Source organism: Roseibium alexandrii DFL-11, assembly GCF_000158095.2.
In the GTDB taxonomy this organism is placed as follows: domain Bacteria; phylum Pseudomonadota; class Alphaproteobacteria; order Rhizobiales; family Stappiaceae; genus Roseibium; species Roseibium alexandrii.
This window is the reverse complement of sequence record NZ_CM011002.1, coordinates 3,032,868-3,263,553: the sequence shown is the minus strand read 5'-3', so window position 1 is coordinate 3,263,553 and position 230,686 is coordinate 3,032,868. Positions and strand designations below refer to the sequence as shown.

Here is a 230,686-nt window from a genome sequence, read left to right as displayed (position 1 = left end):
CAAAGACACCCTCTCGGTCGGAGGTGCGATCTATTGCGGCGTGGAAGATGTGCAGGCTTTGAACGCTGCCCTTTCCACCCTGATGTCTGATGCCGAGGCCCGGCAACGTCTTGCCGACGCGGCCTGGAATGCCGCTCAATCCCTGCCACGCTGGGAGGACGCTGTTAAAGTCTTTGAGACAGTCATGGAAAAGGTGGCGCAGTGAGCGGATTTTCAGCAACTTGGTTGGCCTTGCGCGAACCTCTGGACCTTGCGGCCCGGAACAGTGATGTCGAAGCTGCGTTTTTTGGGGCCTTGCCGGCTGAGACCGTGAAGGTCTTGGACCTTGCTAGCGGTGCAGGCTCGACCGTTGCTGCTCTGGCAGGTACAAAACCGGACATTCATTGGATCTTGTCCGACTACGATGCCGACCTTCTTTCGTTGGCGGCCAGCCGTGACTACGCGACTAAACCTGCATCGCTTCAAACTCAAGAAATCGATCTTGCGGCAAACCTCAAGGAGCTTCCGTTTCATGAGGTCGATGCGATTACGACATCAGCGTTCCTTGATCTGGTCTCGCAAGAATTCCTGATGCAACTTGTCGAAGCAATCGTCTCGTCCGGAAAACCGTTTTTGGCCAGCCTGACTTATGATGGCCGGACGGGATTTGCACCCGCTGAACCACTCGATCAGGATCTCTGTGATGCGATGAACCGCGACCAGCAGACCGACAAGGGCTTTGGTCCGGCGCTGGGGCCCAAGGCAGCCGAACAGGCAATTGCGCTCTTTAGGGCCAAGGGATACAGGGTTGTCAGCGGTAAGTCTGATTGGATCATTGGCCCGCAGCATGAGGATTTTCTGGCGGAATTCCTGCCCGGCTGGGTTGGCGCTGGCGTCAAACAGGGCGTTGAGAAGTCCAAAGCCGACCGTTGGCTGCAAACCCGCCGCTCGCAGATCTCGGATGGCGCGTTCACCATGACAGTCGGCCATCTGGATTTTGTCGCGCTGCCTGCTTGAGGCCGTCTCGCAAACCTAGTTTGAAGCTGCGCCGCAGATCGCGCGGGACCCATCTGACGCTGTCATAAACCGCTCTAGGACCGTCATCTGCAGAGTGTCGATACTGTCCTGTGGCTGGAGGGACAAGGCGTAGTCCCCCCACCAATCGCCGGCGGCCCAGGCTGTCCAACCGATCCAGACGTCACTCTGGTCATTGATGTAAGCCGCCACTTGCGCAAGGCCGTCGAGGCAATCGTGCGACGCAGTTCCGCCAAACTCGCCAAGATGGGCCTGATATCCGTACTGCCGCATCCATTTTGTGACGGCTTCAAGAGCTTTCAGGGCATCACCGGTTCGCGGACAGGTGGCGTTCCGGCCAGAAAAATCCGCGTCGAGGTACTGGTGAATGTCAAAGGCGAAGTTGTTGGCCGGATCCGCGATCCCCTTGAAAATCTCAGCGTTCGATCCGCCGGGCTGGTCGTCGAACCAGTGAGATGCCCCGGTCCAAATAGTGCCGGGAACAAGAACGAGGTTGTCTGCACCAACGCCCCGAATCGCAAGGATTGCGGCCTGGGCGGCCTTGAACCACGTGGTGGCCGTGACACCTTCTGGCTCATTCATCAGAAGATAGAGGACACGCGGGTCACCGGAAAACTCCGAGCCAAGTTTGCGCCAGAAGTCTGCGAAGGCCTCCACCGTCACGGACCCTTGACCAATTTTCACATCGCGGTATTCGGCAAAATTGTGCGGATCCAGAATGATGGTCAGATCGTGCTGTTTCGCTTTGGCCACCGTCTGCTTGAGGCGGGCAAGCTCGGCCGGATCCAGTGCCGAATGCAGCTTCGACTGGAGACGTTCCCAGCGGAACGGAAGGCGGATTGTGGTCATTTGCCTGGAGGCGGCCCATGTCAGCGTTGCATCTGAAGGATAGATGTAGCTTTCCCCATAGGGCCCTTCATAGCCGCCGAACTCGGCGCCCGCGATATTGACGCCGCGCAGGCAAGTCCGTTCCTGAGCGCCTGTAACCGCAAAAGTGCTGATCAATATCAAGAACGAGAGCGCAGCATTCGCCGCGATGGCACTCAGCGCTTTCATCAAACATCTGCTGATCATGCTGCGGATCGTCGTGATGTTGTATCAGGGCATCGAAATACAACTAAAGCGCGATTATGGGGGCAACTGCAAGAAAAACCTGTCATTCCAAGCTCGCTGGTTCACTTGGGAACCTCGGCAGCGGAATCACGTATTCATTAACCTGTCGGTCCAGTCGAGCACGCCATTGACCGTAGCTGCAGTATCCGTTGACGGCAGTTCAGGCCGGTCCACCATGATAACTGGAAGCTGCATCTGCCGCGCGGCTTCGACTTTTGCATAGGCCCGCGTTCCGCCGCTGTTCTTGGTCACGACGTGGGTGATGCCTTTTTCCTTGAACAACTCGACTTCTTCTTCAGCCGATTGAGGGGGACGAGTGAGCACGAGCGACCAATGATCTGGCAACGGAACGGGAGGCGGTTCGATCATCCGCGCGGTTCCGATGATATCGCCGCGCCGGTAAAACGTGGCGATTTCCTTGCGTCCGACAGCCAGAAAGGCGTGGGCCCCTTCGGGAATTGCATCGGCGGCGTCACCCATGGAGGCAACCGGATGCCAAAGATCATTCGGTGCCTGCTGCCAAGCCGGTCGCTCGAGCCGGAGGATAGCAGTGTTCTCGCGCTCCGTTGCATGGAAGGCATTCCAGCTCATTTGGGCTGCGAACGGATGTGTTGCATCGATGATGAGCGAAACCTTTTCGGTTTGAAGGTGTTGGCAAAGCCCCTCGATGCCGCCAAACCCGCCAATGCGTGTCGGAACGCCAAGATCGGGCAGGTCTTTCACGGTGCCCGCGAAAGACGCTGTCAGGCGAACACTAGAAAACTTTTCCTCGAGTTTTTTTGCAAGCACGCGCGCCTCAAAGGTTCCGGCCAGCAGCAGAATATGCGGTTGATCAGTCGTCAAATCCGCACTCCCCAATGATGTTGCCCTGACGGTCCACGATGAGGACTTCCAAGTCGATAGGCGCATCGCGCAGAACTGTCCGAACCGCTGTCTTTGCGCGCATTGCAAGGGGGGCGCTCAGATTGATACCCTCTGCCGCTGCCATATCAAGAACTTCCTTGGCTGTGTTTGATGTTACAGCGCGGTCGATGAGGCCGGCCGGTGCTCCGGTTTCGGCAAGCAGGTCCTTGAGGAACTCAAAACTGACCGAGCTCCGGGCTGAGTGGAGGTCAAGTGCGCCTTGTGCAAGCTTAGTGAACTTGGCAAAGCCTCCAGCCATAGTAATCTTTGGGACCGGATGGCTGCGCAGGTATTTCAGCAACCCTCCGGCAAAATCCCCCATGTCGAGGTAGGCGCTGTCGTCAAGGTCATGACGGGATTGCACGGCCTTTTCTGACATGGCGCCCGTTGCGCCCACGACATGCTCTAGCCCGGTTGCACGCGCTACATCGATCCCGCGATGGATGGAAGCGATCCAGGCAGCACAGGAAAACGGGCGCACGATCCCGGTGGTTCCAAGAACCGACAACCCGCCAACGATGCCAAGGCGCGGGTTCATCGTTTTCAAAGCCAATTCCTCGCCGCCTGCTATCGAGATCTCAATTTCCACATCCCCTGTGCCGCCGTGGAGGTGGGTCACTTCCCCGATCGCTGATTGCAACATCTGGCGGGGCACAGGATTGATTGCAGGTTCGCCAGGCGGGATCGGTAAGCCGGGCCGGGTAACGGTGCCAACTCCGGCCCCGGCCTTGAACTGGACTCCGCTCCCCTCCGGCAAAAGCCTGACAGTTGAAGTGATTTCGGCGCCATGGGTCACATCCGGATCATCGCCCGCATCTTTCGTAATCGTGGCTGAGCTGCATCCGTCAGCCAATGCGTGACGCGTCAGAACGAAGTCTGTCGTTCGACCTTGCGGCAGGGTTATCTCGACTGGATCCGGAAACGTGCCCGTGAGCAAAGCATGGTAGGCAGCCTTCGCCGCCGCCGTGGCACATGCCCCCGTCGTCCAGCCACGCCGCAATTCTTTGCCGTCAGGTCTGACCATAAGATGTCTATAACCGAGTTTTTCAAAAATGCGCAGATCCGGATATGAAATGTCGCATTCGGAGAGCTTTATACCGGCGAAGGACTTGGCGCCTTTCTATCCCCGCTGTAAACAAGATTCATGCAGTCTGAACAACACATGACATTGCCTGCGCAGTCCCTGCCGGAATTCGAAGCCGGATGGGTCTGGCTGGCCGGAGCGGGGCCCGGGGATCCAGGCCTTTTGACGCTGCACGCCGTCAATGGATTGCGGCAGGCGGATGTGGTTGTTTACGACGCACTTGTGGATCAGAGCATTCTCAGCTGGGCAAGACCCGGAGCTGTGCTCGATTATGCCGGTAAACGCGGAGGCAAGCCGAGCCCGAAACAGCGGGACATCACCCTGAAGCTCATTGACTATGCGCGTGCGGGAAAGCGTGTCTTGCGGCTTAAAGGCGGCGATCCTTTTGTGTTTGGGCGGGGCGGCGAAGAAGCGCTTGGCCTGGTCGAAGCCGGGGTTCATTTTCGGATTATACCGGGCATTACTGCCGGGATTGGCGGGCTGGCCTACGCGGGTATCCCTGCGACCCACCGGGACTGCAATCAGGCTGTGACGTTTCTTACTGGACATGATCAGACCGGGCTGACGCCGGATGCGATCAACTGGGAGGGTATCGCTCAAGGGTCTCCAGTCATCGTGATGTACATGGCAATGAAGCATCTTGAGACGATCGCCGGCAAACTGATTGCCGGTGGACGCTCTGTGGATGAGCCTGTGGGCATCGTGTGCAACGGGTCTTTAGCCGGACAAGAAGTCTTGGAGACAACGCTCGGAAAGTGCGCAGAAGAAGCAAAGCAGGCTGGTCTCAGCCCACCGGCCATTGTCTGTGTCGGTGAAGTTGTCCGTTTGCGCGCCGGACTCGACTGGTTGGGCGCCATGTCTGGGAAGGTTCTGACACACGATCCACTCGGGCTGCGCGAGGCTACCCGACAGGCCGATGCAGGTTAATTCAGACGGACCAAAGGGACTTTTGATCGCAGCGCCATCCTCCGGCGCTGGAAAGACGACCGTCACGCTGGCCTTGCTACGGGCCTTCAAGAACGCGGGTCTCTCTGTTGTTTCGGCAAAGTCCGGACCCGATTACATCGATCCGAAGTTCCATGAAGCTGCAAGTGGCACACCCTGTATCAACCTTGATGCCTGGGCAATGGACGGAGGAACTTTACGAACGCTGGCCGGTTCCCACGCTGCTGGACACGATCTTCTGATCGCCGAAGGAGCTATGGGCCTGTTCGACGGTGCTGCAAACGGGAGAGGGTCTGCCGCAGATCTGGCAAGGTCTCTCCAGCTTCCTGTAATCCTTGTGGTCGATTGTGCGAAACAGGCGCAGTCGGTGGCCGCTCTCGTCAGTGGCTTCAAACACTTCCGGTCCGATGTGCAGGTGACCGGTGTCATTCTTAATCGCGTCGGCAGTGCGCGGCATGAAGTAATGCTGCGCGCAGCCTTGACCAGCCTTGAGATTGATGTCCTTGGCGCCATCCCGCGCAAGGACGACTTGATCCTTCCGGAGCGCCATCTCGGCCTCGTCCAGGCGCATGAGCATCCCGATCTGGATGTATTTTTGGACGCAGCGGCGCGCATCTGTGAAGACCATCTGGATTTCGCCGCCGTAAAGACCTTGGCGCATAAAATTGCAACGCCTGCGGCTGAAGCTCGCAATCTGCCATTGCCATTTGGGCAAAGGATTGCGGTCGCAAATGATGTTGCCTTTGCCTTTTCCTATGTGCATCTGCTGGAATACTGGCGGCGCATGGGGGCTGAGATTTCGTTTTTCTCGCCGCTTGCCAACGAAGCGCCGGACTCTGATGCCGATGCAATCTATCTGCCGGGCGGATATCCCGAACTCCATGCCGGCAAACTCACAGAGGCGCAGACGTTCCTTTCCGGGGTACAAGCAGTAGCTGAAAACGGTGCGCTGATCTATGGCGAATGCGGCGGCTACATGATCCTCGGTGACGGGCTGGTTGACGCTGATGGTTGCCGGCACAAGATGCTTGGGCTCTTGCCGCTGGAAACATCGTTCCAAACCCGCAAACGGCATCTCGGCTATCGGAAGGTCACCTCAAAAACCGGTGCGCCATGGCCAGGGGAGCTCGCGGCTCACGAGTTTCATTATGCCAGTGTTGTGAGTGAGGGCGCCGTCGACCGGCTATTTTCGGCAAGTGATACTTCCGGGAACGGCTTGCCCGATATGGGCTTGCGTGTCGAAAACGTTATGGGGTCGTTTGCCCATGTAATTTCACGTTATCAGGCGGCTTCCAGCACGCAGAGCTGACAGAAAACGTCTTCCTTTGTGTGATACGGGCTGAGTTGGATCCCGACAATCCGCACCACGCCATCAGTCTCCAGCTGCTCGATTTTTGAGACAAAACCCTCCGCATCCCATGTGGTGTCCCGCACCGTAAAGACGATTGGAGCGCCGGGCTTGGCAATCCTGATTAGTGCATCGAGACCGTCTGGTCCGACATGACCGCTTGTAAAGACGCCCGCGCTGACAATGCCATCATAACTGTCATCGTCGATCTCATGCATCGGGCCGCACATGTCGGCTTCATTCAGTTTCCGATAAGCGCCGCTTTTTCGCGATGCAGCCAGCATTTCCGGTGTGAGATCTATCCCGTCGATGGTCAGCTCGTAATCCAGCTTTAGAAGCTCCAGTCCAACGAGTCCGGTGCCGCAACCTGCATCCAGTACCAATTTCCCGTCACCGAGGTGCCGGATCAAAGCCTCGGCAGCGACTTGCGGAGCGACATACCCGATCGCAAGCAGGAGATCCGTGTTGTAGGTCTGCACCCAGTTGGCATAGAACTCCCGGATCGCAAGAGGATCGCCGTTCAGCGACAGCGCATGTTCCAAAAGCGGATTTCGTTCAGCCACGCGGCGTCTCCCGTCAGATGTTCTTCAAGAAACCTACGGGATCAGTGAGGTGAAAGGCAATTGGCGACGCGCTCAGCCTTTGGCCTTTTTCTTCGGTCTCAGGACATGCACGTGATCTGCATCATAAAGCGCGCTGTCTCTGAAATCCTGACCGGGCTTCAAGGCGTGACCAACGAAGATCAACGCTGTGCGCGTAATCTTTGCCGCCCGAACCTTTTCCGCAATGGTTGACAATGTTCCGTGGATGAAAGCCTCATCCGGCCATCCGACACGATAGGCAATGATTACAGGGCAATCTGCACCGTAATGTGGCGCAAGTTGCCGCTCAACTTCGCGCAGGTTCCGGATGGACAGGTGGATTGCAAGCGTTGCACCGCTTTTTCCAAGCGTGTCGAGATCCTCGTTGTTTGGCATTGCCGAGGATTTCATGGCCGTCCGGGTCACAATTACGGTTTGCGCGACTTCGGGTATGGTTAGTTCAGTTTTCAGTGCAGCGGCGGCCGCAGCAAAAGCCGGAACACCTGGGGTCACATCATAGTCGATCCCGAGCGCTTCCAGGCGGCGCATCTGTTCGGCTGTCGCACCATAGATCGATGGATCGCCGGAGTGGACACGGGCCACATCCTGGCCATTCTCATGGGCGGTCTGGATTTCAGCAATAATCTCGTCGAGGGTCATAGGCGCCGTGTCGATCACCCGCGCGCCTTCCGGCGCTGCAGCGACAATCTGCTCCGGCACCAGCGAGCCTGCGTAGAGACAAACGGCGCAGTTCTGAATGAGCCTCAAGCCACGAACGGTGATGAGATCCGGATCGCCGGGACCCGCGCCAATGAAGTGAACGGTCATGCGGTTTCTTCCGTTTTTTGGTCTTTCGGGGCGTCGATACGTTTTGCGTAGCCGCGCGGCGTATAGACGAACTTCCTGCCGTCTCCCCGTTTGACTGCCTTCGAATTGGACGACCCGACCATGACTGTCGTCAGCATGTCGACATCATCCACCTCAAGTTCGGCCAGTGTCAGCACGCGCGAGGTTTCTTCCGGACGGCCCAGATTTACACCGAGCACAACCGGCGTTTCCGGCGGCCTATGTTTCAGCAGGATGTCCTTGGCAGCGGCCAGCTGTGTCCGACGCCGCTTTGACACCGGATTGTAGAAAGCAATCACAAAATCCCCTTCAGCCGCAGCGTTGAGACGTTTTTCGATCGCTTCCCATGGGGTCAGCAGATCGGACAGTGAGATCGCACAGAAGTCATGGCCGAGGGGCGCGCCGATCTGTGCTGAACACGCCTGAAGGGCGGAGATGCCGGGTGCGTTGGTGATGCTGACTCGTTTAGCGGCATCGGACACGCCGCCGTTGTCTGCGTCGCGATCCAGAAGTTCGTAAACAAGGGCTCCCATCGCGTAGATACCGGCATCGCCAGACGAAATCAGCGCTACGTTCTTGCCTTTGCCTGCCTCTTCGAGCGCAAACCGCACGCGGTCTTCTTCTGCACCCAGAGGGAAATTGTGGTGGGTCTTGCCCGTGATGTGAGAGGCGACGATTTCCAGGTAAAGCGAGTACCCAACGACATCGCTTGCTGCGGCAAGAAGGCGGGTTGCCTGCGGCGTGCGCCAGTCGTCCTTCCCCGGGCCAATGCCGATCACCGACAAGTGGCCCCGGCCACGGCCAACTGTCATTCCGTCAAGCGGTTCCAGCGCACGAGTGATGGCGCATGTGGCGTTTGCGGTCTTTTGTTTCTCGACCACCAATCGGCCTTCGCGGCCAACGGCCGCAAGTGCTGCGCCTTCGGCCACACCATGGCAGCGCACTTCAGAGTAGACCACTTCCGACGGGTTCTTGAGGCGCGGCTTTTCAAGCTCCAGCGTTTCCGCCGGGAAGAGACGTAAGGGGGCATCCAAATGGGCGGCCAACGCATTCATGGCAGCCTCATCGGCTTTCAAGTCGATAGTTGCGACACAGGCGACAGCGCCCCTTGCAACGCCCTTAACCGCAAGATGTGTGTCGACCAAATCGATCAGTTCTTGCGGATCGCAGCCGCGGGCACAGCCGACGCCAACTACATACCGCTGCGGATGATAGACAAGCCGTGTCGGTGTCCCGTCGACAGGTTCATCGGTTGCCAAAAGCGTCAGTTCGGCATCCTCGGCAATGGTCAGCTTGTCCCGCTTCAACCAGTCTGCGGAGCCCAATACCTGAACCGGCGCGCCGGACAGGAGTTCGGCCATGACCGGTTTGGCGTCTGCCGGATTTGCGAGTTTCCAGCCCTTGGGCGGTGCATCCAGTGCAATACCAAGGGCGGTGTCACCTGCAGTGGTAATAGCCGCATGACCGCCAAGGGCTTTTGCGAGAAGGCGCGCCAATTCGTTGGCTCCGCGATGACCGCCGAGTAGCGGGACGATGCTGGAGCCATCTTCAGACACGGCCACGACGGGCGGCTCGGTCCGCTTGTCCGACAGGATCGGAGCCAGCGCCCGGATCAGAATACCGCTGGCGCAAAAGCCGATGATCGGATGCCCGGCCTTGAACAGCATCTGAATGTGTTCAATCGTCTCGTTGAACTGCGTGTCGGCGGTCGGCACACGGCCGGCAAGGCCATGGATTCGAGCCGTCGAAAACCGCTTGGCGATGTCTTCGGCGGTGTCGAGGCCAGCCTGGTTCAGGACGAGAAGGATGGGGGAAGCGTCCACGCTTCGTCTCCCTTATAGATAAGGATCATGGAAAAATACGGGGCTTTGTCCGTATCAAGATCTTGAAGCCGGTAGACCTTCTGTTCCGGCAGGCTTGCGCGTTCAACGTACCCGGCGCGGTCGAGAAGGTTCATGTCGTCAAGAAGTGCTTTCAACCGCGGTAGATGACGGCCAACCTTCATGATGGCAACGGCCTGGGCTTCTTCGATCTTGGCGCGGATATCAACATCAGGCAGCGGGCCAGGAATGACAGTCAGAACGTCGTTGCGGGATGTCAGTGGCCGCATCAGCTGCGCTGCGCAAGCGGTCAAGGAAGTCACGCCCGGCACAACTTCACACGGGAAACGTCCGGATAGGCGGTCGAACAGATACATGAAGGACCCGAAGAAAAATGGATCGCCTTCACACAGCACGACCACATTTTCACCGGTTTCCAGAACCTTTGTGATTTCTTCAGCGGCCTTGTCGTAGATTTCCTGGGCGGGAAAGCGGTCGACACGCATTGGCACAACAATCGGGATCTCCCGGGCGTGTTGTGGGATCGTGTCAGCTGCGATCGACCGCGCAAAACTCTCGCCGGTATCGGGCGCTGGATAGGCTATCACCTTGGCCGATGAGATCAGCCGATGCGCTTTCAGGGTCATCAGTTCCGGGTCACCCGGTCCAAGACCAATTCCATAGAGCGTACCGCTCATGACTTCACAAAACTCCACTGGGTGACCGGCATTGCCGGCCTCCATCCGGTAAGTCCACCGACAGCGCTGGCCCGTTGAACGGACAACCGCTTCAAATCGCCGCCATGTTGCTGATAGGCATCAAGGAGAACCGCTTCGCTTTCAAGCGTGACAGCGTTTGCGACCAGGCTTCCCCCAGATTTCAATGCCGACAGGCAGGTTTCTAACACGCCGTTCGCAGTCAGGCCGCCGCCGATAAAGATCGCATCTGGCTCAGGTAGGTCGTGCAATCCGTCCGGCGCGGTCGTATCAATCAGGTCAAGGTGCGGAACGCCAAGGGAACTTGCATTTTCCGCTGCCATCAGTCGCCGTTCTTTATGAGGCTCCAGGCCAATTGCTTTCGTACGATCTGCAGCGCGCAGCCACTCGATCGCCACTGACCCGCACCCGGAGCCAATATCCCACAACAGCGCGCCGGGATAGGGCTTAAGTGCCGCGAGGGTCACCGCGCGCACTTCCTGTTTGGTCATCTTGCCATCGTGACGGAAGGCCTCATCTGGAAGGCCTGGAACACGTGAGTTAACGGCGGAGCCGGGGGACGCAACAGCCTCGATACCAAGAGTGTGAAAATCCGCGACGTCTTTTGACCATTCCTTGGCGATGCCCGAAACAATCCGCTCTTTTTCACCTCCAAGATGCTCAAGGACGGTCATGCGGCTCGCGCCATAGCCTTCGTCTTGCAGAAGCTTGGCAACGTCGCGCGGCGCATGGCCATTGCTTGTGAGCGCGAGCAGCCGGGCGCCCGGATAAAGATGACAGCGCAGCCGGTCAACCGGCCTTCCGTGCACCGAAAGGCATTCGCACTCCTGAACCGCCCAGCCGAGCCGTGCTGCAGCCAGCTGGAACGCGGAAGATGCCGGGAACACAGACATTTCACTGGATGGGAAATACCGCGCGAGGCTGGAGCCAATTCCGTACCACTGCGGATCACCAGTTGCGAGCACGGCGACAGAGCGGCCTTTCAGAGCAGCCAAGTCCTCGAAAACCTTGGAAAAGGGGGAGGGCCACAGGCGCTTTTCGCCGGATAATCCCGGAACCAGATCAAAGTGGCGGGCACTGCCATAGACGATTTCCGACCCGGTCAGCGCAGTTTGCGCGGCGGCCGAAAAGGAACCGTCTTCGCCCAATCCGACCAGGGTCAACCAAGGAGAGTTCATGTGTCCCCCAGTTTGTAGGGCCGAATAGCGACTCTGGTGGTCAAGTGTGCTGGTTTTCCGTTATCTGACACAACCGGCTGTCGTTTGCCACGGGACTTGTTCGGTTTGGTAGAAGAACCATCTCCGGACGGGGCTTGACCGCCTGGCTGGGATAGAAATCCGCGGGAACGCAAGGATTTGGGTTTGCTGACGGATTTCATTGCGGGCTTACGATCATCGGCCGTCATATCAACCCTCTTCCGGCAAACCGGCGGCAAGGGCATTTACGGCAGCGGCTGCCATGGCCGATCCACCCCGGCGGCCCTTCACGGCAAGATAGGGAACGCTATAAGGGTTGGCTGCCAGCGCGTCCTTGGATTCCGCCGCACCGACAAAACCCACCGGGAATCCAAGTATGACTGCTGGCTTCGGCCCGCCGGCAGCGATCACCTCAAGAACATGAAACAGCGCGGTCGGGGCATTGCCAATAGCGACAATTGCCCCGTCCAGCCGATCGCGCCAAAGCTCGACAGCAGCGGCTGACCGGGTTGTTTTGAGCTCAGATGCAAGGCCGTGGACCGAGGGGTCATTCAATGTGCAGATGACTTCGGAGCCTTCCGGGAGCCGATTCTTGATAATGCCATGCGCAACCATCTCCACATCGCAAAACACCGGAGCTCCTTTTGCGAAAGCTGATTGCGCCGCTTCCAGAACGTCATCCGACCACGTCAGATCTTGTGGTAGATCGGTCATGCCGCAGGAATGGATCAACCGGACAGCCGTTGGATGCAAGGCATCTGGGATATGTGAAAGGTCTGCTTCCCGCCGCACGATAGAAAAGGATTGGCGGTAGATTGCCGCCGGGTCCGTCTCATATGCGTATTGCGGCGTGTCATTGGCTGGCAAAAGCGTCACTCAGGTGTCCGTGGTAAAAGGTTGCGCGGCAAGTGAAATGCTAAGACCGGATGCCGCTGAAATAGCAATCTGCATAGGGATAATCTGCGATTATGGCGTCGGATTTTCCGCAGTTTCACCGGGCTCAGCATCTGCTTCGTCGCTGTCGGCTGCACTGTCCTTGTCTTTCCGGCTTGCCCAAGCAACGACACCAGCAATGAGAGCTGCACCTGCAAGCGCTGCGGCGCCAGCCCAATGGGCATGCCCGGCAAGTTCGCCCAAGTGGCCCGCGTGCGCAAATGCGGCAGAAGGTGCAGAAAATGGGAGCACGGCAGACAGGATAATCCTGAGGGTCATGGTCTCTTCCAATCATAGTGCCGTTTAGGCAGACATTATGCAGCCGGCGGATAAGGAAGAAAGAAAGGCACACGGCCCCGGCTGCAACTTCTACTGCTTGCGGAGCGATATACCTTCAACAGCTCCGGCATTGGCCCCCGATATGGGTCAGCCGCATCCAGAATCTCTCTCAGTCCCTAAATGGACGCCGTCAGATCGGCGCACAGTACGGGACGGTCTTGTGGGGATCAAGCATCAAAACGACACGATATTGACGGGCGCCGCCATACCTTCCTAGTGAGGTGACTGAGTCCGACAAGCGGTTGCGTCAAACAGCCAATTTACATCGCCCGTTAAAGGCGGTAGGGGTTTTTACGTAGCCTGTGGAGGGGCTCAGGCCGGCGCCTCGCCGGCGCTTCCAGCGCTGTGATGCGTTTGGAAACGGCGGGTGGCTCTTCGGGTCATCCGCCACTCCTGAACTTCCTGGACTTTCTGTTACCTGCGGCGGGCAATGAGCAAGGTAATGTCGTCAAACACGGTCGCCGATCCGATATGCGATCTTAGGTCGGCAATCATCGCCTCCAGCATCCGCGCAGCGTCCTTGCGGCCGTGTACCTTGGTGCTCGCGATCAAACGATCCAGGCCATACATTTCGCCCTTGGAGTTTTCCGCCTCCGTAACGCCGTCCGTGTAAAGGACAACCGTGTCTCCGCTCTCAAAGGGCATGGGCAGTGGGCGGACAAATTCCGAGATGTTGTCTTCCAATCCGACCGGAAATCCAAGGTCGAGCGTGTCGACTGTTTCCACAGCACCTGAGCGCCGCAGCAAAATCAACTCTTCATGCTGGCCGGTCAGGGTCAGTTTGTCGTGCTCTATATCTACAAAACACAAGGTCAGGTGCTTGTCGGTTTTCGTGCGTTTGATGTTGCGGCAGATCGCATTGTTGAGGGCAACAAGAAACTGTTTGGGGTCGCTCGGACCTTGTTCTTGAAGGGCGACGGCAACGGATTGCACCATCAGCATGAGGACGCCGCTCTCAAGGCCATGGCCGGTGACATCGCCGATTCCGATTTTGACGCGGTCCCCAAGTTGCAAGACGTCATAGTAGTCTCCGCCGACTTCATCGGCAGGTTCCATGAAGGCGGCGACTTCCAGCTGATCAATCTCACCCAATTCGTTCTGGGTCGGCAGGACCATCATCTGGATCTGCCGCGCAACTTCAATTTCAGCTCCAAGGCGGACATTTTCCGACGCCAGCTGTTTGTTCAGGTGGCTGATTTCCGAGTTCGCCGCTTCCAGGTCGCCGTTCATCTTGTGAAAGCGATACGCCTGACGCCATTGCAAACCGGCAAAAGCAATTCCGAAGGCACCAGCGCCCGCGAAATAGGTCAGCAGGTATTTAAAGGACCAAAGATTTTCCGCGATAGGCTGGTCGATCGTAATCGCCTGAATTCCGCGGATGTCGCCAACCACCCAGTCCGTTTTTGGGCTCTCTGGATGAGTGTTGTGGCACGCGACACACGAAGCTCCCATATAAACTGGCGAAGCGATTTGAACTTGGCGGTCGAACATGGATCCCGTAAAGCCGATCTCCAGGTCTTTGGGATCCCGGGTCTCCCGGAAGTCAGCCAAGGCCTTTTGCTCAAAAGCGGTGAGTTCATAGGGCTCACGTTCTGTGAACGGCAGATCTGAGACGAACCGGTATTCCAACGTACCTTGATCGCCGATGACGTCCCCGAGCTCAATTGACAGCGTTGCCGGAATGGGAATTCCGCCATCCCGTTCGTGGTATTCGTGCGTTGGTTGAATGTCACCACTTGCGCTTTGCACGCGTCCTACGACATTGCGGGCGTAGTACGTCCGGATCTCGGTGATTGCCTTGTCGAGATCAATGGCTTGAGAACGGAGGGACTGGTCGGAAATCGTGCGCAGGTCCATCCAGACAGCGACCGGCAGCAACGCGAGCGCCAGTAGGACCACGACAGCGAAGATAAGCGGGCGATCCATGAATTTGAGCCAGAAGCGATCTAGTGTTTTCAAACCGTTGTGGGGTTGCATTCTGCGTTTACCGCTTTCTGAGGTACCATTGGGAGTAGGCTGCTGCGTAAGTGTCCGCGATGGAAAATGAATATAGGGGCACCCTGGTAAATTCTAAATGACCGCCGTAAAATCCGCGGGTCGCGGGACGCATCTGGGTCGGCATAGAGACGCACGGTGTTCTTACCTATTTTGTACGGTCACTTGTTTTCTCAATCCTGAAATGTCAACAAGAACTGTAACAACCTCGATCAAACGGGTGCCGTATCATGCAAGACCATCTCGTGTTCACAGTCATTGCCGAAGACCGTTCTGGGCTTGTCGAGAAGATCGCTGACGTCATCGCAGGCGCAGGAGGGAATTGGATCGAGAGTTCCATGGCCCGACTTGGTGGCGAGTTTGCCGGCATCGTGCGCATCTCTGTTCCTGCCGAAAACGCCAGCCAGTTGACTGCGGCGCTGGAGGCACTTGGAACAGACGGGATCGATATCACGCTGCGGTCCGGCCATGGTAGCGACAATGAAGCACCTGGTGCGTCCGCCCATCTGGATCTGGTATCGCAGGATCACCCGGGAATATTGCGCGACATCACCCACATTCTGAGCGAGCACAAGGTCAGCATTGAGCACCTGGAAACGTCTGTTGAAGCGGGATCGATGCAGGGCGGTCTCCTGTTCAAGGCCTCTGCGGATTTGAGGCTCCCAACCGGACTGACACCTGCTCAACTGAGCGACGCGCTGCAAGCAACCGCGGCGGATCTGATGGCCGACATCAGCCTTGCCGAGTAAGGCGCCAGGCTGGCTGTTCCGGCACATCTGTTTTTTAGATTTGTCTTTGCTCGGGATCTACCTTAAGCACTCAGCCGTTCTGAAGTGAGGGGCATCAGGATCTTGGGCGAACTCCGGCAAAACATCCGGAAATTGAACGCAGCAGTCATTGTACTGCTGCTGCCGTTCCTGCTGTCTGCCCTTTTGCCGCAAGGCTTCATGCCAACGCTGCAAAAGGATCAGGGCTTTACGGTCGTCCTGTGTACACCGGACGGCATGAGAACCATCACCCTAGATGCCGACGGTAAAGAACTGCCGTCTGGACCGATGGGTGATGATGAAGGCAAAGCATCAAACCACTGTGTATTTTCCGGTGTTGGAGCGGTGGTCGTGCCGGTCTTGGCATCGGACAGCGCCTTACCGGTCTTCGCTTCGCTGGCAATTCCGTTCTTTGCCGAAGCGCCACGGACAAGCTCGCTGAACCGCAGCCAGAACGGGGCACGCGCTCCGCCTCTTGGGATCTGATCTTCCCGAAATCCATTTTGAAATTGATATGAACCGGACCGCCTCCAACTGTCTTTGAGTGGTGGGGCATCCGGTATGGAGATCCCATGAGTGATATCTCACATAACGTTCGAAGTGCATCCGCACCGAACGCGTTCTATCGCGCTGCCTGGCGTTGGCACTTTTATGCCGGATTGTTTGTCGTGCCCTTCCTTATGGTCCTCGCGGTCACAGGCATGATGATGATGTACATCGGTTACATTGATGGCCGTGACGGCGAAAAAATTACTGTGTCTGTCCCTCAAGATGGTCAGCCGCTGAGTGTGTCCGAACAAGCGAGCCAAGCCCTGAAGCAACATCCAAACGGGGTTGTTGTGGAGTGGCTCAAAGGGCGGACTGAAAACAACGTTTCAGTTTTTCGCCTCAAAGCCGACGGTGTTCAGTCGATGGTCGCTGTCGATCCTTACACTGGAGACGTGGTTGAGAGCTGGGACCGGCGCAAGGGTTGGTACGACTTTGCTGACGGCATCCACAGTGATCTCCTGCTTGGAACACCGGGCGACCGCCTTCTGGAGATTGCAGCCGGTTTGTCGATCGTGTTGGTGGTTACGGGTCTTTACCTTTGGTGGCCGCGTGACCGGTCCTTTGTACAGTCCGTCGTTCCAAACTTGACAGCCAGGGGACGAGACTTCTGGAAGGGGCTTCATTCCAGTATCGGGATCTATGTTTCTGTCATTCTGCTGGCGTTCTTGATCACCGGCATGGCCTGGACCGGTATTTGGGGAAGCAAGATCGTTCAGGCTTGGAACACCTTCCCTGCGGAAAAATGGAACAATGTTCCCTTGTCCGACAGCACACACGCTGCAATGAACCACGGTCCGGTTGGTGAAGTCCCCTGGACTCTGGAGCAGACACCTATGCCGGCTTCCGGCTCAGGATCCGGGGTTTCTGGAACGCGAGAGGGCGCGCCTGTGACGATCGACAGCATCGCGGATTTGGCAGCAGCAATCGGCTTTAATGCCCGATATCGTATTTCCTATCCCCAAGGAGACACGGGTGTGTGGACCATCAATCAGGACACAATGAGTTCTGATGCTGAAGATCCCTTCTCAGATCGCACTGTCCACATTGATCAGTATACCGGCAAGATTCTGGCGTCTGTTGGGTTTGCCGACTATTCGCTTGCCGCAAAAGCCATGGCTGTTGGCATACCCCTGCATATGGGATTGGTGGGGCTTTGGAACCTGGTGCTCAACACACTCGCGTGCCTGTCAGTGATCTTCCTGTGTGTGAGTGGTGTTGTCATGTGGTGGATGCGCCGCCCGAAAGGTGCAGCACTCCGGATCATTGCGCCGAAGACACCGGAGAACATGCCGCATTGGCGTGGTGCGATGATCTTGATGTTGTTCCTCTCGCTGGCGTTTCCGCTTGCCGGCGTGACCCTTTTGACGGTGCTGGCGCTGGATTATGTGCTGGTCAAACGCATACCGGTTCTCAGAAAGGCCTTTGGCTAACTGATGGACCGGGCTTTCTCATGAGAGCCCGGTCTGTCCCGATCCGAACGTTTTATGCCGCCACCGACCAATCTGCCGCGTCCTGGCGGGCGCCAATAAGAGCAAGCCCGTTGGCCACCGAAGTGAGTTCGTTGCCGCCTGAAATTCGCTCGGCACCAAAACGGTCTGCGAACATCTTCCGTACCGCGGGCACGAATGAAGTGCCACCGGTCATAAACACCCGGTCGATGTCGTCTTCACTCAACTTGGCGCGTTCCAGCGCGCTGTCGAGCGCGCGATTCATCTTCAAGAGATCGGGAGCGATCCAGCTCTCAAAGTCCTTCCGAGCAACGCTTGCTTTGAAGTCAGGGCCGAGCGGTTTGAAAATGAGTTCAGCCTCTTCGTTCGCCGAGAGAATCGCCTTTGTCTCTGAAACTGATTTGTAGAGCGGATAGCCCTGATCTTCTTCGACGAGCTCTATGAACAACTCGATCTGATCTGGGTCTAGGCACCAGCGGAGCAGCTTTTTCATCTCCTTGAAATCATCGGATGTCTTGAAGATGGATAGCATGTGCCAGCGGGCAAAATTTGAGAAAAGGTTGGGCGGGATATCTAGTGTCTTGCCCATGCTTTTGTATTGAGACCCTTTGCCAAGCTTCGGCAGAACGACGTTATCAATGATCCGGTAGTCAAAGGTGTCTCCGGCTATGCCAATGCCGCCGCGCCCCAACGGGTGCGCGTGCATATGACCAGCTGAGGTCTCAAACCGCATGAGCGAATAGTCCGTGGTGCCACCGCCAAGGTCAGCCACAAGAATAGTCGTATCCTGCTTGAGGGACTGGGCGTAGGAAAACGCGGCGCCAACAGGCTCCATGACAAATAGGATGTCGTCGTAGCCGAGTTTACTGAAGGCTGAGCGATACCGCTTCATCGCGAGCTGTTCATTCGGATTGTGACCGGCAAACTCTACGGGCCGGCCCACCACCAATCGGGTTTGAGACGGATTGATCTGCGGATGGGCGCGCTCAAAGGCAGCCGTCAAAAATGTCGCCATCAAGTTCTCAAAATCAAACGGAACGCCAAAAATGCCCGTTCCTTTAAAGGCCGCGCTGGCCGCAAAGGTTTTCAGGGACTGAATGAAACGGACATCACCGAAGCTTTCGAGGAACTGACGGATTGCCCATGGGCCGACTTCAGGATGAGGAGCCTTTGCGGCCCCTTTGTCGAGAAAGCTGAGGACCGATGGCAATGAGGTTACTTCCTCCCGGTCGCCAAGAAATGTGACCGCTTCTGCACTACCGGACATGGAAGCTGTCATCGCCACGGTGTTCGATGTGCCGAAATCAAGACCAATGGTGTGCATGAAAACGGTGTCCTTCTGAAACGCATATAAAAGACCGATCGCGATAATTACGAGCAGTTGCGCAGTCTTCGTGTCAGTAATGTGGGCCGTGCGGAGTACGCTTGTTTGGTGCGAAAGGCAAGCGGGGCGTTAACACCTCAAGTGATCGGCTCGCAGTGACAGCCGTCTGGCGCGTCCTTGGCGATCCACCTTAATGGCTTCCAATGCGAGAGGAACTTCAAAGCAAAATTGCTGCGTTAAACGGATGAATTATTTCGAAAATTCGAAATTAAGTGCATTTTGAGATCAAAACCGTAAGAAGAAAACTCCCGAAAATTTATGGTTAATGGCTCAAAAGATAGTTGTTGTTGAGGCGCGTTTACGAAGTTGTTCAAAATACATCGCATTAATTTAAATATTTAGCCACTTAAGGTCTTGTTAAGGTTATAAAAGCCCTAACCGCATAGGGACGATGCGGCTCTCATTGGGACTAAGCGAAACCTGGCAGGGGGTAATCGTGTCGAATAACAAAGGAAAAAAATGTCTATCGCGTTCAACGAAGAGTATTACCTTGCGAACAATCCGGATGTAGCTGCTGCAATTGATGCGGGCCTGTTCCAGTCCGCAGTAGAACACTTCAATCTGTTCGGTTGGTCAGAAGGGCGTGACCCAAACGAGAATTTCGATACATCGTTCTACCTGTCAGAGAATCCTGATGTTGCAGCCGCCGGTGTTAATCCGCTGGACCACTTTTGGGTTTACGGCGCGGCTGAGGGACGGATCCCGAACCAAACAATTGATACGCTGTTGGGCCAACCGGACATTGGTGGTGGCGACGATGCTTTCGATTCTGCGACGTATCTCGCCGCCAATCCGGACGTCCAGGCTGCTGTTGAGGCCGGATCGTTCACGGCCTATCAGCATTGGGTCCTTTATGGGCAATTCGAGAACCGGGACGGGGCGCAGGCCCTAAGCGGGACAGATCTGTCGTCCGTAGTACTGGATACGCCTTTGGGCAGCGATGGCGATCCCGACGATGGCGATACTGGTGGCAGTACTGGCGGTGGCGGAGCCGGCGGTGGCGGCAGCAGCACGACCGGCAATACGATCATTCTCGAAGCCGGAGCATCTGAAGTGTTGGTCGGCGGCGTGCCGGTGAATGCAACAAACTCCGCAACGGATTTGAACGACACGATTTACAGCACATTCGACAACGCGGATCTGAGTGTTATCGATGCTGGAGATGGTGAGGATACGCTAATCATTACCGGCTTCAACACCTTCATAATCGACGATGTCCGGACGGACGACGCAACTGACGTGTCCGACCAACTTGATATGAGCCTGACCTCCGTTGAAAATATTATTTTTGAGGATGTGATTGGTGAGGTCGACATCGAAGATAAGCACAACGGTGAAAACATAGAAGTTCAGGGAGAATCCGGTGCTCTGGAAGCTCTTACGAAAGCCGATGGCCAGACTTTGGTTGTCGAGAATACAAGTGGAAGCTTTTATTCCGAGATTTTTCTGTCAGACCATTCCAACCTGTCCGTGACGCTTGGGGCAAGTGATGATTTCATCAACGACCTCCAGACCGGGGATGCCTACGTTGATGCTGGTGGCGGAGACGACTTGATTGTCGTGAGTGCCGAAGCTGCGGAAACTGCCACGATAATCGGCGGTGACGGCAGCGAGGACGCGTTGGTCATTGACGCGGACATCACTGCGGACACGCACTATGTCTTCACCGATGCAAGCGGAATTGAATACCTGGACATTTACGAAGACGATTCGCACACAACGTCGGTTGATCTTTTTGATGGCATAAGGTTTCTCGGCGTGTTTGAGGGAAGTGGGCCCCAAGACAGTTGGGTTTACGGTGCCGCGGACCAATGGAACAATATCTTTGAAACCAATTTCGAGGACACAGGCGCGGCGAAAACCCTTGTGCTAACGTCAGAAGGGGACATCGACCTTTCAAGGTACGATGTTGATCTCTCCGGTTTGGGCTTTGGAGGCGCAGGAGGGGTGTTGTTGTCCTCCGGGAACGACTCGCTGACCCTAGGCGCGGAGAACGCCTATTATGTCGCCGACGATGGCGGCTTGATCGACGGCGGCAATGGTACAGACACACTGATAATGGCGGATGAGCTTGAAGATCCATTCGATCTGGATGCCGTCCGAAACTTTGAAACTATTCAATTGGCGGGTAGTGATCAGGGACTGATCATTTCCGACAATACCACTGCATCTGGCGCAACAACGGTGTTTGATGCTTCTGGTCTAACCGGTGGATTGTTCTTCTGCGGGTGCGATGAGCTTGACGGAACTCTTGAAGTGCTTGGCTCGAACTTCGGAGACTTCATCATCCTCGGTGCCGGCGCGGATACCGCCACGCTGGGCAGCGGTGACGATGTGGTGCAGATTGTCGAAGTCGAAAACGGCACGCTTGTCTTCGGAGCTGACACGATCAACGGGTTCACGGTTGGAGTTGATCCGAGCTCCGGCGATGCGATCTCTTTCTCTAGAGACGATGTGGACTTTGATGATACGACAGAACTCACCTTCTCGAGCATTCATGGTGATGGGGCCAACACCGACATATCGGCATTGATCGATCGGGGCTCCGTGTCCGTGCTTAATGTCGCTGAGAATGCCATCATCGACAATGCCGCAGAGCATCATATCATCAACTTCACAGAGACCAGTGCGACAAGCTTCGCGGACGCAATCGGTGCCGGCACTGTCGATGTCAATGATGGTGGAGCCTTGGCCGCTGACACCGCATTTCTTGTCACGTACTTCGATTCGGATGCTGGTGCCGCGATTATCGGGTATGTCGACAATCTGGGTTCCAACAACCTCCTGGATGACGATGACACTGTCCACACGATTGCAAGTGTCGGTATGACGGCAGCAGATTATGCCAACTTCGCAACGAACTCGTTGATGTTCGACTAAGCGGAAAATCGTTGCCCGTCGGGTTCCAATAACCTGGCGGGCAAATTTTATTGGGAAGTTTTGAACGAAGCCTGGCCGCCAGATCCATCTCCAGATGGATCAAAAGCTACACCAAGCGCCACTACATGAGAAAATTAGCGGCGTTTTTGAAGCAGTATATTGAAATAAAATGGCGGACAGAGAGTCCGCCAAAAAATCGTTGAAATTATTGTAAAATATTGTGAAATTGACGAATGTCGAAATAAAACCATCTTCACACCCATCAATAATTGCTTTCTTAAGATATGATACGTTTCTTTGCGATGGAGGCAGCGGGATGGTTCAAAACACCTTCAAATCCTGCCTTAAACTACAGCACTCTTGTTCAGCTCATCAATCATCTCGATCAACCTGTCAGCTCGTTTTATATCGAAGACCTGCTCTGGGCCGCTCGGAGCGACGTCGGTGAACGGGCTCTCGTAGAGCAGGCTTGGATCCATCATTCCCTTGTCGGTTAAGTGCGCGATGATCATGTCGATGAACTCTATCTGTTCCGCTGTTGTACTGGCATCGCTAACAAATTCGCTAAAGGCGTCAACGACCGCTGCACGCTCAAGACCTACCAGAGCTCGAATGAACCGTCCTAGCCCCGCGCTCAAGTCCGCGGCTTTCTCAACCTGCTCAGTATTACCTACACCGGCGGTGATTAGCATGTCTTCAAGTTGATCGAGGTCTTTGGCGGTCAGCGGCTTGCCTCGACGGAGTTTCTGAAGCGTGAGATGATCTTCGTGCTCCAGCAGGAAATGCCGGGCCTTTTTCTTGAACTTTACGAAATCGACTTCGCCGACCTGCGGCAGGTCAACGCCGATCGCTGTACCAAGGTCGTCCTCGAAATTGGTGTAGACGATTGCCTTGCGCTTCTTGTCTATGTGCTGAACCAGATCGCGCAGGCGTAGACGCACGAGTTCCAGGAGGGGGACGGTTATCCCTTCCCACCAATGATCAGTCTGGATGTCTTGTATTAAAGGACTTTGCGCAGCGATGGCGGGAATGGCGGTCTGCTCTTCTAGGGCTGCAGCGATTTCCAAAAGCTGTTGTTTCAACCGGTCGAAAGACTTGTTCGCTTTCAGTAGGGCCAGTTCCAGCGAGAACATCAGCAGGTCGAAACGCTTGGCTTCCTCATTGTCGGAGTTGATTTCGCTCGGCAGCATTGCAACCTCATTCAGAAGCTCGTCACGCTTGTCATCGCTCAAGGTCTTCCAAGCGTCGCGCTGCTGGTATTTCTCAACGGACCGGCGTTTGGGGCGGACAATGAAATTGTCAAGATTCATGCCTGCAACATAATCGATGAGATAGTTGAGTGCTTCGTCGCGGACCGTCGTTTCATCGAGCTGCACCCTATGGTCTAGGTCTCCCGGTCCCAAGTATCCTTCGCCCTCTTCTGCCATGCCGTCATAGATTTCAGCGGACTGTTGCTCGTCTAGGGCCCGGACCAGATCGAACCGTGCTGCAAATAGCCGTTCACTAAGAGACTTGGTATTGAGGCCATCCGACACCTTCGGGTTCTGACTGAAGAATTCAAGGTTTTGGCAGAAGTCGAAAACGTAAAAACAATCCTTGTCCACGTCGGGGCCGAACAAGTCAGGACACAGCCGGGTGCCACGGCCAAGGATCTGCCAGAATTTTGTCTTCGAGCGGATCAACTTAAAAAGCACAAGATTGACCACTTCCGGCACGTCTATGCCTGTATCGAGCATGTCGACCGAGATCGCAATATGCGGATCCTTGTCCTTGATCGAGAAGTCATCGATCAGGCTTTGGGCATAGGTCGTCTTGAAGGTGATGATACGGGCGAAGTGCCCGGCTAGACGCGGATAGTTCGTGTTGAACCGTTCTTCGATGAACTCGGCATGCTTCTGGTTCTTGGCGAAGATAATGGTCTTGCCGAGCCTGTCGCCGCCCGAGACCTTGAGGCCGTGCGTCATGACATGGGCGAGCACCTTGTCCACGGTGTCTGTGTTGAACAGCCACTTGTTGACGGCTTCTGCGTTCACGCTGTCGGGGACCTCGTCCTCGTCCCATTCCAGCATATCCCACTCTTCTTTTTCCGCGTCGCTAAGGTCATCATATTTGATGCCTTCGCGTTGGAATTTGAGCGGGACCGAGATCGCCTCAGGTGGCACGAGGTAGCTATCCTCTACCGCCTGGTCGAGAGGATAAGCATCGGTTGGAACGCCATCCTCGAGATCAAATAGGCCGTAGGTGTTGCGATCAATTTCGTCCTTTGGAGTAGCGGTGAGGCCGACCAGCAGGTTGTCAAAATAATCGAAAATGGCACCATAGCGTTGGTACACGGACCTGTGCGCCTCGTCGATGACGATAAGGTCGAAGTGGCCGGGGCCAAACATGCGGCCTTCTTCGCGCTTTTGGTCGATCAATCCCATCATGGTCGGATAGGTGGACACATAGACGCGTGCCTGCGCCGACTTATCGGTTACCAGATTAACCGGTGCCGCGTCCGGCAGGTGATGCTTGAAAGCAGCCACAGCCTGATTGACCAGCGCGACACGGTCGGCGAGGAATAGAATACGCTTGGCCCAGTTGCAGCGCATTAGGAGGTCCGCCAACGCAATCACGGTGCGTGTCTTGCCGGAGCCCGTCGCCATGACCAGTAGCGCCTTACGCTGGTGGTCCTTTTCGAAGCTCTTGGCAATACTCGCGATGGCACGCGTCTGATAGTATCGGCCGGCAATTTCCTTGTTTACCGGTTCGCCTATCAACGGCTTACGGCTCGTGCGACGCTGGATTGCGAGCTGCAGCTCGTCCTTCTTCAAAAAGCCCTGAACAGCACGTGGAGGATACATCTGGTCATCCCAGATCCAGTGATCGTAACCGTTGCTGTAAAAGATTATTGGCCGTTGACCAAATTTTGCTTCCAGACAGTCGGCATAGAGTTTCGCCTGTTGCTGCCCGACGCGTGGGTCGCGTTTGGTGCGCTTTGCCTCGACCAACCCGAGCGGTTTGCCATCATCACCCCACAGTACGTAGTCGACGTAGCCGATGCCCTTATTGTTCGGCATGCCTACAACCTCATACTCAAGGTCATCGACACCATCCAGAGCCCAGCCGGCTTCCTTTAGCAGGACATCGATGAAATAGTCGCGCGTCTCTGCTTCGGAATAGTCATGTGTATCAGGCCGTTGTTCGTTCTGTTTACGTGCCTCTGCGATCTCAGCACGCATCGCTTTTAATTGATCGTCAAGCTTTGTCTTGTCCCGCAGCAATTGGGCGAGATTCTCGTCGCGCTCTTCCATCTCCTTTTGCATCTGCTGCAAACGGGTAAAGGCTTTTTTGACGATATCATCCTTGCGTGAAAGATGCGCCGGATTGAATGCCAAACCGTCAGCCGGCGGCGACTTACGGGCGTAGGTTCGCGCCAACCAGAAACAGACATGAAAGAGGTCGGTGACGGCCTGCAAGGCGTCACGCTGCGGTGTGTCTCGCGCTTCGTGAACTGCGCGATTGCCGATCTTTATGATCAGCCTAGCCTTCGAGATGATCGCATCACCCGCCGCGCGTTTAAACGTTGGTTCATGCACTAGAGCGGAGAGATTGTCCTGGTAGGGAAAGTTCAGGGATGCATCATGTTTGAAAATCCATTTGACTGCGATTTCCAGTGTTCTTCGAGCATAAAAAGCGCTGGCACGTGGATCGCCATTGACCAACGTCTCCGCCCGCTGCGCAGATGCCTGAACGTCGGGAAACTCAGCCGTAAGGAAGGAAAAGTTGGACATCAGCCGTCACCACCGTTGCCGAGTTGTTGCTCGAGTGACTGCCGGACCAGCCCCAGGGTGTAGGGAATCTCATCAAGTGCGCTGATCTTGACTTCTACCTCTCCATTCCCCCATCGCCCTATCTGGGAGGTGTCTTTGCAGATACCGCGCGGATCGTTGATGTCGGTGAACTTCATATTGAGGGACAGCCGCAAAGCTTTTGCTTGCGGAACCACATCGACAAAGTTGGTCTCTGCCTTGTATGCCACGTAGAGCTTCAAGAATTCCTCGCTCACACAAGGGTCCAAGGCCAGAACGTCCTTGCGAAATGCTTCAAAAAGTTCCCGTACAAGGCCACTGTTCAAATAGGGGTGATCAGCAATGGAGTAGCTGGCGCTCGCTTCCTTTGGCGCCCGGTAGATGCTGAGAATGTCTTCAGCGAGGCTAGGGCCGGGCCACACCCCTGGCGCTTTAGCCGCAAGTTTCTGTGCGCGGGAACGAATTGCTTCCTCATTCCATTGCTCAACAGTGCCCAAACCGTCATTCAACCTAACTGGACTGTTCTTGAAACCACCTACCATGTCGCGTTTATCAACAAACGGAAGATCACTGTATTCGGAGTTGTAACCCGTAAGTGTAAGGTTGCCGAGCGTGTGCAGATATTCTTGATGGATGCGCTGCCAATCGTCGCCGAGTGCCGTCTTCCATTCGATCCGCATGTCTTCATTTTGAGGCATGATGTGTTCTATGGTGTATTCGTCAACCGGGACCCGTTCCTTACGACCATGATTTTCGAACCGGCGCAGCCAATAACTGCGGCTTCTAAAATTGTAGAGATCACGTTTTTGAAGTTCGCGTTGGAACTCGCCATCACCGGGAAAACGGCGGTAAGAGGGCAATAGCAGGAAGTGCGCCTTGATGCTTTCCAGGTAGCGATCCTTCTTCAATGACTTTGTGAAAGTTGCGAAGGTCTTGTTGAGTGAATTTGTCGGGATCATGCAGATCGCGCGGCGGAACACATAGGCTTCGACCAGCCGGATCGCTTCCAGAAAATCTGCTTTTGGGAGTTGTTTGGTGGCATAGTCGGCGTAAAGCTCAAGCAGGAACGGATAGGCGACGTCCACTTTCAGTTCGCGCAAATCATGGAACGCGAAGTTTAGATCTGCATCAGGTTCCGCACCCAGCGCCATCGCACAGTAATAGCCTGCGAAAGCCCGTAATTCGCTTACTAGGGTTTCTACGGCGGCAGTTGATGCGGCCGCTTCGACCTTGGACAGATTTTGTTCAGATATCTCCGGATTGTCTTCCCGTGCTTTCTTTTCCGCTGTTTCTGAGGCTGCGTTCAAAAAGGCGCGTGCGTACCATTTGAATGAATCGTAAACTTCACTCAGCCTTGGGATTTCGCCCGTTTTGACCGTCAGATAGTGCCTCATGAACGCGTCGAACCGCGCACTGTATCCGTCTTGGCCGAAGGCCCTTTCCATTGGACGCCAATAATTCTTGTAGAGCCGGGATTGTAGGTTTGTTTGCAGGCCCATCAGAACAAAATTGCGAATCAGGTCGGCTTGGCTGAGTTCCTTACCAGTAGAATTCATGCTTTCAAAAATAAGCTGCGGATTGTCCTGCCCGCGATTGAGGGAAATATCGACGATGAATAATCGATCCAATCCTCGGCACAGGGCCTCGAGTTTGGTGAGCTTGCCAATTTGTGATTGAAAGAACTTGAATCCCTCATTGATCCGCAAGGATGGATTTTCCGGCAATGGATCCCTGGCCACGATGGCCTTCAATGTTTCCCGGTCTGTCTCCGAAAGCAGCAGTTGGAAGCGGCGCTCATCATCCTCATCCGGGTCAATCAAGTAGCGGTTCCGAACTTTGCGGGCCGAAAACCCCTCGGACAACTCAACAGTCTCACCCTTCTGCTTTTCGAGCGCTTCAGCCAGTGCAGCCAGAAGCAGAGTGACCGTTGTTAAGCGCTGCTGACCGTCGATGACCAGATAAGGAGAGCGGTCGGAATTGGTGGAATCTCTTTGATCAATACCAACGACGGAACCGATGAAATGGATCGAGTGCCCGTCCTCGCGCCCGGCGCGTAAAATGTCGTCCCAAAGCTGCCGACATTCCTTCTCTGTCCAGGAGTAGGTGCGTTGATAAATCGGGATAACGAACTGCGGCGAGTTATTGAGGAACGAAAGAAGTCCGGATTCCGTGGCTTTCATAAGGCGCTCATAAAATTCGACAATATGAAGTCACGTTAGTCAGTCTAGGTGTGTTTCGTCCAGTGCTCTCGTCTGCGTTGCGTATGATTTTTCAAATCATTTTCAGCTTCGGAAATTTTTCGGCAAAGGCGGTCCGGATCGGGTGCCAGTCTTCGTCGGAGATGGTGGGCTTCCACTTCACCTCGTTCATGACCACATAGTTGGCGGCACTAAGGTCGTCCGCGAGACGCTTCTCCATGGCGCCGACGATATCGCGGATCGGCAGATGCTGTTTCATCAAAGTCGCGCGGATTTCCTTGTCGTCGTGATTATAGTCAGCCGGCTTCTCGACTTCAGCGTAGATCGGACCATGCGCGACCATATCGAACTCAACGCAATCTTCCGGCGCGATGCCGTGCTCAGTCAGATGCTTTCGCAATGCGTTCGTGTTCTTGGCACTGCCGAGATGCTGGCCCATTCGGATGTAGACGGGTGAGGCATGTGGACTGGAATTGTCCCCGGTGCGGCCAACATAAAGCAGCTCGCGCCCATCCGGCACAATGATCCGCCAGACATAAAGCCAAAAACCACGACGCAACATCGGACCCGGGAGCGTCAGTGTGTAGGTTCCAACTGTCATGGCATTTTCTTTCAAATCAACACTGTCGATGGATCCCAATTTGAAGAGTTTGGGTTCACCCCGTATAGCACCGATCAGGCTCCAGCTCGGCAATCACGTATGGCGTGAAAGCCGCAAGCATCAAAGAGATGCTGACAAAGTCCTTCATGTCCAAAGGCCGCAGAGCCGCTCTACGCCGGCCGCCGTGTCGAAGCCCAGGATAGTTTGAACCAAACCCATAGAGCTTCTTGCCGACTTCCTTGATTGTTGCATGGGGCCAGTCGAGTTGATCGCACATTGCTCCCAATGTCTCCGCTTCAACGCCCGGATATGTTGCCCCGATTGCCTCGAGCAAGTTGTACTGCTTCTGCAGGCACGTCTTCATGCGTGCCGGCGTCCGCGCAATCTTCAAATCGGCAAATGCGTCGTCAAATTCGGCCAATAGCTCGTTGATATGATCATCACCAGCAGTGAGCCGTTTGACCTCCGCCAGCATCTTTACGAATACTCCCGCGATTGTCGGATTGAGCGAAAATTCGTCCCGGAGTTCGTATCGCAAGCTGAACTTTGACAGGAAGTCCAAGACCAATTCTCGAAATTTCGCTTTAAGCTCCGCTTCTTCGTCGAACGTTTCTAGCGTTCCATACGCTTTTTCCAGAAATGCAACAGCATCCTCCTCTGTTGTCACCGAAGTCAGAGCATTCTTGAAGTAGGCTTGTGTGTCGTCACCAGATAGGGCGTTTTCTCGTGACATTCGGCGCTGATCAAACTCCGCATGGGATTGATGGTAGGCATCGCGAATTCGAAGATATTCGGGGTCTATCAGCTCGCCGTTTTCGTTGAAAGCTGCTGCAGGCGGAGCTGCAGGCACTTCGGGCTCGATTGGTGCTGGAACAAGCTGCCGTATCAACTCGATATAGAGGTCCTTCGGTGCGTTGCGTGCCTTTTTTAATTTGGACCAGATCTCGACCCAAGTTTGCGGCCAAACATGTAAGAGCTCCCCGTTCATCAGAGTTCTCCTGAAAAGGCGCGGTGTTGGAGAGACGAAAATAGAGAGTTCGTCAAATCTTCACAGGTTAACAGCTTGTCCAGTTTTGTTTTTACTGCCTGAGCTTGGTCGGCGAATTCTTGTTGCAATTTCTTTGGAGGAAGCAGAAATGGTAAATTTGACAATTGCGTCTTGTTGATGGACGCAATCCCGGTGGTTTGCTTTGCCGACTTCAGAAAATAGCGTTTTCCGTAATCGCTGCCGATCAACCACATCGCGTAGAGTGGGTGAACGTTGTTTGAAGTCAGTCGAACACGGAAAATGTGGTTTTGGTGAATTGCTTCATGCAACTCGCCTCTCCAAAGACTGCCTCTGCCGAGTTTATCGGGATCGCCACCTTCAGTCAGCAGCAAGTCGTCAACCTGAAGCCGATATCGCCCAATCTCAGCTTCGGTGGCTTCGATAGTCTTCACAATATCAAGCTTAAGCGTCTTATCTTGAACATTCGCAACAGCGAGGTACGGCACGGTTCTTGTGGGTTCACCTCGTAACTTCCGTCCCTTGGTAATACCGGACGCGATGTCGGCAATATCCGAGAGTGAATTGTTTTGGGGCCATCCCTTCGGATTGCTGACCGGATCCCCGAACATCTCCAGAAAGATCGACTGGGTGAGACTGTCGAGCAGGGCGATGGCTTGTTTGCGCTTTTGCCGCAAGCTGTCTGCCTTGTCCAGGATCGCCGAGATCCGTCGCTGCTCGTCGAGCGGCGGGAGGGGGATCGATGAGGCTTTAACGATCTTGTCGCTAACTGCGGGATAGCTGGCACCAGTCGACTTCCCCACCATGTCTTTCACGAACAAAGATGAGCGGACCCAGTGGTAGAGGTATCGTCCTGATAACCTCCCCTCGCGTGGACGAAGCACGCAAAACCCTGTTGAGGCAGTGCATCCGTCGAATTGTGGTGGCACATGAGCTACGCCATTCAAATTTGGTCGAACGGTTGAAACAAGAACATCGCCTGCCTGGACGATCTGGCGAGCACGGCTAGGTGCTTCCGAAGTAGGCATAACGTTCGCGCCGACAATCGACTTTTCGTCCTGGCTGACGGAGCTCAGATCGATATACTGAAATGAGGCAATGTTTGATTTTGCGGGCGACCATGTGGTTATTCGCTCGACATAGTCACCGATGGGCTCGCGGCAAAGGCTCACAGCATCGCCTCCAGTTCATCAAGGCCGGCGGTAATCTCGGCTTCCAGTAACTTCAGCTCGGCGATGATCTCCTGCGGAGGGCGGTGATCGACCGTCTCATGCACCACTTCCTTGTAGCGGTTGATGGACAGATCGTAGCCGGCCGCCGCGATATCGGCCTTGGGCACACAGAAGCTCTGCTGGGTGCGCGCACGTTTCAGCTCTGCGCCATCTTTCTCCCACCAGCGGGCCAGCAGGTCCGGCAGGTTGTTTTTGGTGTGCTCCTCCGCGCTCAGTGCGACCTCGGGTACGGGACCAAGCTTTTCCGCATCCAGCAAAAACTGGCGTTTGTCGTCGAGGCTGAGCCCGTCTGCCTGAACATCATAGAACCAGACGTGATGCGTACCGCCGGAATTGGTCTTGGTGAACAGCACGATTGCCGTCGAAACACCGGCATAAGGTTTGAAGACGCCCGAGGGCAGCTTGATGATGCCGTCCAGCTTGTGATCCTCAACTAGCATGCGCCGCAACTCCTTGTGCGCCTTGGAGGAGCCGAAGAGCACGCCGTCGGGCACGATCACCGCCGCGCGGCCACCGGGCTTCAGCAGCTTCAAAAACAGCGCCATGAACAGAAGTTCGGTTTTCTTCGTCTTGACGATCTTCAAAAGATCCTTGGCCGTCGTCTCATAGTCGAGCGATCCGGCGAAAGGCGGGTTGGCGAGGATCAGCGAATAGGCATCGGTGTCGCCGGCGTGATCTTCTGCGAGGGAGTCCTTGTAACGGATGTCGCCGCCCTCGATGCCGTGGAGCTGCATGTTCATCGAGCCAATGCGCAGCATGGTGGCGTCAAAGTCGTAGCCGTGGAACATGCCCTCATGGAAGTGCTTGCGCAGGTCCTCATCGCGGAAGAGTTCTGGGTTTTTCTCGCGCAGGTACTCTCCAGCGGCAACCAGAAAGCCTGCGGTGCCGGCGGCCGGGTCGCAGATCGTATCCTTCGGTGTTGGCCTGGTCAGTTCCACCATCAACTGGATGATGTGGCGCGGCGTACGGAACTGGCCGTTCTGTCCGGCCGAGGCGATTTTCGCCAGCATGTATTCATAGAGGTCGCCCTTTGTGTCGCGGTCCTCCATTGGGATCTCGCTCAAAAGATCGACGACTTTCGCCAAGAGAGCCGGTGTCGGGATCGTGAAACGCGCGCCTTTCATGTGCTCGGCATGGGCGGTGTCGTTGCCTGCGAGTTCGCGCAGGAATGGGAAGACGTGCTCGGAAACGATCTCGAACATTTCCGCAGGGGCCTTGTCCTTGAAGCGAGACCATCTGAGATCAGAATAAGGGCGGTCGCGCGGATCGTTTCCGTCTGGAAAAATCACCCTTTCGACAGGCTTGTCAAAGCGGGTCGCCTTGCGCTCCTCCAGCGTTTGAATGTCGTCCAGGCCGCGCATGAACAAGAGGTATGTAATCTGTTCGATCACCTCGAGCGGATTAGCGATCCCACCCGCCCAAAATGCATTCCAAACACTGTCAATCTTGCTACGCAGCTCACCGGTAATCACGGTCGTATCCCTTGAATCAAATTTCCCGATTGCAATCTAGGAGGGTGGAGTCTTTGAGTGAAGACTTTTTTAGAAAGTCAGCCGTTCTTTTTGGTCGGCGAACATAAGAAAGAACTGTAGTCCGGAGTGGGAAAAAAATTTTAAGAAAAAGCGGGATGCTTCATTTCCTAATTTATGGGTGTGATTTCCTGTTGCGATACCCAAAAGGTATGAATTTCAATCTGTTAAGATCTTCAAACAGGAATCGGAAACGGCAAATTAATTTTCCAAAAAACATTCAAATGATACGCTGCAACCGCCCCGCAGGGGGTGGGGTCCAGAAAGAACCTATGGTGGGGGGCATGATTTTCCCATCTGTCCTGACCCCGTCTATATTCTCAACGAACTCTGTATCTGTAGAAGTATAACTTCTCTTTGTCTGTTGGTGAGGGTTGCTTGCAGGGGTATAGAGCGACGAAAGCCCGGAAGAGAGCTTTCGTCTCCATACCCTTGAACGATCTTGTCCGTCGGAGCCGGGCCGCCGTTAGGGTTCTCGCGATCTCAAGACCAGTGCCGCAAGATTGCTCCCTACTAATTCGCTGGGATCTGGTAATCCCGCGGCCGCACCCTTCGGAGCTTTCGAGCCAGGGTTGCTAGTTTGCGGCGCCCCACAGTATAGCGAAACGTGCCAAAGCACGCCGGGAACGCTGCCGTCATGAAACCGACCATTCCCTAGGTTTGACAGCCGCCCCATGTACGGGCCAGCAGTTCTGTTTATCGAATTGAAATTGGGTGGATCGAATTGGCCTGCTATGTCGTCGCCCTAGAGGCTTCCCATTGTTCGATGTCCGATAGTTTCCATCGTGAGCAGCCTGGGGTTAGCTTCACGCAGCGCGGGAAAGACAGATTTTCGCGGTGCCAACGCCAAACAGTTGGACGGGCGATACCCCAACGAACAGCAAGATCCTGGTCGGAAAGATATGTGATGTTCATGTTCCACATTCCTTGTTTCGAATGCGGACAAAATGTGGATATGGGAGCGCCATGTCCGCCCCAGAAACTTCACTTATCTATTTTTTTGCCGGCAGGATGCGGTTCCAGAATGCGCCGGAATTGACAGATACGGCGCCTTTCATTCCAAAATTTGAATAAACTTCAATGACTTCACAGGCAAATTCGACCATCGGACTCGTTCGTTCAGATGTCCCCGCCTTGTGCGGTGGTTGAACGGCTATTTCTCCGCTTAAGCATTCCCAAAGCTCAATTGCTGCCCGGACTGCGTCGTCCCGATGTGGGGCAGAAGGACGACCACCTTTGCGAGACAATTCCAATGCTTTTGTGAGCACAGTTTGCATCCGCTCCCAAAGATCGTTGGATTGTTTGTTGACCGGCCCGATAGCGAGTTGAGTCGTCTCACCCAGCGTCCAGCCGGTGATATCAAGCGCCTCCTCTGCATCGGCCTCAACTACCTGTACTGGTAAAGTCGTTTCTCGGACGGCTTCTTGCCACAGTTGAATGTTGCCAGTTTCAATTGCCTTCAGCTTTTTGCGGATGACGGATGAGGGACTTTGCTTCTCTGTGTATGAATTGGAAGGGCCAGCGTCCGAATCTTTTTGCAGAGCTTGCCAAACTGCACAATGTGAGCATTCGTACGTGACGCTGTCGTCATAGGAAATAACCATATCGACGGCTGTCATTCCATGACGACATTCCGTTTCATAGGTGATTTCTGGAAAGTGTTTTTTGACAACTGTCCAAACCCTCTTCGCTTGTGGCGGAGGGCGCTCTGGGTTCACATCCCAGCCTTCTTCGAAGAATTTTTCAGCGGGATCATAGTCAAGATCTTGAAAAGGATCCCAATCGTTCATCCGCGCATCTCCCAATGAACGATATTTGACGCAGTTGCTCCGCGCAGAAATTCTGCCCAAGCCGACATCATGCCCCGTCGACGTTCAATCAGGTCAGAGCGTCGATATGCACGTTCCACTTCGCTGCCGACACTGTGAGAAAGTGCAATTTCTGCCATATCTCGCGCAAAACCGGACTCCGCAGCCCAATCTCTAAACGTTGACCTCAGTCCATGCGGAACAGCCGGATGTCCATTTCTTGGATCTCGCCAGCCTGGTCTGCCGTTGTCTAATTCTACGCTGTGCATGCGCCGCATCACCGCAGAAAGGGCCATATCTGAAAGAGGGCCTCCCCGCGGAGCCGGAAAAATGAAAGGTGAATCTTCGCGTTTTGGCAGTGCGTCCAAGAGTGCCAGTGCGGTCGCTGATAGGGGAACCCGATGATCTTTGCCCACCTTCATCCGCTCACCGGGAATTACCCACGTTTTCTGTTTGTGATCGATCTCGGACCAAGTCGCTTTTCTGACTTCACCCGACCTCGACGCGCACAAGGCCAGAAATTCCAGAGCGCGCGCTGCTGTTCCGTCGCGTAGGCGTAGGCCCTCAAACCAGCTGTCGGCTTCAACGAGTGCGATTGCCGGCCAATTGCCAGATTTGGCGATTTTGCTTGGCGAGGGCAGGAGCTCCTTTAGGTTTCCTGCCCATCGGGCCGGATTTTCTCCCGTCCGATGTCCGCTCACAGTTGACCAGGAAAGCACCGCCTCAATGCGCCCACGCAACCGGGACGCAGTTTCGGTCTTATCGGTCCAAATAGGTTGAAGTACAAGGAGTATGTCTTGTGTTGTAATATTGTCGACAAGCATCTTCCCAAGGTGCGGTAGGGCATATGTTTGAAGCGTGCTGGCCCACTGCTCTTTATGCTTTTCGTTGCGAAGTTCCGCCGACTTAACAGATAAGTAGCGATCAACGGCATCGGAAAAGCTCAAACCACGCATTTGCGAGGCGACCAATTGAGACTGCAGAGATTTTCGATGCTCAATCGGATCAACACCTTGTCGAATGAGTTCCTTGGTTTCTCTCGCTCTTTCACGGGCTTGGGCAAGTGAAACATCAGGATACCCACCTAGGCCGATGTCACGCCTTTTGTATCCGACCGTGGTCCGCAAAATCCATGTCTTGCCGCCGCTTGAAAGAAGTTGAATAGCTAGACCGGAAACGCCACCGACAAAATGCAGCTCATTTCCGCCTCTGCCAGAATTTTTAAGGCGCTTGACTTCCAGCGGAGTTAGCTCTCGAGCTGCCTTTGGCATGTCGCACCCTTTATTACACCCATCAATAATATTGGCATTGGGAGTGACAAGATGCAACAGCATGCAACGCGAACCAGCAGGAAGCCTAGCGGTTCAGCGAAATTTGTTTCAAGCTGTTTCGGGCAAATACAGAGTAATGGCGGACAGAGAGGGATTCGAACCCTCGATACGGTTGCCCGTATACACGCGTTCCAGGCGTGCGCCTTCAGCCACTCGGCCACCTGTCCGTTGCAAGCAGTGTCCCGCTTGAGTGGGCGCAATATACTGATGCGGCGGATGAAGGCAAGCACCTGATGAAGTTTTTTTTATCCAATTGGTCGGAGCTTAGGGATAGCTGATTTGAACACAGTGAAATGTTTGAATTTATACCGAAAAATGCGGGTTCGATTATCCGGTTTTTGGAGCGATAAAGTCGAAAGTTTTCGCAGGAAGTAGGCGCTTCACCTATGTGAATTGGTTTTTGCAACCGAACTGTTTTGATCTAAGGAATTTCGGTGTCCCGATAATTCCGGTCACTTCGCCTTTAGGGACACGTCGGCTCGAGCGGAAAACACAAAAGTGTTAGCTGACAATACTTGATCAAGAAATTAACGATAATATCTCAAGTCTACCCGGGAAGGTCCGGGCTCCTCAATCGTAAAAACCAAAATTATTATTCAGAAGTTGGGGTGGGGCTGTTGAAGTAGAGACATGACGGTACGGCAATGATAAGTATTTTGAAGTTTTTATTACGGGTGTTGGGTTTCGGGTTGCTTGCAATTGCGATTGTTGTTGGCATTGCGGACGCAAGCCGTTCGATCGCAGAATCGCAAATCATGTTCAAGCCGCTCGGGCAGCTTTGGTTCGAAATGTCACCGGAAACGCTAAATCTGTCTCAAGCTGTGATTCAGAGGTATGTCCATCCAATTGTTTGGGATCCGATGCTTCAAACAGTCTTGACGTGGCCGGCATGGGCCGTCTTTGCGGGTGTCGGGGTGCTGTTCTTGCTCATGGGCGCCCGTCGGCAAAAACGCCGTTTTCGGTATGCTTGAAACTTCAAGACGTGTGAGCTTCGACAAGCATTAGGCTCTGCCCGTAGACAAGCTGCAAAATAGATCCACATAATCGGTCAACCGGTATTCATTTGCGCCGGATCGCAGGTGCATACTCCTGTTGTCAAAAACCTGGAGCGTGATCATGTCTTTCATGACTATGTTGAGCAAAAAGTTCTCACTTCCGACCTCTGCAGAGGCACTTCCAGGCCGCGCGGAAGCCATCGCGCCGGGAGAGGCGCATTTCGTGAATGGAAATTCGATGATGGGTCCGTATCCGGAAGGGTTGGAAACTGTTCTTTTCGGGATGGGCTGCTTCTGGGGCGCTGAACGCCTGTTTTGGACGTTGCCCGGTGTTCACGTGACAGCCGTCGGCTATGCAGGCGGGGTCACACCCAACCCAACCTATCATGAAACCTGCACCGGCCGGACAGGCCACACGGAGGCTGTACTGGTCGTTTATGATCCCGCTCAGGTCAGCCTTGGAGATCTGTTGAAGGTCTTCTGGGAAAATCACGACCCGACACAAGGCATGAGGCAGGGAAATGATACCGGCACCCAGTACCGCTCGGCGATTTACGTGCCGACAGACGCGGCGTTGAGTGAAGCCAATGCATCCATGGCAGCGTATCAGCAAGCGCTGCATGAGAGCGGGATCAAGAACGCGATCACGACTGAAACTAAAAAACTCGACGAGTTTTACTTCGCCGAAGACTACCATCAGCAATATCTTGCGAAAAATCCGGGCGGATATTGCGGGATCGGTGGAACCGGCGTTGCGTGTCCGACCGGCCTCTCGCCCGCAAAATAGGGCTGGTTCCGGACGGACCACAGTCCGAATTCAGTATCCCGTGATTTCCAGACGGCCTGATGAATTTGTCAGGCCGCCGTCAATTGTTACAAGGCGCTTGGAAGCGGTGAAAATCCGACGTTTGTGCCCAGACAAAAAGTTCCAAAATTTCAGGTTTTATTAAATTGCCGCAAGGATAATTACACCAAGTCGTAGTGTTGATTTGGCGAAAAGTTGAGCAATTCCACAAAGCGCTTTGTGGCCCTTTACTTCCTGGGAAGCTGTTTGATCGTGCTGCTCGGGACATTGGTGCCATCAGGAAATGGTCCAGTCGTCGTGTTTGCGAAACCATGGGGGGCGTCCGCCCTTGAGGTTGTCGCGAAAGCGGACGGTCGGATCATGGCCGCGCCAACTGCAACCTGGTTCGCTTTGAGCCAAAGCGCAGACAGTGATTTTGTTCAGCGCCTTTATCAGTCGGGGGCCGGATTTGTTGCGTCCTCTGCCGTTGCCTATGCCTGTGCACGAATAACTGGCACACCCATGGAGACCCAGTAATGAATAACATGGTATCGGCCGTATCTGGCCTGGATGTCTTGCGGGAAAAGTTCTCCCGGATCGTGATTTTTTTCACATGGTTTAACGTCTTTATGGTCATCGGAACGGCATGGGTCGTGGGGAATGTCTCTTTCGTGACCATGTGCGGCGGTGCGCTTCTGCTAGGCGTTGCAGCAACAGCTACCTGGGTCAAGTTTGGTATCGGCGTGGAAACGCGATTGGCAACCGCCATGTCGCTCGCTGGATTGGCGGCCCTGTTCGTTGCAGCACTTCACACACCGAATGTCGAAGCCTCCTACCAACTTGATGGGCACATGTACTTCTTTGCCGTTCTTGCGGTGTTGACGGGTTGGGTCGACTGGCGCGCTCTTGTAGCATACGCGGGCGTAGTTGCCGTGCATCACCTGGGTTTGAACTTTGCAATGCCTTGGGCGGTGTTTCCGGCGGGGGCTGACTTCGGCCGGGTTGTCTTCCATGCCATCATCGTTGTTGCCGAGGTGGCGGCGCTCTGGTGGATTACCAACTTCATCGCAAAAGCATTCGCAGCATCAGATGAAGCACGCGAGGAAGCCGAGGCCGCGCAGGCTGAAACCCAGTCGCTGCAAACGCAGGACGAGGAACGCGCCGAAATTGAGCGCGCCAAGCAGGTTGCAATTACGGAACGTATCGGGCAGTTCCAGTCGGAGATTGCTACAAAGCTGAACGGGGTAACTGCGAAAGTCGAAGAGATGCGGGGCTCAGCTCAGGAGCTCGGCCAAATTGCCGAAGACACGACGGTTCGCGCCACTTCTGTTTCTGATGCCTCCGAGACGGCTTCGTCCAATGTTCAGACGGTTGCCTCAGCTGCTGAAGAGCTGAGCAGTTCGATCAGTGAGATTTCGCGTCAGGTTGAACAGACGACCGGCATCGTGATGAAGGCGACAGAAAACGCACAGACCAGCAACCAGAAAGTTGCTGGGCTTGCGGAAGCTGCGAACCGGATTGGCGAGGTTGTGACCCTAATTCAGGCGATCGCCGAGCAAACAAACTTGCTGGCGCTCAATGCCACGATCGAGGCCGCACGTGCCGGCGAAGCGGGCAAAGGCTTTGCTGTTGTTGCGGCTGAAGTCAAAGAACTGGCAACTCAGACGTCCAAAGCAACGGAAGAAATTGGCGCTCAGATTTCTGCCATCCAGGAGGAAACCAAAGGTGCCGTTGAGTCCATTGGGGCGATCGCGTCCACCATGGATGAGGTCAACAGCTACACGGCGGCCATCGCAGCCGCGGTTGAGCAGCAAGGCGGTGCCACACAGGAGATCTCGCGCAATGTTGCGGAAGCTGCTGACGGCACCGGCCGGGTGGCGACCAACATTGGCGATGTTCGGGAATCGGCAGAACGTACGGGCGCCTCGGCGCGCTTGATGGTCGATGCAACCCAGATGCTCAACGAAGAAGCTGATGACGTGAAGCGGGCGATTGATACCTTCTTGAAGGACGTTGCCGCGGCTTAAACCGCATTGGACTGTTTTGGTCTGACTGCAGCGGCTCATGTTCAGTTGCGTGTGAAACAATCAGATGGCCGGCAAAGAGTTTTGCCGGCCATTTTCGTATTTCCGGGACGAAAGACTTGACCACATGACGCATGAGTGCAATCTGCCGCCTCTTACGGACCGTTGGCCCTCGCTCAGTTCGGTCTAATTGACGGAATAAGCCACCCTCTCGAACCTCGGCGGCAACGGATGTCATCGCGCACCATGAAAACCGGATCAGTTTTGCTGCTCGACGTTTTGAAGCGCCGGACGGCGACCTTGTTCGAAACGCCGGTCGACGTGGTGACATGTTCGCGCTTGGAAGAGGTTGACGGTTGCTTAAGGCAGCTGGAGCGCGCGCAACAGGACGGATACCATTGCGCCGGTTATCTGGCGTATGAACTTGGTTATGCATTTGAGGAAAAACTCAAAACGCGCTTTGAAGAAACCGGCGAACCGCTCCTTTGGTTCGGTCTGTATGAAGAGCGCCAGGACCTCACTCTCGATGAGGCATTTGCAGTCCTGAACGCGGACACCGCAGACGCTCCAAGAAACGTTAGCAAGCCATCTTTTGATATGGCGATAGCAGACTATGAAAATGTGTTTTCTCAGGTCCAGGATCACCTTTCAAAAGGGGATATCTATCAGGTCAATCTGACACTCCGGGCGAGGTTTGGTCATCAAGGTGCGCCGGAGCTTTTGTTCCAGGATCTTCTGAAGCGTCAGCCGGTGGAGTTTGCAGCTTTTATGAAGCTGGAAGACCGGACGGCATTGTCATTGTCACCGGAGCTTTTCTTGGAGCGCACCGGAACGACGCTACGGACACGGCCCATGAAAGGCACAGAGCCGCGTGGCAGGTTCGCATCCGAAGACGCTCGCATTGCACGGGACCTTGCCCAGGATCCCAAGCAGCGATCAGAGAACATCATGATTGTCGATCTGATGCGCAACGATCTGTCCAGGATCGCAGAAACAGGGACAGTCCAAGTCACCAAGCTTTGCGACGTCGAACGGTACCAGAGTGTCCAGCAGATGACGTCGACAATTGAAGCGCAAGTTCCAGCAACGACCGGATTTGCCGATATCATCCGGCATTTGTTTCCGTGTGGCTCGATCACGGGCGCGCCAAAACTGAGCGCAATGCAGATCGCTCACAACCTCGAAACAGCACCACGTGGGGTTTATACCGGCTCGATCGGATTTCTCACACCAACCGGAGATTTCTGCCTGAACGTGGCAATTCGGACGTTGGTATTACGGCAGGATGGCACGGGAGAAATTGGGACGGGATCCGGCGTTGTGTTCGATTCCAAGGCACGTCCCGAATACGACGAATGCGCATTGAAATTGAAATTCATGACGGAAGATCTGCCGGAGTTCGATCTCATCGAGACCATGGCGTATGATCCAGATGTTGGGTACCTGCTGCTTGAGCGTCATATGCAGCGGCTGCAAAAGTCCGCAGAATACTTCGGGTTTCAGTTTGACCTCCAGACAGTTCTGGATCGCCTGGAGACCGCCGGCGAAATCTATCGCGGCCCGCAGCGTGTCCGGCTGTTGTTGAGCCGTTCAGGCGACATTTCCGTCTCGGCAACCGAGTTGCCGCCGGCAGACCGCGGATCTGTCTTTAATCTGATGCTCGCAACAGAAACCACACGGTCGAGTGACCGGTTCCTCTATCACAAAACGACCAACCGATCCTTCTACGACGAGACCCGCATCCGGTATCAAGCCGAAACAGGGTGCCAGGAAGTTATTTTCTTGAATGAGAGCGGATATCTCACGGAAGGGTCCTATACAACACTGTTCCTAAAAATCGACGGCAAGCTGCTGACACCGGCGCTGGAACACGGCGTATTACCGGGAACGTTTCGTGAGGGGTTGCTGGAGGCCGGCTATGCGGTTGAGGCTGATCTGACGCCGGAAGATTTGGAAAGAGCCGAGGCGGTGTTTGTCGGAAACTCTGTCCGCGGTTTGGTCAGAGCCCGCATGATTGCGGCCGAGAAAGTCGAACCGTCATCGCCGGTACTTGAGGGCATTCCGTTGCGAGAGACGCGGCGCTTGGGATAATTCTGCTGTTAGCCTGATGCTGCTGATACATCCCATGGGATAACGTCAAGCTCAGGCCATAGCGCCTTCATTCGTGCAGCCTTCTCCGCGTAGGTTTCCTGATTGGGCTGTCTGTAGTTTGGGACCAGCCGCATCGCGAAAATGTTTGCAAGTCCAAATGGCGCGTGAATGCAAATCTGATCGTCCTTACCGAGTTGCGCAGCAACGGCATGGGTACGCGCGGCGTAAGTCGTCAGCGAATCCATCGCACAGTCAAGCGGCCTGTAGGGTCTTCCGAATCTCTGTTCATACCAGAGATGGACACGGGCCTGATTGCGTACTTCCACGAGCTCTCCAAGGTCCGGAAGTGCGGACTGCACCTGCTGGATCACCGCATCTTCGCCTTCGTAAGTAAGGTCGCGTCCATCGAAATAGATGACGTCGTAGTCCTTTATCCCGTGATCTAAAGGCCGGTCTGTGATGACGTTCCAGATGGTCTGGTAAATGCCGCCCGATACAAGCCAGCCGTCGCGGATCTGGAGGTCCTTGATGCATTGGAGAATATCCATAACGCGCGGTATTTCCTGAAGAATATTGGTCAACGCTTGGACGCGTTCGAGCTCCGGTGTCTTAGCAATATCCGCAAGAAGAGAGAAGTCTTTGGTGCGCGTGATGGAGGTGAGCATGGAACGTCCTAACCCAAGAAAGGCATCAACCCATAGGCGATTCTCGCCCGCCTGTCTTCACGCAGGCTTGTGTGCGCCAGCTACCAAACATGCTTTCACTCAGTGGCAGAACGGTTAAAATTGACGCAGTGTTTCAACTTGATCTGATTGGCCACGGCGCCATTGTTGTTTCATCTTGATTTTGAGGAGGCGCCCATGGCACGGCAATTCAGAAGTACATCTAAGCGGTTTTGGTCCCGGGCCGTTCCCGCGGTTACAGCGTTGGTCGCAACAGCAATCCTGACCCTTCCGGCAGATGCACAGAGCCGGCGCGCAAATTCCACATCATTGACTTGCGCGCAAGCGCAGTCCTTGATTGCTCAGCGCGGCGCGGTCCTGATGAATACCGGTCCGAATACATTCGACCGTTACGTCAATGATCGTGGATCTTGTCAGGTCAACGAGTATGCGAAAACCGACTTCATTCCCACAAAGGACAAGAAGAAGTGCTCGGTGAAACGTTGCGAAAGCATTACACCGTTTTCAGTCCCGTAAGACCGGAGCCAAACGATTTGCGCTGCCGCTCAAACAAACGCGCGGCAGCGCTTCTTTTCCTTAGCCGCGAAGTGTGCCGCCGGTCGCTTTCTCGACATTGGCGATCACCTTTTTGGAAACCGCATCGATTTCTTCATCCGTCAGCGTCTTTTTGCGCGGCTGAAGAACCACATCGATCGCAACCGACTTTTGACCTTCTGGAACACCGGTTCCCTCGTAGATATCGAAGAGTGAAATGTCTTCGATAAGGCTCTTGTCAGCCCCGCGGGCAGCCTTGAGGATCTTGTCGGCGGTGACAGCGCTATCGACGAGGAACGCAAAATCGCGGCGAACCGGCATCAGATCAGACGCATTCAGGGATCCCTTTGAGCGGCCTGCCTTGGCTTTTGGCTGCGGCAAAGCATCAAGATGGATTTCGAACGCGACAAGCGGACCCTCAATGTCCATCTTCTGCAGAATTCGCGGATGGACTTCCCCAAATACGGCAAGCGTGTTTTTCGGACCAAGCTTCAAACACCCGGAACGGCCCGGGTGAAACGTATCCGGTGCATCGGTGAATACCTGGAGCTTGTCGACCGGAGCACCAATGGCAGCCAGCGCTGCTTCCGCATCGGCCTTGGCATCAAAGACATCGACAGCGTCTGAAGTGCCGAACCAATGCCGCCCGCTTCCGGACAATTTTGCTGTTCCGCGGCGCACGCCAGCAGCCACGATCTTTTGTCCCTCTGGGGTATCTGACTCGAAGACCTGGCCGATTTCGAAAAGGGCCACATCACCATAGCCACGATCGGCATTGCGCTGCGCTGCCATGAAAAGACCAGGCAGCAGGCTTGGACGCATGTCCGACATCTCCGGTGAGATCGGATTGGCCAAAGCGAGCGTTTCGTTGCCACCGCCGAAAAGAACAGCATGCTCCTTCGGAATGAAGGACCATGTGACGGATTCGTTGAACCCGCGTGCGGCCAGCGCACGGCGTGTCTTGTTGCGGCGGATCTGGCCCGGTGTGAGCACGGTTTTAGCGACTGTGCCCAAGCGTGGCAGAGGTGTTGACGGAACCCGATCCAATCCAACGATCCGCGTGACTTCCTCAACCAGATCAGCCTTGCCTTCAATATCCGGGCGCCAGCTGGGTGCGGCCACTTTAACAGTGTCTCCGGACCCGGAAATCCAGAAACCGAGGGCCTTCAGAGTCACATTTGCCTCAGCCGGTGCGAGGTCGATGCCCGACAGCCGTTTGATCTCGGAATACGGGAAGTCGATGATGTTGGTGCTGTCCGGGATGTCACCAGTCCGAATGGTTTCAGATGGCTCACCTCCGCACAGGTCCAGCACCAAGCGGGTTGCATATTCGAGGCCTGGCATCATGTAGTCCGGATCCACACCGCGCTCAAAGCGGTAGCGTGCGTCGGTGTTGACGCCCAATTTCCGGCCGGTGGCCGCGATGCCGTCTTCGTCCCAAAGTGCCGATTCTATCAGAACGTTGGCCGTATCCTCTGTACAGCCGGAAGGCTCGCCGCCCAGGATGCCTCCAAGGCTCTCCACGCCATTGTCATCCGCGATCACGCAAACTGTGCCGTCGACGTCATAGGATTTTGCATTGAGGCCGTCGATCTTCTCGCCAGCCTGACCTCGGCGCACAACCAGGTTGCCGTGCACCTTATCCGCATCGAAAACGTGAAGCGGGCGGCCCTGATCGAAGGTGATGTAGTTGGTGATGTCGACCAGGATGTTGATTGGACGCAAGCCGATCGCTGTCAACCGATCCTGAAGCCATTGCGGTGACGGGCCGTTCTTGACGCCTTTGACCATCCGCAGGCCGAAAGCCTTGCACATCGGCTTGGTGTCGCCGAAGTCGAACTTAACATCGACCGGGCAGGGGTAAGCGCCGCGGATCTGCTCGTGAGACCGTTCCTTCAGCTTACCGAGTCCAGCGGCCGCGAGATCACGGGCAATTCCGTAAACGCCGGTACAATCCGGACGGTTCGGAGTCAGGCCGATCTCGATCACAGGTTCGTCCAGTCCTGCCCATTCGGCATAGTTCACACCAACCGGGGCATCGTCCGGCAGATCGATGATGCCGTCATGCTCGTCGGACAACTCCAACTCGCGCTCCGAGCACATCATGCCGAAGCTTTCCACATCGCGGATCTTGCCGACAGACAGCGTTACATCCAGGCCGGGCACGTAGTCGCCAGGTTTTCCGAGGACACCAACAAGGCCCGCACGCGCGTTCGGGGCGCCACAAACAACCTGAACCGGCTCGCCGTCACCGGTATCTACCTTCAATACGCGCAGACGGTCTGCGTTCGGATGTTGTTCAGCTTCCAGGACTTTCGCGATCTTGAAAGGCTTGAGGCGGTCGGCACGGTTCGTAACCTCTTCCACCTCAAGGCCGATCATGTTCAAGCGGTCCAAGATGTCCTCAAGGCTGGCATCCGTGTCCAGATAGTCCTTGAGCCAGGACAGAGTGAATTTCATAACAAGTCTCTTTATCAATCATGCGGCGAGGGCCGCGAATTTCGTTCAAGAAGCGATTACTGGTTGAATCGGTCCACTTCGGGAATGACCGTTGCTTCGCCGTAATTCTCCGCAAACCGGCGCCCGATTGCGGACAAGTCGCGGGTCCAGTCGGTCACCATTGCCGGTGTGATTTGCTGACCCGTTGCAATCGATTGGGCAGCTTCCGTTTCGATCCGGTCGCGCAAGATGCCAAGCTCGACTTGCGCAGCATATTCAGCCCGGTATTTACCGAGCCAGCCCATTGCAACGATGATCACCATCACTAGCAAAGCCGCCGTGCTTGTCAGGCTTGCCCACTTTGCTGTGCCGCCAATACGGCGCTCACTTGCGATCAGCACGATCGAGGCGATCGTCAGGAACGCCACAATATAAATCGCCTGCAGAAAGCTCTCGTACTTGTCGGCAGAACTGGTCTCGTGAGAGGCCCGCAGACGTGTGATCCGGTCTCTGAGGTAAAGCAGTGCATCGGCCTCGGTCCCGAGCTTGTCGCGAAAATAGGTGTCACAGAAACGAAGTCGGCCACGTTCTTCGATCTTCTCGGCACAGGCCTCCAGGAACGAAGTGGGTGCAGCAACGCGCGCGTCACGATCAGACGTTTGGCTTGCTGTTTGTGCGGCCGCCGGCAGAAGGCTTGCGACAATCAAAACAGTTGCGACACAAAGACGGGTCAGGACTGACATGAAGAATGCCCCTTTAAAGATCCCAAGTTAGCTGGACAGCCCGCCGAACAGGGTCGGCAAGTCGAGCGGCCGGAAACCATAGTGCTGGATCCAGCGGACATCTGCATCAAAGAACGCGCGCAGATCGGGCATACCATATTTAAGCATGGCGATACGGTCGATGCCCATGCCCCAGGCGAAACCCTGGTAGACATCCGGATCCAGTCCGCAGTTGCGGATCACGTTCGGATGCACCATTCCGCAGCCGAGAATTTCCAGCCAATCATCGCCCTGACCGATTTTGACTTCGCCGCCGGACCTGTCGCACTGAATGTCGATCTCCATGGAAGGCTCGGTGAACGGGAAGAAACTCGGGCGCAGACGCATCTTGATATCGTCGACTTCGAAGAACGCCTTGCAGAACTCTTCCAGGATCCACTTCAGGTGACCAAGGTGGCTTTCCTTGTCGATCACGAGGCCTTCGACCTGGTGGAACATCGGCGTATGGGTCTGGTCGCTGTCGCAGCGGTAGGTCCGGCCGGGAATGATCACACGGATCGGCGGTTCCTCGGTACGCATGGTGCGAATCTGAACAGGCGACGTGTGGGTTCTCAAAAGCAGGCGCTCACCGTCTTCCTTTTCATTGAAGAAGAAGGTGTCGTGCATTTCCCGGGCAGGGTGGCCTTCCGGAAAATTGAGCGCCGTGAAGTTGAGTTCATCCGTCTCAATGTCCGGACCTTCCGCAATCGAAAAGCCCATATCGGCGAAAATTGCGGTCAGTTCGTCGATGACCTGGCTGACCGGGTGAATGCGTCCGGTGTCGGTCGGGGACGGCCGCATCGGCAACGTGACATCGACTGTCTCGCTCGCCAGCCGGGCTTCTAGCGCGGCTTCCGCGAGAACGTCTTTGCGGGCCGAGACGGCATCAGTGATTTTCGCCTTGAGGCCATTCAGCGCCGGGCCCATCACCTGGCGTTCTTCCGGCGTCATCTTTCCAAGCGTCTTCATTTGCTCGGAGATGCTGCCCTTCTTGCCAAGCGCAGCGACCCGCACTTCTTCCAAGGCGGATTCGGAACCGGCTTTTTCAATGGCTGCGAGGAGTTCGGATTCAAGAGTATCGAGATTGGACATGCGTGCTCAGGTCGGTTCGCGCGCGGTGCGCGGTGTCTTCGAAACAGAAAGTTGGGGTCTTTTAGCGAATAATGGCGCACAATGCCACGGCTTCGAACGCTTTATTGCGAGAGCCCCAAGGATGATGTTCGCGCTGGAGAAATCTGGCGCGTCAGCGCATAAATCGCCCGCAAGCAGGGCCCTGGCACTCGGCAAACCGCCGCGTCCCCGAGGCGTCGGCAACGGAAGCGCATAAATGGCAAGCAGCCGCGTCGGTGTGGGCCAGATAATTCATTCGGCAAGCATAAGCGGATGCTTGATCAAAACAAGAAGAAACGTATGCGGGGGATCAGTCTGGGCCCTGGCGTTGCGCCGGGGCCACATCGCTTCCCTTGGGACGGCCGATTGATCGCTGTAATTCGCTCGTGAGCCATGAACCGAATGCATCCTTTGCTCGTGTCCGCGGCACATTCTTGCCGCTGATCAGCCAATATCCGAGACCTGTGGCTGGCCGTTCAGGAAACGGCGCGATCACCTGCCCGGAATTGACGGCGTAAACGGCTAGTGTTTCCCAGGCAAGAAAAACTCCTTGGCCCGCGATTGCAGCGTCCATGCATAAAGAGCCGTCGGAAAAACTCGGACCGTCCTGAAGTATGCTTTCATCAAGGTCAAAGAGGTCCAGCCAAGTCTTCCAGGTAAACATCTGGCCAGGGTCGCGAATGATGGGCAGCTTGCTAATGTCTTCAGGGCGCTTGATCTGTTCCGCCAGTGCCGGGCTACAGACTGGGAAGACCCTCTGATTGAGTAGCTTTTCTGCATTCACGTCCGGATAGGGGCCGTGGCCCACGCGGATACAAAGGTCGACATCGCTTGTGTTCGGGTCCGCCAGATCGACGGTTGCCTCCACCCGCACCCGAATGCCCGGGTGCAATTTGTTGAAATGTTTCAGGTGCCAGACAAGCCACTTACCCGCAAATACCGGTGCGACGGAAATCGTCAATGCATCCTCGCGGCCACGCTGTGTGATGGCAACGGCCGTTGAGAAGGAAGAGATTCCGGACGTCAGATGGGGCTGCATTGCCTGTAGGTGCGGGGTCGGGACAAGCAGTCTGTTTTTCCGCTCGAACAGCTGAACGCCAAGCTGGGCTTCTGTTTTCTGGATCTGCTGGCTGACCGCCCCGACCGTAACGCCGAGCATGTCTGCTGCTGCTTTCACTGAGCCCAGGCGCCCCACGGCTTCCACGGCGCGTAGGCCGGACAAATGCACTTGATTGAGTGTTTTCATATTAGAAAAACTAAACTGAAAATCAGAATAAGTCGATTTTTATATGGAAAATATGCGCCTATATATAGTCATGCTAAATTCAAGAATTAACGAATTTGGCCATGAGAAAAACAACAAGAAGGAAAATAAAGATCATGTTGAATTTGTTCAAACGCCGTCATTTGACTGCTCAATCTGGAAACAGCTTTGACCGCCGCGACCCGCTGGCGCACCCGGCAATCCAGCGCATGAGCCCGCGTGAACTGGCAGATTTGCCGTTCAACCGGCGCTAAGCCAACCGGCCGGTTTTCGAACCGGCCTCTAGACTTCTGATCGGCCATGGCCGGTCGGTTTAATCACTGGAATAGAAAACGGCGCCTGGGTGAAAACCCGGCGCCGTTTCTGTGTGTTGTCTTTTACAGGCAAGCGGTACAGAAACTACTCACTCATCCATCTTGAGGGCTTGAATAAAGGCCTCTTGCGGAATTTCCACCTTGCCGAACTGGCGCATCTTCTTCTTGCCCGCCTTCTGCTTTTCCAGAAGCTTCCGCTTACGGGTGGCATCGCCGCCGTAACACTTCGCGGTCACATCCTTTCGCAGTGCAGACAGGGTTTCACGGGCAATCACCTTGCCCCCGATCGCAGCCTGGATCGGGATCTTGAACATATGCCGCGGGATTAGCTCTTTCAGCTTTTCCACCATCGCCCGGCCACGTCGCTCCGCCTGAGACCGATGCACCAGGACTGACAATGCGTCGACCGGTTCGTCATTGACGAGGATCGACATCTTGACGAGGTCTCCAGCCCGATAGTCGGAGATCTGGTAGTCGAAGGATGCGTAGCCCTTGGAAATCGACTTCAGCCGGTCGTAAAAGTCGAAAACAACTTCGTTGAGCGGCAGATCGTAAGCAACCAGCGCGCGGCTGCCGACATAAGATAGATCCACCTGGATGCCGCGCCGCTCCTGGCACAGTTTCAAAATGCCGCCGAGATAGTCGTCCGGCGTCATGATGGAGGCGCGGATCCATGGCTCGCGGATTTCAGAGATCTTCACCACTTCCGGCATGTCGGCCGGGTTATGCAGATCAATGTCGGTACCGTCGGTCATGGTCATTTGGTAGACCACCGATGGCGCTGTCGCGATCAGATCGAGATTGAATTCACGGGACAAGCGTTCCTGAATGATTTCCAGGTGCAGCAGCCCCAGGAAGCCACACCGGAAGCCGAAGCCGAGTGCCGCCGATGTTTCCATTTCAAAAGAGAAGCTGGCGTCGTTGAGACGAAGCTTGCCCATGGCAGCCCGCAGATCTTCAAAGTCGTTGGCATCAACAGGGAAGAGACCGCAGAAGACCACAGGCTGAGCCGGTTTGAAGCCGGGGAGCGCCTCGGTGCAAGGTTTTTTCTCAAGGGTGATGGTGTCGCCGACGCGTGTGTCGGCCACTTCCTTGATGGACCCGGTAATAACACCGATCTCGCCGGCCTTAAGCTCGTCGACCTGCAAAAATTTCGGTGTCATGACGCCGACCCGGTCCACGTCATAGGCAGCGCCGGTGCCCATCATCTTGATCTTCTGGCCCTTTTTGAGAGAACCATTGATGACCCTAACGAGAACCATAACGCCGAGATAGGTGTCATACCAGCTGTCGACCAGCATGGCCTTCAGCGTGTCGTCCGGATCGCCTTCCGGCGCAGGAAGTTTTGCAACGATGGCTTCCAGAACCGTGTCAACACCAAGACCCGTTTTTGCCGAGATCATGCAGGCTTCAGAGGCATCGATGCCGATGACATCTTCAATCTGTTCCTGGATCCGTTCTGGTTCGGCCGCAGGCAGGTCAACCTTGTTCAGGACAGGAACGATTTCATGGTCGTTTTCGATTGCCTGATACACGTTTGCAAGGGTTTGCGCTTCCACGCCCTGGGACGCATCGACCACCAGAAGCGAGCCCTCGCACGCTGCAAGTGACCGCGAAACCTCATACGCAAAGTCGACGTGGCCCGGAGTGTCAATCAGGTTCAGAATATACTGCTGACCGTCCTTGGCATTGTAGATCAAGCGCACGGTCTGTGCCTTGATCGTGATGCCCCGCTCGCGCTCGATGTCCATGGAATCGAGGAGCTGTTCGGTCATTTCCCGATCGGTCACAGTGCCTGTCATCTGGATCAGCCGGTCAGCAAGCGTCGATTTGCCGTGATCGATGTGGGCAACGATTGAGAAATTGCGGATGTTGGAAAGCGTCTTCGTCGTCATGGCGCCCATTTACCACCGCAATCCCGTTTCTACCAGAGGATTGCGGCGCGTTGCTGCGGAAAAGCGAAGGAATAATTGTGCTGGGTTCTGTTTTCAGGCTCAGCACTTCATTCAAGGTGCGCGTATTGGCCGCGGATGCCTGACATTATTGCGTAATTTCCGCTCGACCAGTACGATCAACAACGAAACATGTGGCCGTCGGTATTCTGCCGTGCGCCTTTACAAAAAGATGATCGTTTTATGCCACTCAGAGATGCCGAGCCGGGCGATATACCGGCGATTCTTGCGCTTTATAATCAGGCCGTCCGGGAAACAACAGCGGCTTGGACGTCACAAGAAGAAACGCTGGATGAACGCATCACCTGGTTCGAAACGCGTCAGAACGCAGGCTGGCCGGTCATCGTCGCGACCAGCCCGGAAGACAAACTGATTGGCTTTGCCAGCTATGGAGCGTTTCGCCCGCGGGAAGGCTATCGCAAGACCCTCGAACACACAGTCTATGTTGATCCAGATTTCCAAGGGCAGGGGATCGGGGCAAAGCTTTTGCAACAGCTCATCGATAAAGCGCAGGCGCAAGAGGTGCATGTGCTTGTCGGGGTGGTCGATGGAGACAACACCGCATCAATTGCTCTTCACAAAAAGCTTGGATTTGAAATCGCCGGCAGGTTACCGGAGGCTGGAACAAAGTTCGGCCGCTGGCTGGATCTGGTTTTCTTGACGAAAATCGTCACGCCCGGTTTGGACAGTCCGGACGTTTGAAGGGGAGCATTCTGCCCCTATCAGTTCGCAGTCAGAACACTTTGACAGGCCGTTGGTAACGCTGCCAAGGCCATCGGTCGTTTCTTAACGATTTTCGGTTTTTCACCGGCTTTGGGCGGGTTCTTTGGAACCCAAGGCTCATCGGAGAGCCAGTAGGTCAGGTGTTCACCGCAGCCATCGCCCGGCGGCGGCGGGTTTTGGTTTTTGCAGCCGCCGCTTCCAGACGGGCAGGAGAGCCGCACATGGAAGTGGTAGTGATGTCCCCACCATGGGCGCACCTTGCGAAGCCAGGCCCGGTTGCGGCTGGTTTCAAACTCGCATAGTGCCTTTTTGATGGTCGGGTTCACGAAGATCCGGGCAACCCGTTTGTCTGATGCTGCGCGCCGGATCAGCCGTGCATGTATATCGGTCCATTTCTTCGGATCGACTCTGCGGTCCGCGCCTTTCACATCAAGCCGGCCTTTCAGCATGGAGATCGCAGAAATCTGTTCCCGCTCTTCGGGCGTCAGCCGGCGCTGCGGCATTTCGGTCAACCAGATGTCGGCATCCAGGCCAATCTGGTGGCTGGCATGTCCTGACACCATGGGCCCGCCGCGCGGCTGTGCAAGGTCACCCACGAGAAGTCCGTTCCAGCCAAGGCCCGGTGCGTCCTTGGCAAGATCTTTGAGAAAATCGATTAACTCCGGATGGCCCCAGTTGCGGTTGCGTGACAGACGCATTGCTTGCCAAGTCGGTCCATCGGTTGGCAGCATGGACCCGCCGGCAAGACATCCCTTTGCATAGGAGCCAATGGCGCGGGCTTTCAAAGGGGCAGGACCGTCCACATAGCCAAAATAGTCCTTGGCGGGCTGACTGCCACGCAACACGAGCTTAGGCTTGGACGGTTGATACCCCTCCGGTACGGCCCGCTTTTCAGCCGGAATTGGAATTCCGGCCACCTTCTGGACCGCGGAAGCCGTTGTTGGATTGACCGTGCCGGGTTTTGCAGATGGAACGGGTTCTGCCGCAACACCTGTCAAAGGCAACAACGGGAGTGCGCCAAAGGCAAAGACGATTGCCTTAAGCGTGGTTTTTTTCCGGCTTGCGAAGTTGCGATGTGTCACGGCGGACCTCATGCTCTGTGGCCGAAACCAAGTGCACAAAGATGCTGGCTCCTGAGGTTTCGGGCGCCCTTTTATGCAGCATGCCCCAAAACGGCATCGCTGGCATCTTTTTCCCGCGTTTCCGCGTGATCCTTCAACAGATCTGCAAGGTTATCCAGAAGCACCGTATTGTCGCGGATCATGCGATCGGCAGCACCGTTCAAGGTCAAAATATTGCCTGGGCGTGCGTTGTCGAAGTCTTCAGCGCTCGCCTCTAGCTCCCCTTCGATCCTATGATAGGTGACATTGGGCAGCTCATTGAACAAGTGGGTCGCCTGATAGGATGCCGTCTGGGTTTGGCCATCTGAGAAGATCGAAAGGATTGGCACACCCTTGGACGGCTGCATCCAACCAAGGGCTCCCCAACCAACGGCCTCCTGATAGGAGAAGTTTCGTTCTTGAGCACGTCCCGTCCCGAGCGAAATGATGACCAACTCTTCGGTATCCCAACCAAGTTTGCGCGCTTCCAGATAGGCCGCAATGGTCGGATCGTTCATGAAGACGCCACCGTCCACCATGGGTTCTTCGCGCTTGCGGGTCAGGTTTTCGATTTTTGCCGGTTCGAAATAGGAGGGGGCTGCGGTTGTTGCCCGCACAGCCTGCCAGAAATAATAATCGTCAGGCCGGCTGCCGTTTTGCTCCAGCCCATTGGTCATGAACACGGCCTTGCGCTGCTCAATGTCATAGGCGGTGAGCACCAGCTTGCACAGGCCGCTTGCCATGGACGTCCATCCGAATTGCTCCTTCAGGATCTTTTCTAGAGGACGGGCATCATAGGTTTCATCGAAAAGACCAAGCGGATTGGTGAATGCACGGGCAAGGCGCGCGCTTAGCGAGTATGAAAAAACCTCGCGGGCATCGCGCTCATAAAATGTCCGAAGTTCGGAGATCGTTGCCGCGGCTTCTCCCTTGTTGCCGCCAGGCCTTGGGGCGGAAAGTCCGGCTGCAATCAAACCGCCGGTCGAGGTGCCGGCCATGAGATCGAAGAGCTCGTGCATCGGCTGCGTAACGCCACGGTGCACGAGGCGGCTCTCCAGAGACTCCAGAATGCGCAACGGGATCAGACCCCGGACACCACCACCATCAATGGAGAGTATGAAGCGCTTTTTCTGGGTCATGAAAAATCCCCTTGTTCAATTGATGGGTTTCCAGTCGACTTGCCGTAACGTCGCCTGAATGCCTTGTTTTACCAAAACCAATTATTTGACGGGAATTGCGTCACAGCAATGGCAGTTGGTGAGATTCAGCCGCAGAATGCCAACATAACTTGAATTTGGTAAATCTTGTCGCGGTATGTGGCGCTTTTCTAGGCGATAGAAGAAGGCCTGTTTGCACTCAGCCTTTGTCCAGCCTGAGATTTCAGAGTAGGATCGCGACGATTTTCATACCAAACAGGACATTCCATGAATATCGATCTGCTTCGACGTCTTTGTGAAACACCAGGTGTGCCGGGTCATGAGCATCGGGTTCGGGATTTGATCAAATCCGAAATCGAAGGGCTCTTCGATGAGGTGACAACGGACCCCATGGGCTCGCTGCTTTGCCGCCGGAATTCTCGCAAGAAGCCGAAGAAAGGGGACCCGAAGAAGGTCATGCTGCTGTGTCACATGGACGAGATCGGTTTTTTGGTTTCGCACGTGACCGACAAGGGCTTTGTGCATGTTCAGCCGGTCGGTGGCTTTGACGCGCGCAACCTGTTCTCCCGCCGCGTGCTCGTCTCGACGGACGATGGCGACTACAAGGGCGTCATGAACCCCGGCGGAAAGCCAATCCACATTTCTTCTCCCGAGGAACGCAAGAAGGTGCCCGAGCCCAAGGACTTTGTCGTGGACCTGGGTCTTAGAGACAGCACCAAGGATCTCATCAAGGTCGGTGATATGGTCACCATGGATGAGCCTTTGATCGAAATCGGCGAAAAGGTCGTGTCAAAGGCGCTGGACAACCGGATTGCCTGCTGGCTGGGGATCGAGGCCATCAAGGCGCTGGGCAAATCCAAGCACGAATGTGAAATCCATGTCGCCTTCACCTGCCAGGAAGAGGTCGGTCTGCGGGGTGCACGCACCGCGTCCTTCGCAATCAAACCGGACATCGGACTGGGCATCGACGTTACACTGGCCTGCGATACGCCGGGAGTTCCGGAACAGGATCGCACCACGGTGCAGGGCGAAGGGTTCGGCCTTCATGTCAAGGACTCCAGCTTCATTGCCGATCGTGATCTGGTGAAGGAGATTGAAGCGCTGGCTCAGAAGGAAGAGATTTCGTATCAGCGCACAATGCTTGCAGCAGGTGGTCAGGACGGTGCGGCTGCTCAGCAGGCGGCGGCTGGTGCGAAAGCTGTCGGGATCGTGGTCGGCACCCGCTACATCCACACGGTCACCGAGATGATCCATAAGTCAGACCTTCAGGCAGCCCTCGACATTCTTGCCGCGTATCTGAAAAAAGCTTGATGATGTGTCTGCTCAGGGCGCGTTCAGTGCCCTGGGCTTTTTTTGCTCGGTGTTTTGTATCAAGCGGTCAGGCCAGCCAGATTGGAAACCTGTGACCCCGTACCAGCGTAGAGCTCGCTGACTGCAGCGCTTTGGTAGCTGAAGGATCCGTTGTCAAATTCGCCTTCAATGGTGGAAGCGTTTGCAGAGCGCACCGAGAGCCCGGTCTCGGAATTGAAGGACACCCGTTCGAACGAGACGAACTGCGCAGAAAGGGTTTCCCCGTCGATCTCGGCTTCAATCGTTGTTGTCGAGATTGTCGCGCTTTCATAGGCGACGGAAGCACTGGAGACACTGCCATCTTCGCCGAGTGCCGATTTCAACTGACCAGCCGTTTTCTGATAATCCTCGACGGTCGCCAGAGCGCCTTCTTTCTCGTCATCGTCGCCCTCTTTGCCGTCTTCAACGGCTTCACGAAGGGCTGCAATCACCACGGCGTCTTCTTCTGCCTTTTGCGAGGCAGCCTCCAATAGGCTGACGGCCGTGTCCTTGGGCGGTTGTCCTGGCTTTCCGTCTTCAGTCTCCGGCTTTGCAGACGGGTTTCCGGAGCCTTGAAACGACGCGGACAACAGGCTGGTGCTTTGTGTTGTGGTTTCAATCGAAATTTGCATGACGCGCTCCGAAAAATCCCCATTTAACAAGGAGACACTTCACTGGGAGACTGGATCAAAACCGTTAAGAAGCCATTAACCAATTGCCGGGGATCATTTGACGGCTAGAGGAATGCCTTTTCAAGAAACTGGCGCCCCAAAATGAGCCCGCGCTCGTCAATGCCATGTCCCAAATCATCCAGGCAATGCGCTTCTACGGTTACACCAGCCTGCATTAGCGCAGTTCGCGCGGCCTCCAGATGGTAGGCAGGAACGACGTCATCATCAGCACCATGCACAATCAAGGTTGTAGGAGGTGCTGGGAGGATCGGGAGCGCTGCAATTCCGGGCAAAAGACCTGAAAAGGCCACAAGGCAGGCGGGCGGCGTTTTCCGGCGCAGACCCGTTTGAAACGTCATCATGGCCCCCTGACTGAACCCAACCAATGCAAGAGCCGCATCGTTGAGACCCAGGGAGATCAGTTCGGCATCTAGAAACCGGTCGAGCACCGGTTGGGCTGCCTGGGCACCGATTTCGTACTCCCGCGGTGTCCGCTCCTCCAGGGCAAACCACTGCCGCCCTCCAAAGGCTTCAAATGGCAAGGGTTCAGGAGCATTGGGCGCAACGAAAGCTGCGTTGGGAAGAGCCTCTTGCCAGGCCCTGCCGAGATCAATGAGGTCCGTGCCGTCGGCGCCATAGCCATGGAGGATGACGACCAGTTGTTCTGTAGCGCCTCCGGAGAGCGGTGCAAGACGAGGCCCGTCAAGAGACGGGTTGAACGCAGAAGAGGTCATTCTTTCACCGGCGTTTGCGAAGGGGCCGTTTGCGTGTTTGCTAAGGCGATCCGTTGATTTTTGAGGAACGGGAGTGCGATTAAGCCAGATAATGAGATCAGCACTGCGGCAATCACAAACGGGATGCCTGGGAAGTAAAGGTCTGTCCCGTCCCTCGTAAAAAAGGAAAAGCTCTGGGTCATGACAAATGGGCTGATGATCATGGCAAGCCCAGCTGCACTCGCGATCAGACCCTGCAGTTCGCCTTGCGCGTTGTCGGGAACGCGGTTGGACATCAAGCCGGTAAAGGCAGGTGTCGCAAGCGCGCCGGTGACAGCAAATCCAATAAACGCATAAGCGACCCAGCCGCTTTCAGCGACGGAGAGAGCAACAAACGCAACCAGGTTGCAGGTGAGGCCAATCATGAGAATGGCGCCGGTCCCGATCCGGCGGTCCAAAACGCGGATAAGATACCCTTGCACGAATGCATAACCGAACCCGACCACGGCAAGGGACAAGCCGATATCGGCTGGGGTCCAGGCAAAGACTTCTGCAGTGAAATAGCTCCAGACAGCTGGATAAACGTAGTGGGCAATGTCAAACAGAAGAAGCGCCAATAGGAGCACACGCACCTCCTTGTTGGAAGAAATGTGTTTTAAGGCGCCGAATGGATTGGCGCGCTTCCAGTTGAAGGCCCGCTGGTTTTCCGGTTTCAGTGTTTCTGGCAGCACAAAATAGCCAAAAAGGAAGTTGACGAAGGATAATGTAGCACCGGCGTAGAACGGGGCTCGGGATCCATACTCCCCAAGCAGTCCTCCAATGACCGGTCCCAGCACGAAGCCGACGCCAAAGGCCGCACCAAGAAGGCCGAAATTCTTCGCCCGGTCTTCCTTCTCCGAGATATCTGCAATGTAAGCCGCTCCCGCAGAGTAGGTGGCACCGGCAATCCCGGAGATCATTCGGGCAATGAACAGCACCGCAAGGTTCCAGGACAGAGCAATCAGGAGGTAATCTGCCGCCACGGTCAGCGTCGAAATAAGTAAAACGGGCCGGCGTCCGAACCTGTCTGACAGACTGCCAAGCGTTGGACCGAACAAAAACTGCATCAAGGCAAATACGACACTCAGCCATCCGCCCCAAAGCGCAGCTTCACCGACAGGCAGGCTGGTGAGTTCGGTCAATAAGCTCGGCATCACCGGCATCATGAGACCGATGCCCATCGCATTGATGGTCAAGGTAATGAAGATGAAGATAAGCGCGTTGGATCGCTTCGGGCGGCCGGGCAAAGAATTGTTCCTTCAATACAACTTGAAGGAAACGCGCAAAACCAGTTTCAGGCAAGAGTGTTTCTGGGGATTGGCCAACAAAAAAGGGCGGTGAAACCGCCCTTCCATACCGCAAGTGCCGATTGGCCTTACAGGACTTTGAGGTCTTCGGCGACCATCTGGCCACGGCGCCACTCAAGATCGAATGCCACGAGTTGGCCTTCCTTCAGCGAGTCGATGCCGGACCGGCGCAAAGCCGTGATGTCAACGAGGATGTCGTCCCCGTCTTCGGGTTCGATGGTGCCGACACCGCGGCCCTTATCAAACCATTTTACGTTTCCATGTAGCATGGAGTCTTCTTTCCAATTTCTTGCATCAAAGCATCAGCGCGCTTGTCTAGCGCAGCATTTCAAAGCTTTGATGACAGTTCTTTATTGTAATACTAAAATACAAGTCTGCAGCGGGAAGCTTGTCTGGCGCTTGTTCCAATTAGGAAGAAAATACAAGCGGCACAAAACCAAAAACTACAGCCGGTCTGAGCAGTCTTCGTATGAACTCAGACCACTTAGACTGACTTGATATGGTTGCTCAATCGTTAAATACAAGATTGGGCGGTTGAACTTAGAGTTCTGCGTTGATGACGTAGTTGAGGATTTTAACGATCTGGTCCGGGGTTTCCGCGACAGCAAGAGCTGCAGCATCAACTTCCTTCAGTGGATGGGTCAAGGACGGATCGTGAAGTATGATCAATGACTTACCAAGGGCTGAAGCGTAGCCGGCATCGAAGGCAGCATTCCATTGCTTGTACTTGTCGCCGAACCGGACAACGACGATATCGGCCTTTTCGATCAGTGTCCGGGTGCGGATGGCATTCACCTTAGCGCCTTTGTGATCGTACCAGAACTTTTTGTCTTCGCTGCCGAGAATCGCTGCGCCGCAATCGTCGCTGGCCTCGTGGTTGGTGACCGGTGCAGAAAAACTGACCGGCAATCCGGCGGCCTCTGTTGCGCTAACGATCTGTTCGCGCCAGTCGGTGTGAATCTCACCGGAGAGATAAACGCGCCATTCACTCATGTTCTTGCCTTTCTGGGTCGAGGGATGCGGGCAGTGTGCCGCATCCGTTGGCCAGAAACTGGAAAACCGGTTAGCAGGTGTCAACCGTAGTTCTGGACAAGAGTGTTTAAGGCAATCCGATAATCAGGATAGCGGAAGGTATAGCCGAGTTCGTCTTTGACGCGTTGGTTCGAAACCCGTTTGTTCTCACCATAAAATGACCGGGCCATTGGTGTGAGGTCCGCTGTTTCGAAGGCAACTTCCGGCGGTGGTGTCACACCCAGCAGTTCAGCAGCGTATGTCACGACATCCTGTGGCGGTGCAGGCTGGTCATCGGTGACATTGAAAACGCGTGTCTTTGGCGACTGCATGGCGATGGAAACGGCACCCGCAATGTCCGCGACATGGATCCGGTTGAACACCTGACCGGGCTTGATCAAGCGCCGGGCGCGACCTTTTTTGAAGTTCTCGAACGTGTTGCGGCCTGGCCCGTAAATTCCGGAGAGCCTAAAAATCTGAACAGGCACCGAGGTCCGCTCTGCGAAAGAAAGCCAGGCCTCTTCAGCGGCGACGCGTTGGACTGAGCGTTTGGAGACCGGTTTGCAAGCGGTGGTTTCATCCACCCAAGCCCCGTCGTGGTTTCCATAAACGCCGACAGTCGACAGGTAGCCGACCCATTTCGGAGAGGCTGCGGCAATATCCGCGCCGTGTCGGTTGAGAACTGGGTCGCCGGCCTCATTCGGGGCAATGGACACAAGCACGTGGGTTGCGGTTGAAAGCGCGTCCGCAATCCCGTCGCCAGCAGTTTCGCCATCGAAGATAAACGGCTCAATACCGTTTTCGCGGAGGACGCCGGCCTTTTCCGCAGACCGTGTCGTACCGCCGATCCAATCAAAGCGATCCCGCACTTCTTCGATAATCGCTTTTGAAGAATACCCGACACCAAAAACAAACAGGCGCATCACGACAGCTCCAAATGATTGCGGCGGATTTCATAAAGCGAGATGCCGGTGGCAACAGCAAGGTTCAGACTGTCGGCTTCCCCAACCTGTGGGATCCGGATCAAGGTTCGGCAGGCCGCGGCCGTGTCGTCCTCCAGTCCCTTTTGCTCGTTCCCCATGACGAGCAGGGCCGGTTGTTTGTAGTCCGGTGTGCGGTAGTCGACCGACCCTTTTAGATGGGTGGCGGCAACGGTTCCCGGCCAGTCTTTTGCAAGAGCCTTGAACTCCTCTTTGGTCATCTTTGCAAGTGGCACATGAAACAGCGATCCCATAGTGGCGCGAACGGCTTCCACGGCAAATGGATCCGTACAATCGCCAACCAGCATCACGCCACTGCCGCCGACTGCATCCACGGTCCGGATGATTGTTCCGAGATTTCCAGGGTCCCTTACCCGATCGAGCGCGACCCAGACGGTGGTTCCTTGCGGATCAATGTCCCGGGCGCTGAGGATGTTTTGCTCATAAACACCCACAACCATCTGAGGATTGTCTTTGCGGGTCATGGCGCTCATGACTGCGGTCGAGACTTCAAGTATCAGAGCGCCGCGTGCCTTGGCCGTCGCCGCAGCTTTTTGGGCAGCCGGGTTGTCGCGCGCTTCTGGGCCCAGGGCTAGATAGCGGACGCCCCAGCCGGCCGACAGGGCGTCTGTTGCCAGCTTCAGTCCTTCGGCAACGAACAATCCCGATTGGGTGCGGAGTTTGCGCTGGGCTACAAGCCCTTTGATTTCCTTGACGATTGGATTGGAGTGGCTCGTGATCTGTTTGACCGCGCCGATTTTTTGAAGTTTGCCGGTCTGCGGCATGCGGGAGCTCCAAGGGCTCTTCTTGAGCCAGCTGAATTCTAATGACAGTTTGGATTGGCTTAGTCCTCGCGACCGACCGGGTCAAGAAGCGACCTACGGCACCGGTGGAAGCAGCCGTTCTGTTGCGATCAGAATAGAGTCTTCAATGTCGACTGGAAACTCCGTCACATCCAGTTTGCCGTCGATGGCCAGGAACGATAGCCCGTGGACTTGTGTCCATAAAGGGAAGGATGTGCGGAGCACCGTCTCGTTGATGTCCGGCTCGCCCAGATAGTCTGCGACCTCTCGGAGCAGGACACTGTAGGATCCGCGGCCAATCTGCTTAAGCTCATCAATTCGATCATGATGAGACATCGTGCTGAACATGAGCCGGAACGTGTGTGGCTCGCGTCTTGCGAACGCAACATAGGCGCGCCCCATCGCGGCAATCGACTGGACAGTGCCGCGCGCCTGCTTGGATGCCCGGGCTTCCATGTCGATTCCAAGGCGATTAAGGCCGTCTTTTGCGATCTCGCTTAAAAGATCCTGCTTGGAAGAAAAATGCCGGTAGGGTGCGGCCGTGCTCACACCGGCAAGACGGCAGGCATCCGACATGGAAAACCCATCCGGCCCATGTTCTTCAATAAGTTGGCGCGCTGCGGCGATCAATTCACCGCGCAAATCACCATGGTGATAGCCCGCTTTTTTGTGAATTTCTGTTTTGGCCATGTAAGGCGTTTCCGAATATTTTCTTGTTGTGTCTCTTGCCGAAGTTAATTCCGCTAACATATGTTAACAACGGTAACATAGTTAGTGCTGCTTACATTGGGAAGGCAATAGTCCCCAAAATCGGACCGGCAGCCAGCGGACAAGGTGAGAATGTGCCATGCCGAAGGATCATCAGACCCCTGCGCCAAATACGACAGGCAGCAATAGCAGGCTCCGGCGTTTTGGCAGAATGGCGCTGAGTACGGCGACCTTCTCGATCAACGTTGGCCTTGCCGCGGTTGCGGTGATGATCGGTGTCACCACCATCCAGATGCGTGCAGAAGAAAAGCCATCCGTGGATCCCTCTCCGTTGGCCGTTGTGGACGTGTTCACGCCGGATTGGGAGACCGGCTATGACGTTGAGCGCAGTTTTGTTGGCAGGCTTGAACCTGCACGCAGCACAGACCTTGCTTTCGAGCTCTCTGGAACTGTTCGAGAGGTTCGGGTTGACGAGGGTGACCTTGTCGAGGAAGGCGCCGTCATTGCGGTACTCGACACACGGTCAATTGAGGCAGACCGCAGGCGGCAAGTCGCCAATCGTCAAGCTGCTGAAAGTGACCGGGAGCTGGCCATGCTGACGTTGAACCGCCGTCAGCTGCTGAAGGACAATGGTCACGTCAGCGCACAGGTGCTCGACGAAGCCCGCCTGACCCTCAGCCGTTTGGACGCCACGATCGCGCAGATCGATGCTGCGATCGAGAACATCGACATAAATCTTGATAAGGCTGTTTTGAAAGCGCCGTTTTCGGGCCGGGTTGGAGAGCGCCTTTTGGATGACGGTGCAACGGCGTCTCCGGCAACGCCCGTTCTGCGGTTGCTGGAGAGTTCACGGCCTACGGTCCGGATCGGTTTGTCGCCGGAAGTGGTGGACCGGCTGGATAAATCACAAACCCATGACATTCAGATCTCTGCCCGGACGTTCAAAGCCAGCTTAGCATCGCTTCGGCCAGACCTTCAGACCCGGACCCGGACGATCGAAGCCTTGTTTATACTCGATACACCGGAGGCAACTCCCGCTTTCGGACGGTTGGCGGAACTGTCCGTTTTTGAGCGTGTGGAGACGGAAGGCGCCTGGATCCCGGTTTCCGCATTGAAAGAAGGTCCGCGCGGTCTCTGGACTGTTCTTACAGTTGCCAAGGACGTGGATCAGGCCGCGCCCGGCCAGGCATACGTTGTCGTGCGGGAAGCGGTGGAAGTCCTGCATGCGGAAGAGGGGCGGGCGTTTGTGCGCGGGACCTTAACGCCAGACAGCCGGATTGTTCGGGATGGCGTTCACCGGGTTGTCGTTGGCCAAGCTGTAGATCTTGCAAAGGCGGGAGGCTGAGGCATGGAAACCCTGTTCTTTCGCCAACCCCGTTTGGTGGTCCTGACGCTTCTTGTGATCTTGGCCGCCGGGGCAACGGCTCTGATCGGTATTGGACGGCAGGAAGACCCGACGATCACCAATCTTTTTGCAACGGTCACAACTGTTTATCCCGGTGCGGATCCGGGCCGTGTCGAGGCCTTGGTCACGGAAAAGATCGAGGAAGCGCTCCGTGAAGTCGAAGAGATTGATGTCATTGAATCGACGTCCGCCTCGTCCATTTCGATCATCCAGATAGAGCTGCTCGACACGTTGACCGAAGACGTCATTGAGCAGGCATGGTCGGAAATCCGGGACAAGATCAGCGATGCGACACGCGAATTTCCGCAAGGCGTTCTGGAGCCGGAATTCAGTACTGACGGCGCGGGCGCTTTCGCATCGATCAGCGCACTTGTTCCGGAGCATGATGCGGTCTCTCAAGCGGTTATGCTTCGCTATGCCGAGGTTTTGTCTGATACACTCAGGAATGTACCCGGCACAAAGTCCGTCGAGATTTTCGGAGAGCTGGAAGAAGAGATTCTGGTTCGCATAGATCCGGCAACCCTCATTTCCTTATCTCTGACGGTGGATCAGGTCGCCTCCGCCATAAAAAACGCGGATGCCAAGGTCCGTGCAGGCCGCCTGCGCAGTCCGGACCGCGAATTCCTCATAGAGGTATCTGGAGAAATTGCCGCGCTTGACCGGATCCGCGCCATCCCCGTGACAACTGCAAGCAATGGTCTGGTGACCCGCGTTGGCGATGTTGCCACCGTTACGAAGGGCATCCGCCAACCTGCTGAAGAGCTGGCCTTTTCAGAGGGACGTCCGGCAATACTCGTTGCTGCGAAGATTGCAGATGGCCTTCAGGTGGACACCTGGATGACCCGTGTTCGTGACCGGATTGCTGCCTTTGAAACGGATATGCCGCATTCAATCGAGCATCAACTCGTGTTCGATCAAAGCCGCTACACGATCGACCGTCTGACAGATGTTGGCGCCAACATAGCCATCGGCATGGCCCTGGTGATTGGTGTGCTGCTTGTCACAATGGGGCTGCGGTCGGCAGTGATCGTTGCAATGGTGCTGCCGGTGGTCACTCTGGCGTCCTTTGCAACGATGAGCATGATCGGTCTGCCGCTCCACCAGATGTCGCTGACCGGACTGATCGTGGCTCTCGGCCTGCTCGTGGATGCCGGTATCGTCATGACTGATGAAATCGGTCAGGCCCTGGCGCGCGGAGAAGAACGGCGTGAGGCTGTCCGCAAGGCCGTCCGCCGCCTGTTTGCACCTCTACTGGCATCGACCGCCACCACGGCCTTGTCTTTCCTGCCCATGGTTCTGTTGCCGGGACCGGCTGGAGACTTCGTTGGCGCGATCGCAATCGCCGTGATCATCATGCTTGTCTGGTCGTTCCTCGTCGCTGTGACTTTAACGGCGGCAATCGCCGGCTGGCTGCTTCCCGAAACGAATTTAGAGACCAAACGCCGCTCTTTCCAACCGGGTAAGCTGGTCTCCGTGCCCTTCAGGTTCTCGCTGCAGCTCGCCATGAGAAACCCGGCAAGTTCGGTTGCCTTTGCACTGGTCTTGCCCGTGATCGGTTTCATGAGCATGCCGACCCTGACCGCGCAGTTTTTCCCGGGCGTGGACCGGGATCAGTTCCACATTGAAGTGGAACTCTCTGACGGCACTGCGATTGCCGAAACATCCGAGGTGGTTCGTGCAATGGAGGGGTTCCTGTCCGATCAGGAGGGCATCGAAAAAGTAGTTTGGGTTGCGGGCAAGAGCGCTCCGGCCTTCTACTACAACATCGTCGGCAACCAGGATCGCGCTCCGGCTTTCGCTCAGGCACTCGTCACCACCAGTTCACCGGATATGACAGCAGATCTGGTGCCACGGCTGCAAGGGGAACTGACCGCCCGGTATCCGAATGCGCGTATTCTTGTGCGGGATCTCGTTCAGGGGCCGCCGGTGGATGCGCCTGTCGAGTTGCGCCTGGTCGGCCCGTCCTTGGACGTCTTGCGCGAACGCGGGGATGCTTTGCGCCAACTCGCATCGGGGATCGAGGAAGTGACCGTTGTGCGGACAACGTTAGAGAGTGGTGCACCGCAACTAAGATTTGCTGTCGATGAGGACAAGGCGCGGCTTGTCGGGCTGAGCCTGGCGGATGTTGCCCGTCAACTCGAGGCAACCCTGGAAGGGGCTGTTGGTGGCAGTCTGATTGAAGGCACTGAAGAGCTGCCGGTGCGCGTACGGATCGGCGATGCGGCCCGCAGCGACCTGTCTGATATTGCGAGCCTGCCTTTGCTGCCCGCAATCGGAGCCGCCGGAACAAGTGGCTATGAGGGGGTGCCTCTGTCTGCGATCACGGACATTCGTTTGGAGCCTTCGGAGGGTGAAATCAATCGCCGGAATGGAGAACGCACCAACACGGTTCAGGCATTCGTGCAATATGGTGTATTGCCGGAAGAAGCCCTGAAGAAGCTCCAGAACGAGATGGACCTTGCCGGCTTTGCAATGCCGGACGGCTACCGTATCGAAACGGGCGGCGACTCCGATGCACGCTCCGACACGTTGAACAATCTGATCGGTTCGCTTGGATTGATCGTGCCATTGTCGATTGCCGCAATCGTGTTGACCTTCAACTCGTTCCGATTGTCCGCTGTCACGCTGGTCGTGTCGGGGCTGTCGGCGGGTCTCAGCATTCTGGCGTTGGCGATCTTCCAGTACCCGTTCGGTATCAACGCCATTATCGGCGTGATCGGCTCGATCGGCGTGTCCATCAACGCAGCCATCATCATCCTGACCGGTCTTCAGCAAAACAGCCGGGCTGTCGATGGTGATAGGGAGGCGATGGCCGACGTGGTGATGGGGTCGGGCCGGCACATCATCTCCACAACGCTTACGACCTTCGGAGGGTTTTTACCGTTGATTCTGGCCGGAGGCGGGTTCTGGCCACCGTTCGCCATGTCGATCGCCGGCGGCGTGTTGCTGTCGACCGTGATCTCGTTCTACTTCGCACCGCCCATGTTCGCATTGATCTATGCGCGGCGGAGAAAGGTGGAAGCCGAGGAGACACCAAATCAGGATGACGACACGGATTGGTCTAATGACAATCGCCCCATAGCACTCGCAGCTGAGTAGGCGTTAGCGGCTGCTCCAACGGGAAAAGAGAGATGTCGAAAGGGCACGCGAGCCGTCTTCTTCCCGGATGACCAGCTCACCGGATTCCAGCCGTCCGCCTTGTTTGGACAAGGTTTCGGCCATCAGCTCATGGATCGAGACAAAGCTGGAGCGGATCGCATAAGCGGTCAGGATCATAAAGAGGGCGTCTTTTGACAGCAGCAGCTGCAAGTCTTTCAGCATGCCGGGCAAGCTGGTGTAGATGTCCCAAACCTCGCCTTTTGGGCCGCGCCCATACTTTGGCGGGTCCAGAATAATGCCGTCATAGGTGTTGCCGCGGCGAACTTCGCGGGCCACAAACTTGGACGCATCTTCACAGATCCATCGGATCGGGAGATCTTCCAGTCCAGAAAGAGTCTGGTTTTCGCGAGCATAGCCGATGGCCTTCTTGGAGGCATCGACATGGGTGACCTGTGCGCCTTCGGTCGCTGGTAGGAGTGATGCCATTCCGGTATAGCCGAAGAGATTGAGGATCTTCAGCGGCTTCTCGGAGTTTTTCTTCCTCTCGGCCCGGATCCTGGAGTTGACCCAATCCCAATGCGCGGCCTGTTCCGGAAAGACGCCAACGTGGCGGAAAGACATGAATCGGCCATTGTAGGTGACCGGTCCGTAGGTCATTGGCCAGGTTTCCGAGACGTTGCCGGAGTACTTCCAGCGGCCGGGTCCTTCTTCATCCGTATCGCCTGAGAAAACCGCATTGGCGCGGTCCCACACAGTGTTCTTCAGGCGGCGGCTGCCCATGGCCTGGGGTTCCGGCCTAACGATCGTATAGCGGCCGTATCGTTCCAGTTTCTGACCCTCGCCCATGTCCAGAAGGCGGTAGTCCTTCCAGCCCGGGGTTTCCAGGATCAAGGGCCATGCCTGCACGGGCGGCTGCCCGGGTTTTGCAAATTCTGGCGCGTCGGTTTTTTCCGCCACGGTGGTCTCTCTCGTCAGTCACGAAGGGGTTGGACCACGCCTTAGAGCTATGCTGCTTCGAGGTCAACGTTGAGGCAGGGCCAGACAAAGAAAAAGGCGGGGTGACCAGCACACCCGCCTTTTTTATCTTTAAGTATTTGCTGATCAGGCAGCAGCCACTTCCGAGAGGAAGGTCTCCACTTCTGACTTCAGCTGGTCGGTCTTTTCGTTCAGCTCGCCAGAGGCTGCCAGAACCATGTCGGCTGAAGAGGACGTCTGATCAACTGCCTGCGACAGCTGTGTCATGGACGAGGAAACGGCGCCGGTCGCCTCGGCAGCACGCTGAACATTCTGCGAGATTTCCGCAGTTGCCGCACCTTGCTGCTCGACAGCGGAGGCAATGGCAGTTGTGTAGCTGTTGACCTCTGTCATCGTTTCGGCGATCTCACCGATCGCGACAACAGAGTCTTTGGTGGCCGTCTGGATCGCGGTGATCTGGGAGCCGATCTCTTCGGTCGCCTTGGACGTTTGCGTTGCCAGTTCTTTCACTTCCGCAGCAACAACCGCAAAACCCTTCCCTGCTTCACCGGCCCGCGCTGCCTCGATCGTTGCGTTCAGGGCAAGCAGGTTGGTTTGTTCGGCAATGGCCTGGATGAGCGTGACCACTTCACCAATTTTTGTCGCCGCTTCTGCCAAGCCTTCGACCTTTTGGTTGGTGATGCGGGTGCCGGTCGTGGCACGTTCAACGATATCGGTTGTCTGGGAGACCTGACGAGAGATCTCGCCGATGGACGCCGCAAGCTCTTCTGCCGCGCTGGCGACAGTTTGGACGTTGTTGGTTGTTTCGTTGGACGACGACTGTGTTTCGCTCGCATGCCCAGCACTGTCGCGCGCAATGTCCGTCAAGGCGCGAGCGGTTGAATCAAGGCTGTCGGCGGTGGATTCCACAGAGCCAATTGCCTCTTCGGCCGTTGCACGGAAGCCTTGGATCAGGTTGTCGATCCGTAGTTGACGTTCCTGGCGGGCCGACTCTTCCTGTGCATTGCGTTCCTGAAGGTTCGCACGTTCGATGGCGTTATCGCGGAAGACCTGAACCGTGCGGCTCATATCGCCGATTTCATCGCCTCGGTCGATGCCTGGGATTGCGATTTCATTGTCGCCGCCAGCCAGGCTGTTCATCACATCCGTGATTGTTTTGATCGGCCGGGTAATGGCAAGGTTCAATACGATTGCCAAACCAACTCCGCCCAGAATAGAGAGCAGTACCGTTAATGCGATTTGCAGCTCGGCAGCTGTTGCAGCAGCGCCAGCAGCCTCTGATTGAGCTTGAGAAATCCCGGAAATCTCGGCGTTGACTTGTTTGGTCAGCGTATCAAGCTGTGCCCGCTTTTCCTGCAGGTCTTGCTTGGTGGAAAGCATGTCCTGAAAGGCGCGATCAAAACTTGCTATAGAGATCGCGATGCTGTTGATGGCGTCGGCGGTGCTGGGAAGAACATCAGCGTAGCCGACGAGTTTTTCCTCCAGTTTGACCAGGTCAGCGATCTCTGTTTGCACACCTGCCGGATCGCTGATGCCGAAGTTACCGAACAGGGCGAGTGTCTCCGCCTCAGCGCGTAGCGCGTGCTCGCCAAGAGCTGTCGCCTCTACCAAGACTGTTTTAATGCTGCCAAGCCGCGTATTGGCGGTGAGAACAGTTGCCTTTGATTTGCTAACAGCAGAAATCGCCTGCTCACGAATTTGGTAAGCGAGCTCGGTAATGGCGTCGAGGCCCGTACCAACGGCGGTTCTGGCTTCATAGGCTTCGGCAAACCCGAGATCTTCACTTAACCGAGCGAGCGCTTTGTCGAGCTTGTTTGCCTGTCCGGCCAATTTGCTCACAGTCTTGCGCTCGATGCCCTCGATTTGCCGATACCGCATCTCACGCGTTCGGTCGACGATCTCCGTTGAGATCTTCAGACTTTCTTCCAGAGCCTCGCCGTCCAGAGACCCGTTGCTTTTCAGGTAGGCGAACTGGATCTTGGAAACATCGTCCTGCAGATCAAACACGCCGCGCAGCATGAGGTTGGCGTCCTCTAGTGTCCCGTTGGCTGAGAAGACGTCCGCGCTGACTTTCTTTTCTTCTGAAAGAACCTCTTCGGCAATGGAAGCTGCCAGGTTCTCCAGCTCTAGAGCGCTGGCCTTTAAGGACGCCAAGCGATCTGATTGTTGCTGCGTTTGATCCACCACCTGTTCGAAGGTTGTGCCGAACTCATCCACGGCAGAGATCGCTGTGCCCACTTGAGACGCTGCGGTTGGATCTCCGGCAACATCGCTAGCGAGAGACTGAAGCGAGGCATTGAGGCCAGCGATCTCCTGTCGAGTTGCTTCGGCGAGTTCAGGCGTTGGCGCGTTCAAATAGTTCTCGCGCACCAAAGAGGTGTTTTGAACTTGTCGCCCAACATTGGCTGATTGATCAGCCACTTCAAATCTTGCAGACAGCGAGGATATCGCAAAATATCCAACACCGCCAACGATCGCGGTCAACAGCAAAATCGCTGCAAAACCGCCGCTGACTTTGAAGCCAAACTTCAGATCAACCAACCACTTCAAGGCACGTTTCATCGAATCCCCGCACTTCCGGAAAATTGATATCATTTCCTCGAACATCAGGGAGAGCGATGAAGATAAGGTAAAAATGCATAAAACTACCAAGTTGAATTATATAATTAAACGCGATGACACTAATAGTTTTACGTAAGAAGAATAACCAACTTCTGTTTCAACGTTGAGATTAAGTCTTATTAAACATGTTGACCGCCGTTGATGTGGATTTCTGACCCTGTCACATAGGACGATGTTTCGCTGCACAAATAGTAAATTGTCTCGGCCACCTCGTTTGGTTGGCCCAGACGGCGAAGAGGGATATCTTCAATCATGTCCTCTGTGCCCGGAGACAGGATGGATGTATCAATCTCGCCGGGCGCGATCGCATTTACCCGAACGCCATGCGGTCCGAAATCGGCAGCCATTTCGCGGGTAAGGGACGCGAGAGCAGCCTTTGATGTGGCGTAGGCGGTCCCTGCAAATGGGTGCACCCGGCCACCAGCAATTGAAGTGACGTTCACCACCGAGCCAGTGGCCGCTTTGAGTTCGCTGAACAAGCCTCTTGCCAGCAGAATGGGCCCAAAGAAATTTACCTGAAAGACATTCCGCCATTCATGCATCGGAGTGTTCAGCGAATTGAGCCGTTCCCCGCCGTTTCCTTTCGGACTGATCCCCGCATTGTTCACCAGAGCATGGAGCCGGGATCCGTTGGGCTCAAGCCTCTTCCGGATTTCCTGAATCGCAAATCCCATGTTTTCCGGATCTGAGAGGTCAACCTGGATATGATCTTCCGGTCCCATCGGCCAGGGACACTTGTCGGAAAAGGCTTGGCGGGAACACGTTATGACACGCCAGTTTTCCGCGGAGAATTTTTTGACTGTCGCGTGTCCGATGCCACGGCTGGCTCCGGTGAGAACCAGTGTCCGCCGTTCGTCAATCGGTTTGCCATTGCTCATTTTCTGATCCGCCAAGTGCTAAGCATGCTCTAAAAAGTTGACTTTTATAGTACGGTTTCTGTATTCCGCTGCCATCTGTAAAACACTATATGCGATGAAGACCTCGTAACGGCTAGACCCCAGTATGCTCATTTGCTCCTGTAATGTATTATCAGACAAGCAATTACGCGAAGCTGCGGCAGAGATGCGTGACGATCCGAATGGCAAAATCCCAACGCCTGGGTCTGTCTTCCGCCATTTGGGGTGCCGGCCGCGTTGCGGTGGATGTTTTCCAAGTGTCATTGACATTATTCACGAAAACACACCAGAGAATGAGAAACTAAAATAGCGGCGGGCGTCTTCCGGGCGCAAAGCCGAGAACCGTTGAGCTTTAAGAGGGACTGATGAAGGGCGACGCGCGGGTCATTGACTACTTGAACAAGGCTCTCCGGCATGAGTTGACAGCGGTCAACCAATACTGGCTACATGGCCGTTTGCTTGCGGATTGGGGTTTCGGAAAACTCGCTGCCAAAGAATTGGAAGAGGCGGAAGAGGAACGTCAGCACGCACAGGGTCTGATGGACCGGATCTTGTTCCTGGAAGGGTTCCCGAACCTGCAAACGCTCGACCCTTTGCGTATCGGTCAATCCGTGAAAGAATGCCTGGAAGGCGATTTGGCAGCTGAGTACGCGGCCCGTTCCCTCTACCACGAAGCGCGTGAAGTTTGCCGTGAGCAGGGTGACTATGTCTCGATGAAATTGTTCGAGACGCTGCTTTCTGATGAAGAAAGCCACATTGATTTTCTTGAAACCCAATTGGCTCTGATCGAGCGCATCGGGATCGACAATTATTCACTGTTGCAAGCTCAGTCTGCGGATACGGCAGAGTAGCTGCGGCACAGAATTATTGCGGTTCAGTCGCCGGGGTTTCCAACCTGTGGACTGGACCGCCTGCCACTTCAGCATCCTCCAGATCGTGCGTGACCAGAAGAACGGGCAGGGCGCGTTCCGTGGCGATCGAGAACACTTTTTGCCGGACGTCAGCGCGTCTCGACTGATCGAGGCTGGAGAACGGTTCGTCGAGCAAAAGGGCTTTGGGTCTGGCCATAAGAGTTCGCATCAAGGCCACTCTCGTTTGCTGCCCACCTGAGAGCTTGGCCGGATCCTTGGAGCCAAACCCTTCAAGGTTTACCGCCCCAAGGGCTTCCTCTGCCAGCTGTTGCCGTACTGTCCGGCTTTTAATCTCGGAAGGAATTGCAAACATGAGATTTTGCGCGACAGACATGTGAGGGAAGAGAAGCGGCGATTGAAACATCAAGCCGATATGGCGCTCCTGCGCAGGAACGGCGGTCACGTCGGTACCGTCCAGGATGACACGGCCTGTGGCTTTGAAATCGGGCTTTAAAAAACCGGCAATGAAGTCAAGAAGGCTTGATTTCCCGCTGCCGCTTTCCCCCATCACGGTGAGTACCGTCCCAGGTTTAATCGTTGTGTCAAGCTCCAGAAGGGTGCGGCCATCCAGCTGGATAGACACATTCTCCAGGATGAGCCCCTTCTGGTTTTGGAGAGTGCGGGCGTTCATTGACTTAAGCATCCAGGCGTAAAGCGGTTCTGTTTTTAAATAGAACAGCTGGAATCGCGGCGGCAACGGCGAAGCCGGCAAACGGGATAAGCAATTGCAGCAAGGCGTAGACGGCTGTGATTTGCCTGTTTCCGCCACTTGCGAGCGCAACGCTCTCTGTTGTCACGGTGACGACCCGGCCAGCCCCGATCATCAGCGTGGGGAGGTATTGCCCGACTGACACGGCAAGGGCAACTGCCAACGTCACGAGGACCGGGCGTGTCAGCATCGGCAGTTGGACCCTGAAAAAGATCCTGGCTCTGCTGGCGCCCATGGACGCTGCGACGCGGGCATAACGAGGGTCCTGCCGCTGCCACGGGTCGCTGAGCGCAAGAAAGGCATAGGGCAAGACGAAAACCAGATGTGCCAGAAGCACAGCTGTCAAACTTCCATCCAGACCAATCATCAAAAACAACATCTTGAGGCCGAACAGGAACGCAATTTGTGGGAGAAGGAGTGGCACAAAGATGAGCGTCCTCAGTCGATGATCTACTGGCTCCGCAGCGTTTGTTTTTGTTTCCAGAAGCCAAAGCGTCAACGAGGTGCTGATGAGCGCCGCCAGTACACCAAGCAAGATCGTCGTGCCGAGGATCTGAGGTGTTTGCATCAAGGCCATTGAAAACGCCGATACGGACCAATTCTGTGGCAACGGGGCCGAATACCACCAGGACTTAGCAAAACTCCAGATCATCAGGACAAGCAGTGACAGGCACATGGCTGACACAATGAAAACCATTGTACCGAGCGCTGCCATCCTGCCTGCACCATCTGACTTTATACGGTGTCCAAGTGCGAAACGGGTGGAGCTCAGCTTGGTGACACTGGCTTCGAACAACAAATAAACAAGAATTGCTCCGGCGCTAATTCCAAGCTGAAGCAATGCACCGGCTGATGCGGCAAGGCGCAGGCTGAGATCCGGATCATTCATCCAAACCACCAGCCGCGCAGCCAAGGGCGCAGGTGTTGTGGGCCCCAATATCACCGCGACATCCACCACGGAAGTTGAGTAAGCGATCACAGCCAGCATCGGTAGACGGATGAGCGGATAGATCTGGGGCAGAATGACCTTGAAAAAGCCTGACATCCGACCGTAACCGAGACTGGTTGCAACTTTGGTGTAGGACTTGATCTCCGGCCGGTTCAAAGCGGCCAGTGTCATCAAAAACAGAAAAGGAACCTCTTTTGCGACGAGACCCAGGGTCATGGCAATTCCATAGGGGTCGTTGACCAGCAACAAATCCGGCGGACGCTCCCACCCAGTTGCCCATGGCGACAAAAGCCGGGCGAGGAAACCGGACGGGGCGATCAAAAAGGCGAGACCGATTGCGGCGGCGGCGTGAGGTACTGACAAAAGCGGCGACAGAAAACGGCTCACGCGTTGAAAGGTGTGGGTGCCGCTCCAGGCGGCTGCAAAACAAAGAACGATTGCGAGCGAAACCAGCGACGCGAAAAGGCCGGTCCAAAAACTCAGCGCCGTTGAATGTAGCAGCCCCGGCATTGAAAGAAGCTGTGCGAAGGGGGCAAATGTAAGCGTGCGCGCGCCCAGAACAGGGAGATAGCCGAAAGCCGGTAAAACGGTTCCGGCAAGACCCGCAAGAACCGGCCCCGCCAAAAGGAACACAATGATCAGCGACGGCAGTTTCGAACCTGGCCGGAATTTGGCCAAGGGTTTATTCGCCCCCTGCGCCGTAGCGTGTCGCCCACGTCTGTTCCAGGGCAGTAACCCAGCTTGGATGTGGTTCGGGAAGAGCTGGACCGAGTTTTTCCGGCGTCAGGGTCGCAGGTCCAAGGTCTTGGGTATCGAACAGCGCTTTTTCATTGGCTGGAAGGTCAGCCACGTTCAGTACTGTTGGGTCGCCCCAAATCTTCGGGTCCTGTTTGCGCATCTGGGCCATTGGCGACAGCAAATGGTTCGCGAAAACCTGTGCACCTTCCTGGGCCGAACTGTTAAACGGAATGGCGACAAAATGCGTGTTTCCGACCGTGCCGTCATCAAAAACGAATGTTCGTACAGTTGGTGGCAGTTCGCCGTTCACGATCGCGCCGGACGCATCACCCGGATTGAACGAAAAGGCAATGTCCATTTCACTATCCGCAAGGAGCTGACGCATATGGGCTGCATTCTTTGGAAACGCTTGTCCCTGACGCCAGAGATGCGGATGTAGCTCATCCAGGAAATTGAACAATGGCGCCGTCTGTGCCTCGAATTGGTCCGGATCGACCGGAGCAGACAGCACGCTTGTATCTGCGATGGTGTTGAGGAGTGCTTGCTTCAGGAAGGTCGTTCCGTAAAAATTCGGCGGTTGCGGGTACGAGAAACGGCCCGGATTGGACTTCGCATAGGCGAGCAGCGCGTCGAGAGACGCCGGAGGTGTATCGAGCCGTGCGGTGTCAAACATGAAGACCAGCTTTGCCATGCCCCACGGACTTTCCTGGCCATCGGTTGGAACGGTAAAGTCGACCAAGACCGTCGGTTTGTTTTCCGTGTCGACATACGTCCAGTTCGGCAGGCTTTGTGCCCAACCGGGCTCTGCGAGTAACTCATTTGTCTTCATGGCGGCAAAGTTTTCGCCGTTGATCCAGACGAGGTCGACGCCGCCACCGCTGGTCTTGCCGACCGACTTCTCTGCGAGCACCTGGGAGACGACACTGGCAGTGTCGCTAACCTTCACATGAACAACCCGGACGCCATAGAGGTTTTCGACTTCCCGTGCGGCCCACTGGATGTAAGCGTTGATCCGCGGCTCGCCGCCCCATGCATGGAAATAAACCGTCTGTCCCTTGGCTTCGTCCAGAACGTCTTGCCAGTCGCTGTCTTGTGCCGACACCGGCTGTAACGTGAAAAGACCGGAGATGATCGCGGCAGCAGCAGCGGTAAGCAGACGTTTCATTTCAATCCTCATGGCGCGGGAGTGTCCTCACTCGCTTAAGGCAACGGACACGGTCAAGACAAGGCTTTGTGATCAGCCTAGGCGTCAGGACTGGGGTTCAGACCGGCAGGATATGCGTGTCCTTTATTTCTTCCATGACCGCATAAGTATGCGTTTCCCGGACGCCGGGAAGGGCCAGCACCACATCCGACAGGAACGCCCGGTAGGCTTCCATATCCTTGACGCGGCTTTTCATCAGATAATCATATCCCCCAGCAACCATATGGCATTCCAGAATATCGGGTGATCGTTCGACGGCCCGTTTGAAAGCATCAAAGATCTCCGGAGAGGTGCGTTCCAGCCGGATCTCGACAAAAACCAATAGCCCCCGGTCCACCTTCTTCGGGTCCAGGCTTGCCGAAAAATGTTCGATGTATCTTTCCCGTGTCAGGCGTTTGACGCGCTCTGCGGTTGCTGTCGGAGAAAGCCGGACTTTTTCCGAAAGGTCAGTGTTGGTGATCCGGCCGTCTTCCTGAAGTACCTTAAGGATCCGCCGGTCCGTTGCATCAAGCATGTGAAATTGGTCCAAATATGGCATTTTTGAAATTATATACTTCGTATTTTGGATAGAAAATAGAGAAAAACACAGTCAATTGAAGGTTATTATAGTCGAATGTATCGTTTGGCCCTGTCAGGGCCGCTTTGGGAGGTGCCAATGTCCACAACCGCTGCCGTTTTGCCGGGCGTTAATGAAAAAGATCTGCAACCGTTTCGCGCCGATTATGCGCCGAGCGACAAGCCGCTTGTGGAAGCGCTTTTGAAAGAAGCGGCGGGAGACCCGGTCGTTGAAAAGCTGATTGACCAGAGGGCCCGCGGATACATCGATGACATGCGGTCGGTTCAGGTTGGTCTCGGCGGTGTCGAAGACTTCATGCGGGAGTTTGGGCTTACCACCCGCGAGGGTCTTGCCATGATGGTGTTGGCCGAAGCCTTGCTTCGGGTTCCTGATGCTGAAACGGCAGACAAGCTGATCGAGGACAAGCTGGCTGCGGCCAAGTTTGAAGATCCGAGCGGCCCGAAATCCGACACTTGGCTCGTCTCAGCGTCATCCTGGGCGCTGGGCGTCACCTCCCGTCTTTTGCATCCAGGGGACACGCCGCAAAATATTCTGTCCAGCCTGGTCAAACGCATGGGCATGCCGACGGTTCGGCTCGCCACCCGCAAAGCCATGCAGCTTCTCGGACATCAGTTCGTTCTGGGGGAAACCATCTCCAAAGCACTAGAGCGGGCGAAGACGCAGGAAGCCAAGGGGTACCGATACTCTTATGACATGCTGGGAGAAGGGGCCCGGACCGAAAAGGATGCTGAGCGCTATTTCCAATCCTATGCCGCTGCGATCGAAGCGATCGGCAAATCCGCTGGCGACAAAAAGCTTCCCGATCGGCCCGGTATTTCGGTGAAGCTCTCCGCTCTTCATCCGCGGTATGAGGCCATCAAAGGCGCACGCGTTCAGGACGAACTGCTGCCACGCCTCAAAAAGCTTGTACAGATGGCGCGTGAGCGGGATCTGAATTTCACTGTCGACGCCGAGGAAGCGGACCGGCTGGAAATCTCCCTGGATGTCATCGCCGCACTTTTGTCCGATCCAGTGACAGAAGGTTGGGACGGCTTTGGCCTTGCCGTTCAGGCCTATCAAAAACGAGCTGTCCACGTGATCGACTGGCTGGTGGACGCAGCGCGAAAAACCGATCGCAAGTTGATGGTGCGTCTTGTAAAAGGCGCTTACTGGGATACCGAAATCAAACACGCCCAGGAGAACGGCGCGGACGGCTATCCGGTCTTCACCCGGAAGGCTGCAACGGACCTGTCCTATCTGTGTTGCGCCAAGCGGATGCTGGCTGCACGCGATGTGCTATATCCGCAATTTGCGACCCATAACGCGCTGACAGTCGCGCAGATCGTGGAATTGGCCGGCGGAAATGCGGAAGGCTACGAGTTCCAGCGCCTCCATGGCATGGGCGAGAGCCTGTTCAAATCCGTCTGCGAGCGGGATGGGTTCCCGACCCGGATTTATGCTCCGGTCGGTGGGCACAAGGATCTGCTGGCCTATTTGGTACGCCGTCTCTTGGAAAACGGCGCCAACTCGTCCTTTGTGACGATTGTCGGCGATACTTCCATCCCCGTCGAAGCCATGCTGGAGCGGCCAAGCGAAATTCTCGACGGTGGCCACCACGCTGCCAACCGTTCCATTCCAATGCCGGATGATCTGTATGGGGCTAGCCGGAAAAACTCGGATGGCGTCGAGTTCGGCTGGGCGGAAGAGCGCAACATTCTTGTTCGCGGAATGGCAAAGACCACAGCTCCGTTCACAGTTGCGACGCCGCTTGGCAAAGGGCTTCCTGCGAAAGGCGAACCGAACCCTATCTTTTCTCCAATGGACGGGACAACCAAGGCGGGGACAGTTTCATTTGCCGACAAGGCAACTGCAGAAAAATCAATGGATGTTGCTCAGGCCGGGTTTGAGCGCTGGTCACGCCGCCCCGTGGAAGAGCGCGCTGAAATCCTTGCAAAGGTCGGGGATCTTCTGGAGGAAAACCGCGACCGGCTGATGACCATCCTGTCCATTGAGGCTGGCAAATGTTTGCCGGACGGGATTGCGGAGATCAGAGAGGCTGTCGATTTTTGCCGCTACTATGCGCAGGAAGCACGTACCCAGTTTGGCGATGGCCGCTTGATGCCGGGGCCGACCGGCGAAGAAAACCGGTACCGTCATCGTGGCCGGGGCGTGTTCGTTTGCATCTCGCCCTGGAATTTCCCGCTGGCGATTTTCCTTGGTCAGATCAGCGCAGCCCTGCTTGCCGGAAATGCGGTCGTCGCAAAGCCTGCGGAACAAACGCCACTCATCGCATTTGAGACCGCAAAACTGCTTTATGAAGCAGGGGTGCCGGAAGATGTGTTCCTGCTCTTGCCTGGTGATGGCGAGGTTGGAGCTGCCTTGACCGCGCACCCGAAGGTCGCCGGTGTTGCCTTCACCGGTTCAACGGAAACCGCTTGGGCGATCAACCGGACACTTGCCATGAAACGCGGTCCAATCGTGCCGCTCATTGCAGAGACCGGCGGTATCAATGCAATGCTGGTGGATGCAACAGCCCTGCCGGAACAGGTGTGCGACGACGTCATGATGTCCGCCTTCCGGTCCGCCGGTCAGCGCTGCTCCGCTCTGCGCCTGCTCTATGTTCAAGAAGATGTGGCGGATACCCTGTTGGCCATGCTGGAAGGTGCCGCGAAGGAACTGGAACTTGGCGACCCCCGTCTTCCATCAACAGACATTGGCCCGGTGATTGACGATGAAGCCCAGGCCAACATTCAAGCGCATATCGACGAGATGCAGGAAAGCCAGACGCTGCGCTTTGCCGGGAAAATGCCGGTGGGACACTTTTCCAACGGTTCCTGGATCGCACCGCACATCATCGAACTGAACAAGGCAGAAGCGCTCACCCGCGAGGTCTTTGGCCCCGTTCTTCACGTTGTCCGGTACAAGGCCAAAGACATAGACAAAGTGCTCGATCAGATCGCAGCCACGGGCTATGGCTTGACGCTCGGTGTTCACAGCCGGATTGACGCGACGGTGAAGAAAGTGGTCGACCGCCTATCAGTCGGCAATGTCTACGTCAACCGGAACACAATCGGCGCCGTTGTGGGAACTCAGCCGTTTGGTGGCTCCGGATTGTCCGGGACCGGCCCGAAAGCTGGCGGGCCGGCTTATCTGACCCGCTTTGCTCTGGAGCAGGTGGTTTCGATCAACACGGCAGCCGCTGGAGGCAACGCAAGTCTGGTTGCCGCGTCAGACGATTAACTCAACTTATGAGACTGGGGAGAATTGACGAAACAATTGCCCCAGTCTCCATCACTTTCGCCGAAGGGGATATAACCGCGCGCCTTTAAAAACTCAGGCAGGTCCGTGTCCGATTGCGCTTCGGTAAGGGCGGTTTCAAAACCTTTGCATTCGAGGGCTGTCAAGTTATCGTCCTCCGCCAGAATTCGCCCCGAAGAGACAGCGTCCCGAGCGAGAGGCATAAGCTCCGAGAATCCGAGATCGGCGATCGCTATCAACCAGCCGCTCCAGATCGGATCGTCCGGTGAGGGGGCATCTTCCGACTTGAGAAAGCCGCGAAGACTGCGCTCTGCGGAGACGGCATTGACCTGCCCTTTGAGAGCTTCGTAGGTCCATGCCCTCAAAAATGCATCCCGTATCATGAAATCTAGCGTGTTGGTCTGAAAGCCTTCCCAGAGGTCGGTCGCCTTTCCATTGCCAAGGCGCATCAGGACGCGGGGAAAGGTCTCGCCCAGTCCAACTTCTCCAAGAAGGTCCGCGAGTAGCAGAGGCTGCTGGGTCGCAAGTCTATAAACGCCGTCAAATGTGTTTGGTGTTTGAAGGACGGCGAGGAGGTGAAGACCAAGGTAAAAAGACAGCTGCTCCAATGCGTCCAATTCCGTGCCGTTTGCGGCCTTACCAAGGATTGGCAGAAAGATAGCAGCTGAGCGATCCGGGTTTTTCAGACAGTACGCGAGCATATCGGCCGGATAGTTTTCCGGATCCGCAAGGTTTTCCAAGATGTCACGACGATCGAGCATAAAACCTCCGGCGAAACTCTATCACAGGTAGAATGTGAATTTCAGCTTCCCTTTGGTTTCACCCGCCGTGTGGCTTCAGCTGAAGTTGGATCATCTGGCCACGGGTGTTTGGGATACCGACCTTTCATGTCGGCTTTAACGTCGGACCAGGAACCCGCCCAAAAGCCTGGCAGATCCTTGGTGATCTGAATTGGGCGCTGCGCTGGAGAAAGTAGCTCTAGAAGCAGCGGCAAACGCCCGTTGCAGACAGCCGGGTGTTCACTGAGGCCGAACAGCTCCTGCACACGGATCGACATAGTCGGCCCTGCGGCCGCGCCATAATCGATCGGTACCCGGCTTCCAGTCGGGGCCGTAAAATGGGACGGTGCGATCGCTTCAAGTTTCTCTGTCGCATCGTAAGGGAGTTTGGCGGCGAGCGCGGTCCCGAGCACGGCAGCATCGATTGCTGCCAAGCTGGTCAGGCCAGCGAGAAACGGCGCAAGCCAGTCCTCGAGGCTTTCACTAAGCGCAGGGTTTGAGAGGTCCGGGAGATCGTTCGCACCATTGTCCCGCGCATAGGCGAGACGCTTGCGCAGACGGTCCTGATCCTTGCTCCAGGGGAGGCGGGAAATCCCGCGCCGCCGGACCTCTGACACAAGGGCCTTCTCGATAGCTGCTGGATCGGGTGAGGTTATGTTTCTCGATTGCAACTCCACGGCCTTGTACCGCAAGACGCGCCGTGCCTTCAGGGCACCATCTTTGGTCAGTTGCACCTCATCGTCTTCAATGACGTCGTTGTAAAACAAATCCTCGATCTCATCGCGGCTGATGGGCGCGCAAAGCTGGATCCTGCCACTGGCCGCTTTGCCTTGAATATCCGCCACAGTCAGGAATGGTTCTGATGCCAAGCCATGCTCTGCGGGCAATTCGGCACCGCGGCCATTGGCGAGACGAAAACGCCCCGTTGCGCCCCGTGCCTGGGCGACGCGATCTGGATAGGCGAGGGCGAGCAGCATGCCGCCGCTTTCGATATCGATCTCCGAGCCATTGCCGCCGGCAAGTTTCAGCCACCGTACTGCAAGGGCTTTACCGTCCTTCGCGCGCTGGCTTTTGTCGTACTTAAAAGTTCGCAAGCGCGCGCGCAGATCGGGATCGCGTCCTCCGAGCCCTGGTTCTGAAAGCAACAGGGCGATGAGCGCGGCCGTGTAGCCCAGGTTCCTGGCCACACCCGCCATCACCATGTGGGCGAGCCTTGGATGCAAGGGAAGCCTTGCGAGGCACTTTCCCTCTGCAGTCAGTCGACCGGAATTGTCGAGCGCATCAAGGTCCGCTAATAGCGTGACCGCTTCGTTCCAGGCAGCTGTTGGTGGTGGATCTGGAAACGTCAGAGATGCCGGATCTGACGTGCCCCAGGCTGCAAGATCCAGCGCGAGGCCGGTGAGATCGGCTTCTAGAATTTCCGGTGTCTCAGCTGTGGGCAGCGAGACAGTCTGTGCTTCGTCCCAAAGCCGGTAACACACTCCTGGCTCTGTTCGCCCGGCACGCCCCCGTCTTTGGTCAGCAGAGGCTCTCGAAACCCGCACTGTCTCCAGACGTGTGAGGCCCGTTTGCGGCTCATATTTGGGAACGCGCGCGAGGCCGCTGTCGATGACGACACGGACCCCCTCAATTGTAAGGGAAGTCTGGGCAATGGCGCTGGCGAGCACGATCTTGCGATTTCCATCGGTGGCTGGCCGGATGGCCGCGTCCTGCGCCTTGCTGTCCAGGCCGCCATAAAGCGGGGCGATCTGGCAGTTTGGAGCAACCTTTCCGGCAAGCAGATCCGCCGTCCGTTTGATTTCTCCCTGACCGGGCAAGAAAACGAGAACAGAACCGCTTTCCTCGCGGATTGCCTGTTGAACAGCCCTTGCGATCTGTTGTTCGATCCGCTCGTTTTGGGCACGGCCAAGGTAACGCGTTTCAACTGGAAAACTGCGGCCTTTGCTTTCGATCACAGGAGCGTTGCCGAGTAACCGGGCGATGCAGGATGCATCAATCGTCGCAGACATCGGGACGAGCCGAAGATCATCCCTCAAGGCACCTTGCACGTCCAAGCATAAGGCGAGGCCCAAATCCCCATCGAGCGATCGCTCGTGGAATTCATCAAAGAGAATCGCGGCAACACCGCTTAATCCCGGATCATCGAGAACCATGCGGGTGAACACACCTTCGGTGACCACCTCGATCCGTGTTTGAGCACTCACCTTGGTTTCCATGCGCACGCGGTAACCGACGGTTTCGCCGGGACGTTCGCCAAGTTCACTTGCCATGCGCCGGGCGGCAGCACGAGCTGCAAGGCGTCGCGGTTCCAGGACCAGGATCTTGCCGTTTCCCCGCCAAGACGCATTCAGAAGCGCGAGCGGCACACGTGTCGTTTTGCCAGCACCAGGCTCTGCAACAAGAACGGCGTTGGTCTTTGTCTCAAGCGCTGAGAGCAGTTCCGGAAGAACCCCGTCAATAGGTAAGGACGTTTTGAATTCAGGTGTTTTCGCCACGGACAATCAGGGCCTCACGCCGGGATTGTTGCCGGATTGAGCATCCATTCGCGCCCGCGCCGATCGACCGCAAACTGTTCGGGTTGCCGGGCGTAGGCCGCCAAACCTTCCAGCGCAGGGTCCGAATGACGCACAATGAAGGTCGGGATCTTGTGCATCAGCTGCTCGTGTGGCGCTTTTGCTTCAAACGCTGCGCGGAAGTTTCCGTCCGTCAGGAACTGCGGGATGCGCGGCGTGATGCCGCCGGTTAGATACACACCGCCGCGGGCGAGGGTCGTCAGTGCAAAGTCCCCGGCAACACGGCCAAGAGCCCTTGCAAAAACCTGCAGCGTTTTCAGAGCGACGGGGTCATTCTCTTCTGCTGCCTTCGTTATCATTGCGGGCGTTGTAAAGTCCCGAGTCATATCCATCCAGGTGGAAACGGCTCTGGCGAGGCGCGGAAGCCCTGTGCCACTCAAAACCTCTTCTGCCCCGATTCGGCCATTGCGCTTGATTATGAAAGGCCAAATTTCAAAGTCTTCGGGAGTTACGGGACCCAGTTCCACATGCCCGCCTTCTCCGGGAACCGGTACCCAGGTGTCGGCCGCATAGATCATCGATGCCGCGCCAAGGCCAGTGCCGGGCCCAAGGACAAATTTTGTCGCGTTTGGCCGGGCCTCACCCTTACCAACCTGTTCAATATCCGCACCTTGATATCCTGGTAAGGCAAGGGCTTGCGCTTCGAAGTCGTTGAGGACAATGACCCGGTCAACGCCGAGGTCCGAGATCATCCTGAGCGGTTCGATCACCCAAGCTGCATTTGTCAGAGGTATCGTGTCGCCGGTCACCGGGCCGGCCACTGCAATGATGGCAGTCCGCGGATTTTCCGAAGTGCTTGGCAGCACGGTTTGCCGAATGGCTGAGGAAATGTCCGCATGATCTGCGGTTGCCGTCTTGCCGCACATCCGGGTAGGTGCCGTTTCATTCTCGACCATTGCGAAACGCGCATTCGTGCCGCCGATGTCGGCAACAAGGACCGGATAGGAAAAGGGGTCTTGGGATTGGAACGTCATTGGGCAGCCGCGCCCACTTCCGGTGTGTTGGACGTTGTCGTCAATCCTGTCAGGCGGGAAGAACGAAGTAGAATTCCGGCCGTTGAAGGGTTCAACGCCATTGGCATGTCATACGCAACAGCAAGCCGCATCAAAGCTTTTACATCGACATCGTGGGGCATCGGGGACAGTGGATCGACAAAGAAAATCAAGCCATGGAGGCGGCCCTCGGCAATCATCGCGCCAATTTGCTGATCGCCGCCCAACGGGCCGCTTTTAAATCGATTGATATTCAGGCTGGGGCAAGCCTCTTGTATGCGGCCGCCTGTCGTGCCAGTCGCGACAAGATCGAATGATGTCAGTTTCTCTTCATGCCGCTCGGCAAACTCGACCATGGCGTCTTTTTTGGCATCGTGGGCCACCAGGGCAAGGGTTGGTTTGGCGGGCATGAGAAGCGTCCTTTGAGAACGGATTGGAAGTTGTTTTTGTGTTTAGCGCCAAAGGCAGCCATGCGCAAAGAAAGATCGGATCTTGCTGAGACAGTTTCGCACAACCAGACCGGAAAGCTGCTGAAACCGGAACACAAAAAAACGCACCTGCCGGAGCCGGTGCGCCAAAAACACTCGATGGAGACGTGGCTTGATCAGTCGAACAAATTACAACGCACCGGTTCACGTGCGGAGACTGTGTGGAAGTAGTTGTCCGGTTCTGGCATCGAAATGCCGGCAATCTCCATGACGAGTTTCATGCGGATTGCATCCGCAAAGCCTTCTTTCGATCGTACAGGGATTGCAAACGAACCCGGGCCACCGATCACGCAGTCTTCGTAATAATGGTCGAGGTTCAGCATCGCCTGCCAGGTGTTTTTGTTTGATTTCATCATCAGTGGAAGGCCGTTGATGGTCACACCGGAGTTCACCATGCGGTCACGCATGGCTGTAACCGAGCCGCCCTGGTTGTTTGGACCATCGCCCGAAATGTCGATGACCTGCCGCAAGCCCGTGTACTTGTTGCTCTGAACCATCCAGACCGATTTCTCCAGCGCGGAGGAAATCGATGTTCGTTGCACCTGCCGCAACGGGGCTTCAGAAACCTTGGAAGCGAAATGCGCCGCTGAAGCCGCATCTTGGACAACTGTCCAGTCGGCGACGACGAAGTGTTCGTCAACACCACCCCATTCCATGTACGTGATTGCGATCTTGCCAATCGGACCGACTTGGATCGCATCCAGAAACTCTTGAGATGTCAGAGCGGAAATATATCCAGCGCGCTGGATCTCCTGCTCCTCAGTGTCCATGGATTGGGAAATGTCGACAGCGAGCACCAGTTCAACGTCTACTTCGTTGGCGGGATCATAGCTGTATTGCGCTGATACAAGTGGCGACCTCAAAAAGTCGCGTGCTTGAGTTTGCGTGGAAAATACGGTTGCCACGCAGAGGAAGAGAAGTAACTTAAACGCTTTCAGTGCACAGTTCTGTGTTGAGTCGAGACGCATTGGTTTCTCCATCTTTCGGTCGTCTGACCAGGTCGCCACGTCTCCCCTTTTTGTTATTTTGTTGTGTAAATTCTTATCTTTTCGTTTCTCGCGAATCCTACTTAGGTTCTTTGACTCATTTGTTCGCTGCTCGTGAATTACTGAGCAAACCGTGTGCCAACTGTACTAGATTTATGATTAACCGGCAAAATCAAATGCGCACAGAGTGCATTTATTCCACAGATGGGAAATAAGTGCCGGTTTGCCCGGCAAAAATTGCCACTTGCTCTGAAGATGCGAAAATGATGCGGCATTATTTGCCGGTCGCGTCACCGCTGGAAAAACGTCACTTTGATCAAAAATGCGGCAGTTTGCTGCATTTTTGTGACGCTTTTTTATTGACGCAAAGCTTATGAGGCGACATGATCTGCAGAAATTCTCACTATGTGAAGAATTTTTCAAATGCCTGTCACGGAGACCAAAAAGGGTCGCTGCAGTGGCGGGTGTGGCTGGTTCGAGAGAGCCTTAGGTCAAACGTGTTTGAGATATAACTCTTGGGAGCGGGTTTCTCGATGGTGGTACGCGGCGACGATTTGACATCTCACATGGCCATCCGGGCTGCGTGGCTGTCGTTTGTCGGCGGCCGGACGCAAGGCGAGATCGCGGCTCAGCTTGGTGTCTCACCCGCTAAAGTCCATCGCCTGATCGCTCACGCGCAAAAGGCCGGGCATGTAAAGTTCCAGATCGACGGCAGGCCAATGGAATGCCTGCAGCTGGAGCGGGAGCTGACTTCTCATTTCGGCCTGTCCAATTGCATCATTGCCCCGGATGTCGGCAGCGGCGATGAAGATGCAGCCTTGCGGGCGGTGGCTGTTTCCGCCGCGCAGTTTTTATCGGGTCTTCTTGGTGGTGCTGGTGTGAAGCGGTTGGGCGTTGGCATGGGACGCACATTGACGGCATCAGTCGAGGCCTTGCCGAAGATCCAGCGCAGCGATCTTGAGATCATGTCGATCTGCGGATCCTTGACGCGCACATTGGCTGCCAACCCTTACGACATCGTCCAGAAGATGCAGGAGCGCACTGGTGGCGTCGGATACTATCTGCCGGTGCCGTACTTTGCCGAAAATCAGGACGAAAAGTCCATGTTTTTAACCCAGCGCAGCGTTCAGGATCTGATGAGCCGCGCGCGCCAGTCTGATGCCTTCCTGATTGGATTGGGTTCGGTTGAAAATGAAGGGCACCTCGTGCAGCGCGGAATGATCTCCAAGCAGGAACAGGAAAATCTGATGTCCGGCGGCGCCGTTTGTGATTTGATGGGGCGCTTCTTGACGATTGACGGAGAACTGGCTCCCGACCCACTCGGAGATTGTGCGGTCGGTCTTCATTTTGATGAAGTGCGCGGGAGCCGTGTGATTGCGCTGGTAGGCGGTGAAAGCAAGGTGGATGCAACACTTGCTGCATTGCGTACCGGTGTCATTACCGATCTGGTTGCGGATGAGAGCCTTGCAAAAGCTCTCAGCGCCCGGGTCGGGTTACAGTTGGCACAGTCTGCATAAAGCGGCTGGGTCTCTCGAGGGGAAATGGGCCGGCCTAAGGCAGGCCCCCGCATGTCGGAGGACATATACGTGAAGAAAATTCTGACCATCAGCACCGCTTTGGCGGGTCTGGCGTTTTCGGTGGCCGGTGCAATGGCCGCCGACATCAAACCGGCTGTGCTATACGATCTGGGCGGCCGTTTTGACAAGTCTTTCAACGAGGCAGCTTACACCGGGGCTGAGCAGTTCAAAGCCGATTACGGCACCGAGTACCGCGACTTCGAAATCCAGAACGACAGTCAGCGTGAGCAGGCTCTGCGGAACTTCGCGAAACGCGGCATGAACCCCATCGTTGCAATCGGTTTCTCTCAGGCCAACGCGGTTGAGAAAGTTGCACAGGAATTCCCGGACACCCAGTTTGCGATCGTCGACATGGTCGTTGATCTTCCGAACGTTCGTTCCATCCTGTTCAAGGAACACGAAGGTTCCTACATCGTCGGCATGCTCGCAGCGATGGCGTCTGAAACCGACAAGGTCGGCTTCGTTGGCGGCATGGACATTCCGCTGATCCGCAAATTCGCTTGCGGCTACAAGCAGGGCGTCATGGCGACAGCACCTGACGCTGAAGTCTTTGAAAACATGACCGGCACGACAGGTGCCGCGTGGAACGACCCGGTCAAGGGCGGTGAACTGGCGAAGTCTCAATTCGACAGCGGTGCTGACGTTGTCTACCACGCAGCAGGCGCCACCGGTATTGGTGTTCTTCAAGCTGCTGCAGATGCTGGTAAGCTCGGTATTGGTGTGGACAGCAACCAGAACGGTCTGCACCCGGGTTCTGTTTTGACCTCCATGCTGAAGCGCGTTGACATCGCCGTTTACCAGGCATTTGAAGACGCTGCCAACGATTCATGGTCCTCCGGCTTTGAGGTTCTTGGCCTCAAAGAAGGTGGCGTTGACTGGTCGCTGGACGACAATAACGCCGAGCTCGTCAACGATGAGATGAAGGCTGCCGTCGAAGAGGCATCCAACAAAATCATCTCCGGTGAAATTGTTGTTCACGACTATATGTCTGATCAGAACTGCCCGGTCTGATCTGATGTGTCTTTGCATCCCGCGCGGTTCTGCGTGCGGGATGCGTTTCTTTTGGGGTTTCCCGGTTCGCGGTCTAGCGGGGATCTGATGGTCCGTTTTCGTACAGGAATAATGTCTGTCGTTTTAGGCAGCTTGGCAGCCTTTGCTGTGCAAGCAGAACCGGCGATTGTTTATTCGGTCGGCGGCAAATTTGATGGCTCGTTCAACGAGAGCGCTTTTGACGGCGTGAAACGGTTCACGGATGAAACCGGTCAGGCCGTGCGGGAATTTGAACTGGAACGAGATGCGCAGAGCCTTCAAGCGCTGCGGAACTTTGCCAGCCGTGGCAGTGAGCCGATTGTTGCAATCGGGTTTAACCAGGCAAATGCGCTGGGCCAGGTGGCTTCTGAGTTTCCGGAAGAAGATTTTGCCATCGTTGATATGGTGGTCGAGCAGCCGAATGTCCGATCCTACGTCTTCAAGGAACATGAAGGCGCCTACATCGGTGGCTTGCTGGCCGCCATGGCCTCAAAAACCGGGACGATCGGATTTGTCGGCGGCATGGACATTCCGATCATTCAGCGTTTCCTGTGCGGCTATAAGCAAGGTGCACTGTCGGCAAACCAGCAAACCAAGGTACTGTCGAATATGACCGGTGACACTCCGGCTGCGTTTGCCGATCCGGTGCGCGGTGCAGAACTGGCGCGCGGCCAGATCAATCGCGGCGCGGATGTGGTTATCCAGGCAGCTGGAGGGACCGGGATTGGGGTCCTGCAGGCTGCAGCAGATGCAGGAGTCCTCGGTCTTGGAACGGACAGCAATCAGAATGGCCTGCATCCGGGCAAGGTTCTAACTTCCATTCGCAAGCGCGTGGACAATGCGGTTTACGACAGTTTTACATCCGCAGTGAGTGGATCCTTCGCGCCAGGCGTCCAGGTTTTGGGCCTGAAGGAAGGCGGAATGGACTGGGTGTTGGATGAAAACAATCACGCCCTGATTTCAGAAGACATGAAAGCTGCTGCAGATGCAGCGGTCGACGCAATCTCGAAAGGTGAGATTGTGGTCCATGATGTGGTGGCGGATGGGCCGTGCCCTTTTTGAAGGCCTGCCTGAACGCTGAACAGGACACAGCAAGAATGACAAAAAGCAATCGTCACGCCTGGGGGATGGCATGAGCGACACACCTGCAATTGAGCTGCGCAAAATCAACAAAAGCTTTGGGGCGGTCCATGCCAACAAGGACATTGACCTTGTTGTAAAGAAGGGGTCAATCCACGGCATTATCGGTGAGAATGGCGCGGGCAAATCGACCTTGATGTCGATCCTTTACGGCTTTTATCAAGCCGACACCGGGGACATCCTGGTCAACGGTAACAAGGTCACGATCACGGATTCAAAGGCTGCGATCGGGATGGGAATCGGGATGGTTCACCAGCACTTCATGTTGGTCGACAATTTCACCGTTCTGGAAAATGTCGTTCTTGGCGCCGAAGACAGTGCGCTTCTGGCCGGCGGCCTTAACCGTGCCCGATCCGAACTGCATCGCCTGGAAACTGAATATGAGCTCCGGGTTGATCCGGAAGCAATCACCGGTGAGCTGCCGGTCGGACTTCAGCAGCGTGTCGAAATTCTGAAAGCTCTCTATCGCAGCGCCGAAGTCCTGATCCTGGATGAACCGACCGGCGTTTTGACACCTGCCGAGGCGGATCACCTTTTCAAAATCCTTGAAGTTCTTAAGAACGAAGGCAAAACCATCCTGCTGATCACGCACAAACTGCGTGAGATCATGGCCGCGACCGACATGGTGTCGGTTATGCGCCGCGGAGAGATGGTGGCAACCCGCGAAACCAAGAACACCTCAATGGAGGAACTGGCCGAGCTGATGGTTGGGCGCAGCGTGTTGTTGCGGGTCGACAAGAAACCAGCCGAGCCCAAAGCGCCCGTTCTCGAGGTGGAAAACCTCACGGTTACAGACAGCCGCGGCGTCGAAGTAGTGAAGGATGTTTCTTTCAAGGTTCATGAAGGCGAAATCGTCGGCATCGCGGGCGTGTCCGGCAATGGCCAGTCGGAACTTCTCGAAACTCTTTCCGGCATCCGCCGGGCCACCCGGGGCACCTTGAAAATCAACGGAGAGACGATTGATCTGGCCACCCGGGCACCGGACGCCGCCGATATGCGCGCAAAGAGCATGGGGCATGTTCCGGAAGACCGGCACCGTATGGGGCTGATCAACAGTTTCGCCGAGTATGAGAATTCCATTCTCGGCTATCACCGTGACCCAGCTTATTCAAAAGGTCTTTTGCTGAACTTGCCGGCGATCAAGAAAAACGCGGTCGATGAAATCGAGAAATACGATATCCGGCCGCCCAATCCGATGCTCAAGACCGCGAACTTCTCAGGTGGCAACCAGCAGAAGGTTGTGCTGGCTCGGGAAATCGAACGAGACCCGAACATCCTGTTGGTTGGTCAGCCGACCCGCGGTGTGGATATCGGCGCAATCGAATTCATTCACAAGCGACTCATTGAACTGCGTGATGCGGGAAAAGGCATCCTTTTGGTTTCCGTGGAACTCGATGAAATCCGCGGCCTTTCCGACAGGGTGCTTGTGATGTTCGACGGCAAGGTCGTGGGCGAACGTGGCGCGGATGCCGAGGAAAGTGATCTTGGCTTGCTGATGGCCGGGATTGAGGACAATAAGATCGCCGTTGAAGGAGACGTCCAATGAGTGGCGGCCAGCTACCCCGGTGGGTCGATTACGGCCTGATCCCGTTTCTGAATCTCGCAGCCGCGTTTCTGGTATCCGGACTTGTGGTGATCCTGATCGGTGAAAACCCGATCGATGCCGTAAAAGTGCTGCTCTGGGGCTCTCTCGGTTACACGGAAGGCTTCGGATACACACTCTTTTATGCGACAAACTTTATCTTCACCGGGCTCGCGGTGGCGGTCGCGTTTCACGCAGGCCTCTTCAACATTGGCGGTGAAGGGCAGGCGTACCTGGGCGGTCTTGGAGTTGCCATCGCGTGTCTGGCTCTGGACCACTATGTGCCATGGTATGTGACATTGCCGTTCGCCATCATCGGATCCGCGTTGATGGGCGCGGCATGGGCCTTCATCCCGGCTTGGCTTCAAGCAACGCGTGGCAGCCACGTGGTTATCACCACCATCATGTTCAACTTCATTGCTGCGTCCCTGATGGTCTATCTGCTCAACGGCTTTCTGAAAAAGCCGGGCTCCATGCAGAACGAAACCCGGACCTTTGAAGATGGCGGCCGCCTGCCGTTCCTGAACGATATATTCCCGTCTTTCGGGTTCGGTTTTGCGCCGGTAAATTTGGCGCTGTTTGTTGCTTTGGCAGCCTGTGTGCTGGTCTGGCTGTTAATTTGGCGGACCAAGCTCGGGTTTGAAATCCGATCCTTCGGCGCCAACGCCTCAGCTGCAGTCTATGCGGGTATTTCACCGGTCCGTATTACAGTGGTGACCATGCTGATCTCTGGCGGCCTTGCTGGCATGATGGCGATCAACGAGATCATGGGCTCACAGCATCGCCTGTTGATCGATTTCGTGACCGGTTACGGCTTTGTTGGGATCGCGGTTGCGCTTATGGGCCGGGCTCATCCGGTCGGGATTCTGCTGGCGTCAATCCTGTTCGGGATGCTGTACCAGGGTGGTGCGGAGCTCTCTTTTGAGATGCCCAACATTACCCGAGACATGATCATTGTCATTCAAGGTCTGGTGATCCTGTTTGCCGGCGCGCTGGAGCACATGTTCCGTCCAGCAATTACCCGGATCTTTATGCCCTCCCGGGCCCAAACGGCGCAGGAGGCTTGATCATGTTTGAAACGTTGATCCTGACACTTGATTCCACGGTCCGCCTGTCAACGCCGCTGCTGCTTGCCTGCCTGGCAGGGCTTTATTCCGAACGTTCGGGGATCGTCGACATTGGCCTCGAAGGCAAGATGCTTGGCGCTGCCTTTGGAGCTGGTGCGGTCGCCTATATTACTGGCAACGCCTGGATTGGGCTCATGGCGGGCATCGCCGTATCGATTGGCCTGGCGCTCATCCACGGATTTGCTTCCATCACCAACCGCGGCAACCAGATTGTCTCCGGCGTAGCCATCAACTTCCTGGCGGCCGGTTTGACGGCCCTGCTCGGACAAACCTGGTTCAGTCAGGGGGGACGGACCCCGTCGCTTCAAGGGGATGGCCGATTCCGCAACATCGTCTTGCCGGGCGCTGAACAGGTTCGTGATGTGCCGATCATTGGTCCAATTTATGCGGAGCTTTTGTCCGGCCATAACATTCTGGTCTATGCCGCCTTTGTTGCCGTGCCGATCACCTGGTGGGTGCTGTTCCGCACGCGCTTTGGCTTGCGTTTGCGCGCGGTGGGTGAAAACCCGGCCGCCGTGGACACGGCTGGTATTTCGGTAACCTGGCTTCGCTACCGGGCCGTGATTGCATGCGGTATTCTCTGCGGGCTCGCGGGCAGCTATCTGTCGATCGCTCAGTCTGCCGGTTTCATCAAGGACATGACCGCCGGTAAGGGCTTTATTGCACTTGCAGCGCTGATCTTCGCCAAGTGGCGGCCTGCGAGCGCAATGTTTGCTTGCCTGCTCTTTGGGTTCCTCGATGCAACGGCGATCCGCATGCAAGGACAGGAGGTCCCGGGCATTGGCGAGATCCCGGTCCAGTTCTTCCAGGCGCTTCCATACATCCTGACGGTCATCCTGCTTGCTGGCTTCATCGGGAAAGCGATCCCGCCGAAAGCTGCTGGTATTCCGTATCTGAAGGAGCGGTCATGAGCGATCTGGACAAGCTGTTCGAGGCAGCCAAAGCTGTGCGCGAAAAGGCGTACGCCCCTTACTCCAACTTCTTGGTTGGGGCAGCATTCCGCACTCCGGATGGGGCGATTTTCACCGGCTGCAATGTAGAGAATGCATCCTATCCTGTTAGCGTTTGCGCAGAAGGCGGAGCAGCCAGTGCTATGATTGCAGCTGGTTACCGGGAAATCGAAGAAGCGGTCGTGATTGGCGATGCGGCCCTGTGCACGCCGTGCGGCATGTGCCGTCAGCGGTTTGCGGAGTTCGGAACTGAAAATCTTGTGGTCCATGTTGCGGACCTCGACGGCATCCGCCGCAGCTTCACACTTGATGAATTGCTGCCGGCAGCATTTGAACTAGAAGACAAGAAGGACTGATCCACCATGAGTGGTTATGGCCGTGAGTGCGCGGATATTGTGCGCGCCGCCCGCGAGGGCTCCTATAAAATTGGCATGATCCTGGGGTCTGGGCTCGGAACCCTGGCGGAAGAGGTCGAGGATGCGGTCCGCATTCCTTATGCTCATCTGACCGAGTTTCCGGTGTCCACAGTAACATCGCATTCCAGCGAGCTGGTTGCCGGCACACTTGCCGGTGTTCCTGTAGTCATCCTGTCTGGCCGCGCGCACTATTATGAAGGCGGCGATCCGACGGTCATGCGGACGCCGGTTGAAACCTTGAAGGAGCTCGGCTGCGAAATCCTTCTTGCGACCAATGCGGCCGGGTCCTTGCGCGAAGAAGTCGCTCCCGGAAGTCCGATGGTCATTTCGGATCATATCAATTGGTCTGGCAAAAACCCGCTGATCGGCGAAGAGGATGAGAAGCGATTCCTCGACATGAGCGCGGCCTATGATCAGGACCTTCGTGAGGCAATGAAGAAAGTTGCCGAGGAAACCGGCGACCCTGTCGCGGAAGGCGTCTACATGTGGTTCTCCGGCCCGTCATTTGAGACACCTGCCGAAATCCGCATGGCTAAAATGCTGGGCGGAGATGCGGTCGGCATGTCGACCGTCCCGGAAGTTATTATGGCCCGGTTCCTAGGCATGCGCGTCGCAGCGATGTCCATCATCACCAACTATGGTGCTGGCATGCAAACCCATGCCTTGTCGCACGACGAAACCAAGTCCGTCGCGCTTACAGGCATGGAACGGATGAAGCAGCTCGTCCGTGCATTTGTAAAAGAGGTCGGCCAATGACCGATATGATTGAAACCGCCAAACGGGCCCTTGGCCTTGTGGATTTGACCAACCTGAATGACGATTGCACGGCTGAAGATATTACGGCTTTGACAAATCGCACGGTAACCCCGTATGGCGCCGTTGCTGCCGTATGCGTGTGGCCCCGTTTCGTAGCGCAGGCTGTCAAGGAACTCGCCGGAACTGGGGTCAAGGTTGCGACAGTCGTTAACTTCCCGGCTGGCGGTGAAGACACGCAAGCTGTGGTAGCTGAAACTCGCCAGGCGATTGCCGATGGTGCGGATGAGATTGATCTTGTCATGCCTTACCGGACGTTTGTCGAGGGCCGTAAAGGGTTCGCCGAAGAGCAGATCATTCAGGTCAAGGCCGCGATCCCAGAACCTGCCATCTTGAAGGTGATTCTCGAGACAGGCGAGATCAAGGATCCGCTCCTGATCCATGCCGCGTCCAATGTTGCGATCGCAGCTGGCGCGGACTTCATCAAGACCTCCACGGGCAAGGTTGCGGTCAACGCAACACTGGAAGCAGCTGAGATCATGCTGACGGCCATCGAGGAAGCGCGGCGGGACAACGCTGAGCGTGTCATCGGCTTTAAACCCGCCGGCGGGATCAAAACCGCATCGGATGCGGCTGCCTACCTCGCGCTTGCAGACAAGATCATGGGACACAACTGGGTGTCCGCCTCAACCTTCCGTTTTGGCGCGAGCGGGTTGCTCGACGCTCTTACGGCAACGATAGAAGGCCAAGAAGCCGCAGTAGGTGAAGGATACTAAGATGCTGCCACAAGAGCTCATCCGGAAAAAACGGGACGGCGGTTCGCTGTCCTCTGAAGAGATAGCGTTCTTCGTAAAGGGCCTGGCCGACGGTTCTGTCACCGAAGGTCAAGTTTCCGCCCTTGCCATGGCGGTCTTTTTCAAGGGACTCACCATTGATGAGCGTGTCGCTCTGACGCTCGCCATGCGTGACAGCGGCGATGTTCTGGACTGGTCCGACATTGAAGCTCCGGTTCTTGATAAACACTCCACCGGCGGTGTGGGGGACAACGTTTCGCTGATGCTGGCTCCGGCACTTGCGGCTTGCGGTGCAGCTGTCCCTATGATCTCCGGCCGTGGTCTTGGACATACCGGCGGCACACTCGACAAGTTCGACAGCATTCCGGGTTACAAGACACAGCCGGACAATCCACTTTTCAAGAAGGTCGTGAAGGAAGTCGGCTGTGCCGTGATCGGTCAGACTGGCAATCTTGCTCCGGCCGACAAGCGCTTTTATGGCATCCGGGATGTGACCGCGACGGTTGAGAGCATTGACCTGATCACCGCGTCCATTTTGTCCAAGAAACTGGCAGCGGGTCTTCAAGGGCTTGTGCTCGATGTGAAGTGGGGCAGCGGCGCGTTCATGGCAACGCTTGAAGAAGCGCGCGCACTTGCCGAGAGCCTTGTCTTGGTCGCCAACGGCGCAGGCCTCAAAACAACCGCTCTGCTCACCGACATGAATGAGCCCTTGGCGTCTGCCGCGGGCAATGCGATCGAGATGCAGAACGCTGTCGATTTCCTGAAAGGGACGGCCATCGACAACCGGCTTTGGGACGTCACTGTTGCGCAAGGCGGTGAACTGCTTGCAAGCGGTGGCCTCGCGCCTGATGCCGAGGCTGGATGTGATATGATGCGGACAGCTTTTGAGAGTGGCAAGGCCGCAGAAAAGTTCGCCGAAATGGTGAGCGCGCTTGGTGGGCCTGCCGACTTCATGGAGAAGCCGGAACTCTATCTTGCAAAAGCCAATTTCGAGGCACCGGTCTACCCGTTTGAGGACGGCGTCGTTACGGAAATCGACGCGCGCGGTGTCGGGGTTGCCGTTGTCGCACTTGGTGGCGGACGTAAAGCTGCTGCTGACGTGATCGACCCATCTGTCGGTTTCACAAGCCTTGCAGGTGTGGGCAATTCGGTTGACGCGGACAGCCCGCTTGCAATCGTGCATGCCCGCAATGAAGAAGAAGCAGAAGCAGCTGCGATCGCATTGCGCGCAGCCTACACCGTCGGTTCAGCAAAGGACGTCATGGATCGTCCGAGTGTTGTAGAGCGCATCGCGCCGTAACCGCGGCCGGGCCGGGAGCAAAACCCGGCTCGTTCCGGCAGAACCTGCCGGCAACAATAATGAGGAGATACTCATGCCCCGTGCGATCTTGTGCGTACTGGACAGTTTCGGGATTGGCGGCGCGGCGGACGCGGACGCCTTTGGCGATGTGGGGTCGGATACCCTTGGCCACATTGCGCAGCATTGCGCGGCGGGAAAGGGCGACAAGGACGGCCTTCGCTCTGGTCCGTTGTCGGTCCCGAATATGGACCGCCTCGGGCTTGGTGCGGCCGGCCGTCTGTCCACCGGTGAAGACGTCCCCGGTTTGACCTATTCTGGTGAGCCGGAAGGACTTTGGGGTTATGCGGCCGAAGTCTCGAACGGCAAGGATACCCCGTCCGGGCACTGGGAAATCGCGGGCGTACCAGTCCGGTTCGACTGGGGCTATTTCCCGGAAACGATCCCGACATTTCCGAAGGAGCTGATTTCCAAGATCAGCGAAAAAGCCGGATTGAATGGCATCCTGGGCGACAAACATGCGTCCGGGACCGAGATCATCGCAGAACTCGGGGAGGAGCATGTCAAGACCGGGAAGCCGATCTTCTACACTTCCGCTGACTCGGTCATTCAGATCGCCACTCACGAAGAGCATTTCGGCCTGGAGAAACTCTATGACCTTTGCAAAATCACGCGCGAATTTGCGGATCCGTATAACATCGGCCGCGTGATTGCGCGTCCTTTTCTCGGCGACAGCGCTGATACGTTTGAGCGCACGGCCAACCGCCGCGATTATTCCGTTTTGCCACCTGAGCCAACATTGCTTGATCGGCTGACTGTTGACGGCCGGACTGTTTATGGCATTGGAAAAATCTCCGACATCTTTGCGCATCAGGGAGTCGCTAAGGTCCTGAAGGGCGCTGGCAATGATCAGCTTTTTGACAAGACCCTTGAAGCCATGGATCTGGCGCAAGATGGCGACATGATCTTCGCCAACTTCATCGACTTCGATTCCCTTTATGGGCATCGCCGCGATGTTCCGGGGTATGCAGCGGCATTGGAGCACTTTGACGGACGTCTTCCGGACATGATTGCCAAAATGCGGGAGGGTGACCTCCTAATCCTGACGGCTGATCACGGATGCGACCCGACCTGGCGCGGGACGGATCATACCCGTGAACATGTTCCTGTGATCGCCACGGGACCGGGCATTGCGGGCAAGGGTATTGGCAGGCGCAAGACCTACGCCGATATTGGGGAGAGCGTTGCGGATCATCTTGGGATCGACCAAGGCCCGCATGGAACCAGTTTCCTGTAAAAGAAGGACAGCGGACGAAAGTGGCTCCAAAAGGTAAGGACGAGACCCTCGCGGTCCCAAAGGTCGAACTTCACTGCCACATTGAAGGGGCCGCTCCTCCACGTCTCGTCCGTCAGCTCGCTGATCAGCATGGCGTCGATGTCTCAGAGGTGATTGACGGCAAGGGACAGTATGTCTGGTGCGATTTCACCTCGTTCCTAAAAGCCTATGATACCGCCAGTTCCGTCTTCAAGACACCGGCTGACTACGCGCTTCTTGCCGAGACATATTTCCGGATGCTTGCAGCGGAAGGTGCGATTTACGGCGAGATTTTCATTTCGCCCGACCACGCACAGGCCGCCGGTCTTTCCTACCGGTCCTATGTGGAGGGCCTTGCGGCCGGGATCGAACGGGCAAAAATCGATACGGCCATAGACGGCCGGATGATTGCAATCGGTGTACGGCATTTCGGCACAGCCTCCGTCGAACGCGTCGTCAAGGAAGTGATTGGCAATCCGCATCCCCTGGTCACCGGATTTGGCTTGGCAGGGGATGAACGCTCTGGACATCCGGCAAACTTTGCCAAGGCGTTCCGCATGGCAGCCGATGCCGGGTTGGGTACAACAGCCCATGCCGGGGAATTTGGCGGGCCGGAAAGCATCACCGCAGCCCTGGAGTTCTTGCGGGTCAAGCGTCTTGGGCATGGCGTGCGGGCCATTGAAGATCGGGATCTTGTGAAACGGCTTGCCGATGAAGACATTGTCTTGGAAGTGTGTCCGGGGTCGAACATCGCGCTCGGCGTTTATTCCGTCTTACGCTTCCACCCGGTGAACATGCTTCGGAAAGAAGGCGTCAAGGTCACTCTGAATTCGGATGACCCGCCCTTTTTTGGCACAACACTCGGCAAAGAGTATGCGTCTGTCACGGAGACATTCGGCTGGACAAGAGACGATCAAATGGAGATCAGCCGGACGGCCATCATGGCCGCGTTTTGTGACGACAGTACCCGCAACCGGTTGCTGACCCGTCTCGACAGCGCAAAGATTGGCAGTTAGCGACCATGACCACCAAAGCCCAAAACGACAGCGGCCTGTTGGAAACCTTCAAGGCCGAACGCGTTCGCTCAGTCGCGAACACCCTTCTGGATCGTGCACTTGCTGATCATCTGGACCATGTGACCGTTGACATCAGCAAACTGGATCAGGCCTTGATTGAGGTTCTTGAAACTGCCAAGCAGGCCTATCCTGATTTCCAGATCCCGCCCTACGGAGTCTGGCGGTTGTTTGAAGCAGGGGGCGTTGATCGGTGGAGCGCGCTTGCGTCGGCGCGAAATTTTCAGTCGGCGGATGAGCTTCTTGCAGCGGCATCGGACCTGGCAATTCTCGCGGCTTATATGGATGTGAAAACACCTCAGGGCTGGTCATACGAAGACACGATGGCCGGAACTGTTGCAACCGGTCGGGAAGCCACGGCTTTGGCGGTCATCAACATGTTCGCCGCAGGCTCGTTTTCCTCCGATCCTGTCGATCCGTTCCGGGTTGATGCAGACGCGATGATCCGTCTTGAAATCGAAGAACTGGCCACCGGACTTCAGATCAGTGCCGAGCAGGAGGAAGAGTTTTTAAAACACCTGCAGCGCCAACTAAAGCGGTTTGGCGAAGCCCTTGCCTTGCGGCCCGATCTTTTCGGCGAAGGTCAATCCACGCGTCCTGGAAATCTCGTTGTAAAGGTTGGCAGCGAAGGATGGGGTTCGGTCGATGCCACGGTTCTGCTCGACCGTTTGCTCCAAAGCCTTGCGCCGCTTTGGGAGGGTGGTGCCGCCGAGCGGGACGTGGCGTTTGGAGACAGTTTTGCCCATTCTGTGAAGGCTAATTCCGCAAATCAGGAGATTGTGCCCTTTCATCTAATTGCCCAGAGAATGGTCTATTCCCTTGTTGAGCCGCTGGCCTGGGCCGGATACGAGGTGGATGAGCTTGATACGCTGACAGGACCCAGCGATGCAGAGCACGCCGGTTTGTTCGTGAACACCGGTGTGCTCGGTTTTAAATCCGAAACTGGCGACTTGTCTGATGATCAGGCCTTGGACCGCCACACGGAAGTGCGCGCTGTCACGATTGCATTGACGGATAGACTTGCGGCCATGCTGCGAAAGGAACTGGATGTTGAGCAAGAGCAATTGCCGTTGTCCTGCATCCTGGAAGGGGGAACCAGCCGGGCTGGAGCCGCGATAGTCTCCGAAAACCAGGACTTGCGGGAAAAACTGGAAAAAATCATGAACCCGGGCTCTATTTTTTGGTTGCCGTTCGGGGCATAGGTCCACAACATCAAACAAACGGAAGACCGCCCGCTATCGGATGCGGCCCACACAAAGAGAGGCAGATATGTCCGGAGCAAATGTCATCAGCCATCCGCTGGTCCAGCACAAACTCACCATCATGCGTGACAAGGGAACGTCAACTCAGGGGTTCCGGCGTCTCCTGCGCGAGATTTCGACGCTGCTGTGTTACGAAGTGACCCGCGATTTGCCGCTTGTTCGCCAGACCATCGAAACGCCGCTTGCCGAGATGCAGGCACCGTCACTGGCGGGCAAGAAGCTTGTATTTGCATCCGTCCTGCGCGCCGGTAATGGTCTATTGGAAGGAATGCTTGATCTCGTGCCGTCTGCACGCGTCGCCCACGTGGGCCTGTACCGTGATCCGGAAACCCTTGAGCCGGTTGAATACTATTTCAAGGCTCCGGAAGATCTGAACGAACGTCTCGTGATTGTTGTCGACCCAATGCTGGCGACCGGTAACTCGGCCATTGCAGCAGTTGATAAACTGAAAGAACGCGGCGCAAACAATATCCGGTTCCTGTGCCTGCTGGCATCTCCTGAAGGTGTGGCGAAATTTAACGAGAAACAGCCGGACGTTCCAATCTACACGGCTTCCATTGATGAGAAGCTCAACGAAAAGGGCTACATCGTGCCAGGTCTTGGAGACGCTGGTGACCGGATGTACGGCACCAAATAACTCCCAAGATCTTTTGCCTTTTAACGCGGTGCTAAGGGCGCCGCGTTTTTCTTTTGCGTCAGCCGAATTGGACGGATGTTCGGTTGTCTAAACTGAACCTAGAACGCTTTACGGTGCGATAAGGTTGTTGTGATAGCGCTAGGCCTCCGGCAAACGAGGCGGCCCATGTATCGTTTTCTCATCGTCCTGGTTTTGTGCGCAGCACTTGCACCTATCGTCCCCTTATGGGTTGAACATCAAAACAACCAGACAAGTGAGACTGCAGCTGCAACTTCTAATGCCTCGTCAGAGACCGGTGAACGCCGGCATCGGATATCGGCAAACCGAAGCGGGCAGTTTGTAGCCGACGTTCATCTGAACGGTCACATGCACGAAATGCTGGTTGATACGGGCGCATCCGCGACGGTTCTGCCGGTTTCAGTCGCGCGGATTGTCGGTATTTTCCCGGCAAACGACGATTTCAAACTTCGGGTCAGTACCGCCAACGGAACCACTTATGGCGCTCGCGCTGTGATAGACCGGCTGCAGATCGGCCGGATCAACCTGAGAAACATTGAGGCATTGGTGTTGCAAGACAGCAGTCTGTCGATCCCGTTGCTAGGTATGACGGCCCTCAACAAGCTGGACCGGTTTGACATTTCGAACGGCACCCTAGTACTGATCCAGTAGATTTGTCTTTGCTGTCACAATGGCCTCCTATACACCAATTAGATGCCAAAGCTTTTAGAGGACTGCATGTTTCCGAAGCCAAGACCTGCCCTTACACCGAACACCTATGAATATGAAACGCTACCGCTGGTGAAGCCAACCGGCTTCCGCGAATACGATGCGCGTTGGTTATTCGAAAAAGAAATCAACCTGATGGGAATGCAGGCGCTCGGTATGGGTATCGGCACGCTCATTCATGAGCGCGGCGTGCGCCCCGATATCGTCGTTGGGCATGATTTCCGCGGCTACTCCGCATCGATCAAGATGGCGGTGGTCAACGGACTTCTGGCAGCGGGTGTAAACGTTCACGACATCGGCCTGGCTTTGTCGCCAATGGCTTATTTCGCGCAGTTTGCACTCGATGTCCCGGCCGTTGCGATGATCACGGCGTCCCACAACGACAATGGCTGGACCGGCGTGAAAATGGGCATCGACCGCCCACTCACTTTCGGTCCGGACGAGATGGGCCGGCTTAAGGAAATCGTTTTGGACGCGGCCTTTGATTTGAAAGGTGGCGGAAGCTACAAGTTTGTCGACGGCTTTGCAGATGTCTACTTCAAGGAGCTGACCGACCGCGCAAAACTGAAAAAACCGATCAAGGTGGTCGCAGCTTGCGGCAATGGGACAGCGGGTGCCTTTGCGCCAAAAATCCTGGAAGCACTTGGCGCGGAAGTTATTCCGCTTGATGCCGAACTTGACCACACGTTTCCGCGTTACAACCCAAACCCGGAAGACATGAAGATGCTTCATGCTCTGCGGGACAAGGTTCTGGAAGTTGGCGCGGATGTCGGTCTCGGGTTTGACGGAGACGGAGACCGTTGCGGCGTTGTCGACAATGAAGGCGAAGAGATTTTCGCCGACAAGGTCGGTGTTATGCTAGCCCGCGATATCTCGGCATTGCATCCAAACAGCCAGTTCGTTGTCGACGTAAAGTCGACCGGTCTGTTCAACACAGATCCAGTGCTTCAGGCCAACGGCGCCAAGACCGACTATTTCAAGACCGGTCACTCTTACATCAAGCGCCGGGTTACCGAGCTCGATGCAATCGTCGGTTTTGAGAAGTCCGGACACTATTTCTTCAACAAGCCGATCGGCCGCGGTTATGATGATGGCCTGGTGTCCGCAATCGCCATTCTCGACATGCTCGACCGCAACCCGGACAAGTCCATGGCAGATCTGCGGAGGGATTTGCCCAAGACCTGGGGCTCGCCGACCATGTCGCCGAAATGTGCTGACGAAGTGAAATACGATGTCGTTGACCGGGTTGTTGCCCGGTTTAAGGAGATGCATGGCGCTGGCGAGAAAATTGCCGGGCAGTCCATTACAGATCTGATCACCGTCAACGGTATCCGCGTTGTCAGCGAAGACGGCACCTGGGGCCTCGTGCGGGCCTCTTCGAACAAGCCGGAGCTTGTCGTCGTGGTCGAAAGTCCGGCTTCGGAAGTGCGGCTTCATGAAATGTTCAAGGCTGTTGATGCGGTTCTGCGGGAAAATCCCGAAGTTGGCGAATACAATCAGACGCTCTAAAGTCTTGACTTGGCTTGAGAAAGGCGGCGAAATCCTCGCCGCCTTTTTTGTTTTTCTCCAGGAGTTTTCTTAATGATACAGGAATTCGGTGTTCTTCCGGATGGTAAATCCGTTGAGGAGATCACCTTGAAGAAGGGCGATCTTGAGGCCTCCGTACTGACCTTCGGCGCTATCATCCGGGACTTGAAATTTGCCGGTCAGTCAGTCGTCTTGGGCTTTGACAATTTACAGGACTATCTGGATCACTCTCCGTATTTCGGCGCAATCGTCGGCCGGTGTGCGAACCGGATCGCAAATGGCAAGATTGCGATCGACGGGCGTGCGTATCATTTGGATCAGAATGACAACGGCCATCACCTCCATGGAGGCTCTAAAGGGTTCTCGCAGCGAAACTGGCAAATTGAACAAAGCGACAAAGCGAGCGTATTGCTCAAGCTCGTGTCAGAGGACGAGGATATGGGTTATCCGGGACGCGTTGAGGCGCTGGTCCGGTACACCCTGACAGGCTCGGGTGCGTTGCGGGTGAAGTTGTCGGCAACTACCGACCAGACCACTCCGGTCAACTTGTCGCAACACAGTTATTTCAATCTCGACGGCAGCAATACAATTCTGGATCACCAGCTCGAAATCGCGGCGGAAACCTACGTCCCCGTTGAGGATCATCTGATCCCAACCGGGCAGATCCGTAGCGTTGCCTGGACACCTTATGATTTTCAGGATGGCCGGCGGCTGCGCCGAAAATCGGGAGAAGAGGCGGTGATCTATGACCACAACTTCTGCCTATCAGATGCGCCGAGAGATACCGTTGAGTTTGCCGCAGCACTGGAAGACAAGAGCGGTGACCGGCGGATGGAAGTTTGGACGACCGAACCAGGGCTGCAGCTCTACGACGGCGGAAAGATCGATGTGCCTGTGCCTGGGCTTGCCGGAAAAAACTACGGTGCTCACGCAGGCTTGTGCCTGGAAGCACAACGTTGGCCAGATAGCGTCAATCAGAAGACGTTCACGGATGTGTTGCTGAGGCCGCATGCGAGCTATAACCAGGTAACGGAATTCCGTTTCTCTTAAGATCGTTTAGAGTATTCTTCGACAAAGTGATTTCACCGGGACGGGGGCCAAATTGTGAAGACGGTTTTTTCAGCGACCCAGCTAGCCCACGCACCGGCACAGGAGATTTCAGACGGTAAGCTCCAGCCTGCTGTCGAAATTCCGAGCAGGGCGGAAATCGTCTTGGCGACGGTGAAAGACCGCAAGGTCGGTGACGTCATCCCTCCATTGGAGTTTCCGATCCGGCCGCTTCACCGGGTGCACTCTGAGGAATATGTATCCTTCCTTGAGAGGTTCTGGCCGCTATGGACAGCCAGTGGCCGCGATGCGGAAGCCTTTCCCTTCGTCTGGCCAATCAGAAGTCTTCGGCAGGACACAAAGGTCGAACACGTCGACGGGCTGCTGGGGCGCTATTCCATGGATGCCGGCACGCCGCTTGGTGAGCATACCTACAGGGCCGCACGCGCCTCAGCGGATACTGCGTTGACAGCTGCCAAACTCGTGCTCGACGGTGAAAAGTCAGTTTTTGCACTTTGCCGCCCCCCGGGACACCACGCCGGGCACGATTTTTTCGGCGGGTATTGTTTCTTCAACAATGCCGCGGTCGCTGCGCAATACCTTCGGGATTACGGGCTCCACCGCGTCGCAATTCTGGATGTCGACTATCACCACGGAAACGGTACACAAGCCCTGTTTTATGATCGGCCAGACGTCCTATTCCTGTCTCTTCACGCTGATCCGAAGGACGAATATCCTTATTTTCTGGGCTATGCGGACGAAACCGGTGAGCATGCCGGAACCGGATTTACCCGCAACTGGCCATTGCCCCTTGGAACAGACTGGGCGGCATATTCGCCGGCTCTCGACGAGGCGTGCCGCTGGCTTCTCGTTTACAAGCCGGAGGCGATGATTGTTTCTCTCGGATTGGATTGCTTCGAGCGGGACCCTATCTCCGGGTTCAAGTTCAAATCCGAAGATTTTGTGAGGTTGGGGCAACGGCTTGCGCGCGTTGGCGTGCCGACAATCTTCATCCTGGAAGGCGGCTACGCCGTCGATGCGCTTGGGACCAACTGCGTGAATGTTCTTGAGGGGTTTTCCGGTTAGCCGTGCTGCTCGGGTTCACCGCATGATCAAGTTGAGCGCAGCCAATTCCCGCTCCAACCCCGCAGCGTTTTTGAAATGATGCGCAGTCATTCCCAATTGTCGTGCGGTTTCCACGTTCGCAAGCGAGTCATCAATAAAAAGACAGTGTTCGGGGGCGAGATCATTGCGATCGATCAGAATCTGGTAGATCCGCACATCCGGCTTAAGCATGCGCTCTTCCGCTGAGACAACGATGTCCAGAAAGCTGGTTTTCAGGAATGGAAACCGGACTTGCGCTTCAACGAATTTCTCCGAAGAGAAGTTTGTGATCGCATAAAGTGGTGTTTTGTTCGCTTTGAGTTCAGTGAGAAGGGCCTCTGCTCCCGAGATCGGGCCGGGAACCATTTCATGCCAACGGTCTGAGTAGGCCCGTATCAACGCCGTCTTGTCAGGAAACTCCCTTGATAAAACCTCTACGGCTTCCGTCCAGGTTCGCCCAAGGTCTTGTTGAACATTCCAGTCAGGAGTGCAGACTGTCGTCAGAAACTCATGCCGTTCGTCATCGTTTGGTATAAGTTTGCGATAGAGATTTTCCGGATTCCATTCGATCAGGACATTTCCTATATCGAAGACGACGTTGGTAATCGTGCTGGCCATGAGAACCTTTTAGGCAAATGATTGGTCTAAGAACTGTCCTGCAGTTTCTTCGGACAGCATTAGGGTAGATATGTGACGGACATAAAAAGGTTTTTTTTGTTTGTCGGGTTGTGCTTGGTGCTTGTGCTGCCAACGTCGGCTGCTGCGAATTCGGATCTCCCGGATCGTGTCCGGTTGGGCGTCGTGGTAGCGACAGAACAAACAGCACGGGAGCGCATTGAGCCCTTTCGCAGGGCACTCGAAGAGATCACCGATTTACCTGTCGACCTGTTCTTGATGCCGACAATGGCCGATGGTATCGAGGCTCTTGCAGCTGGGCGAATTGACTATATTCGTCTCTCACCCTCCGGGTATGCCGCTTCTTTTGAGCTTTGCAAATGTGTAGAGCCATTAGCGACCGCTGGCCCGGATGATTTCCCGGCGCGTTTTTACGCCATCATGATTGCCAAGCGGGATAGTGAAACGGTTACGCTGGAAAACCTGAAGGATATGCGGCTCGGTGTGGGTGCCAAACATGCGGTCACAGGATACCGGGTGCCGTTGGTCAACCTGGCGGCAGACGGCATAAACGCCCGGGAGTATTTCCAGACGCTTGTTGAAGTCCGGGACCCGGTCGAAGGCATTCGGGCGATGTTGGATGGCCGTGTTCACGCCACGCTTGGATGGTCCTCACTGGCCGGGGAAGCCAAGAACGGCTTCACTGCCGGTACGCTTAACGAATATTATGTTTCGGGCGGCAGCCAGTTTGAAGACTTGGACATCGTGTGGCGGTCGGCCCCCATTCCCTATTCGGCGCATACTGTCCGCACCGATTTGCCTGATGTCCTGAAACGGGCAATCAGAGCAGGGCTCATGGATTTGCGGCGGGAAGATCCCGCAGCCTATCTCGCAATCGAACCGGATCTCCCGGGCGGCTTTGAGCCCGTTGTTCATTCCGATTATCGGCCGGTACTACGCACCTTCGAGAAGCCTTATGCGAAGGTCATCCAGACAGACGCCAATTGATGTCAATGGTCGTCTGTCATGCAGATGTCTGTAGGATGCTGACCCGAATCGGCCCTGATGACTAAAGAGGCTGTGGTGCGATCAGGCCGGAAATTGGTGTGAGGCGAGTAGCGCTTCCGTGTGCCGACGGATCATTTCTTCCTCGTTCGTTGGAACAACCAGCACAGCGACTTGGGAACACTGTGTGGAAATGGTTCCGTCGCCGGCGTTGTTCAGGGCAGGATCGATTTGAATGCCGAGCCACTCTTGATCTGCGCATACGCGATCACGAATGAGGGCAGAGTTTTCGCCAATGCCGCCGGTAAAGACAAGTGTGTCGACACCGCTCAGAACAGCTGCCATCGCACCGAGTTCACGGCGAACCCGGAAGACATAATACTCTATGGCTTCTGCAGCTCTGGGGTCGTCACTCTGACTGAGTGTGCGCATGTCCTGGCTTAAGCCAGACAGCCCCTTCAAACCGGACTTCTTGTAAAGAAGATCAGAAATCTCGTCTGCGCTCATGCCCTTAGTTGTCATGAGGTAAAGAATGGCACCCGGGTCGAGCTGGCCGCATCTGGTACCCATCGGCAAACCGTCCAGCGCGGTGAACCCCATGGTCGATCCAATACTCTGGCCGGCCCGGATGGCGCACATGGATGCACCGTTGCCGAGGTGTGCGACAATGACTTTTCCCTCGTAGGCATCTGGGGTGTGCTTTTTCAGGTGTTCGCAGATGTATTCGTAAGACAGCCCATGGAAACCGTACCGTCGAACGCCTTCGTCATAGAAGGAGCGGGGAAGGGCGAAGGTGTCGTTGACCCAAGGATGTTTCCGATGAAATGCCGTATCGAAACAGGCTACCTGCTCAGCCCCCGGAAAGGCTGCCCGGGCTGCTTCGATGCCAGCAAGATTGTGCGGTTGGTGAAGTGGCGCGAGAGGTTCCAACACCCTCAACTCTTGCATGACAGCACCTGTTATATGAACCGGAAGATCGTGTTTGGTGCCGCCGTGGACCACACGATGTCCGACGGCCGCAACAGATCGCCCTCCGAGCTCTTCATTTAAGATCGGAAGCAGAGCCCCCAGGGCCGCTCCGTGAGAGTTGCCGTCAGTGCTGTCCAAGGCCCGGTCAATCTTGCGCCCGGAAAGCAGGGCCTCGAGGTTTAGGTGTGGTTTCGCACCAAGCCCTGAAATCTGTCCGGTGACCTGTTCTGCCGGGCCGTCATAGAGTGAGAACTTGATCGAGGATGAACCAGAATTCAGAACCAGAATGACCGGTGCCATGATTAGTCTTCCTCCCGGTCAAAGATACCGGCCGGTGCAGAATTTTCTTTCCAATGGGTGAATAGAAGCGCCAGCGCACAAGAGGCCAAACGGGCGCGCCCATCGTCAGCCCGGCTGGTCAACATGACCGGCACTTTGGCGCCGATTACCAATCCAGCTGCTTCTGCATGGGCGATAAATGTCAGTTCCTTGGCGAGCATGTTACCGGATTCAAGATTTGGAACAATCAGCACCTCTGCATGGCCAGCCACAAGCGACGTGATCCCTTTGGTCCGGGCAGCCTGAACGTCGATGGCATTGTCCATGGCAAGAGGCCCATCAACGATGCCACCCTTGATTTGGCCCCGTTCCGCCATTTTCGACAACACTGCCGCATCGAGACTTGACGGAATAGCCGGATTGACCGTCTCAATGGCAGAGAGAATGCCGACACGTGGGGACTGAAGTCCAAGTGAGAGTGCGGCATCAATGGCGTTTTGCGTGATGTCGACTTTGGTGTTCAGGTCCGGTGAGATGTTGATGGCCGCATCTGAAATCAGAACCGGTGTTTTGCGCCCTGGAATGTCCATGACAAAGACGTGGCTAATCCGGCGTTTTGTTCGAAGGCCGCCATCTTTCTTCACCACGTGATGGAGAAGATGATCGGTGTGAAGATGCCCCTTCATGATGGCTTTGACCCGGCTTTCGTGGACCATCTGCACGGCTCGTCCAGCAGCTTCTGACTCGTCTTCTATGTCGATGAATTCGTATCCGTCCAGGGTTTCGTTCAACTCCTCCGCGGCCTTTATGACCCGATCCTTGGCGCCGATCAGGATTGGCTCAATCAGCCCCTCCCGGGCCGCCATAAGAGCGCCTTCAAGGGAATTTGGATCATCCGGGGCAACCACGGCGGTTGGCAAGGCGGGAAGGGTTTTTGCCAGCTCGATCATCCGGTTGAAATGCCGGTGCCGCTGAATAAGCAGTGCAGGGATATCGCTGGAATCAAACTCGATCGTTTCCGTTGGCGCGATGACCTCAGCTTCCCCCTCAACAAGGCTTTGACCGGTCTCATTCAAGACAGCCATGTCGAAAATGATGATGTTGTTCGGCCTTTTTTCCGTGACTGTCACGCGGACCGTCAGTTTGTCGCCGACGGCTGCGCGGCCCAAGAATCGAAAGGACTGTGCTTTGTACATGGTGCCGGGTCCGGGGAGGATGTTTCCAAGCACTGCTGACGCAAGGCCACCGATCCACATGGCCGGAGCGAAAGGCTTGTCGATGTGTCCGTCGCCTGTCCAATCTGTGTCAGGCAAGTGGATCGGGTTGCGATTTCCGGACGCGTGGGCGAACACCAGAAGATCATTGGAGGAGCATTCACGGACAATTTCCGCTGTGTCTCCGACCTTGATTTGATCGTAGGTTTTGTTCGTCGCCATCGGCTGGGTTTCTCCTGCTCATCAGACTGCTGCGCCGCAGCAATTAGCAGGACCCTACCAGCGCTTTACAACGTTATAAATACGGCAAATCCACAATTCGAAACATGATTTCGCTTCAACAGTCAGTGCACTGGATCGTGCCAACAAGCCTTGGCCGAAGGTAATATGTGTCACTCAGCGTGATGACAGAATCTCGGGAGTAATACTGCGTGAATATCCCTGCTAAGGGAGGCGTGTACCCAAGTGTCACTGCGCCGACTACAATTGAAGTGTTGGGAGAGACAAGTGTGGCGGGAAGTGTGATGGGAGGTTCGTCGCCTGCAGACCAATCACTTGCCGGCCCGCCAACACCAGCTTTCCTTTGATAGCTCCAATCCACTTCGGGGACGCCATTTGCCTGAAAGGTGACACCTGCGATGACAAAGGTAAGATCGTCAGAAGGATATGGCTTGAGAATCGTCTCGCCGAGCTGCAAATAGGCGTTAAGTTCGCTTCTAGTGACAGTCTGAGCCTGAGCCACCAAATCAGTTACGGCATTTGCCATCCGGCTAACTTTACGATCCACATTCAGCGCGTCAGTAAGTTCCACCATCCCGATCATCAAAACCAGCATGAATGGGAGGATCATTGCAAACTCGATTCCCGCAACGCCTTGCTCGTTCCGTCGAAATAGCCTGACGGGCCTCTCGATGTACCTGATCAAACAGGCGCGGAGATAAGGGCGCTTATGACCATGGTTCATTTCGGAAAACCATAGTTGACGACAAGTGGCGCTCGTTGCCGTGATCTAGTGCCGAAAGGTTTAGAAATGACGTGAACATTGGCCACTTATAGATAACATTCACAGCAACAATCTCGCTTTTTTGAGACTGCGTATAAGCGTTGTCATCCTTCAAGTTGCCATCCTCATCATAAAGCGAATCAATAGAATTTACGTTCACAAAATCATTTGCAACGCTCACGTTGACGCGGATGCGTTCTGCGTTGCAAAGAAACGTTGGCAAGGATGCACAGACTTGATCCCTGAAGTTCGCAGTTGAGAAATTGGCTTGGGATGCTTGGCCGGTTCGGATCATACGCGAGGCCTCAATCACAGCATTGTCCACCATACGATTGACAATAAATGCCAGTCCAAGCTCCAGTATGGCAAACACAACCGTGAAGAACGGCAAAGCAACCAACGCGAACTCAATTGCCGTCGCGCCCTCTTTGTTCCGCGCAAGCTTGCGTGCACAGGAACGTAGTGCAAGGCGGCGAAGGCCTTTGATATTGCGGTTATGGCTCCCGTTCAGCATCAACGATTACTCTTCAGCCTCACCTGTTGCCAGCGGCTTGCTCTGCCAGTTCGTTTCTGGAGGTAGCCTGAGTAGCTGTGTTCTGGAATGTTTCTTCCGCATCGCCCAAACGCAGAGTTGGTTCGCAGATTGGGCTGCAAGAAAATGTCGCTCGCGCGGAGTTTCTATACACCGAGACTACACCCTGCTCGGATGCTCGCACCTGAATGACCTCGTCGACAATTGGTTTATTGTCTTGATCCAATATGACAAGATTGGTTGTCCCATAACTCTTACCAGTGATAACTACGGTATTCTGATCGACCATTGCGACATCGGCAATGAATGGGTTGCCGACAATGACCGCGGCAGCTCCATCTTCGACCTGAAATATTTTAGCTCGGTCTACAGTCACCAATACTGGTTCCCCATCCGCCATTGCTGTGTTGGCAATAGCACCCGTTAGCAACACTAAAATAAGCCGGATCAGTTGAATTCGCATCTCACTTATCCCTACACGCGCCAAGATCACAGCATATTATCGAGATTATCGTGAATGTTCTGCTAACAGACCTGCGAAAGAAATATGAAAAATACCGTTCTCAGGACGTTAAATCTTGGTTTATTTAGTTTCTGGCTATTCACCTTGAAGGGGAATCAACGTGTTTGATACAAAGAAATTTTTCTAATCGCGACAGCGATTTAGCGATTTTATCTACTAGCATCTGGCAGCAACAAGGCGAGTCTTTCCGAACGATAGGCTTCGGATGAAATCATACATTTATAATTAACTATAGGTACTTTTGGCGGCTATTTTTCAAGTTGTCGCTGCAAATTTAACTGATTGGAAATTTCTCTGACCTAGGGTCGCTTTACACCGAGCGGGCGTTATGAAGATCTGCCGGATTGAAGCTGTCAATAAAGTGGTACTTGGAGCAGAGAAATGAAGACTCTTTTTTCACGGTTCGCAAAAGACGAATCTGGCGCAACTGCAATTGAATACGGCCTCATCGCGGGACTGCTTTCGGTCGCAATCATTGGTATTTTGGTCACCATGGGCGATAGTCTTACCAGCATCTTCAGCCAGATTGATTCGGCTTTGAAAACTGGCTCAGGCTAATCGGTTTGCAGGAGTTCTGGTAAACGGGCGGTTTTCCGCCCGTTTTGGTTTCTGGCTAATAAGCGAACTACAGGGTCCTGTTTCGGCATCACGTCAGATCCGGTGAATAAGAAATGATTGAAGCGGTAGTTCTCGTTCTTTTTCCCATGCTGGTAGCCTTCGCTGGCGCATCCGATCTTTTAACCATGAAAATCGGAAACCGGGTCTCAATCCTGTTAATCATTGGTTTCATCGTTTTGGCTGCGGTCAATGGCATGCCCGTTAATGATTGGGGTATGCATGGCCTTGGATTGGTCGTTGTTTTCCTACCATGTTTCGCTTTTTTTGCTGCCGGCTGGATGGGCGGTGGCGACGTTAAGCTCATTAGCTCGGTTGGTTTGTGGTTTGGTTTCGGACCAATTCTCATTGATTTTTTGTTTTTGGTCGCTTTGCTTGGTTGTGTCCTCACACTCTCACTTGTTGTAATCCGAAGTTCCCTGGTGGTTTTGCCTGCCCCCCTCAGAGGACAAGAGTGGGCACTTCGATTGCATGATGCAAAAAGCGGTATCCCTTATGGAATCGCAATTTCTGCTGCTGCACTTATTGTTTATCCAAGGTCTGACTGGTTCTCGATGATTACCGGATGAGCGATCGGTAAGTCGGTGCGGTGCCACAATAGACAACAAACGTTTCCCTAATCTATCGCGCTGTTTCGCCGAGTTAGTTCGCATTTTTCAAAAATATAGTATCTGTTAAGTAACCTTAACGCTTGTTAACCAAAAATATCTACATCCAGTTAACCATGTTTTGACCAATTGCGATCAACCTGACTGTAGCGGCGCAACAGCGCCTTCGGAAGCTTGGTGGTTGGTCATGAAATTCGCACGTATATTGGTCTTGGCTATTGCGGTGGCTGCCGGAGTATTGGCGTTCCGTATGGTGATGATGTCCGGTGGGTCTTCAGATCAAGCGTCAAATGCCCCCGTTCCTCTAGAACAAGCAAAAGGCCAGGTTCTAACCGCGGCGACCGACATTTTGCTTGGTGCCAAGCTTACTGCAGAAGACATGGTTTGGACGGATTGGCCTGAAGAAGCAGTGCCGATCGGTGCGGTGACAAAACAAGTCAACCCGTCTGCCAGTGAAGAACTGATGGGCCAAATTGCTAAAACTCCGATTTTCAAAGGCGAACCGATCCGGCCTGAGCGGCTTATCAACACGGACAAGGGCTTCATGTCGGCCATTCTGCCCAAGGGCAAGCGGGCGATTGCAGTCTCAGTTGAGGCGGAAACGACTGCCGGCGGTTTCATTTTGCCCGGTGACAAGGTTGACGTGATTCTGACGCGCCGGACCGATGACACGGCTATCAGCGAAACAATTCTGGAAAACATTCGTGTGCTCGCGATCGACACCACAACGGCAGGCGAACAGGATCAGAAAAACCTGTCACCTCAACGAACTGCCACGTTGGAACTGACACTAGGCCAATCAGAAGTCGTCGCTCAGTCACAACAAGTCGGAGCGATTGCGCTTGCGCTGCGAAGCGCTCAGGACTCGGCTGATGATGCTGAGCCAACGGAAACCCGGCGTGGCGTCAATCTCGTTAAATACGGCATTACCAGCCAGGCAGGCGTGAAATGAAAAAGCACACTGAACATAACGGCCATGTCGACAGAAAAAGCATACGCCGGTCCGGTTTGAGGTTCTGCGCCTTTGCTGCAGTGATGGGTCTTGTATCTTTTATGGCACCGGCCTCGTGGTCTCAGGAAGCCTTTCCGAGCCAGATCCATGTCGCCGCTGGTGAAAGGGCGACTGATCGGATCTTGAATGTCGGCATTGGGCGCTCTGTTGTCATCAACCTGGCTGAGGATGCTGCAGACGTTCTGGTTTCAAATCCGCAAATCGCCGATGCGGTCTTGAGGACACCACGCCGGATCTTTGTTTTGGGCAACACGGCCGGCCAGGCCCGTCTTGTGCTGTTTGGCCGGAGTGGGCGTGAGCTGGCAAGTTTTGATATTCGCGTCGAGAAAGACACTTCAGATATCACGCGTATAATTCGACGGTTGATCCCTGGAACAAGCGTTCAGGCTGAATCTATCAATGGAAAAGTTGTCCTAAGCGGGACAGCAAAAAGTACTTTGGAGGCGCAGCAGGCCGCTGATATTGCAGCAAAATTCCAAGGCGATGAGACTGGATCCGCCATTGTGAATTTGATTGCGGTCTCTGGTTCGGACCAGGTCCATTTGAAAGTGACTGTTGCGGAAGTTGAGCGGTCGATCATCAAACAGCTGGGCGTGAGTTTCCAGGCGAACCTCGGTGCTGGCAACTTCTTCCCTTTCGGAAGCAATTTCCCTAACTTCAACGTGAACCCGTCGATCGTCAATCAAGCAACTGGCGGTGTGACATTTTCAAGTGGCACATCCTCGTTGACCGCCCAAGTGGAAGCTTTGCAACGCGACGGTGTGATCCGTACACTGGCAGAACCGACGCTAACGGCAACTTCCGGCGAAAATGCTAGTTTTCTTGCGGGTGGCGAATTTCCCATTCCGATCGCTCAGGAAGACAACCAAATATCGGTGGAATTTAAGAAGTTCGGTGTCGGCCTCGATTTTACACCAATTGTGCTGACGGGTGGCCGGATAAGCCTGCGTGTCAAAACCGAGGTGAGCGAACTTTCAAATGAAGGCGCGGTGTCTGCTGGCGGAATCACGATTTCCGCACTTAAAGTCCGTAGAGCAGAATCGACAATGGAACTTCCGTCTGGCGGGACTCTGGTTATGGCGGGGCTGCTAGAGGAATCCTATCAGCAAGCTGTTGAAGGTGTGCCGGGACTGATGCAAATCCCGGTTCTGGGGGCGTTGTTCAAAAGCCGGGATTTCCTCAAACAGCAAACAGAACTTGCCGTCTTTGTAACACCTTACGTTGTTAAGCCGGTGGCAGCACAAAAGATGGTGCGGCCCGACAAAAACCTGTTCGCCCCATCGGATGCCGAGGCAATTTTCCTAAACCGGCTAAACAAGATCTTTAATCCGGCAGGTGAACAGGCCCAAGGCACCTATCACGGCCAAGTTGGTTTCATCTACAAATGAGGACGGTCGGATGAATATGGCACACGATACCCGAGTCAAACTGACTGTCTCAAAAGGCATGTTCGTATTGGCCGCACTGATGCTGTCTGGTTGCCAGACAGAGCCAAAATCGAATGCAGAGTTGCTTGCGACCCATGATTATCGGTACCAGCATCCGATCGTCGTCTCCGAAGCACCGGAAACCCTTGACCTGCCGGTTGGCAAGAACACAAGAAACCTACGGAGCCCGGTAACAGATACCATCACGTCTTTCGCGATGGATTCGCGTCGGCACGGGAGTGGTAATGTGGAAATCCTTGTGCCGACCGGGGCTGCAAATGAGAGTGCAGTTCATGCGGTTGTCCACGATATCCGAGGAGCATTGAGCCGAGGCGGTGTCAACGGGAAGCACGTAACAACGCGGACTTACCGCTCCACTGACTCGTCTGCCGATGCACCAATCCGTCTCTCATATGCGCGCATGAAGGCGACGACCGGAGAGTGCGGAGCCTGGCCGAAAAACATCGGCGGTGGTATCGGCGAAAACACAAACTACTACAACTTCGGCTGTGCCACTCAGTCAAACTTGGCGGCAATCGTCGAGAATCCGTCAGACCTTATCACTCCACGTGCAATGACGCCGTCGGACCAAAACCGTCGGGCGGTAGTGATCGAGAAGTACAGATTGGGCGAAACAACTGCCAGCAGCTTCAATGAAGGCGTTGGCGCGGAAGTCTCGGAGTAACAGGAAGATGACGACGGGTTCTGAGGCTACGCGGATGTCTGGAGACGCGGGAACGTATTTGGATCACGAGAAGCAAGGATACGCTGCTTCTGCTGATGCCACAGATATTGCTATGATTCCGCGGATAACCATCCATGCTTTCTGCCTTGAAGATCGCACGATGCATGTAGTCGAGGCTGCGACAGAAGACAGGCGGATGCTAAAAGCGCATATGAAGGCAGAAATGGGGGGGATACCAGCTGCCATTGATATGTTCGAAAAAGCCCCCACGCCTAATTTGATTGTCGTTGAAACGTCTGGCGCTCGGGAGGATCTGCTCCAGAGTCTTGATCAGCTTGCCGAGTACTGCGACGCTGGAACAAAAGTCATTGTGATTGGGGACGTGAATGACGTCACCCTCTACCGGGACCTCATCTCTCGTGGTGTGAGCGAATACCTGATTACGCCAGTATCCATTTTTCAGCTTATTGGTTCCATTAGCAATCTTTATAACGACCCGGAAGCAGAGCCTTTGGGGAGAACGGTTGCATTCTACGGTGTAAAGGGTGGCTGTGGTTCCTCGACTATCGCTCACAATGGCGCTTGGTGTCTGGCAAGGAAGTTCGATAGTGAAGTCGTGATTGCCGACTTGGATCTGCCATTCGGGACGGCCGGCCTTGATTACAATCAAGACCCATTGCAAGGGGTCTTTGAAGCGATCTCTGCGCCTGAGAGGCTGGATGAAACCTATCTGGACCGGATACTATCCAAATGTAGTGATCATTTGAGCCTGCTCGCAGCGCCCGCAACGCTGGAGCGGACATATGATCACAGCGAGAAAACGTTTGAGCTTCTCATAGACACAATGCGACTGGGAACACCACACGTTGTTCTTGATGTGCCGCATGCTTGGAATTCGTGGATCAGAAACACGCTGCTGAATGCGGACGAAATCGTGCTGGTGGCCGAACCGGATCTTGCAAATCTTCGGAATGCGAAGAACGCGGTCGATCTACTCAAACAGATACGGCCGAACGACAAACTGCCGCATTTGGTCATGAACAAGGTGAACGTCCCAAAGCGGCCGGAAATCAAGCCGGACGAATTTGCAAACGCCTTGGGTCTTAGTGTGGATGCAGCTATCCCCTTCGATCCGCATTTGTTTGGCACTTCTGCGAACAACGGCCAGATGATTGGAGAACTCGATAGCAAGCATGCGATTGCGGGAATGTTCCAGGATTTGGCACAAACAATTTCAGGAAAAGCACAACCCGCTAAGACGTCGAAGTCGCCTTTGGGCGGATTGATTTCCAAACTAAAACGAAGAGCAGGCTAAAGGCCAAGGCAACGGAGCGGCAGGTTCACTATGTTTGGTAGACGTGGCAGTTCATCTTCTGGAGCGCCCGAAATTCGGCCCGGAAACGTGCCGGAAATGCCGGAGGCTCCGGCCACGGCACCGGCTGCGCCAATGCCAGAAGCGCCCGTAAAGCAAGCTCCGGCTCCTTCTCCAGCTCCACGCGCGCCTGCTACCCCAACCGTTGCCGTCAGCGTACCAGCGGAGCCCGCTGCGGCATCGCCGAGCAGAAAAAAGACGGGTGAATACTACGAGACGAAAGCGCAAATTTTCAACGCGCTTGTTGAAGCAATCGACCTGTCTCAGCTCGCGCGGCTGGATGCAGAAGATGCTCGGGACGAAATCCGGGATGTTGTGAATGACATTATTGCGTTGAAAAACGTTGTAATGTCGATTTCCGAGCAGGAAGACTTGCTTGAAGACATCTGTAACGATGTTCTTGGGTATGGTCCGCTGGAGCCTTTGTTGGCACGCGACGACATTGCCGACATAATGGTCAACGGGGCGCACACGGTTTACATCGAAACCCAGGGCAAGGTTGAGCCGACCAGCATCGCATTTCGCGACAACGCGCAGCTCATGAACATTTGCCAACGGATCGTGAGCCAGGTGGGCAGGCGTGTAGATGATGCCAGTCCAATCTGTGATGCGCGCCTTCCCGATGGATCCCGCGTAAACGTAATCGCACCCCCACTATCTCTTGATGGTCCTGCACTTACAATTCGTAAGTTCAAACGCGACAAGCTGACGCTTGATCAACTGGTGAAGTTCAATTCAATTACGCCAGAAGGGGCCACAATACTGCAGGTTATCGGCCGCTCTCGGTGTAACGTACTGATCTCCGGAGGTACGGGGTCTGGTAAGACCACGCTCTTGAACTGTTTGACGGCTTACATCGAGAACACGGAACGCATTATTACCTGCGAAGACTCCGCTGAGCTTCAACTGCAGCAGCCGCATGTTGTGCGCCTCGAAACCAGACCTCCCAACCTTGAGGGGGAGGGTGAAATCACGATGCGTGACCTTGTCAAAAACTGCCTGCGTATGCGGCCGGAGCGTATCATCGTGGGCGAGGTCCGTGGACCCGAAGCGTTCGATCTTTTGCAGGCAATGAACACGGGCCACGACGGTTCAATGGGCACGTTGCACGCCAACTCTCCTCGCGAAGCCTTGTCTCGTCTGGAATCCATGATCACCATGGGGGGCTTTTCCTTACCCTCTCGAACCTTGCGGGAAATGATCGTTGCGTCAATCGATGTGGTCGTTCAGGCCGCACGCCTAAGGGACGGCTCCCGCCGCATCACGCATGTGACAGAAGTGATGGGGATGGAAGGGGACATCATTACCACCCAGGACATCTTTCTTTACGACATTGTTGGAGAAGACCCGAACGGGATGATCATCGGGCGGCATCGGTCAACCGGTATCGGGCGTCCCAAGTTTTGGGATCGAGCACGTTATTTCGGAGAAGAATCCCGCTTGGCAGAAGCGCTTGATGCGTCGGAAATGCCCGAGTACATCGCGGAATAGGAAGAAAAATGCCTGTGTTCGAGCAATTCATGACACCTGCCATCACTGGGGCTGCTGTAGCGATCCTGGTCATGTTCAGCGTCGGTGGCATCATCTATGGGCTATTTCTTCCCTCGTTGTCTGGAACTAAAAAGCGCGACGCTCGGATGAGTGCTGTCTCGGCACGGCCTCAGTCGGAGACACAGCGCAAAACCATGCGGGATACCAATCGCAGAAAAAAATCGATCCAAGATCAGCTGAAGGATTTCGAGGAGCGCCAGAAAGCCAAACACGAAAAACAGAAAAACGTTCCTCTCAAAGTAAAGATAGAGCAGGCCGGTTTGGAATGGGAGATGCGGCATCTCGTTCTTTTCAGCGTTGTGAGTGCAATTCTTTTTTTCGTAATTTCTTTGATTGCGAGTGGCAACTTGTTGATTGCAGCCGCTTTTACATTTGTAGGTGGCATCGGATTTCCGCGTTGGTACATCGGGAACAAACGTAAACGCCGTTTCAATGCCTTTCTTAACGAATTGCCCAACGGTATCGACATCATTGTTCGTGGTGTCAAAGCCGGGCTGCCTTTGAGTGATTGCGTCAAGGTTGTCGCGAGAGAAGCGCGTGAACCCGTCGCGACTGAGTTTCGAAAGGTGACAGAAACTCAAGTTATGGGCGTTTCGCTCGCCGAAGCTCTATCGAAAATGCCTGATCGTGTTCCGTTACCGGAGACAAATTTTCTAGCGATTGTTGTGAGCATCCAACAAAAAGCGGGTGGTGGTCTGGCCGAAGCCTTGGGAAATCTTTCAAGGGTATTGCGTCAGCGGAAGGCAATGAAGGCCAAGATCAAAGCATTGAGCTCAGAGGCAAAGTCCTCTGCGGCGATTATTGGGGCCCTTCCTTTCGTTGTGGGAGGAATTCTCTTTTTCATCGCGCCAGATTACATGATGATCCTTTTCACAGCGACAACAGGCAAGATTATTGTTGCCGGCTGTCTATTCTGGATGTTCTGCGGAATAATGGTCATGCGGTCTATGATCAATTTTGACTTCTAACGGTGGCAAGACATGGACCTTGAAACGATCGCATCGGCACAATTTCTTGCAGCGTTTTTGGCGATGATTGCCGTGACAGGAACTATTTTCTCCCTTGTCATGCCGTTATTGTCGCGAGACACGTTAAAGTCGCGCATGAAAAACGTCGCGCTGGAGCGTGATAAGCTCCGCGCAAAAGAACGGGCTCGGTTGCAAACCTCCCAGGGGGATGCACGAATGTCATTGAGGAACCAACCGAAGGCGAAGATGAAGAACTTCGTCGATCGTTTAAACCTCAAAGAAATGCTGGCGGATGACAGTACGCAAGATCGGTTGCGCATGGCCGGGTATCGCGGTAGCGCTCCGATTTATTATTTTCTGACAGCGCGGATTGCGATTCCTGGCGGATTGTTTGTTTTTGCTTTGGCGTATGCGTTTCTTCTGGCGCCGAACACAATTCCTGCATTTTCGAAAGTCCTGTTTTGTATTGTATTCTCCGGATTAGGAGCTTTTTTTCCGAACATATACTTGAAGAACCAAATTGATAAACGGAAGCTCGGCATCCAGCGTGCATGGCCAGATGCGCTTGATTTGATGCTAATTTGCGTGGAATCCGGCATGTCTATTGAGGCTGCTTTTCAGAAAGTTGCCGAGGAAATCGGCGCGCAGTCCGTTGAGTTGGCAGAGGAACTGTCTCTCACCACAGCTGAGTTATCGTATTTGAGTGAACGCCGCATGGCTTATGAGAATTTGGCCAAACGCACCGGAGTAGATGGCGTAAAGAACGTTATGATGGCACTCATCCAGGCGGAACGGTATGGTACTCCTGTGGGGACTGCTATCCGCAACATGGCCGATGACACGCGCGCAGAACGGATGCAGTTTGCCGAGCAAAAAGCAGCGTCGCTTCCGCCAAAGCTGACGGTTCCGATGATTATGTTCTTTCTGCCGGTTCTCTTCTTCGTGATTCTAACGCCGGCAGTCATTCAGGCGATGGGCGCATTCTAGTATGACGTGCTGGTTGCATGAATTCTTGCAACTGAAGACGCTTTGGCAATTTGAAGTGGGGTCGTGCAACGCACAGAATTGAGTGCCGAAACTTGCAAAAGTTACTTTTAACTCAGAAATTTAAGTTACGGCTGCGCACTAATTTGGCTGGATAAAGCAAAGTCTGGCCCACGTTCGGCAAACTAAGGCAGCTGTCAAGAATACTGCGTTCGAATGAAGCGCTTCTTCCGCTCTAGCCCTGACGCTGCTGCATCATAGATCTGAGATAGGCGATGTTGGCTTCCGCCTGGCGAGGGTCCAATTCTGCCCGCGCCACCTGAATGGCCTCATCATATTTGCCCTGGATACCGAGGACAAGCGCCAGGTTTTGACGGACACGGCTGTCTGCGCCGGGAAGAGTTGCCGCACGGCGCAAGGTGTATTCGGCATCGGGAAGTTCATTCGACAACAAATAAGACAGGCCGAGATTATTCAGGAGGCTAGGATCGTCCGGTGCAATCTGCAATGCTTGCTTGTAAATGCTTCGGGCTTTCTTGTGCTCGCCCATCTGATCGTAGATCGCAGCTTTTGCGGACATCAACTTCCAGTCCGGGGTATCGGGACGTTGTGCGCCTTTCAGAACATTCATCGCCTCATCGAAGCGACCGTTCATTGCAAGCACTTTACCATAGGCCGAGGCGATTTCCCGGTCCTTTGGATGTGCGATGACGCCACCACGCAGCACAGCCATGGCTTGCGGTGTCTGACCATTGCGGCTCAGCGCATCCGAATACCCGAGAATGGCCATCCGGTTGGTCCGATCCCTTTCATAGGCGCTGCCCCATTTCGAAACGGCGGCCCGCGCTTGGGCCGAGCCCGGGTTGGAGTAATGCGATCCGGATGCCGGGGAATGGGTTCCCGTATTGGATTTGTTCGATGCACAGCCTGTGACCAGAACAAGAGCCGTCATGGCCATGAGCGTCTTTGTCAGGCCGGAGCGCTTGGTTGCCGAGTGTGTCGAGGGCGCTTGCATTGTCAAAATCCTAGCTGTCCGCAGCATGTAAGTCCTCTACAGCAATAGATAATTAACCCTAATGGATGGTTAAACTCAGCTGCAGAATGCGAAACAGCGTTTTTGCTCATCGCGCTTGCTTCTGAATTTCTCGCAGACTACGTCTTGAAGCACTTGCCCAGTCATTGAATGGAGAGCCCTCGTGCGTGAAACGCTGATCCGTCAAAGTGATGCCCAATCTTCAGTGCCGATTGTCGCGGTTGACGCGGAAAGTCTGGAAACAGTGCTCACCGGCTTGGGAGAAACCGCGAAAGTCTGGTGCCGAGCCAATGGTTATTCAGCCAAACCTTCTTCCTTCCAGCTTGTGCCGGGCTTGAGCGGAGACCTCCAAGCGGTTCTGTTCGGCGTCGATAGCGGAGGAGACGCTGATCCGTTCAGTCTTGGAAGTTTGGCAAATGCGCTTCCAAGCGGGGATTACCATCTGGCAGATGGATTTTCAGGTACAGCGGAGGCGTCACTAGCGTTTGCGCTCTCGAGCTACAAATTCGACCGGTACAGCTCGTCTTCAAACCAGAAGGCTGTCCGGCTTTGTGTTCCGTCAGATGTGGACCTCGGTAGGCTTTCTGCCATTCTCGATGGGGTTCAGCTGGCCAGAGATCTGATCAACACTCCGGCCAATGACTTGGGGCCTGAGGAATTGGCAAATGCTGTTGAGACCTTGTTTATGGAAAATGGCGGCTGTGGCCAGATCACTGTCGGGGACGGCCTTCTAAAGCAAGGTTTTCCGATGGTACATGCCGTTGGCCGTGCAAGTTCTAGAGCACCCCGCATCGCGGATTACTCATGGGGCGCCGAAGACGCTCCGAAGGTCACGCTGGTGGGCAAGGGTGTGATCTTCGACACCGGCGGCTTAAACTTGAAGCCGGGCAACTCCATGGCGCTCATGAAAAAGGATATGGGCGGAGCGGCAAATGTTCTCGGGCTGGCCTCCATGATCATGGCCGCCAAGCTGCCTGTTCGGTTGCGGGTCATTGTGCCGTGCGTTGAAAACGCGGTTTCAGGCAATGCCTTCCGGCCGGGAGATGTCTTGAACAGCCGCAAAGGGCTGACAGTTGAAATTGGAAACACGGATGCGGAAGGTCGCCTGATTCTGGCCGATGCATTGGCATTGGCCGATGAAGAAAGCCCGGAAGTCCTGATCGACATGGCAACGCTGACCGGTGCTGCTCGGGTTGCTCTGGGGCCGGATCTGCCGCCGTTCTACACCAACGACGAAGCCTTGGCTGACGATATCTCCGTCATGTCAGAAGCGGCCACGGACCCCTTGTGGCGACTGCCACTCTGGAAGCCATACATGAAATACCTCGACAGCAAAGTGGCCGACATCAATCACATCAACACATCCGGTACCGGTTATGCCGGTTCCATAACTGCCGCTTTGTTCCTCTCCCGGTTTGTCGAGAAAGCGGAAAGCTGGGTACATTTCGATATCTTCGGCTGGACGCCTGCCGAAAAGCCGGGAAAGCCAATGGGCGGAGAAGCGCAGGGAATCCGGGCCTTGTTTGACCTGCTCAGCGAGCGCTACACCAAAACAAAATAACGGAACCGAAACGTATTTGTGCTTGAATGGCCCTCGGTAGGAATTGGAAACGGGTCTTCGATGGGCATCGAAATACGCGGCGCACAGGCGTTGCGGCTCATGCATGAGGTCAATTTGGCGTTGGTCCGCGGCAGCGATCAGGATCTGTCCGCGCGGCAATTGACGATTCTTTTGACGGTTTACCTCGAGCCGCCGCCCCACACCGTGCGCGGTTTGGCTGCAAAACTAAACGTCACCAAACCGGCCATCACGCGGGCTCTCGACACTCTCGGATCCATGCGGTTGCTGTCTCGAAAAAGGGATGAGGCCGACAAACGCAATGTGATCATCACACGTACGGTTGAAGGTGCGCTCTATTTAGAGCAGCTTGGTGACCTCGTTGTCGAAAAGGCCGCTGAGCTTCCTCGATAAATGCCTCACTCGTTTATGTCTCTCAAGCTAAGACAGATTGCCTTTCATGCAGACCAACTTCGATCGACGGCGTCACCCGGTGCGTATGGATCTCGCAGCCAAATCGTATGAAGGGCAGGTAGCCGCAGACCGGTTTGTAGAGGGTGAGAAGTACCGGGTGAGCGCTGACCGTTTGGAGTTTAGGCCGCAGCCTCGGCAAGACATTTCAATTGATACGGAAGGTTTGTTCGGCGAGAAAATCACCGTTTACGAACAAACCCCTGAGGGCTGGGCTTGGGGCCAGTTGGAAACCGATGGCTACGTGGGCTGGTTTTCCTCTGACGCCATTCAGAAGGCCGAAAAACCAACGCATCGCGTTACTGCGTTGAGGACGTTTCTGTATCCAGCCCCTGAGCTCAAGATGCCGCCGCTTAGCCTGCTTTCGATCGGGTCTTTGGTGAGTGTTGCTGGCGAAGCAGAAACGCGAGGCTTGCAATACGCTGTCTTGGCAGATGGCTCTGCTATTGTCGCAAAACACCTGGTTCCCTTGGGCCACACGGATGCCGATTGGGTTGCAAGTGCTGAAGCACTCCTTGGAACGCCTTATTTGTGGGGGGGACGCTCCAGTTTGGGGTTGGATTGTTCTGCGCTCGTTCAACTGGCAGCCCAGACAGGAGGTATACTTCTGCCTCGGGACAGTGACATGCAGGAAGCGGAAGCCGGGACTGAAATACCTTTCGATAACGTGTCGTCGCTTATTCGTGGCGATCTCCTGTTTTGGAAAGGGCACGTTGGGATCATCACTGCTCCAAACCAGCTGCTTCATGCCAACGGCCACACGATGACCGTGGCTTATGAAGAGCTCGACAAAGCCGTTGCCAGAATAGCGGCGACCGAATGGGGCGCGATCACGAAAGCGCGCCGCCTCGGCTGAGACAGACACGACAGGCTCGCTGCAAAGACCGGGCGGCCCTAGCGGTCGGGAGCCATGGCCAGTTGAGGCGCGTCATCGCCTTGTGGGTCAGCGCCCGAAGAGGCCTCGCCAAGCTCCAGGTCCTCGATCTTGCGGCTGCGTTTTCCGATCTTTTCGGACGAGATCAAGATCTGGTCGATGTCCTTGTTGGCCTGGGCAAAGTGAGACTGCAGCTTGCCGACACGGTCGTTGAGGCGGCCGACATCTGCAATCAAGTGGCCAACTTCGGCTTGAATGAGATGAGCCTGTTCGCGCATTTTCGCATCGCGCAACACGGAATGGATCACTTGGATCGACAGCATCAAAAGCGACGGCGATACGATTACCACGCGGGCGCGGTGTGATTTCTGGATCAAGTCTTCAAACCGCTCATTAAGCTCTGCGAAGATGCTTTCGGATGGCACAAAGAGGAACGCAGTGTCCTGGGTCTCTCCTGGGAGCAGGTATTTTTCGCTGATGTCTTGTATATGCTTTGTGAAGTCTCGCCTGAACTGTGCTTGCGCATACTTGAGCTGTTCGTCCGTTTCGGCATTCCGAATGAGATTAAACGCCTCTAGCGGGAACTTAGCGTCGATGGCGAGCGGAGGCGCTCCGTTTGGCATGTGAATGAGACAATCAGGTCGACTGTTGTTGGAGAGCGTGGATTGAAAAGAGTAACCGCTCGGCGCCAGTTGATCCTGGATGATCGCTTCCATGCGTCCTTGTCCGAATGCCCCTCGCGTCTGCTTGTTTGAAAGGATCGCTTGAAGCTGCCCGACCTGTCCTGAAAGGTCCGTGATGGTCGCCTGCGCCCGGTCGATCACCGCAAGCCGCTCATGCAGATGCCGCAGTCCGTCCTGGGTGCGCTTGCTCGTATCTGCCATGGAAAGTCCGAGCTTGTGCCCCATGCCGTCAAGGCGCTCATTGACGGCGCGCATCATGTCCGACTGACGAGAGCCGAAGACCTCGGCCATGGTCTGCATCCGGCCGGTCATTTCACCTTGAGACTTCAGCAATTGGGAGAGGTGGCTTTCCAGTTCGTGAATGCGCTCCGTTGCGGCTGTATCGGCTTCCGCCCGCAGACGGATCTCCCGCATGGTTTTCATGATCAGCCAGACAATCAGGGCAAGCAGAAACAGTCCGCCTCCAACGGCCGTTTCCAAAACCGTGATCGGTCGTCCGCTCAATTCGAAAAGGATCTCGTTCATGAAACAAACATAGAACGATTCGGAGCAAAGAACATCCGGCAAGAGGGCGGGAAAGGGGGAACTGGCTGGCACACTTGGCGGAATTACGCGTTGACCGGGATGCCGCGATTTCCTATGTCAGGCGCATGACAAAACGCCCGATTATCACCATTCCAGACCCGGTTCTCCGCGAAGTGTGTGCGCCAATTGAAAAGGTCGACGCTGAAACCATCGCCCTCGCCGATGATATGCTGGAAACCATGTATGACGCCCCCGGTATTGGCCTTGCTGCCAGCCAGGTCGGCATCTTGAAACGTATCTTCGTTCTTGATGTTGCCAAGGAGGATGCACCCAAGGAACCGATGGTTTTCATCAACCCGGAAATCATCTGGTACGGTGATGAACTTTCAGTCTATCAGGAAGGGTGCCTGTCGATCCCGGACTATTATGAAGACGTCGAGCGTCCGGCTGAAGTTGCCGTCAAGTTTATGGACCGGGAAGGTGCGGAACAGGAGATCAAGGCCGATGGATTGCTGGCAACTTGTATCCAGCACGAGCTCGACCACCTGAACGGCAAGTTGTTCATCGATTATCTGTCCAAACTGAAACGCGATCGGGTGGTCAAGAAGTTCACGAAACAGGCCAAACTGGCCGGCCAACTCTAAGCAACGCCGCAAGGCACTCAATCCTCCAGATTCTGGGAAACAGATGTCACTTCGCGTCGTTTTTATGGGCACCCCCGATTTCTCCGTGCCAACCTTGATGGAAATCGTTGGGCAGGGCCATGAGGTTGTGGCTTGCTATTCACAGCCGCCGCGTCCGGCCGGGCGGGGCATGGATCTGAAAAAGTCCCCCGTCCACGAGGCGGCGGAATCGTTTGGCATTCCGGTTTTCACGCCTACAAGCCTGAAAAGCCCGGAGGACCAAGCCCAGTTTGCTGCGCTTGACGCCGATGTTGCGGTTGTTGTCGCGTACGGTCTGTTGCTTCCAAAAGCGATCCTGGAGGCCCCGGAGCAGGGCTGCCTGAATTTGCACGCATCGATGCTGCCGCGCTGGCGGGGGGCTGCGCCGATCAATCGGGCGATCATGGCCGGGGACAAAGAGACCGCGGTTCAGGTCATGCGGATGGAAGAGGGACTGGATACGGGGCCTGTTTGTATGTCTGAGACTTTAGCAATCTCGGAAAACATGACTGCCGGAGAGTTGCACGACCAATTGTCGAGCCTTGGTGGCGACTTGATGGTTCGGGCGCTCGCAGCCTTGTCCCGGAGCGCGTTGGGCGAACAGTTGCAATCCGAGGAGGGCGTCACCTATGCGGCGAAGCTCTCCAAACAGGAAACTCGGATCGAATGGTCTTTGTCGGCTGAAAACGTACACAATCACATCCGCGGCCTTTCTCCTTTCCCGGGCGCTTGGTGCGAGATGGAGCTGGGTGGCAAAACGGAACGGGTAAAGATTTTGCGCAGCAGCTTGGCAGACGGCAATGGCGATGCGGGGAGTGTATTGGCTGTTGACGGGGCACCGGTTGTGGCTTGTGGCGCTAATGCGGTGCGCCTCGATCAGGTGCAGCGGGCAGGCAAGAAACCGATGACAGGTGAAGATTTCTTACGCGGCGCCGCCCTATCTGTTGGAGCACATGTCAGCTAGGCTGCAGCAGGAGCGACCAATGAGCAAAGACGGCACCATTTCCGACATAACCATCCGGGAACTCACACCTGCGGATGAAAAGGCTGTTGCGGCGCTCCTTCTGTCCGTTTATCCGTCGGATATGGAAGCGCGCCTCGTACACAAGCTACGTCATTGCGGTGCGCTCGTACTGGAACAGGTGGCAGTAGCACCTGATGGCGCTTTCCTAGGACATATAGCGTTTAGTCGGGTCACCAACACAACGATTGGGGCCAATCAAGCCGTTCAGGTTGCCTGTCTTGCCCCAGTCTCGATACGAGCTGGTGAGCAACGCAAAGGTATCGGATCCAGGCTGATTGAATCGTCAATGAAGCGTCTCGGCGAGCTGCAAGAAGATCTGGTTTTGGTGCTCGGTCCGCCGAGCTATTTCCCAAGATTTGGCTTTGATGCGGACTTGGCAAAAAAAGTTCATGGACCCTATGCCGGTGCGGCTTTTATGGCGGCACCCTTGACCGAAGCCGGGTCGAACAACTTGCCGATCGAAGTTACCTTCGCCACGCCCTTTGAAGAGTTTGATTAAGAAGACCGATGCCGCGATACAAGCTGACCGTGGAGTATGATGGCCGGCCGTTTTCCGGATGGCAGCGGCAGGCAAATGCGCCGTCCGTGCAGGCGGTGATCGAGCGGGCGATCAAAGCGTTTTCCGGCGAAGAAGTGACCATTGGCGGGGCAGGGCGCACGGATACTGGTGTTCATGCAACCGGTCAGGTGTGCCATGCGGATCTCTCAAAGCAATGGCCTACCAAAACCGTCATGGGTGCGTTGAATTTCCATTGCCAGCCAGACCCGGTGGTCATCCTTGATTGTGAAGAAATGCATGAGGGATTTGATGCCCGCTTCTCTGCGATCCGGCGTGCCTATCGCTATCGAATCCACAATCGCCTGCAACCGTTAACGCATCAGCTCGGTTTGGCTTGGCACGTGAAACATGAGCTGGATGCCGATGCCATGCACCAGGCGGCACAGGAGTTCGTTGGCCACCATGATTTTACGACCTTCCGTCACTCCCGGTGTCAGGCAAAAAGCCCGGAAAAGACGCTTGAGCATTTTTCAGTTTACCGGGACGGCGATTTTGTGATTGCCGAATGTTCCAGCCGGTCTTTCCTGCACAATCAGGTCCGCTCAATGGTTGGGACATTGAGATTGGTTGGAGAAGACCGATGGGGACCTGGCGACATCACCAACGCCTTGAAAGCCCGGGACCGGAAAGCGTGTGGTCCGGTCGCTCCAGCTGACGGTCTTTACCTGACACGTGTTGATTACCGGCCCGCGCAGGTGGACATTGACTCCCTGGTAGAGTGGCAGGCGCGCAAGGCAGAGATGGCTGCTGTAGAGACTGAAGCTTAGTCGAGCAACGCCTACTCTCCCAAAACACTCCCCAAATTATACATTATACCGAGGAGTAGAATAACCCCGGCAACCATCAAAATGGTCCACGTAAAGAGCTGAAAGCCGATAGCAAACGCGCCGATCCCGACCGCGGTGGTCGCCAACCTCCGGTCCTCTCTAAGCACATACGCCAGCGTCCCAAGCAGAATTGCCACACCACCGAGAATTGGCCCTAGGGTCTTCAGCAAACGATCCAGGCTCCAGGGCTGGGCTTCTGGCTCTGGTTGAGGTTCGCCTTTCAGGGCGCGTACGGCAGATTGTCTGATGTCAGCCGCTGTTTCGCCGATCGTCTGACCTATGGTTGGCTGAGGGTCGAGCGGACCGGCGCCAAAATGGAACAGAACGATCAATAGCGCGCAACCTCCAAAGAGCAGCCCAATCGAAGCCACCCAAGGACGTGTGATCTGTCGTGTGTTCGCCATATCAATTTCCGCCGAACTACCAATCCATTGTTCATAGCCGCAAGAATGACGAGACAGTGATTAAGAAGAGCTTATTACAGCTGGCTAGGGCTTCTTAAGTTGAAGATTGAGTTTGAACGCTTGACGCTGGCTCCTCCGGCATTACCACGCACTTTTTGTAAAGGTGCCATGTTGTGTGTCCGAGGATCGGCAGTGTGATAATCAATCCCAGGAAACCGGGTGCCATCGAGACGATCAATGTGGCGGTCACGGCGAACGCCCAGCCGATCATCGGCACTGGAGACGTGACAACCGCACGAACGCTTGTGATCATTGCCGTTATGAAATCCCGGTCCTCTTCGAGAAGGAGCGGGAACGAGATGACGGTCAGAGAAAAGAGGATTAGGGACAGGATGGCACCGACCACATGCCCGACGGCCAGGAACATCAGGCCTTCCGGCGTCGAGACAATCTCGGTCAAAAACTCTTCAAACGAAGCGAATGACCTGAAGCCTAAAAAGAGCGCAAGCAGCAGCCGGACCTGATACATCCACATGATCTGGATGAAGAGGACTACAAACGCCATCCAGGAGAGTTCCCGGCCCTTTTGCGCCCACATGGTGCCCAAAATCTTGGACCAGGAGAGCTCTTCCCCCGATTGCAGTCTGCGGCTGACCTCGTAAAGTCCCACTGCGGCAAAAGGGCCGAGAAGAACGAACCCGGCGGCGGCCGGATAGGACAGGTAACTCATCTTCAGTGCAGCGGCGCTGAGGACAACAAACAGTCCCCCTGCCGCAAAGATTGCTCCGATCGTTATGCCGTAGACCGGGGCCCGGCGGAAATCCGCCATACCTGCGGCCAGTGCATCGATCACGTCATTTGCGGTGATCTTGTTGACCTGCGGCATTGGGCGCAGCTCGTTTGACGCCAATTCTTGTTCGCTCATGTCTCAGCTTCCTCCCAAAAGCGCACGAAACATATGTCTGTGGTTCAATGATACGCTTGAGGGAGCCCTTCCGCCAATGCGCAGAAGGGCTTACTTTTCAAACTAAGTCCGAGGAGCTGGTTTAGGGGCTGCAGCTTCTGCCGCTGCCGCGGCAATGGCTTCCTTTTCGCTATCATCGAGTTTTGTGTTTTCCGGCAGCTGCACCCGGACCTCCTTGCGGGCAAACTGGATCCCGTTTTCTTCAAACGCCTTTTGGACACGCTTGTAGATTTCCCGGCGGACACCGAACTGTTTGCCAGGTTTGGTGGTGAACTTGCCCCGGACGACAATACCGACATCGTCGACATCTGCGACGCCCTGGCCTTTGAATGGCGCAAGCATGTCGTCCTTGTATTCCTCCATCTCCATGATCTCTTGGCCGATTTTCTTGAAGATCTTGCGGACCTTCTCCTGATCGGTGTCGAACGGGATGGTGAATTTCAGTTTCATGATGACCCAGTCGCGCGACAGATTGGTGAGATTTGAAATCTGACCATAAGGCACGACATGCACAGCTCCCTTCGTGCCGCGCAGCTGCATCGACCGGATCGAGATCTTTTCAATCGTGCCTTGCGCACCGCCAGTGTTGATGAATTCACCCATGCGGAATGCGTCGTCCATCAGGAAGAAAATGCCCGCGACAACATCGCTCACAAGCGTTTGTGCTCCAAATCCGACCGCCAGACCGACAACACCGGCACCAGCAAGCAGCGGGGTGATGTTGACTCCAAGCTGACTCAATCCAAGCAGGACGGTGAGGGTGACAATGGTGACCTGCAGAACGACCCGGACAAGCGGCAGAATTGTCGCCAGGCGGGACTTGCCGGCACCGCCCATTTCGGATTCCTCGTCCTGGGCGGCTTGTGGCGGCGAGTCTTTCGCCAGTTGGCGGCTGACCCAGAGATTGGTGATTTCCCACGCCAAATACCCCGCGGCCAATATCAGAAGGAAGATAACGCTGTTGCGGGCAACGTCAGATCCCCCATCACCGCCAAGGGCCAACAGGTTGAGGCCATAGATACGGCCTACGGTAAGGATGAGAAATGCCAGCAATGCGACACGGGCAATCCGGACATAGCTTTGCCGGGTTTGCATGTGTGCGGCCTCGGCAACCGGACCTTCGCCCTGCATTGGCGGAACAATGTGGGACACGATCCCGCGAACCATCGTGTCGAGGAACGGGGCAAAGACCACCAGAGCAATGACGCCGAGCGACCGGCCCGCAGTCAATGCATCGATGCCCATGCTGGATGTGATCTGGACAAGCAACCAGTTGAAGACGATGAACACCATCGAGAAATAGGGCCAGAACCGCGCCATGCGTTCCAGGCCGCTGGTCGGTTCGTCATCGTCGCCCAGAATGATGTTTGTGAGGCCATGCCGCGATTTCCAGAGAACAGCGACCAGCCAGGCGTTCACACCGAAACCGATAAAGAAACGATAGGTCTCGCCAACATCTGCCCCGGTCGCCAGCATCACGTCGCGCACGAAGAACGAAACACCGACAAAAGCGAACAGTGACGTGAAGCTGCGGTAGAGCGACTTTGCGGTGGTGTCATTTGCGCTTACCAAACGCAGTTCGCTGCGCTGGGGCGCAAGCGCAAATCGCAGCAACGCCGCAATGACCCTCGGCAGCAGGACAATCCAAAACACTGCCTGGAACGCAAAGGACCGGGTCATAGGGTCGAAGATCGCCAACCGGCCGACAATCATGACAACAATCGCAAATATGATCAGTCCGCCAAGATCCAGTCCGGCACGGATCGAGACAGTCTTGACGGTCTGGAAGAGAGACTCCGGTTGCTGCGACTGTATCTGCTCTCGTTTCTTTATGACCAATCGGTTGAAAAGAAACTCGGCAGCATAACCCGTGACCAAGAGCAGAGCGATCGAGCCTAGGAGGATGTGGACCGGTCCGGCGACCGAGCCCGCGAACAAGGCGGCGATTCCCGACACAATCCCTGTAACAAGTGCAGGCAAGTTTTGGAAATGGCCGGCGATCATGGCCCCGAAGGCGCCAACTGCGGACTGCAATTGCTCGATAAAGCTGCGTCCGTCTGTAGCTGCGCCATTGCTGGCGTTCTTGGCGTCTGCGCCTTCTTGCAGCAACGTGACAAGGTCAGCCAGGGCATTGACTTGATCCGGGTCGAGATCCGAAGCGAGCTTTTCCATCGACTCTTCCTGGAGAGCTGGTGGAAGCGCTGTTGCCGTTTCCTGGGCGTTTGAGGGAGTTATGAAAAGTGGGATGGCAATGAGTGCGATGAGGAAATAGGCGATGGGATTCTTTATTACCGAAACATTTTTCATGGGTGCCCCGCTCAGGAAGTGGAACTGGAGGATATCTGCGTTATTCTCACTATAGGCAAAAGCCTGCCAAAAAATTTACGCAGCGGTATTATTGACTTGTTGCGACAGAAAGAACCAGAGAAGTGTTGGTGCAGTCTCTCGTTTTCCTGTTGCCTTTGTCGTCTGAACATAGGTTTTGCACCTTGTTTAGTGGTCAAGCCGGAAGGATCCGGGCGGAGACCGGCTTTGGCGGATCAGCAGGGCGCCTATCGCGGCAAACCCGACCTCGAGGAGCATATAGACGGTCAACAATGGATGCGGCATGCCATCCATGGTGAGGCTGAGGGCCCGGCCAAGCGCCAGCCCCAGCATGAAGATCACAAGGCTCCAGAGCGCCGGCAGCCGCAGGTTGGGCCGAAGGGCCCCGAGACACCAGAAGACTGCCAGCGCCAGATACAAGCCCATGACGGCGCGAAAGATGTGCCGGGTGTTGATCCCGGCCGCGTCCACGCCAAAAAGCCACGGCAACGTCAGGCCTGGCAGGAGACCATAGGATAAGGCAATCGGGGTGAGGCCTGCTGCCGCGATCCCCAGGAACAGCCGCTGTTTCGTATCAGGGGTCATTGCACTCTGCTTTCCCAATTCTCTCTGTCATCCAATGTCGTCGGGCGGTGTGAGCTGCCAGGCCGTTCACGTGCCAGGATCGGACAGGCCAACGGGCAAGGCCGTGACGACCGTGGTGTCGAACGGATCGCAAGACGCACGCCAGATGCTGCCCTTGTCTTGCAAACCACCGCCAGTCTTCCTCAGAAGCTTGAAAGATGACTTACGGAACCCATTGTTTCCGGACCGGTTTCGGAATTGAAAGCAGGCTCGCGGCGACAGGTCATTGAGCTTGGCACGGCGCAAGACGCGCGGACCCCCGGTGCATTTTGCAAAGGGACGCTGCCGAGGGTGTTTGCAAAATCGAAATCCCGGTTTTCGAAACTTGAAAAAAGTGACGCTAAGTCAGGTTGCGGGATTGCGAATCCTGCCGGGATAGACCAGCGTGGGCTGTGCTGCGGCTGTCCGGGCGCTTGCTCCATCCGGGCTGGCACGCGGCTTGCCTGACGCTGTGCCGGGATTGGCTGGGCCGAGTGGGGCCTGGCCTCGTATTTCTGGATTACGGAGGATTTTCATGAAACGAGATAAATGGCCGTTCACCGGCAGACTTCGATCGCAGGTGTCTGCCGTGTTCGCCGCGGCGGCCTGTGCCGTTGTGGGCGCTGCGCCGGCGCTTTCCCAAACAGACAAGCCGAACATTCTGGTCATTATGGCGGACGACGTCGGCTGGGCAAGCCTGAGCAGCTATCACGGCGGCATCAAGAGCATTGAAACCCCAAACCTTGACAGGCTCGCCGCGCAAGGTGCCCGCCTGACGGACTATTATGCGGAGCCGAGCTGTACGGCCGGCCGGTCGGCCTTCATCACCGGTCAGTTTCCGGTGCGCACCGGAATGCACACAGTGGGACTTCCCGGTGACCCGGTCGGTCTAAATGAGGACGATCCAACACTTGCCAACGTGTTGAAATCTCTCGGTTATACAACTGGTCAGTTTGGCAAAAACCATCTTGGCGACCTGAACAAATATCTGCCGACAGCCAAGGGTTTCGATGAATATTGGGGGTGGCTCTATCATCTCAATGCCATGGAGTATACCTCCGATCCAGACTGGCCGAAGGATCCCGAATTCGCGGCACAATTCGGTCCGCGAAATATCATTCATTCCTTCGCAACAGAGACCGAAGACGAGACGGTGGATCCCCGCTGGGGCAAAGTTGGCAAACAGCGCATTGTCGACGACGGACCAGCCCCTCCCGAGCGCCAGAAAACACTTGACGATGAGGTCACCGCGCACACGATCGACTTTATGGATCGGGCCGTTGAAAGGCAGACCCCGTTTTTTATCTGGATGGCACCGGCCCGTGCCCATGTCTGGACGCATCTCAGCCCGGAATACGAGGCCATGCTGGGGGACGGCCGCGGACTGCAAGACGTCGTGATGAAGGAACTTGATAACAATGTTGGTAAGGTACTGTCACGCCTCGACGAGCTTGGGATTGCCGACAACACCATCGTGATGTTCACCTCCGACAATGGTCCGGAAACCATGACATGGCCCGATGGCGGCACCACGCCGTTTCATGGCGAAAAGGGAACAACCTGGGAAGGCGGGTTCCGGGTGCCGGCGATCATTCGCTGGCCCGGCAAGATCGCCGAGGGGCAGGTGCTCAACGGGATCTTCAGCGGTCTTGACTGGATGCCAACCCTGGTTGCCGCGGCCGGTGGTCCTGACAATCTTTCCGAGCAGCTGCTTGAAGGGTATGACGGCTATACCGTTCATCTGGATGGCTACAACCAGCTTCCCTACCTCCTTGGAACGGGCGACAGCAGCCGGGATGAAATCATCTATTATGAGGGCACCGACCTTCAGGCTGTCCGGTACCGGGACTGGAAGGCGCATTTCGTGATCCAGAAGCATGGCTGGGCCGGACCGAAAGAAGAGTTGAATGCGCCGCTGCTCTTCAATCTCCGCCGGGATCCTTATGAAAAGGCGGCGGAGGAGAGCGGATTGTACACCCGCTGGATGGGTAACAAGATGTGGGCCTTTGGTCCGGCGGCGAAGCTCGTGCAACGGCATCTGGCAACGTTCCAGGCCTTCCCGCCACGGGGCACTGCTGTCAGCAATGAGAGCGAGGTGCAAGCACAGACCAGCTCCGAAGGCGGGTTTGCCCAATAGATCCTATAGGGTAGCGATATATTATTAAACACTGTGAGACGGTCTTGAATCCGATTTGGAGGCGAGGCCGTCTTCCAACTATCATGAATGCTAATTCACGAAGCGGATTGTAGTGGGTTAGTCGAGAATAGAATCATATAGAGATTGAGCCGCGCCTCCAGTACTTGGCTTCCGCAATCTGGACTACTCTTAAGCTTCGTGTTGGTCAGAACGGGGCTCTTGCAAGGCTCGGTTTAAGAATTGATTCAAACCAGCCTCCAGCCAAGATAAGAGTCTCTTCAGTGATATCGTATCCGAAGGGTCGTCTGCCATTGCCGTCAGAAGGTTGTAACCCTTGCTGAGTTCAGCGGCTTGCACGTCTTCGGGCAATCAGATTTGCGCGGTTAATGATCCTCGCAACCTTTCTTAATAGGTCCGGACCAACCTGGGCTGGCCAAGTGGAGAGGTGATAACTACTCACTTGACATGGTGCCAGAGCAGACGTGGGCTTTTCCATCGACTGTTGCTGGAGAGCAGGTGGAAGCACGGTTGCCGTAGCGACAAAAGCCTGACAAAAAATTACGCAGCGGTATTGTTGACTTGTTGCGACAGAAAAAACCAGAGCGGTGTTGGAGTGCGTCGTTCGCGCAGAACGAAGCTTGATCCCGATGTCCTAAGCGACTAACTCCTGTCCAGACCCGATTTTAACAAGTGGACTTCTATGACCAACGCTCCGAGCGCCAATATTTCCCCCGGTCCCGTCTGGGCCTTGTTCAGCCCAATCGGACGCATCGGGCGGGAACCCTATTGGTTGTGTTTTGCGCTTGTCTGGGTCGTTATCGCGATTTCAGTGAATATGTGGTGGAGCTCGACCGAGATCGATTTCACGGCTGAGACGGTAGCAATCTCCCAATTCATGGAATCCAATCCGCTGTTTCCGATCTTGTTTTTTGTTCTGCAGTGGATCGAACTGGCGCTTGTGATCAAACGATTGCAGGATATGGGGTTCAGTGGCTTCTGGGCCTTGCTGATCTTTGTGCCTGGCCTGAATATCCTGATGGTTCTGATCGTTGGTTTCACGCCGGGCGTCGCAGAACCCAACAAGCATGGCCCCTTGCCCAACAGTTACTGGCGCAAAAGCTGATCCCGCCTGCCATCCAACACTACAAAAGTGCGTATCATGTCCATGTCGCCTGCCACCGCCATCGCCCGGAATTTAATCCGGTGCCCGTCTGTCACACCGAAAGAAGGCGGCGCATTGTCGGCGCTTGAGACGCTTCTGAAAGACGCCGGTTTCCGCGTGGATAGAGTGGTTTTTCAGGACGACGATACGCCGGATGTTGAAAACCTCTTTGCCTCCGTTGGGTCTGGAGCCCCGCATTTCGTTTTCGCGGGGCACACTGATGTTGTTCCAGCAGGTTCTGAAGCCGACTGGACGCATGGCCCATTTGAGGGGGAAGTCGATAGCGGCGTGCTTTATGGACGCGGCGCCGTTGATATGAAGGGTGGCATTGCCTCCTTTGCAGCGGCTGCCCTGGAATTTGTCGACCAGAATGGAACGGATTTCGGCGGTACAATCTCGTTTCTGATCACGGGTGACGAAGAAGGACCGGCAATCAACGGCACGGTCAAGTTGCTGGAGTGGGCTGACAAGCAAGGCCATCGGTTTGACGCCTGCATCGTCGGCGAGCCGACCAACCCGGCTGCCCTTGGAGATGCAATCAAGGTTGGCCGCAGGGGCTCTCTCTCGGGCATTGTCACAGTCACCGGCGTTCAGGGCCATGCTGCTTATCCGCATCTTGCGGACAATCCGATCCCGGGCCTGACAAATTTGATGGCTGCACTCAACGATCTAAAATTGGACGAAGGCAATGAGCGGTTTCAGCCCTCCAATTTGGAGATCGTGACGGTCGATGTCGGCAACACGGCATTCAACGTCATACCGGCACGGGCAGAGTTCCGGTTTAACATCCGCTATAATGACGCTTGGACGCTGGACAGCCTGAAGGCAAAGATCCTGGAGACGCTGGAAACGGTGAACCTGGGTTCCTTGAAAATGAACATCGAGTTTAAAAGAGACGCCAGCGAATCTTTCCTGACCAAAGATGAAACGCTGATTGAGGCGCTCAGCAAAGCCGTATCTGAGGAAACAGGGCGGACGCCGGAACTATCGACAGGCGGTGGGACGTCAGATGCTCGGTTCATCAAGAACTACTGTCCTGTTGTGGAGTTTGGTCTGGTCGGCCAAACGATGCACAAGGTTGATGAATGTGTCGCAGTGGAAGATCTTGACCGTCTGGCTGCGATCTATCATCGATTCCTGGTCAGCTACTTTTCGAAATAGGCCGGAGCCGTCGGGATTTGATCAGTACCAATGAATTGCGGGCAGCATGGGAAGGGTCCTGGCTTCTTTTGCGCAGCGACCCTCAGGGAATGTCCTATTTCGACCTGTCCTTGCAGGGGTTTTGGCGATCGTTTCAAGTGATCTTCTTGTTGGCGCCTGTGTTTCTGGTCAGCGCCATGGCGGAAAAGAAACTGCTGATTTCTGAAAACGTCATCGTCGCAGAGCTTTTTCCGGCGGACACTTACTGGTTTGCTCAATTCATGAGCCTCGGCATCGATTGGGTAACACTGCCCCTCATCCTGGCACTGATCGCCGGGCCGATTGGGATCTCGCGGCAATATGTACCCTTTATCGTGGTGCGCAACTGGACGAGCATTCTGGCGTCCATGCCTTACTTAATGATTGCTCTGTTGTACCTGACCGGCATCATCCCGTCCGGGATCATGGTGCTGCTGTCCTTCACCTGCCTGATTGTCGTGCTCTGGTACCGGTTCCTGATTGCGCGCATTGCCTTGCAGGCATCAGTCAGCATGGCGATCGGGATTGTATTCCTCGACATTCTTTTGTCGCTTGTGATCGGTGAGCTTACGGGACGTCTTTGGGCAGCTTGAGTTGCTGGTTAAAACGCAGAAAACCCGCCGCAGACCGGCGGGTTTTACGATTTAGACTCAAGCTTTCGAAGTTTAGTCGCGCAGCAACTCGTTGATTGCGGTCTTGGACCGTGTCTTTTCGTCCACCGTCTTGACGATAACGGCGCAGTAGAGGTGCGGGGCAGCTACACCATTGCCCATGGTGTTTGCGCTGGGCATGGAGCCGGCAACAACGACCGAATACGGTGGGACTTCGCCGTAGGTGATCTCACCGGTCATGCGGTTGACAATTTTTGTCGACTTGCCGATGAAAACGCCCATGCCCAGGACAGAGCCTTCGCGGACAATACAGCCCTCAACCACTTCTGAGCGGGCTCCGATGAAGCAATTGTCTTCGATGATGACAGGACCGGCCTGAAGCGGCTCCAAGACGCCGCCAATACCAACTCCGCCCGACAGGTGAACGTTCTTGCCAATCTGAGCACAGGAGCCGACAGTTGCCCAGGTATCCACCATCGTGCCCTCGTCGACATATGCGCCGAGGTTGACGAACGACGGCATTAGCACAACACCTTTGCCGATGAAGGCGGAGCGGCGGACGGTGCAGTTCGGCACAGCCCGGAAGCCAGCGTCTTCAAAATCGAGACCGCGCCAGCCGTCAAACTTGGACGGCACCTTGTCCCACCAGGTCGCATCACCCGGACCGCCCTTGATTACATCCATCGGGTTGAGACGGAACGACAGCAGAACCGCTTTCTTGGCCCACTGGTTGACAACCCAGTCGCCGTCTTTCTTCTCAGCAACCCGCAATTGCCCACGATCGAGAAGGTTCAGCGTGGTCTCAACAGCATTACGAACGTCGCCGGTCGTGTGGATGTCGATCGAGGCACTGTCTTCGAACGCCGCGTCAATGATTTTCGAAAGGGCTGCTAGGTCGTGTGTCATCTGGAAGCAAGTCTCCGGAACTGAGGATTTCAGCGCGGACCTAAGCCTCCGCACCGTCAGGTGTCAAGCGCGGCTGCGACCAGAACGGGTCGGCAAACGGCAAACAAATGGCGCTTGCGCAGGAAACACTTTCTCTGTTCAATGGATAAATCCTTTATATAGTTGAGTAAAATTCATTAATAGTTGCTCAAAACAATAATTATTCTATAATTTGGTCGGCTGTATATTGAGATTAAATCAATAATCAGATAGATACTCAGATGGAACTCTGGATCCCGATTACGCTCTTTGCTGCATTTTGCCAGAATTTGCGCTCAGCTGTTCAGAAACACTTGAAAGGCCAGCTTGGCAGCACAGGTGCGACCTTCGTTCGGTTTGGATATGGATTTCCGTTTGCAAGTCTTTATGTCGCGGTCTTGCATGCCGGGTTTGGTTTTGCGTTTCCGGAAATCAACTCCGTATTCCTGATCGCGGGGGCCTTGGGAGGGTTGGCTCAGATCTTCGGTACGTTCCTGCTTGTCTATCTGTTTTCCTTCCGGAATTTTACAGTCGGCACGGCCTATTCGAAAACGGAACCGATCCAGGCAGCGCTTTTTGGTTTCCTGCTTTTGGGCGAGCAAATCTCCTGGGCGACCGGTTTCTGCATTTTGATTGGTATTGCGGGCGTGATCGTCATTTCACTCGCCCGGACGTCATTGAGTGCTTCGGTCGTCCGGCAATCTTTGATGAGCAGGCCTGCCTTGATCGGCTTGGGCTCGGCTGCCATGTTTGGCGCGTCTGCTGCTGCTTATCGTGTCGCATCTTTGTCCCTGGAGGGCACGGGTGTTCCGATGCAAGCCGGCTTTGCGCTGGCCTACGCAACGCTTTTTCAGACCATCGTCATGATCGCCTGGATGATCTTCCGGGAACCCGAGCAACTGACAGCCAGTCTAGCCGCTTGGCGCGTTGCCATCTGGGCGGGAGCGACCGGTGTGGCCGGTTCAATCGGGTGGTTTACGGCCATGACCTTGCAGAACGTTGCCTATGTCCGTGCGTTGGCACAGATCGAGCTGGTGTTCACGTTCCTGGCGTCATGGTTGGTGTTCAAGGAAACAATCGCACGATCAGAGATCGCTGGCTGCGCCCTGATTGTGCTGGCTGTGCTGGGTATCATTCTTTGGAGCTGAGTTGATCACGCAGCGTCCTGAAGCCAATCACGGAAGGCCGACACCGGGCGGCTCAGGGTCCGTGCCGGCGAGCGGACAAACCAGTATCCAGTCTCCAGCTCCAATACGGTCCAGTCCGGGCAAATGAGATGGCCGGCCTCCAGTTCCTGGGAAACAAATCGGCGATCGATCGCAATTGCACCCATGCCAGCAATGGCAGCCTGTATGGCAAGGTCCCGGCTCTGCAGTAGAGTTCCTGATTTCGTATCCGGATGATCAAGACCAGCCGCGTTGAGCCATTGGCTCCAGTCATTGCGGCGGGACGCGCTATGTAGCAGGGGCAGTTCGGTCAGGACGGATGGGTCCTCAGGGTCCTTGCCAGCCAACAAACCGGGCGCCACGGCGACAACCAAATGCTCCTTCCAAAGGAGATGGCTTTCGACGCTTGGCCAGTTGCCCGTCCCGAGGCGGATAGCGCAGTCATAATTCTCACGATCCAGATCAACCATCCGCGTGGATGTCGACAGCAGAAGTTCTACATCCGGCTGGTTGGATTGAAACTGTGGCAGGCGAGGGATCAACCACCGTGTGGCAAAGGTCGACACGGTGCTAATGCGCAACTCCGTGCGGCCACGCCGCTTGAAGCTGTCAACGGCCTCATCAATTCTATCAAACGCATCGCCGAGACTGAGTGCGAGCCGTTGACCTTCTTCGGTCAAGGTCAAACCGCGGCCATCCCGGTTGACCAGAGTTGCCCCAAGTTCACTTTCCAGCTTGCGCATCAGATGCGACAAGGCGGAGGGGGACACGCCCAGTTTTTCAGCCGCCAGTGCTGCCCGTCCGTGACGGGCAAGCAGGGCAAAAGCGTTGAGTGCGCGAAGAGACGCCATTGATGACCGAACCAGATTGAGTTTTTCTCAATCTAAGAGATACGCGGCTCTTAAGCCAGAAGGGATATCACCTAAGCCAGTGATCCTTTGACGGCTTTCAAAAATCCTGCCAGGTCCTCGGTCACAAAATCAACATGCGGGTAGGGATCTGCTTCCAGATCCAGGTTCTCCTGCAAGACTTCGCGAGATCCTCTCGGAACAATCAGCGTAGTGCGCATGCCGAGATGGTGCGGAACGGAGAGATTCTTGGCGAGGTCCTCGAACATGGCAGCTCGTGCCGGGGCAACTCCTGTCCGTGCCAAAAACATCTCATATGTCTCACGGTTGGGCTTTGGAATTAGCTCTGCGGATACGATATCGAAAATGTCTTCGAAATGGTTCGAAATGCCGAGTGCTTCCGCAGTGCGTTCGGCATGCGGACGATCACCATTCGTGAAGATGAATTTTTTGCCTGGTAGGGCTTCGATCGCGGTGCCCAAATCGGGGTCGGGTGCGAGGTTCGAATAGTCGATGTCATGGACGAAGGCGAGGTAGTCGTCCGGATCGATGCTGTGCGTGGTCATCAGCCCGCGCAACGTGGTGCCGTATTCATGGTACAACGCCTTTTGGTGCACCATGGCCTCGTCCCGCCCAAGGTCAAAAATTTTCTGCACATACTTCGAGATCTGGTCATTGATCTGCGGAAAGAGGTCAGCCTCGTGCGGATAGAGGGTGTTGTCGAGATCGAACACCCAAGCCTCAACGCCCTGAAATACTCGCAAGTCTTGCCGGTGCGCATGCCGGCCTTCGGTCGGAAGGGAAGGATTGTCGGTCACGGTCTGATCAACGTCCCGGCGCCGCCATCGGTGAAGAGTTCCAAGAGCACCGCATGCGGCACCTTGCCATTCAGGATAACCACGCCCTCAACACCGCGTTCCAGCGCGTCAATGCAAGTCTCGACCTTTGGGATCATGCCGCCGGAGATCGTCCCGTCCGCCATCAGTTCCCGCGCTTTTGCAACGGTCAGCTGCTTGATCAGTTGACCATCCTTGTCGAGAACACCCGGAACATCGGTCAGGAACAACAAGCGTTTGGCATTCAAAGAACCCGCAATTGCACCGGCACAGGTGTCGGCGTTGATGTTGTACGTTTCGCCGTCATCGCCCGGAGCAACCGGGGCAACGACTGGGATAATGTCTTCTTTGAGAACGAGTTTGAGGACCGTCGGGTCAACTTCTGCCGGTTCTCCGACAAACCCGAGATCCAGAACGCTTTCAATGTTGCTGTTTGGGTCGACCACCGTGCGCTTCAACTTACGCGCCTTGATCAGATTGCCGTCCTTGCCGCAAAGGCCGACCGCACGGCCGCCCTCGGCGTTGATCAGCTGCACGATTTCTTTGTTGATCGCACCGGCGAGGACCATCTCGACGACCTCGACCGTTGCCTTGTCCGTGACCCGCAGTCCGCCCTTGAACTCACTGACAATGTTCAGCCGCTCGAGCATCTTACCGATTTGCGGACCTCCGCCGTGAACCACCACAGGATTGACGCCGCTTTGGCGCAACAACGTGATGTCTCGAGCGAATGCCTGACCGAGATCCGTATCGCCCATGGCATGCCCGCCATACTTCACGACAACAGTCTTGTCGTCATAGCGCTGCATGTAGGGCAAAGCTTGCGAGATAATGTGCGCGCGGCTCGAAGTTTCAGGTGCGGTCATAAAGAAACGATTCTCTTCAGTTTAGTCGGCAGAAGTCCATGAAAGCGAAAGAGCTTTGCTATACCGGGTTTGGCGAGATCTCACAATCAATGAAGCCCAGCAGGTCTATTGAGTGGCGAGGTTACAAAGCTCTGCCCGGAGCTCATCTACGCCCCGGTTTTTCTCCGAAGAAGTTGCGATAATCTCAGGATGGGCTGCCACCCGTTTAGCCGATGCGGCCTTGGTTTCATCGATCAGGCGCACCAGGGCAGGTGGCTTGATTTTGTCGGCCTTTGTCAACACGACCTGGTAGACAACCGCAGCCTTATCAAGCAGCTCCATCGCCTCAAGATCGTTCTTCTTGATCCCGTGACGGCTGTCGATCAACAGGATTACGCGCCGAAGGTTAGGACGGCCACGCAGGTAGGAGAACACGAGGTTCGTCCAAGCCTCGACCAGCTCTTTTGGAGCTTGCGCATATCCGTAGCCGGGCATGTCGACGATTGTGAGCGGTGTTTCTGGCGCGACAAAGAAGTTCAGCATTTGTGTCCGGCCCGGCGTGGACGATGTCCGGGCAAGCCCCTTTCGTCCGGTCAGAGCATTGATCAGGCTGGATTTGCCGACATTCGATCGTCCGGCGAAAGCGATTTCCGTGCCGGCGGCAGGCGGCAAATTTGCCATATCGGTCACGCTGGTCAGAAAATCCCATTGCCGGGCAAACATCAGCCGCCCGGCCTCCAGATCTTCTTCGGAATAGGTCTCATAGTCACTCATGAGTTGCCTTCTAACCTGCCTGCGCAGTTGCGTCGAGCATGTTCGCAGGTTCCATGGCCGCAGATTCCAGCGCATCGATGTCCGATGCTCTAATTGCCGAGAGGTTCCGGGAGATTTTCTCAACCGGCCAATCCCACCATGCAATGTCCAGGAGACGTTCGATCGTTCGCTCGCCTAAGCGCATTTTGATGACCTGTGCCGGATTACCGACTGCGATTGCAAATGGAGGGATGTCCGACGCAACGACAGCATGGGCACCGATGATCGCACCGGAACAAATGGTTACGCCTGGCATGATAACGGAATTGGTGCCAAACCATACGTCATGCTGCACAAGCGTGTCGCCGCGGAGGTGATCAAAGATCGTCGCTGGATCGAACCCTTCTTCCCAACCGTTGCCGAAGATATTGAACGGGTAGGTCGAAAAGCCGGTCATGGCGTGGTTTGCGCCATTCATGATGAACGTTGTGCCTGATGCGAGCGCACAAAACCGTCCAATCCTGAGTTTGTCGCCGACGAAATCAAAGTGATAGCGCACGTTGCGGTTCTCAAACTCCGCCGCGTGTGAGTCATTGTGATAATAGGTGTAGTCGCCGACCTCGATGTTGGGTCGGGTAATGACATTTTTTAAAAAAACCGTGTGCGGCTCACCGTTGAATGGATAGGTGTGGTCAGGGATTGGGCCGTGCATGGGACCTCCAAAACAAAGAAACAAGGGAAGTTGGGCGCGTCATTGAAAACGCGGTCGACCAACCGGTCAGCGGCTTCGCCTTGCGGAACTGGTCTTTGCCTTAGTGGTTCATTGACTGGACACTCCGAGATTGGAAAAGGCCCCGCCAGATGGCGAGGCCTTCGGTCTATATATCGATTTTCCGGGTTTGTCAGCTCTTGTCGTCGGCTGCCGGTTTCTTTCGTTTGAACATGGAGCCGATATTGTCCCAAAGCTCCACCTTGACGCCTTGGCGGCTCATGATCACCCATTGCTGAGCAATCGAAAGCGAGTTGTTCCAAGCCCAGTAGATCACGAGACCTGCCGGGAACGATGCCAGCATGAAGGTGAAGACCACAGGCATCCAGGTGAAGATCATCTGCTGTGTCGGGTCTGGCGGAGCAGGGTTCATTTTCATCTGGACAAACATGGTGATGCCCATGATGAGCGGCCATACGCCGAGCATCAGCAGCTGTGGCGGATCCCACGGAATCAGGCCGAACAGATTGAACAAGGATGTCGGATCCGGTGCACTGAGGTCCTGGATCCAGCCAAAGAAGGGCGCGTGACGCATTTCGATGGTAACGAACAACACCTTGTAGAGTGCAAAGAATACCGGGATCTGGATCAGGATCGGCAAACAGCCGGCCAGCGGATTGATCTTTTCCTTCTTATACAGCTCCATCAGCGCTTGCTGCTGTTTTTGCCGGTCATCCGCATACTTCTCGCGGATCTCCGTCATCTGGGGCTGCACAAGCTTCATCTTACTCATGCTGACATAGGATTTGTTTGCCAGCGGGAAGAAGAACAGTTTGATGATGACGGTGACGAGCAGGATCGCGACGCCAAAGTTTCCGAAGTAATGGAAAAGGAAGTCGATGGCGTAGAACATCGGCTTAGTCAGGAAGTAGAACCAGCCCCAGTCGATCAGCAGCTCAAAACGCTCAATGCTGAGGGACGCCTCATAAGCGTCGAGGAGATTGGTCTCCTTGGCACCGGCAAAAAGGTATGAGCTGGTTTCACCGACACCGCCGGCAGGAACGACAACCGCATTGCCGAGGTAATCGGCCTGAAAGTTGCCGCTCTGCGCGGCGTAGCTGAAGCCGGGTTGGAATTCCTGGCCAGGTGTCGGGATGAGGGTCGCAGCCCAGTATTTGTCGGTGATGCCAAGCCATCCGCGATCGACTGCTGCCGGGCGAACCGGACCATCTTCTTCCAAATCGGAATAGTCGACTTCTACGAGGCCTTCTTCACCAAAGACGCCAAGCAGACCTTCGTGAAGGATCCAGATGCCGGTTGTTTCAGGGATGCCTTTACGTGCGATCAACCCGTATGGGTAAAGCGTAACCACATCGCCAGAGTTGTTTGTCACCGATTGGGTGACGTCGAACATGTAGTTCTCGTCCACCGAGAACGTGCGATTAAACACAAGGCCTTCGCCATTGTCCCAGGACAGGGTCAAAGGCGTGGATGGCGTGAGGTCCGACGAACCGTTGACGGACCAAATAGTATCCGGTCCCGGCAGGGTAATGCTGGCACCTGCATCAGCAACCCAGCCGTAGTCGCTGTAGTACGGGTTCGGGCTGCCGGTCGGAGAGAACAGAACGATGGTCGGGCTGCTCCGGTCGACTGTCTCGTGATAGTCTTTCAACCGCAAGTCATCGAGACGGCCGCCTGTCAGGTTAATAGACCCTTCCAGGCGCGGAGTATCAATGACGACGCGTTGTGTCGCAGAAAGAGCCTGTTCGCGAGAGGCAAAACCTTGAGGGCTTGTGGCGGAAGGTGCTACGGTCGTGCCCGAGCCGGCAACGGATGGGGTCGGTGCGTCGGGGTTCACCCCGCCTGGTGCCGACTGTTGAGCAGCCTCTGCTTCCTGTTGGGCCTGAAGTGCCGCCTGTTGGCGCTCCAATTGCGGACCGGCATAAAAATATTGCCAGGCCAGCAGAACAATCAGGGACAGAACGATTGCGAGAATCGTATTGCGGTTTTCAGAAATCAACTGGATTTACCCCTGTTACCTGTACGGTGATGCATCTGTTTCTGCCGGTTTCCCTTGCGTGGCTTGCCGCGCCCACGCGGTGTCGCCGGATCCAGCACCTGGTTTAGCCCAGACTTAAGGTCTGCAACCAGATTTGGGAAGGGAAGAGTCAGTGCAGATTCACGCGCGACCAGCACAAAATCGGCATTTTGTGGAATTTCGGCTGATGCCAGCTCTGCAACTGCCGCACGCAAGCGCCGCTTGATGCGGCTGCGGACAGCGGAATTGCCGGTTTTTTTTGTGACTGTATAGCCAATACGCGGCGCAGCCTCGGCGCTGCGTTGCAAGCCCTGAACAACAAAAGCGCGCCGACCTACACGGCCGCCTTTGGCAACCGCAAGGAAATCGGAGCGCTTTTTGAGTGTGTTCATGGCTGCGGATTGGCTGTTGGCATGCGCCGCCAATCCGGCGCTGCAATCAGTTGCCGCTTAGGCGCTGAGGCTCTTACGGCCCTTCGCACGACGGCGAGCAAGCACCTGACGGCCGCTTTTGGTGGCCATACGTGCGCGGAAGCCGTGGCGACGCTTGCGGACAAGACGGCTCGGTTGATACGTACGCTTCATTGTTCTTCCCCGCGCGGCTTAAGCGCGGCCCTTGTTCATTTAAATTCTTTGGAGGAAGCACTCGAAGCGCTCAGCCAGCGCAGCTCCTAAAAAGCCTTGGGTCCGAATGCATGTCCCGATCGAGCGCGCTTATAAGCGTCATGGTGTTTGGAGTCAACTTGTGTCGCCGAGATTCTCGCTTTCTCGGGCAATCACACACAGGTGACCGAAAACACTGCCAGCCTCACTTATCAGTGAAACCGACTTCTTTTTACACCGTTTAAGGTACACCTGCCTTAAAACATCGGCACAACTACCGGTCAAAAGCGGCGGAAATAGGGATAATGGAGTGATTGGCCAATGCGCGGCAATGAGGCGGAGGCAATGAACGCATCCGACGAAAACGACAAAAAAGAGAATTCGGTGCCCGGACGCTCGTTTTCAGCGATTGCGAAAAAGTGGGCTCCACTTGTTGTCTTGTTGTCCCTGATGGCACTCGCGTTTTCACAAGGCCTGCATAAACATCTTACACTTTCTACGCTTATCATGGAGCGGCAGCAGCTGATCACCTTCGTTGATGCCAATCTTGCAGTGGCCGTCCTAAGCTATATCGGTCTTTATGCCGCCACTGTCGCCCTGTCGTTCCCGGGTGCCTCGCTCTTCACGATCGCGGGCGGTTTTCTGTTCGGTTGGGTTATCGGCGGCTTGGCCACTGTTTTTGGCGCGACCTTGGGCGCAGCAGCAGTATTCCTGATCGCCCGTTCCTCGGTCGGAGATGTGCTGACGGCGCGGGCAGGTCCCTTCCTGACACGATTGTCCGAAGGGTTCCGGCAAGACGCCTTCAACTATCTCCTCTTTCTCCGCCTGACGCCGATTTTCCCCTTCTGGCTGGTGAACATTGCACCTGCTGTTTTTCAAATGCCTTTACCGTCGTATGCGCTTGCCACATTTGTCGGCATCATACCCGGCACATTCGCTTTTGCTTTCATTGGGTCCGGTCTCGACAGCGTTATTGCGGCCCAGGAAGCGGCCAATCCTGGCTGCGCGTCCGCTGGAACTTGCTCAGTCGAAATCTCGGCGCTTGTCACACCGCAGTTGATTGCAGCATTCTTTGCCCTTGGTATCGCGAGTCTGATCCCCGTCGTCTTGAAGCGTTTGCGCTCCCGATAATCAAAAAACTGCCCCTCCAATGCCAACATGACAGGAGCCGTGCATGGCGAAACTGCTGACCCCAGACATTTGCGTGATCGGCGCAGGATCGGGTGGCTTGTCTGTCGCCGCCGCTGCCGCTGCTTTCGGCGTGGACGTGGTTCTGATCGAAAAGGGCAAAATGGGCGGAGATTGCCTGAATTACGGGTGCGTTCCATCAAAAGCTCTTCTGGCGGCAGGCAAAGCCGCAAAACAGGGTCAGGGAAGCGCGGCGTTTGGTATTCACGCCGGTGCAGCTGAAATCAGCTTTTCTGAAGCAAATGATCACGTCCGAAGCGTGATTGCGGCGATCGAGCCACATGATTCCCAGGAGCGGTTTGAAGGTCTTGGCGTCACCGTGCTGCGGGAGCATGGGCAATTCACAAGCCCGGACTGTGTTTCAGCCGGCGACCATGAGATCAAGGCACGACGCTTTGTAATCGCGGCGGGTTCCTCCGCCCTTGTTCCTCCGATCCCCGGATTGGATGAAGTGCCGTATCTTATCAACGAAACCCTGTTTAATTTGAGAGAAACACCGGAGCACCTGGGCATTATTGGCGGCGGCCCGATTGGATTGGAAATGGCGCAGGCGCATCGCCGTCTTGGGGCGAAGGTGACGGTGTTTGAAGCTCAGACGGCGCTCGGAAAAGACGATCCGGAATTGGCGGGTATCGTCTTGGATGCCTTAAAAGACGAGGGGATCGAAATCCTCCAGGAAACGGCCGTCGAGAGGGTTGAAAAAACGGGTGACGGGATCGCCGTGACAGCGCGTAACGAAGCCGGGGATACTGTTACTCAAACGGTCAGTCATTTGCTGGTTGCGACCGGCCGCGCACCAAATGTGGACAGCTTGGGGCTGGAGGCGGCGGGCGTCGATTTCTCAAAAAAAGGTATCACGGTCGACAAAGGTCTTCGGACCTCAAACCGCAAAATTTATGCAATCGGCGATATCGCCGGCGGTCTTCAATTTACCCATGTTGCCGGGTATCAGGCCGGGCTGGTGATCCGATCCATTTTGTTCCGGCTGCCGGTTTCCATGGACAACGATCAGGTGCCTTGGGTCACATACACGTCACCGGAATTGGGGCATGTCGGGCTCAGCGAAGCCGCGGCACGCGACCGTTTCGGTGACAAGGTCAAGGTTTTGACGGCAGACTATTCAGGCAACGACCGGGCACAGGCCGAGGCGGTAACAACGGGGCGTCTGAAACTGATTGCAGGCCCTGGTGGCAGGCTTCTCGGCGCTGAGATCGTGGGCGCGCAGGCTGGCGAGATTATCAACCTGTTGTCTCTGGCGCTGTCGAAAAAACTGAAGATGAAAGACCTCGCAGGCTTCATTGCTCCGTACCCAACCTTAGGCGAGCTGGTGCGCCGTGCAGCAATTTCGTACTATGCTGACATGCCGAAAAGTGGTTGGTTACGTTTTGGAATCGGTATCTTGCGCAAGTTTGGATAAGATGTATTGGGCTGAATGGGCTCTTGCCGTGATCGTTGGACGGAGCTGTCATGAAGCATGAGGGCACCCCTAAGGGGACTGCAACACCCGATGCAGACGGATTGGGTCCGGCTGCGAACCCGGAACTTGATCCGGGTTTCGGGCGTCATCGTTTTGGCGGCCTGTCCAGCAAACTTCTTCTTTTGACCGTCGTGTTCGTCATGATTGCCGAGGTGCTTATTTACGTGCCCTCCATAGCGAACTTTAGGAACACATGGTTGATGGACCGGCTGACAACGGCAGGTGTTGCTGCATCTGTCCTTGCTGAAACCAACACGCTTGCGCCGCGACTGCAGGAAGAGCTTCTGAAAACAACGGGTGCTGTGGCCATCGCGCTGGATCAAGGCGCGCAGCGCCGGTTGATCGCAATGAGCAATGTGCCGACACAGGTCGATTTCGTTGTGGACATGGCGGAAGTCACGCCGTTGACCTCGATCCTCGGCAGCTTTGCGATCCTGACCTATCGCGGGGACGGCGTCATGCGGGCAGTCGCCGCGGGTCAGATGGGCCATACAGAACGTGTTGATATTGTCTTTCCGGTCGCGCTTCTTCAACAGGAAATGCTGGCGTTTTCCGGCCGGATCCTGGCGCTGTCGCTGGTGATTTCCGGGATAACCGCAGCGTTGGTCTATATCACTCTGCGCGCCATTTTCATCCGCCCTTTGCGCCGGTTGACGCGTTCCATGGAGCAGTTTGCCGAAAACCCGGAAGATGGATCCCGGATCATAAAGGTATCCGGGCGGCGCGACGAACTCGGCGATGCGGAAATTCGTCTGGCGGCGATGGAGGAAGCCCTTTCTCGCGCCTTGCATCAAAAACAGCGGCTGGCGGATCTTGGATTGGCCGTGTCCAAGATCAATCACGATTTGCGAAATTTGCTGGCGTCTGCGCAGCTTTTTTTGGAGCGGCTGGAACATGTGCCCGATCCAACGGTCAACCGGTTGGCACCGAAGATCCTGGCAACACTCGATCGGGCGGTCGGGTATACGCAGGCGGTCATGGCCTATGGCAAGGCCCAGGAACGGGCTCCGCAACGGCGGCTGATCGCGCTCCACAGGGTGGGGGAGGATGTCGCTGATGTCCTGGGGCTCGTCGACCATGATACCATTCAGTTCGAAAACCGGATTGGCGAAACACTCGAGGTTGATGCGGATCCCGAACAGATCTTCCGTGTGCTTTTGAACCTGACCCGCAATGCGGTGCAGGCGCTTGAGGCGGAACGGGATGGGACGCTGGTTCGGCGCATTAGTCTTTCAGCGGAGCGACAGGCGAACTGCGTTCATATTGAAGTGCATGACACTGGCCCGGGCATTCCCGAAAATACGCAGAGAGGCCTCTTCAAGGCGTTTCACAGCGGCGCGAAAGCAGGCGGTGTCGGCTTGGGGCTTGCCATCGTCGCAGAGCTGCTCAGGGCTCATGGTGGTGTGATCGAGCTGGACTGTGACCAGCCGGGAACGTGCTTCAAGATACAATTGCCGGATAGGACAACTTGAGCGAAGCCAATCTATTCGAAAATGGCATCAGCCGACACAAAGCACAGCCTTCAAGCAGTGCTTGTGCACAATCGAAGCCCCGGTTTCCTAGAAAACTGCGGGCAAATAGACAACTTGGTGTGACTTTCAGAAAAAGTTCAAAAAGGCGCTTGCATCCCCTGCCAGTCCGCAGTAGATAAGCGCCCTGTCCGGGGCACACAGCGCCCCGCAAACTGAACCGCCACTCGAATTGGATCACTCCATGATCCTGCGGGCGTCGTTCTTAAGCACCGGTAGCTCAGCTGGATAGAGCACCAGACTACGAATCTGGGGGTCGGGGGTTCGAATCCTCCCCGGTGCGCCATCTCACAAATCCAAAAATTGTAACGCACGGCTGCTAGGTCAGCGGTATGTTAAAAATCTGCGCATATTTCGTCCTTCCGTGATCACACTGCGCCGTTTTCTCACTCAAGAGTCGAAGAACGAATGTGTGTGATGGAATTCGTCGGCACCCGTTGAATTTGCAATACCAAACTAGCTCTCTGTCGATCGGTCGATGCCGTGGCGGCGCATGCGTTCCCATAAGGTTGTGCGTGAGATATCCAAAAGCTTGGCTGCGTCCTGCAACCGGCCATCGGTTTCATCAAGGGCGCGTAAAATGTGGGTGCGTTCTGCTTGATCCCGGACTTCAGCCAACGAAGGGAACCCGATAGAGCTGCTTGACTGAGCAGTTTCTGGACCGCCTGAAGCATGGCTCGCAGGCTGAAGGAGGCGAGTAGCGTTTTCCGGAAATAAATCGGCTGGCGTCAGCTCAGCGCCGCCCGCGAGTGCGACGGCGCGTTCTACACGGTTCCGGAGTTCACGGACATTTCCCGGCCAATCATGCTGCTCTGCCGCTAACACTGCGGCAGCTGAGGCCGGTATTGGAGCAAGTCCCATGCGCTGCGCAGCGTTTGCAGCAAAGGCAGTGATGAGCGGCGCCACTTCTTCCAGACGCTCACGCAAAGGCGGAACGCGGATCGTCACAACGTTGATGCGAAACAGGAGATCCTCCCGGAACACGCCGTCTCTGACCGCTTCCTCCAGATCACGGTTCGTTGCGCAAACAAGCCGGCCTTTGAAGGCAAGATCCTGTGATGCACCCAGCCGCCTGAACTGCCGCTCCTGCAACACGCGCAAAAGCTTCAATTGAAGTTCCGGGCCGGTGTCACCGATTTCATCGAGAAGCAGCGTCCCCTCGCCAACGCTTTCCAAGACCCCGATCCGCCGGTCATGCGCGCTGGTGAAGGCACCTTTCTCGTGCCCAAAAAGCGTCGAATCAGCCAGCTCCGGCGACAACTGCCCACAGTTTACAGCTTCAAAGGGGCGCGATTGTGCAGCGTTCTTGGCGTGCAGATACCGCGCTGCGATTTCCTTGCCGGTGCCTGTTTCTCCAATCAGCAGAACGGGCAAATCAATCCCCGCCAAGCGGTTCAGCATGGAGCGCACGCCACGCATGGAGGCAGAAAGACCAAATGTCGAGAACGGGTCATCCACTTGCGGCGCAAGCGGGCGAAGCAAAAGCTCCTGAATGCGGCAGACAAGTTCATCCAGGTTGAAGGGTTTGGCAAGGTAGTCCCTGGCGCCATCGCGAACGAGTTCCACGGCCTGATCTACAGAACCATAGGCTGTCATATAAACAATCGGGACCGCGCCGTGCTGGCTGAGAACCTCTCGCAGCAAATCGGCGCCGGACCCATCCGGCAACCGGATGTCCGACAAAACAAAGCTCGGAACCCGTTTGCCGAGAAACTCGCGGGCGGCTGCCAGTGTGGTGGCATGAACGACGGAAAACCCTTCCAGAACAAGCCGTTGTTGCAAGGAGGGGCCAAGGACCGGATCGTCTTCCACCAACAGTATCAGTTCAGACATTTTCCGCCTCGTCGGTGCGTTTTGGAATGGTGATGGTGATCACTGTGCCGCTTTGCGGACGTGTTGAAATCGCCAACCGGCCATTCACATCATCGATCAGTTGATGAACCAGCCAAAGTCCAAGGCGCCGCGTCTGTGGTTTCTCCGGAGTGGTTCCGCCGGTCAGGACATTCAAGGCTTCTCCTGGAAGACCGGGGCCGCTGTCGGAGACCTTGATGGTGAGTTGCTCTTCGATCAGCTTGGACTCAAAGGCAACGGTACTGCCAACCGGAGTGGCGTCTATGGCATTTAAGAGCAGGTTGAGCACGATCTGGCGCACGGCTTCCGCGCTGGCCGGGTAGGTTTCTGCGAGCTCCGACTGAAAACTCAAGTCCACCTGTTTGGCGCGCACTTTCGGGTTGATCAAGGTCCGCAGGTCATTGAGGTCGTCGGGCTTGAGATCTCTGTTGCCTTCAGGTGGCCGGTAGGTCGACAACATGCTGGCCGCCACATGATCAATGCTTTGCAGGCCCCGGTCGATCAGGTCAATCGTCTGTTCCCGCACAGTTTTGTCATCTCCAAACCGGCGCAAGGTCGAGGTTGCCGCGCTCATCCCGGCAAGCGGATTGCGCACCTCATGTGCGAGCCCTGCTGCAAGGCGGGCCAGCGTTGCCTCCCGCGCATGTTTGTTTTCTGTTTTTGCGATCGCGTCAGCCCGCGCCTGAAGTTCGGCCCGGGTTCTCAGCGCATTTTGCAAACGGCCGATTTCCGTGTTCGCGGATGCTGGTTCAACCTCGGTCTGCGTGTCAAAGGAATCGTCGTCGAGAGCCTTGGTGAGGTCATCAATAGGGCGCAGGCTGTGTTGCGCGATAAAAAACGTGAGGATCGCCGCTAGTACAGAAAACGCGACGTCCACGGCAAGAGCCACACGGCGTCGTTCTTCTTGCTCGGAACGTTGCCATTCGAGATCAAAGGCTGCACCAAGCAGGATCGTTGAACCATCACTTACGGGAAAAGACTGCGCAATCAGTTGTTTGTTTGTCTCATCGACATTTTGGATTGCGGCTTCGTTTGGCGGCAGACTGCGATTGGCGTTGAGCCAGTCTTCAAGAGCAAGCTCGGTTGTTCGCGGTTTAGCTCCATTTGTGGGATCATCCGGGTAAGAGGATGTCATCAAAATGGGCCCATCTGCCAGGCAACAAACGGCAACAGCTTCGTTGCGCAACGAGGGTTTGAACCGGGCAGATGCCGACAGCAGGCCCTCAATTTCCGATAACGGAGCGCCGGCGGTAACAGCTGGTGTGATCAGTCCGGCCAAAGTATCGAGAAATGCCCCGCCGACTTCGACGCGGAGCTCGGCTTCCCGGCGTTCCAGCTCCTGCAAACCAAAAATGGTCAACACAACAGCAAACAGCATAACGACCGAGGCCATAGCCACCGGCAGCCGCCATACCAACGGCCAGGATCTCAGTCTCTTTGCACCCGGTCCTGCCATGCCGGTTTTATTCTGGTGTTCCGAAGGTGCGTCAGGTGGCATATGAGGCCCAGCTAAAGAACGGGGATGGCGCTGACGCCATCCCCTTGATGTTTTTCAAGAACGTTTGCAATCCTAATGGCAAGGAACGCCTCGGGCTAGGTCCAAACCAGAACGTCCCCCCGCCAATTTGGCGAGATCTTGTCTTGCCAAAAAGTCCCGTACCAACGGGTCCGCAGAGGTCTTGGCAGGTCCGGAAGGATCACTGCGACAGCGTCGGAGACCATTTGTTCCGGCAACAAGGCTTCATCCGGTGCGGTTAGTTCCGGGTCGGCGAAGACGACAGGGGTATTGGCATCGGCGGCACGTTGCTCAATTTCCGCCCGGCTGGCCGCGTCAACGTACCCAAACACCCGGAGTTCTGTCGCAGTCCAAAGTCGCTCGACGAGCGCCAGATCAAGCGCGCGCCAGATGTCATAAGACCCATCGAACAACACAGTGACGGGACCGGCTCTTGGAACATCGACCGCATAAAGCGTTGGCCCGGGGTGCATGCTGGCAACACGCAGCAATCCGTCGGGTTGCTTGGTGGCATGAGGGGTTGCAACGCCGACACCATGGTCTGCCCATCCGTCCGTTGGCAGAACTAGAAACTCACGCATGTCGCCAACACCGGCCATTGATGCAGCCGCGTCACCTTCCTGGTAGACGAGCTCCACTGAAACGCCGAGATCGTCTGAGAGCGAGCGCAGATCAGGCAGCCAATGTCCGACTTTGTCGCGGATCAGCCGCATCGTCTCGGTGCTATTGTCTGTTGCATCCACATATCCAGTGTCGACAGCAACAACAGCGATGAGCGGGAGGTCCGTGCGGGCCGCAAACTCTGCTGCGCGGCGCGCGAGTTTTGGCGCGGCATCGCCAACAGCTGCAAAGCGGACGCGCTCAGGCGCAACCACATCTTTCAGGGATACGAAACCTAATTTTTCGGCATCGCAGAGCACAGGATCCGCCGACACCGGCACTTCTGTTGCAATGTCTGTCTCAGCCGCGGCCGCCATTCCTTGCAGGTCCAAGCGTTCAGCCTGCTTTTCAATCGGCTGCTCTGGCCTTTTCAGGACGTCACGCAAGGCGTTGTCCGCATCTCCGATCCCGGCCAGTTCAGCGCCGGAAAGATACGCCGCCCGTGCCAGCAAATGGCTTGCGACCGGAATCGTCAGGATCAGGAACAACAAGGTCATGCCGCCCATCATGGTTGAATCCAAGCTGGATTTGCTCAGCATGGTCCCGATCAGGACCAGACCTGCACCCAGCGTGCCCGCTTTCGTTGCGGCGTGCATCCGCTGGAAAGGATCGTCAAAGCGCAGCAATCCGATCGTTGCGATCAGCAAGAAGCCTACGCCAACGAATTTCACCAAAAGGGCAATAAGATCAACCATCACGATGCCTCCTGCTGCGCGGATTTAGTAGCTTTTTGTTTGCCATTGTCCCTGAAGTGGCCATCGGTGACAGCAACCTTGCGTTCCAGGAAAGCCGCAAAGGCTGCAGTTGCGACAAAGGCGATCAGGGCCAGCGCAAACGCCACGTCAAGGAATTCTGACCGGCCGGTCGTCAGCGCGGTCAAGGCGCATGCGGCCACGGCTAGACCCGTCAGCATATCGATGGCGACAAACCGGTCCGCATAACTCGGGCCCTTCATGAGACGCAAGGCGGTGAGTGCGAAAGCGCCGATGATCAACAGCACCAGAACCGTGTTGAGGGTCTCAGAAATACCCAGAATGCTCTCAATGCTCATGCGACGGCTCCTTTCTTGGCTACAGTTTCGCTGGGAGCCGGTCCCTCGACAGCCCGAACGCGGGTTTCAAACGTATCTTTGATGGAACGGATCACGTCCTCGTCGCTTTCCCGGTCCAGGACATGGACGTAGAGCGTCTTGCGGTCATCTGAGATGTGCAGCGAGGTGGTTCCCGGTGTCAGGCTCACGATGTTCGCAAGGGTGGTAATCCCCATGTCTGTCCGCAGGTCGAGCGGGACCGCAACAATGGCTGGCTTCAATTTCTGCTTGTTGGACAAGACGGCGACCGTCACGTCCACTGAGGCTTTTACCAGCTCGATGATAAAGACGCCGCACAGAAGGCCGAAGGCGCCCAAACGCTTTAAAAGGCTAATCATTGGTCGATCCTTTCAAGAGCAGCTTCACCAACTTGGGTCTCTTCACCGAAGAAGGCTGCGATGTAGACATCCGGTTGCGTGAGTGTGATGGAGGCTTTCTCCGCGAACTGAACGAACGGTTCGGCGTAAAAGCCAATTGTGAGCGTGATCGCACCCAGAACGGCGATTGGAGCGACCATCAGGACAGGGACCGGACGCGTTTGAGAACGCTCGATGCCCGGTGCTTTCCAGAATGCTTCCATCCAGATCTTTGTCATGGAGTAGAGCGTCAACAGACCGGTAAACAGGGCAACGGCTGCCAGCCACGCCATGTCGCCCTTGAACGAGGCGTCAACGACGAGGAACTTAGCCCAGAAACCCGACAGCGGCGGCAACCCTGCCAGCGACAGGGCGGGAATTAGAAAGAGCACCGCCAGCCACGGGTGGCTTTTCAGGAGGCCGCCAGATTTCTTCAGGTCGTCCGTCCCGCTTGCCTGACGAATGGCACCGGCCAGCAGGAACAAATTGGCTTTCACGATGATGTGGTGAACGATGTAGAATACCGCACCTGCGATGGCCAAAGGTGTGGCGATCGCAAGGCCCATCAGGATGTAGCCAATCTGCGAGATGATGTGGAACGACAGAATCCGACGGATGTTCCACTGGACTGCGGCTCCGAACACCCCGGTCACCATGGTGAGTGCTGCAACAACGGCGACGATTTCGCGGATCCCCGACTCCTCGACTGTGAACAGCAGCGTGAACACGCGGAATGCCGCGTAGACGCCGACCTTGGTGAGTAGACCTGCAAAGATCGCAGAAATTGTGAAGGGTGCTGTGTGGTAGCTGGCCGGAAGCCAGAAGAACAGCGGAAACACGCCTGCCTTGATGCCAAAGGCACACAGGAACAGGATCGCTGCTCCAACCAGGCCAGGTGTCGGCTCAAGCGTTGGCAGGACCCGCGCAAGGTCGGCGAATGCCAACGTGCCGGCAGCCCCATAGAGCAAGCCGATGGCCATCAGGAACAAGACCGTGCCGAGGAGGTTCAGCAGCGCGTATTTAATCGCGCCGTCGATCTGCGCTTTCGTGCGGCCAATCACCAGCAGGCCGAGTGACGTAATGAGCATCACCTCGAACCAGACATAGAGATTGAACAGATCTCCGGTCAGGAACGCCCCGTTCACCCCGGCGACCATGCCGAAGAAGAGCGGGTAGAAACCTGCACGCATGTGGATCTGGCGCATATCCCGTAGGCTGAAGATGCCTACACAGAACGCAAGAACACCCGTGATCATGACCAGAGCCGCTGCGAAGCGGTCAGCCACAAAGGAGATGCCAAATGGCACGGCCCACGAGCCGAATTCAACGGCAAGGATGTCGTAGCGAAGCACGGCCATTGTGAGCAGGACCGAGCAGACCACGATCACGCCAAGGCCGGCAATCGCGACAACGCGCTGGGCCTGAATGTTGCGCCAGAGGATTGCTGTGATCGCTGCAAGTGTCAGCGGAACCAGCACCGGAAAGGCGAGAACAAGCAGATTGTATGATGTTTCTGTCATTTAACTCAGCCTTGTTTTGGTGCTGATTTTGCTGCGAACGGCGATCCGAGTTCTTCTGCGTCATGCATCTGGCTCGTATCCATGGTGCCCAGCGACTTGTAGCCTTTCACGGCGAGCGCGACGGCATAGGCGGTGAGAGCAAAGCCAATCACAATCGCCGTCAGTACCAGGGCTTGCGGCAGTGGATTGGCGGCATAACTGCCCAACACTTCCGCATCTTGCCGGATGATCGGCGGCGTGACCGAGCCAAGCCGGCCGGACAGGAAGATCAGCAGGTTGGCCGAGGCGGCGAGCAGGGCGACGCCCAAAATGATCCGCACGATGTTCTGTGCAAGAATCATGTAGATCCCAGCTCCTGCAACGATGACGATGGTAGCCGCATAAACGTAGATCATGCCGACGCTCCTTGAGTTGAGATGTTGGATTTCGTGACATCGTCAGCTGCAGTGGTGGCGTCATCGCCGCCACTGTTTTGCTGTTGAACTCGAATGAGGAAGGCGAGAACGCCGCCGATCACTGTCAGGTAGACGCCAATGTCGAAAAGATAGGTGGTGCCAAGCTTCAATGAGGTCACGCCGAGGTTTAGATTGATCCATTGGTGCGTCAGGAACGACTCGTTGATGATGGCGCCCGGGACACCGGACAGGATGGCCAGCGTCAGACCGATACCCATCCAGGCGATTGGATGCAGGAGCAGTCTCCGGCGTGCGAAGTCGACGCCCAAGGCCAGTGCGAGCACTGCAAACCCTGCTGAGGCAATCAAACCACCAATGAACCCGCCGCCCGGCTCGTTGTGACCGCGGAACAGCACCCAGACCGACACAATGAGCATCAGGAAGAAGAACATCCGTGCAGTCGTTTCGAAGATCAAAGACGGCACAGCGCGGTTTGTCGCAACGCCAGCCTTTGGGGTCTTCGATGGTGGATTGCCGCCGGTCAGGACCGCCCAGGCTGCGATGGCTGCGAATGCAACAACGGCAATCTCTCCGAGCGTGTCCAGCGCGCGGAAGTCGACCAGGATCACGTTGACCACGTTGCGGCCGAACGCTTCAGACAGGCTTGTGACGGCGTAGTATTCGGTGACTGCCGGATTGAACGGCTTGGCCGCAATCGACAGGAGCACGACAAACAGTGCACCGGCAAAGACAGTCGACAACAGCGCGTCCCCGATCCGCAGGTCGAACTTGGAATAGCTGCGCAGGCCATCGGCAATCGCCGGCATCTTGACTAGGACCGCAGAGACGATGACGACCAGAAGTGTCTCGACAAGGAACTGTGTCAGAGCCAGGTCAGGTGCGCCGTTTTTCAGGAAGACCAATGCAATGCCATAGCCAGACAGACCCACACCGACGAGCGAGACGACCATCGAGCGGGAGACCGCCGCAACGATGCCCCCTAGTGCGATGAGCGTACAAACGATCAGGAGATACGGCCGGATTTCGTCGGCAGCGAGTGGCGGCAATGTGAGGCCGGCAGCTCCGGCAAAGGTTTCACCGGCGAGCACTGCATAGACCAGAGCACCCGTTACCACGGCAATGGTCACGGCGACATAGGTCCGCATCTGACCGTTCTGGATCGTGCGTGTTGTGCTCTGCGCAAGGCTAAGGAGACCGCCGAATATCGCGTCATAGCCCTTCTCGAAGGAAAAGCGGTCGATGAACGACAGGCGCAGCATGGCCTCATGGATCGGTGTCCATTTCCAGACCAGAAGGCCACCAATCAGAACAACCAGAGCGGACAGGCCAAGCATCGGTGTGATGCCATGCCACAGCTCGAAGGACACATAGAACGGAGCACCCTGCAGGGCGACAGCAGCCGGCCCGACAATGAAGTACTGCGGGATGTCCGCGAACAGGCCGAAGAATACGCCGAGGGCTGCCAGAACAACCGGTCCGGTTGTCATCCCGATCGTTTCGCCATGTTTCGGCTTTTCAGTAAAGGCCGTGGCTTTGCCGAAGAACGGACGAAGCGCAAAGATACCCGCAATTGCGACCAACACCGAGTTCACCAGCACTGCAACAAACGTCACGATGGCCGCAAAGGAAGAGTCGAGTTTGGCCTCGAGGACATATTCCTTGGCGATGAACCCAACGAATGGGGGCAGGCCGGCCATCGACAAACTGGCGAGAATCGCCGCGATTGCGGTCAGCGGCAGAAGGCCGAAGAGTGCACCGAGATCGCGGACCCGCGTCGCTCCGGTCGCGTGAATGACAATGCCTGCGCAGAAGAACAGCGCGGCTTTGTAGAGCGAGTGGGCGAGAATAAACCCGGCGATGCCGATGGAGCTTCCTGGACCCTGAAGGCCGATAAGCGTCACCAGAAGACCAAGGGAGGCCACTGTCGAATACGCAAGAATGGCTTTCAAACCATCAGCCCGAAGCGCCATCAGTGCGGCAACCAGCATCGTGGTCAGGCCAACGGCAACCATGATTACGATCACGGTCGGCGAGGCGCTCAAGATGGGGTCGAACCGGGCCAGCAAGAAGATGCCCAGCTTCACCATTGTCGCAGAATGGAGATAAGCGGATGCCGGTGTCGGCGCCTGCATTGCATTCGGCAGCCAGAAATGAAACGGGAACTGCGCGGACTTGGTGAAGGCACCGATCAGGACCAGGGCGGCAATAACGCCGAACCATGTGCTGTCAGTCACAACTCCCGGGTTGCTCGTGATTTCAAGCAAAGAGAAGGTGCCGGCTTCCATACCCATGATGAGCAGACCGCCGAACAGCGCCAAGCCGCCACCGGCGGTGATCACCAGTGACTGCAGTGCTGCCTTGCGTGCTTCAATCGAGGTGGAATTGAAGCCGATGAGAAGGAAGGACAAGAGGCTCGTCATTTCCCAGAAGACGAACATCACGATCACGTTGTCGGACAGAACAGTGCCGAGCATCGCAGACATGAACAGGAGGATGTAGCTTAGGAAGCGTCCCCGGTCGTCCGCAGGTTTTTCGGCGAAATAGGATCCTGCGTAGAGAACCACCAGGGACCCGATGCCTGTGATCATCAAGGCGAACAACAGCGAAAAGCCGTCCAAGCGCACATCGAAGTTGATGCCCAGCGACGGAACCCATTGCACAGTCTGTAGGATCGTCGGGACGCCCTCGCCATACGCCATGACAGGCACATAGGTCATGAACGCCGCAAACAGGCCTGCAGGCAACAATGCTGCGACAGGGCCGGCAGATTTGCCGAGCCGCGGCAGGACCAGGAAGCTGAGCGCAGCACCTAGAAAAGCGATCACCAGCAAGCTTGGAATGGCCTCTCCGGGCATCCAGCTGGCGATAGCAGAGCTATCAAGCGTGTTTGAAAACATGTTGGCACCTCAATTGATCGTCTCTCCGACGTTTGCAATTGCAGTGCCATTCGGCCTTATTATTTAAAGTCAATAAGTTACTAGTGGTGTTCTGTTGGCAGTGTTCAGGCTTCCGAACACCTTTTCCAAGTTCATGTTCGGAAACCTGAACATGCATTTCCAACGGTACTATGCACCGGTGGAATTACCCTGTTCGCCACTCTCAACGTGTCCGCTTGCTCAAAGAGGGGCCGCTAAACAAAGGTTGCCCAGGTTCTGCAGTCCTCTCTGATGAGGGCGCAAAAGCGATCACGTGTAGCGCCGTTTCCAGGGCTTCAGGGTCGCCCGCACCGTTGGGACGCATGGCTCTTTGGGCACGCTGGCTCAGGCTTTCAGTCAAATTGAGAAGATTGCTGGCTATGTCTTGTGTCGTATTCCGGTTCATTACGCCCTCCGCGTCTGTGCGGGGCATGAACTGGAACAGAGTTGGATGCAGGCATCTGGCCTGTGGTTACGAATACCATATCGTCCTTCTCCGCCGGAGCACCCCGCCCGGGTTTGAGTTACAGAAAGATGGCAGGTCTCCTGACTTGCGGGTCTTAGCTTCCTTGAGCCTTCCCGGGATCTCCCAGTGGCCAGTTCAAGGTTGCTCACCGCTCACAGTTGCGGGGGCAGTCACGGATTTGGCATTGGATTCATCGCCGCACCGTATTCCCTATTCATCCCAAGGTGAACATGTCACCGCCGGGAACCATCATCATTAGTCTCACCTGCCATGTGGAGCGTGTCAACTCGTCCCAACAGGCGACAGGCGTATGCATTGAAGGCGACGGGATATCGTCGCCTTCATTTTTCTATGTCGCTCAGCTTGCGTTCTGTTTGCCGAGTGCCTCGAGCAGTGTGCCGAGATTGTGCTGGAACATGGCCTCGTAGCTGGTCGCAGGTCCGCCGCGTTCCGACAGGGCGTCAGAGAACAGACGTCCACCGATTTCGATGCCGGTTTCATCGGAGATCTGCTGGACAAGTGCCGGGCTGGTGATGTTTTCAACGAAGAGGGCGGCAGCGCCTTGCTCTTTCAGCTGCGTGATCAACACGGCAAGATTCCGCGCGGACGGCTCGGCTTCGGTGTCGATGCCGACCGGTGCGAGGAAGGTTAGTCCGTAAGCGTCGGCGAGATAGCCGAAGGCGTCATGCGCCGTGACGACTGTGCGGCGGTCTTCCGGAAGTGCGGCAAGCTTCTTGCGGGTTTCCTTGTCGAGGGCTTCCAGCCTTGCAATGTAGGCGTCCGCGTTTGCGGTGAAGTCATCGGCATGCTCGGGCAGGGCCTTGCCCATGGCATCGGCGATGTTGCGCACGTAGATGGCGCCATTTGTCAGAGAATTCCAGGCGTGCGGATCGGTTTCTCCGTCGACCTTCACCGGGGTGACGCCTTCCGTTGCCACAAAGACGGCTGCCTCCGTGCCGGATTCCTTTATCAAAGTGTCCGACCAGGTTTCAAAGCCGAGGCCGTTGACGAAGATCACATCGGCCTTCGCAACCGCTTTCGCATCGGCGACCGACGGCTGAAAGACGTGGGCATCAGCATCGGGACCGACGATGGTGGTCACGCTGGCATAATCGCCCACCACCTGCTCGACCATGTCGCCAAGGATCGAGAAGCTGGCGACGACCTTTACATCTTCATGTGCGGCAGCCGGCAAGGTGACAAACGCGAGCGATGTAGCCGCAATACTGGCCGCCAGGGATTTCAAAAGGCTCATTGAGTTCTCTCTTCAATGTAGGTTTGTTCGAGCGAATGTGTTGGTTTGGGGGACGGCTTGCGCAGGCGGGCGCCGAAGCCGAGCGGTCCGAACAGGGCCGAAATCAGGAAGAAGCCGCCAGCCACCAGGACGATGGCAGGCCCCGACGGGGTCTCGGGAAACAGGTAGGACAGGGTGAGGCCGATCCAGCAGCTGGCAAGGGCAAAGACAAAGCCCAGCACCAGCTGGCCGGTAATCGTGCTTGCCCAATAGCGGGCAGCTGTCGCCGGCAGGATCATCAAGCCGACAGCCATCAACGTTCCGAGCGTCTTGAAGGCGGCAAGCAGGTTCAGCACCAGAAGCAGCATGAACCCCTGGTCGACCAGCCAGGGCCGCCGGGTCTGGGCCTCGAAGAAGATCGGATCGCAGGTGCTGACAATGAGGGGGCGCAGCAGGATAGCAAAGGCGATCAGGGTCACGGTCGCAACACCGCCGACGAGCATCATCGACGCGTCGTCAATCCCGAGGATGGAGCCGAACAGAAAGCTCTTCAGCGGTACGGCGGATCCGGCCGCCGACAGAATGAAGATCCCGGCAGCCAGGGCGATAAGATAAAGGGAAGCCAGACTGGCATCGCTGCGCAGAATTGTCTTGCGCGCAAGAAGAGCAGTCAGGATCGCAACGCCGACACCTGCGACGAGCCCTCCGACCAGCAGGGACACCACAGACAAACCGGCGGTGACAAACCCGATGACGATGCCGGGCGTGATCGCATGCGCCATGGCTTCTCCGGCAAGCGACAACCGCCGCAGGACCAAAAACGCTCCGATCGGGGCAACAGAGGCCGAAAGTACGGTGGTCGCGACAAAGGCCCGCCGCATGAAGGCGAAGTCCCACATCTCCGCAATAAGCTCAAACATAGGCAGCCTCCCGCTGTTGGGAGTTGCCCCGGAACATCCAAGAGGCCTGGCTTTCGGACATGTACCCCTGGGCAACGAGGCGGCCCGGCGTCAAAACCTCGTCGACCGTCCCCTGAGCTGCCATGCCACCCCCCAGAAGAACTGCATGGCTGCAGTGATCGAGAACGGAGGACAGGTCATGCACAACAAGCACGACCGCCCTGCCTTCGGCGCGCCAGCGATCGATGATTGAAAGGAGGTGCGCTTCGGTGCTTTGGTCAACCGCAGCAAAAGGTTCATCGAGCAGGACCAAGGGGGCGTCCTGCAGGATCACGCGCGCAAACAGGGCCCGCTGCAGCTGCCCGCCGGACAGCGTGTGCAGCGATCGGTCTGCCAGATCCAGAATGCCGGCCTCCTCAAGCGCTGCGGCCACCCGGTTCCGCCCCGTGCGGCCAAGGCCTGACCAAAGGCCAAACCCGCGCCAGGCGCCCATGGCTGCCAGATCCCGGACCCGGATCGGGAACCTGCGGTCAAATTCGGTCAATTGTGCCAGATAGCCGACTTCCTGCGGACGCCCGGCCGGCCAAGTGACACGGCCGGCAAGGGGATCCATTAACCCAAGCAGCATCTTGACGAAGGTGCTCTTGCCCGAGCCGTTCGCGCCAAGCACCGCCAGGGTGGTTCCGGCCTGAATGTCCAAAGACAAATGCTTGAACAACGTCAGCTCGGGATATCCCAGAGCAAGATTCCGGATTTCAACAACTGCGGTCATCAAAGCACCGCCAGAATTGCGAGCCAAAGTATGGCAGACAAACCGGCAGCCCCGCCGATGAGGGCTGGCAGGCTCATTTCTGTCAGGCACGGAAATCGGCTTGCCGGAAGCTCTTTCGAAGCAGAGCGCCGGGTCATCGGGACAACTCGCGATGTTTGTAAATGACGGGGATCAGGCCGACTGTGCTGACCCGGTTATCGCCGTGGGCAGGAAAATTGGTTCGAATCGCAATCGGGCGCATCGCCACCTCCGATGAGACGGGGGCATGGCGGGACCATATTGTCGAACGGCAGTTTTGGCCGCGTGGCACATTGGCTTCTCCCTCCGGGACACCCCGCCCGGGTTGTTGTGGTTGCGATGGCAGGTCTCCTGACTCGCGGGTCGAAGCTTTCCCGTACCTTCCCGGGCCATGCGATCATGGGCCCAGTGGCGTCGTTCGGGGTCGCTCTCCGCTCACAGTTGCGGGGGCAGTCACGGATTAGGCGCCCTTGCGGCTCTTCCTCACAGTGTTCCCTTTTCATCCCGCAGCGATTTCGTTCCGCGGGAACCATCAGCGCTCAGACTATTTGTGCAGACGCGAATGATCAATACGGAATTTATCTTATTCAGCGGGACCTTACAGGTCACTGAATAGGGCGTGCAAAAACCAAGGCAGAACGTGTTAGACATGCGAGTTGGTGCCGTCAGGCGTCGCCCTGCAACAAAGCCTCGGCCTCAATTTCCACCTTGTGATCGCCGATCAATCCGGCAACGACCACGAGTGTGTTTGCCGGCTTGATGTCCGAGAAAACGCGGCCATGGGCGCGGGAGATGTCGAACACATCGGCCTCATCCGTGATGAAGATCCGTGTCCGCACGACATCGTTGGCAGTCGCGCCAAGCGCTGAAAACGCGGCGAGAATCTTGTCGAGAATGAAGGTGGTCTGTGCCGCGGCGTCCTCTGGCGCAACGGCCCGGGACGCTCCGGCCACCGCGGTTGTGCCCGAGACAAGAATTCGGTTGCCGATCCGATGGGCCCGGCAGTATCCGGCAATCTCCTCCCAATCCGACCCTGTCAAAACATGAGTTGCATCCGGCCGGTGCGGTGCCGGGGCAGCGTCATGAGCCCGAGGCATTTCAGACAGGTGATGACTGAGATCACCGGAGGCCGTTAGAAATGGTGGGCGGCGGTATTCATCGCCGCAGTCCCCCGGGACCGGTGATGTTTGTGAAAAAGCCTTGTCCAACCGCGAGGTGTCTTCCTCGTCGAGGGCGAACGAGAAAAGCTTTGCATTGTCTGCCATGTGCTCGCTTTCACCGAGCCGGGCACCGACAATCACACCAGCAACGGCCGGTTGCTCCAGAACCCAGCGCGTCGCCACGTTTGCAAGTGAGACGTGGTGTTTTTGCGCTATTGAACTGGCTGCTTTCAATATCGCCTGAAATCCGTCCCAGCCACCGGCAGCGTAGATGAAGCGCTTGTACTTCATTTTCGACCAGTCGGTGATGTCAGCGGGTTCAGGTTTGCCGAGCCAGCGATCCGACAGGAAGCCGCCACACAACGTGCCGTAACCAAGCAACCGGACGTCTCTTTCCGCGCACAGATCGGACAAGGGGCCAAGCGCCCGGCGGTCGATCATGGAAAACGATACCTGATTGCTGACGAGCGGTATGCCGTCTGAAAGGGCGAGGCGCAGGTGCGCGGCATCAAAATTGGTGACGCCGAGAGCCTTGATCAGGCCCTCGTCCTTCAGTTTCGCCATCTCATGAAGGGCGTCCAGCCAAGCCGGATGTTCAAAACTCCACCAATGAAACTGCAGAAGATCAACGCAGTCCGTGCCCAGCCGGTCGAGCCGTTCCTGAACGCCCGCGCGCACGACGTCGGCCGTCATCGGGCCCGGTTCCGGACACCATTTGGTGAAGACCTGGGGGCGGTTCTGTCCATCATGGCGCGCGAGCAAACGTCCAGAGATGATCTCAGCGCTGCCATAGTGATCGGCCATGTCGAAGGTGGAAAACCCGGCCTTCAGATAGGCTTCCAGGTGATCCGCACCTTTTTCCGGGTCGAGTTCCGAACCGTTTTTTTCGATATCGGCGACCTGCCAGAGGCCTGTCAAAACACGGCTGATTTCCAGGCCGTCAGCTAGTATCTGGCGCGGCGGATGGAGGGTCATGAGTGGATCCTTCAGGTTTCCGGCAGGAGCAGCTTGAAACTGCGTTCAATGTCCAGGGCAAGAGCCTTTTGCGCGGCTGCCCGGTCTTTGGCATGCAATGCTGCGATGATCTCTTCGTGATGGATGTGTTCCGGGATTTCCGAGGCGGCCTTTTCCTGAACGACGAGGTTCAAAAAAGCTCCGTACTGGAGCCATAGCGCCTCAACGAGCGGCAGGATGACCCGGGATCGGGACTGGCGGTAAAGGGTAAAGTGAAATTCGTAGTTTTGGGTGAGGTCCGGTAACTCGCCTTCAGGCCGCGGTCGGGCAATGATTGCAGCAAGAGCATCGATCGCAGCGTCATCCATGTGGTCGATGGCTTCATCGAGCAGGATTGCCTCAAGTGCCAAACGGGCGGACTTCAGCTCACGCATGCGGTCGGCATCGAATGGCGGCACTTCTAGCGTCCGGCTGGGCGTATCCACCAACGCCCCCTCAGCCACGAGGCGGCGCACGGCTTCCCGCACTGGCGTCATTGAGGTGCCGAGCTGATCAGCCAGTGTGCGCAGGCTTACACTTTCGCCCGGCGCAAAAACGCCACGCGTGAAAGCGTCACGCAACTCTTCATAGACGCTTTCCCTCAGTTTCGACTGATCGATCCTGGCAATCTTTGGCTCGCTCATCCCTGTGCCTTTGGCCGCGTTGGCTTCTTGTCTTGACAATCCGGTTTTGAGACATGGTATAAAATATCACAGATCACAAGCAAGGCGCCAAAACAAAAAAGTGGGGAGCGCGGTGGCGGAAGATTTTGACGGGTCAGACCGTGTGGCAGCGGCAGAGGCTGGCGACGGCTTCTGGCTTTATGACTTGAAAGTCGAGACGGTTCTGGACGGTCGAACACCGGTGTGTCGGCATGTCGAAGGCGAGAGTTTCACCGTCGAGGGTGAAGCGCTGGTCTTCCACGCGGGGCAGCGGGTGTCAATGTACGCGCTTGCTGCCGTTTTGCCTCTCCTTCCTGCCAAACAACGACCGACAAGTTCAAACGATTGGATGAGCACGGACGCGGAAGTTGCCTGTCCAGATCCGCATTGCGGCGGGCGGTTCCGGATTACACGGACGAAAAAGCGCTGGTTCAGTCACTCTGAGACAACCGGATTGCCGGATCAGCGTAGCACACCTTACTGGCAGAAGGACGAGGCGGAATGACAGCTGAAACCTCAGACCTCCGGCCAGGGTATGCCATCTCCCGCGTCATCAAAGGTGGATGGCAACTTGCTGGCGATCATGGGCCGGTTGATTCATCCGCAGCCATTGCTGATATGGAAGCTTTTCTTGACGCTGGGATCACATCCTTCGACTGCGCAGACATTTACACCGGCGTAGAAGAGATGATCGGCAGCTTCATCTCTGACGTCCGCGAGCGGCGTGGGGCAGAGGTCGCTGACCGGGTGCAGGTGCATACCAAACTGGTGCCGGATCTGGCGAGGCTTTCCGAACTTACAGCAGACGAGGTGGAAGCCATTGTCGACCGCTCGCTCCAGCGCCTGCAAATCGACCGTTTGCATCTGGTGCAGTTCTACTGGTGGGATACTTCGATTGGCGCGCCTGTCACGGCGATGGAGACGCTGAAGCGTTGTCAGGAAAAGGGCAAGATCGCCCATCTTGGCGTCACCAACTGGGATGTGAAGGAAACCGCGCCTTATCTGGATGCCGGGATCGATCTGGTCTCTACACAGGTGCAGTATTCTGTTCTGGACCGCCGCGCTGCCAAGATCCTGGCGCCATGGGGAGCAGCTCATGATGTCCAGCTTTTGTGCTACGGCACGCTGGCCGGCGGGTTCTTGACTGAAAATTGGCTTGGAAAACCGGACCCTGGCTTTCAATTCGAAAACCGCTCCCTGATCAAATACCGCCTCATAATTGATGAATTCGGAACCTGGGACCGGTTTCAAACCCTGCTTCTATTGCTGAATGACATTGGGCGCCGGCACAGTGTGTCCTTGAGCTCAGTTGCGACCCGCTGGGTTTTGCAGCAGCCCCAGGTTGTCGCTGCCATTGTTGGTGCCCGGTATGCCCGCCACTTGCCGAAAACCCTGGAAGTTTTCCAATTTGAGCTTGATGCAGAGGATCTCTCGCGCATTGCCGCACTGCTACAAACGGCGCCGGGCCCACAAGGTGACGTGTTTGGGCTGGAACGAGACCGGAACGGGCGTCATGGCCGGATCATGAAATACAATCTCAACACCCGTCCGGACGATGCCGTGTTGGGGGCGGTCAATGGGTGAGCCGATCCTAAGACTGCTGGATGTCTCACGCGCCTTCGGCGATTTCCTCGCCGTGGATGGGGTGTCGCTGGATATCCGGAGCGGCTCGATCACCGGCCTTATTGGTCCGAATGGGGCCGGTAAGTCGACACTTTTCAACGTCGTCGCCGGGGATCTGATGCCAAGTGCCGGCCGGGTGGTGTTTGATGGTAAGGACATTTCGAGCCTTGCACCGGAACGCCGTTTCGCCGCCGGTCTTGGCCGGACCTTTCAGATCCCGCGCCCATTCAAGCGCATGAGCGTTCTGGAAAATGTCATGCTTGCGCCGCTGGATCAGAGCGGGGAGGGGCTGCTGGCTCCGGTTTTTGGCCGTGCTAGGATCCGCCAGGAGGAATCCACCATTCGAAAGCGCGCCCTCGAGGTGCTAGACTTCGTGACACTCCGTCCGCTTGCGGACCAGCCAGCCGGCAAGATATCGGGCGGTCAGATGAAGCTGCTGGAATTGGCCCGTGTCCTGATGGGCGATCCAAAACTGATCCTCTTGGACGAACCGGCTGCAGGTGTGAACCCTGCACTTACGGAAGTTCTGATCGGCAAGATCGAAGAGCTCAACCGGTCCGGAAAAACCTTCCTCATTATTGAACACGACATGGATTTCGTGATGCGCCACTGTGATCCGGTCATCGCCCTTGCCGAGGGTCGGGTGGTCTTTGAAGGCTCAGCGGAAGAAGCTCAGTCCAATCCTGTTCTTTTGGAAGCATATCTTGGAGCGCCGGTCGATGCCTGATGCGGTGCTTTCCGTTGATAACGTGACTGCCGGCTATGTTCCGGACTTGCCGATTTTGCGGGATGTGTCCGTGACCGCCGAACGGGAAAAACTAACGGTCATTATCGGCCCCAACGGGGCCGGTAAGTCGACCTTGATCAAGGCAGTTATCGGCCTTTTGCCGGTTTCCAGGGGAAGTATCACGGCCAACGGTCAAGACATCACGGGCCTTTCCCCAGATCGTATGACGAGCGCGGGCATCGCCTATGTTCCGCAAACGGACAATGTGTTCAGGACGCTGACAATCCGCCAGAACCTTGATCTGGCTTTGCAACGGCACGCGCACGCTTCGGAAAGGCTCTCAGACCTCTATGAGCGTTTCCCGGTTCTTGCAGACAAGCAACGGGACAAGGCGGGATCTTTGTCCGGTGGGCAACGTCAATTTCTAGCCGTCGCTATGGCTTTAGCAGCAGATCCAGTTTTGATCCTGATGGACGAACCATCGGCCGGCCTCTCGCCAAAAGCTGCCGAAGAGGTGCTCGATCATGCCAAGCAACTCACCGGCTTCGGTGTGACCATTTTACTGGTTGAGCAGAACGTCAAACAAGCTCTCAAGCGGGCCGATCATTGTTATGTGCTCGCCGAAGGCCGAAACCAGATCGACGGGCTCGCAACGGATCTCCTACAGGATCCGGCTCTCGGCCGGATCTATCTGGGCGGTGAAAGGCGGGTACCGGCATGATTCAGCATCTCGTCGACGGTATCTTGGTCGGATCGTTCCTGTCGCTCGGCGCGATTGGTTTGACAATGGCCATGCATATCCTGCGCTTTGCGAACTTCTCCCATGCGGAGCTTTTGTCGATCGGCGCTTACTGCGCATTGGTTTTTGACAAGGTGTTTGAAAGCCTCTTGCCGGTATTGGCCGCCAAAATCGGGCCGCTGTCCATGACAGGCGCGCTTGCTATTTCGATCGTCTTGTCGATGGCAATCACCGGACTGTCCGCAGTCTTGATCGACCGGTTCATTTTTCAGCGGGTGCGGCAAAAGGGTGAAGAGCTGTCCATGGTGTTTGCATCCTTTGGCATGGCGCTCATTATCCGCAACATCATCGGTCTGGTGTTTGGCCTGTCGGCGGAGCTCTATTCCGGGGACATAGCCTTCGCGATGATCCTATCGCGCGATCCGTTGCTTCTCGTCAAACCGGATCAGGTCTTCGTGCTGATCGCGGCATTGATCCTGATGTTTGCGCTGCACCTTGTCTTGTCGCGGACAACATTCGGCTTTTCCCTGCGGGCGGTTGCTGAAAATCCAAGCCTTGCTCAGGTGCATGGGGTCAATCTGAAACGCATGATCGCGGCTGTCTGGATTATTGGCGGCGGCCTCGGTGCGGTTGCCGGGATCTTCTATGGCCTGAGCTACCAGATCACGCCTGTCATGGGCCGGGACCTCGTACTGCCGATCTTTGCTGCGACCATCGTCGGTGGGATCGGCAGCGTATATGGCGCGGTGCTTGGAGGGTTCATTGTCGGCATAGCATCAAACCTTGCTCTCGTTATTTTGCCATCTGGTTACAGCCCGTCGGTGCCCTTCCTGATGATCTTGGCGGTCCTTTTGGTGCGTCCGAACGGTTTGTTCGGGGAGGCGCGGGCATGATCGGCGTCATTTCCTATCTGGTGTTTTTTTCAACCGTCGCCGCGATCCTCGCGATTGCTGTTTTGGGATTGAACCTTCAGTGGGGCAACACGGGCCTGTTCAACGGCGGTGTTGTTGCGTCCTTCGGGGCAGGGGCCTACGGAACACTGATCCTCGGTGGAACGCCTCAAGATGGGCATCTGGGCGGTTTCGACCTCTTTTATCCGCTCGCGCTCCTAGGTGGCATGATCTTCGCCGGTGTGTTGGCTTGGGTGGTCGGCAAACTAACCTTGCGCCTCCGGCATGATTACTTGGCGATTGCGACGTTCGGGGTGGCCGTTGCCTTTGAAAATGTCATGCGCAACGCAACTGCCGTTACAGGTGGTGCTCAGGGGATCAGAGGGTTCGAACGGCCCCTTCAAAGCCTTATCGGCAGTGGGTTCACCTACAATTTGGTGTTCCTCATCGCCGTTCTGATTTGTCTCGTCCTCGTCTATGTTTTTCTGGAACGCCTTACGGTCTCCCCCTTCGGACGGTTGCTCCGTGCAATCCGGGAGGATGAAACCGCAGCCCGGTCTCTCGGCAAGTCACCCGACAAGGTGAGGCTTGCAGCCTTCGTCACCGGATCCGTGATTATCGGACTGGCCGGTTCGCTCTATGGAACATTTTATGCCTTTGTCAGCCCGCAAGATGTTTTGCCCATTCTGACGTTTCAGATCTGGGCGATGCTGATTGTTGGCGGAGCCGGTAACAACAAGGGGGCAATGGCAGGAGCGTTTTTGATTTGGGGTTCCTGGACGTTCTCAGGCTGGGCCCTGTCCCGCTTTGCACCCGTTGAGGTTCAACTTTACACCGGCTCGATCCAGTTCGTTCTGATCGGCATGGTGATCGTCGGCATGCTGCTTTGGAGACCACAAGGTCTGTTCCCCGAGCGGCTGGTCGTTTCGCAACCCGGAGGAGGAAGCCGGGGAAAGACACAAGCAGAGGGACTAACATGAAAAAAGCACTAGTTTTTGCCGCAGTCGCCGCGGGCATGACGACGCTGAGTACCGGCGTTCAGGCTCAGGACTGCACCACAAAAATCGGCGCCGCACTGCCGACATCCGTCGACTGGGGACGGCCAATTGCCGAAGTGGCGCAATTTGCTGTGGATCAGGTCAATGAAGCCGGCGGCGCCGGCGGCTGTTCCATCGAGATGGTGTTGCGGGACACCCAAGTGGACCCAAAGGTTGGCGTCGACGCAGCGAAAGCGCTCGTTGATCTGGAAGGCGTCAAGGTTCTGCTCGGTGCCGTCTCCTCTGGTGTTTCCATGCCGATCCTGACCTCGGTCACGGTGCCGAGCGGTGTCATGCAGATGTCCTGCTGCTCCTCATCAACGGCCTTTACCAAGCTGTCTGAGGAAGGCAAGACCAACGGGCTCTGGTTCCGGACCTTTGCAACAACTGGCGTGCAATCCGCCATGGGAGCGAAGGTGGCTGCAGATAAGGGCTGGAAGTCTGTGGCCATCCTCTACAAGAACGATGACTGGGGTCAGGACATGTCCCGTCTGATCGCAGCAGACTTCGCAGCCGCAGGCGTTGAAGTAACCGCGAATGTTGCAATCAATGACGCACAGCCATCTTACCGTGCTGAAGTCACTGAAGCTCTGACGAGCCAGCCGGATGCGCTTTACCTCGCTTTGTATCCAACAGAAGGCAAGTCGGCTGTTCGCGAGTGGATTTCGCTTGGTGGAACACAGAATATGATCCTTGCGAACTCCCTTAAATCCGATGAGTTCCGCGACAGCGTCGGCCTGCAATACCTCGGAAACGCGTTTGGCACCGATACCGCTTCACCGCGGGTCGAGAGCGCGGATGCTTTCAAGGCAGCTTATGAAGCGAAATTTGGATCACAGCCGAACGGCCCAGGTCTGGCAAACAGCTATGACGCAGCAATGATTGCCTTGCTTGCGATGGAAGCGGCCGGCAAGGATGCCTCAGGTGCTGACATCGCTGCCGCGGTAACCAAGGTGACAGATCCGAATGGGACAGCGATCACTGCCGACATTGCCGGGTTCAAGGCCGCAAAAACCACGCTCGCGGAGGGGGGCACGGTGATGTACCAGGGCGCGACTGGGAATGTCCGCTTTGATGCTAACGGGGACGTGTCCGCACCGGCAGTCGTCTGGAAATTCACCGACAGCGGAACGGAAGAAGTTGAATATCTGTCCCTGACCGAAGTGGATGCGTTCATTGCATCCTTGAAGAAGTAAAGTCTTCTAAATGCAAAGTTCGAAGCCAGGCTGTACGGTGCAGCCTGGCTTCTCTTGGTTCCAGTTTGATCAGTCTGGAAGCACGGCGTCTATAGCCGCCTTGGTTGCACGCACGACGGTGTCGATCTCCGCCTGATTTATGCAGAGTGGTGGCGCAAACCCGAGAATGTCGCCTTGCGGCATGGCTCGGGAAATGACGCCATGTTTCAAGAGTTCACCGGCGAGGGTCGGGCCGATCTTGCGCGCTGGGTCGAAGAAAGTTCGCGCAGACCTGTCTTCGACAAGCTCGACCGCCATGAGCAGGCCTTCGCCGCGGATATCGCCGACATTCGGATGGTCACCGAGCGCGTCTTGAAGGGCAGCCTTCATGTAAGTGCCCATGGCTGTCGCATTCTTCACGAGGCCAAGGCTGTCCACCAGTTCCAGATTGGCGATACCTGCGGCCGCTCCAATTGGATGCGCTGAATAGGTCCAGCCGTGGCCGATCGGTCCGTTTTCGTCCGTACCTTGCTCCAGGATTTTCCAGACCTTGTCGGACACAATGGATCCGGACAAGGGCGCGTAAGCAGACGTTAGGCCTTTGGCGATCGTGATGATGTCAGCTTCAATATTGTAGTGTTCGGAACCGAACATCGATCCAAGCCGGCCGAACCCGGTAACCACTTCATCGGCAATCAATAGAATATCGTGTTTCTTCAAGATCGGCTGGATTGCCTCCCAATAGCCCTGCGGCGGCGGCACAAGTCCACCGGTCCCAAGTGCGGGCTCGCCGATGAAAGCCGCAATTGTTTCAGGGCCTTCCCGCTCGATCATGGCTTCCAGTTCTGCTGCACAATGGGCCACGAAGTCTGCTTCGCTCATAGCTGTGTCGGGGCGGCGGAAATAATAAGGAGCCTCCGTGTGAAGGACTTGCGCCAGTGGCAGATCAAACTTCTTGTGAAAGAGCTCCAGACCGGTCAGCGACCCTGTCATCAGGCCAGAGCCATGATACCCGCGCCATCGTGAGATGATCTTCTTCTTTTCCGGACGACCGAGGATATTGTTGTAGTACCAGACCAGCTTGATGTTGGTCTCGTTGGCATCGGATCCACCCAGACCGAAATAGACCTTCGACATGTTGGCGGGTGCACGGTCGAGGATCATCTTGGACAACGTGATCGAGGCTTCCGTGCCGTGACCGACATAGGAATGGTAGTAGGCCAGCTTCTTGGCTTGCTCCGCAATTGCATCAGAGATTTCAGATCGTCCGTATCCAACGTTTACGCAGTAAAGTCCCGCAAACGCATCAAGCAGTTTGGTGCCGTTGCGATCCTCGATATAGACCCCTGAACCGGTTTCTACGATCCGGCTGGGCGCTTCACCGCGCGCGTGTTGGGCGAGGTGCGTTGAGGGGTGAAAGAGGTTTTCACGATCCCATTGATCAAGCGTGTCGTTGCGCAGCATCTTAGTCCTCATTTCTTTGAAGTTTTACGCCCAGTCACGGCAGACGTATTTGATGTCCATGAACTCGGCCATGCCCATGCGCGCACCTTCACGGCCAAGGCCGGATTGCTTCATCCCGCCGAAAGGGATAGGAGCACCGGTCACCTTGGTGCGGTTGATTGCGACCATCCCGAATTGGAGTTGCCGGCTCGCCCGATAGATCCGGCGGGGATCGCTGGTGTGAACATAGGCGATCAGCCCGTAGTCGGTCGCATTCGCGCGGGCGATGACGTCGTCTTCATCATCGAACGGTGAGATTGCGGCGACCGGACCGAAAGTCTCTTCCCGCATGATGAGCGCGTTGGCTGGAACGTCCTTTAACACGGTTGGTTGGAAGAACAGGTCTCCGGCAGGATGGCGTCCACCGCCACATAAAACTTCGGCACCGTTATTCAGTGCATCGGCAATATGTGCTTCTTGTTTGTTGACGGCACCCAAGTTCATCAAAGGGCCGATATCCGGATCCTTTATGCCTGGTCCGACGGAAAGCTGTTCCGTCCGCTCGGTGAAACCCTGGCAGAAGGCGTCGTAGATGGTTCGTTCCACGAAGAACCGATTGGCGCCGAGACAGTCTTGTCCGGATGTTGCGAATTTCGCTTTGATCGCTTCATCAATTGCACGCTCAAGGTCGCAGTCGGCGAAGACGAGAAAAGGTGCATGTCCCCCAAGTTCCAGAACGAGTTTTTTGACCGTGTCTGCGCTTTGCCGATAGAGCAGCCGGCCGATTTCCGTTGACCCTGTGAAAGAAACGACCCGAACGCGGGTGTCGTCCATCCAGGCAGATACAATCGTCTCCGGTTTCCCTGTGATCACGTTGAAGACCCCGGCCGGAAAGCCTGCCCGCTCCGCAAGCTCGGCCAAGGCGAGTGCGGAGTAAGGTGTTTCACACGACGGGTGAACGAGGACCGGGCACCCTGCGGCCAAAGCTGCCGCAGCCTTTCGCGTGATCATTGCGTGCGGGAAGTTCCAGGGCGTGATCAGCGCGGCAACACCAGCCGGTTCCATCCAGAGTTCCACTTCTGCATCCGGCAGATGAGACGTGATCCCTTCAATGTTTGGGCGTTTTGCTTCTTCTGCATAAAACTCGACAAAGGATGCACCATAGTCGATCTCACCACGTGCTTCCGACAGAGGCTTCCCCTGCTCCAGTGTCATGAGCTGAGCCAGATCTTCCTTGTTCTCGATGATCAGCTCGAACCAGCGGCGCAGAATGCGCGCGCGATCTTGCGGCAAGAGCGCAGCCCAGCCCGGAAACGCTCTCGTTGCTGCGTCGACCGCAGCGGCGCTATCTCCAGCGGTCAGCCGGGCAACATCCCCGATAACTGCTCCAGTTGCCGGATCGGATACCTCAAAAGCAGCGTTGTCCGCGCCTGCTACCCAGTGCCCATCGACATATGCGAAGGAGCGCAAGAGGCGCATGTCGGCCAAATTCGCTGAAACTGGTTCGTGCTGCAGAGCTAGGGTCATTGTTCTGGTCTCCGATTGCATAAGCAAACGTTAGGCGGAGACCGGCAGATGAAAGTTCTGTATTTGGATGGCGCGCAGGACGATTTATCTGTTTGATGCCGGATTGCTTACAGGATCGTCTTGCAAGAGGCTGTGCAAGGGGAGCTGAGCCCGGCTTTTTACCGGCTTTGTGACCACATAGGTGTAATAGCGCGCCAGCCCGGTTTTTCCGGCAAGGAGTGTGTCGATGAGCCGTTGGTAGCTGTCGATGTCTCTGGTGATGATATTGAGGATATAATCCAGGCCGCCGCCGATCGCCCAGCAAGCGACAATCTCATCATGTTGATCCACCATGCGTTCGAACTGTTGGAAGCTCTCAGACCGGTGGTCTTCCAGCTCAACGGTGACGAACACCTCGATATGCGGTGCCACTTGTTTGAGTGAGATCTCGGCGCGGTATCCTGAGATAATCCCGTGCTTTTCAAGGCGCTTCAGTCTCTCCCAAAGTGGGGTTGGCGAAAGATTGACGCGCTTTGCAAGCTCGGCTTTGGAAAGCCGCCCCTCCTTGGAAAGGGCGGCGAGGATTTTCAGATCGCGATCGTCAAGTTTCAAGGTCATAGTGTGACCATGAGCATGCAGTCAGTGCTTGTCAATTGTCATGAAAAAGATAAGCTTTAAACCATGACAATATGGAATGCTCTACCAAAGAAGCTTGATCGTCCGGCCTACCGGTCCCTGGCGGACTGGATCAGTGCGGCAATCAAGCGCGGAGACCTGGCAGGCGGCGAAAAACTGCCGCCGCACAGGGACCTTTCCTACAAGCTTGCAATCAGTGTTCAAACTGTGAGCCGGGCTTACGATCTTCTGATCCGCCGCGGGCTTGTCAAAGGTGAGGTCGGCCGGGGGACTTATGTAAACGCGCGGCCGGTGGAAACGTCGCCGCCGTATCTTCCGCATCTCATAGGGGATCAGCTTGTCGATTTCTCAAACTTGAAGCCAGTCACTGGTCAGTTGCACATGGATTGTATGCGCCGGGCTCTCAGTGGTCTTTCGAGCGATATTAGCGAAAGCGCACTGCTCTCCTTCCGGCCAGCAACCACCTTGCGGCCTTATCTGCCGGCAGCCGTCTCCTGGTTGGAGCAGTGCGGACTGACTTGTTCTTCAGATCAGATCATCATGACGAATGGCAGCAGTTCGGCTATGGCGATTGCCCTGATGACGGCTGTTGATGGCAGCGAGGTGATCGCGACCGACGCGGTCTGTCACTACCCGCTATTTAGAATGTCGCAGTACATGAACTTCAACTTGACCGGTTTGCCGGTAGACGAAGAGGGAATTTTACCCGCTGCCCTTGATGAGATGTGCCGTCAAAGATCGGTCAAGATATTGTTCTTATTGCCGAATGGTCTGGGGCCGTTGGCCTTGATCATGGGCTTGCAGCGGCGCGAACAGCTGGTCGCACTTGCGCGGAAGTACGATCTTTTGATCATTGAAAACGACGCTTGGGGGCCTCTTCAACCGCGCCGTTTGCCGCCGATTGTAGCATTGGCTCCAGAGCGTACTTTTTATTTTACCAGCTTCACGAAGTGCCTTCTGCCTGGCTTGCGGCACGGTTATCTGATCGCGCCAGAGGCGTTTGCTTCTGCGGCCTCAAATCGTCACCTGGTGATGGACTGGATTGCAACTCCTTTTATGGCCGAATTGGCCGCACGGTGGATTGAAGATGGAACGGCAGAAGAGTTGCTGTCCTGGCAGAAAACGGCCCTTAAGCGGCGCAACGCGTTGGCGCATGAGCTTCTGGCAGGTATGCCATTCAACAGCAGCCCAAACGGATTGCATATTTGGCTGCCACTGCCGGGCGGATGGGGCGAAGACAGCTTCATTGAAGCCGCACGTCAAAAAGGTATTGTCGTTGCCCCGGGTTCAGCTTTCGCCTTGCCGGGGGCAGCCGCGGCCCCCGGCGTGCGGATCTGTCTCGGCAATATGGCGGAAGACCAGTTCATTTTCGGAATGCAGCAGCTCGCTGTGCTGTGTCACAGCAAACCGGAAGGGAATGTCTTCGCGCTTTAGAGAAGTAAAGTGATCAAGCTAAAATTGTCATGATTTAATGTTTCGATTGACCTGATATTTTTCGCGCTTCACTCTCGTCTTTTGAGAAACACGGGAGCGGATAGTGAAAAGCAGTTGGCACGCAGATCCTCTCGCCAATTGGATCAGACAATGAGCGTGAACCATCGCATCAATCAGTTTGATTTCTTGGCGGCCGCAGATCGGATCAAGCCGCACGTCCGGCGTACACCCGTGGTGCCTTCCGATAGCCTGTCTGAAAAAGCCGGTGTGCCGGTTTACCTGAAGCTGGAGCAACTTCAGACGACGGGAAGCTTCAAACTGCGGGGCGCGACCAACGCAATCTCAAAATTGACTGCGGACCAGCGCCAAAAGGGTGTCGTTTGTGTGTCTACCGGAAATCACGGCCGGGCGCTGGCCTATGCCGCCAAGAAGGCAGGCATTTCTTGCACGATTTGCATGTCGCGCCTGGTTCCGCAAAACAAGGTCGATGCGATTGCGAAACTTGGAGCCGATATCCGAATAACCGGCGCATCTCAGGATGAAGCGCAACTGGAGGCGGACCGCCTGGTTCTTGAGGAGGGCCTTGTACTTCTGCCGCCGTTTGATCATCCAGACATAATCAGCGGGCAAGGAACACTCGGACTGGAAGTTCTGGAGGAGATCCCGGAGGTTCAGACCGTACTTGTCCCCTTGTCGGGCGGCGGTTTGATCGCGGGTATTGCCGCTGCACTGAAGGCTGCAAGGCCTTCGGTGAAAGTTGTTGGACTGTCCATGGAGCGGGGCGCGGCGATGGCGGCCTCATTGACAGCTGGCCGCCCGGTTCAGGTCATCGAAGAGCCCAGCCTCGCAGATTCGCTCGGCGGCGGCATTGGCCTCGACAATCAGTTCACGTTTGAAACCACCCGGGAGCTCGTCGACGACATTGTTCTGCTCACCGAGGCCGAAATTGCAGCCGGAATTCGTCATGCCTATTGGCAGGAACGTCAAGTCGTTGAGGGCAGCGGTGCGGTTGGGATTACTGGGCTTTTAGCGGGAAAAATAAATCCAATAGGGCCCGTCGCTGTTCTGCTGACAGGCTGTAACATCGATATGAACCTGCACCATCGCGTTATCGCCGGAGAGGACGTTGATCTCGCGAACAGCGAGGAAGGTTGACCCATGCCGCAAATCACGATTCTGACCGAAACAGAGCTGCGCAAGGCGGTTCCACTTAACATCGAAGCCGTTGAACAGATCGAGCGGGCTTTCGCGGCCCTGGCAAGTGGAAAGGTCGTGATGCCGCCAATCCTCTCCATGGAAATTGCCGACTTCAATGGCGAAGTCGATGCCAAAACTGCCTATGTTCCCGGTCTCGATAGCTTTGCGCTGAAAGTATCTCCCGGCTTTTTCGACAACCCAAAGATTGGTCTGCCGAGCAATTCTGGTTTGATGATCTTGTTTTCGGCACGGACGGGGTTGGTCGAAGCCGTCATGCTTGACAATGGCTATCTCACGGAAGTCCGGACGGCCGCAGCCGGTGCCGTTGCCGCGAAACACTTGGCACCTATGCAGGCATCAAGCGCTTGTATTGTAGGGGCTGGACTGCAGGCCAAACTGCAGCTGCAGGCGCTGTGCCTAGTGCGCCCGATAAAACACGCATCAATCTGGGCGCGGGATATGTCCAAGGCTCAAGTTGCCGCAAACGAGTTGGCGTCCCGTTTGGAAATCGAGGTCTCGCCTGTCTCAGACCTTGCCGCGACTGTAGAAGCTGCAGATGTGGTCGTCACCACGACCCCGAGCACCGAACCGCTCATAAGGGCCGAATGGTTGCGTGCCGGACATCACATTACAGCCATGGGATCGGACCAGCACACAAAAAATGAATTGGAGGCGGCCTGTCTGACGCGGGCTGACTTTTATGTTCCGGATCGGCAATCTCAAACCGAGTTGATGGGAGAACTGCGGGCAGCTTTGGCTGCAGGCGCTGTCAGTGCGGGGGCAAACTTCAGCGAACTCGGAGACATCGTCGCGGGGCAGGCGAGGGGGCGTGCGTCCGATGCTGACATCACGATCTGTGACCTCACCGGAACGGGGGTGCAGGACACAGCAATTGCAACATACGCCCGCGCGCAGGCTCTGTCGCTGCAAGCGGGAACGACAATCGACACATGATGAGCCGGGGATCGTTTGATGATTGAACTCACGCTTCGTTTTTCGAGAGACGAATACCAGCGCCGTGTCGACAAGACCCGCAAGGCAATGGAAGCGGCCGGGTTGGAACTGCTTATCGTTTCCGACCCGTCCAACATGAATTGGCTGACCGGATACGACGGCTGGTCCTTTTATGTCCATCAGGCGGTGCTGCTGTCCCTGGACGGTGAACCGGTCTGGTTCGGCCGGGGACAGGACGCCAATGGGGCGCTGCGCACCTGTTTCATGGATCCTGCCAACATCATCGGATATCCGGATCACTATGTGCAGTCCACGGAGCGGCATCCGATGGACTACCTTTCTGCGAAGATTGAGGAGCGTGGCTGGGCGAACCTGAATATCGGCGTGGAAATGGACAATTACTATTTTTCCGCAGCCGCGTTTGCCTCGCTGCAAAGGCATCTGCCGAACGCCCGCTTTCAAGATGCCAATACGCTGGTCAATTGGCAGCGGGCGGTCAAGTCCGCGCCGGAACTCGACTACATGCGTATAGCGGGGAAAAAGGTCGAAAAGATCCATGCCCGCATTCTGGAGAAGGCGGAGCCGGGCCTTCGCAAATGCGATCTTGTGGCCGACATCTATGATGCGGGCTTGCGTTACGATGCCCTCCTGGATGCCGGTGGAGACTATCCGGCCATTGTCCCGCTTGTGCCCTCGGGAAGTGACGCTGCGGCCCCGCATCTGACATGGGATGACCAGCCAATGAAGGCCGGTGAGGGAACCTTCTTTGAGGTGGCGGGCGTTCATAATCGTTACCATTGTCCGCTTTCGCGCACGCTTTACCTCGGAAAGCCGCCGCAAAAGTTTCTTGATGCGGAAAAGGCCGTGCTTGAGGGCCTTGAAGCGGGGCTTGAAGTCGCAAAGGCCGGAAACCTTTGCGAAGATGTAGCGCATGCCTTTTTCAAGGTTCTGAAGAAGTACGGCTTCACAAAGGATAATCGAACCGGTTACTCCATCGGCGTGTCCTATCCACCAGATTGGGGCGAGCGGACAATGTCCTTGCGCAGCGGGGACACATCCGTTCTGGAAGAAAACATGACCTTCCACTTCATGACCGGCCTATGGATGGAGGACTGGGGGTTCGAGATCACCGAAAGCATCGTCATTGGCACGAACGAACCGGAGTGCCTCGCCAATGTGCCTCGACGCTTGTTTGTGAAGGACTGATAGATGACCGGAAACCCGATCAGCCCGACCGTTCCGTTCGATCAAGATGGCATTAATCACGGCTTTTTGCGTCTTCCCTACAGCCGGGACGACTCGGCTTGGGGATCTGTGATGATCCCGATTACGGTTGTGCGCAGCAGTGACGGGCCAACTGCGCTGTTGACTGGCGGCAACCATGGCGATGAGTACGAAGGACCGATTGCGCTTCAGGAACTGGCCGCAACCCTAAAACCGGAGGACATTCGGGGGAGGGTCATCATAGTTCCGGCTCTCAACCATCCAGCCTTTCTTGCCGGGACACGTACGTCGCCAGTCGACCAAGGAAATCTCAACCGGTCCTTTCCAGGAAAGCCGGATGGGACCGTCACCCAGAAGATTGCCCATTACGTCGATACGGTCTTGATCCCGATGGCGGATATTGTTCTGGATTACCATTCCGGAGGTAAGACACTGGATTTTGTGCCGTTCGCAGCCGCGCACGTTCTGGAGAACAAAGATCAGCAGGCCGCGTGTGTCGCCGCTATGCAAGCGTTCAACGCGCCGTACTCCGCGACCATGCTGGAAATCGACAGTGTCGGCATGCTCGACACGGCAGTCGAGCAAAAAGGCAAGGTGTTTGTCACGACCGAGCTTGGCGGCGGCGGCACAGCAACGGCGCGATCGATCGGCATCGCCAAGAAGGGCGCGCGCAACCTTTTAAAGCATACCGGTATCCTGTCAGGCGAGCAGGAATTGAGCCCGACTGTGACGCTCGACATGCCGGATGAGGAGTGTTTCGTTTTCTGCGAGCAAGGAGGCATGATCGAGCCCGTATGCGATTTGGGAAACACAGTCGCTGAGGGAGACATCGTTGCTCGGGTCTGGCCGATAGATCGCACCGGCGCGAACCCAGTCGAATACCAGGCCAAACGATCTGGCATCTTGATGGCCCGTCATTTTCCCGGGCTGGTGAAGATGGGAGACTGCCTGGCAGTTGTCGCGAAGGTGGTCTAGCGCCGATTGTGGGGACGCACTTCCACTGAACGGCCCCACGCTCTCTACTCCGCCGCTTGCGCCATCTCTGGAAACAAGCCGGCCAAGCCCTCTGATGATGCTTCGCAGATCCCGCGTTCCGTGATCAGTCCGGTAACAAGCCGGTTGGGCGTTACATCAAATGCCGGGTTTCCGCCGGACGTGCCATCCGGTGTAACCTGCACAACGCCGATCGCTCCTTCGTCCGACTTACCCTGGATATGGGTTGTCTCGCGCTCAGAACGTTCTTCGATCGGGATTTCGGACACGCCGTCGCTCACGCTCCAGTCGATCGTTGGAGAGGGGAGAGCCACATAGAACGGCACATTGTTGTCGCGGGCAGCCAGTGCCTTGAGGTAAGTCCCGATCTTGTTGCACACATCCCCACGCCGGGTTGTCCGGTCTGTGCCAACGATGACCATGTCGACCAGCCCATGCTGCATTAAATGACCGCCAGCATTGTCGGTGACGTAGGTATGCGGAACGCCATGGCTCCCCAGCTCCCACGATGTGAGGGCCCCTTGGTTCCGCGGCCGTGTCTCGTCGACCCAGATATGCAACGGAATACCTGCGTCATGAGCCTGATACATCGGGCTTGTCGCGGTTCCCCAGTCGACTGTCGCAATCCAACCGGCGTTGCAGTGTGTGAGTAGTCGAACCGGCTCGCCATCTGGTTTTTGTGCTGCAATGTCCCGGATTAGTTTCAACCCGTTTTCACCGATACGGCGATTGATCTCGACGTCTTCGTCGGAGATGTCATGGGCAAGCTGAAGGGCGGTTGCCGCACGTGCTTCCACTGGAAGCAGTTTAAGCGCGGTTCGGCATCTATTCAGCGCCCAACGCAGATTGATAGCAGTGGGTCGCGTCTTTTCCAGGAATGTCCAAGCGGCGTCCAGATTGGCGTCAGAGGGATCATTGGCCATGGCCAATGCGACGCCATAAGCAGCGGTTGCGCCGATGAGCGGCGCTCCCCGGACGCGCATTTCAACAATCGCGTCCGCAAACTCCTGCATGGTGCGCACGGGCTGGGTTTTGAACTTATGCGGCAACCAGCGTTGGTCGATGATCTGAAGGCAGTTCAACTCCGCATCCCACCACAACGAGCGGTACTGTGTTCCATTGACCTTCATCCGAGTTCCCTCTTATCCAATTTTTGCCCCTATGTGGCCTTTAAACACAGTATGGGCTCGCAGCTGCAAGTTCCGCAAATCGCTATTGCCACCGCCTTTAGCCCGGCAGCGATCACGCCGCAAGAAGATGCGATTGTGTATTGATGCCGCGCTGCAGCATTTCTGCGTTGCATAAAAAATGACCTTGCGCATAATGCGGGCATGAGGGGCGGGCTATCCATACTTGTCATCGATGACAACAAGATCCGGGCATCCATCATTGAAGAGGGATTGCGCGACGCAGGGCATGAGAAAGTCATTCTTGTGCATCAAATGGAGGGGCTTGTCCGCCAGATCGCGGAGATTAACCCGGACGTCATTGTTATTGACCTGGAAAACCCCAACCGCGACCGGCTGGAACACATGTTCCAGGTGTCGCGGGCTGTGCAGCGTCCGATTGCAATGTTTGTCGATAAGGCAGACAGCCAATCGATAGAGGCAGCAGTTGATGCCGGTGTTTCCGCCTACATTGTTGATGGATTGAAGCGGGAACGCGTCAAGCCGATCCTGGATATGGCCATCAGCCGTTTCCGCGCATTTTCAAAACTTACCCAGGATCTGGAAGACGCCCGCAACGAGTTGGCGGACCGGAAGACCATAGACCGCGCCAAGGGCATTCTCATGAAGTCGAAAAATCTCACGGAACAGGAGGCCTTTGACCTCCTGCGCAAGACGGCGATGAACCAAAGCCGGAAGATTATTGAAGTCGCGCAAAGTCTGGTCATTGCCAGCGGGCTGCTGGGAGACTGATGGATGCACAAAAAAACGAAACGCCAGGGAGGGGCGGCTATCGGGGAGAGCAGGAGAATATGGGCACCAAACTGACACCGGTGATTGCCGGGTTCATACCGCTGCTCGACAGCGCTGTGTTGGTGGCGGCAAAGGAAAAGGGCTTTGCCGAACGAGAAGGCATTGCACTCCAGCTTATCCGGGAAACCTCCTGGGCAAACATCCGCGACCGGCTGGCTGTCGGCCACTTCGATGTGGCGCACATGCTGGCTCCCATGCCGATTGCGGCGAGTCTCAACCTGACCAGTCTGGCAGTCCCCATGCTGGCACCGATGGTGCTGGGGCTCGGAGGGAACGCAATTACGGTGGCAATCCCTGTTTGGCGGCAAATGGCCGGTTTTGGCGCCGATCCGGATGGTGATCCGACCTCCACCGGGTCCGCTCTCGCCAAAGTGCTCTCAAAGCGCCGTGAAAACGGTGACAGTTTGCTACGGTTTGGTGTTGTTCATCCCTTTTCTGGTCATGCGTATGAGCTTCGCTATTGGCTCGCTGCCGCGGGGCTCGATCCGGACACGGATGTCGAGATCTCCGTACTACCGCCGCAGCTGATGGCCGATGCGCTCGCTACAGGCCAACTGGATGGCTATTGTGTTGGCGAACCCTGGAACACGGCAGCAGTTCAGGCTGGGACAGGCCGAATTGCAACCTACAAACAGGCCATTTGGCCTGACAGCCCGGAAAAGGTTCTCGGTGTCACCCGGAAGTGGGCGAACGCCCATCCAGGTACCTTGTCCGCACTGATGAGGGCTATATCGGACGCCGCCGATTGGTGCGCCCGGCCTGAAAATTTGAACGAACTTGCAAAGTTACTGGCAGGGCCTAACTTTCTCGCCTGTTCCCCCGGGCTCTGCTTGCCCGCGCTCGGCGGAGACATGAGACTTGGTCAAAACACACGCAAGAGCATACCGGATTTTCTAACTTTCTCCGGCGGAGCCCGTGCCGCGCCCTCGCCCGCGCAAGGTGTCTGGTTCTACAGTCAGATGGTTCGTTGGGGGCAGGCCGTGTCTGATCCGAAAGCGGATAGGGAAGCAGCGGCAATCTTTTCTCCAGCTCTCTATGAAGAGGCTCTAGGTATTGGCCCGGATGAGGGCGCACAAACCATCCGTCTGTTTGATATGGGGACGGTATGAAGGGTGGAACATCTATCGGCAGCTTGTGATGCAGAACGCGCCTTTGGCTTGCCCAATGATTTCTGTTGCGATGCACAAAAAAGCATCAAATGCCTCCGAAATTGGCCAGAAATTGATGCGGTGGCAATAGGCGCATGTTCGGGTTCAGGTGCATGCGGCATTGGAAAATATAAGGAAATTACAAAACGCAGCGTTTGGCACGCTTCCTGCTAACAGTAAAAACAAGGCCGACGTTGGCCTCACGATATCGCGCCCATTGGCGGGCGTTCAGGCAAAGCCGCCGTTCTGACTTGCAGGTTCCTCCTCCCAAAGGCCCGCAGGATCAGTCGGCGGCTTTTTCTTTGACCTTCCAATGCTGCGCTGCAGCACAAAAAGAACTGCGAGGGACAGGACGTGAAACTCAGAGATACACTCAAATTCACCCGGCGGACCGCACTTGGCACTTTGCTGGCCGTAACAGCTCTGGCCCCGGCGACCGGGGCTATGGCTGATATGCTCGATGTTGAAAAAGATGAGCTGACCTTTGGCTTTATTAAGCTGACCGATATGGCCCCGCTCGCCGTTGCCTATGAGCTTGGCTACTTTGAAGACGAGGGCCTCTTCGTTACGCTTGAGCCCCAGGCCAACTGGAAGGTTCTTCTTGACCGGGTCATCACCGGCGAACTGGACGGAGCCCACATGCTGGCTGGTCAGCCGCTGGCTGCCACCATCGGCTTCGGCACCAAGGCCCATATTGTCACCCCGTTCTCCATGGATCTCAACGGCAACGGCATCACCGTTTCCAACGAAATCTGGGAAATGATGAAGCCGAACATCCCGAAAATGGATGATGGCCGTCCGCAGCACCCAATCAGCGCGGCAGCCCTAAAGCCGGTCGTCGAAAAGTTCATCGACGAAGGCAAGCCATTCAACATGGGTATGGTTTTCCCGGTTTCCACGCACAACTATGAGCTGCGCTACTGGCTCGCCTCTGGTGATATCCACCCAGGCTTTTATTCCGAGACGGACATCTCCGGTCAGATCATGGGGGAAGCGCTTTTGTCCGTGACCCCACCGCCGCAAATGCCGGCGACACTCGAAGCCGGTACGATTTACGGCTATTGCGTCGGCGAACCCTGGAACCAGCAAGCAGTGTTCAAGGGCATCGGCGTTCCGGTGATCACCGACTACGAGATCTGGAAAAACAATCCAGAGAAGGTTTTCGGAATGACCAAGGAATTCACCGAGGAAAATCCGAACACCACTCTCGCCATCACCAAGGCGCTCATCCGTGCTGCCAAGTGGCTGGATGAAAACGACAACGCCAACCGCATGGAAGCGGTCGAGATCCTGGCCCGTTCCGAATATGTCGGCGCGGATGCAGAAGTCATCGCCAACTCCATGACCGGGACTTTCGAATACGAAAAGGGTGACAAGCGTGAAGTGCCGGACTTCAACGTGTTTTACCGCTACTTCGCGACCTACCCATACTATTCGGATGCTGTCTGGTACCTGACACAGATGCGCCGCTGGGGGCAGATCACCGAGCACAAGCCGGACAGCTGGTATGACGAAGTCGCCAAGTCCGTCTACCTGCCGGACACCTATCTGAAAGCAGCCCGCATGCTGGTCGAGGAAGGTCACGTGGCCGAGGAAGACTTCCCGTGGGACAGCGATGGTTACCGTACTCCGACACCGGCAGCCGACATCATTGACGGCATTCCTTACGACGGTAAACAGCCCAATGCCTACATCGACAGCCTGCCGATCGGCCTGAAAGGCAAGCAGGTTGTTGACGGCAACGAAGTGGTCGGCGGTTAATCCCCGACTGTGAGAGCGGCGGTCAGCAGCCCGGCCGCTCCACCTCCCCAACACCAGAATTCAGACGTTAAGGGACGCCACCGATGGCCAACGCCGACACAGCCAGCTCCCCGGACCTTGCCCGGGCCGCCCGCAAGGAAAAACTTTTCACCTCGATCAACAAGGCCGGTGGCTGGCTGGATGCGCTGGGCTTTTCCTGGCTGGTGCCGCTCCTGAAAATCGCCGCTGGTGACAGCCCGAAAGAACAGATGGGCGAGTTGAAGCGAGTGCTCGTGATCCCGCTGATCGGTATACTGGCGTTTCTTACCATGTGGGCAGTGCTAGCACCGCAGGTTCAGACATCTCTTGGCGCTGTTCCAGGGCCGGCGCAGGTTTGGACCCAAACGGTCAACCTTTGGGAAGACCATGTGCGCGAACGTGGAAAGGCGGACGCCTTCTACGAGCGGCAGGACGCCCGAAACGCAAAGCTTGCCGCAGAAGGCAAGACCGATCGCATCAAGCACCGGACTTATACGGGCAAACCGACCTACATCGACCAGATCGGTACATCCCTGTTGACCGTTGGTCTCGGATTTCTGATCGCAACAATCATCGCCGTTCCGCTCGGTATTGCTTCAGGCCTGTCGCGCACCTTCAACGGTGCAATCAATCCGCTAATCCAGATCTTCAAGCCGGTCTCCCCGCTCGCCTGGCTGCCGATCGTCACGATGATCGTGTCTGCGACCTACGCCAATCCGTATGACTGGTTGTCGAAATCCCTTTTGATCTCGGCCGTCACAGTCACGCTCTGCTCCATGTGGCCGACCTTGATCAACACGGCCCTCGGCGTTGCCTCTGTCGACAAGGACCTGATGAATGTCGGCCGGGTTTTGCAGCTGCCGACCTGGAAAACGATCACCAAGCTGGTTCTGCCCTCCTCCTTGCCGTTGATCTTCACCGGTCTGCGTCTGTCGCTGGGTGTGGGCTGGATGGTTCTGATCGCCGCTGAAATGCTCGCGCAGAACCCGGGTCTTGGCAAATTCGTCTGGGACGAGTTCCAGAACGGCTCCTCCCAGTCGCTTGCAAAGATCATGGTTGCTGTTCTGACCATTGGCCTCATCGGGTTCATGCTCGACCGGCTGATGTTTGCCCTTCAGCGCGCCTTCACATTCAGCGCGAACCGCTAAGGAGACCCTGATGCCCTTTTTGGAAATCTCCGGCGTCTCCAAGTCTTACGGTGAAGGCGCGAGCCGCACCGATGTTCTGGACGACATCAATCTCAAGGTCGAGGATGGCGAGTTCATTGCCATCGTCGGGTTCTCGGGAACCGGCAAGACGACCCTCATTTCCATGCTCGCGGGCCTGATCGAACCGGACACTGGCGGGATCGTCTTCAAGGGCAAGGAAATTGACGGCCCGAGCCCGAACCGGGGTGTTGTCTTCCAGTCCTATTCTCTGATGCCGTGGCTTTCGGTCACGGGAAATGTCGCTCTTGCGGTCGACAGCGTTTTCAGGAAAAAGAGCGCAAAAGAGCGCAAGGAAATCTGCGACAAATACATCGAGATGGTCGGTCTGGCTCATGCCAAGGATCGCAAGCCGGCGGAACTTTCCGGCGGCATGCGCCAGCGCGTGGCGGTGGCCCGGGCACTTGCCATGCAGCCCGAACTCCTGCTGCTCGATGAACCGCTCTCCGCGCTGGACGCCCTGACCCGCGCCAAGCTGCAGGACGAATTCGCCGCGATCTGCGAGCAGGAAAAGAAGACCATCGTTCTCATCACCAATGACGTGGATGAGGCGATCCTGCTGGCCGACCGGATCATTCCATTGAAACCCGGAACGTCTGCAACGCTCGGACCGGAATTCCAGGTGCCGTTCAAACGTCCGCGGGACCGCGGCGAACTCAATCACAACGATGAGTTCATCAAGCTGCGGGCAGACATTACCGAGTATCTGATGGAGGTTGGGGCCGAACGCGGCGCGGATCTGGAGCGCGATATTGTTCTGCCGAACATCGTGCCGATCACCCAGCGGCTGAAGACGGACGACAAACTGCCCGCAATCTACGAGAAGGCTTCTGAAACGCTAAAAGACGAGCGTTTCCTCGAGTTCTCTCAGCTCCAGAAGGTCTATCCAACGCCGAAAGGTCCGCTGACTGTTGTTGATGGCTTTAACCTGAAAATGAACAAGAGCGAGTTCATTACGCTGATCGGCCATTCCGGTTGCGGCAAGTCGACGGTTCTGTCCATGGTCGCGGGTCTCAATCCGATCACCGAGGGTGCCATCATCCTGGACGGCACGCATGTCACGCAGGCAGGTCCCGACCGGGCGGTCGTTTTTCAGGCACCAAGCCTGATGCCCTGGCTGACGGCCTATGAAAATGTCGCGCTTGGCGTCGACAAGGTTTATCCGGACGCGTCCAAACAGGAAAAGCGGGACGTCATCGAATACTACCTGTCCAAGGTCGGTCTCGCTGATGCCATGCAAAAACCGGCCGTCGACCTGTCCAACGGCATGAAGCAGCGCGTCGGCATTGCCCGCGCCTTTGCATTGTCCCCAAAACTGCTCCTTCTCGATGAACCTTTCGGCATGCTCGACAGCCTCACCCGTTGGGAACTGCAGGATGTTCTGATGGATGTCTGGAAGCGGACGCAAGTGACGGCGATCTGCGTGACCCATGATGTCGATGAAGCGATCCTGCTCGCCGACCGGGTGGTGATGATGTCGAACGGCCCGAATGCCAGGATCGGCAACATCATGGAGGTGGACCTGCCACGCCCGCGCTCTCGCAAGGACCTGCTGGCCCACCCGGATTACTACGCCTACCGCGAAGAACTTCTCGACTTCCTTGAAGCCTATGAGGGCGGTGCGGATCCGAGTGAAGACCAACTCAAATCCATCCAGGAAAAACGCGCTGCGCGCATGGCCCGCCAAAAGGCCGCGATCGAAGCAGCGGAATGAAAGGGGGATGGCAACTATGACGAAACAAAAGCTTGTCATCATCGGCAACGGCATGGCGTCGGGCCGGATGCTGGAGCACCTGTTTGATCAGGACAAGGACGCCTATGACGTCACCATTTTCAATGCCGAACCACGGGTGAACTACAATCGCTTGATGCTGTCCCCGGTCCTCTCCGGTGAGAAGTCCTATGAAGACATCATCACCCATGGCGACGACTGGTACACTGAGCACGGCGTGACCCTGCACAAGTCGGCCCGCATCTCGGAGATCGACCGTTCTGCCAAAACCGTCACATCGGAAAACGGCATCACCGTCAACTACGACAACCTGGTGATTGCGACCGGGTCCAACCCGTTCATCATCCCGCTGCCGGGCAAGGACCTCAATGGCGTCCTGACCTATCGCGATCTCGATGATGTCGACCAGATGCTGGACGCCGCAAAGGACGGAGGCCGCGCCGTTGTGATTGGCGGCGGGCTGCTTGGCCTTGAAGCCGCAGCCGGTCTGAAGATGCAGAGCATGGAGGTCACGGTTCTTCACCTGATGCCGACGCTGATGGAACGCCAGCTCGATCCGGCAGCCGGGTTTCTGCTGGAGGAAGAATTCAAGCGCCGCGGCATTGATGTGCGCACCAAAGCCAACAGCCACGAAATCGTCGATGATGGTGCCGGGAATGTCAAAGGTATCCGGCTGGACGATGGCACGGAGATCGAAGCGCGCATCGTTGTGATGGCGGTTGGCATTCGCCCGTCAGCGGATCTTGCAAGGACGGCCGGGCTGGATGTCAATCGCGGAATTCTCGTTGACGACACCATGCGCACGGCCGACCCGGACATCTACGCGCTCGGCGAATGCGTGGAACATAATGGCCAGTGTTACGGTCTGGTTGCCCCGCTCTATGAGATGGCAGAGGTTATCGCGGAAAATCTTCTGGGTGGAACGTCCGAATACACAGGCTCGGTCACGGCAACAAAGCTCAAGGTCACCGGTGTTGATCTTTATTCGGCCGGTGATTTTGCCGAAGGCGAAGACCGTGAGGAAATCGTTCTGCGCGATGCCGCCGCCGGGGTCTACAAGCGCCTCGTTTTGAAGGACAACAAGATCATTGGCGCGGTGCTTTACGGGGAGACAGCCGATGGCCCGTGGTTCTTCGATCTTTTGAAAAAACAATCAGATATCTCCGAAATGCGGGAGACCCTGATTTTCGGCCAGGCGTATCAGGGGGGCGCCCCCCTGGACCCTACGGCGGCCGTTGCAGCCTTGCCGGATGATGCGGAAATCTGCGGCTGCAACGGCGTATGCAAATCGAAAATCGTTGGCGCGCTCACTGACAAGGGCCTGACCACCCTTGATGACGTGCGCGCTCACACCAAGGCCTCGGCATCGTGCGGCACTTGTACAGGACTGGTCGAACAGCTCATGCAGGTAACCTTGGGCGATGCTTACAATCCGGCGGCTGTCACGCCGATGTGCGGCTGCACGCATCTCGGGCATTCGGATGTCCGCCGGTTGATCAAGTCCAAGGGACTGACGACCATTCCGGCCGTGATGCAAGATCTGGAATGGACCACTTCCGGCGGCTGCGCCAAGTGTCGTCCGGCACTGAACTACTATCTCGTCAGCGAGTGGCCGGATGAATATGCGGATGATTATCAGTCGCGCTTCATCAACGAGCGCGTCCACGCCAACATCCAGAAGGACGGGACCTATTCGGTCGTTCCGCGCATGTGGGGCGGGATGACGTCCTCCAAGGAGCTGCGTGCCATTGCCGATGTGGTCGACAAGTTCAATATTCCGGCAGTGAAATGCACCGGCGGTCAGCGCATCGACATGCTGGGCATCAAGAAAGAAGACCTGCCCGCCGTGTGGGCCGATCTCGGCAAGGCCGGGTTCGTGTCAGGTCAGGCCTATGCGAAAGGCCTTCGGACCGTGAAGACATGTGTCGGCACGGACTGGTGCCGGTTCGGAACACAGGACTCCACAGGTTTCGGCATACGGATCGAGAAATTCATGTGGGGCTCCTGGACACCGGCCAAACTGAAGCTGGCTGTCTCCGGGTGCCCGCGAAACTGCGCGGAAGCCACCTGCAAGGACATCGGGGTTGTCTGTGTCGACAGCGGCTTTGAAATTCACTTTGCGGGCGCTGCCGGGCTCGACATCAAGGGCACGGAAATTCTCGGTCTCGTCACAACCGAAGACGAGGCGCTCGAACATATCGTCGCGCTCACGCAAATGTACCGGGAGCAGGGCCACTACCTGGAACGGATCTACAAGTGGGCCAAACGCATCGGCTATGACGAGATCCGCCGTCAGATCATGGACGATACGGACAAGCGCAAAGCCTATTATGACCGCTTTGTCTTCTCCCAGAAGTTTGCCCAGGTCGATCCATGGTCGGAGCGTGTTTCAGGCAAGGACAAGCACGAGTTCAAGCCGATGGCAGTGCTCACTCAGGAGGCGGCGGAATGAACGCGCATCCAAGAAACTGGGTCGCCATCGGCGACCTGACAGACATCCCGCGCGAGGGCGCCCGGGTGGTGAAAACCGATGCTGGCTGCATCGCCGTATTCCGGACCGCAGATGACAAGGTTTACGCACTGGATGATCGTTGCCCGCATAAGGGTGGCCCTCTCAGTCAGGGCATAGTCCACGGCACTTCGGTGACCTGTCCCTTGCACAACTGGGTGTTTGACCTGGCAACAGGCCTTGCCCAGGGCGCAGACGAAGGGGCAGTGGCCATGACAGCAGTCCGGGTTGAGCAGGGCCGGATCCTGCTTGCAGCCGACGATCTGGCACGCCGGTCGGCAAGCTGACCGCGTCCACCCAATCAAAAATCGAGGAAAGCCCAAGGAGCCGCGCCCGATGACCGGCATATCAAAAGAAAAAACGGTCAAGACCACTTGCCCTTATTGCGGTGTGGGATGCGGGGTGCTGGCAACTGTCAGAGAAGACGGATCGGTGGGAATTGCCGGCGATCCGGATCATCCGGCTAACTACGGCCGGTTGTGCTCAAAGGGGTCAGCGCTGGGGGAAACCCTGTCATTGGAAGACCGGCTGCTTTATCCGGAAATCGGCGGCAAGCGGTCCGATTGGGACGGGGCACTGACTCTCGTTGCCGAAAAATTTTCAGCCGCAATCCGGGAACATGGACCGGACAGCGTCGCCTTCTATGTTTCCGGCCAGATCCTGACCGAAGACTATTACGTCGCCAACAAGCTGATGAAAGGCTTCATCGGCTCGGCCAACATTGACACGAATTCAAGGCTCTGCATGGCCTCGTCCGTTGCCGGCCACCGGCGCGCGTTCGGCAGTGACACCGTTGCTGGAGCCTATGAGGATCTTGAAACCTGCGATCTTCTCGTGCTGGTCGGGTCAAACCTTGCCTGGTGTCACCCGGTGCTGTTTCAGCGGGTCGAGGCTGCAAAGGCAAACAATCCGAACATGCGGGTCGTCGTCGTCGATCCACGAGAAACAGCGACGTGCGCAATCGCGGACTTGCATCTCGCCTTGAAGCCGGACACGGACGTTGCGCTTTTCAACGGCTTGCTCGGGTTCCTTTCCGAAACAGAGGCCCTAGATCGAACCTACATCGAGGCTCACACGAACGGCTTTGAAGACGCAATTCAGGCTGCCGGCGCGTGCGAGATCAACCGGATTTCGGGCGAAACTGGTCTGACACCGCATGATCTTGCGACTTTCTACACGATGGTCGCTCGGACGGAAAAAACGGTCACCCTCTACAGCCAGGGCGTAAACCAATCGGTCGTCGGCACAGACAAGGTCAATGCGATCATCAACACGCATCTTGCGACCGGCAGGATCGGCAAACCGGGGATGGGGCCGTTCTCGGCAACGGGTCAGCCGAATGCCATGGGGGGGCGTGAGGTCGGCGGCCTTGCCAATATGCTCGCTGCCCATATGGCGATTGAGAATCCGGATCACCGCGCGCTTGTGCAGTCTTTCTGGCAGAGCCCGACGATTGCATCAAAACAGGGTTTGAAAGCCGTTGACCTTTTCAATGCTACGCGGAACGGCAAGATTAAGGCGCTCTGGATCATGGCCACCAATCCGGTCGACAGCCTGCCGGACGCCGATGGGGTCGCCGAAGCCCTCGAAATCTGCCCGTTTGTGGTGGTGTCCGACGTGACAAGGGCGGCTGATACCGTCGCCTACGCCGATGTCCTTTTACCCGCCGCCGCGTGGGGCGAGAAGGACGGAACAGTCACCAATTCCGAGCGGCGGATTTCACGGCAAAAGAAGTTCCTGGATCTGCCGGGCGATACAAGACCCGATTGGTGGCAACTGGCGGACGTTGCCCGCCGAATGGGGTTTGAAGACGCCTTTCATTACGATGGTCCTGCCGCCATCTTCCGGGAACATGCCGCACTGTCCAACGCGGGAAACAACGGTTCACGAGATTTCGACATCAGTGCCCTGAAAGACATCTCTCCTGCCGCGTTCGACGACCTGGAGCCCATCCAGTGGCCACAGCCAGGCACGTCTGTAAGCAACGGCGAAACGCGGTTCTTTGCCAAGGGCGGATTTTTCAGATCGGACGGCAAGGCGAATTTCATCGCGGTCTCGCACAAGGAACCGCGCAAGCGCGAACGGCGTTACCCGCTGGTTCTGAACACCGGCCGGGTCCGGGATCACTGGCACACCATGACCCGCACGGGCAAGACACCGCGCTCGTCTTCGCATATTGCCGAACCCTATGCCGAACTCCACCCGGATGATGCGCGGGAGGCCGGGATTGCTGCAGCCGATCTGGTAGAAGTCAAAAGTCCGCACGGGTCTGCCGTTGTCCGGGCGCAGATCACCGGCCGGGCGCAAAAAGGGTCTGTGTTCGTGCCGATGCACTGGACCGATCAGGTCAGCTCGAAGGGCCGGATCGACGCGGTGGTGGCACCGGAAACAGATCCAGTGTCAGGTCAACCGGGCTCAAAATTCACCCCCGTTGCCATCCGCAAACTGGAGTTCGGCTGGCACGGTTTTGCGGTACTGAGAAACAAGCCGGACCAGCTCGAAACTGGATACTGGGCGATTGCCCCGACTGAAGGCGGCTGGCGCGTCGAAATGGCTGGCAACAGCGAGACAGATCTTGAACACCATGCGGCCCGTCTCCTTCCCGAAGACGCAGAATTCCTGAGGTTCGAAGACGTCACGACTGGGGCGCTCAGGATCGCAGGCTGGACCGGCGCAGATCTGGCCGGAGCGTTCTTCTTTGGGCCGGATCCCGTCGGTGTGTCCCGGCCATGGGCCTGCGGGTTGTTGACCGCTGAAACGGCCACCAAAGACCAAAGGTTCCGGGTTCTTGCGGGCCGTCCGCCAGCGGACCTTCCGGACAAGGGCGCAATCGTCTGCTCCTGCTTTCAGGTTGGCAGCTCGGAAATAGCCGTAGAGGCAGCGAGAGGCGCCACCACCGTCAAGGCTATCGGTGCCTGCCTGAAAGCTGGCACCAATTGCGGGTCCTGCCGCTCCGAAATCCAGACTCTGCTCGACGCTGTTGCCAAGGAGACACGTGAAGATGCCGACATCGCGCAAGCCAGCTGAAGTGCGCCCGAAACGGCGTGCGACAAGGGTCGAGCCTTTGGCGAGCCTGCCGTTGTTCTTTCCGCTTGAAGGCCGCAAGGTGGTTCTCGCCGGAGGAACGGACGCAGCCGCCTGGAAGGCAGAACTTCTGGCCGCCAGCGGGGCCGAAGTGCACGTCTTTGCCGAAGAACTCAGCGAGGTATTCGAAACGCTCCTGGAGCGGGGCAGCGTGAAGGGCCGCTTTGTCCATCATGCCCGTCCGTGGAGCGTGGACGTGATTTCAGGTGCGGCACTCGCGATCGCCGATGCCCCCTCGGACGGGGCAGCACAGGCGTTTTATTGCGCTGCCAAGGCCGCAGGTGTTCCGGTCAACGTCATCGACAATCCGCCGTTTTGCGAGTTCCAGTTCGGCTCCATCGTCAACCGCTCACCGGTCGTCATCGGCATCTCGACCAATGGCGTCGCCCCGATCCTCGGTCAGGCGATCCGGCGGCGAATTGAAACACTGTTGCCAACCTCGCTAAAGGACTGGGCCGCGCTTGCGGGCCGGGTCCGGGCCCGCGTTCTGGAAACCCTTCAGCCGGGCGCAGAGCGCCGCCGGTTCTGGGAACGGTTCACCGACATGGCCTTTTCCGGTAAAGCTGTTGCAGAGGAAACTGCAATCTGTGATCTGGAAGGCGTGTTCGGCGAGGCTGCCCATGCTGGGCAAGGCCGCGTGACACTGGTTGGCGCCGGGCCGGGCGATGCGGAAAACCTGACCCTGAAAGCCATGCGGGCGCTTCAATCAGCCGATGTCATTCTGTTTGACGATCTGGTCGACGACAGTGTTCTGGAACTCGCCCGCCGTGAAGCCAAGCGCATGCTTGTCGGCAAACGCGGCGGAAGGGAAAGCTGCCGTCAGGAAGACATCAACGACATGATGGTATCGCTCGCCAGTCAGGGCAAACACGTCGTCCGGCTTAAATCCGGCGATCCGATGATTTTCGGCCGGGCAGGGGAGGAACTGGAACGACTGGCGATGGCAGGTATTCCGGCCAGTGTTGTGCCGGGCATTACCGCGGCTTCTGCGATGGCCGCCGAACTCGGCGTCTCGCTGACGCACCGCGATCACGCTCAATCCGTTCGTTTTGTAACGGCGCATTCGCGTCAGGGCGAGCTGCCCGGCACGGTTGATTGGAATGGGCTTGCCGATCCTGCAACGACCACCGTTTTTTATATGGGGCGGCGCATGGCAAGCCGGATCAGCGAGCGGTTGATCGCGAAAGGCCGCCAGCCAAACACTCCCGTGCGGGTGATGGCCAATGTTTCCCGGCAGAATTCGGTCAGCTGGTCGGGTGTGTTGTTCGACCTCGCTGACGGAGTGGAGAGCTTGGCAACAGACGGTCCGGTGTTGATTGCGGTCGGCGAAGTTTTTGCCAACGTTGGACAAGCAGCAGAAGCAGCATCGTATCATGACACGGAACTCCGGGCCGCTGCTGCCAACTGATGGACCTCGGGGGCAACTTCACATGCATTGTTGCTGAGGATTGTGAACACGCGGTCGATGACTCAGCCCTTCCCGTTTGAAAGGAAAGGTTCTAGCTTGGGCATCAGCCGGGGCGGCGGAACTGAGTTGCTCTTGGCTTTCAAGTCATTATCGATCCAGAAGGTCTCAGAGGCGGTTCATGACGCAGCTCCCCAACTCACTTGAAGCCCGCGATGTTGCGGTCCAGCTTCATTCTTATGCAGATGCCCGCAAGCAGGAAGAGACCGGGTCTCTTGTCATCGACAAGGGCGAGGGGATTTACGTCACCGATATCAACGGCAAGCGCTACATTGAGGGCATGGCCGGCCTTTGGAGTGTTGCCGTCGGCTTCGGGGAAAAGCGTTTGGTCGATGCTGCCGCCCGGCAGATGGAAAAGCTGCCCTACTACCACACGTTCACCTACAAAACGCACGGACCGTCGATCGAGCTTGCCGAAAAGCTGATCGAAATGGCGCCGGTGCCGATGTCCAAGGTCTATTTCACGAATTCCGGGTCCGAGGCCAATGACACGGCGCTGAAACTGATCTGGTACCGGTCTAATGCGCTGGGCCAGCCGGAGCGCAAAAAGGTAATATCGCGGGTGCGCGGGTATCATGGCGTGACCATCGCGTCGGCCAGTCTGACTGGCCTTCCGAACAATCACCGCTCCTTCGATTTGCCCCTACCGCAAGTCTTGCACACGACTAGCCCGCATTACCGCAGCCAGAAAAAAGACGGCGAAAGCGAAGCGGATTTTGCCAAGCGTTGTGCCCAGGATCTGGAAGATCTGATCCTCGCCGAGGGCCCGGAGACAATCGCGGCCTTCTTTGCAGAGCCGGTCATGGGCGCGGGCGGTGTCATCGTGCCGCCGGACGGGTACTGGGAGGCGGTTCAGCCTGTTCTTGAGAAATACGGCATTCTGTTTGTCGCCGACGAGGTCATCTGCGGATTTGGTCGGACCGGCAACATGTTCGGGACTGAGACATACAATCTCCAGCCCGACATCATGACCCTGTCGAAGGCATTGTCGTCCTCGTATCAGCCGATCTCAGCGCTTTTGATCAATGACAACGTCTATCAGCCGATTGCAGACGAATCGCACAAGATTGGCGTCCTTGGTCACGGCTATACCGGCAGCGGCCATCCTGTTGCGGCAGCGGTTGCCCTCGAAAACCTGAAGATCATTGAAGAGCGCGATCTCGTTGGAAACGTGCGCACGATGTCGCCACTTTTTCAGAAGCGGCTTGCCGGTTTGGCCCAAAACCCCCTGGTGGTTGAAACCCGGGGGATCGGCCTGATCGGTGCGGCAGAGCTTCACCACGAAGCGTTGGCGGATACACCGGGCGCACTTGGCGCGCGGACAAACGCGGTGTTCCTCGAAAAGGGGCTGATCTCGCGCAACATGCTGGACGCCATGGCGTTCTGCCCGCCGTTGATCATCACCGAAAACCAGATAAACGAGATGTTCGACATCGCGGAGGATAGCCTCCAGGCAGCGGCACTTCTATGACTGTTTGGTCGATTGTCGGCACGATCAGCGGCACATCGGCCGACGGCATTGATCTGGCTGAGATCAAAACCGACGGACGTGAGGTGAGTGCGTTTGGCGCAGCTGAGACCGTGAGCTACCGGCCGGAAACGCGAACGCGTGTTCTAGAAGCTGCGGCGAAGAAAGGAACGGACCGAGAGGCCTGGCCGAACTTGGCCCGCGCTGTGACCGAAGACCATGCCGAGGCTGTTGGGGCGTTTCTTGGGAAACACGCTTTGGTGCCCGACGCTGTCGTCTTTCATGGCCAGACCGTGTGGCACGATCCGGACGCAGGCGAGACCGTCCAGCTCGGTGACCCGCAACTGTTGGCGGATATCTTGAAGCTTCGGGTGATCGGTGATGTTCGCTTGGCTGATATGGCGGCCGGAGGGCAGGGCGCGCCGCTTGTTCCGGTCTACCATCAGGCGCTCGCGCGATCTCTGGTCGGCGGTGGGCAGGAACCAATCTGCTTTTTGAACATCGGGGGAGTATCCAATCTGACCTTTGTTGACGGTGATACCTTGCATGCTTTCGACATAGGGCCGGGAAATGCGTTGCTGGATGATTGGATCCGGCGGCATGAGGCCGGCGACTATGATGCTGGTGGTGAGATTTCGGCAAACGGAAAAGTGGCGGAAGACCGTCTTTCTGATGCTCTATCCCATCCGTTTTTGTCGGAGGCTGGACCAAAGTCATTGGACCGGTACAGCTTTTCCGGAGGTTTCGTTGAAGGATTGAGCCTTGAAGACGGCGCGGCAACGCTTTTGGCGTTCACGGTCGGCGCCATCTCAAAAGCAGAAACACTTTTGCCAAAACGTGTAAAGTCGTGGCTGATCTGTGGTGGCGGGCGCCATAATCCCGTGTTACTCCGCCGATTACAGGAAGAGCTGTCTGGTGACGTCGTTTCGGCAGATGTCTATGACATCGACGGCGATGCGCTTGAAGCACAGGCGATGGCGTTTTTGGGCGCGCGGCTGCTGGCCGGATTGCCGACAACCTTCCCGGAAACGACCGGAGCCAATGGCCCGGTGATTGGCGGACGGCTCTACCAGCCCGGAGAGTAAGTTCTGCTTTTCAAAAGGTTTTGGAGGCATCGTGAAGACAATCACGGAACCCGCGCGCGAAGTTGACGTCATTCATGAAACCGATGTTCTGGTGGTGGGCTCAGGCCCTGGCGGACTGTCTGCTGCACTAGGAGCCGCGCGCGCCGGCGTTGATGTGACGCTTGTGGAGCGTTTTGGCTGTTTGGGTGGCAACATCACGGCGGTGGGCGTAGAGGGCTTTGCCTGGTACCGGCACGAAAAGACCGTCGACACAGAAGGCGTGGGCCGGGAATTCGAAAGCCGCGCGCGCGAAGCCGGTGCATCGACCCCGGAACCGCAATCCGACAGCGATGCGATTGATGCCGAGGGTTTCAAGCTGGTCGCCGACAATCTGGTTGAAGAAGCCGGTATCCGGCCAATGATGCATCGTGCCTTTGCGGCCCCGATCATGGACGGCAACGAGATCAAGGGCATCATTACCGAGAGCAAGGCAGGCCGCGAAGCGATCCTTGCCAAGCGCGTGATTGACGCAACGGGCGATGCCGACATTGCCTACCGCGCGGGCGCTGAGACGCAGAAAACACCAGTTGAGGAAATGCAGGCGGCATCTGTCATGTTTTCCATGAACGGTGTCGACAAGCGGAAATTCATCGAGGCCGTCAAGGCCGACCCGCATACCTACAAGGACTGGGAGAGCGGCGAATGGACGGTGGAGACCACCGGCAAGGAGGACAAGATGTTCTCGCCATTTCTGAAAAAGCCGTTCAAGCAGGCCTTGGAAGCGGGTATCATTCCCGCTCATCTGCAAACCATTTCCGGAACCTGGGGTGCCGTCTATGACAGCGGGGATCTGACCTATCTCAACCTGGTGCACTTGCCGGAGTGTGACGGGACCGATCCGGATTCCATGACGCGCAACGAGATCGAGGGGCGCCGTCAGGCCATGCTCGCCGTTGAAGCCTTGAAGCGCTATCAGCCGGGATGTGAAGACGCCAAGCTCCGGAATTTCGGCATGACCATCGGTATCCGGGACACCCGCAAGATCCTTGCCGCTTATGACATGACGGGCCACGATGTGCGTGAGCAGGGCCGATTTGACGACAGTGTCGGCATTTTCCCGGAATTCATTGACGGGTATGGCATTCTGATCCTGCCGACGACCGGGCGCTATTTCCAGCTGCCGTACCGCACCATGCTGCCGAATGGTGTCAAGAACCTGCTCGTTGCCGGACGTGCCACCGGAGGTGACAAGGTAAGCCACGCGGCAACACGGAACATGATGTGCTGCACGGTCACCGGTCAGGGCGCAGGCGTTGCCGCGGCAATCTCCGTGAAACAGGGCATCGATCTGGATGCCATGGATATTTCCCTGTTGCAAACCGAATTGAAGCGTCAGGGCGTCCGGCTTCACTGAAGACCGTCGTCCCAGCCCAAGTGCAAGGTGCTGTCCCGGCCTCGCGCCGGGACCAAATAGCTATCGCTTCGGTTCAAAACGGAGCAGCATGCATAGTGCAGAAAGTTCGTCACAGCGGTCTGCCGGACTATCAGCTTGGCATAAGCGCTTCCGCAGGCTATCAGATTTGGCATGAACGGATCTGAAATCTATCATCGGCTGATCGGCCTTATCGAAGAACGCACGCTCAAGCCGGGAGACCGATTGCGCGAAGCTGATTTGGCCGAGAGTTTTGGTGTGTCTCGCACGCCGATCCGTGAGGGGTTGAAGCGGCTTGAGGCGCAAGGCCTTGCCGTGCACGAACCAAACCGGGGCATGGTGATCCCGACGCTTGATCACAACCAGATCAATGAAGTCTATTTCATGCGGGAGGTTCTTGAGGGAACAGCCGCGGGCCTTGCCGCAAAACATGCCTCGAAACCGGAAATCGAAATCCTTCAGGATTTGGTGGATGCGGACCGCAAACGGGTCACCGATACGGACAGTCTTGTGCGGTCAAACCGGGAGTTTCACCGGCGCCTGTGTCTTGCCTCGCATAACCGGTATCTCGTCGACCAGATCGAGCATTTGCGCCTGTCTCTGATCCTGATGGCGGGAACAACACTCGACACGCCGGAGCGCCGGGAGACGGCCGTGGAAGAGCACGCGGCCATTGTAACCGCCATTGCCGACGGCAGTTCCGACGCTGCCGAAGCGGCTGCCCGGCTCCACATTGCCCACGCCCACAAAACCCGGCTGCAGCAGATCTGAATTACTTGGTGCTCAGGATTGTCCCTGTTCGTATTCGGCGTGATATTCGGTGATCACTTGGCGGGCAAACGCACCAATCTTGGCGTACTCGGCTTCGGTCAGATTGGCGAGGGATACGCGGGCAGAGGCATCAACCACTTCAAATCCCTTGCCCGGCAACAGCACGACGCTGGTCTCTTCCGCCAGCCGGAAGAGGAAATCATAACCCTTCTTCTGGTCAACGAACCAGTTGGCGAACTCTTCCCCATATAACCGCCCGCTCAAGTGCTGGAGGTTGATGAGGGTGTAGTAGTTGACGTCGTTGACCTCATGCTTGGGCTTCACCCCCATGTTGAGTTCCAGCGTGTCGAAGCGCTTTCGAATGAGGCTCTTGGCTGAATTCTTGTACCTGTTATCACGGTCGAGCAGCCCTGCCAGGGCAAACAGGGTCATTTGAACCTGTTGCGGTGTGGACGCTCCGGCGGTGTGATTGAGGGCAACCGCCCGGCTGTCGGCCACAAGACGGTCGATGAACTTGATGGCCCTAGGCTCTGTTGTCAAAGACGAATAGCGCTTGTCGACTTCGGCCTTCGTTGTTTCCGGCAATTCCGCGAGAGCTTTTTCGAAAACATTGTCATCGTGAAGCGCTATGACACCGAGGCGCCAGCCGGTGGCACCGAAGTACTTGGAGAAAGAGTAGACACACAATGTGTTGCGCGGACATTTGGCGAAGAGCGACAAAAAGTCGTCGGCAAAGGTCCCGTACACATCGTCGGTCACCACAAAAAGGTCCGGCCGCTTTTCATTGATGGCTGCAGCAACGCGTGCGAGGCACTCGTCCGATAGTTTCACCGAAGGCGGGTTGCTCGGATTGACGATACAAAACACCTTAACGGATGGATCTTCGAGTTTTGACAGTTCCTCGTCGCTAAATTGCCAGTCCGTATCTTCATTCATCCGGATGTCTACGATGGGCATTCCGTAGTCCGGCAGAGGCGGGATCTCCAGATAAGGGGAAAAAATCGGCGTGCCGAGGGCCACTTTGTCGCCGGGTTTGACCATTCCATTGGCCTTCAGCGTCTGGAAAATATAAGTCATCGCGGCAGTGCCGCCTTCGGTCGCGAAGATCGAATAGGGACCCTTGCGGGGCTCTGCGCCAAACATTTCCTTGCCGAGGTAATCACCAACTATCCGTTCGGCACAGGTGAGCATGCGTGGTGGGACCGGGTAATTGCACCCAAGGAAGCCTTGTACCAGCTCAAAGATCAGATCGTGCCGGTGGATCCCCAAATGATCCTTTGCGTAGGAAAAAGCAGCCTTCAAAAAGTCGATACCCTCTCGCTTTTCTTGCCGGAGCAGGAAGTTCTCAAATCTCAACAGCTGCCCGTCATGTTCCGGCAGACCGCCGAAACCGCTGTCGAGATAGGAGTAGGAGCGTTCAGCCTCTTCCAGGGCGAAATCGCCAAGCCGCAAAAAGGCGTGCCTTGGTTCCGTGGCGAGAAAATTCGGATTGCCGCGTCCGGCATTCAACATCATGCGCTGCGCGCTTGATGTCGCGATTTCAATGAGTTTGTCCTTGAGCTCAAACGGGCTGAGCTCTTCAAAACCGGAGTAATCGAGTTTTGCCATGTTGAACTCCAAGAAAACTTATGGGGTTGGATTGGTTGAGACCAGGCCGATGATCAGCGGACCCCAGAGGGTAAGGAGTACGTTTGCAACGGCGTAGGTCACAGTGAAACTGACGACAGGGGTTGCGTTCTCTGCTTTGCCGAGCAGCGCAGCAAAACCGGGATTTGCGCTGCGTCCACCGACGAGGCAGGCCAATGCCTCGATTGGGTTTTGAATGCGCAGCACGTAATAGGAAAAGAAAAAGCCGATGACTTGAGGGATTAGCGTTACGCCGATCCCGAAGAGGAAGAGGTTTAACCCCTGTTCCTGCAAAGTAGTGAGAACTTGAGGTCCGGCACTGATCCCGACAACTGCGACAAAGACGGCCAGCCCAAAGTCCCGAAGAAAATTGACGGCGCCGGTTGGCAGAGCCGCATAGCGCGGATGTGTGCTGCGCAGCCATCCGAACAGCAATCCGGATAACAAACAACCACCGCCGCTGCCGATCGAAACCGGAATGCCGGCAATCCGGAACTCGATCAGGCCCAAAAGCAGACCCAGCGTCATCCCGAGGCCGAAAAATACAAAATCGGTGATCGCGCCCGCACTGATAGGATAGCCAATCGACTTTTGGACGGCGTCGAGATCCCGCCCGCTTCCAGTCAGTTGCAACTCGTCGCCTTTATGGAGTTCCAGGTCTGGCAGGAGTGGCAAACTTCGGCCAGCGCGCTTTACCCCTGTGATGAAAACATCCCGGAGTGCTGCTGACTGTGTATGATCATGAATGCCTTGCAGCTTGCTACCAGCATAGTCTGGATTGGTCAGGACCAAATGGCGGTTTTCGAGAACAAGCGAATATCCGTTGGGCGGGGCGGTTTCTGGGCCCCAGTCTTGTGGTGGTGCGTCAAGAACTGAGACGAGACCGGTTATGGCAAGGACGTCGCCGGTTTCCAGTGCTGGGTCTTGCGCGAGGTTCAGCTCCTGCCCGCTGCGCAATACGGCTTCAACGGTGACCTCATCATACGTGGCATCGAAAGCAGATGCCGATTGTCCTAAGTGCGAGCCTCCCGCCTCCAGCTGATAGAACCGAGTATCGATCCGGTCTGCGGCATTGAACTCACCTGGTTCCAATGTCTTGGTTCCCCCGGACATTTGTTCAGCGAGTTTGATTGCTTCCTTGCGGATGTCCCAGCGCATGATGGTTGGAAAAAACCATGTAACCATGATGATGGGGCCAATTGACCCGAAGATGTAGCAAACCGCATAACCAACGGCGATGTTGGTTTCCATCAACGCTTTCAGGTCTGCCGAGACGTTCAGTTTTTGAACCGTCTCGCCTGCGGTTCCAATAATGGCCGATTGAGTGAGCCCGCCGGCAGCCAATCCTGCTGCTGTACCCCGATCGAGCCCAAATCCATATGCAAAGGCCAGCACAGTTAGAAGGCCCAAAATGCACATGGTGGCCGCGGACAAAAGCTGGTTGAGAGATTTGAGGGACAAGGCCCGGAAAAATTGCGGGCCGCCTTGATAACCGACCGCGTAAATGAAGAGTGCGAAGAAAATGCTCTTGATGCTGCTGTCGATTTGAACGCCGATTTGGCCCAGAACGACGCCAACGATCAGGGTCCCGGCAATGCCGCCAAGCACAAAGTTGCCTACCTTGAGCTTGCCTACGAGATACCCAAGCGAAACGGCAACGAAAAGGTAGATAAGCGGGGACTGCCCCGCCAACCATTGAAGCAATTCCATGGCCACTCCCAAAACACCGGCGGGTTCAAAACTGAACTGCAAGGTGATTTGAGAATGGGACGATTACAACGTTCTGGGCAAGTTAAATCACTGTCACAGCAAAGATCAGCATTCCACGATGTTGACCGCCAGACCGCCTTTGGACGTTTCCTTGTATTGCTCCATCATGTCCATGCCGGTTTGGCGCATGGTCTCGATACAGCCATCAAGGGGAACAAAGTGCGAGCCGTCGCCGCGCAAAGCCAATGAGGCCGCCGTTACGGCTTTTACAGCGCCGAGTGCGTTGCGTTCGATGCATGGCACCTGCACGAGGCCTGCGATTGGATCGCACGTCATTCCAAGATGATGTTCCAGCGCAATTTCAGCAGCATTTTCGATTTGCTCGTTCGTGCCACCAAGGGCCGCGCAGAGCCCGGCCGCGGCCATGGCGGACGCTGAGCCGACTTCGCCCTGGCACCCGACTTCCGCACCAGAGATCGAGGCATTCGATTTGATGATACCGCCAATCGCAGCCGCTGTGAGCAAAAACGTGCGGATGCCATTGGCGTCAGCGTCAGGACAATGGTCCAGATAGTAACGGGTGACTGCCGGAATAACGCCAGCAGCGCCATTGGTCGGGGCCGTGACAACCCGCCCTCCAGCGGCGTTTTCTTCATTGACTGCCATGGCATAGACACCCAGCCAGTCGACGACATTGTGTTCAAACGGAGGGTTTGAGCGGCCTTCTTTGAGAAGCTTTTGATAGATGTCAGCAGCCCGCCGCTTCACCTTCAAGCCGCCTGGAAGGATGCCGGACTGTGTGATGCCGCGGTTGATGCAGGCGTCCATCGCAGACCAGAGTTTGTCGATGCCCGCCTCGACCTCTTCCTTGGTTTTGTCTGCGCATTCGTTCTGCAGCTTCATGTCCGCGATGCTCAGATCATGGTCTTGGCCCATTTCCAACATTTGCTTTGCGGACGAAAATGGGAATGGAACTTCCTGCCGGGCGAGCTCATTGACGGGTTCGTTGGTTGTCTTGCGCAGTTCTGCTTCACTTGCGACGAAGCCGCCACCGATTGAATAAAATACAAAACTGTCTAGAACCGTGCCGTCGCTGCCACGAAGATGAAATGTCATTCCGTTTGCATGGAGCGGCAGTGAGGGGCCGTAGTCAAAGATCACGTCCTTTTCTCGATGGAATGGAAGATCAAAGAGGCCTTCGATCCGCAACCTTTGGTCTACGGCCAGTTGCTCAAGCATTGGTTCGACTTGATCCGGATCCAGCGTGTCCGGAGTAGCGCCCAGCAGTCCAAGGCAGACCGCCTTGTCGGTCGCGTGTCCCTTTCCGGTGAACGCCAAAGATCCATGCAGCGTCACCGTGATCCGTGACGCCGACCGACATACAGTCGGGTTGGCCCTCAGACGATCAATGTAGCGGTGAACGGCTACCATCGGTCCGACAGTGTGTGAACTGGACGGACCGATACCGATCTTGAAAATATCAAAAACGCTGATGAACATCGTTACAGAGTGCTCTTACCTTTGCCGGGATCCGGGCGTGTGACAGATGCAGTGGAAACTATCAGGTCTTGCCATCCAAAATGACAGTATAACGAGCAATTCTGTGTTGATTGCGACATTTTCGAAGCGACCGATTTTCCTGTGTACATCGGCTTTGGGAAACAGTTGTTCCGTTGGTTGCCGTTTGATAGCGTGCGGCTCCCTATAAACCACACCAATCGGTATAAGAGATCCACATGCAATTCCGACACCCTTCTGACAAAGATGACGTCCTTCGCACGAAGAAGGATGCATTCAAGATACCGGAAGGTGTGATCTACCTGGATGGAAATTCACTGGGTGTCCTGCCGAAAAACGTCCCGGCCCGGCTTGCTGAAGTTGTCGAGCAGGAATGGGGAATGAGCCTTATTAAGTCCTGGAACGAACATAGCTGGTTCGATCTGCCGCTTCGGGTCGGAAATCGAATCGGCCGGCTGATCGGCGCGCCTGAAGGCTCAGTCGTCGCGTGCGACAGCACATCGGTGAATGTGTTCAAGGTTCTTGCAGCGGCTCTCTCTCTCCGGGCGGACCGGAAGGTGATCCTGTCCGACAATGGAAACTTTCCAACGGATCTTTATGTGGCATCCGGCTTGGCTGAGTTGCTCGACAAAGGTCACGAATTGAGGGTTGTCGCGCCCGAAGAGGTTGAAGCGGCAATTACCGAAGATGTTGCGGTTGTTATGCTGACACAGGTCGACTACCGGACGGGACGTCTGCACGACATGGCAGCCTTGACCGAAAAGGCTCACCAAGCGGGTGCGCTCGCGATTTGGGATCTGGCGCATTCAGCAGGTGCGATCCCGGTCGATCTCAAAGGCGCAAAGGCCGACTTCGCTATTGGGTGCGGGTACAAATACCTGAATGGAGGACCTGGAGCGCCAGCATTTCTATATGTGGCTGAAGTTCATCAGGACAATGTAACGTCCCCGGTCACGGGTTGGATGGGGCACGAGGCGCCGTTTGCTTTCGATCTCGATTATCGCGCTGTCCATGGTGTCAACCGCATGACGGTTGGAACGCCGGCGATCCTGTCGCTGTCCAGCCTGTATGCCGCTTTGGACGTCTTTGAAGATGTCGATATGGCCGATATCCGGAAGAAGTCCATTTCCTTGAGCGAGTTGTTTATTAAAAAGGTAGAGGAGAAATGCCCGCAATTGACGCTGGCGAGCCCGCGCGATCCGGAGACCCGCGGCAGTCAGGTCTCGTTCCGGTTTGAAGAGGGGTATGCTGCCATGCAGGCGTTGATTGCGCGTGGCGTGATTGGTGATTTCCGGGCACCGGATGTGATGCGTTTCGGCTTCACTCCGCTCTACCTGTCTCATCAGGACGTGGTCGACGCCGTTGCGATCCTCGCGGACATTCTTGAGACGGGGAGTTGGGATCGCCCGGAATATAAGAGCCGGGCAAAAGTCACTTAGTCGGTATGTGCGCCTGACTTTCCAGGAAGCCCAAGAACCGGTCCTCCGGGACCGGTTTTGAATAGAGATAACCCTGGAACCGGTCGCAGCCGTTTTCCGTAAGCCAATCTCTTTGCTCGATCGTTTCAACGCCTTCGGCGACCACGGTGGCGCCCAATGCGTCTGCAAGCGAGAGGATCAGTTTCACGATTGCCCCGCCGTTCGAGATATCATTGATGAATATCCGGTCGATTTTGATGCCGTCGATCGGATAGTTGTAAAGATAGGCGAGGTTCGAATAGCCGGTACCGAAATCGTCAATGACGATGCTGTAACCGATGATCTTGAGTTCGTTCAGCGCGGTAAGTGCATCCGGGATCTCGCCAAGAACGACGTTCTCCGTAATCTCCAGAATGATTTTCGTCGGATCGCAGCCATAAAGATCGGGCAAATCCATCATCAGCGCGGTGAATTCCGGATCGGACAGCTGCCAGGGCGAGACATTCATTGAGATCGAAATGTCAAAGCCGCGCTTGCGGAACCGTACCTGTGCCTGCGCGACGCTCCTGCAGACCCACGCCCCGATCCGGTTGATCAAGCCCGTGTCTTCGGCAAGCGGAATGAACTGGTCAGGCGGAACAAGTCCTTTTTCTGGGTGAAGCCAGCGGATCAACGCTTCGGCGGATACAGTTTCGCTGGAGGCGGTCAACGCGATCGGTTGGAAGTAGAGAGCAAATTCGTCCTCCTCGATCGCTCGTTCCATATCTTTTTTCAGTGCAAGGTTTTCATCCCGCCGCAGGCGCATAGTGTCATGGAAACGGACACACTTTTCCTTAGGGTCCCGCTTGGCCTGATAGAGAGCCAGATCGGCGTTCCGGATGAGATTGTCGATAGAGCGGCCGTCTTCAGGATAATGTGAGTAACCGATACTGAGACTCACGCTGCGCGGATGACCATCGATCATCTGCTGATAGCTGAAACTTCCGAGCAAGGATTTGCCGAACCAGCCTGGGCCCTCGGCCTCCGGGTCTTCCAGGTGACAGATGAGAAACTCGTCGCCGCCCAGGCGCGCAACAATGTCCTGGGGCCCTGCGATCTCTTTCAGGCGGTTGCCGACAAGCTGGAGCAGGGCGTCCCCGGCGGCGTGGCCCATGGTGTCATTGATGGCTTTGAAGTCGTCCAGATCCACCAGATATAATGTAGCCGTCAAACCCTTTGTCGCCGCATCGGCGAGCAACTTTGACAAACGCTCGGTTAAATAAGTGCGGTTCGAAAGTCCGGTTAGGGCATCGTGGCTAGCCAGATACTGGGCCCGCTCCTTTGTTTCATGAAGTTCGGTAACGTCGATCTCGCTTACCAAATACGCAGGTTGACTGGTAACCGCATCGCTGCATGGGCGAACAGTCAGTTCATGCCAACGGTCACCTTGACTGGTGCGTACAAGCGCGACGAGACGCGCATTGCGCTCTCTTTCCAACCGCTCCTTAAGGTGCAGGATGTCTGCCGGATTTTGAAATTGCTGATAGAAGTTCGTTTCAAGATCGACGCAAGCAGCCCGTGCTGCCGTGTTTCGGTAAAGAGGAGAGCCGTTTTTCGTGAAAAGCGAGATCATCACGGTGGTGTGCATCAACGCTTCGGCACTTCGAAGGGTCTCTGGCTGTTGTTCGTGATGATCGCGCGCTTCGCAGAGCATTGCCATCCGCCCATCATTCAGAACAATGCCACTCATAGTCACTTGGAGAACGCGGGCTTTGCCTTTCGGATAGAGTGTCCAAATCTCGGAAACGCTCACGTCCTTTTGAGTGAAATCCTGCCGGTATTGCTTCAGGCGTTGGTCCACGGAATGAGACATGTCGGATCCCATGTCTCTTGTCCGCAACTCTTCGAGACTTGGTGCACCCGTGATTTCCAGGGCTTTTTTGTTGGCCCAAATAATCTTTTTTTCGTCGAAATCAAAAATCCAAACACCGGTTTCGAGCCGATCGTAAATGCTGTTGATCAGTCGCGCATCGAACCTGGAATCGGTGATTGCTGCACCGGCATGTTCAGACTCATCTGTGGAGTGCCGCACAATCTTTTGGAGTTTAAGTTGATCGGACAGGGTCATTCTCCACGCCATGCATCCGCATTGCAAACTTCATCCAACTCGACAGCTTCGCGCCTGCAATCTACGATTTAAATCTTAATATCGTCAGGACTTACAATGTCCGCGACCGGATACTAGAAGGCATCTTGCTTTGCAGCTGTTCCCAATGGATGTATTTAAGAATAGATAAGAGTGGTGAAAATTCTCCTAACTTCATGATGTTAAATCGCAAAAACAGTGTACATGATTGGCGTGGTACGTGCACTCCTTGAATTGCTGGCAATTTGGCGCGCTTGTTCAAGCTTTCCCTAAAGCCAAGCCGATCAGTGGATTTTTCGTTTTGCAGCAGATGCTTCTCGCTAAACGCGTATTCTCAAGGATGGCGGTAGACGGTATTTGTATGGCAAGACAGACCAGCGATTTCTGATCCAGGATTTGTATGAAAGGATTGGGTCTCGGCTTTGTTATCTGGTTTACGCCTGTTTGTTCTGTTCCTGCCGTCATATCTTTTGCCTTGGTGTTGAATTCGGATCAGGTGTACCAAAACGCCTCGATTACCGGAAAAACTTGCCTTTTCTGGTGCAAACAGCGGTTTTTATGAGTTGATTGATCTGCCAATGAAGCTAGAAGGATTGGGGCCGCGCCAAGGAAATATGGCGGGGGATCCTTTCGTGGATCTTGCGCGACAATCGAAGCGGCCAAAGGAAAATAAGAAAGACCGCTTGGGAGGCGGCGAGGAGCTTTGATGCTGGAGCTAGATCAGCTCGTAATGGATTTTAGTGGGTTTCGGGCGGTGAACGGCTGCTCGTTTCGGGTGGAGGAAGGCAGCATAACTGGCCTTATCGGACCGAACGGTGCAGGCAAGACAACGCTGTTCAATCTGATTGCAGGTGCACTGCAGCCAACGAGCGGTGCAATCCGCTTTCTGGGCGAAGATGTGACGCCTCTGGCCAGTCATGAACTGTTCCACAAGGGGCTGGTACGTACGTTCCAGATCCCGCACGAGTTTCACAAACTCACGGCGCTTGAAAACCTGATGATGGTACCGCCGTCGCAGCCGGGAGAGAGCTTGTTTTCGAACTGGTTGTCCTGGGGCAAGGTGAAGTCGACAGAAGCTTTGGTCGAGAAACGAGCCTACGAAACACTCGATTTCCTCGAGCTTTCTCATATCGCGCACGAGCCGGCGGGAAATCTGTCGGGCGGCCAGAAAAAACTTCTTGAGCTTGGCCGGACAATGATGACCGACGCGAAACTGGTTTTGCTTGATGAACCAGCAGCCGGTGTGAACCGGACCTTGCTGCGCAAACTGGAAAGCAAGATTGAGCTTTTGAACAAGGACCGCGGATACACGTTTATTCTGATCGAACACGACATGGAAATGATTGAGAAGCTCTGCGAACCCGTTGTCTGCATGGCGGAGGGCAAAGTGCTGATCGAAGGCGACTTCCAGACAGTGCGGTCAAACCCGGAGGTTCTTGAAGCCTATCTTGGTGAGACGACAGGAGATGCCGCATGACAGCACTCCTCTCGATGGATGCCATCACCGGTGGCTACGGTGATGCAAACATCCTTGAAGACGTCTCGATGCATGTGATGGCGGATGAAATCGTCGTCATCGTTGGCCCGAATGGCGCCGGCAAATCCACGGCGATGAAATCGGTGTTCGGCTTGCTTAACATCCGCGGCGGTAAAATGCTGTTCGACGGTGATGACATCACCGGATGGGCGCCCAACCGCATTGTTCAACGCGGGATCTGCTATGTGCCACAAGTGGACAACATCTTCCGTGAGATGTCGATCCAAGAAAATCTGGAAATGGGTGGGTTTTTGAAAAAAGGCGATCTGTCGGCTGCATATGATCGTGTTTACGCGTTGTTTCCTGATCTGAAGGAACGCCACAAGACGATGGCAGGCAGCTTGTCCGGCGGGCAACGCCAGATGGTTGCGATGGGCCGGGCATTGATGCTGGATCCAAAGCTTCTTCTTTTGGATGAGCCGACCGCAGGTCTCTCTCCGAAATATATGGAGCAGATCTTCCAGATCTGTCGCGACGTCCGGGACACGGGTGTTGCCATTCTGCTCGTGGAGCAGCATGCAAAACAAGCGCTGGCATTTGCCGATCGCGGCTATGTGCTGGCAGCTGGTAAAAACCGTCATGAAGGCTCAGGGGCCGATTTGCTGGCTGACCGCGAGGTCGCCGAAATGTTCCTGGGGGGCTGAGCGGTATGGATTTGTTTGAACTTCTGAATTTTTACGTCATTCCGGGCATCGTGCTCGGGTCGATCTATGCGCTTGGCGCGGTCGGTATCACGCTGATCTTCGCGATCCTGCGCTATGCGCACCTGGCGCACGGCGATTTGGCAACACTTGGTGCTTTCATAGCTTTGGCAGTGGTCACCACGCTTGGCGTGTCACCGCTCGCAGCATTGCCTGTCGCTATTATCGCAACTGCCGCCGTGGCCGTTGGCATCGATAAGGTGTTTTACGATCACCTCCGGGAACGGCCGAAAATCGTTACCGTTATGGCATCGCTCGGCATTGCGCTTATGATCCGGGCAGTTGTTCAGGTCGTCTGGGGTGTTGATACGGAAACCTATTCGCGCGGCATCGTCCGGCCGGAAAACTACTTCGGTCTGCGGATCCGCGATCGCGAGATCTACACGGTGATCGCAATGTTGGCGCTGGTTGGCGTCCTCCATATGTTCCTGACCCAGTCTAAATGGGGCAAGGCCATGCGGGCCATGTCCGACAACCCGAACCTTGCGCTGCTATCAGGGATCGACAACCGCAAGGTCGTTATCCTGACATGGGTGATTGCCGGCGGTTTGTGCGCGGCCTCTGGCTTCTTCCTCGGACTGAACACTGAGCTGAAGTCCATGATGGGTTGGCACATGCTTCTGCCCATGTTCGCGGCAGCCATTCTTGGCGGTGTCGGACGGGTTGAAGGGGCTGTTCTTGGGGGGCTCATTGTCGGCATTGCCGAAGAGCTGTCCGTGCTTGTTATCCCGAGCGAGTATAAGGCTGCGATGGCCTTTGCGATCTTGTTGTTCATGCTGCTTGTGCGCCCAACCGGGTTGCTCAAGGGCAAGGTTCTTTAAGGGGAGGGCACAAGATGGAATTTTTGGGTCTTGTAAATTACGCCCTCTTCATGGCGATTTTCATCGCCATCTACGCCCTTCTGGTACTCGGTTTGAACATCCAGTGGGGCTTTGCCGGACTGTTCAATGCCGGGATTGCAGGCTTCTTTGCCGTGGGGGCATACACCTCGGCAATCCTGACAACCGAAGCTGCGGACGGCCGGATCGGAGGGTTCGATCTTCACTTTGTCATAGGCTGGATCGGAGCCATGATCGCCGCGGCACTCGTGGCTTGGCCGATTGGGAAAATCTGTCTGCGCTTCCGCTCAGATTATCTCGCGATTGCCTCAATCGGAATTGCTGAAATCATCCGTCTGGTAATCAAGTCTGAACCGGCATTGACCAACGGCGCGCGCGGCATTCCAGGTATCCCGCGGCCGATGAGTGACATCGGGTATATGGAATCTCAGGTCGCTTATCTCATTATCGTTCTGGCTGTCTTGATTGCCGCATACGTGCTGGTCGAGCGTCAGTTCAACGCGCCATGGGGCCGGATGATGCGCGCGATCCGGGACAATGAAGATGCCGCCAAGGCGATGGGCAAGGATGTCGAATTCCGCCGCCTCGAAGCCTTCATCTTCGGCGCCGCTCTTATGGGGTTGGGCGGGGCTCTTTTTGCCCACTTCAACCGGTCCATCACACCTGAGGCCATTGATCCGATGGTCGCGACCTTCCTAGTCTGGATCATGTTGATCCTGGGCGGGTCCGGCAACAACCGCGGCGCCATCCTTGGTGCAGCGGTGGTCTGGATCATTTGGTCGGTGTCTGAGATTGCAACAGATCGCCTGCCGCATGAATATGCGATCCAGGCAAAATATATCCGCTTGTTCCTCATTGGCTTGATGCTGCAGCTGGTGCTGCGGTTCCGGCCGGAGGGGCTGCTTCCAGAGCCGCTTAGAGGCGACCAGCGGAGTGCAAAAGACGGCGCGGACCACTAGGCCCGCGTCAGGGTGGCGCAACCCTAACGAGTTGTGCTACCCAAGACGTTCAAAAGACCCGGCAAAGACCGGTTAATGAGGAGGTACTTTCATGAAAACCAAGCTTCTGACGCTTGCTGCAGGCCTGATGACGGCGACAGCATTGGCCACCGTTCCGGCGAAAGCTGATGTGAAGATCGGCCTGATCGGCGGTGTCTCCGGCCCGATCGCAGCGATGGCTCCGGCCATGATCGACGCTGCGCAACTGGCTGTTCAACAGGTCAACGAGCAGGGTGGCATCGGTAACGGCGAAAAGCTCGTCGGTGTTGTTGGCGACAGTGCATGTAACCCGCAAGGCGGCACGGATGCTGCGACCAAAGCTGTCAACATCGAAGGTGTAGCTGGTATCGTTGGTCCGCATTGCTCCGGTGCTGTTCTGGCAGCTGCCGGTTCCGTCACCATTCCTGCGGGCGTAGCCTTGGTCACACCATCCGGTACGTCCCCGGAAATCACCAACCTGGAAGACAATGACTCGGTTTTCCGGACCGTTCCGTCTGATGACTATCAGGGCCGTGCACTGGCACGCACTCTGAAAGACAAGGGTTACGGCAAGGTTGCGGTTGCTTACCTCAACAACGACTACGGCACGGGTCTCGCGAACGCATTCAAGACCGAGTACGTTGATGCGCTCGGCGGTGAGATCACCCAGTTCGCAGCGCACGAAGAAGGCAAAGCGTCCTACCGTTCAAACCTCGCTGAGCTTGCCAAGGGCGGCGCCGACACGCTGGTCATCTTCGACTACGGTGACGGCACTGGCCTCACCATCCTGCGTCAGGCTCTGGAAAATGGTTTCTTTGAAAAGTTCGTTGGCGGCGACGGCATGAAGTCCGATGCAGTTATCAATGAGCTTGGTGCAGAGAACCTCGCAAACTTTGTGTCCTCTTCTCCAGTTGGTGAAAAGTCCGACTCTCTGGACATCTTCAACGAAGCCTTCAAAGGCGTTGGTGGTGATCCGGATGCGATTTTTGCAAACACCTCCTACGACGCAGCTTTCTTGCTGGCACTGGCATTGGAAAAAACCGGTGGCAAAAAAGAAGGCGTTGGTGCTGCTCTTAGAGAAGTTTCCAACGGTGAAGGCGAAGCGATCCGTCCAGGTGAGTGGCAGAAAGCAAAAGAGCTGATCGCTGCTGGTACCGCGATCGACTACAAAGGCGCTGCTGGCGACCATAACTTCGATGCAAAAGGCGACGTTCCGGGCACCTTTGCTCTCTTTGAAGTTGGCGCTGACGGTTTCGAAGTTGTTTCCGAAATGAACTAAGATTCTTCTTTTGAGAAGTGAGTTTTGAGAACCGGCGGTCCGAAGGGGCCGCCGGTTTAGTTTATAAAAATCAGCTAAAACGTATCCGCTGCACCAAGCGATCAATTGTCGGACGCCGGTGAGCGTAGGCTGGCAGGTCATGTGTTGTGCCGGTGTCGTGTCCGACCATCAATTCTGCAATCGACTTTGCCGCTGCAGAAAGAGCAAAGACGGAAAGGTAGCCGTCTGTTTTCCCACGGGGAGGCCAAACTAAATGACCATGGGTTGCTCCCTCCTCAGCGATCGCAGTTCCGTCCGGCAAAGCAGCTGCGATGACGGTCACATACCGAGCAGCGCTGGTCGTGAGGTCTCGTTCTGACAACATATCTCCGATGCGCTTCAGCGCTGGGGTGTGATCGCCATCCGGTCCGGCCCAATCGACGGCGGCAGCTCCGGGGAGATCGTCCAGCGCGGAGATAAAAAAGCCGCTGTCATCGCTGATGGCTGCATGTCCACTTTGCTGAGCCACTGAACGTGCTTTAATCAGAGCATTTTCAAGAACCGTGTTACCGGTTTCATCGGGACTTTGCAGGTTAAGTTGTCTCGCCGACAGGAGTTCAGCCGGGCACCCTACCAGGGCCTCCTTCATAGCGGCGGTTTTATTGAGGTTGTGGGAAGCAAGCACGAGCGGGCTACTGACCCTGAGAAATTCGGGACTATCATGATGCATGGGAGGAATGGCCTTAGTATTCAGTAGACGCTTCTTGAAAATGATCTCTAGCTCCGAACCTTACGCGAAAAGTCATGACAAAGGACAGGCGAGGGTTCGGGGGACGCAAACAACCACACCATATTTGTTTGCGCTTAAAACCCCTGTTCGCGCTTGAAATTCCTTGTATAAGCGCGGGTATGCGTGATCTGGATGTTCTTGTGCTCGGTGGCGGTGCCGCCGGATTGATGTGTGCGATTGAGGCGGCCAAGCGGGGCCGTCAGGTTTTAGTCTTGGACCATGCCAAGCGGCCTGCAGACAAAATCAGGATTTCCGGGGGTGGCCGCTGCAACTTCACCAACTTGCATTGCTCACCAGCCAATTTTCTCTCCCAAAATCCAAGGTTCTGCGTTTCGGCTTTGAAACGCTACACCCAGCAGGATTTCTTGGGACTTGTCGAAAAACATCGGATTTCCTGGCACGAAAAAACGCTTGGCCAGCTTTTTTGTGACAACTCCGCCAAGGACATCATCCAGATGCTTTTGTCCGAGTTGGAGGCAGCTGGTGGTGTTTTGCAGTTGGAAACCTCGATCTCGACCGTGAGCAAACCGGATGACCGCTTTTCCGTTGCAACGTCGAAAGGCCGGGTGCGAGCCAAGTCTCTTGTTATCGCAACAGGAGGGCCGTCCATCCCAAAGATGGGAGCAACCGGATTTGGGTACGATCTTGCCCGGCAATTTGGACATGATGTCATTGCGCCGCGCGCCGCGTTGGTGCCGCTGACATTTTCTGACGCTAATAAGAATTTATGCGCTCGTCTGTCAGGCGTCTCGGTTGATGCGGAGGTCAGTTTCAAAAAGACCACGTTCCGCGAAGGGCTGCTGTTTACCCACCGTGGTTTGTCCGGTCCGTCCATCTTGCAAATATCATCCTATTGGGAAGAAGGCACATCGATTTCTGTGAACCTTCTTCCCGGGACGGATGTGTTTGACGCCCTTCGAGCAGCGCGATCAGCGACACCGAAACAGGATCTCAAAACCGGGTTGACCCAGTTACTGCCATCCCGTCTGGTCGATGAGCTGTCGCAGGCATTCCAGTTAAAGGGCCGTATGGCGGATTTGTCCGACAAGGTTTTGCGCCGATGTTCAGAGCAACTGAACCGCTGGCAGCTGACGCCTGTTGGCACGGAAGGCTACCGGACCGCCGAGGTGACCCTGGGCGGTGTGAACACAAAGGAACTCTCTTCCAAAACCATGGAAAGCGTGATGGTTCCCGGACTTTATTTCATTGGTGAAGTGGTTGATGTGACTGGGCATCTCGGTGGCTTTAACTTTCAGTGGGCCTGGTCGTCTGGGCACGCGGCCGGTCAATTCGTCTAAATTTCCTGATGCTTCACCGACGTTATATTTCGCATTGCACCATTTTTTGATGACCGTGCCTCATTTCTTGCTATAGTCGCGTGAAAGGGAGGGGCTCTTGAAGCGTGTGACGATCCATGATGTGGCTGAGGCAGCGGGCGTCAGCCTGGCTACAGTCGATCGGGTTTTGAACACGCGGCCCGGCGTGCGCAAGGCAACAATTGAAAAGGTTCGTCAGGCTGTAGAGAGACTGAACTACCAGCCGGATGTCTTTGCCGCGGGCCTCGCCAAGAAAAGCGCCTACCGGCTGCATTTCCTGATCCCGAACGGACCGAATGCCTTCATGGAGGACCTGACCCGGGAAGCCAAAGCGCATGCCCAATCCATGAGTGGCGCGCGCATGCAGGTTCATGTTGAGCCGATTGATGCCTTCGATGGTCACAGGGTGACCGGAACACTCGCCGTTCTAGACAAATCCGTTTGTGATGGCGTTGCCGTGGTCGCGCCCGCATTTCCGGAGGTGCGCGCGGCGATTGATCGTTTACAGGATCGCGGCGTTCCTGTCGTGACACTGGTATCAGATCATCCTGCCTCCGCCCGGCAGCACTTTGTCGGCATCAACAATGTTGCTGCTGGCCGGACTGCGGGCCGGTTGATGGGGCGGTTTTTGCCGAAGGAGCCTGGGAAGATCGCGTTGATTGCCGGCTCTCTTGGCCTTAGGGACCACGCTGACCGATACACAGGCTGCCGGGAAGTGGTTGACAATGAGTATCCGCATCTTCAGCTCTTGAAGGTGCGCGAAGGCCGGGACGACAATCGGAGAAACGAAGATTTGGTGCGCAAGCTCCTCTCCGAACATCCGGACCTTTCTGCGGTCTACAACATCGGCGCAGGCAACAGGGGCGTGATCGCGGCAATTCGGGACAACGGCCGTACGGACGATATTGTTTTTGTCGGTCATGAACTCACGCCTTACACCCGCCAGGCGCTCCGAGACGGAATAATGGATGCTGTCATTGCTCAGGATCCCGGTCACGAAATCAGAAGCGCGATCCGGGTGCTCAAGGCACTGTGCGACGGGCTGCCGATCATCGAAGATCAGGAGCGCATTGGTATTGATGTTTTTCTCAAGGAAAATCTGCCGGAAGACGTTTAAGTAGCTCGCCTACTGCAGAGTCGAGTACTTGAGATGACCGTGTTTTCGGGGAAGTTGCCATAGAAACCGCAAAACTTGGCCATTACACTCCAAATTTAGGATTGACCTTTTTGGTCCGCAGCCGCATATCTTACCCATGCGTTTGACACAACAGACAAACTATGCCGTTCGCGCTCTCATGTATTGCGCGGTGAATCCGGACAAGCCGAGCCGGGTTGCAGATATTGCAGCCAGCTTTGAGATGTCCGAGACGCACTTGTTCAAAATCATGAAAGTGCTGGTCGATGCCAATTTGATCCGGACCATTCGTGGCCGGAACGGTGGCGTCATGCTGGCCCGGCCTGCGGAAGCCATCTCCGTTGGTGAGGTCGTTCGCGCGGCAGAAGAGAGCTTTCTCCTTGCTGAGTGCTTCGACTCGGGCCGCAAAGACTGCCCGCTGATCATGTCTTGCGGCTTCAATGGCCTGCTGCATGAGGCGCTCGAGGCCTTCATGGAAGTGCTTGATGCAAAGTCCATCGCGGATCTCTCCGAAGACCGGTTTGGCATGCGGACGCTTCTGAACATCGAATCTACTGAACGTCCGGTCGCTGCGAACGCCTGATCGTTTTCGAACCGCTTCAAACAAATAAAGCCGCCCAAAGGGCGGCTTTATTTGTTTGTTCTGTCGGTTTCCCATCTGAACAAAGCCTAGCTGGCTGACCGCTGAGGGAGAGGAGAGGGCGGTTGGCTTGCCGGCATTTGGCACCCTGTCGAGACAGGGGACCTGTCTTCGAAGAACCAGAGGACGCGATTTCCAGTTCCTTTCCGATCAGGCATTGCCTTCATAGAAAAACTTGAGTATGAGTGTCAAGTATAAAGTGGAGTTAAAAACTCAGCTTATAAAAATCTTTTCGAGACAGCGCTGATTTTGGCGAAAAACAGCGCAACTGAACACTCACCAAGAGATGGATGATAGCCATGACGCCTTCGACAAACAGCCGCAAACAACGTTTGTCTCTTTCCATGCCGGGCGCCCGACCTGCATACACGAAGGTTCCGGTGTCCAAGGGAAAACCGCAGCTCAAATCCGATGACTTGTTCAGTGGCACCCGGGAGATAAACATTCTCCACAATGACGACACCTATCGGCTGACCATTACGAAACAGGGCAAACTGATTCTGACGAAATAGAGCTAGCCCATCGTTATATCGTGTGTCGGGGCTGAGTATATCGCGACGGGGCTGCCGACGCCGCGCAACTCATGATCTCCCATCGGATCCAGGGCAGATTGCAATCCGGTCGGCAAAGCCAATCGGACCGGATCCGTCAGGAGAAGCGTTTTTCCAAGAGGTTTGCAAAGCGATTCCACACGGCTTGTTTCATTTACGGCGCGGCCAATTACGGTAAAGTCGAGCCGCTCCTCGCCGCCAACATTTCCGAAAAACACTTCGCCCATGTGGAGGCCAATCCCGATCTTGAGCGGATGCCAAACCGCTGGATCGGGGAGGCCTTCCGATGGGGTTTCGTTGAAATCATCAATCGCTGAAAGGACTGCCCGGGCCGCTTTGACCGCAGCGTCTGCCGCCGCTTTCCGGCCCAGAGCTTTTTGATCGAAAACCGCGAGGACGCCGTCTCCCATGAATTTCAGGATTTCTCCCCCGTGCGCCAGTACCGAGGTTGATACCCGGTCAAAATAGGCATTGAGAATGGCTGTTACTTCAGGTCCGCTCATCCTATCGGCGAGTTGGGTGAAACCGCGCATGTCGCTCATGAAGACTACGGCATCAATGGCCTCGCCATCACCGCGTTTGATCTCTCCGTCCAGAACCCGTTGACCGGCAATGGGGCCAAGATAGGTATCGGCGACGTTCCGGGCGATGCGCTGAACAATATGCCGTTCAACATGCAGCGCGAAGAGTTCGATGACGGACCGGATCCGCTCCTTGTCGCCATCTTGAAAACCGCCCTTGCGCGTGGTCGCGAGGGTCATGGCGTTGTTCATGGCTCCTGCCGCGCTGAGTGGTATGGCGACGTAATTGGTGTAGCCCTCTTCAGCCAGTTCCGTCATGATCGGAAAGGCGTTGAGACCCTCATTAGTCTCAAGATCCACTTTTACAAATTCACCTTCGGCCATCACCTTGTAGAGGGGGTTGCGCGTGAAAGCCTCATGTTTGATGGCATTGGCATCTGCAGCGATTTCATCACAGAAACCATCAAGAGCGCTCCAGAACCAGGAGAACCCGATCACACGGGGATGCAGAGTGCCAACATGGAGGGTGGCCCGATCAATCCCGAGATTGGCTGCATGGCAACGCCACATGAACTCCTCGTACATCAACATCACGTCCTTGATGCTGGTCGCGTCATTCAAAAGCCAGGTTTTGACATCGTCGAGCGTTTGGTCAGATGGTGCGCAGGAGGGCCCCCGGCTGGAGCGGGCCAAAAGCTGTACACTAGCAGCATACGTTCTAGGAGACGGATCGAGGGCGTGACGGGTCATGAATATCCGGCTGGTTCAAAGGTGGTGTCTATTATCTGGACGGTTTTGCTGGAAATTCAATTGGCAACAGACGCGCCTGCTGGCGGCCGATACAAAAAACTCCCCGTTCGTTAAGAACGGGGAGCACACTTATTGCAGAAATTAACGTCTGATTAGAAAGCGGCTTCGACACCACCCATTTCGACGTAAACGCTTTTGATCTGGCTGTAATACTCGATCGCCGCGTGACCGTTTTCGCGGCCCATGCCGGATTTTTTGTAGCCTCCAAACGGCATTTCGATCGGTGTCAGATTGTAGGTATTGATCCAGCATGTGCCCGCCTGCAGCTGATCAATCACCCGGTGCGCTCGTTGGATGTCTTTTGTGAACACCCCTGCGGCCAGACCAAATTCGGTATCGTTGGCACGGGCAATGACATCGTCTTCATCGTCAAAATTGAGAACGCTGAGCACCGGTCCAAAGATTTCTTCCTGTGCAATCCGCATGTTGTCGTTGACGTCGGCAAAGACGGTCGGCTGAACGAAAAAGCCGTCCGGCAGGCTGTCGACTTTGGCCGCGCTGCCACCGCAGATAAGACGGGCCCCTTCATCCTGGCCGATTTGCATGTAGGATAGTACTTTGTCGAGCTGCGCTTTTGAAACGAGCGGGCCGATGCTGGTAGCTTCATCCAGCGGATCGCCCAAGACAGCATCGCTGGTTCGCTCTGCAAGACGTTTCAGGAATTGTTCCTTGATTGCGGTATGCACAAAAACGCGCGTTCCGTTGGAACAGATCTGACCGGTAGAATAGAAATTCGCATTTATCGCAGCTGAAATCGCATTCTCGATGTCTGCGTCGTCAAAGATGATCAGCGGTGACTTGCCACCGAGTTCGAGTGTGGTCTTTTTGAGGTGTTCACCCGCTAGCGCTGCCACCTTTGCACCTGTCGGAACGGAGCCTGTCAGCGAGACCTTTGCAATATCCGGATGGGCCACCATCTTGGCGCCAATGTCCCCAAACCCTTGAATGACATTGAAAACGCCAGCCGGAAGACCTGCCTCCATCAACGCTTCAGCGAGCTTAAGAGCGCTGAGCGGTGTGACTTCAGATGGCTTGAAGATCATTGCGTTGCCGCATACAAGGGCAGGGGCTGCCTTCCAGCACGCGATCTGGATCGGGTAGTTCCACGCGCCGATCCCGAAGCAAATGCCAAGCGGTTCACGCTTTGTGTAAGCAAAGGAGCCGCCGAGGTCGATATGTTCACCGGTGAGCGTTGCCGCGAGGCCGCCATAATACTCGAGGCAGTCAGCACCTGAGGCTGCGTCCGCGATCAGGGTTTCCTGAAGCGGTTTGCCGGTGTCCAGAGTCTCCAGAACAGAAAGCTCATGGTTTTTTTCCCGAAGGATCTCGGCTGCCCTGCGGAGGACGCGGCCACGTTCCGCCGGAGGCGTTGCAGCCCAGACCTTCTGGCCTTCCTTGGCCGCGGAAATCGCTGCCGCGATGATGGCATCATCTGCAGGATGGATCTGTGCGATGACTTCGCCGGTTGCCGGGTAAAGGGAGTCAAAGGGCGTTCCGCTCTGGCTTTCCGTGTAGGCTCCGCCGATGTAATGGGACGCTTTCGGTTGGGCGCGCATGAAGGGGCTCCTGCTTGTCGTGTCTTGGGTCCGGTCTGTGCCGGATAATGTGTTAGCGCTGGCTGGTTTCCCAAGCCGGGTTGATCCAGGGTTCCTGATTGGACGCAGAAAGCGGCGTCTTGCCAAGGATATGGTCAGATGCCTTTTCGCCGACCATCAGGGATGGCCCGTTCAGATTTCCGTTGGTGATCTGCGGGAAGATGGAGCTGTCCGCAACACGCAATCCATCTACGCCAATGACCCGGCATTCCGGATCCACGACGGCCAACGGATCGTCTTTAGCTCCCATCTTACAGGTACAGCTCGGATGATAGGCGCTTTCGACGTGTTCCTTGATGAAGGCGTTCAGGTCTTTATCTGTCTGCACGTGATCACCCGGCTGGATTTCCTTGCCGCGGTAAGGCGCAAAGGCCTCCTGGCCAAAGATTTCGCGGGTCAGGCGGATGCAGGTGCGGAAGTCCTCCCAGTCCTCTTCATGAGACATGTAGTTGAAGAGAATTGACGGTTTCGAACGCGGATCATTCGATGTCAGACGGATCCGGCCACGTGACTTGGATCGCATTGGCCCAACATGTGCCTGGAAGCCGTGCCCTTCAGCTGCGGCTTTACCGTCATACCGGACGGCAAACGGCAGGAAATGGTATTGGATGTCCGGATACTTTACACCCGCCTTGGACCGGATGAATGCACAGCTTTCAAACTGGTTGGACGCGCCAAGGCCATTCTTGAAGAACAGCCACTGGGCGCCGATTACGGCTTTGGAAATCAGGTTCCAGTGTTTATAGAGCGTGATTGGTTGGGTACAGGCCTGTTGGAGGTAAAGTTCCAAGTGGTCCTGCAGGTTGGAACCGACGCCTGGACGGTCTGCAACCACATCGATCCCAAGTTCAGAAAGGTGATCCGCAGGGCCAATGCCGGATTGCATCAGGATTTTGGGCGAGTTGATCGCCGAGGCCGACAGCACAACCTCGCGGGTTGCATGGGCAATTTGGATTTCGCCCCCGACTTCAAATTCCACGCCCGTCGCCCGGCCGTTTTTAATGATGACCTTCCGGACCAAAGCGCCTTTGATCAGATCAAGATTGCCGCGGTTCAGAGCGGGCTTCAGATAGGCATTTGCCGCAGACCAACGCCGGCCTTTGTGGACCGTCATTTCCATATCGGCGAAACCTTCTTGGCGTTCGCCATTGTAGTCTTCGGTCACGCCATACCCGGCCTGTTCGCCGGCATCTTTGAATGCCCGGAAAAGCGGGTTCCATTTGCTGCCGCGCTGGATGTGCATCGGGCCATTGGTGCCGCGCCAGCCGTCTTGGCCGCCGTGGCTGGTTTCCATCCGTTTGTAATAGGGAAGGACATGACGATAGCCCCAACCCGCGGCACCCATTTCCTCCCAGGTATCGAAGTCGCAGGCATGGCCACGCACGTAGACCATTCCATTGATTGAGGAGGAGCCGCCGATCACTTTGCCACGCGGTGTTGCTAGGCGGCGGCCATCCAGGTGCGGCTCCGGCTCGCTCTCAAAACCCCAATCATAAAGGGACATGTTCATTGGATAGGAAAGGGCTGCGGGCATCTGAATGAAGGGTCCCGCATCGGTTCCACCAAATTCCAGAACGAGAACACGGTTCTGCGGATCTTCAGACAGGCGGCTAGCGAGGGCGCACCCGGCCGATCCGGCACCAACGATGATGAAGTCGAACTGGTTCGTCATGACAAGTCTCCGGGCCGCGTCACTGAGACGGACTTTGTGCGGTCACGGCCGCAATCTGTGTTTCAACGTAGTTTTCGACCAAGGCGATGGCCGCCTGGCGGTCGGTCTTGATGTCACTGAGCGCCTGGCGGATCCAGACGCCGTCGATCATGGAGGCGGTTCCTTCGGCTAAGCGAAGAGCATCTTCGCGCGGAACAAACGCCTTGAAGTTGTGTGTCAGGTTGGATGCAAGCCGCGCCGCGTAGATTTTTAACAGCCGCCGGTTGCTCGTTGTCGTGCGTGATTGAACATAAAAAGCCAACCATGCAGCAATTACTGCAGGTTGAAACTGGTCCACGGCAAAGTTGCCCGCGATGATTGCCGATATGCGTTCCCTTGGCGTTGATGCCTTGCTCAGGCCTTCCTGAATTTCACGCCCCAACTCGGTAAGAAGGTGCCGCATTGTGGCTGCAAGTAATTGATCTTTTGAACCAAAGTAATGATGGACAAGACCACCCGAAACACCGGCGCGCTTGGCGATTTGCGCCATCGTGACGTCGCTGTAACCGCGCTCATGAATAGCATCAACGGTTGCATTTATAAGGCTCCGGCGCCGCTCTTCTTCCATCCCGACTTTGGGCATTGTGCTCTCCAGATTTTCCTAATTCCTATTTTTAATTGATCAATCAATCAATGAAAACTTGCAAATTTCTCTCTGGAGTGTTTCCATTTCGGACATAACGGCTGCTAAGAGAGAGATGGCTCGGCAGAAATGCGGAGCCGCGAAGAAAAATTCAAGCGGCTGAGACCAAAGACTGAACTAAAAAGGGGAACTTCAAACATGAAACTCACAACCAAACTTGTAAGCGGTCTGGCTCTCGGATTGATGATGACCGGAACTTCCCTGGCCGCCGAGCCGGAGAGCTGCAAGACTGTTCGCTTCTCTGATGTTGGTTGGACCGATATCACCGCAACCACTGCGGCCACGACCGTTGTTCTTGATGCGTTGGGCTATGACACCGAGATCAAGATCCTGTCTGTTCCGGTGACCTACGCGTCTTTGAAAAACAAGGACATCGACATTTTCCTCGGCAACTGGATGCCGACTATGGAAGGCGACATCAAGGCATACCGCGAAGACGGCTCTGTTGAGACCGTCCGCGCCAACCTTGAAGGAGCCAAGTACACGCTCGCCGTTCCGCAATACACCTACGACAAGGGCCTGAAGAGCTTCCAGGATATTGCGAAGTTTAAGGACGATCTGGACGGCAAGATCTACGGCATCGAGCCGGGCAATGATGGCAACCGCCTCATCATCGGCATGATCGATGAAAACCTGTTCGGCCTGGAAGGTTTTGAAGTCGTCGAGTCTTCTGAACAAGGCATGCTGGCGCAGGTGTCCCGCGCTGAAAAGCGTGACAAGGACATCGTCTTCCTGGGCTGGGAACCGCACCCGATGAATGCCAACTTTGACATGGCTTACCTCGAAGGTGGCGATGAAATCTTTGGTCCGAACTATGGTGGTGCAACGGTCTATACCAACGTGCGTGCGGGCTACACCAGCGAGTGTGCCAATGTCGGCAAGCTGCTCAACAATCTCGAGTTCTCTCTTGCGATGGAGAACGAGATCATGGGCGCAATCCTGAACGATGGTGAAGATCCGCAGAAAGCAGCCAAGGCATGGCTGAAAGCGCATCCGGCAACGTTCGAAGCGTGGCTTGACGGTGTCACCACATTCGACGGCGGAGAATCCTTCGCTGCTGTCAAAGGCGACCTTGGTCTTTAACACCTGACAAACAGGCGCCGTGTCTCCCAGACCCGGCGCCTTTTCTTTGTCTGACACTTGAAAGTGGAGCGTCAGGTTGAACTGGCTGACAGATTATAAATTGCCGATTGGGCCATGGGCGCGAACCATGGTCGATTGGCTCACCGACAACGCCTATTGGGTGTTCGACGGCATCTCTGTGTTTTTGGAGACGCTGATCGACGGCATCTTGTGGCTGTTGCAAACTCCGCACCCGCTGGTCATCGTGGCACTTGCTGCAGGTGCGGGATATGCGGTTCACCGGAAAATCTCATTGGCGGCGTTCATTGCAGTTTCCCTGATGTTGATCATCAATCAGGGCTATTGGGAAGAAACCACAGAAACACTCGCCTTGGTGATTGCGGCCTCCGTGGTCTGTATGGCGGTTGGCATTCCCATCGGCGTGTATGGCGCGCACAACCCGCGCTTTTTTGCAGCCATGCGGCCCGTGCTCGACTTGATGCAGACGATCCCGACATTCGTGTACCTTATCCCGGCCCTGATCCTGTTTGGACTTGGCATGGTACCGGGGTTGATTGCAACAGTGATCTTCGCCATTCCGGCGCCGATCCGGCTGACGCAGCTGGGCGTTTCCTCGACACCGACAGCTCTTCTTGAGGCAGGCGAGGCGTTTGGGGCGACCAAGTCGCAGCTGCTCTGGAAAATCGAGCTGCCCTATGCCCTGCCGCAGATCATGGCCGGTCTGACGCAGACCATCATGCTGTCCCTGTCTATGGTCGTGATTGCTGCACTCGTTGGCGCTGATGGACTTGGCGTGCCGACACTTCGGGCACTCAATACGGTGAACATCGCGCAGGGCTTCGAAGTCGGGGTGTGTATCGTCCTGATCGCGATCGTTCTGGACCGGTTTTTCCGTAAGGAAGAGGGAGGCAAATCATGAGTGCGTCTGAGAACACACCGGTTGTTTCCTTCAAGGATGTCGACATCGTTTTTGGCGACAATCCGCAATCGGCCTTGCCGTTGATCGATGCTGGCAACACACGCCAGGAGATCCAGAAGGAAACGGGTCAGATCCTTGGTGTTGCCGGAGCAACCTTTGACATTTACGAGGGCGAAGTCATCGTTCTGATGGGTTTGTCCGGGTCTGGGAAGTCGACTCTCCTGCGCGGGGTGAATGGGTTGAACCCCGTCATCCGGGGAGAAGTGCAGGTCCATGATGGTGAGCGCTACATCAACCCTGAGACATGTTCGGAAGCTGAGCTGCGTCAGTTGCGGCGCCGCCGGATCGGCATGGTCTTTCAGCAGTTCGGTTTGCTGCCTTGGCGTACCGTGTCCGAAAACGTCGGATTTGGTTTGGAGCTTGCCGGCGTTTCTCAAAAAGACCGCGACGCGAAAGTGAAAGAGCAGCTCAAACTCGTCGGTCTAACCGGGTGGGGTGAGAAACATGTCCATGAACTGTCGGGCGGCATGCAGCAGCGCGTCGGTCTGGCCCGGGCGTTTGCAACGGATGCCCCCTTACTTCTGATGGACGAGCCGTTTTCCGCTCTTGACCCGCTTATTCGCGACAAGTTGCAGGATGAACTTCTGGATCTTCAGAAGGAACTCAACAGGACCATCATATTCGTCAGCCACGATCTAGACGAGGCGGCAAAGATCGGGTCTCGCATCGCGATCATGGAGGGTGGACGGGTCATCCAGCTCGGCACTTCGCAGGAGATCGTGAAAAAACCGGCAACGCCCTATGTGGCTGATTTCGTAAGCCACATGAACCCGCTCAATGTTCTCCGGGCGCGCGACATCATGGTGCCGCCGGGAAGTATTCCCGGTTCTTTGGCCAATGCACCGACCTGCAAGGCCGACACGACCATCCGTGAGGTTGCGCGTTTGAAGAAAGAGAGCACGGAGCCGGTCGTCGTCCAGCGTGACGGTGCTGTAGTCGGGGTGATCGGTGAAAACGAGCTGCTTGAGTGTATGCTCTAGTGACCCGAATCTGCAGTTCACCACGCTAGCGAATAGTGCGTTAGGGCGAACGCCCGCTGATCCGGAAACAAAAACGGGGCCGCTTGGCCCCGTTTTAATGTTTGAGTTTCGGCGCGGGATCGCTGCCTGAAACCTCATAAACCTTAGAGGAGCTCGAGCTGAGCTGCCTGTTTGCCTCGGCCGCGACGGTCATCTTCGGCGACGAAAGAAACCTTTGCGCCTTCAACCGGTGTTCCAATTCCAGCCTGTTCAAAAGCCGTAACATGGACAAAAACGTCCTTGCCACCGTTTTCCGGGGTAATGAAGCCGAAGCCACGGTCGTGATTGAAGAATTTGATCGTGCCGTTCTCGCGCATGGAGAAGCCTTTCCGTAGTTTGTGCAGGCAGCCGTTCCTGGTGAACCGTGCCGATAAACGAGAAGTCAAAAAAGAAACGGAAAGCTTGGCAGTTCAGAGCAGCGCCCAAAAGGATGCTGCCGAAGGCAGTCTCACCGGGTCTAGTATCATGTCCCGTACAACGCAACTTGCGCTGACAAATCAAATGTAAGGGCGTCGGTAGCCGCCGACAAGGGAAAGAAGCCAGTTATTCTCAACCGGACTTTTGGGCACCACCATAAGCTCGGTTTATCGCGGAATCTGGAGGCCGATTGGATCAGTAAAACGGAAACCGCAGGGCTGTGATTGTGGTCACATCGCCAGAAAGCGGCCGGGTCTAATGTAACTTCATCAACTGAGGTGGAAGCGTAAGGCCTCAGGAGCTTGAAGGAGCAAGACCATGTTCAAGACTATTGTTACGACTTCCGCCGCAGTGACGATCGCCGCTGGTGCTATGATCTTCGCTGGTTCAAACACTGCTCAGGCCGGTAATGGTTGGGGCGTCGCCGCCGGGGTTGCCGGTGGTTTCGCAGCTGGCGCACTTGTAGGGTCTGCGCTTTCGCAGCCCCGGTATGCTGGTCCTCCAACCTATTATTATGCACCGCGCCGTGTGTATCGCCCGGCACCGGTCGTGACTTATCGTCCGGCCCCGTGGACCAATGCCTGGTACAATTACTGTACCAGCAAATACCGGTCCTTCAATCCGCGAACCGGTTACTATCTCGCATATTCCGGCAACTACCGGTTCTGCCGTTAACAGATATATGCTGGGCGCAATCACCAGCAGCCCCGTAGACTGGTTCGCCAATCTGCGGGGCTTATAATAGGCGCATAATCAGGCGCCAGTTTGCCTCTTCGCCGCCCGCATAACGGTCTCAAGCTGATTGAGAAATCGGGACCGGTCTTGCTTGGTGAAGCTGGGGCCGCCCTCACGGATCTCGCCGATTTCTCTGAGGTGCGTGTTGAGATCCCGCATGGCAAGCCGCATGCCGATGGCATCCTCGCGAAACGGTTTTCCGTTCGGCGATAAGACCTGCGCCCCAGTCTTCACGCAGCGAGCTGCCAGCGGAACATCTGCGGTGATGACGACGTCTCCGGGACCAGAGTGGTCCGCGATCCAATTGTCGGCTTCGTCCGGTCCTTCGGGAACCACGACCCTTTCAATGAGTTCTCCTTCAGGCAGCCGCATCCAGCTGTTCGACACGAACACGATCCTGACTTTGTGGCGCTCTCCGACCCGGATTGTCTCATCCTTGACGGGGCAGGCGTCCGCGTCGACATAAAGGACAGTCATGTTCCAGAGACCTCCGGTGACATTGAGGTAAGATTGGCGGTGATCCCATTAGCAGCCGCCAGTCCAGATGCGAAACAGGCTTGCAGAAGATAGCCGCCGGTTGGGGCTTCCCAATCAAGCATTTCACCGGAGACAAACACCCCCGGCATTTTGCGCAGCATGAGATGTGGATCGACTTCCGCCAAGGCCACTCCGCCTGCAGAGGAAATGGCGCGGTCGATATCGTATGTGGCGGTACAGGTCACCGGAACGGTCTTGATCCGTGTTGCCAAATCTCCGGGGGCTTCCGGGAGGGGGCCACTTTCCCTGATGAGCGCCTGTTCTAGCGGTTGCAAGCCGATCGTCTTTCTAAGAAATGTCGACATGGACTGCTTGCCCCGCGGGCGCCCGAGCTTTTCGTGCAACGTCTGATGAGTGAGTTGGGGACGCAGATCGATCGAAATGGGCGCGGTACCAGATAGGTTGAGCTGCGTCCTGATCTCGGCAGACAAGGCATAGATTGCCCCGCCTTCAAGCCCCTTTTCGGAAAGGATAGCTTCACCTAGAACCGAGTGCGATCCGCTGGTGACCTTGATCCGCTTTAACGGGTGCCCGGCAAACCGTTGTTTGATGAACGCGCTCCAAGACACTTCAAATCCGCAATTGGAAGGTTGAAAGTCAACCACCTCAACCCCGGCGTCGCGCAGTACGGGAACCCAGGCAGCATCAGACCCAAGTTTCGGCCAGCTCGCCCCGCCAAGGGCCAGCAAGACTGCGCGGGACGGCATTGGTGATGGTGCCTCATTGTCTCTTGAAATCAACACATTGCCATCTTGGGAGAACCCATGAAACGTAGAGCGGGTGAGCAAGCGGACACCGCTGTCGTCCAAACGCCGAAGCCATGCACGCAGGAGCGGGGACGCTTTCATGGACTTGGGAAAGACACGGCCACTCGTCCCAACAAAGGTCTCCTGACCGAGCCCTTCGCACCAATCGATCAGGTATTTTGGCGGAAAATCGCAGATGAGGGGTTTGATAAAGTTTTCGGCCTCGCGATACCGGCTGACAAACGTTTCAATCGGTTCGCTGTGGGTCAAATTCAGTCCGCCGCGTCCAGCCATTAGGAATTTCCGTGCCGGCGATGGCATCCGGTCCACCACAACGACGTCATACCCCTTGGCAGACAGGTGTTCGGCTGCAAACAGGCCGGCTGGACCAGCTCCGATGATCAATGCATCTATCATGCGGGCCTTATAATCCGAATGTATTTCCAAAAACCAGAACCGATTGATGAAGGCTCAAGTTGTAAAAGTTGAATTCGGTGTTCAATCTCAAGAATTTATTATTTGTCTTGTGAAATGCTTTCGGGAACGAACAGGTTCTTTTGTGAGTCGAGGTATTTGTTTAGGCACTAGGAGAGCGCACTTGGTGATGAAACGAGAAGAGATAATTGTCGTCGTGGATCCCGATGTCTCAGTGCAATCGGCCATGACAAAACTGTTCTCAGAGCATCACGCGCTTTCTTGTTTTTCAGACGCCGAAGCTGCGATTGAGTTTCTTAAAAAGCATCCTGCAGCAGCGGTTGTCTTTTCTTGTTATAATATCCCTGAG

At 56.0% G+C, this 230,686-nt stretch carries 206 protein-coding genes, 2 tRNA genes and 2 riboswitches (2 of these 210 only partly in view); of the genes, 106 read left to right on the top strand and 102 right to left on the bottom strand.

Annotation, left to right across the window (positions count from 1 at the left end):
* Positions 1–205, top strand: partial view of a glycosyltransferase family 4 protein gene (locus tag SADFL11_RS15030; protein WP_008192926.1) — the final stretch only. 854 nt of this gene lie to the left of the window's left edge; 205 of the gene's 1,059 nt are visible here — the last part of the coding sequence; its start codon lies off the left edge, out of view; the stop codon is at positions 203–205.
* Complete coding sequence (locus SADFL11_RS15025; RefSeq protein WP_050776032.1) at positions 202–996, top strand: class I SAM-dependent methyltransferase; 795 nt, start codon at positions 202–204, stop codon at positions 994–996. The genes SADFL11_RS15030 and SADFL11_RS15025 overlap by 4 nt, the downstream gene beginning before the upstream one ends.
* Positions 997–1,011: 15 nt before the next feature.
* On the opposite strand, the gene SADFL11_RS15020 is transcribed toward SADFL11_RS15025, so the two are convergent.
* The 3 genes from SADFL11_RS15020 to SADFL11_RS15010 form a co-directional block, all read right to left on the bottom strand.
* Complete coding sequence (locus SADFL11_RS15020; RefSeq protein ID WP_167578992.1) at positions 1,012–2,070, bottom strand: glycoside hydrolase family 5 protein; 1,059 nt, start codon at positions 2,068–2,070, stop codon at positions 1,012–1,014.
* A gap of 144 nt (positions 2,071–2,214) precedes the next feature.
* Positions 2,215–2,970, bottom strand: coding sequence for a cobalt-precorrin-6A reductase (locus SADFL11_RS15015; protein WP_040452786.1), 756 nt, complete (start codon positions 2,968–2,970; stop codon positions 2,215–2,217).
* Positions 2,960–4,054, bottom strand: a complete 1,095-nt coding sequence (locus SADFL11_RS15010) for a cobalt-precorrin-5B (C(1))-methyltransferase (protein ID WP_008195710.1) — start codon at positions 4,052–4,054, stop codon at positions 2,960–2,962. The genes SADFL11_RS15015 and SADFL11_RS15010 overlap by 11 nt, the downstream gene beginning before the upstream one ends.
* A 120-nt stretch (positions 4,055–4,174) precedes the next feature.
* Here SADFL11_RS15010 and cobA point away from each other — a divergent pair, with 120 nt between their 5' ends.
* Both cobA and SADFL11_RS15000 read left to right on the top strand, forming a co-directional pair.
* A complete protein-coding gene (gene cobA, locus SADFL11_RS15005) occupies positions 4,175–5,041 on the top strand; it encodes a uroporphyrinogen-III C-methyltransferase (RefSeq protein WP_008189025.1) in 867 nt (288 codons plus the stop codon).
* On the top strand, positions 5,031–6,368 hold the full coding sequence (locus tag SADFL11_RS15000) for a cobyrinic acid a,c-diamide synthase CobB (RefSeq protein WP_008193514.1): 1,338 nt from the start codon (positions 5,031–5,033) through the stop codon (positions 6,366–6,368). Before cobA ends, SADFL11_RS15000 begins: the two co-directional genes overlap by 11 nt.
* On the opposite strand, the gene SADFL11_RS14995 is transcribed toward SADFL11_RS15000, so the two are convergent.
* From SADFL11_RS14995 to SADFL11_RS25765, 8 genes are all read right to left on the bottom strand, one after another.
* Positions 6,341–6,970, bottom strand: a complete 630-nt coding sequence (locus SADFL11_RS14995) for a class I SAM-dependent DNA methyltransferase (RefSeq protein ID WP_008196587.1) — start codon at positions 6,968–6,970, stop codon at positions 6,341–6,343. The two genes, SADFL11_RS15000 and SADFL11_RS14995, sit on opposite strands and share 28 nt — an antisense overlap.
* Positions 6,971–7,042: 72 nt before the next feature.
* Entirely contained in the window at positions 7,043–7,816 is a 774-nt protein-coding gene (gene cobM / locus SADFL11_RS14990) for a precorrin-4 C(11)-methyltransferase (protein ID WP_008196495.1), read from the bottom strand.
* Positions 7,813–9,657 (bottom strand): precorrin-3B C(17)-methyltransferase, encoded by a 1,845-nt coding sequence (gene cobJ, locus SADFL11_RS14985; protein WP_008194303.1) that lies wholly within the window; start codon positions 9,655–9,657, stop codon positions 7,813–7,815. Before cobJ ends, cobM begins: the two co-directional genes overlap by 4 nt.
* Positions 9,627–10,352 (bottom strand): precorrin-2 C(20)-methyltransferase, encoded by a 726-nt coding sequence (gene cobI / locus SADFL11_RS14980; protein ID WP_008189776.1) that lies wholly within the window; start codon positions 10,350–10,352, stop codon positions 9,627–9,629. Before cobI ends, cobJ begins: the two co-directional genes overlap by 31 nt.
* Complete coding sequence (locus SADFL11_RS14975) at positions 10,349–11,548, bottom strand: bifunctional cobalt-precorrin-7 (C(5))-methyltransferase/cobalt-precorrin-6B (C(15))-methyltransferase (protein WP_008195814.1); 1,200 nt, start codon at positions 11,546–11,548, stop codon at positions 10,349–10,351. The genes cobI and SADFL11_RS14975 overlap by 4 nt, the downstream gene beginning before the upstream one ends.
* Positions 11,549–11,776: 228 nt before the next feature.
* Positions 11,777–12,442 (bottom strand): precorrin-8X methylmutase, encoded by a 666-nt coding sequence (locus SADFL11_RS14970; protein ID WP_134853048.1) that lies wholly within the window; start codon positions 12,440–12,442, stop codon positions 11,777–11,779.
* 90 nt (positions 12,443–12,532) lie between these two features.
* Complete coding sequence (locus tag SADFL11_RS14965) at positions 12,533–12,778, bottom strand: DUF6732 family protein (RefSeq protein WP_134853047.1); 246 nt, start codon at positions 12,776–12,778, stop codon at positions 12,533–12,535.
* A 474-nt stretch (positions 12,779–13,252) separates the two neighbouring features.
* Positions 13,253–14,764, bottom strand: a complete 1,512-nt coding sequence (locus SADFL11_RS25765; protein WP_008193518.1) for a PP2C family protein-serine/threonine phosphatase — start codon at positions 14,762–14,764, stop codon at positions 13,253–13,255.
* A 299-nt stretch (positions 14,765–15,063) separates the two neighbouring features.
* Here SADFL11_RS25765 and SADFL11_RS14955 point away from each other — a divergent pair, with 299 nt between their 5' ends.
* From SADFL11_RS14955 to SADFL11_RS14945, 3 genes are all read left to right on the top strand, one after another.
* Complete coding sequence (locus tag SADFL11_RS14955) at positions 15,064–15,582, top strand: glycine cleavage system transcriptional repressor (RefSeq protein ID WP_008188756.1); 519 nt, start codon at positions 15,064–15,066, stop codon at positions 15,580–15,582.
* A gap of 102 nt (positions 15,583–15,684) precedes the next feature.
* Complete coding sequence (locus tag SADFL11_RS14950) at positions 15,685–16,086, top strand: DUF2946 family protein (RefSeq protein WP_008195169.1); 402 nt, start codon at positions 15,685–15,687, stop codon at positions 16,084–16,086.
* A gap of 86 nt (positions 16,087–16,172) precedes the next feature.
* Positions 16,173–17,579, top strand: a complete 1,407-nt coding sequence (locus SADFL11_RS14945; protein WP_040451394.1) for a PepSY-associated TM helix domain-containing protein — start codon at positions 16,173–16,175, stop codon at positions 17,577–17,579.
* A gap of 52 nt (positions 17,580–17,631) precedes the next feature.
* Here SADFL11_RS14945 and SADFL11_RS14940 read toward each other — a convergent pair whose 3' ends face one another.
* Complete coding sequence (locus tag SADFL11_RS14940; protein ID WP_008192285.1) at positions 17,632–18,921, bottom strand: Hsp70 family protein; 1,290 nt, start codon at positions 18,919–18,921, stop codon at positions 17,632–17,634.
* 519 nt (positions 18,922–19,440) lie between these two features.
* On the opposite strand from SADFL11_RS14940, the gene SADFL11_RS14935 reads away from it, so the two are divergent.
* A complete protein-coding gene (locus SADFL11_RS14935) occupies positions 19,441–21,861 on the top strand; it encodes a hypothetical protein (protein ID WP_008192891.1) in 2,421 nt (806 codons plus the stop codon).
* Between the two features lie 344 nt (positions 21,862–22,205).
* On the opposite strand, the gene SADFL11_RS14930 is transcribed toward SADFL11_RS14935, so the two are convergent.
* From SADFL11_RS14930 to SADFL11_RS14885, 10 genes are all read right to left on the bottom strand, one after another.
* A complete protein-coding gene (locus SADFL11_RS14930; protein WP_008196191.1) occupies positions 22,206–25,634 on the bottom strand; it encodes a DEAD/DEAH box helicase family protein in 3,429 nt (1,142 codons plus the stop codon).
* Complete coding sequence (locus tag SADFL11_RS14925) at positions 25,634–27,832, bottom strand: GmrSD restriction endonuclease domain-containing protein (protein ID WP_040451396.1); 2,199 nt, start codon at positions 27,830–27,832, stop codon at positions 25,634–25,636. Before SADFL11_RS14925 ends, SADFL11_RS14930 begins: the two co-directional genes overlap by 1 nt.
* 91 nt (positions 27,833–27,923) lie before the next feature.
* On the bottom strand, positions 27,924–28,451 hold the full coding sequence (locus SADFL11_RS14920; protein ID WP_134853044.1) for a hypothetical protein: 528 nt from the start codon (positions 28,449–28,451) through the stop codon (positions 27,924–27,926).
* Between the two features lie 55 nt (positions 28,452–28,506).
* Positions 28,507–29,439, bottom strand: a complete 933-nt coding sequence (locus SADFL11_RS14915; RefSeq protein ID WP_040451398.1) for a hypothetical protein — start codon at positions 29,437–29,439, stop codon at positions 28,507–28,509.
* Positions 29,439–30,629, bottom strand: a complete 1,191-nt coding sequence (locus SADFL11_RS14910) for a restriction endonuclease subunit S (protein WP_134853043.1) — start codon at positions 30,627–30,629, stop codon at positions 29,439–29,441. Before SADFL11_RS14910 ends, SADFL11_RS14915 begins: the two co-directional genes overlap by 1 nt.
* Positions 30,626–32,161 (bottom strand): type I restriction-modification system subunit M, encoded by a 1,536-nt coding sequence (locus SADFL11_RS14905; protein ID WP_008194275.1) that lies wholly within the window; start codon positions 32,159–32,161, stop codon positions 30,626–30,628. Before SADFL11_RS14905 ends, SADFL11_RS14910 begins: the two co-directional genes overlap by 4 nt.
* 789 nt (positions 32,162–32,950) lie before the next feature.
* Complete coding sequence (locus tag SADFL11_RS25860; protein ID WP_081450635.1) at positions 32,951–33,133, bottom strand: helix-turn-helix transcriptional regulator; 183 nt, start codon at positions 33,131–33,133, stop codon at positions 32,951–32,953.
* A 77-nt stretch (positions 33,134–33,210) separates the two neighbouring features.
* Positions 33,211–34,008: a hypothetical protein gene (locus SADFL11_RS14895; protein WP_008190091.1), complete on the bottom strand. Its 798-nt coding sequence runs from the start codon at positions 34,006–34,008 to the stop codon at positions 33,211–33,213.
* Positions 34,005–35,360 carry a tyrosine-type recombinase/integrase gene (locus SADFL11_RS14890; RefSeq protein WP_008190512.1) on the bottom strand — a complete coding sequence of 452 codons (1,356 nt, stop codon included), beginning with the start codon at positions 35,358–35,360 and terminating at the stop codon, positions 34,005–34,007. Before SADFL11_RS14890 ends, SADFL11_RS14895 begins: the two co-directional genes overlap by 4 nt.
* A gap of 74 nt (positions 35,361–35,434) precedes the next feature.
* Positions 35,435–35,524: transfer RNA gene (locus SADFL11_RS14885), tRNA-Ser, on the bottom strand.
* A gap of 477 nt (positions 35,525–36,001) precedes the next feature.
* Between SADFL11_RS14885 and SADFL11_RS14880 the strand changes: the two genes are divergently transcribed.
* The 5 genes from SADFL11_RS14880 to pabB all read left to right on the top strand — a co-directional run bounded on the left by SADFL11_RS14880 (position 36,002) and on the right by pabB (position 41,251).
* Positions 36,002–36,328, top strand: a complete 327-nt coding sequence (locus SADFL11_RS14880) for a hypothetical protein (protein WP_040451402.1) — start codon at positions 36,002–36,004, stop codon at positions 36,326–36,328.
* A 154-nt stretch (positions 36,329–36,482) separates the two neighbouring features.
* Positions 36,483–37,139, top strand: a complete 657-nt coding sequence (gene msrA, locus SADFL11_RS14875; RefSeq protein WP_040452793.1) for a peptide-methionine (S)-S-oxide reductase MsrA — start codon at positions 36,483–36,485, stop codon at positions 37,137–37,139.
* Between the two features lie 213 nt (positions 37,140–37,352).
* Positions 37,353–37,673, top strand: a complete 321-nt coding sequence (locus tag SADFL11_RS14870; RefSeq protein WP_134853041.1) for a hypothetical protein — start codon at positions 37,353–37,355, stop codon at positions 37,671–37,673.
* Entirely contained in the window at positions 37,673–39,163 is a 1,491-nt protein-coding gene (locus tag SADFL11_RS14865) for a methyl-accepting chemotaxis protein (RefSeq protein ID WP_134853040.1), read from the top strand. The genes SADFL11_RS14870 and SADFL11_RS14865 overlap by 1 nt, the downstream gene beginning before the upstream one ends.
* Positions 39,164–39,406: 243 nt before the next feature.
* A complete protein-coding gene (pabB, locus tag SADFL11_RS14860; protein WP_008189837.1) occupies positions 39,407–41,251 on the top strand; it encodes an aminodeoxychorismate synthase component I in 1,845 nt (614 codons plus the stop codon).
* An 8-nt stretch (positions 41,252–41,259) separates the two neighbouring features.
* On the opposite strand, the gene SADFL11_RS14855 is transcribed toward pabB, so the two are convergent.
* On the bottom strand, positions 41,260–41,916 hold the full coding sequence (locus SADFL11_RS14855) for a nucleotidyltransferase family protein (RefSeq protein ID WP_008191378.1): 657 nt from the start codon (positions 41,914–41,916) through the stop codon (positions 41,260–41,262).
* A gap of 195 nt (positions 41,917–42,111) precedes the next feature.
* Here SADFL11_RS14855 and SADFL11_RS14850 point away from each other — a divergent pair, with 195 nt between their 5' ends.
* Positions 42,112–42,450: a hypothetical protein gene (locus tag SADFL11_RS14850; protein WP_134853038.1), complete on the top strand. Its 339-nt coding sequence runs from the start codon at positions 42,112–42,114 to the stop codon at positions 42,448–42,450.
* 60 nt (positions 42,451–42,510) lie between these two features.
* Here SADFL11_RS14850 and pheT read toward each other — a convergent pair whose 3' ends face one another.
* The 4 genes from pheT to SADFL11_RS14830 form a co-directional block, all read right to left on the bottom strand.
* On the bottom strand, positions 42,511–44,928 hold the full coding sequence (gene pheT / locus SADFL11_RS14845) for a phenylalanine--tRNA ligase subunit beta (protein ID WP_008194607.1): 2,418 nt from the start codon (positions 44,926–44,928) through the stop codon (positions 42,511–42,513).
* A 56-nt stretch (positions 44,929–44,984) separates the two neighbouring features.
* Positions 44,985–45,650 carry a hypothetical protein gene (locus SADFL11_RS14840; protein WP_008189410.1) on the bottom strand — a complete coding sequence of 222 codons (666 nt, stop codon included), beginning with the start codon at positions 45,648–45,650 and terminating at the stop codon, positions 44,985–44,987.
* Positions 45,651–45,677: 27 nt separating this feature from the next.
* The gene (gene pheS / locus SADFL11_RS14835) at positions 45,678–46,760 is read right to left on the bottom strand and encodes a phenylalanine--tRNA ligase subunit alpha (RefSeq protein ID WP_008189980.1); all 1,083 of its coding nucleotides are present in this window, start codon (positions 46,758–46,760) and stop codon (positions 45,678–45,680) included.
* A 328-nt stretch (positions 46,761–47,088) separates the two neighbouring features.
* Positions 47,089–48,024, bottom strand: coding sequence for a LysR substrate-binding domain-containing protein (locus SADFL11_RS14830; protein ID WP_008196439.1), 936 nt, complete (start codon positions 48,022–48,024; stop codon positions 47,089–47,091).
* A gap of 134 nt (positions 48,025–48,158) precedes the next feature.
* Here SADFL11_RS14830 and SADFL11_RS25315 point away from each other — a divergent pair, with 134 nt between their 5' ends.
* The gene (locus SADFL11_RS25315; RefSeq protein ID WP_167578991.1) at positions 48,159–48,296 is read left to right on the top strand and encodes a hypothetical protein; all 138 of its coding nucleotides are present in this window, start codon (positions 48,159–48,161) and stop codon (positions 48,294–48,296) included.
* A 149-nt stretch (positions 48,297–48,445) separates the two neighbouring features.
* Here SADFL11_RS25315 and lepA read toward each other — a convergent pair whose 3' ends face one another.
* Entirely contained in the window at positions 48,446–50,251 is a 1,806-nt protein-coding gene (lepA, locus tag SADFL11_RS14825; protein WP_040452801.1) for a translation elongation factor 4, read from the bottom strand.
* Between the two features lie 240 nt (positions 50,252–50,491).
* On the opposite strand from lepA, the gene SADFL11_RS14820 reads away from it, so the two are divergent.
* Entirely contained in the window at positions 50,492–51,010 is a 519-nt protein-coding gene (locus SADFL11_RS14820) for a GNAT family N-acetyltransferase (RefSeq protein ID WP_040451405.1), read from the top strand.
* A gap of 20 nt (positions 51,011–51,030) precedes the next feature.
* On the opposite strand, the gene mepA is transcribed toward SADFL11_RS14820, so the two are convergent.
* The gene (gene mepA / locus SADFL11_RS14815; protein ID WP_407690691.1) at positions 51,031–52,035 is read right to left on the bottom strand and encodes a penicillin-insensitive murein endopeptidase; all 1,005 of its coding nucleotides are present in this window, start codon (positions 52,033–52,035) and stop codon (positions 51,031–51,033) included.
* 149 nt (positions 52,036–52,184) lie between these two features.
* A complete protein-coding gene (locus tag SADFL11_RS14810) occupies positions 52,185–53,270 on the bottom strand; it encodes a patatin-like phospholipase family protein (RefSeq protein ID WP_008189022.1) in 1,086 nt (361 codons plus the stop codon).
* 285 nt (positions 53,271–53,555) lie between these two features.
* Between SADFL11_RS14810 and SADFL11_RS14805 the strand changes: the two genes are divergently transcribed.
* The gene (locus tag SADFL11_RS14805) at positions 53,556–54,599 is read left to right on the top strand and encodes a M42 family metallopeptidase (protein ID WP_008194157.1); all 1,044 of its coding nucleotides are present in this window, start codon (positions 53,556–53,558) and stop codon (positions 54,597–54,599) included.
* Positions 54,600–54,658: 59 nt separating this feature from the next.
* Here SADFL11_RS14805 and SADFL11_RS14800 read toward each other — a convergent pair whose 3' ends face one another.
* The 8 genes from SADFL11_RS14800 to SADFL11_RS14765 all read right to left on the bottom strand — a co-directional run bounded on the left by SADFL11_RS14800 (position 54,659) and on the right by SADFL11_RS14765 (position 60,831).
* Complete coding sequence (locus tag SADFL11_RS14800; RefSeq protein ID WP_008195515.1) at positions 54,659–55,249, bottom strand: hypothetical protein; 591 nt, start codon at positions 55,247–55,249, stop codon at positions 54,659–54,661.
* Positions 55,250–55,353: 104 nt separating this feature from the next.
* Positions 55,354–56,022, bottom strand: a complete 669-nt coding sequence (locus tag SADFL11_RS14795) for an alpha/beta hydrolase (protein ID WP_008193668.1) — start codon at positions 56,020–56,022, stop codon at positions 55,354–55,356.
* Complete coding sequence (locus SADFL11_RS14790) at positions 56,019–57,287, bottom strand: TCR/Tet family MFS transporter (RefSeq protein ID WP_040451407.1); 1,269 nt, start codon at positions 57,285–57,287, stop codon at positions 56,019–56,021. The genes SADFL11_RS14795 and SADFL11_RS14790 overlap by 4 nt, the downstream gene beginning before the upstream one ends.
* Before the next feature lie 128 nt (positions 57,288–57,415).
* Positions 57,416–57,616 carry a cold-shock protein gene (locus SADFL11_RS14785; RefSeq protein WP_008195161.1) on the bottom strand — a complete coding sequence of 67 codons (201 nt, stop codon included), beginning with the start codon at positions 57,614–57,616 and terminating at the stop codon, positions 57,416–57,418.
* A gap of 271 nt (positions 57,617–57,887) precedes the next feature.
* Positions 57,888–58,340: a YtoQ family protein gene (locus tag SADFL11_RS14780; RefSeq protein ID WP_040452804.1), complete on the bottom strand. Its 453-nt coding sequence runs from the start codon at positions 58,338–58,340 to the stop codon at positions 57,888–57,890.
* Between the two features lie 80 nt (positions 58,341–58,420).
* Complete coding sequence (locus SADFL11_RS14775) at positions 58,421–59,281, bottom strand: SDR family oxidoreductase (protein ID WP_008196370.1); 861 nt, start codon at positions 59,279–59,281, stop codon at positions 58,421–58,423.
* Positions 59,281–60,123, bottom strand: coding sequence for a TrmH family RNA methyltransferase (locus tag SADFL11_RS14770; RefSeq protein ID WP_008193586.1), 843 nt, complete (start codon positions 60,121–60,123; stop codon positions 59,281–59,283). The genes SADFL11_RS14775 and SADFL11_RS14770 overlap by 1 nt, the downstream gene beginning before the upstream one ends.
* Before the next feature lie 93 nt (positions 60,124–60,216).
* Positions 60,217–60,831 carry a TetR/AcrR family transcriptional regulator gene (locus SADFL11_RS14765; RefSeq protein WP_008190721.1) on the bottom strand — a complete coding sequence of 205 codons (615 nt, stop codon included), beginning with the start codon at positions 60,829–60,831 and terminating at the stop codon, positions 60,217–60,219.
* A 229-nt stretch (positions 60,832–61,060) separates the two neighbouring features.
* Between SADFL11_RS14765 and SADFL11_RS14760 the strand changes: the two genes are divergently transcribed.
* Both SADFL11_RS14760 and SADFL11_RS14755 read left to right on the top strand, forming a co-directional pair.
* Complete coding sequence (locus tag SADFL11_RS14760) at positions 61,061–62,194, top strand: efflux RND transporter periplasmic adaptor subunit (RefSeq protein ID WP_008192727.1); 1,134 nt, start codon at positions 61,061–61,063, stop codon at positions 62,192–62,194.
* A 3-nt stretch (positions 62,195–62,197) separates the two neighbouring features.
* The gene (locus SADFL11_RS14755; protein WP_008190111.1) at positions 62,198–65,353 is read left to right on the top strand and encodes an efflux RND transporter permease subunit; all 3,156 of its coding nucleotides are present in this window, start codon (positions 62,198–62,200) and stop codon (positions 65,351–65,353) included.
* A 3-nt stretch (positions 65,354–65,356) separates the two neighbouring features.
* Here SADFL11_RS14755 and SADFL11_RS14750 read toward each other — a convergent pair whose 3' ends face one another.
* From SADFL11_RS14750 to SADFL11_RS14740, 3 genes are all read right to left on the bottom strand, one after another.
* Positions 65,357–66,310, bottom strand: coding sequence for a class I SAM-dependent rRNA methyltransferase (locus tag SADFL11_RS14750; protein ID WP_008190967.1), 954 nt, complete (start codon positions 66,308–66,310; stop codon positions 65,357–65,359).
* Positions 66,311–66,454: 144 nt separating this feature from the next.
* Complete coding sequence (locus tag SADFL11_RS14745) at positions 66,455–68,890, bottom strand: methyl-accepting chemotaxis protein (RefSeq protein ID WP_209002612.1); 2,436 nt, start codon at positions 68,888–68,890, stop codon at positions 66,455–66,457.
* A 179-nt stretch (positions 68,891–69,069) separates the two neighbouring features.
* The gene (locus SADFL11_RS14740) at positions 69,070–69,828 is read right to left on the bottom strand and encodes an SDR family NAD(P)-dependent oxidoreductase (RefSeq protein ID WP_040451410.1); all 759 of its coding nucleotides are present in this window, start codon (positions 69,826–69,828) and stop codon (positions 69,070–69,072) included.
* Positions 69,829–69,952: 124 nt separating this feature from the next.
* On the opposite strand from SADFL11_RS14740, the gene SADFL11_RS14735 reads away from it, so the two are divergent.
* Positions 69,953–70,156 carry a (2Fe-2S)-binding protein gene (locus SADFL11_RS14735; protein WP_081450545.1) on the top strand — a complete coding sequence of 68 codons (204 nt, stop codon included), beginning with the start codon at positions 69,953–69,955 and terminating at the stop codon, positions 70,154–70,156.
* 55 nt (positions 70,157–70,211) lie between these two features.
* Entirely contained in the window at positions 70,212–70,697 is a 486-nt protein-coding gene (gene bfr, locus SADFL11_RS14730; protein WP_008193490.1) for a bacterioferritin, read from the top strand.
* Positions 70,698–70,710: 13 nt separating this feature from the next.
* Here bfr and SADFL11_RS14725 read toward each other — a convergent pair whose 3' ends face one another.
* The 4 genes from SADFL11_RS14725 to SADFL11_RS14710 form a co-directional block, all read right to left on the bottom strand.
* Positions 70,711–71,388: an ATP-binding cassette domain-containing protein gene (locus SADFL11_RS14725; protein WP_040451412.1), complete on the bottom strand. Its 678-nt coding sequence runs from the start codon at positions 71,386–71,388 to the stop codon at positions 70,711–70,713.
* 4 nt (positions 71,389–71,392) lie between these two features.
* Positions 71,393–73,093 carry an ABC transporter permease gene (locus SADFL11_RS14720; protein WP_008196505.1) on the bottom strand — a complete coding sequence of 567 codons (1,701 nt, stop codon included), beginning with the start codon at positions 73,091–73,093 and terminating at the stop codon, positions 71,393–71,395.
* Between the two features lie 4 nt (positions 73,094–73,097).
* On the bottom strand, positions 73,098–74,318 hold the full coding sequence (locus SADFL11_RS14715; protein WP_008188947.1) for an ABC transporter substrate-binding protein: 1,221 nt from the start codon (positions 74,316–74,318) through the stop codon (positions 73,098–73,100).
* Between the two features lie 97 nt (positions 74,319–74,415).
* Positions 74,416–74,871 carry an Lrp/AsnC ligand binding domain-containing protein gene (locus SADFL11_RS14710; protein WP_134853037.1) on the bottom strand — a complete coding sequence of 152 codons (456 nt, stop codon included), beginning with the start codon at positions 74,869–74,871 and terminating at the stop codon, positions 74,416–74,418.
* A gap of 141 nt (positions 74,872–75,012) precedes the next feature.
* On the opposite strand from SADFL11_RS14710, the gene putA reads away from it, so the two are divergent.
* On the top strand, positions 75,013–78,153 hold the full coding sequence (gene putA / locus SADFL11_RS14705) for a bifunctional proline dehydrogenase/L-glutamate gamma-semialdehyde dehydrogenase PutA (protein WP_050776183.1): 3,141 nt from the start codon (positions 75,013–75,015) through the stop codon (positions 78,151–78,153).
* Here putA and SADFL11_RS14700 read toward each other — a convergent pair.
* From SADFL11_RS14700 to SADFL11_RS14680, 5 genes are all read right to left on the bottom strand, one after another.
* Positions 78,150–78,932: a hypothetical protein gene (locus tag SADFL11_RS14700; protein WP_008191838.1), complete on the bottom strand. Its 783-nt coding sequence runs from the start codon at positions 78,930–78,932 to the stop codon at positions 78,150–78,152. The genes putA and SADFL11_RS14700 overlap by 4 nt on opposite strands.
* A gap of 41 nt (positions 78,933–78,973) precedes the next feature.
* Positions 78,974–81,445, bottom strand: coding sequence for an ATP-dependent helicase HrpB (hrpB, locus tag SADFL11_RS14695; protein ID WP_008196569.1), 2,472 nt, complete (start codon positions 81,443–81,445; stop codon positions 78,974–78,976).
* 14 nt (positions 81,446–81,459) lie between these two features.
* A complete protein-coding gene (gene glk / locus SADFL11_RS14690) occupies positions 81,460–82,497 on the bottom strand; it encodes a glucokinase (protein WP_008194458.1) in 1,038 nt (345 codons plus the stop codon).
* Positions 82,494–82,925 carry a methylglyoxal synthase gene (locus tag SADFL11_RS14685; protein ID WP_008190709.1) on the bottom strand — a complete coding sequence of 144 codons (432 nt, stop codon included), beginning with the start codon at positions 82,923–82,925 and terminating at the stop codon, positions 82,494–82,496. Before SADFL11_RS14685 ends, glk begins: the two co-directional genes overlap by 4 nt.
* Positions 82,926–83,119: 194 nt before the next feature.
* Entirely contained in the window at positions 83,120–83,971 is an 852-nt protein-coding gene (locus SADFL11_RS14680; protein ID WP_081450636.1) for a DUF1194 domain-containing protein, read from the bottom strand.
* Positions 83,972–84,522: 551 nt separating this feature from the next.
* On the opposite strand from SADFL11_RS14680, the gene SADFL11_RS14675 reads away from it, so the two are divergent.
* From SADFL11_RS14675 to SADFL11_RS14590, 18 genes are all read left to right on the top strand, one after another.
* A complete protein-coding gene (locus SADFL11_RS14675; protein ID WP_209002610.1) occupies positions 84,523–85,506 on the top strand; it encodes a sugar-binding transcriptional regulator in 984 nt (327 codons plus the stop codon).
* A 69-nt stretch (positions 85,507–85,575) separates the two neighbouring features.
* On the top strand, positions 85,576–86,577 hold the full coding sequence (locus SADFL11_RS14670) for a BMP family lipoprotein (RefSeq protein ID WP_008191881.1): 1,002 nt from the start codon (positions 85,576–85,578) through the stop codon (positions 86,575–86,577).
* Between the two features lie 111 nt (positions 86,578–86,688).
* The gene (locus SADFL11_RS14665; protein ID WP_008196650.1) at positions 86,689–87,657 is read left to right on the top strand and encodes a BMP family lipoprotein; all 969 of its coding nucleotides are present in this window, start codon (positions 86,689–86,691) and stop codon (positions 87,655–87,657) included.
* Positions 87,658–87,727: 70 nt separating this feature from the next.
* Positions 87,728–89,281, top strand: a complete 1,554-nt coding sequence (locus tag SADFL11_RS14660) for an ABC transporter ATP-binding protein (protein WP_008196249.1) — start codon at positions 87,728–87,730, stop codon at positions 89,279–89,281.
* The gene (locus tag SADFL11_RS14655; RefSeq protein WP_008194548.1) at positions 89,278–90,384 is read left to right on the top strand and encodes an ABC transporter permease; all 1,107 of its coding nucleotides are present in this window, start codon (positions 89,278–89,280) and stop codon (positions 90,382–90,384) included. Before SADFL11_RS14660 ends, SADFL11_RS14655 begins: the two co-directional genes overlap by 4 nt.
* A 2-nt stretch (positions 90,385–90,386) precedes the next feature.
* Entirely contained in the window at positions 90,387–91,355 is a 969-nt protein-coding gene (locus tag SADFL11_RS14650; RefSeq protein ID WP_008189758.1) for an ABC transporter permease, read from the top strand.
* Complete coding sequence (locus tag SADFL11_RS14645; protein WP_008188579.1) at positions 91,352–91,750, top strand: cytidine deaminase; 399 nt, start codon at positions 91,352–91,354, stop codon at positions 91,748–91,750. The genes SADFL11_RS14650 and SADFL11_RS14645 overlap by 4 nt, the downstream gene beginning before the upstream one ends.
* Positions 91,751–91,756: 6 nt before the next feature.
* Positions 91,757–92,566: a purine-nucleoside phosphorylase gene (locus tag SADFL11_RS14640; protein ID WP_008194546.1), complete on the top strand. Its 810-nt coding sequence runs from the start codon at positions 91,757–91,759 to the stop codon at positions 92,564–92,566.
* Positions 92,563–93,339, top strand: coding sequence for a deoxyribose-phosphate aldolase (deoC, locus tag SADFL11_RS14635; RefSeq protein ID WP_040451415.1), 777 nt, complete (start codon positions 92,563–92,565; stop codon positions 93,337–93,339). The genes SADFL11_RS14640 and deoC overlap by 4 nt, the downstream gene beginning before the upstream one ends.
* Before the next feature lies 1 nt (position 93,340).
* Positions 93,341–94,657, top strand: coding sequence for a thymidine phosphorylase (deoA, locus tag SADFL11_RS14630; RefSeq protein ID WP_008197020.1), 1,317 nt, complete (start codon positions 93,341–93,343; stop codon positions 94,655–94,657).
* 73 nt (positions 94,658–94,730) lie between these two features.
* On the top strand, positions 94,731–95,951 hold the full coding sequence (locus SADFL11_RS14625) for a phosphopentomutase (protein ID WP_040451418.1): 1,221 nt from the start codon (positions 94,731–94,733) through the stop codon (positions 95,949–95,951).
* Positions 95,952–95,971: 20 nt separating this feature from the next.
* Entirely contained in the window at positions 95,972–96,985 is a 1,014-nt protein-coding gene (locus SADFL11_RS14620) for an adenosine deaminase (protein WP_008196666.1), read from the top strand.
* 5 nt (positions 96,986–96,990) lie between these two features.
* On the top strand, positions 96,991–98,244 hold the full coding sequence (locus SADFL11_RS14615; protein WP_008195535.1) for a DUF1688 family protein: 1,254 nt from the start codon (positions 96,991–96,993) through the stop codon (positions 98,242–98,244).
* 67 nt (positions 98,245–98,311) lie between these two features.
* Positions 98,312–98,941 (top strand): uracil phosphoribosyltransferase, encoded by a 630-nt coding sequence (upp, locus tag SADFL11_RS14610; RefSeq protein WP_040451420.1) that lies wholly within the window; start codon positions 98,312–98,314, stop codon positions 98,939–98,941.
* A 165-nt stretch (positions 98,942–99,106) separates the two neighbouring features.
* On the top strand, positions 99,107–99,610 hold the full coding sequence (locus SADFL11_RS14605) for a retropepsin-like aspartic protease family protein (RefSeq protein ID WP_050776037.1): 504 nt from the start codon (positions 99,107–99,109) through the stop codon (positions 99,608–99,610).
* A gap of 66 nt (positions 99,611–99,676) precedes the next feature.
* Complete coding sequence (locus SADFL11_RS14600) at positions 99,677–101,176, top strand: phosphomannomutase/phosphoglucomutase (RefSeq protein ID WP_008196340.1); 1,500 nt, start codon at positions 99,677–99,679, stop codon at positions 101,174–101,176.
* A gap of 72 nt (positions 101,177–101,248) precedes the next feature.
* Positions 101,249–102,244, top strand: a complete 996-nt coding sequence (locus SADFL11_RS14595) for an aldose epimerase family protein (RefSeq protein ID WP_008195069.1) — start codon at positions 101,249–101,251, stop codon at positions 102,242–102,244.
* A gap of 54 nt (positions 102,245–102,298) precedes the next feature.
* Positions 102,299–103,327 carry a histone deacetylase family protein gene (locus SADFL11_RS14590; protein WP_008194209.1) on the top strand — a complete coding sequence of 343 codons (1,029 nt, stop codon included), beginning with the start codon at positions 102,299–102,301 and terminating at the stop codon, positions 103,325–103,327.
* 15 nt (positions 103,328–103,342) lie between these two features.
* Here SADFL11_RS14590 and SADFL11_RS14585 read toward each other — a convergent pair whose 3' ends face one another.
* Entirely contained in the window at positions 103,343–103,963 is a 621-nt protein-coding gene (locus SADFL11_RS14585) for an HAD family hydrolase (protein ID WP_008196055.1), read from the bottom strand.
* Between the two features lie 117 nt (positions 103,964–104,080).
* On the opposite strand from SADFL11_RS14585, the gene SADFL11_RS14580 reads away from it, so the two are divergent.
* On the top strand, positions 104,081–104,968 hold the full coding sequence (locus SADFL11_RS14580; protein WP_209002607.1) for a phosphate/phosphite/phosphonate ABC transporter substrate-binding protein: 888 nt from the start codon (positions 104,081–104,083) through the stop codon (positions 104,966–104,968).
* Positions 104,969–105,049: 81 nt separating this feature from the next.
* Here the strand turns inward: SADFL11_RS14580 and SADFL11_RS14575 are convergent, their stop codons facing one another.
* From SADFL11_RS14575 to SADFL11_RS14555, 5 genes are all read right to left on the bottom strand, one after another.
* On the bottom strand, positions 105,050–106,234 hold the full coding sequence (locus SADFL11_RS14575; RefSeq protein ID WP_008194736.1) for an acetate/propionate family kinase: 1,185 nt from the start codon (positions 106,232–106,234) through the stop codon (positions 105,050–105,052).
* Between the two features lie 2 nt (positions 106,235–106,236).
* Positions 106,237–107,649, bottom strand: a complete 1,413-nt coding sequence (locus SADFL11_RS14570) for a bifunctional enoyl-CoA hydratase/phosphate acetyltransferase (protein WP_008188652.1) — start codon at positions 107,647–107,649, stop codon at positions 106,237–106,239.
* Positions 107,650–107,764: 115 nt separating this feature from the next.
* Positions 107,765–108,352, bottom strand: coding sequence for a TadE/TadG family type IV pilus assembly protein (locus SADFL11_RS14565; protein WP_228198289.1), 588 nt, complete (start codon positions 108,350–108,352; stop codon positions 107,765–107,767).
* 22 nt (positions 108,353–108,374) lie between these two features.
* Positions 108,375–108,944, bottom strand: coding sequence for a TadE/TadG family type IV pilus assembly protein (locus SADFL11_RS14560; RefSeq protein ID WP_081450547.1), 570 nt, complete (start codon positions 108,942–108,944; stop codon positions 108,375–108,377).
* A 19-nt stretch (positions 108,945–108,963) separates the two neighbouring features.
* Complete coding sequence (locus SADFL11_RS14555) at positions 108,964–109,425, bottom strand: pilus assembly protein N-terminal domain-containing protein (protein ID WP_040451422.1); 462 nt, start codon at positions 109,423–109,425, stop codon at positions 108,964–108,966.
* 441 nt (positions 109,426–109,866) lie between these two features.
* On the opposite strand from SADFL11_RS14555, the gene SADFL11_RS14550 reads away from it, so the two are divergent.
* The 9 genes from SADFL11_RS14550 (at position 109,867) to SADFL11_RS14510 (ending at position 118,710) form a co-directional block, all read left to right on the top strand.
* On the top strand, positions 109,867–110,043 hold the full coding sequence (locus SADFL11_RS14550) for a Flp family type IVb pilin (protein WP_008192800.1): 177 nt from the start codon (positions 109,867–109,869) through the stop codon (positions 110,041–110,043).
* Between the two features lie 113 nt (positions 110,044–110,156).
* Positions 110,157–110,669 carry an A24 family peptidase gene (locus SADFL11_RS14545; RefSeq protein WP_008192348.1) on the top strand — a complete coding sequence of 171 codons (513 nt, stop codon included), beginning with the start codon at positions 110,157–110,159 and terminating at the stop codon, positions 110,667–110,669.
* Positions 110,670–110,895: 226 nt separating this feature from the next.
* Positions 110,896–111,660 carry a Flp pilus assembly protein CpaB gene (gene cpaB / locus SADFL11_RS14540; RefSeq protein ID WP_040451424.1) on the top strand — a complete coding sequence of 255 codons (765 nt, stop codon included), beginning with the start codon at positions 110,896–110,898 and terminating at the stop codon, positions 111,658–111,660.
* Entirely contained in the window at positions 111,657–113,108 is a 1,452-nt protein-coding gene (locus tag SADFL11_RS14535; protein WP_008191764.1) for a type II and III secretion system protein family protein, read from the top strand. Before cpaB ends, SADFL11_RS14535 begins: the two co-directional genes overlap by 4 nt.
* Before the next feature lie 10 nt (positions 113,109–113,118).
* Positions 113,119–113,832 carry a CpaD family pilus assembly protein gene (locus tag SADFL11_RS14530; RefSeq protein WP_134853036.1) on the top strand — a complete coding sequence of 238 codons (714 nt, stop codon included), beginning with the start codon at positions 113,119–113,121 and terminating at the stop codon, positions 113,830–113,832.
* Positions 113,833–113,944: 112 nt separating this feature from the next.
* Complete coding sequence (locus tag SADFL11_RS14525; RefSeq protein ID WP_008194395.1) at positions 113,945–115,147, top strand: CpaE/TadZ family protein; 1,203 nt, start codon at positions 113,945–113,947, stop codon at positions 115,145–115,147.
* Positions 115,148–115,177: 30 nt separating this feature from the next.
* Entirely contained in the window at positions 115,178–116,695 is a 1,518-nt protein-coding gene (locus SADFL11_RS14520; RefSeq protein WP_040451430.1) for a TadA family conjugal transfer-associated ATPase, read from the top strand.
* 8 nt (positions 116,696–116,703) lie between these two features.
* Complete coding sequence (locus SADFL11_RS14515; protein WP_008196993.1) at positions 116,704–117,723, top strand: type II secretion system F family protein; 1,020 nt, start codon at positions 116,704–116,706, stop codon at positions 117,721–117,723.
* A 12-nt stretch (positions 117,724–117,735) separates the two neighbouring features.
* Positions 117,736–118,710 (top strand): type II secretion system F family protein, encoded by a 975-nt coding sequence (locus SADFL11_RS14510; RefSeq protein ID WP_008196170.1) that lies wholly within the window; start codon positions 117,736–117,738, stop codon positions 118,708–118,710.
* Between the two features lie 232 nt (positions 118,711–118,942).
* Here the strand turns inward: SADFL11_RS14510 and SADFL11_RS14505 are convergent, their stop codons facing one another.
* Complete coding sequence (locus tag SADFL11_RS14505) at positions 118,943–119,722, bottom strand: tetratricopeptide repeat protein (RefSeq protein ID WP_008195568.1); 780 nt, start codon at positions 119,720–119,722, stop codon at positions 118,943–118,945.
* Positions 119,723–119,903: 181 nt separating this feature from the next.
* Here SADFL11_RS14505 and SADFL11_RS14500 point away from each other — a divergent pair, with 181 nt between their 5' ends.
* The 3 genes from SADFL11_RS14500 to SADFL11_RS14490 are packed head-to-tail and all read left to right on the top strand — an operon-like array spanning position 119,904 to position 122,625.
* On the top strand, positions 119,904–121,301 hold the full coding sequence (locus SADFL11_RS14500) for a leucyl aminopeptidase family protein (RefSeq protein WP_008192706.1): 1,398 nt from the start codon (positions 119,904–119,906) through the stop codon (positions 121,299–121,301).
* A gap of 60 nt (positions 121,302–121,361) precedes the next feature.
* The gene (locus SADFL11_RS14495; RefSeq protein WP_008190665.1) at positions 121,362–121,712 is read left to right on the top strand and encodes a MarR family transcriptional regulator; all 351 of its coding nucleotides are present in this window, start codon (positions 121,362–121,364) and stop codon (positions 121,710–121,712) included.
* Between the two features lie 46 nt (positions 121,713–121,758).
* On the top strand, positions 121,759–122,625 hold the full coding sequence (locus SADFL11_RS14490; protein ID WP_040451435.1) for a C40 family peptidase: 867 nt from the start codon (positions 121,759–121,761) through the stop codon (positions 122,623–122,625).
* 38 nt (positions 122,626–122,663) lie between these two features.
* Here SADFL11_RS14490 and SADFL11_RS14485 read toward each other — a convergent pair whose 3' ends face one another.
* A complete protein-coding gene (locus SADFL11_RS14485) occupies positions 122,664–123,851 on the bottom strand; it encodes a DNA recombination protein RmuC (protein ID WP_008197196.1) in 1,188 nt (395 codons plus the stop codon).
* Between the two features lie 125 nt (positions 123,852–123,976).
* Between SADFL11_RS14485 and def the strand changes: the two genes are divergently transcribed.
* From def to truA, 4 genes are read left to right on the top strand one after another with little or no spacing between them, the layout of a single operon-like run.
* Positions 123,977–124,495 (top strand): peptide deformylase, encoded by a 519-nt coding sequence (gene def / locus SADFL11_RS14480; protein WP_040451437.1) that lies wholly within the window; start codon positions 123,977–123,979, stop codon positions 124,493–124,495.
* Between the two features lie 43 nt (positions 124,496–124,538).
* Positions 124,539–125,477 (top strand): methionyl-tRNA formyltransferase, encoded by a 939-nt coding sequence (gene fmt / locus SADFL11_RS14475; protein ID WP_040451439.1) that lies wholly within the window; start codon positions 124,539–124,541, stop codon positions 125,475–125,477.
* Positions 125,478–125,496: 19 nt separating this feature from the next.
* A complete protein-coding gene (locus tag SADFL11_RS14470; RefSeq protein WP_008194314.1) occupies positions 125,497–126,036 on the top strand; it encodes a GNAT family N-acetyltransferase in 540 nt (179 codons plus the stop codon).
* An 8-nt stretch (positions 126,037–126,044) separates the two neighbouring features.
* Entirely contained in the window at positions 126,045–126,863 is an 819-nt protein-coding gene (gene truA, locus SADFL11_RS14465; RefSeq protein ID WP_008190484.1) for a tRNA pseudouridine(38-40) synthase TruA, read from the top strand.
* Between the two features lie 11 nt (positions 126,864–126,874).
* Here truA and SADFL11_RS14460 read toward each other — a convergent pair whose 3' ends face one another.
* The 5 genes from SADFL11_RS14460 to SADFL11_RS14440 form a co-directional block, all read right to left on the bottom strand.
* Positions 126,875–127,327 (bottom strand): hypothetical protein, encoded by a 453-nt coding sequence (locus SADFL11_RS14460; protein WP_008194236.1) that lies wholly within the window; start codon positions 127,325–127,327, stop codon positions 126,875–126,877.
* Positions 127,328–127,421: 94 nt separating this feature from the next.
* A complete protein-coding gene (locus SADFL11_RS14455; RefSeq protein WP_008189851.1) occupies positions 127,422–128,252 on the bottom strand; it encodes a DUF2189 domain-containing protein in 831 nt (276 codons plus the stop codon).
* A 102-nt stretch (positions 128,253–128,354) separates the two neighbouring features.
* Positions 128,355–130,463, bottom strand: coding sequence for a mechanosensitive ion channel family protein (locus SADFL11_RS14450; protein ID WP_209002605.1), 2,109 nt, complete (start codon positions 130,461–130,463; stop codon positions 128,355–128,357).
* Between the two features lie 321 nt (positions 130,464–130,784).
* A complete protein-coding gene (locus tag SADFL11_RS14445; RefSeq protein WP_008195758.1) occupies positions 130,785–131,201 on the bottom strand; it encodes a DUF4345 domain-containing protein in 417 nt (138 codons plus the stop codon).
* 66 nt (positions 131,202–131,267) lie between these two features.
* Complete coding sequence (locus SADFL11_RS14440; protein ID WP_008191537.1) at positions 131,268–131,486, bottom strand: hypothetical protein; 219 nt, start codon at positions 131,484–131,486, stop codon at positions 131,268–131,270.
* Positions 131,487–131,754: 268 nt separating this feature from the next.
* Here SADFL11_RS14440 and SADFL11_RS14435 point away from each other — a divergent pair, with 268 nt between their 5' ends.
* The 4 genes from SADFL11_RS14435 (at position 131,755) to SADFL11_RS14420 (ending at position 136,290) form a co-directional block, all read left to right on the top strand.
* Positions 131,755–133,356: an arylsulfatase gene (locus tag SADFL11_RS14435; RefSeq protein WP_081450548.1), complete on the top strand. Its 1,602-nt coding sequence runs from the start codon at positions 131,755–131,757 to the stop codon at positions 133,354–133,356.
* 700 nt (positions 133,357–134,056) lie between these two features.
* A complete protein-coding gene (locus SADFL11_RS14430) occupies positions 134,057–134,479 on the top strand; it encodes a DUF805 domain-containing protein (RefSeq protein ID WP_040451441.1) in 423 nt (140 codons plus the stop codon).
* A 36-nt stretch (positions 134,480–134,515) separates the two neighbouring features.
* Entirely contained in the window at positions 134,516–135,679 is a 1,164-nt protein-coding gene (gene dapE, locus SADFL11_RS14425; protein WP_040451443.1) for a succinyl-diaminopimelate desuccinylase, read from the top strand.
* Positions 135,680–135,696: 17 nt separating this feature from the next.
* Complete coding sequence (locus tag SADFL11_RS14420) at positions 135,697–136,290, top strand: hypothetical protein (RefSeq protein ID WP_040451445.1); 594 nt, start codon at positions 135,697–135,699, stop codon at positions 136,288–136,290.
* Between the two features lie 72 nt (positions 136,291–136,362).
* On the opposite strand, the gene dapD is transcribed toward SADFL11_RS14420, so the two are convergent.
* Entirely contained in the window at positions 136,363–137,214 is an 852-nt protein-coding gene (gene dapD, locus SADFL11_RS14415) for a 2,3,4,5-tetrahydropyridine-2,6-dicarboxylate N-succinyltransferase (RefSeq protein WP_008191883.1), read from the bottom strand.
* 260 nt (positions 137,215–137,474) lie between these two features.
* Here dapD and SADFL11_RS14410 point away from each other — a divergent pair, with 260 nt between their 5' ends.
* Positions 137,475–138,380: a DMT family transporter gene (locus tag SADFL11_RS14410; protein WP_008189900.1), complete on the top strand. Its 906-nt coding sequence runs from the start codon at positions 137,475–137,477 to the stop codon at positions 138,378–138,380.
* A gap of 5 nt (positions 138,381–138,385) precedes the next feature.
* Here SADFL11_RS14410 and SADFL11_RS14405 read toward each other — a convergent pair whose 3' ends face one another.
* The 8 genes from SADFL11_RS14405 to rpmH all read right to left on the bottom strand — a co-directional run bounded on the left by SADFL11_RS14405 (position 138,386) and on the right by rpmH (position 145,011).
* Positions 138,386–139,249 carry a LysR substrate-binding domain-containing protein gene (locus SADFL11_RS14405; RefSeq protein ID WP_008193740.1) on the bottom strand — a complete coding sequence of 288 codons (864 nt, stop codon included), beginning with the start codon at positions 139,247–139,249 and terminating at the stop codon, positions 138,386–138,388.
* A 71-nt stretch (positions 139,250–139,320) separates the two neighbouring features.
* Positions 139,321–140,064 carry a pyrimidine 5'-nucleotidase gene (locus SADFL11_RS14400; protein ID WP_008193794.1) on the bottom strand — a complete coding sequence of 248 codons (744 nt, stop codon included), beginning with the start codon at positions 140,062–140,064 and terminating at the stop codon, positions 139,321–139,323.
* The gene (gene argB, locus SADFL11_RS14395) at positions 140,061–140,948 is read right to left on the bottom strand and encodes an acetylglutamate kinase (RefSeq protein ID WP_040451449.1); all 888 of its coding nucleotides are present in this window, start codon (positions 140,946–140,948) and stop codon (positions 140,061–140,063) included. Before argB ends, SADFL11_RS14400 begins: the two co-directional genes overlap by 4 nt.
* Positions 140,949–141,053: 105 nt before the next feature.
* Positions 141,054–141,701, bottom strand: coding sequence for a ribosome biogenesis GTP-binding protein YihA/YsxC (gene yihA / locus SADFL11_RS14390; RefSeq protein ID WP_008191498.1), 648 nt, complete (start codon positions 141,699–141,701; stop codon positions 141,054–141,056).
* A 10-nt stretch (positions 141,702–141,711) separates the two neighbouring features.
* Positions 141,712–142,392 (bottom strand): CatB-related O-acetyltransferase, encoded by a 681-nt coding sequence (locus tag SADFL11_RS14385; protein WP_008195247.1) that lies wholly within the window; start codon positions 142,390–142,392, stop codon positions 141,712–141,714.
* Positions 142,393–142,582: 190 nt separating this feature from the next.
* Positions 142,583–144,406, bottom strand: a complete 1,824-nt coding sequence (yidC, locus tag SADFL11_RS14380; protein ID WP_040452822.1) for a membrane protein insertase YidC — start codon at positions 144,404–144,406, stop codon at positions 142,583–142,585.
* Positions 144,406–144,819, bottom strand: a complete 414-nt coding sequence (gene rnpA / locus SADFL11_RS14375; protein ID WP_008193124.1) for a ribonuclease P protein component — start codon at positions 144,817–144,819, stop codon at positions 144,406–144,408. Before rnpA ends, yidC begins: the two co-directional genes overlap by 1 nt.
* A gap of 57 nt (positions 144,820–144,876) precedes the next feature.
* Positions 144,877–145,011, bottom strand: a complete 135-nt coding sequence (rpmH, locus tag SADFL11_RS14370) for a 50S ribosomal protein L34 (RefSeq protein WP_081450549.1) — start codon at positions 145,009–145,011, stop codon at positions 144,877–144,879.
* Positions 145,012–145,374: 363 nt separating this feature from the next.
* Here rpmH and SADFL11_RS14365 point away from each other — a divergent pair, with 363 nt between their 5' ends.
* The 4 genes from SADFL11_RS14365 (at position 145,375) to SADFL11_RS14350 (ending at position 149,509) form a co-directional block, all read left to right on the top strand.
* Positions 145,375–146,160: a TVP38/TMEM64 family protein gene (locus tag SADFL11_RS14365; RefSeq protein ID WP_040452825.1), complete on the top strand. Its 786-nt coding sequence runs from the start codon at positions 145,375–145,377 to the stop codon at positions 146,158–146,160.
* Between the two features lie 43 nt (positions 146,161–146,203).
* Positions 146,204–147,634: a dihydrolipoyl dehydrogenase family protein gene (locus SADFL11_RS14360; RefSeq protein ID WP_008194347.1), complete on the top strand. Its 1,431-nt coding sequence runs from the start codon at positions 146,204–146,206 to the stop codon at positions 147,632–147,634.
* Between the two features lie 50 nt (positions 147,635–147,684).
* On the top strand, positions 147,685–149,166 hold the full coding sequence (locus tag SADFL11_RS14355; protein ID WP_040451451.1) for an ATP-binding protein: 1,482 nt from the start codon (positions 147,685–147,687) through the stop codon (positions 149,164–149,166).
* A gap of 266 nt (positions 149,167–149,432) precedes the next feature.
* Positions 149,433–149,509, top strand: a tRNA-Arg gene (locus tag SADFL11_RS14350).
* A 170-nt stretch (positions 149,510–149,679) separates the two neighbouring features.
* Here the strand turns inward: SADFL11_RS14350 and SADFL11_RS14345 are convergent.
* The 14 genes from SADFL11_RS14345 to SADFL11_RS14285 all read right to left on the bottom strand — a co-directional run bounded on the left by SADFL11_RS14345 (position 149,680) and on the right by SADFL11_RS14285 (position 165,733).
* A complete protein-coding gene (locus SADFL11_RS14345) occupies positions 149,680–151,056 on the bottom strand; it encodes a sigma-54-dependent transcriptional regulator (RefSeq protein ID WP_040451453.1) in 1,377 nt (458 codons plus the stop codon).
* Positions 151,049–152,467, bottom strand: a complete 1,419-nt coding sequence (locus SADFL11_RS14340; protein WP_008194482.1) for a sensor histidine kinase — start codon at positions 152,465–152,467, stop codon at positions 151,049–151,051. The genes SADFL11_RS14345 and SADFL11_RS14340 overlap by 8 nt, the downstream gene beginning before the upstream one ends.
* Positions 152,468–152,667: 200 nt before the next feature.
* Positions 152,668–153,945, bottom strand: a complete 1,278-nt coding sequence (gene mnhG, locus SADFL11_RS14335) for a monovalent cation/H(+) antiporter subunit G (protein ID WP_008195600.1) — start codon at positions 153,943–153,945, stop codon at positions 152,668–152,670.
* Positions 153,945–154,301, bottom strand: coding sequence for an MrpF/PhaF family protein (locus tag SADFL11_RS14330; protein WP_081450551.1), 357 nt, complete (start codon positions 154,299–154,301; stop codon positions 153,945–153,947). Before SADFL11_RS14330 ends, mnhG begins: the two co-directional genes overlap by 1 nt.
* Complete coding sequence (locus tag SADFL11_RS14325; protein WP_040451455.1) at positions 154,298–154,678, bottom strand: Na+/H+ antiporter subunit E; 381 nt, start codon at positions 154,676–154,678, stop codon at positions 154,298–154,300. Before SADFL11_RS14325 ends, SADFL11_RS14330 begins: the two co-directional genes overlap by 4 nt.
* A complete protein-coding gene (locus SADFL11_RS14320; RefSeq protein ID WP_008193634.1) occupies positions 154,675–156,216 on the bottom strand; it encodes a Na+/H+ antiporter subunit D in 1,542 nt (513 codons plus the stop codon). The genes SADFL11_RS14325 and SADFL11_RS14320 overlap by 4 nt, the downstream gene beginning before the upstream one ends.
* A 5-nt stretch (positions 156,217–156,221) precedes the next feature.
* Positions 156,222–156,611, bottom strand: a complete 390-nt coding sequence (locus tag SADFL11_RS14315) for an NADH-quinone oxidoreductase subunit K (protein WP_008197165.1) — start codon at positions 156,609–156,611, stop codon at positions 156,222–156,224.
* Complete coding sequence (mbhE, locus tag SADFL11_RS14310; RefSeq protein ID WP_209002603.1) at positions 156,608–159,529, bottom strand: hydrogen gas-evolving membrane-bound hydrogenase subunit E; 2,922 nt, start codon at positions 159,527–159,529, stop codon at positions 156,608–156,610. The genes SADFL11_RS14315 and mbhE overlap by 4 nt, the downstream gene beginning before the upstream one ends.
* Before the next feature lie 537 nt (positions 159,530–160,066).
* A riboswitch (cobalamin riboswitch) is annotated at positions 160,067–160,279 on the bottom strand.
* 92 nt (positions 160,280–160,371) lie between these two features.
* Complete coding sequence (locus tag SADFL11_RS14305) at positions 160,372–161,268, bottom strand: metal ABC transporter solute-binding protein, Zn/Mn family (RefSeq protein ID WP_008189378.1); 897 nt, start codon at positions 161,266–161,268, stop codon at positions 160,372–160,374.
* Positions 161,265–162,167, bottom strand: a complete 903-nt coding sequence (locus SADFL11_RS14300) for a metal ABC transporter permease (protein WP_134853035.1) — start codon at positions 162,165–162,167, stop codon at positions 161,265–161,267. Before SADFL11_RS14300 ends, SADFL11_RS14305 begins: the two co-directional genes overlap by 4 nt.
* On the bottom strand, positions 162,160–162,918 hold the full coding sequence (locus SADFL11_RS14295) for a metal ABC transporter ATP-binding protein (RefSeq protein ID WP_008195243.1): 759 nt from the start codon (positions 162,916–162,918) through the stop codon (positions 162,160–162,162). Before SADFL11_RS14295 ends, SADFL11_RS14300 begins: the two co-directional genes overlap by 8 nt.
* Complete coding sequence (locus SADFL11_RS25310) at positions 162,918–163,055, bottom strand: hypothetical protein (RefSeq protein ID WP_167578988.1); 138 nt, start codon at positions 163,053–163,055, stop codon at positions 162,918–162,920. Before SADFL11_RS25310 ends, SADFL11_RS14295 begins: the two co-directional genes overlap by 1 nt.
* A gap of 205 nt (positions 163,056–163,260) precedes the next feature.
* A riboswitch (cobalamin riboswitch) is annotated at positions 163,261–163,485 on the bottom strand.
* Between the two features lie 116 nt (positions 163,486–163,601).
* Positions 163,602–165,071: an aldo/keto reductase gene (locus SADFL11_RS14290; protein ID WP_008195111.1), complete on the bottom strand. Its 1,470-nt coding sequence runs from the start codon at positions 165,069–165,071 to the stop codon at positions 163,602–163,604.
* A gap of 11 nt (positions 165,072–165,082) precedes the next feature.
* A complete protein-coding gene (locus SADFL11_RS14285) occupies positions 165,083–165,733 on the bottom strand; it encodes a GntR family transcriptional regulator (RefSeq protein ID WP_008197034.1) in 651 nt (216 codons plus the stop codon).
* A 112-nt stretch (positions 165,734–165,845) separates the two neighbouring features.
* Here SADFL11_RS14285 and SADFL11_RS14280 point away from each other — a divergent pair, with 112 nt between their 5' ends.
* From SADFL11_RS14280 to SADFL11_RS14250, 7 genes are read left to right on the top strand one after another with little or no spacing between them, the layout of a single operon-like run.
* The gene (locus tag SADFL11_RS14280) at positions 165,846–166,256 is read left to right on the top strand and encodes a TIGR04076 family protein (protein WP_050776187.1); all 411 of its coding nucleotides are present in this window, start codon (positions 165,846–165,848) and stop codon (positions 166,254–166,256) included.
* Complete coding sequence (locus SADFL11_RS14275; protein ID WP_008196872.1) at positions 166,253–167,335, top strand: aldo/keto reductase; 1,083 nt, start codon at positions 166,253–166,255, stop codon at positions 167,333–167,335. Before SADFL11_RS14280 ends, SADFL11_RS14275 begins: the two co-directional genes overlap by 4 nt.
* Complete coding sequence (locus tag SADFL11_RS14270) at positions 167,328–168,101, top strand: ABC transporter ATP-binding protein (protein ID WP_008195878.1); 774 nt, start codon at positions 167,328–167,330, stop codon at positions 168,099–168,101. Before SADFL11_RS14275 ends, SADFL11_RS14270 begins: the two co-directional genes overlap by 8 nt.
* Complete coding sequence (locus tag SADFL11_RS14265; RefSeq protein WP_040451460.1) at positions 168,094–168,822, top strand: ABC transporter ATP-binding protein; 729 nt, start codon at positions 168,094–168,096, stop codon at positions 168,820–168,822. The genes SADFL11_RS14270 and SADFL11_RS14265 overlap by 8 nt, the downstream gene beginning before the upstream one ends.
* Positions 168,819–169,733, top strand: coding sequence for a branched-chain amino acid ABC transporter permease (locus SADFL11_RS14260; protein ID WP_008194752.1), 915 nt, complete (start codon positions 168,819–168,821; stop codon positions 169,731–169,733). The genes SADFL11_RS14265 and SADFL11_RS14260 overlap by 4 nt, the downstream gene beginning before the upstream one ends.
* A complete protein-coding gene (locus SADFL11_RS14255) occupies positions 169,730–170,710 on the top strand; it encodes a branched-chain amino acid ABC transporter permease (RefSeq protein ID WP_008193854.1) in 981 nt (326 codons plus the stop codon). Before SADFL11_RS14260 ends, SADFL11_RS14255 begins: the two co-directional genes overlap by 4 nt.
* On the top strand, positions 170,707–171,963 hold the full coding sequence (locus SADFL11_RS14250) for an ABC transporter substrate-binding protein (RefSeq protein WP_008191549.1): 1,257 nt from the start codon (positions 170,707–170,709) through the stop codon (positions 171,961–171,963). Before SADFL11_RS14255 ends, SADFL11_RS14250 begins: the two co-directional genes overlap by 4 nt.
* A 69-nt stretch (positions 171,964–172,032) precedes the next feature.
* Here SADFL11_RS14250 and SADFL11_RS14245 read toward each other — a convergent pair whose 3' ends face one another.
* From SADFL11_RS14245 to SADFL11_RS14235, 3 genes are all read right to left on the bottom strand, one after another.
* Positions 172,033–173,406 (bottom strand): aspartate aminotransferase family protein, encoded by a 1,374-nt coding sequence (locus SADFL11_RS14245; protein WP_040451462.1) that lies wholly within the window; start codon positions 173,404–173,406, stop codon positions 172,033–172,035.
* A 24-nt stretch (positions 173,407–173,430) separates the two neighbouring features.
* Positions 173,431–174,912: an NAD-dependent succinate-semialdehyde dehydrogenase gene (locus tag SADFL11_RS14240; RefSeq protein WP_040451464.1), complete on the bottom strand. Its 1,482-nt coding sequence runs from the start codon at positions 174,910–174,912 to the stop codon at positions 173,431–173,433.
* 84 nt (positions 174,913–174,996) lie between these two features.
* Positions 174,997–175,509 (bottom strand): Lrp/AsnC family transcriptional regulator, encoded by a 513-nt coding sequence (locus SADFL11_RS14235; protein ID WP_008197217.1) that lies wholly within the window; start codon positions 175,507–175,509, stop codon positions 174,997–174,999.
* Positions 175,510–175,572: 63 nt separating this feature from the next.
* On the opposite strand from SADFL11_RS14235, the gene ehuR reads away from it, so the two are divergent.
* The 5 genes from ehuR (at position 175,573) to doeB (ending at position 181,311) form a co-directional block, all read left to right on the top strand.
* On the top strand, positions 175,573–176,961 hold the full coding sequence (gene ehuR / locus SADFL11_RS14230; protein WP_008194943.1) for a MocR-like ectoine utilization transcription factor EhuR: 1,389 nt from the start codon (positions 175,573–175,575) through the stop codon (positions 176,959–176,961).
* A 150-nt stretch (positions 176,962–177,111) separates the two neighbouring features.
* Positions 177,112–178,116, top strand: coding sequence for a hydroxyectoine utilization dehydratase EutB (gene eutB / locus SADFL11_RS14225; protein WP_040451466.1), 1,005 nt, complete (start codon positions 177,112–177,114; stop codon positions 178,114–178,116).
* A gap of 3 nt (positions 178,117–178,119) precedes the next feature.
* A complete protein-coding gene (locus SADFL11_RS14220) occupies positions 178,120–179,112 on the top strand; it encodes a cyclodeaminase (protein WP_008190865.1) in 993 nt (330 codons plus the stop codon).
* 21 nt (positions 179,113–179,133) lie between these two features.
* On the top strand, positions 179,134–180,318 hold the full coding sequence (gene doeA / locus SADFL11_RS14215; RefSeq protein WP_209002877.1) for an ectoine hydrolase DoeA: 1,185 nt from the start codon (positions 179,134–179,136) through the stop codon (positions 180,316–180,318).
* Positions 180,319–180,321: 3 nt separating this feature from the next.
* A complete protein-coding gene (gene doeB / locus SADFL11_RS14210) occupies positions 180,322–181,311 on the top strand; it encodes a N(2)-acetyl-L-2,4-diaminobutanoate deacetylase DoeB (protein WP_008193305.1) in 990 nt (329 codons plus the stop codon).
* Positions 181,312–181,355: 44 nt separating this feature from the next.
* Here the strand turns inward: doeB and mtnA are convergent, their stop codons facing one another.
* On the bottom strand, positions 181,356–182,459 hold the full coding sequence (mtnA, locus tag SADFL11_RS14205) for an S-methyl-5-thioribose-1-phosphate isomerase (RefSeq protein ID WP_008194882.1): 1,104 nt from the start codon (positions 182,457–182,459) through the stop codon (positions 181,356–181,358).
* Between the two features lie 201 nt (positions 182,460–182,660).
* Between mtnA and SADFL11_RS14200 the strand changes: the two genes are divergently transcribed.
* The 13 genes from SADFL11_RS14200 (at position 182,661) to SADFL11_RS14140 (ending at position 200,965) form a co-directional block, all read left to right on the top strand.
* On the top strand, positions 182,661–183,248 hold the full coding sequence (locus SADFL11_RS14200; RefSeq protein ID WP_008193088.1) for an ANTAR domain-containing response regulator: 588 nt from the start codon (positions 182,661–182,663) through the stop codon (positions 183,246–183,248).
* Positions 183,248–184,417: a CmpA/NrtA family ABC transporter substrate-binding protein gene (locus SADFL11_RS14195; RefSeq protein WP_008194101.1), complete on the top strand. Its 1,170-nt coding sequence runs from the start codon at positions 183,248–183,250 to the stop codon at positions 184,415–184,417. Before SADFL11_RS14200 ends, SADFL11_RS14195 begins: the two co-directional genes overlap by 1 nt.
* A 393-nt stretch (positions 184,418–184,810) precedes the next feature.
* Complete coding sequence (locus SADFL11_RS14190; protein WP_008195749.1) at positions 184,811–186,217, top strand: CmpA/NrtA family ABC transporter substrate-binding protein; 1,407 nt, start codon at positions 184,811–184,813, stop codon at positions 186,215–186,217.
* Positions 186,218–186,300: 83 nt separating this feature from the next.
* Positions 186,301–187,383, top strand: coding sequence for an ABC transporter permease (locus SADFL11_RS14185; protein ID WP_008195523.1), 1,083 nt, complete (start codon positions 186,301–186,303; stop codon positions 187,381–187,383).
* Positions 187,384–187,393: 10 nt separating this feature from the next.
* Positions 187,394–189,154, top strand: coding sequence for an ABC transporter ATP-binding protein (locus tag SADFL11_RS14180; protein WP_008189133.1), 1,761 nt, complete (start codon positions 187,394–187,396; stop codon positions 189,152–189,154).
* A gap of 16 nt (positions 189,155–189,170) precedes the next feature.
* The gene (gene nirB, locus SADFL11_RS14175) at positions 189,171–191,624 is read left to right on the top strand and encodes a nitrite reductase large subunit NirB (RefSeq protein WP_008192014.1); all 2,454 of its coding nucleotides are present in this window, start codon (positions 189,171–189,173) and stop codon (positions 191,622–191,624) included.
* Positions 191,621–191,968: a nitrite reductase small subunit NirD gene (gene nirD / locus SADFL11_RS14170; RefSeq protein ID WP_008188857.1), complete on the top strand. Its 348-nt coding sequence runs from the start codon at positions 191,621–191,623 to the stop codon at positions 191,966–191,968. The genes nirB and nirD overlap by 4 nt, the downstream gene beginning before the upstream one ends.
* A 49-nt stretch (positions 191,969–192,017) precedes the next feature.
* Complete coding sequence (locus SADFL11_RS14165; RefSeq protein WP_008195849.1) at positions 192,018–194,708, top strand: nitrate reductase; 2,691 nt, start codon at positions 192,018–192,020, stop codon at positions 194,706–194,708.
* Positions 194,683–196,173: a siroheme synthase CysG gene (cysG, locus tag SADFL11_RS14160; protein ID WP_081450552.1), complete on the top strand. Its 1,491-nt coding sequence runs from the start codon at positions 194,683–194,685 to the stop codon at positions 196,171–196,173. Before SADFL11_RS14165 ends, cysG begins: the two co-directional genes overlap by 26 nt.
* Before the next feature lie 178 nt (positions 196,174–196,351).
* The gene (locus SADFL11_RS14155; RefSeq protein ID WP_008190932.1) at positions 196,352–197,701 is read left to right on the top strand and encodes an aspartate aminotransferase family protein; all 1,350 of its coding nucleotides are present in this window, start codon (positions 196,352–196,354) and stop codon (positions 197,699–197,701) included.
* Positions 197,698–198,783 (top strand): anhydro-N-acetylmuramic acid kinase, encoded by a 1,086-nt coding sequence (locus tag SADFL11_RS14150; RefSeq protein ID WP_008193313.1) that lies wholly within the window; start codon positions 197,698–197,700, stop codon positions 198,781–198,783. The genes SADFL11_RS14155 and SADFL11_RS14150 overlap by 4 nt, the downstream gene beginning before the upstream one ends.
* Positions 198,784–198,814: 31 nt before the next feature.
* A complete protein-coding gene (locus SADFL11_RS14145; RefSeq protein WP_008195845.1) occupies positions 198,815–200,176 on the top strand; it encodes an FAD-dependent oxidoreductase in 1,362 nt (453 codons plus the stop codon).
* Between the two features lie 171 nt (positions 200,177–200,347).
* Entirely contained in the window at positions 200,348–200,965 is a 618-nt protein-coding gene (locus SADFL11_RS14140) for a GntR family transcriptional regulator (protein ID WP_008195721.1), read from the top strand.
* 12 nt (positions 200,966–200,977) lie between these two features.
* Here SADFL11_RS14140 and SADFL11_RS14135 read toward each other — a convergent pair whose 3' ends face one another.
* The 3 genes from SADFL11_RS14135 to SADFL11_RS14125 all read right to left on the bottom strand — a co-directional run bounded on the left by SADFL11_RS14135 (position 200,978) and on the right by SADFL11_RS14125 (position 205,801).
* Positions 200,978–202,573: a bifunctional aspartate transaminase/aspartate 4-decarboxylase gene (locus tag SADFL11_RS14135; RefSeq protein ID WP_008190343.1), complete on the bottom strand. Its 1,596-nt coding sequence runs from the start codon at positions 202,571–202,573 to the stop codon at positions 200,978–200,980.
* 18 nt (positions 202,574–202,591) lie between these two features.
* Positions 202,592–204,301, bottom strand: a complete 1,710-nt coding sequence (gene aspT, locus SADFL11_RS14130) for an aspartate-alanine antiporter (protein ID WP_008194784.1) — start codon at positions 204,299–204,301, stop codon at positions 202,592–202,594.
* Between the two features lie 105 nt (positions 204,302–204,406).
* A complete protein-coding gene (locus SADFL11_RS14125; RefSeq protein WP_008193249.1) occupies positions 204,407–205,801 on the bottom strand; it encodes an L-serine ammonia-lyase in 1,395 nt (464 codons plus the stop codon).
* A 236-nt stretch (positions 205,802–206,037) separates the two neighbouring features.
* Here SADFL11_RS14125 and kynU point away from each other — a divergent pair, with 236 nt between their 5' ends.
* Positions 206,038–207,258 carry a kynureninase gene (kynU, locus tag SADFL11_RS14120; RefSeq protein WP_008197076.1) on the top strand — a complete coding sequence of 407 codons (1,221 nt, stop codon included), beginning with the start codon at positions 206,038–206,040 and terminating at the stop codon, positions 207,256–207,258.
* On the opposite strand, the gene SADFL11_RS14115 is transcribed toward kynU, so the two are convergent.
* Positions 207,251–209,344, bottom strand: a complete 2,094-nt coding sequence (locus SADFL11_RS14115) for a sensor domain-containing protein (RefSeq protein WP_134853034.1) — start codon at positions 209,342–209,344, stop codon at positions 207,251–207,253. The two genes, kynU and SADFL11_RS14115, sit on opposite strands and share 8 nt — an antisense overlap.
* 724 nt (positions 209,345–210,068) lie before the next feature.
* Here SADFL11_RS14115 and SADFL11_RS14110 point away from each other — a divergent pair.
* The 5 genes from SADFL11_RS14110 (at position 210,069) to SADFL11_RS14090 (ending at position 214,695) form a co-directional block, all read left to right on the top strand.
* The gene (locus tag SADFL11_RS14110; RefSeq protein WP_040451471.1) at positions 210,069–210,839 is read left to right on the top strand and encodes an ABC transporter ATP-binding protein; all 771 of its coding nucleotides are present in this window, start codon (positions 210,069–210,071) and stop codon (positions 210,837–210,839) included.
* Positions 210,836–211,543, top strand: a complete 708-nt coding sequence (locus SADFL11_RS14105; protein WP_040451473.1) for an ABC transporter ATP-binding protein — start codon at positions 210,836–210,838, stop codon at positions 211,541–211,543. Before SADFL11_RS14110 ends, SADFL11_RS14105 begins: the two co-directional genes overlap by 4 nt.
* Before the next feature lie 5 nt (positions 211,544–211,548).
* Complete coding sequence (locus tag SADFL11_RS14100; RefSeq protein ID WP_008196840.1) at positions 211,549–212,421, top strand: branched-chain amino acid ABC transporter permease; 873 nt, start codon at positions 211,549–211,551, stop codon at positions 212,419–212,421.
* A gap of 14 nt (positions 212,422–212,435) precedes the next feature.
* On the top strand, positions 212,436–213,398 hold the full coding sequence (locus SADFL11_RS14095) for a branched-chain amino acid ABC transporter permease (protein WP_008194068.1): 963 nt from the start codon (positions 212,436–212,438) through the stop codon (positions 213,396–213,398).
* Positions 213,399–213,489: 91 nt separating this feature from the next.
* Complete coding sequence (locus tag SADFL11_RS14090) at positions 213,490–214,695, top strand: ABC transporter substrate-binding protein (RefSeq protein ID WP_008192731.1); 1,206 nt, start codon at positions 213,490–213,492, stop codon at positions 214,693–214,695.
* 70 nt (positions 214,696–214,765) lie between these two features.
* On the opposite strand, the gene SADFL11_RS14085 is transcribed toward SADFL11_RS14090, so the two are convergent.
* A complete protein-coding gene (locus SADFL11_RS14085; protein WP_081450553.1) occupies positions 214,766–215,404 on the bottom strand; it encodes a non-canonical purine NTP pyrophosphatase in 639 nt (212 codons plus the stop codon).
* Between the two features lie 179 nt (positions 215,405–215,583).
* Between SADFL11_RS14085 and SADFL11_RS14080 the strand changes: the two genes are divergently transcribed.
* The 4 genes from SADFL11_RS14080 (at position 215,584) to hemP (ending at position 219,067) form a co-directional block, all read left to right on the top strand.
* Entirely contained in the window at positions 215,584–216,762 is a 1,179-nt protein-coding gene (locus tag SADFL11_RS14080; protein WP_008188681.1) for a BaiN/RdsA family NAD(P)/FAD-dependent oxidoreductase, read from the top strand.
* Positions 216,763–216,859: 97 nt separating this feature from the next.
* Positions 216,860–217,897 carry a LacI family DNA-binding transcriptional regulator gene (locus SADFL11_RS14075; protein ID WP_040451475.1) on the top strand — a complete coding sequence of 346 codons (1,038 nt, stop codon included), beginning with the start codon at positions 216,860–216,862 and terminating at the stop codon, positions 217,895–217,897.
* A gap of 136 nt (positions 217,898–218,033) precedes the next feature.
* Complete coding sequence (gene rirA / locus SADFL11_RS14070) at positions 218,034–218,498, top strand: iron-responsive transcriptional regulator RirA (RefSeq protein WP_040451477.1); 465 nt, start codon at positions 218,034–218,036, stop codon at positions 218,496–218,498.
* Between the two features lie 356 nt (positions 218,499–218,854).
* Complete coding sequence (gene hemP, locus SADFL11_RS14065; RefSeq protein ID WP_040451480.1) at positions 218,855–219,067, top strand: hemin uptake protein HemP; 213 nt, start codon at positions 218,855–218,857, stop codon at positions 219,065–219,067.
* Between the two features lie 2 nt (positions 219,068–219,069).
* On the opposite strand, the gene SADFL11_RS14060 is transcribed toward hemP, so the two are convergent.
* The 4 genes from SADFL11_RS14060 to betI form a co-directional block, all read right to left on the bottom strand.
* On the bottom strand, positions 219,070–220,377 hold the full coding sequence (locus tag SADFL11_RS14060; RefSeq protein WP_040451482.1) for an adenylate/guanylate cyclase domain-containing protein: 1,308 nt from the start codon (positions 220,375–220,377) through the stop codon (positions 219,070–219,072).
* 152 nt (positions 220,378–220,529) lie between these two features.
* Positions 220,530–221,993, bottom strand: coding sequence for a betaine-aldehyde dehydrogenase (gene betB / locus SADFL11_RS14055; protein ID WP_008193540.1), 1,464 nt, complete (start codon positions 221,991–221,993; stop codon positions 220,530–220,532).
* Between the two features lie 52 nt (positions 221,994–222,045).
* Positions 222,046–223,704 carry a choline dehydrogenase gene (gene betA / locus SADFL11_RS14050; protein ID WP_008193434.1) on the bottom strand — a complete coding sequence of 553 codons (1,659 nt, stop codon included), beginning with the start codon at positions 223,702–223,704 and terminating at the stop codon, positions 222,046–222,048.
* 19 nt (positions 223,705–223,723) lie between these two features.
* Positions 223,724–224,326, bottom strand: coding sequence for a transcriptional regulator BetI (gene betI / locus SADFL11_RS14045; RefSeq protein WP_008189458.1), 603 nt, complete (start codon positions 224,324–224,326; stop codon positions 223,724–223,726).
* 198 nt (positions 224,327–224,524) lie between these two features.
* On the opposite strand from betI, the gene SADFL11_RS14040 reads away from it, so the two are divergent.
* The 3 genes from SADFL11_RS14040 to choV all read left to right on the top strand — a co-directional run bounded on the left by SADFL11_RS14040 (position 224,525) and on the right by choV (position 227,428).
* Positions 224,525–225,469 (top strand): choline ABC transporter substrate-binding protein, encoded by a 945-nt coding sequence (locus SADFL11_RS14040; protein WP_008194515.1) that lies wholly within the window; start codon positions 224,525–224,527, stop codon positions 225,467–225,469.
* Between the two features lie 76 nt (positions 225,470–225,545).
* Positions 225,546–226,388, top strand: a complete 843-nt coding sequence (gene choW / locus SADFL11_RS14035; RefSeq protein WP_040451484.1) for a choline ABC transporter permease subunit — start codon at positions 225,546–225,548, stop codon at positions 226,386–226,388.
* Positions 226,385–227,428, top strand: a complete 1,044-nt coding sequence (gene choV, locus SADFL11_RS14030; protein WP_008193054.1) for a choline ABC transporter ATP-binding protein — start codon at positions 226,385–226,387, stop codon at positions 227,426–227,428. The genes choW and choV overlap by 4 nt, the downstream gene beginning before the upstream one ends.
* A 143-nt stretch (positions 227,429–227,571) precedes the next feature.
* On the opposite strand, the gene SADFL11_RS14025 is transcribed toward choV, so the two are convergent.
* The gene (locus tag SADFL11_RS14025) at positions 227,572–227,784 is read right to left on the bottom strand and encodes a cold-shock protein (RefSeq protein ID WP_008196034.1); all 213 of its coding nucleotides are present in this window, start codon (positions 227,782–227,784) and stop codon (positions 227,572–227,574) included.
* A 418-nt stretch (positions 227,785–228,202) separates the two neighbouring features.
* On the opposite strand from SADFL11_RS14025, the gene SADFL11_RS14020 reads away from it, so the two are divergent.
* Positions 228,203–228,559 carry a BA14K family protein gene (locus SADFL11_RS14020; protein WP_040451488.1) on the top strand — a complete coding sequence of 119 codons (357 nt, stop codon included), beginning with the start codon at positions 228,203–228,205 and terminating at the stop codon, positions 228,557–228,559.
* 78 nt (positions 228,560–228,637) lie between these two features.
* Here the strand turns inward: SADFL11_RS14020 and SADFL11_RS14015 are convergent, their stop codons facing one another.
* Together SADFL11_RS14015 and SADFL11_RS14010 are read right to left on the bottom strand one after the other, a co-directional pair.
* A complete protein-coding gene (locus tag SADFL11_RS14015) occupies positions 228,638–229,096 on the bottom strand; it encodes a YaiI/YqxD family protein (protein ID WP_008190868.1) in 459 nt (152 codons plus the stop codon).
* Positions 229,093–230,319 carry a TIGR03862 family flavoprotein gene (locus SADFL11_RS14010; RefSeq protein ID WP_040451490.1) on the bottom strand — a complete coding sequence of 409 codons (1,227 nt, stop codon included), beginning with the start codon at positions 230,317–230,319 and terminating at the stop codon, positions 229,093–229,095. The genes SADFL11_RS14015 and SADFL11_RS14010 overlap by 4 nt, the downstream gene beginning before the upstream one ends.
* 187 nt (positions 230,320–230,506) lie before the next feature.
* Here SADFL11_RS14010 and SADFL11_RS14005 point away from each other — a divergent pair, with 187 nt between their 5' ends.
* Positions 230,507–230,686 carry the beginning of an HD domain-containing phosphohydrolase gene (locus SADFL11_RS14005; RefSeq protein ID WP_008197363.1) on the top strand. The gene runs 1,011 nt beyond the window's last position, so 180 of the gene's 1,191 nt are visible here — the first part of the coding sequence; the start codon lies at positions 230,507–230,509; its stop codon lies beyond the right edge, outside the window.

Excerpts from the sequence above, each read along its gene's own strand:
- SADFL11_RS25315 (WP_167578991.1), top strand. The coding sequence starts at position 48,159 with ATGTTGAATTTGTTCAAACGCCGTCATTTGACTGCTCAATCTGGAAAC.
- SADFL11_RS14165 (WP_008195849.1), top strand. The coding sequence starts at position 192,018 with ATGACCGGCATATCAAAAGAAAAAACGGTCAAGACCACTTGCCCTTAT.
- SADFL11_RS14515 (WP_008196993.1), top strand. The coding sequence starts at position 116,704 with ATGCCTGTGTTCGAGCAATTCATGACACCTGCCATCACTGGGGCTGCT.
- SADFL11_RS14840 (WP_008189410.1), bottom strand. The coding sequence starts at position 45,650 with ATGTCAGTCCTGACCCGTCTTTGTGTCGCAACTGTTTTGATTGTCGCA.
- SADFL11_RS14150 (WP_008193313.1), top strand. The coding sequence starts at position 197,698 with ATGACTGTTTGGTCGATTGTCGGCACGATCAGCGGCACATCGGCCGAC.
- SADFL11_RS14935 (WP_008192891.1), top strand. The coding sequence starts at position 19,441 with ATGTCTATCGCGTTCAACGAAGAGTATTACCTTGCGAACAATCCGGAT.
- rpmH (WP_081450549.1), bottom strand. The coding sequence starts at position 145,011 with ATGAAGCGTACGTATCAACCGAGCCGTCTTGTCCGCAAGCGTCGCCAC.
- dapE (WP_040451443.1), top strand. The coding sequence starts at position 134,516 with ATGTCCATGTCGCCTGCCACCGCCATCGCCCGGAATTTAATCCGGTGC.
- deoC (WP_040451415.1), top strand. The coding sequence starts at position 92,563 with ATGACCGATATGATTGAAACCGCCAAACGGGCCCTTGGCCTTGTGGAT.
- nirD (WP_008188857.1), top strand. The coding sequence starts at position 191,621 with ATGAACGCGCATCCAAGAAACTGGGTCGCCATCGGCGACCTGACAGAC.
- SADFL11_RS14680 (WP_081450636.1), bottom strand. The coding sequence starts at position 83,971 with ATGCGTCTCGACTCAACACAGAACTGTGCACTGAAAGCGTTTAAGTTA.
- SADFL11_RS14085 (WP_081450553.1), bottom strand. The coding sequence starts at position 215,404 with ATGCATCATGATAGTCCCGAATTTCTCAGGGTCAGTAGCCCGCTCGTG.
- SADFL11_RS14535 (WP_008191764.1), top strand. The coding sequence starts at position 111,657 with ATGAAAAAGCACACTGAACATAACGGCCATGTCGACAGAAAAAGCATA.
- SADFL11_RS14545 (WP_008192348.1), top strand. The coding sequence starts at position 110,157 with ATGATTGAAGCGGTAGTTCTCGTTCTTTTTCCCATGCTGGTAGCCTTC.
- SADFL11_RS14115 (WP_134853034.1), bottom strand. The coding sequence starts at position 209,344 with ATGACCCTGTCCGATCAACTTAAACTCCAAAAGATTGTGCGGCACTCC.
- SADFL11_RS14010 (WP_040451490.1), bottom strand. The coding sequence starts at position 230,319 with ATGATAGATGCATTGATCATCGGAGCTGGTCCAGCCGGCCTGTTTGCA.
- SADFL11_RS14450 (WP_209002605.1), bottom strand. The coding sequence starts at position 130,463 with ATGGAAAAGCTCGCTTCGGATCTCGACCCGGATCAAGTCAATGCCCTG.
- SADFL11_RS15020 (WP_167578992.1), bottom strand. The coding sequence starts at position 2,070 with ATGAAAGCGCTGAGTGCCATCGCGGCGAATGCTGCGCTCTCGTTCTTG.
- betB (WP_008193540.1), bottom strand. The coding sequence starts at position 221,993 with ATGCGCGCCCAACCGAAAGCGTCCCATTACATCGGCGGAGCCTACACG.
- SADFL11_RS14925 (WP_040451396.1), bottom strand. The coding sequence starts at position 27,832 with ATGAAAGCCACGGAATCCGGACTTCTTTCGTTCCTCAATAACTCGCCG.
- aspT (WP_008194784.1), bottom strand. The coding sequence starts at position 204,301 with ATGGAATTGCTTCAATGGTTGGCGGGGCAGTCCCCGCTTATCTACCTT.
- SADFL11_RS14560 (WP_081450547.1), bottom strand. The coding sequence starts at position 108,944 with ATGCTGAACGGGAGCCATAACCGCAATATCAAAGGCCTTCGCCGCCTT.
- SADFL11_RS14820 (WP_040451405.1), top strand. The coding sequence starts at position 50,492 with ATGCCACTCAGAGATGCCGAGCCGGGCGATATACCGGCGATTCTTGCG.
- SADFL11_RS14575 (WP_008194736.1), bottom strand. The coding sequence starts at position 106,234 with ATGGCACCGGTCATTCTGGTTCTGAATTCTGGTTCATCCTCGATCAAG.
- SADFL11_RS14505 (WP_008195568.1), bottom strand. The coding sequence starts at position 119,722 with ATGCAAGCGCCCTCGACACACTCGGCAACCAAGCGCTCCGGCCTGACA.
- SADFL11_RS14650 (WP_008189758.1), top strand. The coding sequence starts at position 90,387 with ATGTTTGAAACGTTGATCCTGACACTTGATTCCACGGTCCGCCTGTCA.
- cobM (WP_008196495.1), bottom strand. The coding sequence starts at position 7,816 with ATGACCGTTCACTTCATTGGCGCGGGTCCCGGCGATCCGGATCTCATC.
- SADFL11_RS14955 (WP_008188756.1), top strand. The coding sequence starts at position 15,064 with ATGCAAGACCATCTCGTGTTCACAGTCATTGCCGAAGACCGTTCTGGG.
- rirA (WP_040451477.1), top strand. The coding sequence starts at position 218,034 with ATGCGTTTGACACAACAGACAAACTATGCCGTTCGCGCTCTCATGTAT.
- pheS (WP_008189980.1), bottom strand. The coding sequence starts at position 46,760 with ATGTCCAATCTCGATACTCTTGAATCCGAACTCCTCGCAGCCATTGAA.
- SADFL11_RS14245 (WP_040451462.1), bottom strand. The coding sequence starts at position 173,406 with ATGCTGCGCAACGACACGCTTGATCAATGGGATCGTGAAAACCTCTTT.
- lepA (WP_040452801.1), bottom strand. The coding sequence starts at position 50,251 with ATGACGACGAAGACGCTTTCCAACATCCGCAATTTCTCAATCGTTGCC.
- SADFL11_RS14100 (WP_008196840.1), top strand. The coding sequence starts at position 211,549 with ATGGATTTGTTTGAACTTCTGAATTTTTACGTCATTCCGGGCATCGTG.
- SADFL11_RS14445 (WP_008195758.1), bottom strand. The coding sequence starts at position 131,201 with ATGACCCCTGATACGAAACAGCGGCTGTTCCTGGGGATCGCGGCAGCA.
- SADFL11_RS14975 (WP_008195814.1), bottom strand. The coding sequence starts at position 11,548 with ATGAACTCTCCTTGGTTGACCCTGGTCGGATTGGGCGAAGACGGTTCC.
- SADFL11_RS14455 (WP_008189851.1), bottom strand. The coding sequence starts at position 128,252 with ATGAGCGAACAAGAATTGGCGTCAAACGAGCTGCGCCCAATGCCGCAG.
- SADFL11_RS14805 (WP_008194157.1), top strand. The coding sequence starts at position 53,556 with ATGAATATCGATCTGCTTCGACGTCTTTGTGAAACACCAGGTGTGCCG.
- mnhG (WP_008195600.1), bottom strand. The coding sequence starts at position 153,945 with ATGGTTGATCTTATTGCCCTTTTGGTGAAATTCGTTGGCGTAGGCTTC.
- fmt (WP_040451439.1), top strand. The coding sequence starts at position 124,539 with ATGTCACTTCGCGTCGTTTTTATGGGCACCCCCGATTTCTCCGTGCCA.
- SADFL11_RS14965 (WP_134853047.1), bottom strand. The coding sequence starts at position 12,778 with ATGACCCTCAGGATTATCCTGTCTGCCGTGCTCCCATTTTCTGCACCT.
- SADFL11_RS14915 (WP_040451398.1), bottom strand. The coding sequence starts at position 29,439 with ATGAACGGGGAGCTCTTACATGTTTGGCCGCAAACTTGGGTCGAGATC.
- SADFL11_RS14550 (WP_008192800.1), top strand. The coding sequence starts at position 109,867 with ATGAAGACTCTTTTTTCACGGTTCGCAAAAGACGAATCTGGCGCAACT.
- SADFL11_RS14850 (WP_134853038.1), top strand. The coding sequence starts at position 42,112 with ATGGCACGGCAATTCAGAAGTACATCTAAGCGGTTTTGGTCCCGGGCC.
- SADFL11_RS14920 (WP_134853044.1), bottom strand. The coding sequence starts at position 28,451 with ATGACAGTTGGAACCTACACACTGACGCTCCCGGGTCCGATGTTGCGT.
- SADFL11_RS14385 (WP_008195247.1), bottom strand. The coding sequence starts at position 142,392 with ATGCACGGCCCAATCCCTGACCACACCTATCCATTCAACGGTGAGCCG.
- SADFL11_RS14290 (WP_008195111.1), bottom strand. The coding sequence starts at position 165,071 with ATGACCCTCCATCCGCCGCGCCAGATACTAGCTGACGGCCTGGAAATC.
- def (WP_040451437.1), top strand. The coding sequence starts at position 123,977 with ATGACAAAACGCCCGATTATCACCATTCCAGACCCGGTTCTCCGCGAA.
- SADFL11_RS14770 (WP_008193586.1), bottom strand. The coding sequence starts at position 60,123 with ATGCCGCAGACCGGCAAACTTCAAAAAATCGGCGCGGTCAAACAGATC.
- SADFL11_RS14260 (WP_008194752.1), top strand. The coding sequence starts at position 168,819 with ATGATTCAGCATCTCGTCGACGGTATCTTGGTCGGATCGTTCCTGTCG.
- mtnA (WP_008194882.1), bottom strand. The coding sequence starts at position 182,459 with ATGAAGGTCAATGGAACACAGTACCGCTCGTTGTGGTGGGATGCGGAG.
- betI (WP_008189458.1), bottom strand. The coding sequence starts at position 224,326 with ATGCCCAAAGTCGGGATGGAAGAAGAGCGGCGCCGGAGCCTTATAAAT.
- SADFL11_RS14930 (WP_008196191.1), bottom strand. The coding sequence starts at position 25,634 with ATGTCCAACTTTTCCTTCCTTACGGCTGAGTTTCCCGACGTTCAGGCA.
- SADFL11_RS14080 (WP_008188681.1), top strand. The coding sequence starts at position 215,584 with ATGCGTGATCTGGATGTTCTTGTGCTCGGTGGCGGTGCCGCCGGATTG.
- SADFL11_RS14470 (WP_008194314.1), top strand. The coding sequence starts at position 125,497 with ATGAGCAAAGACGGCACCATTTCCGACATAACCATCCGGGAACTCACA.
- betA (WP_008193434.1), bottom strand. The coding sequence starts at position 223,704 with ATGACGAACCAGTTCGACTTCATCATCGTTGGTGCCGGATCGGCCGGG.
- cobA (WP_008189025.1), top strand. The coding sequence starts at position 4,175 with ATGCAGTCTGAACAACACATGACATTGCCTGCGCAGTCCCTGCCGGAA.
- SADFL11_RS14315 (WP_008197165.1), bottom strand. The coding sequence starts at position 156,611 with ATGATCTACGTTTATGCGGCTACCATCGTCATCGTTGCAGGAGCTGGG.
- SADFL11_RS14490 (WP_040451435.1), top strand. The coding sequence starts at position 121,759 with ATGCAGACCAACTTCGATCGACGGCGTCACCCGGTGCGTATGGATCTC.
- SADFL11_RS14600 (WP_008196340.1), top strand. The coding sequence starts at position 99,677 with ATGTTTCCGAAGCCAAGACCTGCCCTTACACCGAACACCTATGAATAT.
- SADFL11_RS25765 (WP_008193518.1), bottom strand. The coding sequence starts at position 14,764 with ATGGATCGCCCGCTTATCTTCGCTGTCGTGGTCCTACTGGCGCTCGCG.
- SADFL11_RS14360 (WP_008194347.1), top strand. The coding sequence starts at position 146,204 with ATGGCGAAACTGCTGACCCCAGACATTTGCGTGATCGGCGCAGGATCG.
- SADFL11_RS14810 (WP_008189022.1), bottom strand. The coding sequence starts at position 53,270 with ATGACCCAGAAAAAGCGCTTCATACTCTCCATTGATGGTGGTGGTGTC.
- hemP (WP_040451480.1), top strand. The coding sequence starts at position 218,855 with ATGACGCCTTCGACAAACAGCCGCAAACAACGTTTGTCTCTTTCCATG.
- SADFL11_RS14095 (WP_008194068.1), top strand. The coding sequence starts at position 212,436 with ATGGAATTTTTGGGTCTTGTAAATTACGCCCTCTTCATGGCGATTTTC.
- SADFL11_RS14855 (WP_008191378.1), bottom strand. The coding sequence starts at position 41,916 with ATGCTCACCTCCATCACGCGCACCAAAGACTTCTCTCTTCTTGCGGAT.
- SADFL11_RS14185 (WP_008195523.1), top strand. The coding sequence starts at position 186,301 with ATGGCCAACGCCGACACAGCCAGCTCCCCGGACCTTGCCCGGGCCGCC.
- SADFL11_RS14530 (WP_134853036.1), top strand. The coding sequence starts at position 113,119 with ATGAATATGGCACACGATACCCGAGTCAAACTGACTGTCTCAAAAGGC.
- cysG (WP_081450552.1), top strand. The coding sequence starts at position 194,683 with ATGCCGACATCGCGCAAGCCAGCTGAAGTGCGCCCGAAACGGCGTGCG.
- SADFL11_RS14015 (WP_008190868.1), bottom strand. The coding sequence starts at position 229,096 with ATGACTGTCCTTTATGTCGACGCGGACGCCTGCCCCGTCAAGGATGAG.
- SADFL11_RS14685 (WP_008190709.1), bottom strand. The coding sequence starts at position 82,925 with ATGCCCGCCAAACCAACCCTTGCCCTGGTGGCCCACGATGCCAAAAAA.
- SADFL11_RS14755 (WP_008190111.1), top strand. The coding sequence starts at position 62,198 with ATGGAAACCCTGTTCTTTCGCCAACCCCGTTTGGTGGTCCTGACGCTT.
- cpaB (WP_040451424.1), top strand. The coding sequence starts at position 110,896 with ATGAAATTCGCACGTATATTGGTCTTGGCTATTGCGGTGGCTGCCGGA.
- ehuR (WP_008194943.1), top strand. The coding sequence starts at position 175,573 with ATGACAATATGGAATGCTCTACCAAAGAAGCTTGATCGTCCGGCCTAC.
- SADFL11_RS14220 (WP_008190865.1), top strand. The coding sequence starts at position 178,120 with ATGCCGCAAATCACGATTCTGACCGAAACAGAGCTGCGCAAGGCGGTT.
- SADFL11_RS14325 (WP_040451455.1), bottom strand. The coding sequence starts at position 154,678 with ATGATTAGCCTTTTAAAGCGTTTGGGCGCCTTCGGCCTTCTGTGCGGC.
- mbhE (WP_209002603.1), bottom strand. The coding sequence starts at position 159,529 with ATGTTTTCAAACACGCTTGATAGCTCTGCTATCGCCAGCTGGATGCCC.
- SADFL11_RS14410 (WP_008189900.1), top strand. The coding sequence starts at position 137,475 with ATGGAACTCTGGATCCCGATTACGCTCTTTGCTGCATTTTGCCAGAAT.
- msrA (WP_040452793.1), top strand. The coding sequence starts at position 36,483 with ATGACTATGTTGAGCAAAAAGTTCTCACTTCCGACCTCTGCAGAGGCA.
- SADFL11_RS14040 (WP_008194515.1), top strand. The coding sequence starts at position 224,525 with ATGAAACTCACAACCAAACTTGTAAGCGGTCTGGCTCTCGGATTGATG.
- SADFL11_RS14945 (WP_040451394.1), top strand. The coding sequence starts at position 16,173 with ATGAGTGATATCTCACATAACGTTCGAAGTGCATCCGCACCGAACGCG.
- SADFL11_RS14675 (WP_209002610.1), top strand. The coding sequence starts at position 84,523 with ATGGTGGTACGCGGCGACGATTTGACATCTCACATGGCCATCCGGGCT.
- SADFL11_RS14345 (WP_040451453.1), bottom strand. The coding sequence starts at position 151,056 with ATGTCTGAACTGATACTGTTGGTGGAAGACGATCCGGTCCTTGGCCCC.
- SADFL11_RS14295 (WP_008195243.1), bottom strand. The coding sequence starts at position 162,918 with ATGACCGCAGTTGTTGAAATCCGGAATCTTGCTCTGGGATATCCCGAG.
- SADFL11_RS14710 (WP_134853037.1), bottom strand. The coding sequence starts at position 74,871 with ATGCTTGATGCAACGGACCGGCGGATCCTTAAGGTACTTCAGGAAGAC.
- SADFL11_RS14105 (WP_040451473.1), top strand. The coding sequence starts at position 210,836 with ATGACAGCACTCCTCTCGATGGATGCCATCACCGGTGGCTACGGTGAT.
- SADFL11_RS14555 (WP_040451422.1), bottom strand. The coding sequence starts at position 109,425 with ATGCGAATTCAACTGATCCGGCTTATTTTAGTGTTGCTAACGGGTGCT.
- SADFL11_RS14275 (WP_008196872.1), top strand. The coding sequence starts at position 166,253 with ATGACAGCTGAAACCTCAGACCTCCGGCCAGGGTATGCCATCTCCCGC.
- SADFL11_RS14405 (WP_008193740.1), bottom strand. The coding sequence starts at position 139,249 with ATGGCGTCTCTTCGCGCACTCAACGCTTTTGCCCTGCTTGCCCGTCAC.
- SADFL11_RS14780 (WP_040452804.1), bottom strand. The coding sequence starts at position 58,340 with ATGAGTGAATGGCGCGTTTATCTCTCCGGTGAGATTCACACCGACTGG.
- SADFL11_RS14700 (WP_008191838.1), bottom strand. The coding sequence starts at position 78,932 with ATGCTCGATCGTCGTGACATCTTGGAAAACCTTGCGGATCCGGAAAAC.
- SADFL11_RS14745 (WP_209002612.1), bottom strand. The coding sequence starts at position 68,890 with ATGAAACGTGCCTTGAAGTGGTTGGTTGATCTGAAGTTTGGCTTCAAA.
- SADFL11_RS14355 (WP_040451451.1), top strand. The coding sequence starts at position 147,685 with ATGAAGCATGAGGGCACCCCTAAGGGGACTGCAACACCCGATGCAGAC.
- SADFL11_RS14435 (WP_081450548.1), top strand. The coding sequence starts at position 131,755 with ATGAAACGAGATAAATGGCCGTTCACCGGCAGACTTCGATCGCAGGTG.
- SADFL11_RS15010 (WP_008195710.1), bottom strand. The coding sequence starts at position 4,054 with ATGGTCAGACCTGACGGCAAAGAATTGCGGCGTGGCTGGACGACGGGG.
- SADFL11_RS14740 (WP_040451410.1), bottom strand. The coding sequence starts at position 69,828 with ATGAGCAATGGCAAACCGATTGACGAACGGCGGACACTGGTTCTCACC.
- SADFL11_RS14765 (WP_008190721.1), bottom strand. The coding sequence starts at position 60,831 with ATGGCCAAAACAGAAATTCACAAAAAAGCGGGCTATCACCATGGTGAT.
- bfr (WP_008193490.1), top strand. The coding sequence starts at position 70,212 with ATGAAGGGCGACGCGCGGGTCATTGACTACTTGAACAAGGCTCTCCGG.
- doeB (WP_008193305.1), top strand. The coding sequence starts at position 180,322 with ATGACCGGAAACCCGATCAGCCCGACCGTTCCGTTCGATCAAGATGGC.
- dapD (WP_008191883.1), bottom strand. The coding sequence starts at position 137,214 with ATGACACACGACCTAGCAGCCCTTTCGAAAATCATTGACGCGGCGTTC.
- SADFL11_RS14525 (WP_008194395.1), top strand. The coding sequence starts at position 113,945 with ATGATTCCGCGGATAACCATCCATGCTTTCTGCCTTGAAGATCGCACG.
- SADFL11_RS14285 (WP_008197034.1), bottom strand. The coding sequence starts at position 165,733 with ATGAGCGAGCCAAAGATTGCCAGGATCGATCAGTCGAAACTGAGGGAA.
- SADFL11_RS25310 (WP_167578988.1), bottom strand. The coding sequence starts at position 163,055 with ATGACCCGGCGCTCTGCTTCGAAAGAGCTTCCGGCAAGCCGATTTCCG.
- SADFL11_RS14140 (WP_008195721.1), top strand. The coding sequence starts at position 200,348 with ATGAACGGATCTGAAATCTATCATCGGCTGATCGGCCTTATCGAAGAA.
- SADFL11_RS14760 (WP_008192727.1), top strand. The coding sequence starts at position 61,061 with ATGGCGCTGAGTACGGCGACCTTCTCGATCAACGTTGGCCTTGCCGCG.
- SADFL11_RS14305 (WP_008189378.1), bottom strand. The coding sequence starts at position 161,268 with ATGAGCCTTTTGAAATCCCTGGCGGCCAGTATTGCGGCTACATCGCTC.
- SADFL11_RS14800 (WP_008195515.1), bottom strand. The coding sequence starts at position 55,249 with ATGCAAATTTCGATTGAAACCACAACACAAAGCACCAGCCTGTTGTCC.
- SADFL11_RS14255 (WP_008193854.1), top strand. The coding sequence starts at position 169,730 with ATGATCGGCGTCATTTCCTATCTGGTGTTTTTTTCAACCGTCGCCGCG.
- pabB (WP_008189837.1), top strand. The coding sequence starts at position 39,407 with ATGAAAACCGGATCAGTTTTGCTGCTCGACGTTTTGAAGCGCCGGACG.
- SADFL11_RS14460 (WP_008194236.1), bottom strand. The coding sequence starts at position 127,327 with ATGGCGAACACACGACAGATCACACGTCCTTGGGTGGCTTCGATTGGG.
- SADFL11_RS14725 (WP_040451412.1), bottom strand. The coding sequence starts at position 71,388 with ATGAACGCCCGCACTCTCCAAAACCAGAAGGGGCTCATCCTGGAGAAT.
- SADFL11_RS14430 (WP_040451441.1), top strand. The coding sequence starts at position 134,057 with ATGACCAACGCTCCGAGCGCCAATATTTCCCCCGGTCCCGTCTGGGCC.
- SADFL11_RS14135 (WP_008190343.1), bottom strand. The coding sequence starts at position 202,573 with ATGGCAAAACTCGATTACTCCGGTTTTGAAGAGCTCAGCCCGTTTGAG.
- SADFL11_RS14890 (WP_008190512.1), bottom strand. The coding sequence starts at position 35,360 with ATGCTGTTGCATCTTGTCACTCCCAATGCCAATATTATTGATGGGTGT.
- SADFL11_RS14645 (WP_008188579.1), top strand. The coding sequence starts at position 91,352 with ATGAGCGATCTGGACAAGCTGTTCGAGGCAGCCAAAGCTGTGCGCGAA.
- SADFL11_RS14660 (WP_008196249.1), top strand. The coding sequence starts at position 87,728 with ATGAGCGACACACCTGCAATTGAGCTGCGCAAAATCAACAAAAGCTTT.
- SADFL11_RS14665 (WP_008196650.1), top strand. The coding sequence starts at position 86,689 with ATGTCTGTCGTTTTAGGCAGCTTGGCAGCCTTTGCTGTGCAAGCAGAA.
- SADFL11_RS14495 (WP_008190665.1), top strand. The coding sequence starts at position 121,362 with ATGGGCATCGAAATACGCGGCGCACAGGCGTTGCGGCTCATGCATGAG.
- SADFL11_RS14595 (WP_008195069.1), top strand. The coding sequence starts at position 101,249 with ATGATACAGGAATTCGGTGTTCTTCCGGATGGTAAATCCGTTGAGGAG.
- SADFL11_RS14605 (WP_050776037.1), top strand. The coding sequence starts at position 99,107 with ATGTATCGTTTTCTCATCGTCCTGGTTTTGTGCGCAGCACTTGCACCT.
- SADFL11_RS14320 (WP_008193634.1), bottom strand. The coding sequence starts at position 156,216 with ATGACAGAAACATCATACAATCTGCTTGTTCTCGCCTTTCCGGTGCTG.
- SADFL11_RS14485 (WP_008197196.1), bottom strand. The coding sequence starts at position 123,851 with ATGAACGAGATCCTTTTCGAATTGAGCGGACGACCGATCACGGTTTTG.
- SADFL11_RS14180 (WP_008189133.1), top strand. The coding sequence starts at position 187,394 with ATGCCCTTTTTGGAAATCTCCGGCGTCTCCAAGTCTTACGGTGAAGGC.
- SADFL11_RS14025 (WP_008196034.1), bottom strand. The coding sequence starts at position 227,784 with ATGCGCGAGAACGGCACGATCAAATTCTTCAATCACGACCGTGGCTTC.
- rnpA (WP_008193124.1), bottom strand. The coding sequence starts at position 144,819 with ATGAACACACTCAAAAAGCGCTCCGATTTCCTTGCGGTTGCCAAAGGC.
- putA (WP_050776183.1), top strand. The coding sequence starts at position 75,013 with ATGTCCACAACCGCTGCCGTTTTGCCGGGCGTTAATGAAAAAGATCTG.
- glk (WP_008194458.1), bottom strand. The coding sequence starts at position 82,497 with ATGACGTTCCAATCCCAAGACCCCTTTTCCTATCCGGTCCTTGTTGCC.
- SADFL11_RS14775 (WP_008196370.1), bottom strand. The coding sequence starts at position 59,281 with ATGCGCCTGTTTGTTTTTGGTGTCGGGTATTCTTCAAAAGCGATTATC.
- SADFL11_RS15000 (WP_008193514.1), top strand. The coding sequence starts at position 5,031 with ATGCAGGTTAATTCAGACGGACCAAAGGGACTTTTGATCGCAGCGCCA.
- SADFL11_RS14895 (WP_008190091.1), bottom strand. The coding sequence starts at position 34,008 with ATGAACGATTGGGATCCTTTTCAAGATCTTGACTATGATCCCGCTGAA.
- SADFL11_RS14330 (WP_081450551.1), bottom strand. The coding sequence starts at position 154,301 with ATGAGCATTGAGAGCATTCTGGGTATTTCTGAGACCCTCAACACGGTT.
- SADFL11_RS14265 (WP_040451460.1), top strand. The coding sequence starts at position 168,094 with ATGCCTGATGCGGTGCTTTCCGTTGATAACGTGACTGCCGGCTATGTT.
- SADFL11_RS14940 (WP_008192285.1), bottom strand. The coding sequence starts at position 18,921 with ATGCACACCATTGGTCTTGATTTCGGCACATCGAACACCGTGGCGATG.
- SADFL11_RS14125 (WP_008193249.1), bottom strand. The coding sequence starts at position 205,801 with ATGTTCATCAGCGTTTTTGATATTTTCAAGATCGGTATCGGTCCGTCC.
- SADFL11_RS14510 (WP_008196170.1), top strand. The coding sequence starts at position 117,736 with ATGGACCTTGAAACGATCGCATCGGCACAATTTCTTGCAGCGTTTTTG.
- yihA (WP_008191498.1), bottom strand. The coding sequence starts at position 141,701 with ATGAGTGACTATGAGACCTATTCCGAAGAAGATCTGGAGGCCGGGCGG.
- kynU (WP_008197076.1), top strand. The coding sequence starts at position 206,038 with ATGCAATTCCGACACCCTTCTGACAAAGATGACGTCCTTCGCACGAAG.
- SADFL11_RS14060 (WP_040451482.1), bottom strand. The coding sequence starts at position 220,377 with ATGACCCGTCACGCCCTCGATCCGTCTCCTAGAACGTATGCTGCTAGT.
- SADFL11_RS14640 (WP_008194546.1), top strand. The coding sequence starts at position 91,757 with ATGAGTGGTTATGGCCGTGAGTGCGCGGATATTGTGCGCGCCGCCCGC.
- SADFL11_RS14585 (WP_008196055.1), bottom strand. The coding sequence starts at position 103,963 with ATGGCCAGCACGATTACCAACGTCGTCTTCGATATAGGAAATGTCCTG.
- SADFL11_RS14570 (WP_008188652.1), bottom strand. The coding sequence starts at position 107,649 with ATGGCGACGAACAAAACCTACGATCAAATCAAGGTCGGAGACACAGCG.
- SADFL11_RS14795 (WP_008193668.1), bottom strand. The coding sequence starts at position 56,022 with ATGACCTCTTCTGCGTTCAACCCGTCTCTTGACGGGCCTCGTCTTGCA.
- SADFL11_RS14625 (WP_040451418.1), top strand. The coding sequence starts at position 94,731 with ATGCCCCGTGCGATCTTGTGCGTACTGGACAGTTTCGGGATTGGCGGC.
- pheT (WP_008194607.1), bottom strand. The coding sequence starts at position 44,928 with ATGAAATTCACTCTGTCCTGGCTCAAGGACTATCTGGACACGGATGCC.
- SADFL11_RS14365 (WP_040452825.1), top strand. The coding sequence starts at position 145,375 with ATGAACGCATCCGACGAAAACGACAAAAAAGAGAATTCGGTGCCCGGA.
- SADFL11_RS14340 (WP_008194482.1), bottom strand. The coding sequence starts at position 152,467 with ATGGCCTCGGTCGTTATGCTGTTTGCTGTTGTGTTGACCATTTTTGGT.
- SADFL11_RS14155 (WP_008190932.1), top strand. The coding sequence starts at position 196,352 with ATGACGCAGCTCCCCAACTCACTTGAAGCCCGCGATGTTGCGGTCCAG.
- SADFL11_RS14270 (WP_008195878.1), top strand. The coding sequence starts at position 167,328 with ATGGGTGAGCCGATCCTAAGACTGCTGGATGTCTCACGCGCCTTCGGC.
- SADFL11_RS14865 (WP_134853040.1), top strand. The coding sequence starts at position 37,673 with ATGAATAACATGGTATCGGCCGTATCTGGCCTGGATGTCTTGCGGGAA.
- SADFL11_RS25860 (WP_081450635.1), bottom strand. The coding sequence starts at position 33,133 with ATGAACATCACATATCTTTCCGACCAGGATCTTGCTGTTCGTTGGGGT.
- upp (WP_040451420.1), top strand. The coding sequence starts at position 98,312 with ATGTCCGGAGCAAATGTCATCAGCCATCCGCTGGTCCAGCACAAACTC.
- SADFL11_RS14785 (WP_008195161.1), bottom strand. The coding sequence starts at position 57,616 with ATGCTACATGGAAACGTAAAATGGTTTGATAAGGGCCGCGGTGTCGGC.
- SADFL11_RS14195 (WP_008194101.1), top strand. The coding sequence starts at position 183,248 with ATGGATGCACAAAAAAACGAAACGCCAGGGAGGGGCGGCTATCGGGGA.
- SADFL11_RS14735 (WP_081450545.1), top strand. The coding sequence starts at position 69,953 with ATGCTCATTTGCTCCTGTAATGTATTATCAGACAAGCAATTACGCGAA.
- SADFL11_RS14090 (WP_008192731.1), top strand. The coding sequence starts at position 213,490 with ATGAAAACCAAGCTTCTGACGCTTGCTGCAGGCCTGATGACGGCGACA.
- cobI (WP_008189776.1), bottom strand. The coding sequence starts at position 10,352 with ATGAGCGGTACGCTCTATGGAATTGGTCTTGGACCGGGTGACCCGGAA.
- deoA (WP_008197020.1), top strand. The coding sequence starts at position 93,341 with ATGCTGCCACAAGAGCTCATCCGGAAAAAACGGGACGGCGGTTCGCTG.
- SADFL11_RS14830 (WP_008196439.1), bottom strand. The coding sequence starts at position 48,024 with ATGAAAACACTCAATCAAGTGCATTTGTCCGGCCTACGCGCCGTGGAA.
- SADFL11_RS14615 (WP_008195535.1), top strand. The coding sequence starts at position 96,991 with ATGACCACCAAAGCCCAAAACGACAGCGGCCTGTTGGAAACCTTCAAG.
- nirB (WP_008192014.1), top strand. The coding sequence starts at position 189,171 with ATGACGAAACAAAAGCTTGTCATCATCGGCAACGGCATGGCGTCGGGC.
- choV (WP_008193054.1), top strand. The coding sequence starts at position 226,385 with ATGAGTGCGTCTGAGAACACACCGGTTGTTTCCTTCAAGGATGTCGAC.
- SADFL11_RS14880 (WP_040451402.1), top strand. The coding sequence starts at position 36,002 with ATGATAAGTATTTTGAAGTTTTTATTACGGGTGTTGGGTTTCGGGTTG.
- SADFL11_RS14020 (WP_040451488.1), top strand. The coding sequence starts at position 228,203 with ATGTTCAAGACTATTGTTACGACTTCCGCCGCAGTGACGATCGCCGCT.
- eutB (WP_040451466.1), top strand. The coding sequence starts at position 177,112 with ATGAGCGTGAACCATCGCATCAATCAGTTTGATTTCTTGGCGGCCGCA.
- SADFL11_RS14240 (WP_040451464.1), bottom strand. The coding sequence starts at position 174,912 with ATGACCCTAGCTCTGCAGCACGAACCAGTTTCAGCGAATTTGGCCGAC.
- SADFL11_RS14715 (WP_008188947.1), bottom strand. The coding sequence starts at position 74,318 with ATGAAACGTCTGCTTACCGCTGCTGCTGCCGCGATCATCTCCGGTCTT.
- SADFL11_RS14110 (WP_040451471.1), top strand. The coding sequence starts at position 210,069 with ATGCTGGAGCTAGATCAGCTCGTAATGGATTTTAGTGGGTTTCGGGCG.
- SADFL11_RS14235 (WP_008197217.1), bottom strand. The coding sequence starts at position 175,509 with ATGACCTTGAAACTTGACGATCGCGATCTGAAAATCCTCGCCGCCCTT.
- SADFL11_RS14250 (WP_008191549.1), top strand. The coding sequence starts at position 170,707 with ATGAAAAAAGCACTAGTTTTTGCCGCAGTCGCCGCGGGCATGACGACG.
- SADFL11_RS14520 (WP_040451430.1), top strand. The coding sequence starts at position 115,178 with ATGTTTGGTAGACGTGGCAGTTCATCTTCTGGAGCGCCCGAAATTCGG.
- argB (WP_040451449.1), bottom strand. The coding sequence starts at position 140,948 with ATGACCGCACCTGAAACTTCGAGCCGCGCGCACATTATCTCGCAAGCT.
- SADFL11_RS14300 (WP_134853035.1), bottom strand. The coding sequence starts at position 162,167 with ATGTTTGAGCTTATTGCGGAGATGTGGGACTTCGCCTTCATGCGGCGG.
- SADFL11_RS14200 (WP_008193088.1), top strand. The coding sequence starts at position 182,661 with ATGAGGGGCGGGCTATCCATACTTGTCATCGATGACAACAAGATCCGG.
- SADFL11_RS14655 (WP_008194548.1), top strand. The coding sequence starts at position 89,278 with ATGAGTGGCGGCCAGCTACCCCGGTGGGTCGATTACGGCCTGATCCCG.
- truA (WP_008190484.1), top strand. The coding sequence starts at position 126,045 with ATGCCGCGATACAAGCTGACCGTGGAGTATGATGGCCGGCCGTTTTCC.